This is a genomic window from Thalassospira australica (assembly GCF_000763295.1).
Taxonomy (GTDB): Bacteria; Pseudomonadota; Alphaproteobacteria; order Rhodospirillales; family Thalassospiraceae; genus Thalassospira; species Thalassospira australica.
In genome coordinates this window covers 287680-518365 of the sequence record NZ_JRJE01000032.1, presented here as the reverse complement: position 1 = coordinate 518365, position 230686 = coordinate 287680, and the positions used below count along the sequence as shown (strand labels likewise).

Here is a 230686-nt window from a genome sequence, read left to right as displayed (position 1 = left end):
TCCATCATCGTTCATCCTGATGTGCGGCGTATGCTTTTGACCGCCAAGGCGACCAATGAAGGGTGCCGCGCAATGGGCATGTGGGTCGCACGTGCGCTTGATACCGCCAAGCATCACGAAGACCCGGTCAAACGCGAAGAGGCCGACGAATTCGTCCAGCTGATGACGCCCATCGTCAAGGCGCTGTTCACCGACTGGGGCTTTGACAATACCAACCTTGGTGTTCAGGTCTTTGGCGGGCATGGCTATATCCGCGAATGGGGCATGGAACAATATGTCCGTGATGCCCGCATTGCCCAGATTTACGAAGGCACAAACGGCATTCAGGCCCTTGACCTTGTCGGGCGTAAAATGCCGACCAAGGCCGGCCGTTACCTTCGCCGGTTCTTCCACCCGGTTCAGGAATATATCGAGGCCAATGTTTCCAACGGCGAACTTGGCGAATATGTCCAACCGTTGGCAAAGGCCTTCATGCGCTTGCAACAGGCAACCGGTGAACTCGCTCAGCGCGGGATGAAAAACCCTGACGAAGCCGGGGCCGCCGCAAGCGAATTCCTGCGTCTGTTTGGTCTGGTTGCCGTTGGTTTCATGTGGGCCCGCATGGCGGAAATCGCCCTTGCAAAACAGGACGATGACAACGACGGCTTCTATAAGGGCAAGCTGATTACGGCCAAGTTCTATATGGAACGTATCTTGCCGCAATCCGGTGCCCTGTTCAGTCAGATCATGTCAGGGTCATCGACCATGATGGCCCTTGACGAGGAGCTGTTCTGATCATGGCTGTGGGCCGCATTCAGCATTACCGGACCTCATGGAACGGAGCTTTGTCGTGAATCTGATTTTCCGACTGATCCGTATTGTGATCCTGTCACTGTTGCGGCCCCGCCTGCATCCGCTTGATCCATCGGCCCTGCAATTCCGGGCATGGCCACTGGATCTTGATATCAATGTGCATATGACCAATTCGCGGTATTTCGCTTTGATGGATTTGGGCAGAACAGAACTGATCGTGCGCAACGGCATTGCCAAACAGATGCTGAAACATAAATGGCAGCCGGTCGTCTCGGGATCGACCATGCGGTTCAAGCGCGCAATCAAACCTTTTCAGAAATTCACCCTCGAAACCCAGGCACTCTATTGGGATGACAAGGGCTTCTATCTTGAACAGCGCTTTGTCGCCAAAGGCAAGACACTGGCCCTTGGCGTGGTCAAGGCGGTGTTTGTCGGCCCCGGTGGCATCATTGCCCCCCAAGAGGTCTGTCGGCTGGTAGGGGCGGATCAGACATCCCCGTCGATGCCCGACTGGCTGTCTGGCTGGCCGGATATGGAAACCGCCATCGAAGCGCGGCTTGCGCTTTAACAGCTGCGATCAAATCCCGGAAAACGGGACCAAAACATGCGGCAACGACCCGCAGGAGGAAACGACATGGCATCCAATGACGCCGTATTGCTGACGATAACTGACGCGATTGCAACCATCACCCTGAACCGGCCTGACCGGATGAATGCCCTTGATCAGGCGATGGTTTCGGGTCTTGGCGCAGCCATGGACAAGATCGAAGCCAAGATTGACGACATCGGGGCTGTCATCCTCGAAGGTTCGGGTGGGACCTTCATGGCCGGTGGCGATGTGAAATTCTTTTATCAAATCAGCCAGTCACCCGCTGAGGAAGCCCGCCCCTTGATCGAAGACATGATCAATCGGGTCCATGCCATTATCTCGCGCATCAATGCCCTGCCGCGTCCGGTGATTGCCAAACTTGAAGGCGCGGTTGCCGGATTTGGCATCAGCCTGATGAATGCCTGTGATCTGGCCGTCGCAGCCGAGGAAACTGTTTTCACACTGGCCTATATCCAGATCGGCACATCGCCCGATGGCGGTTCCACCCATTCACTAACCCGTCTGGTTGGCATGAAAAAGGCCAAGGAAATCGCCCTTCTTGGGGATCGATTTGGTGCCGATGAGGCCCATGATTGCGGTCTTATAAATAAGGTTGTGCCAAGCGATCAGCTTGCATCGGCCACCGCACAATATGCTGCCCGACTTTCGATGGGACCGCGTGATGCGATTGCGCGCACCAAGGCTTTGCTGAACACAGCACCCCAAACCAACTTGGCCGACCAACTGGCTCTTGAAGCCAGATCATTCGCAGATTGCGCAGTAAGTGCTGATTTCCGCGAAGGTGTGAGCGCCTTCGTTGAAAAGCGCAGCCCCAATTTCGGCAAATCATAAAAAGAATTCAGGGACCAGAAACATGGCAAGTTTAGCAGGTAAAACACTGTTCATCACCGGCGCCTCACGCGGTATCGGCAAGGAAATTGCCCTGCGTGCTGCACGCGACGGGGCTAATGTGGCGATCATCGCCAAAACCGATGAACCGCACCCCAAATTGCCCGGCACCATTCATACAGCCGCCACCGAAATCATCGCGGCCGGGGGCAAAGCACTTGCGTTAAAAACCGACATCCGCGAAGAAGACCAGATTGCCGCCGCCGTTGCCAAAACCGTCGAAACATTCGGCGGGATCGATATCCTGATCAACAATGCCAGCGCTATCAATCTGACCCCGACCCTGCAAACCCCGATGAAGCGGTTTGATCTGATGCACCAGGTCAATACCCGCGCAAGCTTTGCCTGTGCACAGGCCTGCCTGCCGCATCTTCTGAAGTCGGATAATCCGCATATCCTGACCATGTCGCCACCGCCCAACCTGTCACCGCAATGGTTTGCCAATCATACGGCCTATACCATTTCGAAATACGGCATGAGCTTGATCACCCTTGGCCTGGCGGCCGAATTTGCCGATGAAGGGGTCGCGGTGAATTCGCTTTGGCCGGTAACGGTGATTGAAACCGCTGCCCTTAACATGATCCCCGGTCTTGAACAGGGGCGGGCGCGCAAACCCGATATCATTGCCGATGCCGCGCACGCGATTCTGACAGCACCCGCAGGCGATATCACCGGTGGCTTCTTTACCGATGAAAGCGTGCTTGAAGCAATCGGCGTGACCGATTTTGAACAATACAACCTCACGCCGGGCAAAGCGCCCTATCCAGACTTCTTCCTGGAGCTTGATCGCAACGGCAAGAACGACCCCGAGGTCGCCAAACTGTTGGAGAAACTGGGCCGCTTTCACAAAGCAGCCTGACCGTATGGCGCCGGGGAAGTGTGTGCCTCGGCGTCTCGTAGGGGCCTGATTTTACGATTGTGAATGATCACAGCGTGGATCGGGCTCTCTCGCCCGCTGAACTCAACCCGCCCTTTGTGGCGGGTTCTTTTTGGCAATTGGTGGTGCTGACACATAAAGGCACCGCCAAGTGAACTGGCGGTGCCTGACCTTCGCCTGAACGCATTAACGTTGAGGGAAAAGATGAAAAAGCGAGAAGCGAAGGACAAATTACCGGGTCAGGATGCCCGGCGTTGCAAAGATTGACGTGGCATTTCACATGCCTTCAGACTCGGCGTCGGCAACATCATCTGAACCGACAGTGCAATGGCCAAATCGCGATGATCACGCGCCATATCAAGGAACTGTTCCGACCAAATGCCATCGCGGTTGGCCGAAAGGAACGCACAGCGCAACATTGAAAATGACGCCGGACTATAACAATCATGCTGATCGGTCACTTTGGAAAGCCAGCTCGCAATTGCATCATGGGCTGCCCGATCCAGAAGATCGCGCATATTGGTCTGATCATGAGCAGGGAAACTGTCTTCTGCCAACGCATTACGAAGTGCGTTTACCAACCTCTGACTTGCTGATGCGTTCTCTACACCAAAGGACCGCAGCCACGCATGCGCGGTATCTTCGATCAAACGGGTCATCGCTGCTGATTCAAAAGCAGCATATGAAAAACCCTGTGATGCAACGGTCATATCGGTCATGTGTTCTGCCCTCCGGGTGGCAAGCAATCTTTTGGGTTAACGCTTTGTTAAAGACAGGATCATCAAAAAAGCGCGGGATAATTTGCTCGAATCAGGGCGTTTTTGTGGCGCGTCGTATGCCGGTTAAAACAATGACTTACGATGACACAACCGGATTGGCGGACGGGTGGGCGTCGCGCCCTGCCATGATCTGATCAAGCGGCTTGACCGGCCAGGACAGGATCAGAAGTTTTTCATCGCGGGTCAGACTTTCAACACCCAACCGGGCAAGCTTTTCATAGATGATGCCGATCTCGATCGCTGTACGGGCATCGGGTTTGCGGGTTGGGAGCAACGCCGAATGCAGCGCATTGGCATATGGATCTTCGATCAGGCGCATCAAACCATCTTTGACATCCGCGCCACCACTGTCGGCATTGATCCGCGCAAGTGCGCGAAGCTCATCGGGGCTGTCATATTCTTCGGGCGTGACAAAAAGCTTCCACCGACGCGCGGCCTTACCAACGGCAAGACTACTGGAATAATGCGTCAGCCATGGTGACAGGATCAGCCCCGCCAGAATGGGCGACAGCCACCAGAAGAACGCGGTATCGACAAAGACTGCAACAGCCCCCCAGATCAAACCGATTACAATAATCGTTCGGTGAGTCTTGAACGCTGCCTTAAGGGGCACACCGGCATCATCACGTTCCTGCGCATCCCAGCCCACCTGGTTACCGGTCAAAACCGAAAAGACAAATTGCGAATGCAACATCATCATGATCGGTGCCTGAAGTGCGGAATAAAGGGTTTCAAGCACCCCACTTGCCAGCACCATCACGCCACCATACTTTTTGCGATCCCGGCCAAGGCAAACCATCAGGATCGAGATGATCTTGGGCAAGACCAACATGCCAATGGTAAAGATCAGCAACACCAGCATTTCAAATGATCGATCCACCGGCCATTGCGGGAACATGGTGAATTGCCCCGGAAAGAAGCTGTAAGTCAGCTGAGTGTTTTGCAGGGTGGCAATTGTCGAGCTCAGTAACAAAAGCAGCCACAATGGCGATGATACAAAGCTCATCACCCCCATAAAGAAATGCAGACGGCTTAATGGTTTAAATCCGTGCGCCACCATCAAACGCCCGTGTTGCATATTGCCCTGACACCAGCGGCGGTCACGAATGGCAAAATCGATCAGATTGGGCGGTAGTTCTTCCCAACTGCCTTCAAGCTGCGGGATCAACCAGCACCGCCAGCCTGCCTTGCGCATAAAGGCTGCTTCGACAAAATCATGGCTTAAGATATGCCCGCCCAATGGGGGTTTGCCCGACAATACCGGAAGCCCGCAACATTCGATGAATGCCTTGGTCCGGATGATGGCATTGTGCCCCCAGTAATTCGAACTGCCCATGCACCAGAATGACAGGCCTGCAGACATGGTCGGGCCATGCACGCGCGAAATGAATTGCAGGATACGCGCAAACAGGGTCTGGCGCCCGGTCGGCTGCGGCGGGCTTTGAATGATCCCGGCATCAGGATTGTTTTCCATCAGATAGGCCATATTGACCATAGCCTCGCCTGACATGACACTGTCAGCATCAAAGACGATCATGTGATCGTAATTGGCCGCATAGGTTTCGCAGAATTCCTTGAGATTGCCCGATTTACGTTCGGTATTTTCAGCCCGGCGGCGGAAGAAAATCCGGCCACGCGCATCAAGATCGTTACAGGCCTTTGCCCATGCCATTTCTTCGGCAATCCAGATGTCAGGATCACGGGTATCCGACAGGACAAAGAAATCAAACGCGTCCAGTTCGCCCGTCGCAACCAGACTTTCATAACTGGCACGAAGTCCGGCAAAAACCCGGTTGGGGTCTTCGTTATATACCGGGATGACGATAACGTTTTTAGATCGTAATGACCCTTTGCGCACAATGGGTTTTAGGGGCTTTAGCGTGATCGCATCCCGTTTCAATCCACGCAGGACCAATCCGACCATGCCGGTAAAGAAGGACAGGGAAATCCAGGCAAAGTTGATGGTAAAGAACGCCACCACAACCATTTCCATGATCGTAAGCTGATCGGCCCCTAACACATCAATCATCAACCACGCCGCATAAGCCGTTGCCGCAATCGACGCGCCAAACAGGAAAACACGCCGTGACCCGACACCGGGTCCACGCAGTTTGACCGTGGGATCACATTGACTTTCATCAACCACAGCATTCGTCCCGACGCTAAAGGCAGTGTCGGGACCGACCGGGGATGAACTGTTGGACATATCGTCAGGGCACTGACTCATCTGGCTCTACCTGAAAGTGGTGCGCGTAAAATCACGGTCAAAAGACCCATGGCATTGTCCAGGTCTCGCTTAAGACCTGATCATCATACAAAAGAAACACCCGCAGATTGCTTGATGCTTCTTCGCTGGACTCAACAAGATCAAACATCAGCCGCACACCACCATTTTCCGGATCTTCCATCAGGCGGATATTTTTGATTTCCCCTTCTGACGCACTAACATCTGCACGCATTTTACCGATGTTCTTGCTGAAGTAGTCCAAATCACCGCCGGCAAAATTCAAGACAAAACGGGTGCTCGCGACCGCATCGTCGCCCTCGGGCGCGATCCGCATGATGCGGGTATCGGTTGCCTGCGCCATCGGGTGCAGGTCTGTTCCATCGCGGGTCGCTGTCACGCGATATTCGACCTGCATTTCATCGCCCGCAGCCGGTTTGGTTTCGGGCACCCAATAGGCAACAATATTGTCGTTGGTTTCAGACGGACTTGGGATTTCAACCAGTTCGACATGGCCTTTGCCCCAACTGCCTTTGGGCGTAACCCAATAGCCCGGTTGCTGTTCAAACCGGCGATCAAGGTCCTGATAATGATCGAAATTGCGATCACGCTGCAAAAGCCCGAACCCGTTCGGGTTTTCGTCCAAAAACGCACTCAGCTGCAAATCAAGCGGGTTATCAAGTGGCCGCCAAAGCCATTCACCCCGTCCGTTATGGATCAAAAGCCCATCACTTGAATGAACCTCACCGCGGTAGTCACCAAATGATCGGCGGCGCTGCTCCCCAAACAGGAACATGCCATTGAGCGGCGCGATGCCGATCTTTTCCACGCCATCGCGGAAGAACAGATTGGCCGTGATATCAGCCTTGCTGCGCGCACCCGGTGTGATGTCAAATCGATAGGCGCCCGTCACGCGTTCGCTGTCCAAAAGGGCATAAACCCTGATGGTTTTGTCGCCCTTTTCCGGCTCGACGATCCAAAATTCACGAAATACCGGGATTTCTTCACCCGTGGGACTGGCAAGATCAACCGCAAGTCCGCGCGCCATCTGACCAATTGACTGGCCCTGCCCCTGCAAACGGAAGTAAGACGCGCCAAGAAAACGGGTCAGCTCGTCATTACTTTGAACATTTGAAAGCGGATAGCGCAGCCTGAAACCTGCATAGCCCTGGGTTGAGAAATCATTGCCTGTTAACCCGGTCTTGCCGAAATCAAACAAACCGGTGGAAAAAGGAATGACCTGAATTTCACCGTCGCGGACCAGATTTATCGCAACAGGCACATCATACATGCTGCCGGGGTGAAACAGCTCCAACGAGAAATCTGTTTCAGACGGATTGAAGAAGGCCCGCTGTGATTTGAACCGGATCTGCGCATATTCCTCGGCACTCAGATCAGAGAGCTTTTCGGGCAATTCACGATGCGGGGTTTCAAATGGCTCTGCTGCCAACCGGCGTGCACGATCTGCCACCATCGCCGGGTCAAACATGACCGGCGAGGACCCATAACGCTTCTTCGGCTCTTGGTTGGCCGGAGCCCCGCCACCGGGCGGAACAGACACTGTTCCCTCAGGAGTGGCGTCACTTTCCGTGTCAGCCGCCTCTTTGGCCGTGTTTGGGTCTTGCGCTTGTTGTTCCGGTACGGTTGTGGTCGCAGCCGGTGTCTTCTCGGCAGGCTGATTGACCGAAGCGGGATCGGTTTCCTGTGCATGCGTCATGCCCGGCACCGCAAGCAAGATCAACCCGGATGCCACAGCACCCAGAAAGTCACACCTAAAGCCCGGCTTTATTTGCCGCTGAACGAATTGCGTCATGCTCGTGTACGCTACCAATTGTTGGTTTATCAAACTTGTTGGTTGCGTTTCTGCATGAAAAACAGGGCATGATTGTGTCCAATTCAGGGAAAGAATCCGCATTCCCCCCACAATCAACCAGTCAGATCACAGACGATAATGCCTTCGCATCAGAGTGAAAGTCCTGATGCAATTCACGCGGAGAAACATTGTGGCGCTGCTGAATGGCACGCGCCAGTGCCGTACTGCTGCGATAACCGACCTGCCCCGCCACCACCTGCAAGCGTTTACCATCACGCAACAGTGCAAGGGCCCGATCAAGGCGAATGGTTTGCAAGAAATCGCCCGGTGACGTGCCAAGCAATTCCCGAAAGCGTGCGGCAAAGCTTGCGCGGGACATGCCCGCAATTTCCGCCTGACGTTCAACAGACCAGTTATCACCAGGAGTTTGATGCAATTGCCCAACAACGCGTGCAATTCGTGGATCACGCATGGCCGCAAGAATGCCCGGCCTGACAAGATCATTTGCCTGACAATGGCGCAACACCATCAACAACAACAGATCGATCAACAGGTTCACAGCAGTTCTTTTTCCCGGATGATCGTCAAATGCTTCGCGGAAAAGCTGTCCTGTAATCGGCTCCAGCCCGGCAATGTCGTCAAACGGCAAAACGACATAATCAGGCAATCCCAGCCGCGCTGGTGTTGGTCCGGTCGCAGGAAACAGCAAATTGGCACAGACAACCTGTGATCCGGTAGCCGGCGTTTCGACGTCATGCGTGATGGGGGCCCCAAACAGGATCACACCCGGACGATCAAGCACAGCATGTTCTGTATCGTTCAACCGCACCCGCAAGGCACCACTTTGCACAACATGGAGCATTCCCTGCTGCCGGGCAGGCTGACCTTCCTGTCTGCTGTGATGACTGCTGCCACACAGCGTTCCGGAAAAGAAGACATCCCCGCGCGGATGATTCCCGGCGAACAAATCCGACAGCACATCCCTTTCAGACGAATTGCGTGTTTCCTCAGACAACAAATCACATCTCCGACGGTAGTCTGATTTCAGATTTCAAGACGCTCTCTTGATGAACCAGTTTCATGATCGCCTGCCAGTAAAGACACGGTGATCACCCCGTGAAGGAGTACGAATTATGGCCTATCGTTCAAATATTCTGCGAACCACAGCCCTTGCCGCCGTTCTTGGCATCAGCGCCATCGGTGGCGTTGTCGCTACCACCTCACCCGCGATCGCCGCACAGGAAGTCAACATTGTCGAAGGTTACGCCCTGCAAGGCTACGACCCGGTGGCCTATTTCACCGTTGGTGCCCCGACCCCGGGCAATTCCAATTTTGAAGCCGAACACGATGGCGCGACCTATCGCTTTGCCAGTGCAGAAAACCGCGACCTGTTTAATCAGGACCCGGACAAATATGCCCCGCAATATGGTGGCTTCTGCGCCTTTGGCGCCGCAATGGGCCGCAAATTCGGTGCCGATCCGCAAGCATGGCGCGTTGTTGACGGCAAGCTGTATCTCAACCTGAACAAGGAAATTCAGAAACGCTGGGTCACGGACATTCCGGGCTTCATCCGGGGTGCTGACCATAACTGGGACATCATCGAGTCAATTGAAGACGCCAAGCTCGCGGATGAAAAAATGGCGCCGGACGGCCTGACCATCGGCGCGCAATAATCGCACGTTTAATCCGGGCCACCCCTGATCCCTGTTGCCCGGAAAAGAATGGCCGGTCCACGTAAATGGACCGGCCATATCTATTTCAGATGACTGCGACTGCCGATCTGAAAAGAAAGATGTTCAAAAAGCGCGATCAGAAACCAACCGCACAGCCGTCCTTGCGCGGGTCCGACCCGGCGACATATCCGGCATCGGTTTTGGCAATAAGCTGCGCACCACCAAAACCAAAATTGGTGCTGTCAGGTGTTTCCACATTGATGGCATGGCCCTTGGCCTTAAGTGCCTCGATCACATCCGCGCCAAGCGATGCTTCCACCGCAACATCAAGCCCCGAAAGCGCCTGCCAGCGTGGTGCATCAACCGCTGTTTGCGGGTCCTGCCCCCAAAGCTGCGTGCGCAGTGTCATCTGCAAATGTCCCTGTGCCTGCATCGGCCCGCCCATGACGCCAAAGCTCATGATCGGGTTGCCGGTGTCACTCATCAGGAAGGCCGGAATGATGGTCTGGAACGGACGTTTGCCACCTTTGACAAGGTTGGGATGACCGTTTTGCAGGCTAAATCCATGACCGCGGTTTTGCAGGCTGATTGAGGTGCCCGGCACCACAACACCCGATCCAAAGCCCATATAGTTCGACTGGATGAACGACACCATCATGCCATTTTCATCGGCCGCCGTGACATAAACCGTACCGCCATGCTTTGGCGCACCGGCCTTGAAATCCTGTGCCTTGTTGGCATCAATCAGGGCCGCACGCGATTTCAGATAATCATCGGACAAAAGATGTTCGACCGTGACATCCGTCATGTAATCAAGATCGGCGACATAGGCGCGCATATCGGCAAATGCCAGCTTCATCGCCTCGATCTCAAGGTGCAGGGCCTCGGCCGAGTCCGGTTCATAATCGGTAATGTTGGTATGGCGCAAAATCCCCAATGCGATGAGCGCCGAAATCCCCTGCCCGTTTGGCGGAATTTCATGCAGCTTTACCTTGCCGAACTGTTGGGAAATCGTGCCGACCCAATCGGCCTTGTGGTTGCCAAGATCATCCTCGGAAAGCGCTGCACCATGCTCCTTTGCAAAGGCAGCAATTTTGGCAGCCAGCTTGCCACGGTAGAAACTCTCACCCTTGGTTTCGGCGATATCAATCAGACTGTCGGCTGCGGCCTTGTTGACAAACAACTCACCGGCCTTTGGTGCCTTGCCGCCCGGCAGGAATGCCTCGGCAAAGCCGGGTTGCTTGCCCAATGTTTCCCCGCCCTTTTCCCAAAGGGTCGCGATGATCGGCGACACGGCAAAGCCACGCGTTGCATATTCGATGGCCGGTTCGAACAGCTTTTCAAACGCCAGCTTGCCGAACTTGTCTGAAATTTCACGCCATGCGGACACCGCACCAGGTGTTGTGACCGATTCCCATCCGCGCTGGGGCATCGTATCAGACCCGGCAAAACGCGCTGGGTTCCAATCGGCAGGCGCCCGGCCCGACGCATTCAAACCATGCAGTTCCTTGCCGTCCCAGATGATGGCATAGGCATCAGAGCCAAGCCCGTTACCGGTCGGCTCAACCACAGTAAGCGCAATGGCAGATGCCAGGGCCGCATCGGCGGCATTACCACCGGCCAACAACATGCGCAGGCCGGCCTGTGCCGCAAGCGGCTGGGACGTGGAAACCATATTGCGTGCTAAAACCGGCGAACGGCGAGACGCATAAAGCGCGTCATGACGAAGGTGCATGGGTATCTCCTCGGACAAAAGCTTAATCGCCGTCTTGTTCATCGGTGGCAGGACGGTCTTTTTTACGCATCTTCAGAACCGAACGGACACTGAAGATAACAGAGAGAACAGCAGCAGCGAGCAACACGGCTGATATCGGACGGGTAAAGAACACCGTCCAGTCCCCGTCACTCATCAAAGCACGCCGCAGGTTGGTTTCGGCAATCGGACCCAGAATGACACCCAGCACAAGCGGGGCCAGCGGATAATCAAGCGATTTCAAGCCATAACCCACCAGACCAATCGCCCCAAGCAGGTAAAGGTCCGTCACACGGTTATTGAGCGCAAAGGCCCCGATCACACAGCAAATCATCACGGTCGGGACGATGAATTGTTTGGGAATATCCGTCACACGCAGGAACAGGCGCATAGACAGCACACACACCACCAACATCATCAATGACGCAACCGCCATGGCAACGAACATGCCATAGGCCAGATCGGCATTATCCATGATCAGGCGCGGTCCCACCGAAATCCCGTGCACCATAAGGGCCGCCATCAGGATGGCATCAACAGCCGATCCCGGAATGCCCAGTGCAATCATCGGAATAAGCCCGCCCCCTGCCGTGGCAGAGTTCCCGGCTTCGGACGCAATCACACCATCGGGCGTGCCTTTGCCAAATTCTTCGGGGTTCTTCGAGCTGCGCTTGGCCTGATCATAGGCCAGAAGATTGGCAATTGATCCGCCCGCACCGGGAAGTGCCCCAATGAACACCCCCACAAGCGAGGAACGCACAAGATTGACCGGATGCATCAGAACTTCGCGCATGACCGCCCAGGTCTTGAATTCGATCACATCGGGAATCAGCGCATCCGTGCCTTTACCCTTGCCGTGATCTTCAACCTCGCCCATCAGCTGGCTGATGGCAAAAATCCCGATCAGAACCACAAGGAACGGCAGACCGGCCATCAACATGTCGGCATCAAACGTTAAGCGCGGGCGTCCCATCATCGGGTCCGGCCCGACGGTCGCCAAGCCAAGGCCGATGACACCGGCAATCAATCCGCGCAACAGCGAATTACCAACAAGGCTTGCCACAATCGTCAGCGCAAACACGATCAGCGCGAAATATTCCCACGGCCCCAGCTTCACCGCAATCAGCGCAAGCGGCGGGGCAGCAACAATCAGAACGATGGTTGAAATCACAGTCCCGAAAAAGGACGACCAGATGCCAAGCGACAATGCGCGACCAGGTTCACCTTTGCGCGCCATCGGATAGGCATCAAAGGTCGTCGCCACCGAACTCGGTGTTCCGGGAATACCCAACAGGGCAGCACTGATCAGACCGCCGGTATATCCCCCGACATAAACCGACAACATCACCGAAACGCCTTGCAATGGTCCCATCGCAAAGGTCAGCGGCAGTGTCAGAATAATGGCCATGGTTACGGTGAAACCGGGAATGGCCGCAGCAACGATCCCGGCAACGGAACCAATCAGCATGTAAATCAGGGTATCGAACGCGAAAACCTGATGAGCACCGGCAAGAAATGCATCCAACATCATCGTAAACTTCAATTAGCCCGCGAACAGCACGCCACGCGGAAGGAACACGTTAAAGACTTCGGCAAACAGCATGTTCAAGCCGACCGAGAAAATCAGGGCGGCGATCAGGGACTGAATGATGGTCTTTTTCGAAATGCCTGCGATCAAAAGCTGCGCGATCATCAGGAACACAAAGGTCGCAAGCGAAAAGCCGACAACCGGCAGCGCCAGCAGATACACCACCAGCAAACCGAATATCGCAAAGGAAACCCGGCGCACCTTGATCCACTGGCAAAACGCACTGCCAAGACCATCAAGCTTGCCGCCTTTGCGGATATCAACAACTGCGCGCACGGCAGCAATCAGGCACAAGACAGCCAGAACAGCAAACACCAGCTTGGGGAATGACCCGGCACCAAGCGGCTCCCAGCGCGATGTCGGCAATTGACCGGCACGTACCGACAGATACACAGACCCCAGACCAAAAACGACATATGAAATCAGCCGTGCGAGTTCGGTTTTTGCACGCATAGCAGCGGATGCCGATGCATCCGCTGCTGCTGATTTCCCGTTCGGGGACATCATCCTTCGAGCTTGCCAACCAGACGGTTAACCGTCTCGGACAATTTGCCGAGATAAGCCTTGTATTCGTCCTGCCCCAGGAAGACCGGTGCGGAACCAACGTTCTGGATTTTGGTGCGAACGTCGTCATTCTGCATGACGGTTTCCAGATGCGCTTCCAGTGCATCAGCAACATCCTGCGGCGTACCTTTGGGCAGAACAACACCGCGGGTCACAGCCAGATCAAGTGCATGACCAAGTTCGGTGAAGGTCGGAACATCCGGCGCTTCTGCAGTGCGCTCGGGCATACCAACCGCAGCAAAGACCAAATCACCGTTTTCCACGAACTGACCAGCCGAAGATACATCGCCAATCGCAACGTCAATGTTACCGCCAACCAAGGCACGGATACGCTGACCGGTACCCTCATAACCGACATAGGAGAACTCGATACCAAAGGCATCTTCGATCATCGCCATGTGAAGATGCGGCACACCAGCAAGGGTCACACCGGCGCGAACAGCACCCGGGTTTTCCTTAGCATAGGCAACCATCTCTTCAAAGTTCGAGAAGTTGTCATTTTTCGACAGGGTCAAATACTGCGGCGAAGACGTCACCAGTGCGATCGGCATGAAGCTGTCCCAATTCAGGTCGGTAATGCCCGTCCCGTTGGAAATCAGAAGACCTTCATGGACCTGCGAAATGGTGTAACCATCTGCCGGACGCTTGGCGAACTCGGCCAAACCGACATTGCCACCAACACCTGGCATATTAATGACCGGAACAGCCTGACCGGTTTCATCTGCAAGACCCTGGGCAACAATACGCATCAGCGTATCACTACCGCCACCCGGTCCCCACGGAACGATGAATTCGATCGGTTTTTCCGGATAGTCCTGCGCCTGTGCGGGGCCTGCAATGGCAGCGGCCATCAAACCAGCAGCAACGGCAATCTTGCGGAACATGTGTGTGCCTCCTGATATCATGCTCATACTATGAACCATTTATACTTTGGTTCAATTCATTCGTTCCGCATTGTTTGCATCAACAAACCAATTCTGCAAGCCTAAAAATGAAACTTCGGCGAAAACGCAGGATTTTGTTGCATGAGAGCGTTAAACATGGATAGTACCAATTAACTATTGATATCGTAATTGGTTTGGATTGGTTTAGATGTTTGAGCTTGAAGGCACCATGAGCCTGTATCTCGTTTGGGGCGCAGCCATGCTGTTTGCCGGGGTTGTCGGTGGAATCATGGCGGGGCTTCTTGGTGTCGGTGGCGGCATTGTAATCGTGCCCGTGCTGTATCATTTCCTGACCACAATGGGGGTTGATGAATCCCTTCGCATGCAGGTTGCGGTCGCCACATCGCTGACGACAATTATTGCAACCGCCATTTCCTCGACACGCAGCCACTATAAAAAAGGCTCGGTGGATGTCGGGCTGATCAAACGTTGGGGACCAGCAATCATTGTCGGTGTCATCATCGGCACCGCCATTGGCGGGCTTGCCGATGGTCGGGTTCTGACCATCGTCTTTGCCGTGGTCGCCCTGCTTGTCGCTGCCAATATGATCCTTGTGAAAGACCGTGAATCGGACATCACCAAGAACCCGCCAAAGTCGGTTTGGGCGGTGCTTGGTGTCCTCGCAGGTGGTCTGTCGGCCATGATGGGCATTGGTGGCGGCACGATTTGCGTGCCGGTTCTGAACTTCCTTGGCTATGACATCCGCCGCGCCGTTGGCACGGCCGCTGCCATCGGCCTGATCATTGCCTTGCCCGGTACGATTGGTTATGCAATTTCCGGGGTTGGTGTGGATGGTCGTCCGCCGTTTTCCATTGGCTATGTCAATGTTCTCGCGGCAGCACTTCTGATCCCGATGACCGTGCTGTGCGCCCCGATTGGTGCACGCATTGCACACACCATCCCGCGCCGCGCACTGCGCATGTGTTTTGGTCTGTTCCTCGCTGTGACCTCGCTGCGTATGTTCTATGATCTTCTGAGCTAAAACCCCATCAGATCACAAACAGAAATAGTGCGGACTTGTTCTTTGATAAACCACTGGCTTACTATCAGAGGTGCGCATTGGTTCGCCGACGGAAACGTTCGTAAAAACGTCAATAGAAACGCCATTAAAATGAACAATAACGATGAATGAGATCGCCACACAGGCCCTGGCAGAGAAGCTCAAAACAGGCTTTGCACAGGGCGAGTTCGTCAAGGACGGCCGGGTCATTGCCGAACGCACCCTTGCCGAAAAGCTTGATGTTGGCCGACGCGCCCTGCGCAAAGCCCTTGATGAGCTCGAAGCTGAAGGTTTGATCTGGCGCCGTCAGGGGCAGGGCACCTTTGTCGGCACCCCGCCAACCCCGCGCTTGCGCAAACTCGAAGGGCTTGCCACCAAAACCAGCCCGTTTGAAATCATGGAAGTCCGTCAGGAAATCGAACCTTCCATGGCGCGCTTTGCAGCACTCCGCGCATCACAGGGTGACATTGACGCCATGCGCAGCATGGTCGAAAAGGCCGCCAGCGCCACCACACAGCTTGAATACGAAAAATGGGATGCTGCATTTCATCAGCGCCTTGCCGAATCGGTCAAAAACACGCTGTTTTTGGCTGTGTTTGAGGCCGTCAATGCCGTCCGCCGCGAAGCCGCCTGGGCACGTCTGCGCGAAAGCAGCCATTCTGACACCCTGATTCATGAGCTCAGCACCCAGCATCGCGACATCATCAACGCGATTGAACAGCGCGACCCAAAACGCGCCGAAGACGCCATGCGCCGTCATCTGGCAGAGGTCGAGCACGCCCTTAAGCAAAACTGACTTGCGGAAACCGGAAGCGAAACCTTAGCATCTACCCCTGCGGGGTAAATTCAGCAAACATCCCGTGATAGGCCTTCGACGGCGGTGCGCCATAGGCCCCGGCCTTGCTGGTGTGCAATCCCAAAAACGCCATGGCTTCGATCATCTTGACCGCTGAACTGACCCCATCAATCACCGGCACGCCAAGCTCTTCGCGCAATCGATCGGCAATGTCAGTCATTCCGGCACACCCCAGAACAATCGCCTCGGCATCATTATCTGTCAGGCAACGCTCGGCCTGATTCTTGAGTGCCCCATAAGCCGCCCTGGCATTGTCCCCTTCGAAATCAAGGGTACGCACACCAGCGGCCCGCACCACACATTGCGAAGATGCGCCGTATTTGCTGACCAGCTGTTCCAGCGGGCGGACCGAAACAGCCATGGGCGTGACAATGGCAAAGCGTGATGCCACGACAGCCGCCATGCGAAGGGCGGCTTCACATAATCCAAGTACCGGCGCATGGGTCAGGCAGCGCGCCGCATCCACCCCTGTGTCATCAAAACAGGCGACAATATATCCGCCAATCGGATCGCCTTGCTGTTCGGGCCGGGATTCAAGTTCGCGAATAACCGACAGCAACCCGACACTGGCAAAAGCTTCGTCGTAGTACCCTTCGATGCTGTCGGGTCCGAACGCTGGATTAAGGGCAAGAACCTGCGTCGCACCCCCAACGATTTTTTGCGCCTGCGCCCCGATCTTTTTGGTAAACCCGCTCGAAAGATTGGGGTTGATAACAGCAAGGCGGCTCATGCTTTTTGCCCTTTGCGATGGCGCATGACGGCTACCGTCCCCAGTGCCAGGGCAATCACAAGGAACGAGAACCCGGTGGTAACCGTGCCCAGCGCATAAAGAACCGGTGTCGTGACATTGGTCGTCATGCCATAGATCTCAAGCGGCAGGGTATTAAGCGCACCGGCCGTCATAAGCGTGCGGGCAAATTCGTCGTAAGACAGGGTAAACGAAAACATCGCGACCCCGATCAGACTTGGCCCCACCATCGGCAGCACGACATGTTGAATGGTCTGCCAGTTGCTTGCCCCAAGATCACGTGCGGCTTCCTCAAAGGACGGATCAAAGCGGTTAAACACCGCAAACATGATCAAAAGCCCGAACGGGAAAGTCCATGTCAGATGCGCACCAAGTGCTGAGGTAAACCATTGCGGCTGCCATTGCACGATGTTGAACAACAACCCGATCCCAAGCGAAATCAGGATCGACGGCACAATCAGGCTGGCAAGTGCGAGATAAAACACCACGCTGTCACCGCGAAACCGTTTGCGGAAGGCAAGACCAGCCATGAACGAAACCACCACCGTCACGACCATGACAATCAGGCCAAGCTTAAGGGACCGGCCAAACGACCCCCCAAAGTCACCAACAGCCTGCTGTTCAAACAGATTGCCAAACCAATGGAAGGAAAACCCGTTCATCGGAAATGTCAGACCGCCATTCTCGCCCTGAAAAGACAGGATGAAGATGGTCAACATCGGCCCATAAAGAAACAGTACAAACAGCGCAAAGAAAGCTGCAAGGAAATAGAAGCTTCTTGGGCGACGTTCACGGGTTTTGGTCATTAGTGCCATGATCACAGCTCCTTGCGGATATCAACAAGACGCAAAAGCGCGGTCACGATCAGCAAAACCGTGATCAGCAAAACCACCGCACTGGCTGCCGCTGCCGGATATTGCAAAAGCCCGATTTCATTGGAAATCTGCAAACCGACCGATGCACTTTGCCCGCCGCTCATCAAACGCACCGTAATGAAATCGCCCATCACCACCGTGATGACAAAGATCGATCCAATCGCGATCCCGGGTTTTGAAAGCGGCACAATCACCGACTTCAAAGTTTCAAACCCGCTGGCCCCGGCATCACGTGCAGCCTCAACCAACGACCGGTCGATCCGCATCATGGAATTGAAGATCGGCACCACCATGAACAGCGCATAAAGATGCACATCTGCCAACACGACTGCGAAATCGGAAAACAGAAGAAACTCAAGGGGCTGATCAACAATGCCAAGATTGATAAGGGCAGAGTTCAAAAGACCGTTGCGGCCAAGGAACGGGATCCACGAAATCATGCGAATGATGTTCGATGTCCAGAACGGGATCGTACACAACATGAAGAACACGATTTGCCATGTAAGACTGCGCACATGGAAGGCCAGAAAATAGGCCACCGTGAAACCGATAACCAGGGTGAAGAACCAGGTCAGAGCGGCATATTTCAAGGTATTGAGATAGATGCTCCAGGTCACCGAAGAACTCAGCAAATAGCTGTAATTCTCTAAAATGAAATCTGGCAGGATGCGATATTCGTCATAGTCCCAGAAACTGACCACAACAATGGTCAGAAGCGGGATGACAAGAAACACCGCAAAGATCAGCGCCATCGGCGTGATCAAAAAATAGGACGATCTTTTTGACGTATCAGAAGCCATGCTCTGTCCTTGAAAACCTGCCAGAAAAACCAGAAGCGTACCGAAAAGGCGATAACCAATAAGCCGTGCCCAAAAACACGGGCGCAATATTCATAAAAGAAATGGTCAGGCGCGGCATAAAGCCGCGCCCAACAAATGCTTTTCGCAAATCAGGCTGCGATGAATTCGTTCCACTTGCGGACCATGTGCTTGTTCTCGTCCATGACAGAGTTCCAGCACGCGACCGACCCCATACGCTCTTCGTAGGAACCGCCATCGCGAACCGCACCTGCTTTTTCCATGACTTTGCCATCCGGGCTCAGGATGTCGCCTTCGGCGGCCTTGCCTTCCATCCAGAAGCCCCATTCGTCGTCAGACATGAACTTTTTGGCAGTTGCTGGTGCGGCGCTGTAGTAACCCTGACGGTTAAGATACGCACCAACCCAGCCCGACAGGTACCAGTCGATATATTCATACGCCGCTTCAAGTTCGAGACCCGACAGGTGCTTGGCAAGACCAATGCCGCCACCCCATGCACGGTACCCTTCCTTAAGCGGCTGGTACTTACAGGCGATGCCTTTGGAACGCACGGCTGCAACAGCAGGCGACCACATGGACTGAATAACAACTTCGCCAGACGCCATCAGGTTGACCGACTCATCAAAGCTCTTCCAGAAGGCCCGGAACTGACCGGCTTTCTTGGCATCGATCATGACCGCGATGGTTTTGTCGATTTCGTCCTTGGTCATGTTGCCCTTATCGCCATAGGTGACTTCGCCCATGGCTTCGCACACCATTGCCGCATCCATGATACCAATCGACGGGATGTTAAGGATCGATGCCTTGCCCTTGAAGGCCGGATCCAGCAGATCGGCCCAACTGGTGATCTCGCGGTCAATCAGGTCAGGACGAATGCCAAGCGTATCGGCATTGTAAATCGTCGGGATCAGGGTCATCCATTGGGTCGGTGCAGATGCAAAGGTCGTGCTGTCGGCACCTTCAACGAAACCAACCGTATGCGGTGCGGTTCCCTGGGCAATCTCGGAATCCGGGGTCAACTTGCCATCAATGAACAGTTTGGAGATATGCTTGTAGTTGGCAAGCTTGGTGGTATCCATCGGCTGCATGGTGCCGGCCGGGAAAACTTTCTTACAGATCCAGTATTCGATGTCAGCGATATCAAACGAGTTCGGCTGGGTCACAGCGCGCTGGGCCACCGCATCAGAATCAAGCGCGGTCATCTGCAGGGTAAAGCCAAGGTCTTCCTTAACTTTGTCAGCAACCGCATTGATGTTCGAAACGCCGGTACCGAACTGACGCAAGGTAACGTCCTTGATGTTCTGAGCCCAGATGGTCGGGAAGCCGGTGATTGCACCCGAACCGATTGCAGCGCCGGTAACCGCAGCCGCACCCTTGACAAAGCCACGGCGCGAAACGCCGGTTTCCGTCTCAAGATTTTTGGTCGAAACTTTCTTCTCGATCGTCATGTGAAGCACTCCTGATAATTTGTTGGTTTATTTGATTCAGGCCAGAACATGCGCATGTTCCGGCTTCCAATAGGCGACGAACTTGTCGCGTCGCCTTACCGGTGCTTGCCGAAATTCGCTTTCGGTCTTCATTAGGGTTATTTCCTTGCCGTCTGCGGTCGTTGCGACAATGCGCACCCACAGGCCAAGATATTCGACCGTGGTAATTTCAACCAGGATTTGACCGTTCTTGGCGTCTTCGGGCGGGGTTTCGTCCAGACCGATCAGGTCGGTCCGAATGGTAAATTCGATCTCGTCGCCTGCCGTGCCGTCGCAAAAGCCGGGAAGAAAGAAACTGTCTGGCCCACGCGCAAGCAAAGTGCCGGCCGCGCCCGATTCCGAAACGGTGCCCTTGAAAATGTTCTGGCCACCCATGAAATTGGCAATGAAGCGTGATTTTGGCTGGTTGAATATTTCCTGCGGGGTGCCTTTCTGGCGAATGATCCCGTCTTCCATCACGACAACCATGTCCGAAAGCGCAAGCGCCTCGTCCTGGGCGTGGGTAACATGGACAAATGTGATCCCCAGTTCCTGTTGCAGGCGCCGCAATTCATCACGCATGCGCGCACGCAGGAACGGATCAAGGGCAGAAAGCGGTTCATCAAGCAAAAGAACGGACGGCTCGGTAATCAGGGAGCGCGCCAACGCAATACGTTGCTGCTGCCCGCCTGAAAGCTGGTCGGGCTTGCGATCGGCAAACTGCGCCATATCGACCCGGGCCAGCATCTCATTGGCCCGGTCTTTACGATCCGATGGGGAGACACCTTGCATCTTAAGGCCAAAGGCAACGTTCTCCGCACAGGTCATATGCGGGAAAAGTGCGTAGTTCTGAAACATCATCGCCGTGCCACGTTTGACCGGCGGCAGTTCGGTCACATTGCGGTCCCCGATCAAAAGATCGCCTTCGCTGATGACCTCGTGACCGGCAATCATGCGTAGCGTGGTTGACTTGCCGCATCCTGATGGACCGATCAGGCAGCAATACGCCCCTGCCGGAATTTGCAGATCAATCGATTTAACTGCCTGTGTGCTGCCATAGAATTTACTGACAGCAATCAATTCAATGGCCCCGTTACCCGTCATCCGCTCACCCGTCACTGCATGCAAAATTGTTAACAATCATGTCAGCGATCAATCGCAAGATGCGTGCCATTTGATTTCATTGGCAGTTTTACACCGAGTCCCGTGACCTGAGGAAAATATTCTGCGGAACCAACAGGTTCAACCTGCCCGTTTTATGCTCAGATAATGTATAAATATTGTGCATGCTTATTTTATGCCACAAATATAGACACTTTGTTGTTTCACGCGAAAATGGCGCACCAGTTTTCTATTGTGCAAATCGTCAACAATTTTGTAGAAATAAAAGACTGCCCAACAACATGAACGATGGAAGTATCCTCACGATGGCCAAAGCCGACCAAACCGGCAGCTATAAAGGCAGCGAAAAGCTGCGGCCGGAGGAAGTGATCTATCACGAGATGCTGGACGCCATCCTGGATCGCCGTCTGGAACCGGGCATGAAGCTTGTCGAGGAAGACCTTGCCAAGACGTTTGGGGTTAGTCGTGCGCGCATCCGTGCGACCTTTTTGCAGCTGGCCCATGACAAGCTGATCAATCTGGTGCCAAATCGCGGGGCCTTTGTTGCCGAACCGACCATCGACGAAGCAATTGAAGTTTTCTCTGCGCGGCGCATGATTGAAGATGGCGTGGCCCGCAAAGTCGCCACCAGCATGACCGATGAACGCGCCACACAGATCAGGGAACACCTTGATCGCGAACATGATGCACATCATCGCGGCGATCACCGCGCAGCCATTATCCTGTCAGGCGAATTTCACCTGCTGCTTGCCCGGCTCAGCGGCAATCTGGTGATTGAAGAGTTCCTCGAACGGTTGATCCTGCGCACATCTCTGATCATCGCCATGTATGAAAGTCCGCAGCCGGTTGATTGCTCCCACTCAGAACATGATCAGCTTCTGAACGCACTGCTAAGCGGTGATGGAGATATTGCTGCCGCCGAAATGTCGCGTCACCTTGACGCCATTCGTGATCGCCTGCAATTGCAACGTCCCAAACCCGGCAAAACGGACTTTGCCAGCATCTTTGGCCGCATACCAACCTCAGAGGCAAGCTGACCCTATTAAAGTCGCTGTACTCGGGAAAATCTAATTTGTGAGGATTCCTCACATTTGGTGCAATCGACCGACGCCTTGGAATCAAAACTCATTCCTATGGCCTCCGGGTCAGGACCCTAAGCATTGCGCGGTACGCCATCCGGATCATCACTGCCACGATGATATTTAAACGTTCCGGTCGCCGTCCCGATCACATCCCCATCGGCGCTATAGGCCACTGCTTCGGTAAACACGATCTTGCGTCCACCGCCCTGCTTTCGGGCAACAACACGTACAACGCCCGTCTTGGCGGAACCCAGGAAATTTGTGGTCAGTGACAATGTCAGCGTCTTGCGCACATTGCCCGCCACCGGACAAAAACACACCGAATAGCCCGACGCTGTATCCATCAAGGTGGTCAACACCCCGCCATGCAGGATTCCTGCACGGTTCAAATGATGGTCCTGCAGATCAAGTTCGACCACAGCATGGTTTTCGGCCCATTCCACCAGCCTGTATCCCAGATGGGCCTGCAACCCACTGCCATTGGCTTGCTCATAGGCAAGATTGTCTTCGGTCGAGGTCATGTTGACGAACCTTTTTGGTGACGATTTACCCAGCTATAGCAGATCTTTACCTGCCCGGAAAACCGGCATGACCGGTCAATCTGGAATCCGGCTTCACTCATGCTCTGCACATGCCTCCACCCCCACTCAAGATGCGTTCTGGTGCAAAACCGACCAGGTTATTGCGCAACGCAACATGAAATATCCATTTATTTACAACGCGATAATGCGATCGTTCTCCATACAAGAACGGGATAGCTGTGAAACGAGAATAGTCCGAGCACCACGCGTTTGCTATTTCTGAAATCACCAAAGACGCAGACGATGTCGCAAAGGAAAAAGCCATGACGACGATTGCTTACAAAGACGCCACCAGCATTGAACGTGACGTTCGTATCGGTTGGTTCACCAGTTTTGTTCGTGCCCTGCAGGTTGCTGTCATCATGAAAGCATCCCAGGCCAAAACCCACGCAGAACTGACTGCGGACTGGAACACGGCATGGCGTCAGGTTGAAGGCTAAGGCCATAGGCCCCTTCGTTTGAGGAAAACGCGACAAGCTGTTCATCAGCCGCGCCCTCAAACTTCTTGACGCTACGGGCTGAACCACCGACAACGGTTCCATGCAAAAGTTTGATATTGTGACAATCCGGCTGTTTGTCGCCATCGTGCGCGCCGGAAGCATCAATGAAGCCGCCCGGCGCGAACATATCGCGACATCGGCCGTATCCCGACGTATTGGCGAACTTGAAGCCATGCTGGGAGTCAAACTTCTGCGCCGCCTGCCGCGCGGGGTCGAACCGACCGAAGAAGGCACGATCTTCGCCCGCTACGGCGAAAAGCTTCTGGGCGACCTGAACCATCTTTCCAACGAATTGCGCGATTTCAACACCGGCGAAAAAGGCAAGATTTACCTTGCAGCGGTGACGTCAGCCATTCTGACCGGCCTTCCGAATTTTCTGGCCGATTTTGAACGCGACTTTCCCCATATCACCGTCGATGTCCGTGAACTGACGTCACGCGAAAGTTCGGAAGCCGTGCGTGAAGGCCGGGCAGACCTTGCCATTCTGGCTGACAACAGCCCGCTTGGCAGCCTTGCTCACGAAGTCTTTTGCGATGATCCCATCTGGGTCGTGACACCCAAGGGGCATCCGCTTATTCCCAATGCCGAAAACCCCAAGCCGGTAACATTCGCCAATGCGGCAAAATACGACATCATCTCGCTGTTTGAAGGTGGGGTGATCGATGATCTGATCTCCGAAGCCGCCGCAAAGCTCAAACTCGATATGCATCCCCACATCCGGGTGGTACGTTTCGGGTCCTTGCGGCAAATGATTGCAGCGGGTCTGGGGATCGGCTTTTTGCGCAAAAGTTCGGTTGCGGGATATCTTGGCCATATGAATATCGCAGGCGCACCCATTGCCGATGACTGGGCCAAGCGCCAATTGCTGATCGCCCATGAAGGCGATGCCAACCTGACCAGTGCCGCACGTTTGTTCCGTGACTATCTGCTTAAGAAATCAGCGGAAACCAGCTTCAAGCCGGTATTGGGCTAAGTTACTATTGAACACGCCCTGTTTCAGGCCAGCTGGGCACCCCGTTCTGCCCGAATATCATTCCCGGTCGGGCCAATCGGCACTGCCATCGCGCCAAAACGCGCCACATGACGCATGGCCTCGGCCAGAACAAGGTCGGGCAACTCTGACCATTGACCAATCGGGGCAAGGATTTCAATTTCCTCGCCGGAACGTGCATCAATCATTTCAGGCAAATCTTCACATGCATGCGTGCCGCCACCAGCCAGCATCGGGATGACCAGGGCATTTTTGCGTGATCCGATGGATCGCCAGTCGGCAAGTGATGGATGACCTTCGATGTTGCCAATGCAAATCTCTGCGCCAGAACAAATGCGCCCGACCTGATCGGCAAACCGCACGGTTTCCGGCAACGCCTGGCGTAAAGTTTTAAGGCCATGGGGCACAAGGAAGACAGATGTGTCTTCTGCCAGCCAGCCACGTTTTGCGATTGCGGACTTGGCACGACCTGCCACCAGTTCGGCAAAACCGGGCAGGTTTACGGCCGGCGGCAGAATCACGGCATCATTCAACCCGGCAAGATGAAGATCACGCGGCAGCTCTTCAAACACCAGATATCCTTCGCTAAAGAACAACGGGAATATGATCAGGCGGGCTGCCTCCCCGCTGCGTTTAAGTTTCTCAAGCTGATCTGGCAGCGCTGGTTGACTGCGCATATAGGCATGGCGAACCGGGCCATCCCAATCTGGCGCAACAGATTTGGCCAGATCACCGGCCGGATCACCACCATTTCCGCTGTTTCCGTGCGACACCATCATCAATGTCGGCATCTCAAACTGTGTCATGCCACTCACCAGAATTGCATTTGTCTAAAGCGTAGTTTGACATACGCAAGACGCAACCATTTGGATCGGAAAAATCACATCACATGTCTGAGACGGTATCCACAGACAATTAGCACCTACCGAACAAGATCCCAGTGTGGCTGGCCACCAAAACGTTCCTGAATAAATTCCACAAGCAGACGAATGCGTGACGCAAGCTGCCGACTGGGCGGATACAAAAGATATAAAAACAGTTCAGCCGGATCATAATCACACAGAACAGTTATCAACCGTCCGGTCTGCAGTTCCGGTCCGGCAATAAAGGTCGGCAGTTCGGCAATCCCCAATCCGGCAAGGGCCGCATCACGCAAAACCTCGGCATTATTGCAGCAAAACACCCCATTAACCTGCACCGCAACCGGGCCGTCGGGACCAGTCATTTTCCAACTGGCCCCTGACGGCAAGTTGCCGTAATGCAGGCACGGTAAATGGGCAAGATCACGAATATCGGTTGGCGTACCATATTCTTTAACAAAAGCAGGCGATGCACATAAAACCCGGCGAACAGGAATGATTTCATGATCAATCAGGGCAAGTGTTTCTGAGGGACGGCTGATGCGTACCGTCATGTCAAAGCCATCGGCAACCGGATCAATGAAATGATCATCAAGGGAAAGTTCGACGCGGATATCGGGATAGATCCTTGCGAAATCGACCAAAGCCGGCCCCAAATGCAATGTCCCAAAGGACATCGGCGCATTGATGCGAATATCCCCGGCGGGCCGATCGCGATGTTCCCGTATTGAATCCTCGGCATCGCCAATATCTGCAAGAATGGTTTTGGCCCGTTGGTAAAATGCCTGCCCGCTTGGTGTGACGGAAACCTGTCGGGTTGTCCTGTTTAAAAGCTGCACGCCAAGATCGTCTTCAAGGGCGACCACCGCCCGGTTAACCTGTGAACGTGACTGCCCGATCGTGCGGGCAGCCGCAGCAAAACTGCCATCTTCGACCACGCGTACGAAGCTCAGCATACTGGCCAGCTTGTCCATAAACGATCCCTCACACAAAATGACATTGTCGCATTATATGCAACACTATGCGTACAATTACATTAATTGTCTCATTTTATGGAAAGCGTATTCTGTCTCCAACACCAAACACCCGTATGGAGGTACAGACAGATGCTGATCAAGGTCGATGCAGACACCCGTGGCCGCGCCCAGTTTGGCTGGCTTGATTCCAACCATAGTTTCTCGTTCGGTCACTATTATGATCCCAACCGCATGGGGTGGGGGCCGTTAAGAGTCATCAATGAAGACCGTGTCATCCCCGGTGCGGGTTTTGATACCCACGGCCATAAGGACATGGAAATCATTTCCTATGTCCTTGATGGTGCCCTTGAACACAAGGACAGCATTGGCAACGGGTCGGTGATCCGCCCAGGCCGCCTGCAACGCATGACAGCGGGAACCGGTATTCGCCATTCGGAATACAACCATTCCAAATCAGATCCGGTTCACTTCCTGCAAATCTGGGTGATCCCGGAAGCTGCCGGTCTGGAACCCGGTTACGAAGAAAAGGATATCGCACGTTCTGATGCCGGTTCGGGACTGACCCTGATCGGTAGCCGCGATGGCCGTGAGAATTCCGTCACCATCCACCAAAATATCGATCTTTATGTTGCCCATCTTGATGATGGCGAAACCGCCCAACATAAAATCGACAAGGGTCGTATCGCCTGGGTTCAGGTCGCACGTGGCAACCTGACCGTGAATGGCGAAACCCTTAAGGCTGGCGATGGGGCGGCAATCAAGGATGAAGACGAACTTGTCTTTGCCGATGCCAAAGGTGCCGAAGCCCTGGTGTTTGATATGGCGGCATAGACATCAAACCCGCACGGCATCAGATGGATTTGACGGGCTGCACAGGCTGCAGCCCGCTTTCCACATCCCGAAGATGACCAAAAGGTCACATCCATCGGTACGGGATGCTATCGCAGCAAGTCGTTCAGATCATTCGGCCCTTCTGAAAACTCTTTTTGTCGATTAGATATCGCGGCGTGATCAGGTTTTGGCAACCGAATGACAAATTCCGCGCCATCGGCATAATCATCTGACAAAGTCAGATCACCGTTAAAGTCATCCTGAATAAGTTTGCGACAGATCGGCAGCCCCTGTCCCGTGCCAACACCGCGTTCCTTGGTGGTAAAGAAGTAATCGAAAATACGCCCGCGAAGTTCTTCGGGAACGCCTGCACCATTATCCCGCAACCGAATATAGACATTATCCTCATCGTCATTGACCAGAAGATCGATCTTCCCACGCCTTTGACCTGTTTCCATAATGGCCTGGGATGCATTGACGATCAGATTGATCAACGCCTGCGACAGATGGTTTCGGCGGCCGGTAACCTCTGTAACCTCGGACTGCAAGGTGACCTCAAGATCGGCAATGTGCTTGACCTGATTTCGGGTCAACGTAACAGCCGTGTCAATTTCCTCGGCAATCGAAATCAGCTCCAGCGCATCGGTTGCCGGATGGGCAAATTTACGGATGCCGCGCACGATCTCGGCAATGCGGTTCAGGCCCTGGATGCTTTCATCAATCGCCATCGGCACTTCTTGCCGGATGAATTCGATCTTGTCCTTTTCAAGTTGCAGATATGCGGGTTGATCCGGGGCGGAGCGCACAATTGATCCAACCAGATCGTTAAAACTGTCAGAGAGAAATTCCAGATTATTCTGGATATATTGCGCCGGTGTGTTGATTTCATGCGCGACCCCACCGGCAAGCGTGCCAAGCGCATGCATCTTGGCGTAATCAGCTGCTTCTTCGATTACTTCCTGTTCCTGACGGGCCTTTTGCGCGGCGATGTCTGCCGCAAATATCTTCTGGCGCTGGCGGATCGTGAAACCGCCCAGAACGGCCATGACAATCACCCCGACAAAGAACAGATAGGACAGCGTCTGGATATCAGTTTTAACGACCGAAATGTTATTGGCGTTATATACAGAGACAAAATTCGTCGTCCGGACGACCGCTTGCTGAAGGGGTTCGTCCAACGGCTCAAGCAACCGATAAAGTTCACTTAGTTTTTCTTCGGGTTGCGTGATCGTGGCAAGGGTCGCGTCGATCTGTTCAATCCGCGATTCGAGCTTTTCAATCGTTTTTGAAACCTCGGGAACGGTGAACAGAACCTTGAACCCATCCCCCTGACGCAGCAGCAGGACCCGGCTGACCATAATCTCATATTCCAGCAGAATATTTTCGACCACCTCGTCGCTCAAACCAACACGGCCAAGTGCTGCTTCGATGTCACGCTGAACAATCAGATATTGACGCTGAACCTGAACAACAGCCCAAACGAAATTTTCCCGGTAAATGAACCGTTCATCGTCAAGCTGTCGGACAAGTGCCGTAGAAAGAACACCATAAAGCACGACAAAAAGGACCAATGCGGCAAACATGGCCTTGCCAGACGCCTTGAAAAGGGATGCCTTAATCTGCTTCATCAACTGACTTTACCTGCCAGACCGAATAAGCCCAATAGGTATCGGTTTGGTACCGTTCATCAGAATCATATGGGAAAACCACCCAAAACGGGCCCTTTTCGCGCACCGACATTTCAGCACCATTCAGGTGATAGGTCAGAATGGCACCATCGTTGCGCAGGGCATCAACCGGAACCATCACATTATAGTCATTCAGAGCCGAGATACGCACCGTGTCTGCATCAATGCCATAGGTATCAAACAGAAGATCAAAGGAAACGCCACGAAAGTTCTGCACGCCTTCTGTCCACTGGCTTGACGTATTGAGTTCTGTTGCGGGCATTTCCATCAGGTCCTGCATGGAAAGCTTGATGACCTCGCCATCGGACCTGGTCAGCGTAAGCGTACCGCCCGCAATGGCCGGGCTGGCATAAAACCCAACCAGTGCGATCAGAACCGCGATCATTTTCTGTGCACTGTTCAATTTCTTTACCCTGCTTTGTCAGATACTTATAAAGAATGGTTATACTCAGACCCATTCTCAATACTTGCCCGAAAAAATGTATTTCGAACGGGATCAACCGGCCGACGCACGCAGCGGCATGAAGGCCGCCTCTTCCCATTGATCAAGCGGCAGCGGGCTGCCAAAGTGATATCCTTGCAATTCGGTGATACCATAAATCTGAAGCTTTTCTGCGATTTTACTGTTTTCGATCCCCTTGGCAGAGATCGACTGTCCCAGTTTGGTGCAGACCTGTGCAATCCATTCGACAAAAGCATCATCGAGAAAATCGGTCATGATGCCCCGCACCAGATCGCGATCAAGTTTGATACCGGCAAAAACTTCGTGTCGCAAAAGATCGAGCGAATTGTTCCCCGATCCAAAATCATCAATCAAAAGCCCAATACCGCGTTCACGCAAACGGCTGGCATATGCCAGCATCTCAAGATCGTTTGGCAGAAGCTGACTTTCAGGGATTTCAAACGATACGCTGACACCACGCATGCGCATTTTTTCATAGAAACGCAGCATCAGATCAAAGAATTCCGGCGTCTTGAGCGAAAACACCGACAAATTCACCGCAATGCGGGCCTGATCTTCAAGCAACGCACTGTAACGCGGTGCCTGATCAACCATGATCGCCATAAGCTGGCTGGTCAACCGGTTGATGGTCGGGCTGTTCTGGCAGGAATGAATAATTTCATCAATGCCATATTCTCTTTCCAGCAACGGCATCCGGCACAGGACCTCTGCCCCGCACAGGCCAAAATCACTGGCGCGAAAACGCGGCTGCAGAACAGGATGAAAATCGCCACAATCAATGGCATTGGTGACCATGTTCGCCGACAAACCGGGTACTGGCGCTGCCACCGTAACATTGGTCGTAAGAAGCCGTTCAATTGCGTCTTTGAGAACCGCGACCGAAACCGGCTTTGCCAAAACGCGGGAGACCTTGGCCTGACTGATCGCTTCGCGGAGCGACAGGCTTGATATGTTTCCCGACAGCAGCATGCGGCTGACATGTGGTGCAATGATTGCCGATTGCTTGAGAAACGAAATCCCGTCAAGGGTCGGCATGACAAGGTCAGCAATGATCAAATCGGTCCGGTCACGATTCGCCGCGAGCCAATCCAGGGCGGACTGTCCGTCGGTATGTGTGACAAATTCAAAACTTGATGACAGCGTGCGACGCACCGCTGACAGCAACTTTTCATCGTCATCTACCATCAATATGACGCGGCGTTTTTGATCGGGCAGACCCATAAATGGATATCTCCGGAAGGCTAATGTGAACAGGTATCTTGCTGATCCAAAGCCCGGTGATGCGCGCGGCATCCATTGCAGGGCTTTGAAGCATCCCAAATTAGTGTCAAACTACCCGTCTCCAATATCCCCATTTGTGGAGGACGTTCTTGATGACGGACAAAAAGTCGGTCCGGATCGCGTTTGTTGACGATGATGAAAACCTGTTGTCGTCTCATCGGCGGAATCTGGGGCGCCTGCGCCCGGATTGGGATGGCATGTTCTTCCACGACCCCATTGTTGCCCGCGATGCCATTACCGCCGACCCTGATGTCGCTGCCGTCGTTCTTGACATCCACATGCCCGGCATGACCGGACTTGAACTTGCCGCAGAGTTACGCACCGCACGCAAAGACCTGATCATTGTGATGCTGACAGGCTATGCCGACTTGCAATCGGCACTTCTGGCGGTCAATGAAGTGGGGGTGTTTCGCTTCTACCCAAAGCCAACAGCACTTGAAATCATGCTTGAGGATATCGAGGCCGAAATTCAAAGCCGCCTCGGACACAGCGAAGATACCCTGCCGACAGAATTTCTTGATCTGTTTGAATTGGGGGTCGTTGCCGTTGATGAAACACTGACCATCTTGCATATGAATGCGCAAGCTGCCGAAGTCTTGCGGCGATCATCACTTGTACGATCCGGTGCACAGGGACGTCTGGTCATTGACCCGCCGCCCAAAGGATTAAAAGGTTTCCTGACACCCCCGGAAAAGCAGGCACCAAGAAACCATCAGAGTTTCTCGCTAGAGCAGGAAGGTGAAAAACTGTCGCTTCTGATCCGACGGGTCTCGAAAAAGGCCGATGGTGGTCAAAGCTTCATGGTCATTCTGGTGGATCCATCCCGGCAACGGCCGCCCGCCATTGATGATCTGATGGATTTGTTTGGTCTTACGCGATCAGAGGCCAAATTAACCCAGAAACTGGCCGAGGGACTCGCCCTTGATCAGGCGGCTGAACTTGTCGGGATTTCACATAGTTCTGCGCGCACTTACCTGAAAACCATCTTTTCCAAGACCGGCGTCAATCGCCAGCCACAACTGATGAAGACGGTACTCTCAAGCATCCCTTCGCTGCGTTAACGCACGTGGAATAGAACCACATACCTTCCCGACCAGGCCAAAAATTCACACCATATACGCTTGAAAACCCCGCCAAATTCTCTACCCTGAGTTAATCAAAAGCTTGATCATCACGATAAGGTGTGGGGACATCCGGGGTGAGTGGGGAACCAAAAACAAAAGACGCACATCTGGCTGTTTTGCCGGTCATATCGGGCCCACGCGGATTTACAAAGCGCCTCTGTGATCTTGTTTTTGCCGGGTTTGGCCTTATCACACTGTCCCCGATCATGCTGCTAATTGCCCTGATGCTGTATGGTTCTGGGTTTCGTCGACCTGTCTTTATCCAACCGCGTGTGGGCCTGAACGGCCAGATTTTCACCATCATCAAGTTCCGAACCCTTCGCGATGAAACCTGCCGTCCCGTACGCCCGAAGATGCACCGCATTTCCAACCGGTTTGCCGCACTGCTCAGGATCAGCGGGTTTGATGAATTACCGCAATTGATCAATGTCCTGCGCGGCGAGATGTCCCTTGTTGGTCCACGCCCGCACAACATTGCCGATCACACAGAATTTTCCACATATATCGCCGGATATGACGACAGACTGGCAACCAAGCCCGGCATAACCGGACTGGCCCAGATATATGGCTGGCGGGGGCAGGTATGCAGCCATGACCATTTGCGCGCCCGTATTGCGCACGATTGTGCCTATGTTGCCCGTCACAGCACCCTGCTTGATATGCGCATTCTGATCCGGACAATGGCCCTGCCCGTCACGAGCCTGATCGCAACCAAAACACGCCACAGCCAACCCTGTCAGAACATAAAAACCTGCCATCATTGCAACCGGCGGCTGGTGTGATGGGTCAAGGTCGGCGGAGGTTCACGCCATGCGGCCTTGTTGCCTTGCACATGCTTTGTGGCGCGACAACCGCGACGGCGCAAAACATTGATCGCCCAAATGATACGGATGATCCCACGGATCTTCGCATCGGTCGGCTGTTGGTGACCCCGTCCGTTCGCAGCAGCACACGCTTTGACAGCAACATCTTTCAGGAAGAAAACAACCCAACAAGTGACGTCATCACGTCGCTGTCACCGCGATTGACGGTTCAGGGGAACTGGCGGGTTTTTGCCCTTCATCTGGCTGCTGGCGGAGAACTTGGCTTTTATGCCGATTCCGGCAATGACGATTATCAGGACATGAACCTTCAGGCGGGCGGAAGCCTTGATCTTGGCCCCTCATCGCTTGATGCGTCCCTTGAATATGACCGTGCCCATGATCCGCGCGGCGGCAATGATGTTTCGAGCAGCGCAACCGAACCGGTGATTTATCGCGATGTCACCGCCCGGTTTGGTGGGCGATATGCCAGCAATGGGCTGCAATATGAATCCCAGATTGCCCTGCGCCGTCTTGAATTTGACGACAGCATGGCCCGCAATGGGTCGGTCATTCAAAATGATGACCGTGATCGCCTTGAGATGCGCGAAAGTTTGCGCGTTCTCGTGCCGTTTGATCCGGGGCGAGACGCCTATGGCGAGGTGAACTTTAACCAGCGTCAATATGACCGCATTCCCGATGATACCGGGCGTGTGCGCGATTCTTCGGGCTATCAGCTTTTGGCTGGGCTTCGGTTTGATCTGACCGATTTGATCACAGCCGATTTGGCCGCCGGCTGGATGAGCCAAATCTATGCCGATCCGGCCTTTGGTAATGTCGGCGATTATACGCTGCGCGGGGATTTTGACTGGGCTGTGACCCAACTGACCACGCTTGATTTCACCCTTGCCCGCGCCGTGCGCGAAACCACCGTCACCGGAGCAAGCGGCATTCTGGCTTTGGATGCCGGGGTGGGCATTTCCCATGAATTGCGTCGCTGGCTTCAGATCGGGGCCACCGCCCATTACAGTGCTGAGGATTTCCAACAAACCACCCGACGCGATGAAACCACCCGCCTTGGCGTAAGCTTATCCTATCAGCTTAATCGCTTTGCCCGCATTGACGGGGCCATTGACTATGACCAACGCGTATCAAACAGCGACGATCATGATTATCAACGTTTTCAAAGCCAGATCAGCCTCAAGCTGGAGATGTAAATGACCCTCAGCATACACAGCTTTTTACACCTTCTGCATACGGCCCTGATCGTGCTGTTTGTTGCCTTGTGGCTACCTGCCCAGGCATCGGCACAAACCGTTTATACGATGGGCAGCGGGGATACCATCCGGGTGACGGTGTTTGGTGAACCGGATCTGTCTGGCGATTTTACGGTCGATGCCACGGGGCGGCTTAATCTTGCACTGATCGGGCCGGTAGATGTGCGCAACCTGACAGCAGATCAGGTGCGTCAGAAAATCCATGATGCCTATCTTGATGGTTATTTGCGCCACCCCGATGTCGCAGTTGAAATCATTGCCTTTCGCCCCTTTTTCATCATGGGGGAAGTCAATCAGCCCGGATCATATGACTATGTACCGGGAATGAATGTGTTGAATGCCATCGCGGTTGGCGGCGGCATGACCTATCGCGGTGATGAGGATGACATCGAAATCCTGCGCGGCAATGACAGTAATCGCGTGGCGATCCCCGCCACCCTTGCCACGATTGTCATGCCCGGTGACATCGTCCGGGTGGCGGAACGCTATTTCTGAAAACCGTGCATTTTTCAGCACCTTGGCATTCCAGGAACAAGATCTGACACCTTTACCTTTGCCCTGAATTCGTGATGATATCGCTGTTGCGCATCCACCGCGCCAAAACAAAAAAACAGCTGCGCAATCCCATTGCCCCACGAAACGGAGTTCTTCACACATGTCCGGGAAAACCGAAAAGCCCCACCTGCGCCACGGCGGTCGTATTCTGGTTGATCAATTGGCCCTGCATGGCGCTGATCGCGTCTTTCTTGTGCCGGGTGAAAGCTATCTTGCCGTCCTTGATGGCCTTATTGATCATCCCGACATTGATCCGATCATTTGCCGTCAGGAAGGCGGGGCCGCCATCATGGCCGAGGCCTATGGCAAGCTGACCAACAAGCCCGGCATCTGCATGGTCACCCGTGGCCCCGGTGCCACCAACGCATCAGCGGGCGTTCATGTCGCCCATCAGGACAGCACCCCGATGATCCTTCTCGTCGGCCAGATCGGGCGCGACATGGTGGATCGCGAGGCGTTTCAGGAAGTCGATTACCGCAAGATGTTCGAACCCTTGGCAAAGTGGGTCGGGCAGATCGATGACATCAACCGCATCCCGGAATACATCAGCCACGCCTATCACATCGCAACATCCGGCCGCCCCGGCCCGGTGGTCTTGGCCCTGCCTGAAGACATGCTGTCTTCAAGTGCAGATGTGCCCGATGCCAAACCCTATGTCCCGATTGAGGCCAAAACAGCCCCGGAAGACGTTTCACGCTTCCGCGATGCGCTTTCCAAGGCCCAAAAACCGATCATGATCGTCGGCGGCGGGGGATGGACCCGTGAGTCCACTGAAAACCTTAAATCGTTTGCTGTTCGCAACAATGTTGCGATTGCCACAAGTTTCCGCTGCCAGGACTACATCCCCAACACGCATTCCCACTTCATCGGCGATGTCGGCATCGGCATCAATCCGAAGCTGGCCGAATTCATCAAGGACAGCGATCTTGTGATCCTCGTCGGATCGCGCATGGGGGAAATGACCAGCAGCGGCTATAGCCTGCTGGAGATTCCCTGTCCGACACAGAAACTGGTTCATGTTTACAGCGGGCCGGATGAATTGGGCCGGGTTTATCGCCCGGATGTGGCGATTAATGCCTCTCAACGATCTTTCCTGCGGGCGATTGCCATGATGGAGCCGGTCGATGGCTCGGCACGTGATGAGATGATCGAAACCGCACACGCCAATTACATTGCCTTTTCCACCCCGGTCGAAACCCCGGGCGATGTCAAAATGGCCCATGTGGTCGCCGAACTGCGCGAAAAGCTGCCCGATAATGCGATTGTCACCAACGGGGCGGGTAACTATGCCGCCTTTTTGCATCGTTTCTTCCGTTATCGCGAATATCGCACCGAACTGGCCCCGACATCGGGTTCGATGGGTTATGGATTGCCGGCTTCGGTATCGGCCAAGCTGGCACACCCGGACCGTCCGGTGGTCTGCCTTGCAGGGGATGGCTGCTTTTTGATGCACGGGCAGGAATTTGCCACCGCCGTGCAATATGGCGCGAATATCATCACGCTGGTGGTCAATAATGGCATGTTTGGCACCATCCGCATGCATCAGGAACGCAATTATCCCGGTCGCGTATCTGGTACCGAACTGCACAACCCGGATTTCGCCGCCTACGCCAAGGCCTTTGGCGGATACGGCGAAACCGTCACAAAGACTAAGGATTTCGGCCCCGCCTTTGACCGCGCACTCGCCAGTGGCAAGCCCGCCATCCTGGAAATTCAGGTTGATCCACAGGCACTTACCCCGATCAAAACCCTAGATCAGATCCGTGCCGGAACCTAGTGCGCGTTGATTATTTCGAAAAAGCAATAAGCGGGATCAACCCTTCGGGATGCTGATCTCGCCGCTTTCCAGGCCGGCCTTCAGCGCATCAACGGCAACGGCGAGTTTCTCATCGACCACATGCAGATAGGCTGTCCAGTCTGAAAGCTTCTTAAGCTCTTCCTTGCCATCGGAAATGCCGCGCAACCCGATCAGTTGCACCTCAAACTTGTGACACGCCCGCAGGATGGCAAAACTTTCCATATCAACCATATCGGCATCAACCCCATCGTAGGCCGCCCCCGACACCACATTGGCCCCGGTCGAAAGCCGCGCTTCAGGGATGCCGGGAATGCGCAACGTCATCTCGATCTCGGCAGGCAGATCCACAAACGGCGTGCAGCCCTTCTCAAACCCCAGAACCGACGCATCCATATCCCGATACGATACCGAAACGGCCTGATAGACTTCAGCCTGTTCAAGCGTTCTCGACCCTGCCGACCCCAAGGTCACGACAAGATCGGGCAAATCACCTGACAGTTTCAATTCGGTCAATGCCGCGGTCAGGTTGATCGCAGCCTCCACCGGCCCAACCCCGATCATCAAGGGCGTAAACCGCGCCTTAAGAAAATCCCCATACTCCGCCGGTGCCGCCATACAAAACAGCACGTTATGGCCTGCAAGGTTGTGAAGGTAGCCGCGCATTTCTTAATCTTTCGCGTTTTTGAACTGTGATCAGAAGCATAACGGCAGGCATAATTTTTCGCATCCCCAAATCGGACGCGTGCGTCAGCTTGATTTGATGAGATCAAGTTTCCATCGAAACGGCCAGTAAACCGGACAAAATTAAGGACATAATTTTGTGACAAATCTCATAAACATATGTATTATATTGATAAATTCATCGAATAAAGCGGCCAGTAAATCGGCCAAACTTGAGGAATAAAAATGACTCCGAGAGATGATGGGGAACCAATAGCTTTATTCGAGCCATTGATGATCGGTGAAGGATCGAAGGACAGATCAAAAATCAATGATTTGGCGCTTGATCTGGCGACGCGCGCCGCTGCTTTTCGCAGCAGCCTTCCGGCTTCCACAGCATCCTCTCTGGCCGATCTAATCCGCTCCATGAACTGTTATTACAGCAACCTGATCGAGGGGCATAATACGCATCCTGTCGATATTGAGCGCGCGCTGAAAGATGATTACAGCACTGATCCCAAAAAGCGTGATCTGCAGCTTGAAGCCAAAGCCCATATCGAAGTTCAAAAATGGATTGACCGCGACGGCCTTGCCGACATTCCAGTGGCATCCGCAAGCATCCTCGAAATCCATCGCCGCTTTTGTGCACTTTTACCCGAGGACTTGCTGATCGTTGAAAACCCCGACACAGGCGAACGCCTGAGGGTTGTTCCCGGGCACCTGCGAGAGCGCGACGTTCGGGTCGGGCAACATTTTGCAATCAGCCCCGGCGCTGTTCCACGTTTCTTGGAACGTATTCATGATGCGTATCTGAGATCGGGCAGGATTGAATCCATATTGGCCGCAGCCTGCGCACATCATCGTTTGCTTTGGGTGCACCCTTTCCTGGATGGCAATGGCCGGGTTGCGCGTTTGATGTCCTATGCGATGCTGCGCCAGTCCTTGAACACAGGGGGGCTTTGGTCAATCGCACGTGGACTCGCACGCAATGATACGACCTATAAGAAACACCTGCAGGCCTGCGACGAGCAACGCCACGGAGACCGGGATGGTCGCGGCAGTCTGAGCGAAACTGCACTTTCCAACTTTGTGGAATTCTTCTTGGGCGTCTGCATCGACCAGATCGAATTCATGGAAGGCTTGATGAAGCCGGATCGTCTGCGAGACCGGATCATGATCTGGGCAGAGGAAGAAATTCGTGCTGGCGCTCTGCCAGCCAAATCGGACTTAGTCCTTAAGGCCATCCTCTATCAAGGAGAATTGAGTCGTAGCGATGTGTCTGACATCCTCGGTGCAAGTGATCGAACCGCACGCCGCGTTACTTCGGCTCTGATTGAATCCGGCGCTCTAAAATCAGAAAGCAGTCGCGCGCCACTCCTTCTGGCCTTCCCGGCCAAACTTGCCGGACGCTGGATGCCTGGATTATTTCCGGAGAAATAATTGTGCCTAAAAACAAATAGTTATCCAACGGCGCTTGAATTGAAAGCCGCAAAAAAAACATGACGAATGGAATCTCCGCGCAAGGAGAACAACTCAGACAATTCAATTTGTTAGGTGAAGACAATTGGGAGAAAATTGGCGCACCCGACAGGATTCGAACCTGTGGCCTTCGCCTTCGGAGGGCGACGCTCTATCCAGCTGAGCTACGGGTGCGCAATATGTGGGGCCGTGACTGGAACAATCGGCCCGAGCGGTTTGGGTGATACAGGTTTTGGTCCCAACGGGCAAGGGTTTTCACAGCCCGAATGATCGGTCAACCCTGACCCACCGAGGTTAAGGTAACCTTGAGATCAAAAGCCTGCAATCAGCTTTCAACATCGCGGCGTTCATACGGGTCGCGTACCACCCATGTACCATCCCATTCGCGGTCCTGTTCGCGCCTCTCAAGGCGTTCCATCCGGTTCATCATCAGTTGGGCGGCAAAGTCGCTGTCATCAAATTCCATGACCTGTTCATAGAACGGGCGGGCGGCGTCAAAATTGCCGTCGCGATAATGCGCCATGGCGGTTTCGTATTTGGTGCGCCAGTCGCGCCGTTCATCGGAAAGCTGCCCGCCAGGCGCAAGGACTTCATAAAGGAACACGACCTTTTCCGTACCCAGCAGCACAACATGATCAAGATCACGCATTTCGATCTCACCCGATGCCATATTGGCGGTTTCGTGCGAGGCAAGGATTTGCGTGCCGTAAACCCGGTTGGCTTTTTCCAGACGGTTGGCATAGTTCACACAATCGCCCACCACGGTATAGGCGCGTGACTTGTCTGTGCCGATGGAGCCAACCACCACCTCACCCGTGGCAATCCCCACGCGGATATCAAGGCCGTGATCGCCGATCAGGTCGGCGTATTTGGTTTTAAGCGCATGAAAACGTGCAACCTGTTCAAGGGCGGCCTGACAGGCATGTTTGGCATGGGCCCCTTCGCCACAGAACGGTGGTCCCCAAAAACCAATCACCCGGTCACCGACAAAGTTGTCGATAATCCCGCTTTGATTGGCAATCGGTTCGGTCATGGCCGTCAGATAGTCATTCAGGAAATCAACCAGCTTTTCCGGTTCGGTATGTTCGGCCAGCCAGTCAAACCCTGTCAGGTTGACAACACTGACCGTCATCACCCGCTTTTCGGAGTTTTCAAGCGCGGTTTCCTGATTGATCAGGTTGTTGATGACTTTGGGATCAACATATTTGCCAAACCGTTCGCGCATCCGGAATCGCACGCGCAATTCGCGCGACATGCGATTAAAGGCATCGGCCAATCGGCCAAAATCACCCTTGGAGCTGAATTCAAGTTTGGTATCAAGTTTGCCCGACTGAATGGAATTGAGCGCATTGGTCGTCCTGCGCACCGCAATCACCACCGCATGGGCAAGATAATAAGCCAGCGACACGCCAATCACGATCGCGGCCAGCATCATGATGAATTCGGCCTGAATCAGGAAATCTTCGCGTTTGGAAACACTTTCCACCGTGGCCGCCGCGTAATCTTCAAGCAGCCGGATTTCATTGCGCAGATTAAGAACAATGATGCGATGAACACCGCGCACGGTGTTTTCCTGTTGCATCGCTTCGCTCAGGTTGCCCTCGGCAACCCGGTCCATCAGCCGATCCACACCAAGTGAAAACTGCGCCGAGATGTCGGCAAATTCGCGCATCCGGACATCAAGATCAAACAACACACCTTCTTCAAAATGCCCGGCGGCCTGTGCGCGGCCAAGGGCAGCAAAGGTAAAGGATTTGCGGAAAGCCTGTTCGATTTGGGTTTGTTTGGCTTCGATTTCGATTTCGATGCCATTCAAAAGCGATGTCTGCGCCCCGTCGCGCTCCACCACCCGCATATAGCGATCAATCAGCGAAATTTGCTCAAGCTGTCGCGCACGCACATCGGACAAGGAATCCTTAACCGGCGTCACATAGCGCGACACGGCTTCAAGATCGCCATTAATGCCAAGGGACTGAATTACAGAGAATCCGGTGGCCATGACAAGAAACACGACGAAAAAGGCCGCGACCCCCAGGAACTTCGCCCGAATGGTCCTAAGCATGCCGGTCCTGATCCTCCGAAAAGCGGGTTTATGGGTAGCATATCGGGACGCAAACAGGCTTCGACAACCCACAAGATGTCCCGCAACCGATTAAAAATGCTACCTGATCAGTGATCAGCGGTCAAAATGCAATCATGATCCGCGACACGAATAATTTTGATCGGGCGCACTGCGCATGATCCAGCGGTAAATATCATCGATCACCACCGGCCCGTTTAAGTCGCGCAACAGCATGTGATACCCGTCGTCATAAAGGCAACGGTGATAAGCTGGCAAATCCAGGCCAACCAGATCCCTATCAAGGGCTGCGACTGCCGCAGGCGGGATGACCTGATCCTCAATACCTGACAGCAAAAGGGTTGGCACGGTGATATCGGTCGCACGGCTGCGCGCAAGATCCATTAGATCAGCCACACCGGCAATCACATCAACCCGAACAGCTGACATCATATTATGATCCCGCGAAAGCCGCCGGAGCATTTCGATATTGTCCGATGGCCAGATATCAAGCCCCTGCCCGGTCAGCGGCAACCAGGGCAGGCTATGTGACAGAACCGAAAGTGGCGCTGTCTGATACCAGGGCATCTGATCACGATCCCAAACCGCCGGTGCCACCAAAACAAGCCCATCCATCAGATATGGCCGCGTCGCTGCGGTGATGATCGCAACCGCACCCCCCATCGAATTCCCCATAAGATACAACGACGTATCCGGGTATCGCGCCCGAAGCAGCATCAACATATCACTGGCGTCATTCACCATGCTGCTGATGCCGGCCCAGAACGGACGGCTTATGCTTCGGCCAAAGCCCCGCTGATCAAAGGCATAAACCGCAATCCCCGCTGGCCCGATCTGCTCACCAAATTCCATAAAGGCATTGGCGTAATCGCCCATCCCGTGCAGGGCCAGAACCACCGCATCCGGGGTTTCCTGATCACCCCAGCTTTGCACCGCAAGCGCAGTGCCGTCACTGGCGTAAAACGCATCATTGCCAAGTGATGTTTGGGCAATCGGTGGCCCGGCCGGACGCACCGTCGGCGCACAGGCCGCAAGCATCCCGGCCAACAAAACTGAGAGGGCGGCCCAAAGGGCTTTGTTCAAATCCGGGGAATTCAAATGCGGGAAATAAGGCACGTAACACCGGGTAAAAAAGCGATCGAAGACAACCACATAAGCCCATAAAGCAAAACCCCGCAAGCAATTGCGGGGTTTTGAACGTTGGTCGACAATGCTTGCTGATCAGGCAGCCTTGCCCGCACGTGCCTTGTTGTTGTCACGGGTGAGCATCAGGAAGATGTCTTCAAGATCGCCTTCCTCGGTCGAAAGGTCCTTGATCGCAAGGCCACAGCCATGAATGGCTTCTAGGATTTCCGCCATCTGCGTGTTGCTTGGACGGTAATGCAGTGCGATCTGATTTTCCGATTTCAGCTCTGCCCCCCATGGGGCCAGCGCATCGGGCACGGCATTCAGTTCATTGTTCACCGTCAGAACCAGCGTCTTGTGATCAATCCGGCGCAACAGGCTGCGCTTGTCTTCATGGGCAATGACATTGCCCTGATTGATGATCGCGATTTCGTCACAAAGTTCTTCGGCTTCTTCAAGGTAATGCGTGGTCAGAACGATGGTCACACCGGCCGCGTTCAGTTCCTTGACATAGGCCCAAAGCTGCTGACGCAATTCGATATCCACCCCCGCTGTCGGTTCATCCAAAACCAACACGGGCGGGGTATGAACCATCGCCTTGCCAACCAGAAGACGGCGGCGCATACCGCCCGAAAGCGATCTTGCGTACGAGTCTGCCTTGTCTGACAGGCCAAGGGCGGCAAGAATCTCGTCCGTGCGGCGTTCCGGTTTGGGCACGCCATACAGGCCTGCCTGCAATTCCATCACCTGACGCGGGGTGAAAAATGCATCCAGATTCAGCTCCTGGGGCACGATCCCGATGGAACAGCGTGCCGCACGCATCTGGGCTTCAATGTCATTGCCCCAGATTTTCGCAGTGCCGCTGGTTTTGGTTACAAGACCGGCCAGGATGTTGATAAATGTGGACTTTCCGGCACCGTTCGGGCCGAGAAGCGCAAAAAACGACCCGCGTGGGATTTTCAGCGAGACGTTATCAAGGGCAAGTTTTTCACCATTTGACCCCTTATAGACCTTTGTCAGCCCTTCGACTTCGATGGCATAGTCGGGCATTGCAGTCATATGTCAGTGATCTCCACTCTTTTCCGCGTCGCTTGTTTGCGCTAAGACCATGGGGCGCCATACGCATGCGGAAGTATTGATTGAATATGCCCAATCGGTATCATCCCCGGGAAACCGGGGTCAATGCTGACCGTACTGCGCGGCCAATCCCGATGGTCATACAAGCCTGAAATTGGCAAACTTGGAACTGGATATATGAAGATCACCGAAGAAATCAAAGTCGGCACGCTAAATATTGCCTGTGACGGCGGAAAAGGTCACCTTGGGCACCCGACCGTCTACCTCAATCTTGAGGAAAAGGGTGAGGTGGTCTGCCCGTACTGCTCGAAAAAATATATCTTCGACAAATCCCAGGCCGAACACGCAGCCCACTAATCCAACACGCACCTTTTCGGGTACAGTATGGGGCCGAAGCCTGACATTTAATGTGCAGGCTTTCGTGCGGGCCATTTTGTGTCATTTACCTATGCTGTCGTGATCGCCACCACGGCCAATCCACGGGGAACTTCCATGACGTCTTCTGCACCTAACAGCTTTCGCGCACTTCCGGACCCGGATGGGCATTTTGGCAATTTCGGCGGACGCTTTGTCGCTGAAACGCTGATGCCGCTGATCCTTGAGCTGGAGCAGGCCTACAAGGACGCCAAAGCAGACCCCGCCTTCAAAAAAGAGATGGATTACTATCTCAAGCACTATGTTGGCCGTGCGAACCCGCTGTATTACGCCGAACGCCTGTCGGACCACCTTGGCGGTGCAAAGATCTATTTCAAGCGCGAAGACCTGAACCACACCGGCGCGCACAAGATCAACAACTGCATCGGTCAAATCCTGCTGGCAAAGCGCATGGGCAAAACCCGTATCATTGCTGAAACCGGTGCCGGTCAGCATGGCGTGGCGACGGCAACCGTTTGTGCCCGCTTTGGCCTGCCTTGCACGGTCTATATGGGATCAAAAGATATCGAACGTCAGTCGCCCAACGTGTTTCGCATGCGTTTGCTTGGGGCTGAAGTCAAACCGGTCGTTTCCGGGTCGAACTCACTCAAAGATGCGATGAACGAAGCGCTGCGCGATTGGGTGACCAACGTTGAAGACACGTTCTATATCATCGGTACGGCAGCGGGCCCGCATCCCTATCCGGAACTGGTCCGTGATTTCCAGTCCGTGATCGGCAATGAAGCCCGCGAACAGATCATGGAAGCCGAAGGCCGCCTGCCCGATCAGGTGATTGCAGCCGTTGGCGGTGGTTCAAATGCCATTGGCCTTTTCCACCCGTTCCTTGATGACAAGGATGTCGAAGTGGTCGGGGTTGAGGCCGCCGGTCACGGCATCCATACCGGCAACCATGCCGCCAGCCTGTCTGCAGGCAAACCCGGCGTCTTGCATGGCAACCGCACCTATTTGCTGATGGATGATGACGGCCAGATCAAGGAAGCCGATTCGATTTCGGCCGGTCTGGATTATCCGGGCATCGGGCCGGAGCATAGCTGGCTTAAGGATATCGGTCGTGCGCGCTACGAACCGATTGGCGACAAGGAAGCCCTTGATGCCTTTAAACTTTGTTCCGAACTCGAAGGCATCATCCCGGCACTGGAATGCGCCCATTCCATCGCACAGGTGATGAAAGAAGCACCGAAGATGGGCAAGGACAAGATCATCCTCATGTGTCTGAGTGGCCGGGGTGACAAGGATATCTTTACCGTGGCCGAAGCACTGGGAGTAGAATTGTGAGCGACGCTATCATCGGCGGCAAAGACCGCATCGCCAAACGCTTTGCCAAGCTCAAGGAAGAAGACCGTGCCGGTCTGGTGACCTTTATCACCGCTGGTGACCCGGACCCGGAAGCGTCGTTTGAAATCCTCAAACAACTGCCAGAGGCCGGGGCCGATATCATCGAACTGGGCATGCCCTTTACCGACCCGATGGCCGATGGCCCCGCCATTCAGGAAGCATCGCTGCGTGCGCTGGCCGCGGGCATGCATATGCGCAAGACATTGTCGCTGGTGCGCGGTTTCCGTGACCAGGACCATGAAACGCCGATCATTCTGATGGGCTATTACAACCCGATTTATATCTATGGCGTTGCAGAATTCCTTGAAGATGCGCGCAATGCCGGGGTTGATGGCCTGATTGTGGTCGATCTGCCGCCCGAAGAAGACGCCGAACTTTGCGTGCCGACCGTTGAAAAGGGCTTGTCGTTCATTCGTCTGACCACACCGACGTCGGATGACAAGCGTTTGCCAAAACTTGTTCAGAATACCTCGGGCTTTGTTTACTATGTGTCGGTTGCCGGGGTGACCGGTGCGGGATCGGCCAGCAATGACCAGATTATCGAGGCAATGGAACGGCTGAAACGCCATACGGACCTGCCGATTGCGGTCGGGTTTGGCATCAAGAGTGCCGAACAGGCCGCCGAGGTCGCGCGTCAGGCCGATGCGGCCGTCGTCGGGTCGGCAATCGTATCAAAAATTGCTGAAAGTCTTGACGAAAACGGCAAGGCCACCGATAAGACCGCCACTATGGTGACTGGCCTTGTTCGCGAATTGGCAAGCGGGGTCCGAAACGCGCGCAAATAACCTGCGATGCGTTTGATAGAACCGATATAGACAGAACCAAGGATCAGTATCCGATATGTCGTGGCTGACTGAATTCGTCCGTCCAAAGATTCAGAAACTTGTTCGCCGTACAGATGTGCCAGAGAACCTCTGGCACAAATGCAAATCCTGCGAACAGATGATCTTCCATCGCGATCTGGCAAAGAACAATCATGTTTGCCAGCATTGCGGTCATCACATGCGTATTTCCGCCAAGGACCGTCTTGAAACCCTGTTTGATGGTGGCAAGTACCAGACCATCGAACTGCCGAGTGTTCCGGTCGATCCGCTGAAATTCCGTGATCAGAAGAAATACACCGACCGCCTCAAGGCGGCACAGGCCAAGGCGACCTTCAAGGACGCACTTGCTGTTGCCCATGGTGAGGTTGGTGGTCATCCGACGGTTGTTGCCGTGTTTGATTTCTCCTTCATGGGGGGATCGATGGGCATTGCCGTTGGCGAAGGCATTGTTGCCGCCGCCGAACTGGCAACCGTTCAGGATGCCGCCCTTATCATCGTTCCGGCATCGGGCGGTGCACGTATGCAGGAAGGCATTCTTAGCCTGATGCAAATGGCACGCACCACGGCCGCGATCGAAAAGGTCAAGGAAAAGGGCCTGCCCTATTTCGTGCTTCTGACCGATCCGACCACCGGGGGTGTTTCGGCATCCTTTGCCATGCTGGGCGATATTCAGGTTGCTGAACCGGGCGCACAGATTGGCTTTGCCGGTCGTCGCGTGATCGAAAGCACCATCCGCGAAAAACTGCCCGATGACTTCCAGACGGCTGAATATCTTCTGGAACATGGCATGGTAGACATGGTTGTCCCGCGTTCGGAACTGAACGCGACCTTTGGCCGCCTGATCGACATGATCCGTCGCACCAAACCAGGTGCAAGCGTGGTGCCGATCAAGGATGCCAAAACCAAGGCAGACAAATCCAAAGACCTGAGTGCGGACAAGTAACTTGGCCCAAAGCGACGCAATCCTTGCTCGCCTTGGCAAGCTGCACCCGAAAGTCATTGATCTTTCGCTTGGGCGGATTACCCGGCTTCTGGAAAAGCTTGGTAATCCGCACCTTTCGCTGCCGCCCGTCATTCATATTGCCGGCACCAACGGCAAGGGATCGACCCTTGCCTATTTGCGTGCGATCTACGAGGCTGCAGGACTGCGTGTTCATTGCTCCACATCCCCGCATCTGGTGAAGTTCCACGAACGCATCACCCTTGCCGGTAACATGATCTCCGAAGACGCGCTGTGCGATCTTCTGACCGAAGTCGAAACGGTCAATAACAACGAATCCATCACCTTTTTCGAGATCACCCAGGCCGCTGCCTTCCTTGCCTTTTCACGAGTTCCGGCAGATGTCTTGCTGCTTGAAACCGGCCTTGGCGGACGGGTCGATGCATCAAACGTGCTGGAAAAGCCTGCCGCCACAGTGATCACACCGATCTCGCTTGATCATCAGGGCTTTCTTGGTGACACGATTGCCAAGATCGCGTTTGAAAAAGCCGGTATCATGAAGCATGGCGTGCCCTGCATCACCGCCCCACAAAGCCTTGAAGCCTTTAACACCCTGGCCTGCCACGCCAACAGCATCAGTGCGCCGATCTTCAATGATTTCGAAATCACCAAAGAAGACGACGACGGTTTTACCCTCCGCATTGGCACTGAAAATATCGATCTTCCCCATCCGGCCCTGCCGGGGCGGCATCAATATACCAATGCGGCAACGGCAATCGCCACCGTCCGCAAGGCGGCGGTGCCCGGATGTGACGGCATGGATGTCGATATCCTTGCCCGTGGCCTTACCACGGCGCGCTGGCCTGCACGGCTGCAAAAACTGACCACCGGCCCGCTATGTGACGCGCTTCCTGATGATTGTGAGCTGATTTTGGATGGCGGGCACAATATTGCTGCGGCAGAGGCCATTGCCGACTGGCTATCCCGCCAGCCTGCAGGCGATACTGTCGTCATCATGGGTATGCTTGATAACCGCGACGCAACGGCGTTCCTCAAACCCATCGCCCCCCATATCACCGCCTTTGCCGGTGTGCCCATTCCCGGCGAACATCAGGACCACAAACCCGAAACACTGCGGGACGCGGCCTTGGCCTGCGATATCACGCCTGCCTTTTCCTGCGATGGCTTTGACACTGCGCTTGCCAGCCTTTTGCACAGCAGCCCCGACCCGAAACGGGTTCTGATCCTTGGATCGCTGTATTTGGCGGGTTTGATCCTGGAAAACCACGGCTGATCAAGCGTATATACGAATTTCATCAACAAGTTTTGCAATGTCCCCGCCCAACATCAAGTGTCCAGTACCATCTAGCGTGATCTGATGGGCGTGTGGGAAGTGGCGCATATAGGTTTGGCAGTGCGTGAAATCGACAATCTCGTCATCACGTCCATGACAAAAACATAATGTTTTGCAGTCCGATAGGACGGCAACCTCATTCGCGCTGAGAACAAATTCATCGATTTCCCAGTCTTTAAGGCCCCAAAACGGGGCCGCGACAACAAAGACGGCCGATAAACGGTTGTTTACACGCCAAATATCGGGATTTCCGGCCAGATATTGCAAAATTGTCGATCCACCAAGGGAATGCCCGACCAAAACCGCACCATCTGATGCCTGCAACAATGTGTTCTCGATCCGGGAAAGCCACGCATCAATGTCCGGACGCTCCGGATCTGGCATTTCCGGGGCGATGATGCAAAACCTGTCGGAAAGTGCTGCGTCCAGTCGCTGAAGCAACCGGGTGCTGCCGTTGTCACCGCCTTGCCGACCGGCACTATGAATGAAAATCAGATCACGGCGCATGAGTTCTGCTCCCGTTTCGGCCCTGTTTCCGGCCCTGCTTCTGGATTGCGGTATCAGATTTCAGGCAAGCGGACCTTTGGTCCATTGCCATTTGATCCGCCCCCGTTCTTCGGCCCGTGGCCCTGATCTCCGCCATCAGAGCGCCGCAACCGCAGGCTTCCGGCCTTGTGAACCTTGCGCCGATCCCCTTTAACCGGGGGCGGCAAACCGTTTCCACGGTTGCGTGATCCCTCGCGCTTTGTCAGTCCGGGGTCATCATACTTGGCCGCATCGCGTTTGACCTTTTGCCCGGTCACCCAAGTATAGCCAAGCACATAAAGCAAGAACCCGCCGACCCCAATGGTCAGGGTCAGAAACTGCAAAACCGGCAGGAAATCGCCAAAAATCTGCCCGCCGCCATAAATCATGAAAATACAAAGGGCGGCAACCGGCGCCAAAGCCAGAAAGAAGATGCTGCGCACCTTGTGGCGAATCGGGCCGTAATGCATCAGCATCGCATAGAACAGATACATCAGGGCAACAAACACCACGAGTTTGATCAGCAAAATGAAGTGATCAAAATTGGCAAGACGTTGATTACGCTCATAAACACCAAAGACAACAAACAAGCCATGCACGAGCAGGCCAAAAATGCCAAAGGTCAGAATAAAGCGCAGCCAGGCAGTGACGCTAAAAAACCTGCGCCATCCTGATCCGTTCGCTGCGCGACGACCTGCCTTTTTGTTTTTGCGTTTCCGGGTCGCGAGTTTCATATTGTCTGAAATCTCACGCGCCGGACCTGCAGTTTCTACGCCGATGCCTTTGGGGCTGAATTCCGGCTTGCTTGATTTCCGGGTCACGAACCCGATCTCCCATGTCCCTTGGGATGAAGTTATCCGATACCATAGCAATCCCTGGGCGGGCTGATAAGCACAAACAGATGATGTGTTAAAAATCTCTAGATATCGGGACTTTAGCAATCATGTTTTGATTGCGGAACAAATGTGAAAATCCGTGATTTTCCGATGCGATGCTCCTGACAAATACCTGTCAGGAGGCTTGGTGTTTTTGTCTGGTTTGCAGAAGGCTATGCTCGACTTAGCAGCCCAGATCGGGCATTCTTCCGCCCACCTTATCCAAGAACACAAGAGCACAAGACGCATGACAGATTCTGCCCCGTCCAGCACCGGTTCGTCCGCCGACCAAGCCCCGCGTCGCGTCGTTCTGGTTGACGGTTCCGGCTTTATTTTCCGCGCTTTCCACGCCCTGCCGCCAATGACGAGCCCCGATGGCACGCCGGTCAATGCGGTTTATGGCTTCTGCACCATGCTGATGAAGCTTCGCGAAGATACAAAACCCGACCACATGGCGGTGATTTTCGACACCAAGGGCAAATCTTTCCGCAACGACTTCTATCCGGAATACAAGGCACACCGTCCGCCACCCCCCGAAGAACTGGTTCCACAGTTCGGGCTGATACGCGATGCGACCCGCGCGTTTAACCTGCCGTCGATCGAACTTGAAGGGTTTGAGGCCGATGACCTGATCGCAACCTATGCCCGTCAGGCTGAGGCAGAAGGTTCCGATGTGATTATCGTCTCTTCGGACAAGGACCTCATGCAACTTGTCACCGACCGCGTGCAAATGTTTGATGCGATGAAGAATCGCACCATTGGCGCAGCCGAAGTTCTTGAGAAATTCGGGGTGAACCCCGACAAGGTCATTGATATTCAGGCCCTTGCGGGCGATTCCGTTGATAATGTGCCCGGCGTCCCCGGCATTGGTGTCAAGACAGCCGCCCAACTTATTGATGAATATGGCGATCTTGATTCTCTACTGGAGCGCGCAGGTGAAATCAAACAGCCCAAGCGCCGTGAAAAGCTGATCGAGAATGCCGAACTGGCCCGCGTGTCGCGTGATCTGGTCACACTTAAAACCGATGTGCCCGTGATCGAACCACTCGGCGACTTTGAATTACGTGAACCCGATCCGGAAGTTCTTTTAAGCTTCATCGCAAGTCACGGCTTTAAATCACTGCTTTCTAAAGTAAAGTCGAAATTCGGTGGCGATATCGAATTTGACAATCCCACGCAACCCGGCGTTGGTGTCAATGATATCAAGGTTGAAAAGGCCGAATATGAACTGGTGCAGGATGAAGAGCGTCTAAAGCACTGGATTTTGTCGGCTGAATATCTTGGCACGGTCGCGGTGGATACTGAAACCACGTCCCTTGATGCCCATCAGGCCAAACTGGTCGGCATTTCGCTGTCGACCGAGCCGGGCAACGGCTGTTACATCCCGCTTGGCCATGTTAGCGGCGAGGCACAGGGTGGCTTTGATTTTGGCGACAATCCCGCCGACTCAAAAGACGCCCCCAAGCAGATCAAGCTGGACCGCGCGATTGAGCTTCTTAAACCGCTTCTGGAAGACCCAGGCGTGCTTAAGGTCGGTCAGAACCTGAAATACGATATGATCGTTCTGGCCCGCCATGGCATCAATGTTGCGCCGATGGATGACACCATGGTGCTGTCCTATGTGCTTGATGGCACCAGCCACGGCCACGGAATGGATGAACTGGCCGAGCTGCACCTCGACTATAAACCGATTTCTTTCAAGGACGTATGCGGCAGCGGCAAGACCCAGATCACCTTTGATCAGGTCCCGCTTGACAAGGCGCTTGATTACGCCGCCGAGGACGCCGATATCACGCTGCGCCTGCATCGGTTGCTGAAACCCCGGATTGCGCAGGAACATATGGCAAGCGTCTATGAAACGCTCGACCGTCCGCTGGTCCCGGTTCTGGCCAAAATGGAAGGCCTCGGGGTCAAGGTCGATGCCGAAATCCTTAAAAACCTGTCTGATGATTTCGCCAAACGCATGGCTGCGCTTGAAGAAACCATTCATGAAATGGCGGGCGAGCCGTTCAATCTTGGCAGTCCCAAGCAGCTTGGCGAGATCCTGTTTGATAAAATGAGCCTGCCCGGCGGCAAAAAGACCAAAACCGGTGCCTGGCAGACCGGGGCTGACGTGCTTGAAGGGCTTGCCGCACAGGGCCATGACCTTCCGGCAAAGCTTCTGGAATGGCGCCAACTGTCAAAACTTAAAAGCACTTATACCGATGCACTCGCCCATCACATTAATCCCAATACCGGCCGTGTGCATACAAGCTACGGCCAAACCAATGTGAATACCGGGCGTCTGTCGTCAAACGACCCGAACCTGCAAAATATCCCGATCCGAAGCGAAGAAGGCCGCAAAATCCGCACCGCCTTCGTCGCAGATAGCGGCTGCAAGCTGATTTCTGCCGACTATTCGCAGATCGAATTGCGCCTTCTGGCCCATGTTGCCGAAATCGACGCCCTGCGCGAAGCGTTCAAGAATGGCGAGGATATCCACGCCGCTACCGCATCAAAGGTCTTTGGTGTGCCGATAGAAGGCATGGACCCGATGGTCCGTCGCAAGGCAAAGGCGATTAACTTCGGCATCATTTACGGTATTTCGGCCTTTGGTCTGGCCAATCAGCTTGGCATTCCGCAAAAAGAAGCCAAGGCCTTCATCGAGGCCTATTTCGAGATTTACCCGGGCATCCGCGACTATATGGATCAGGCCAAGGAATTTGCCAAAAAACACGGCTTTGTGCGCACCCTGTTTGGCCGCCACATCCATATCAACGGCATCAATGACAAAAACGGCATGCGCCGAAGCTTTGGCGAACGTGCCGCGATCAACGCCCCGATTCAGGGCGGTGCGGCCGACATCATCAAACGCGCCATGATTGCCGTTCCCGGTGCATTGGTCGATGCCGGGCTTAACACCCGCATGTTGCTGCAAGTCCACGATGAATTGATCTTCGAAGCCCCGGAAGACGAGGCCGATAAAGCCATCAAGGTCATCCGCGACGTCATGGAAAACGCCGCCCACCTGTCGGTTCCGCTGATTGCGGACGCTGGCATCGGCGATAGCTGGGCCGACGCCCACTAAATTGGACGCGTAGAACCAAAAAAAGACCCCGCTGCAATGATCTGCAGCGGGGTCTTTTTGTATGGGGTCAGCTTTGTGGTGCTAAGCGCTTAAAGTCCCAGCACTTCACGCATGGAATAAAGCCCCGGTGCCTTGCCTTCGGCCCATTTTGCGGCCCGGACCGCGCCCTTGGCAAAGACTTCGCGTGAGGATGCCTTATGGGTGATCTCAATGCGCTCACCTTCACAGGCAAAGACAACTGTATGGTCGCCCACCACATCGCCACCGCGCAACGTTGCAAAGCCGATGGTACCGTCTTCGCGCGCACCGGTATGTCCATCGCGCGAACGAACCGATACCTCGTCAAGATTCACACCACGGCCTTTTGCCACAGCTTCGCCAAGACCAAGGGCGGTGCCAGAAGGCGCATCGACCTTGTGCTTGTGGTGCATTTCAACGATTTCGATATCCGCCACATCCTTATCAAGGATGCTTGCGACCTTTTCGACCAGAGCAAAGGCCAGATTCACGCCTACGCTCATATTCGGCGCAAAGATAATCGGCGCTTTTTGAGCCGAAACCTTGAGTTCTTCCTTCTGGTCATTGGAAAGGCCAGTGGTCCCGATCACAAGAATGGTGCCGGTCTCAGCAGCCAGTTTGGCATGTTGCATGGTGGCAGCCGGTGCGGTGAAATCAATCACGGCATCAACCGCTTCAAACAGGGCTTTGGGGCTATCGCCAACCAGCACGCCGCTTTCTTCCAGACCGGCAATCAGGGTGACGTCCTTGCCGATGAACGGACTATCGGGCAGATCCGTCCCGCCACCGACTTCACAGCCCTTGGTTTTGGCGGTTTCATTCACCAGCATCCGGCCCATACGGCCAGCACATCCAACAATCCCGATTTTCATTTGCGGTATCCTCGCCCAAGCAATTTCAAACGTGCATTTGCTTAACACAAGGCCCGAACAGCGCAAAACAAAACCCCCGACAAAACTGCCGGGGGTTTGTGATATCGATCTTTCAAGCGCAAACCGATCAATCAGTCAGGTCTTTCCAGATTTCTTTCATCTTGGAAAAGAACCCTTCGCTTTCCGGGCTTGAGCCTTCTTCACGCGAAATCACGTCAAATTCCTCAAGCAGTTCTTTCTGACGATCTGTCAGATTGACCGGGGTTTCGACACTGATTTCAACGAACATGTCACCACGCGCCTGCGAGCGCAGGACCGTCATGCCCTTGCCGCGCAAACGCAACTGCTGGCCCGTCTGCGTGCCTTCAGGGATGCTGATCCGCGTGCGTGTGCCTTCAATTGTCGGGACCTCGATCGTACCGCCAAGGGCGGCCTTGCCCATCGGGATCGGGATTCGGCAATAAAGGTTGGCACCTTCGCGCTGGAAGAAGCGATGGTGGGCAATATCAAGGAAGATATAAAGATCCCCCGGAGGTGCGCCATTGGTCCCCGCTTCGCCTTCGCCTGACAGGCGAATGCGCGTTCCATCCTCGACACCGGCCGGGATGGTGACCTGAAGGGTCTTTTCCTTTTCGACGCGACCAACACCGTGACAGGATTTACACGGGTTTTTGATGATCTTGCCTTTGCCATGACAGCTTGGGCAGGTGCGCTCAATGGTAAAGAACCCCTGCTGGGCACGGACTTTGCCGTGACCATTACAGGTCGGGCAATTGACCGGCTGGGAATCGGCTTCGGCACCGGTCCCGTCACAGGCTTCACACGATACAGAGCCCGGAATGGTGATCTCGGCTTTCTTGCCCTCGAACGCCTCTTCGAGCGAAATCGCCATGTTATAGCGCAGGTCCGCCCCACGTGACGATCCGCCACCGCGACGCGCGCCACCACCCATGGCCCCGAAGATTTCGTCAAAGACGTCGGCAAAGCCGCCACCACCGAAACCGCCGCCGCCAAAGCCGCCACCGCCACCGGGGCCGCCCTGATCAAAGGCTGCATGGCCAAACCGGTCATAGGCCGCACGCTTTTCCTGATCCTTCAGGATTTCGTAGGCTTCGTTGACCTGCTTGAACTTAATTTCAGCTTCGGTATCGCCCGGGTTTTTGTCCGGGTGATATTTCATCGCTTGCTTACGATAGGCGCTTTTCAGCTCGGCTGCACTGGCATCCTTACTGACACCCAACAGCTCGTAATAATCTTCTTTCGCCATCTGTAACTCCGAAATACGGTCGGGCCGTTCCAGCGAACATCTGCGTCCGGAACGGCCCGATTTTTCTTTACAGGGCGTCGTTCAAGACGACCTCTGCGGTCGTCTTACTTGTCTTTTTTGTTGTCATCGACTTCTTCGAAGTCGGCATCAACAACACCATCATCAGCCTGTGCAGAAGCATCGGCTTCGGCCGCTTCGCCGTCACCGGCTTCTTCCTGCTGCGCCTGATACATGGCTTCGCCAAGTTTCATCGAGGCCTGCTGCAATTCGTTCAGCTTGGTGGTGATGGCCTCGGCATCTTCGCCTTCCTTGGCTTCTTTCAAAGCCGACAGGGCGTTTTCGATTTCCGACTTGGTCGCATCGTCAACCTTGTCACCATGCTCCGAAAGGTTCTTTTCGGTGGCGTGGATGATGGCTTCTGCCTGGTTGCGGGCTTCGACAAGTGCCTTGCGCTGCTTATCAGCTTCGGCATTGCTTTCCGCATCCTTGACCATGTTTTCGATCTCGTCATCGGAAAGACCACCAGATGCCTGAATGCGGATCTGCTGTTCCTTGTTGGTTGCCTTGTCTTTGGCAGACACGTTGACGATACCGTTGGCATCGATGTCAAAGGTCACTTCAATCTGCGGAACACCGCGCGGTGCCGGCGGGATACCAACCAGATCAAACTGGCCGAGCATCTTGTTGTCAGCCGCCATTTCACGTTCACCCTGGAAGACGCGGATGGTCACGGCCGTCTGATTGTCTTCAGCGGTCGAGAAGGTCTGCGACTTACGGGTCGGGATCGTGGTGTTACGGTCGATCAGGCGGGTGAAGACACCGCCAAGCGTTTCGATACCAAGCGACAGCGGGGTCACATCAAGCAGAAGAACGTCTTTGACGTCACCCTGCAAAACACCGCCCTGAATTGCAGCACCAAGGGCCACAACTTCATCCGGGTTCACACCTTTGTGCGGATCACGGCCGAAGAACTCTTTAACGCGTTCCTGAACCTTCGGCATACGGGTCATGCCGCCAACCAGGATGACGTCGTCGATTTCACCTGCGGTGATACCGGCATCCTTAAGGGCTGCTTTACACGGGGTCATGGTGCGTTCGATCAGATCGCCAACCAGACCTTCAAGCTTCGCACGCGACAGCTTGATGTTAAGGTGTTTCGGGCCAGATGCGTCTGCGGTGATGAACGGCAGGTTGACATCGGTCTGCATCGACGAGGAAAGCTCGATCTTGGCTTTCTCAGCAGCTTCTTTCAGACGCTGCAGGGCCAGACGGTCTTTGCGCAGGTCGATCTGCTGTTCTTTTTTGAACTCGTCTGCAAGGTAATCAATGATCTGTTTGTCGAAGTCTTCACCACCAAGGAAGGTATCACCGTTGGTCGATTTAACTTCGAAAACGCCATCGCCGATTTCCAGAACCGACACGTCAAAGGTACCACCACCAAGGTCATAAACGACCACGGTGCCGCCGTCTTTCTTGTCCAGACCATAAGCAAGCGCTGCTGCGGTCGGCTCGTTGATGATACGCTTGACTTCAAGACCCGCAATCTTGCCGGCGTCTTTGGTCGCCTGGCGCTGGGAATCGTTGAAATATGCCGGAACGGTAATCACCGCTTCGGTGACCGGCTCGCCAAGGTGGCCTTCGGCGGTTTCTTTCATTTTCTGAAGCACCATGGCTGCGATCTGGCTCGGGGCCATTTTCTCGCCATTGACTTCAACCCATGCATCGCCGTTTTCGCCCGATACGATTTTGTACGGTACGAGGTCCTTGTCTTTTTCGACTTCGGCATCGCCATAACGACGGCCGATCAGACGCTTGATGGCAAACAGGGTGTTTTCCGGGTTGGTCACAGCCTGGCGTTTCGCCGGCTGACCGACAAGGCGCTCACCATCATCGGTGAAAGCGACCATCGACGGGGTGGTACGAGCACCTTCGCTGTTTTCAATCACACGGCCTTCTTTGCCATCCATGACTGCAACGCACGAGTTCGTGGTGCCAAGGTCGATACCAATAATCTTACCCATAGTAAGTTCCTCTTTTAGCGGCCGGTCCGTCCCGCAGCCTTCAAAACAAAGCGCCGCGCAGGACCTCCTGGGACCAATGGTTATAATACACGCAATTTTTCTGGGGCTTCTTTGTTACCCCGCGAACCTATATATGAAAGTCGTCACAAAGTCGCAAGCGCTCAAAGTGGGGAATCTTGGGTGATTTTTCCTTTCAAACACCAATTTTGATCCAATAACGGGCAAGTTTCGCCCATTCACCATGCAAATTTGGCGAAAAACAAAGGATTTTGAACCGGAAAGTTCCGCTTTCGAATTGCCTCATAACCGGGTTGCAAAACCGGCAAAGCATCGCCCTCAAACCGGAATATCGGCAGGATTACAGCGGGTTTGGCGCAAGACGGCCTCGAGCTTTTCGGCCAGATTTTCTTTTTCATCGGCCCCAAGAAACTGCCCGATTTCCAGACTTTTGCCATGTGTTCGCAAAAACAGGGCAGATTGTTCATCTTCGCCTCGTTCAAGTTCCACACGCAGCCAATAGGGCTGAAAATCAAATTCCTGACGCTCCCCCCGGACCGATATGCGCGTGACCCGAAGGTTAGCCCGCCCAAGTTCGATGCGCTCTTCCTGGCGGGCTGATCGAAAACTGAAATGAAAGGCCAGTGACAGCAACAGCACATCCACCCCAAGAAACCCAATCACCGGCCACGCCCCGATTGACCAGAAAATAAACCCGATGGTGGTCGTCAATCCGGCCAAAAACAGCACAATATTACGCGCCGCCCGACGCGAGAGCGATCGCGGCGGAAACAAATTCACCCGAAAGATCGGTTTTGCGGAACGTGGCACAGTTGGCATTGGTGGTACCTGTTGCTGTGATTCCCGATTTTGCGCCTGACTATGGCAGTCCTGCAATCAAAATTCGATTTCCTGGCCCTGTCAGTTTATATAGTTTGCATTGAGGAGATCGGATCAGGGGCAGCATATATTTGCATATTGCCTGTCCCCAAACTGACCGCAAATGCGGCAAACCACAAAGAGAATGCTGTCCATGGCCCGCCCGATGAACAAAGCCGCCATCGAAGAATTTTTCCAGCGACTGTCCGATGCCGACCCGGAACCGAAAGGGGAGCTGGATTACACCAATCCCTATACGCTTCTGGTCGCAGTTGCGCTGTCGGCACAGGCGACCGATGTCGGGGTCAACAAGGCGACCAAAAAGCTGTTTCAGATCGTCGAAACGCCGCAGGATATGCTTGACCTTGGTGAAGAAGCGCTGATCGAACACATCAAAACCATCGGGCTTTATCGCGGCAAGGCCAAGAATGTCATGGCAGCGGCCAAAATCCTTGTTGATAAGCATGGCGGGGTGGTGCCCAACGATCAGGAAGCACTTGAAGAATTGCCCGGTGTCGGCCGAAAAACGGCGAATGTGGTGCGCAATATCGCCTGGGGCGAACACACCATGGCGGTCGATACGCATATTTTCCGATTGGGGAACCGTACCGGCATGGCCAATGGCAAAACCGTCCTTGCGGTCGAAAAGGCGCTTTTAAAGAAAGTCCCGACCCGCTTCATGACCCATGCCCATCACTGGCTGATCCTGCATGGGCGCTATATCTGCAAGGCGCGCAAGCCACGCTGTGGCGACTGCATTGTCAATGATCTGTGCAATTTCAAAGACAAAACGCCTGCCGAAGCATAATCCGGCAGGCGTTTTATAACATCTGGCTTTAATTTCTGGCGTTAAGGCCCGCTGATCAGAAACTGTTCAGGGTCAAAACACCTGATCAAAGGCCGCAGGTGCCGGTGCAACGACTTCGGCCCCTTCGGGACCAATGCGCATGATGGCATAGCCGCGCTCGGACTGCCCATCCATGGTCAGCCGGAAAATACCATCAACGCCCACAAACCCGACCGGGTTGGTCAGGGTATCTTGCGACATGGTTTCTTCGCGCGCCATTAAGGCCGCCAGCGCCGTACTGTCATAGGCAAGGCTGGAAATACGTGGCGGCTGATCCCCGAAGGTACGTTCAAATCTTGCCGCAAACAGTTCCCAGTTTTCCGGGTTCGGCGCGGCAAATATCCCGCCCTTGAGAGCAGGCTCAGAAAACAGGCCCGGATCATTCCAGCCGAACGTGCCGATAAACTGCACAATCGACGGATCAATATCGAAATAGGCCAGAAGCGACGAAACCTGACGCAAATCACCGCCCGTTGCAGGCAAAATCAGGGCATCAAAATCAAGCTCGCCATAGGTATCGACACCTTCAAGACGCCGCAGCGCTCGCTTTGCCCCTGCACTGCCATCGGCTTCAAGCTGGGCTTTGTGCGCCCGCAGATTGGCGCGCCGGGCATCGTAATTGGCGAAATCGCGAATGGTTTGCTGCAGGCTTTCCGAACCCGGCTGATAAAACGCCACCCGGCCAAGGGTGCCACCAACCCGGGCGACAACCGTGTTCAGACCACTTGCAATCTGCCGTCCATAATCATTTTGCGGCAAGAGCGCAGCAAACCGATAACGCCCCTGCGTTGTCGCATAGCCTACCGCACGGGCAATCTGATCTTCGGGAATCAGGCCATTGACCCAAACACCGCTTTCCGCAACCCGGCGGTTGTTGGAAAACGCCACCACCGGCACATTTGCCGATTTGGCAACTTCGCTGGCCCCGCTGACCGATTCGGAGAAAAGCGGACCAAGGATCATTTTCGCACCGGCATCAACCGCTTCCCGCGCGGCGTTCTGCCCACCCTGATAGGTTCCGGCTGTATCAATGGGCATCAGCACAAAGTCATCACTGGCAATGTCAAACATCGCCAGTTCCGCGGCATGACGCATGGCGCGCCCCAGTTCGGCATGTTGTCCCGATAGCGGCAGCAAAAGGGCAATACGCTTTTCGAAAATCGCCGCATCATCGTTATAAAGTGCGGGAAGTTCAGCCCCCTCACCTTCGGGAAGGGCAGCATCACTTGTCCAGGGGGCAGCCTCGGGAATCAGGCCCTGATCGGGTGCACTGGTCGGATCAACAGTGGTTTGGCCGGGCTGGTTGGCACTTTCAACCGGCGCGTCACGTTGCGAACCAAACAGGTCCGTGATACTCGTGGTCGCGTTACATGCGCTCAGCCCGAGAGAGAGGACAACCACAGATGCCGTCCGGCGCGCAATCCGGCTCCAAGCCGGAAAAAGATCCGAAAACCGACCCTGATCTGACAATGCCTGACGCGGCAGCGCCTCTTTCTGCATCCGCTTCTGTGACGGATGACGTTTCGGACAACCCAATCTCACCTCCCGATAAGTCGTTTCGTCCGCAGGGTAATGCGGGCGAGGATGCAAGTAAACATGATGAAAGCCTTTTGCCACTTTCGTCTGGTCTTTATCTTGTTGCTACTCCAATCGGAAATTTGGGCGATATTACGGTCAGGGCGCTTGATATCCTCAAACGCGCCGACGTTATTTTGTGCGAAGACACCCGCACATCGGGCAAACTGCTGTCGCGCTATGGGATCAAAACCAAGCGTATTGCCTATCACGAACATAACGCCGCCAAGATGCGCCCGGAAATCATGGACCGCCTGGGCAAAGGTCAGGGCCTTGCCCTGATTTCCGATGCCGGGACGCCATTGATCAATGATCCGGGCTACAAACTGGTTCGCGATTGCAAGGAAGAAGGCTTTAACGTTACCGCAGCCCCTGGGGCCGCATCGCCGATTGTGGCCCTGATCCTCTCGGGTCTGCCAAGTGATCATTTCTTTTATGCAGGCTTCCTGCCGCCCAAAACCATGGCACGCAAAAAGGAACTGACCCGTTTTGCGCCGATTCCAGGCAGCCTGATTTTTCTTGAAAGCCCCAAACGTCTGGCCGCAAGCCTTGCCGACATGGTCGAAATGCTCGGTGGCAGGCGTGAAGCAGCCGTGACGCGCGAATTGACCAAAATGTTTGAAGAAGTCCGCAATGGCACGCTTGATGATTTGGCAAACCATTATGCCGAAGCAGGCGCGCCGAAAGGCGAGATTGTTGTGATTGTCGGTCCGGCTGATGACAGTGACAACGAACCCAGTGCCGAAGATATCGACCAACGCTTAAGCGAATTGATCAAAACCCACCGCACTAAGGAAGCCGCCGATATTCTTTCCAGGGAAACCGGCCTTAAAAAGCGCAATCTCTATAATCGTGCCCTTGAACTCGCCAAATCGGACCCTGATTGATCATGGTGCGATCCCATCCCTTGCCTGATGATACATCAAGCCGCAAGCGGGCGGAAAAGGTCGGACGTCGGGCAGAAAAACTATGTGCCATATGGTTACGACTTAAGGGATATCGCATTCTTGCGACCCGTTATAAAAGTCCGGCCGGCGAGATTGATATTGTTGCCCGACGCAGTAACGTCTTGATCGCGATAGAGGTCAAAACCCGCACCGATCACGCAACAGCACTTCATTCAATCACCGCCAGACAACAAGAACGGATCGCACGCGCCCTTGAAATTTATGCCGGGCGCATCGGTCATGGCGGGGACCTTCGATTTGATGTGATGAGTGTTCACGGGTTTGGTAAAATCAAACACGTCAAAAAATGCATGGCGCCCTGCCTGACGGACAAAAAACCGTACCCGACAAAAAAGATGCGGTTTTACTGATAAACAACTCGGGATTTTAAAACTCCTTAACCCCCGGTGGGCAATGATGGATGCCATGGAACTGGGGAACGGGGCGAGACATCGGTAAATGTCATCACAAGGAATGACCAATCGGCAACTTGGCGTTTTCAAAACGTTGGTGTTAACCGGAATATGTATTTTTCCGCTTTCGGGGTGCACACCGGCATCGGTTGTGCTTGGCGCTGGCGCAACTGCCGGTGTCGCCGCCTTTCAGGAACGCGGCTTTGATGGCGCGGTAAGCGATACAGGCATTACCGCGCAGATCTGGCAGAAATTTCTAGCACAGGACGAAAGACTGTTTCTTGATATCGAGATCGAAGTTGTCGAAGGCGAAGTTTTGCTGGCCGGTCACGTCCCGTCTGTTACCGATCAACTTGAAGCCGTCCGCCTCGCCTGGCAGGTTGACGGCGTAAAAAGGGTCCATAACGAGATCAAAATCGGCGATGACCTGACACTGGTGGACAGTGCGGGTGATCTGGTAATCACCGCCCGGATCAAAACCGCCTTGATGTTTGATAGCGATGTTTTTGCCATCAATTACAGCATCGAGACCGTAAATGGCACCGTCCATCTGATGGGCATTGCCCAGAACGATATTGAACGCGATCGGGTCATTTCGCATGCACGCGACACAAGTTACGTCAAACGGGTCGTCAGCCATATCCGCCTGAAAGACGACCCAAGCCGACAAGGAACCTGAACCATTAGCAGCGTAAGCCACATAACAGCCCCGACCGATCCGGATCGCCAATGGCTTGTCGATTATGGCAAGGGCAAGAAACCGACGGCCAGTGCCGCCGAAGCAGCCCTGCATTTTGCCCGGATCAATCAGTCAGACGGCGCCGTTAAACGCGATATCGCTCCATATCTGAAGCATCTTGATGATCTTGCGGATCAGCTCCGTACGGAATTGGCAAGTCTGACCCTGCAACCTGACTTAAACGCAACTGGCAGCGATCAATCCCTGCCGGTTGACGATACGGAAGCTGAACCCACCATTGATCAGGTCGCCCGCGCCCTTCAGACCGTGATTGCTGAGCGAAACGGCTTTCAGGGGGATGCGGAAAACTATGATGACATCGCAAATGCCGATCTGATGCAGGTCATCGAACGCAAACGCGGACTGCCGGTCGCATTGGGGATGCTTTATATCCATGCCGCCCAACGTTGTGGTATTGCTGTTACCGGTATTGATTTCCCCGGTCATTTCCTGCTGCGTGTTCAGGTGAACGGCAAGCGCAAGATGATTGATCCGTTCCATGGCGCAATCAGCCTTGGGCCCGCAGAATTGCGCGAATTGCTAAAATCATTTAGCGGACTTGATGCCGAGCTGACCCCTGAACATTACCGGCCATCTTCCGACATTGATATTTTGTTGCGATTGCAAAACAACATCAAGGTTCGTGCGCTTCGCGCCGGAGAATTGGATCTTGCGACCCGTGTTGTTGAACACAGTTTGCTGATTGATGGCGAACATGAAGGCCTGTGGCACCAGCTTGGTGCGCTTTATGCCCGCCTTGATCAGGATCACAGGGCACTGGGCGCATTTGAACAGTTCGTCAAACGCTGCAAGGACCCGCTTCACCGTGCCCGTATTGAAGCCGTGATCGAAGAATTGCGTGACCGCCTCAGTCTGGATGCCGCCCATCCTGACACCAAGGACGATGACGGTGGCGGCGCACAGCCACACATGTCTGAGAATGAAGACAGACCGGCAAAAACCAACGATCCGATTCCACTTTTTCCCGATCAGGAAACCTGATTCCTGCGCCAGAATGCCCAGATTTCAACGCTGACCGATAAGACAATGCTGCTGCGACAGTTTTCTTGGAAACAGCCACGAAATAGCGTTATACTCGTTATAGAATTAATTTATATTTTCTATTTACAATAAAATAGCTGACATTGATTAGTTTTGTTTAAAAACAAACTGGTTTGTTTGGAATCTGGACCTTTGTGAATATGGGGAAAATAGCCCTTCAAAGTTACCTGATTTTGCTTGTTTGCGGTTTTTTGATGTTTTTTTGACTCTTTGACCACAAGGTGCCTGAGAAAAGGCTAATCAAAGCGCAATCCCTTGAAAACTGCGGACTTCAGCCAGCCCACCACACCAGAGGCGCAAGACACCAACACCCTTTCAACCAAAAGTTCGCGCGTAAAACCGTCTTCGGGTCAAATCAGACCTGCCTCATTACCTAAAAAACATCTTTTGTAGTTTTTTGAGGCCTTAACGACAGGTTAAACAACCGGGCACGAAACAGTTGCAATGCTTGCACCGCACACCGCATTGCCTATACTCCGCAAAAGTCAGTTTCGAAGGCACCGAGAACGGCCCCGGCCCAATCGCTCGCCGCACGGCCTACCGGATAAGTTACGGTGCCGTTCAAACGAATAACCGCAGGAATGAACTACATGAACGACACCACCATCGACGTCGTTGGGATCGGCAATGCAATTGTTGATGTCCTTGCCCATTGCAAGGAAGAAGACCTTGAGCGCCTGAACCTTGTCAAAAACGCCATGACGCTGATTGATGCGGAAACCGCAGACAGTCTTTATGCCCAAATGGGCCCGGGCATGGAAATGTCTGGTGGTTCTGCCGGCAACACCATGGCAGGCATCGCAGCACTCGGTGGCAAGGGTGCCTATATCGGCAAAGTCCGCGACGATCAGCTTGGCGAAGTGTTTCGCCATGATATCCGCGCCATGGGCGTTGAATTTAATTCCGCTCCGGCCTCTGAAGGCTCCCCGACTGCGCGCTGCCTGATCTTTGTCACCCCGGATGGGCACCGCACGATGAACACCTTCCTCGGGGCCTGCACCGAACTTGGCCCGGACGACATCGACGAGGACATGATCAAGTCGGCCAAGGTAACCTATATGGAAGGCTATCTTTGGGACCGTCCGGAAGCCAAGGATGCGTTCGTCAAAGCCGCCAAAGTCGCCCATGATGCCGGTCGTCAGGTTTCCATCAGCCTGTCAGATTCCTTCTGCGTTGATCGTCACCGCGAATCGTTCCGCGAACTGGTCGATAACCATATCGACGTGCTGTTCGCCAATGAAGACGAGATCAAGTCACTGTACGAAGTTGACACCTTTGACGAAGCCCTGGCCGAAGTGCGCAAGCACTGCAGGGTTGCTGCGCTGACTCGTGGCGAAAAAGGTGCCGTCATCGTCGCCGAAGATGAAATTCATGAAATCAGCGCCGAAGCGGTTGCCAAGGTGGTCGACACCACCGGGGCAGGCGATCTGTTCGCATCGGGTTTCCTGTTTGGTTACACCAAGGGGTACGAACTGCCGGTGTGTGGTCAGCTTGGCGCGATCTGCGCATCCGAGGTCATTTCCCATATGGGTGCGCGCCCGGATGCGGACCTGAAAGAACTGACCGCCAAGGTGGTTTGACCCCGCCCCGGCAGCTTTATCTGTCAGAAGACCAAGATTTCACGGGACGGCAACATTGCGTTGTCGTCCCGTTTTCAATGGTGAAAATGGCGGTTTCCCCGGCGCTGCAACGCAACACAAGCATTGACTTTATCCAAAGTTTGGCGCAAACAGCCCGCATTGCAGAAAAATCAACCCCGCATGGCGCGCACAAAGCTGGTCTTTCGCCTTCACATTGGCTATGACAGGGCAGCTTTCGAAGCCAGCCTGCAATTTTTGTTTTTCGGGCCAGTAAACATTCAGCATGTACCCTGCGCTGCATAAGGCGCGGCCTTGACCGTGCCGATCCAACGACACCGGTCATATGGGTGCTGAATATCTACTGGCCTTGAAACGTTTTACTGACCGATGCGCATGGGCAGACCCCGGCGCGCGGCATTTTTATATCTGGAGTCCGCGCCCATGAGCTTGCGCAATATCGCCATCATCGCCCACGTTGACCACGGCAAAACCACGCTGGTCGATTCCATGTTCCGTCAGTCCGGTGTCTATCGTGACAACCAGCGCGTTGATGAACGCGCCATGGACAGCAACGATCTGGAACGTGAGCGCGGCATTACCATTGTCGCAAAACCGACAGCCGTTCAGTGGGGCGACACCCGCGTGAACATCGTTGATACCCCGGGCCACGCCGATTTCGGTGGCGAGGTCGAACGTATCCTGTCCATGGTTGAAGGTGTGGTTCTGCTTGTTGACTCAGCCGAAGGTCCGATGCCGCAGACCAAATTCGTTCTGGGCAAGGCGCTGAAACTGGGTCTGAAGCCGATTGTGATCATCAACAAGATCGACCGTCCCGATCAGCGCGCCGAAGAAGTCCTCGACGAGATCTTCGATCTGTTCGTATCGCTTGAAGCTTCTGACGAACAGCTCGATTTCCCGGTTCTCTATGCATCGGGTCGTGATGGCTGGGCTGCTGAAAGCCCGGAAGGCCCGAAAGACAACCTGACCCCGTTGATGGAACTTGTTCTCAAACATGTTCCGGCACCGGACGTAAATGAAGATGCGCCGTTTGCCATGCTGGCCACCATGCTGCATGCCGATAACTTTCTTGGCCGCATCCTGACTGGTCGTGTCTATCAGGGTCGTGCGAAACTCAACATGCCGGTGAAAGTCATCCGCGGCGACGGCACCGTTGAAACCGGCCGCCTGTCCAAACTGATGGGCTTCCGTGGTCTTGATCGTGTCCCGCAGGAAGAAGCTGTTGCCGGTGACATCATCGCAATTGCCGGTCTGACCGAAGCAACCGTTGCCGACACCATCTGCTCGACCGAGGTAAAAGACGCCATTGAAAGTCAGCCGATCGATCCGCCGACCCTGGCGATGACCTTCTCGGTCAACAACTCGCCGCTGGCCGGTCAGGAAGGCGACAAGGTTACCTCGCGCATGATCCGCGCCCGCCTGGAACGCGAAGCCGAAGGCAACATCGCCATTAAAATCGGCGAAACCGCCGACAAGGACGCATTCGAAGTCGCTGGTCGTGGTGAATTGCAGCTCGGCGTTCTGGTTGAAACCATGCGTCGCGAAGGTTTTGAACTGTCGATCTCGCGTCCGCGCGTTCTGTTCCAGGAAGTCGACGGTGTCCTGTCCGAGCCATTCGAAGAAGTCCAGGTTGACGTGGACGAAGAATATTCCGGCGTCGTCGTCGAAAAAATGAGCCTGCGCAAAGCCGAAATGACCGATATGCGGTCATCTGGTGGCGGCAAGACCCGTATCATCTTCCTTGCCCCGTCACGTGGCCTGATCGGCTATCACGGTGAATTCCTGACCGATACCCGCGGTACAGGCGTGATGAACCGTGTGTTCCATTCCTATGGCCCGGTCAAAGGATCGATTGCCGGTCGCCGTAACGGTGCGCTAATCTCCAATGATCAGGGTGAAGCTGTGGCCTATGCGCTGTTTAACCTTGAAGATCGTGGCATCATGTTCGTTGAACATGGCGAACGCGTTTATCAGGGCATGATCGTTGGCGAACACAACCGTGACAACGATCTGGAAATCAACGTGCTCAAGGGCAAAAAGCTGACCAACGTTCGTGCATCAGGCAAGGACGAAGCTGTGACCCTGACCCCGCCGCGCCGTATGTCGCTTGAAGAAGCCCTGTCCTACATTCAGGACGACGAACTGGTTGAGGTCACCCCAAAAAGCGTACGTATCCGTAAGCTGCACCTCGATCCGAACGTGCGTAAGCGCGAAAGCCGCAAGAAAGAAGGCTAAGCCTTTCTTTCTGCACCAAATTCAAAAAGGGCCGGTCCAGGAATGGATCGGCCCTTTTTCATGCCCGCATCATCATCCGCTGCGCGCCCTGTTTCGGTTTTCCTTAACCAGTTTGCACTAGCTTCGTGCCATTGCTTGAAACAGGGGAAAATCAATGCACAGCGCAGAAAAGCGAAGCTGGGGCGAGGCCTTTGGCGCTTTTGTTCATCCACGGGTGATTACAATGCTGTTTTTGGGATTGTCGGCAGGCATTCCTATTCTTCTGATTTTCTCAACACTGTCGATCTGGCTGCGCGAAGCCGGGGTGGATCGTTCCACAGTCACCTATTTCAGTTGGGCCGCCCTTGGCTATTCCTTCAAGTTTGTCTGGGCTCCGCTGATTGACAGGCTTCCGTTCCCGATCCTGCACAGCATCCTTGGCCGTCGCCGGAGCTGGTTGATCATTTCCCAGTTCGCCATCATCGGCGCGATCCTGTGGATGGGGCTGACCGATCCTGCCGAAAACTTGACCATGATGGCCTTTGCCGCCGTCGCGCTTGGTTTTGCCTCGGCCACGCAGGATATTGTCATTGATGCCTACCGCATCGAAGCCGCAAACACCGATCTGCAGGCCATGATGAGTTCCGCCTATATCGGCGGATACCGGATCGGCATGATCATCGCCGGCGCCGGGGCACTCACCATCGCCGGGCTGTTTGAGGCCGAGGGCACCTATCAACACTTTGCCTGGATGGTCGCCTATGGCTGTATGGCGCTTGCCATGTGCATTGGCGTCATCACCACCCTTCTCGTCAGCGAACCCGATGTTGAGCGCCTCGACAGCAAATTTTTCCACAAGACGTCAGATTATGTCCGCTTTATCGCGATGTTTGCGATAACGGTCATCGCCTTTGTCATTGCGATTATCTACGCTGCGCACATTACCGATCCGCTGAGAACAGCGCTTATTGATGGTGGCATGATCCGTGAACTTTCGGGCTTTGTTGCCGGTGCGGTCAAGCTGGGCATTGCCATTGCCTTTGCCATTCTGGTGGCATGGCTAACCACCCGTGTTGGCCTGACCCCCACCGGGATGGTTCAGGAAGCCTATATTTCGCCGGTGAAGGATTTCGTCGACCGGTACGGCAAGGCCGCAATTGTTATTCTCGTCCTGATTGGCGTCTATCGCATTGCCGATATCGTCATGGGGGTAATGGCCAACGTGTTTTACACCGACCTTGGCTTCTCAAAAGAGGAAATTGCCGCTGTCTCCAAGACGCTTGGTCTGTTCATGACCATTGCAGGCAGTTTTCTGGGCGGGGTTCTGTCGGTGCGCTATGGCGTGTTGCGGATTTTGTTCCTTGGGGCTTTTCTGGCGGCCATTTCCAACATCCTGTTTGCCTTTCTCGCCTATATCGGCCCGAACACGACCATGTTTGTCATTGTCATTATGGGCGACAACCTGTGCGGTGGTCTGGCAACGGCCGCCTTCATCGCCTATCTGTCCGGTCTGACCAATATCTCCTTTACCGCCATGCAATACGCGATCTTCAGTTCGATCATGACCCTGTTTCCGAAAATCCTTGCCGGGTTCTCGGGCACGGCGGTCGATGCGGTGGGCTATAGCTGGTTCTTTATCGGCACAGCCATCATCGGCATTCCGGTACTGTATCTTGTGGTGATGGCCGGGCGATTGACCGATGTGAAGGGCCCTGACGATGCCAGGGACGCACCATCGAACGCCTGATCAGGATATCGAACCGCACAAAGAAAAACCGGACGCCTGATGGGCGTCCGGTTCTTTTGAATTCTGTGGGTCCTTGCCAAGACATCTACGGGGACTACCCGCCACTCACTGACCGTTTCAAGCGGCCTGTTCGGCCTCGTCCTGGGTCAGAAGCGCATAGATCGCATCGGCCGATCCAGCCCCGCGCAGCTTGTCACACATGCCCTGATTGCGCAGCAGACGGGAAATCCGCGCCAACGCCTTAAGGTGATCAGCACCGGCTTCTTCGGGTGCAATCAGCATGCAGAACAAGTCGACAGGGTGCTCGTCAACGGCATCAAACTCGATCGGGTTGCCTGCACGGGCAAAAACCATGTACAGCCGATCCAGATCGTTCAACTTGCCGTGCGGGATCGCGACACCGCCACCAACACCGGTACTGCCAAGCTTTTCACGGTCAAGCAGGACAGAAAAAATCTCGCTTGCAGAGCGTCCGGTAACTTCGGCTGCCTTTTCGGCAAGTTCCTCAAGCACTGCTTTCTTAGCACCAGAACGCAGTGCCGGAATAACTCCGGACGGAGTAAGAATCGATGATATGTCCATTTTTCGCGTTGTGTTGTTTGGCTGGGATTCGGTTTCTGTCCCGCGCTTCAGGATTCGCTATCGTTTGGATCTAGCCAACCGATATTGCCATCTGAGCGACGATACACAACATTGAATCCGCCATGTTTGCCATTCCGGAACATCAGTGCCGGAATGTCCCCCAAGTCGAGCCGCATGACAGCTTCCCCAACGGAAAGCGTATCGATGCGATCGGGTGTCTCGGCAACAATCACCGGTTCGTAGCCGTTTACGTGATCGTCATCCGAATGATCGTCATCTTCTTGCGCGATCACATAGTGGACCGCCTCTAGACGGGCCTGCTCATGATGGTCACGGCTTGCGTGATGATCACGCAGGCGCCTTTTATAGCGCCGCAACTGTTTGGCCACTCTGTCACAGGCCGCATCAAACGAGGGGTAAACCTCATTGGCCGATGCCTTTGCCTGTACCATCATGCCCTTACCGACATGGACCGAAATCTGCGCGTGATAGAGATGTGCCTGTTTGGTGAAGGTCACCGTGGCTTCGATTGCATGATCGAAATATTTCTCTACTGCAGGGTCCAAGGTCTCGACGACGTGTTGGCGAAGTGCATCGCCGACGTCAAGTTGCTTACCGATAACCGTAATTTGCATGGATCGCCTATCCCCGGTTGAGTGACTTACCGTAACATATGGATGTCTGGTGCCCCTCAATCAGGTGGGCGCACCATATTCCCTCGTCTTTACCAAGTCAAGATATGGGTATGTTCCATTAAATTGCAGTACGTTATCGTACTTTTCCCGTCATTTTAGTGCTAGGAAGCACGTGATTTTTTCTCGCGCCGACGCTGGACTGACGAAGGAATGCGCATCGCTTCACGGTATTTTGCCACTGTTCGACGCGCAATGTCGATCCCTTCCTTGCCAAGAAGCTCAACGAGTTTGTCGTCTGACAGAATCTTTTTGGGATCCTCGTTATCAATCAACGACTTGATCCGATACCGCACAGATTCCGAAGAATAGGCATCACCACCATCTGAAGACGAAATCGCCGTCGTGAAGAAGTATTTCAGCTCGAACATGCCACGCGGCGTCGACATGAACTTGCCATTCGTCACCCGTGATACCGTGCTTTCATGCATGCCGATGGCCTCGGCGATATCGCGCAGAATTAACGGGCGCAGATGCCCGACCCCATGGGTAAAGAATCCATCCTGCTGGCGGACGATTTCGCTGGCGACCTTCATGATCGTGGTTGCACGCTGGTGCAATGCCTTGACCAGCCAGTTTGCCGTTTGAAGCTTTTCGCTCATGAAACCGCGTTCTTCACGATCACGCAGGCCCGACCCGATCTGCGCAACATAGTCCTCATTGACCAGAACACGTGGCAGGGCTTCGGAATTCAGTTCGAGATGCCAGTTGCCATTGCCCGCAGCACGCATCAAAACGTCGGGAATTACCGGGGTGGCAACTTCACCATCGGCAGTCTTGCCCGGACGGGGATCAAGGGTTTTGATTTCGGCGATCATGTCATAAAGATCGTCCGAGTCGACCCCGCACACCCGGCGCAAACGATCAAAGTCCCGCTTGGCCAGAAGATCCAGATTGGACAGAAGGGCCGCCATCGCCGGGTCATAGCGATTAAGCTCACGCAGCTGCAGCTCAAGACATTCGGCAAGGTTGCGGGCGAAAATACCGACCGGGTCAAACCCCTGCATCACCGCAAGAACACGTTCGACCTCGGCCATATCGCATTCAAGCGCTTCGGAAACCTCGCCAAGTTCGCCGCTGACATACCCGTTGTCATCAAGCATATCGATCAGATAGCTGCCGATCATGCGCGACATGGAATCGGCAAAGGCGATATTAAGCTGATCATCAAGCGACTGCCGCAGGGTTGCTTCATCGGCCAGGGTTTGTTCAAGGCCCGGCAGATCTTCGCCACCACCGCCACCTGCGCCACCTGCGCCCCCGCCGTGGGGGGCCGCATAATCATGATTGCCGGCAACCGGTTCGCCGTTGCGGGTTATTTCACCCTCGCCGCCATAAAGCGCATCACTGGCCACATCAAGCGGGCCATCGTCGCTGCCCATGGAATCGCTTGCGGTCAGGCGGTCGGTTCCGAACTGATCTTCGCGGTCTGAAAAATTGTCGGTGGATCGGCTATCGATGCCTTCATCGCCATTGCCAACCGCCCCGTCACCGGTTTCGGCATAGGTTTGGCCGGGATCGGCCCGCTCCAGAAGCGGGTTTTCCATCAGCTCGCTGTCGATAAAATTGGAAAGCTCAATATTATTGAATTGCAGCAGCTTAATCGCCTGCTGCAGCTGGGGAGTCATGACAAGTGACTGGGACTGACGTAAGTCTAGCCGCGCCTTCAGGGCCATTTATGCACTACCCCGTGTCAATCCGAACTCCCCCCAAGACTGGTATGACTGTCTGGCAGCTTTATCAAAGGCTGAAACGATCGCCCAGATAAACCCTTCGAACATCATCATTTCTGACGATCTCTTCAGGACCACCTTCCATCAAAACCCGACCATCATGCAAGATATATGCCCGGTCGATAATATCGAGAGTCTCGCGCACATTGTGGTCAGTAATCAAGACCCCAATGCCACGATCTTTCAGATGACGTACAAGATCACGGATATCGCCCACTGCAATCGGGTCAATCCCGGCAAGTGGTTCGTCCAGCAAAACAAAGTTCGGATGGGCCGCAAGCGCACGTGCGATCTCGCAACGGCGGCGCTCCCCGCCCGAAAGCGCAAGGGCCGGTGTGCGGCGCAAATGTTCAATGGCGAATTCCGCCAAAAGATCTTCAAGGTTCTGTTCGCGTTTGATGCGGTCATCTTCGACCACCTCAAGAACCGCCATGATGTTCTGTTCAACCGTCATGCCACGGAAAATCGAGGCTTCCTGCGGCAAATAGCCGATTCCCATGCGCGCACGCTGATACATCGGCATCATGGTAATGTCGCGCCCATCCATGGAAATGGTGCCGCGGTCGGCTGAAATCAGGCCGGTGATAATATAGAAACTGGTGGTCTTGCCCGCACCATTCGGCCCCAAAAGGCCAACCGCCTCGCCGCGCTGTACGGAAACCGACACATCCTTGAGCACCGGGCGCTTCTTGAAGCTTTTGCCAAGGTTATGCGCCACCAGCCCCTGGTTGGTACTGATCAGACGCGGGCCGGATGCACCACCGTCAACTGACGATGCATCACCAGATACAGCTTGCGCCTTTGCGTTATCGGATTTGACGCTTTTGCGCGACCAGAACAAATGACCGACCTTTCTCAGTTACCGGCCCCGGCATCAGCCGGGCTGTTGTTTTCATCTTTTTGTGGAACCAGAAGGCCACGAACACGGGTTTTCCCACCGCCATTACCATCTGCTGTCAGGCGACTGACCCCGGTATTCAGGTCGACCACGGCGCGGTCCCCATTCAGCTGGTTCTCTCCGCGGGTGATCTTAACCGATCCGGTTAGGGTGACGATACCTGTTTTCGCATCATAAACACCCTGATCGCCAACAACAAACTCGGTTGCCGTGCGAATATTCACATTTCCTTGTCCATCAATGCGGCTTAATTCATTGGCCCCACCCTCGGCGGCATCAAAACGCGCAGTTAAAACATCTCCGCGCAATGTGCGATCCTCGGCAACCGCGACCGCATCGCCACGGGCAATGGCAACACGTTCTGTTTCCCAATATTCCAGGCTGTCGCGTGCGGTGAGCGTCTCGGTCGGGGTGGAATATTTCAGGTTATCGCCGGTCAGAACAACCACCGCGTCATCAATGTCATAGACCGCCTTGTCGCCTTCTGCGACATCGGTATCAGATGACAATTTGACATTGCCGATCGCAATGATGCGGTAAATCTCGCTATTGCCGTCCCGATCCCGATAAAGCGCCTGAAGTTCATCGGCATCAACCCGCGAGGTACCGCGCGTTGCCACCGCATTGCCACGCGCAATCAGGACCTGCTCGTTACGACGCCATTCAATACCGTTATCAGACTCGACCTCAAGCCCGCCGCCACCATTTTGCGCCAGCCCAAGCGGATTGGCCTGTGCCCCGTTCGGCTGTGCCGAAAAGCCCACAGCAGCAGAGGCCAACAACAGGGTTGTCATCAGCTTCATCGTATTGCGGGCAAGATGTGGCATCGCAATCATGACTTCCCTCTCATTGCTCCGTCGAATTCATTGCACTGTCGAAAATCACCAACTGCGATTTCCCCAAAAAGCGGATCACCGCCCCCTTGTCTTCCAGCTCAAAGCCGGAATCCGACTTGATCGTGCCAAATGGTCCCTGCCCGTTCACCGGAACATCTCCACTCGCACTGCCAGAATTCATTGCAATTTCAGCTTCTTGGGTGTGAATCTCAAAGCCGTTATCGTGATACATATTCACCGTTCCAACAAGATCGAGCATCCCGTCGATCTCGGTATAGAACCCTTCGTTCGCGGTCATCGCGATCCAGGACCCATCTTCAAGCGTGATATCGGCCTGTGGTCCGGCAAGATAAATATGGTCCGGGCGATCGGCTGTTTTGGTGGCTTCAACCGCCTCGTTTGCCGTCACGGTAAAGGGCTGACGATTGCCATCCACGCCAAAGAAACGCGGATTGCTCATCGCGACATTTTCCATCAGATCTTCAGGCGATGTCGAAAAGCCAAGCCGAAAGCCGCTGTCCTGCACCTGTTCGATCTGCGGCCACAAAATCACCAGCGCCATGATCGTCATGGCGATCAGCGGCAGCACGAATTTCAGCATATTGACGATGACACGGCGAAACGGATTGATCCGCACATCACGACGGCCCGACGGCAGACGATGGCGCGAAATGCCCCGCGCTTCGCGTTGATCGACCTGTGACGCGCCCTCGTTGCTCATGCTTTACGCCACTCCGACGCGCAAAAGATCATGGATATGAACAAGCCCGACGGGCACATCCCCATCATCAAGCACAAAAAGCGATGTGATCGAACGATCATTCATGATCGCAAGCGCCTCAACCGCCAGCGCCCCGCTATTGGTTACCTTCGGCCCGGCGGTCATGACATCACCGACCTTCATCGCCACAAGGTTATCGGCCATGTGACGACGCAAATCGCCATCGGTCACAATCCCGACCAATGCCCCGGCATCATCAAGCACCCCGACACAGCCAAATGAATGGCTGGTCATGGTCACCAATGCTTCGGACATCAGCGCATCACGGCCAATCAGCGGCAGGGCATCAACCCCATGCATGACATCGGCCACATGCAACAACCGCTGCCCCAGCTTTCCGCCGGGGTGGAAGGTGCGGAAATCATCGGATGAAAACCCGCGACGCTCCATCAATGTCACCGCCAGCGCATCGGCAAGGGCCAGCATCGCCGTGGTCGAGGTCGTCGGCGCCTGTTTGTTCGGGCAAGCTTCCGGACTTGCCGGCAGAACCAGCGGACAATCAGACTGCTTGGCAAGCGAGCTGTGTGGTTTACGCGTCATGCCGATCAGCGGCACGTTAAACCGGCGCGTAAAGGCAATGATGTCGGACAGTTCCGGGGTTTCACCGGAATTCGACAGGGCCAGAACCGCATCATCCTTGCCAATCATGCCCAAATCACCGTGGCTGGCCTCTGCCGGATGGACAAAGAAGGACGGGGTTCCGGTCGAGGCAAAGGTCGCCGCGATTTTCTTGGCGATATGGCCGCTTTTGCCCATGCCGGTCACAACCAGACGGCCTTTCAGGCCCTCGATCAAGTTGATGGCATCGCAAAAGTCGCCATTGAGTGAGTCTGCAAGCTCACGGAGCGCAGTTGCTTCGATCTCAAGAACACGGCGCGCAATGGCAAGATCGGCGTCCGTTGCCGGTGCTGGCAGGTTGGGGGACTCTGTTGAGGCTTCTGGGGTCACTGTCATCTGTTTCTTGTTCGCGTTTCCCGCCCGGAGATAGCGTATACCGCCAATCTTGCAAGATCATTGGGCCAAAACTATGAACCCGGTTGGCGTGGGGGTCAATTCTATTGCTTCCCCCATACACCTCTATTCTTCACAGGCGGTTAACCGGCCTTACGCCGAGATCAGGAATGGGCAAAAATATCGGTTTCTTCCCAGCCCGCCAGATCAAGCGTTGCCCGCATCGGCAGGAAGTCAAAACAGGCCTGCGCCATTTCCATGCGCCCTTCGCGCACCAAACGACGGTCCAGCTCTTCGCGTGCTTTATGCAGATACAGCACATCGGATGCCGCGTAATCGATCTGTTCCTTGGAAAGCTCGGGCGCGCCCCAGTCGGAACTTTGCTGCTGCTTGGAAATCTCGACACCAACGGTCTCGCGCAAAACGTCTTTCAACCCGTGACGGTCGGTATAGGTACGCACCAGCTTGGAGGCAATCTTGGTGCAATAGACCGGCGCACAGCGCACGCCAAGATACTTGTCCATGACCGCGATATCGAACCGCCCGAAATGAAACAGCTTCAACACATCCGGATCAGCCAGAAGCTTTTTGAGGTTCGGCGCGCTGTAATCTTCCCCATCAAACTTGACCAGATGGGCGTCGCCATCCCCGCTTGAAAGCTGCACGACACACAAACGGTCGCGGTGCGGGTTCAGCCCCATGGTCTCGCTGTCGATTGCCACAACCTTGCCCAGGTCAAGATCATCGGGCAAATCACCCAGATGGAGGAAATTGGTCATCGCGGTTCTCCAAATGTCAGAATTTGCCTGTTCTTAACACAGCAAACCACCAATCGCATCGCAAAAGTCGGGATATTTATGGGGTTTCTGGCTGATTTTCAGGCCTTTCCAAACCAAAATTGAAATTTGGCCCAAAACGACAATACCCCAGCACATCAGAAATGTGCTGGGGTATGGTGCCCAGGAGAAGATTGAACAACAATCTCCTGAAAACCTCAGAAAACCTATGGAGGCTTCCTCACAAATTTAGATTTGTATACCAGTAGTGTTACCAATGAGCAAACTAAGAATCGAAGTCCACCTCATTGGTTCCCAGCCATTTATGATATCAGTTCACGGTCATGTGATGGCAGAGGGACGCCATAAGATTCTGATTCAGGGTTTGGGATGACATGATTTGTGTTTCTAGTTCGTCACACAGCGCCATCACCTCATCGACTTTAGCGACAATGCGTTTCTGTTCGGCTAATGGGGGAAGTGGAATTGCAACCTGTTCCAGAATGCTCAAATTGATGTTTTTTTGTGCGGTTGAAGGGGCAAACTTCAGCAAGTCTTCCTTTGCTGTCCGTAAAAAATACTCAAAATATCGCGCATCACTAAACTCAGCAGAAGGGACAAAACCTACAATGCTATCAGGGAAGCAAGCGTTAAATGTAAGAATACCAGAATCAGCAATGTTTGCTGCAATCGTTATGCACATTGTTCCCTTTTCCCAAAGCCTACTTTGGGCTAACCCTTCCTTGTTATACAAAGCAGTATAAGTCGTAATTTCTCCAGAAGACCTTGCGACATCACCTGTTTGGACCAGTGGTACATCCCCATTTAAATACAGTTTTGGGTCATTCCGCGGTCTATGTTTTGATTTTCCTCGCCCAAACTCTCCCAATTCTGGAAAACGTGCCCATGTCCAACTGGAAGGTATATTAAAAGGCACATTATCCAGTGAGATTGATACATGTTGCCTTTTTCGTCCTTTAGGCTCAGGCAGAGTGCTTTTTACTTTATCCAACAAAACACTAGCTGGCTCATCATTCGGGTCCTGCTCAACCAGCTTTCCTTGTACAGCCAATTGAAGAATTGTTGCCCTCAGATTTTTGACCGTTTCGAGGTCATCAAACCACTTTCCAAAATTGTTCTCAGCAATAGACCAGTTGGATTTGATTTCATCTTTGTCACTGGCTTCGGATAGATGATGAAGGGTGGAGGCAACGCAGTCACGTTTAAGGGTGACATTGGCTTTTTGAGTGGCTTCTAGCTCATCACATAAAGTCATCAATTCATCTACCTTGGCGACAATGCGTTTTTGTTCGGCAAGGGGGGGTATTAACAGAGTAAGTTCAGATAATTTTCCTAAATAGATACCTTTTTGCGCGGTCCCCTTGGCATTTTGGTCATAATATTTTTTTGCAAAAGGAGACCTTAGAAAGAGACTTAGATAGTGTGATTCTAGAGAAGTACGAATTAATGCTATACTTCTTTGTAACGCAAACCTCGGAAATTTATCAGGTACAACAGCTGAACGACCAATTGTTCCTACAATTGAGAGGAATACATCACCTTTCTCAATAGGGGTTCTTTTGATTTCACCCTGATAATTTTCTTCTGTAATATATCTTGAAGCATCATAAGTTATTGCTCCATCAAGTACATTTTGCCCACTTAGCATGGGTATGCCAGTCGGTTGCTTAGGTGGAGGGTTGTGTGAACCATCGACTAAAAGAAACGCTACATTTCCTAGAGTTTCTTTTTCCCATTTTTCCGGTAACAAAACTGAATGTTCCAGTTCCGTGGCTATACGTTTTTTCTTTTTGATGATGCCTTCGTTAATTAACTTATTTTTTTGTTCCTCAACCTTGTCCAAAAGGACACTAGCTGGCTCATCATTCAGGTCTTGTTCAACCAGCTTCCCTTGGACGGCTAATTGCAAAATCAAGTCTCGGAGCTTTTTAACGCCATCGAGTCCTTGGGCGAGGTGTCCGAACTCGGTTAGGAATATTTCTTTATCCATAGTTATTCTCCCGCCAAACGATTTAAGGCATCAGCGAGAATGGATTTCAGCTTGTCCTGAGTTGCTATCATATCCTGCTGGTTTTTGTTGAACTTTTCCAACAGTTCGGCAGGGTCCATATGCGTGGCAGCTTGGATGTTGGGGTTCTTGATGTCCAGATTGAAGTTGTTCGCCTTGATGTCATCAAATGACACCTTCCAAGCGTGGTCGTTTTCTTCCCGATTATTCCACCAAGCCTTTTCAGGTTCGAACTCTTCAATCTTCATCGGCTTGGTTTTGGAATAGCTTTTGTAGCCTTCGGGATACGGATGCTCATAGAACCAAACGTCTTTCGTTGGTTCGCCCTTGGTGAAGAACAAGAGGTTGGTTTTGATGCCCGTATATGGATTGAAAACACCGTTCGGCAATCGAACAATGGTGTGCAGATTGCATTCCGTCAGGAGCTTTTCTTTGATGCGGGTTTTGATGCCCTCACCAAAAAGAGTGCCATCAGGCAAAACAACTCCAGCCCGACCACCTTCTTTCAGAAGATGGATAATCAGCACAAGGAAAAGGTCTGCTGTTTCACGGGTTCGGAAGCTGGCGGGGAAATTGTTCTCAATGCCGTCTTCTTCCATGCCACCAAAAGGTGGGTTGGTCAGGATCACTTGAACCCTGTCAGACTCTGAGTAATCCACCAAAGGACGGGACAGGGTATTGCTGTGTCGAATGTTGGTGGGAACATCAATGCCATGCAGAACCATGTTGGTAACCGCAAGCAAGTGGGGGAGAGACTTTTTCTCAACGCCAAAGATAGACTTTTGCAAAGTCTCTCTGTCTTCGGCACTTTTCTCATACTTGGCGCGTTTATGGTCAACGGTGCAGGCTAAGAAACCACCTGTTCCACAGGCAGGGTCAAAGACCTTTTCATCCAACTTCGGGTCAAGAATATCCACCATGAACTGTGTGACGGCCCGTGGCGTGTAGAACTCACCTGCGTTTCCCGCACTTTGAAGGTCTTTGAGGATTTGTTCGTAAATATCGCCAAAGGTATGGCGGTCATCACTTGCGTTAAAATCAATCTCGTTGATTTTGTTAATGACCTGGCGCATCAGGGTGCCAGACTTCATATAGTTGTAGGCATCCCCAAACACGTTTTTGATGACAGTAGCGCGTTGCCCTTCTGCACCCGTTGACGGCAGTTCCTTCAGTTTGGGGAAAAGCTCGTTGTTGACAAAATCAAGCAAGGCATCGCCTGTAATGCCTTCAGCATCCTTAGCCCAATTACACCAGCGCAGGTTTTCTGGCATAGGAGACGTGAAGTCATCATCAAGGAGTTCAAGCTCCTCTTCACGGTCATCAAGAATTTTCAGAAAGAACATCCAGACGAGCTGACTAATCCTTTGAGCGTCACCATCCACACCAACGTCTTTTCTCATTATGTCTTGGATGGATTTGATGATGCCCGATACGTTACTCATGCAGGTTGGTCCTGTTTAAAAAGCTCGGTTTCAAGGTCATTAATGGCTTTGCCATACTGAGCCTTACCGCCGAAAATAGATTTAATGATTTCAGTGGGGGTGCCAATTTGCGGGAAGGGGTGCATCGTGAGGATTTTGTTGTCCTCCAATGTCTTCAAACCTTCATCGGCATATTTATCAAGTAGGGCTTCTAAAACTGCTCTGGCTTTGTCCTCGTACTTGGCAAAATAGTCTCGTTTTTTGACGTTTTCGGCACGTTCTTTCCGAGTCAGTGGGGGCTGTCCGTAAGCGACGTGGCAGATTAGGTCAAAGGTGCTGTAAGACTCGCCATTTGGAACGGTTTCCCGCAAGACGTTGATGGGAACACCCTGTTCCTCAAGTTCGTTGATGATAGCTGTCTTCTTGTCTGCTTCGTTCCAGCGACGCAAAAAGGCATCCAAGGTTTCAAACTCCTTGGTGATGCTCTTGCGGGAATAGTCCTTCAAGGATTCCGTTATCAGATTGCCGTCGGCATCGAGATATTGAACCCGCTTTGAAAGCACATCCACTTCAACATCATTGACGTAGTATTTCTGCTGGCCTTCGTTGTCTTCGTGGTTGTCCCATGTGACATCCGGGGGGATTTCCTGTCCACCATCATCTAAATTGTCTGGCGTTTCATCATCGTCGGGGACAACATTACCATCTGGCTCTGGGGTATAGACTTGAACAGGTTGCCCATCAAAATCAGGGTCCGCAAAAAGCTCAGTGGCTTTTTTGAAATCCATGATGGTGAAGAACTTTTTGCCGTGCTCTTCATTGACCCGTGTACCACGACCTATGATTTGCTTAAACTCGGTCATGGATTGGATGCGTTGGTCCAACACAATCAATTTACATGTTTTAGCATCTACCCCAGTGGTCATCAGTTTTGAGGTGGTAGCAATAACGGGGTATCTGGATTCAGGATTGATAAAATTGTCGAGCTCGGCTTTGCCTTCAGGATTGTCGCCTGTAATCCGCATGACGTACCGGTGATTTTCTGCCATGCGCTCTGGGTTGGCGTTGGCAATTGCTTGTCTCATGCGCTCGGCATGGTCGATGTCTTCACAGAATATGATGGTCTTGTCATAGGGGTTTGTTTCCGTGAGGAACTCCGTCACCTTTTGAGCAACCCTTTCTGTACGCTTCTCAAGAACAAGGATTCGGTCAAAGTCCTTGCTATTAAAGACGCGGTCCTCAATCAGATTGCCGAACTTGTCCGTTTTGCCCTTTTCAGGGCGAAAGCCCTCTAGGTCTTTGTCGAAGTCAATGCGAATGACTTTGTAAGGCGCAAGGAAGCCATCGCCGATGCCTTGTTTCAGGGAATAACTGTAAACGGGTTCGCCAAAGTAGGCGATGCTGGAAACATCATTGGTTTCCTTTGGCGTTGCCGTCAAACCGATATGGGTCGCGCTTGAGAAGTAATCGAGGATTCTTCGCCATGCCGAGGCCTCAGATGCACTTCCACGGTGGCACTCGTCAATGACAATCAAATCAAAGAAGTCCGGGGAGAACTGCTTGTATATGTTTTGCTCTTCCTCGTTCCCTGTGACTGCCTGATATAGAGACAGATAGATTTCATAGGACTTGTCTACTGTCCGGTCTTGGATCTTCGTCATCTTGTCGCCAAAAGGCGCGAAGTCCTGCTGTTTGGTTTGGTCAACAAGGATGTTTCTATCGGCAAGGAAAAGGATGCGTTTCTTTTGTCTGGCTTTCCACAAACGCCAGATGATTTGGAATGCCGTGTAGGTTTTTCCTGTTCCCGTCGCCATAACCAGAAGAATCTTGTTTTGCCCCTTGGCAATAGCTTCGATGGTTCTGTTGATGGCTATGGATTGGTAGTAGCGGGGAGCACGACCAATGCCGTCATCATAGTAATCTTGGGATACAATTTTTGCGGCAGTGTCGGAAAGACCCTTCATGGCTTTGAACTTTTGCCAAAGCACATCAGGGGATGGGAACTCATCTAGGGTGAGTTCGGTTTCCAGCTTCTCCGAGGTTCCCGATTTGTCGTGAAACAAGAATCCCTTACCGTTGGATGAGAAGACAAACGGAATGTCCAGCATCTCCGAATATTCAAGGGCTTGTTGCATTCCTGAGCCAACAGTTTGGGAATCGTCCTTGGCTTCGACAATGGCGAGGGGAATATTCGGCTTGTGATAAAGGATATAGTCGGCACGCTTGGTTTTGCCTCGTGCCGTCATCTTACCGCGCACAATGATGCGTCCGTCGGTGAAGGTAACTTCTTCCCGCATTTGGCTGTTAATATCCCAGCCTGATTTCTTGATTGCCGGTGTGATGAGTTTGGTCTTCACATCGGCTTCAGACATCTTCATAGCCAATGCTCCCCCGAACGTCTTTTCACCTCACAAATATGCTATGCTGAACAATATCTGCATTGTCATTTTAAGCAATAGGTTGCGGGAAAAAACACCATCATAGCGAGTTTCCGATGGTCGCAACTCTCGCATTTAGCTGGAGGCAAACAGATATTCATAGAATCAGTGGGCTATGACGGTCATAGGCTCATTTGTTATTTCTTTTGAAGACGTTCCAACAAACGCTTGACCTGCACAGCCTGCCAATCACCACCGCGCGGTGTGCTAATTCCTGCTGCATTCAAAGACGCGGCAATATCACGAAGGGTTGCCCCTTGTTCCCTGAGCGGTTTCACAATGCCTTCTAGCTTGTGCGCCCTACTATCAGCTTGTGCCTTGAGAGCCTCATTGCGCTTCATGGTCTTGTTTCTGAGTCCACCTAGCTTTTGACCACGCAGCTTGGCTTGCTTCAAAGCCGCCTTTGTCCGTTGCGATATGAAGTCACGTTCTTGCTCCGCCAATGCTGCATAGATATGAAGCTGGAACTTGTCAGCCGAAGGCATTGAAGCCACCCGGAAATCCAGCCTCTTGTCTTCCATGAGCTGCGATATAAAGGAGACCTTACGGCTCAGGCGGTCGAGCTTTGCAACCAGAAGAACGGCTTTGTCACGTTTGGCATGGTCAATTGCTTTGGTCAGTTCTGGACGGTCATCATCCTTGCCGGATTGCACATCAACGTATTCTGCAATGACCTCGAACGGTTCAGGGCTGTATGTCTCAAGATACAGGGCCAAGTCCCTCGCCTGAGCCTCAAGACCCAATCCACTTCGCCCTTGGTCTGCTGTACTTACCCGCTTGTAGATGACGTAACGTTCCATAAGCCTGCCGTTGCTAACTGGTTTGTAATTGCCAGTTAAATCGGTTTGTTACAAATGTCAACGTTCGTTGTGGTTGTAACAAAAGAGGTAGCCGTTGGTAAGGGACCGTGAAGACTGACAAGGCTTAGGTAATAACCGGGACCACCCTATGGGGGGAAGTTTGCGTTAGCTCGTATATGAATGCCTGATCAGATTTGCGACCCCAAAACATCCGCGTCCGACCGACACAATGGGACAACAAAACTATATTAAATATTGTTAATATAAACAAAAAGCCCCCCCTTCCCCCCATAGGTACTCCTAAAGAATTCCTTTAGTCATCCTAAGTCTGCTTTGGCTGTTTATGGTTTCTGAGACCCTCAAACAAGGAAGGAAAGAAGAACCAGTATTCAGAGTGTCCTAGAGTCGTCTTTAAGTAAGACCCAGGTAATCTTGCATGTCATCACAGGAAGGAAAACCACAGCCATATAGCATGTGCCTCTTCCTTCTATGGTGGAACCAAATATGAAACCCGCAGAAACACTATGATTTTCAGTTTCATCGTTCCGGGTCAGAAAATCGAAGATGAAACCCTTCTCTCCCAACCCGGAACTTTCAGACATCAAGGATTGATGCCTATTCCAATTGCTCTCGACGCAAGTGCATCAACTCGTTCATTTAGTTCATCGCCCGAATGCCCCCTAACCCATTCCCACGTTATATCGTGTAGGGAACTGAGTTCATCCAGTTCACGCCAGAGGTCTGTATTCTTAACAGCCTTTCCGTTTGATCCACGCCACCCCTTGGCTTTCCAGTCACTTATCCAAGTAGTCATGCCCTTGCTCAGATATTGGCTGTCAGTCACTACCCGAACGGTTGACCGACTTCGGTCGAGTGCTTTGAGCGCAGCAATAGCTGCACTTAACTCCATTCGATTGTTCGTTGTCTCGGTCTCGCTCCCGGTAATGATACGCTCACGATCACCCTCGAAGATAATAGCAGCGTACCCTCCCGGACCGGGATTCCCGGTACATGAACCATCGGTGTAAATCGTAATCTGGTTGTTAGTTGTCATCGTCGTCATTTTTGATTTGTTATTCATCCAGCCGATAAGGGCCGACGATTTGGCCGCGCGAAGATCCCCTCACGAATGAGACGATCAAGAATTGCTGCCTTCTGGTTTTGTGTAAGTTGGATAACCATGATCAGTCATCCTTCTGCGTAAGTTTGGTAATCAGTTCAGGGTATTCGGCCATGCAGTAGCCAATGATCTCGATAAGTTGGGCGCGTGATTTCTTCCCAAAGGCTTGCTGAAGGAAGTCATCAACCTTTTCCTCAACTTCTGTCTTGGAGGGGTTCTTCTTCCCTACCTCCTCCATCAGTTCTTCAGGGGTCTTTCCGAATGACTTGGCGAAGGCTTCGAGTTTTCCCTTGGCAACCTCACGCTCATGCTCAGTGCCACGCACAGCCATTGCATGTAGCTTCTGTGCATACTCAGCGTCTGTCTGTGAGAAGGACTGAAGGTGGGCTTTGGGTTTGCGACTGTTAGCAGCTTGGTCGAGGAAAGAGTTGATCCCCCCGTCCATATCAAATGTGCCCTGCGGGGCACTTTTAGCGATCTGCATATACTTCGCTGCCTGCCGGTAGCTGAAGCTACAGTTCTCCTTGATCCACGGTTTGAACTCCCCGTGCTTCAAAGTCTTCTTCACACGGAGCAGTTCCTCACCAGCAGCCTTCGCTTCACGGAGCATCCCCTTGCCAAGCTCAAGGATGTTCTTGTGGTGGGTGTTGATTGTTTGGGCGCTGAGGGATAGTGGCGCGATTGCAACTGCGGTGTTGGTACCTCGGGTCATCATAAACCTCCATAGTCAAGCAAAGTGTGATTGGGCTATCTATGGAGGCACCTAATCAACATGACCGTAGAGGCCTATAATTTGACCGTACAGAGGATTTGAATTTTAATGATGTTAGGTAGCAACAAAAGGGTTACCGGCCACCAGTGGCGATAAAATCCACATTTATGTTGTTTGTTGGTTTCCTGATAAGTGCTGCTCTCGACTGTAACCAAACTGGTGATAGTTGCCCGAGACCGTAAATACAGAAAGGCAACAATGATACCTCTCAACATTACTATCCGACAGGTACCGAGCTGATATTTGAATCCACCCATGCAGCTACCCCAGAGCCCCAAGAATCTCTTGGTTGGGCTCGGGGTATTCAGACCTGATAATGGGGTATCTTGCAGATTTCCCGATAAAGCCCGGCGGGGTCACCATATTCCCGCTCATCGACCCCAGCACCTGTATGACCTGTGATCATCCGACGCAGTTCCTGAGACATACCGTATTCACGCGCCATCGTAACAAAACGATGCCGCCACCCGTGATTAGGCTTCACATTCGGGTCTGTAATGACCTGCCGTGCAAATTCCCGCAATCTGTTCTTTGCAGAGTTCCACGACCCTCTGATCTCACCTTTGGCATTTGGCTTAAGGAACAAATAGCCCTCGTCCTGAGATCGCACAAATTCAATGAACCCGGTCTCGACAAGGTGGGGATGTAGTGGGACCTCTCTGTATTCGCTATCCTTCACAGTTACTGTCCCATCAGGCGTTATCAGGATCGCGAAATGTTTGCCATGGTCGATCAGATCAGACTTGCGTAACTGAACAATCTCACCCACCCGTGCCCCTGTATAAGCGCAGACCCAAGGCACCCACCGCTTTGCATTGAGAAGCTTTTGCGTCTCATTTGGCTGTGTCCGAGAATAGTTCAGGGAATGACGCAACAAAGCCACGGCCTCAGCTTCGGTAAAGCCTTTGGGCCTACTACGTTTGACCTTCGGCAGAGCAACAGTCACCCCCTTGGCAGGGTTATCTGCGATCAGGTGCTGACTTACACCCCAGTTAAAGACGGACTTCAAACCTGCCAACTCAGAATCCTTGATTGTCCGTGCTGAGATCGGTTTTCCGGTTCGGGGGTTTACATCTGAAAGTCGTTTGTCCTTGTAACCGACAACATCACGAGGCGTTACCTTGGTTGCGTCATCATGTCCAAGGTAGTCGATAAAGTATCGAACGGCTTTGCTATAACTCTCGTATGTACTTACGGAGCGACCACCATCTCGGCCAGCTTCTTTCCACCAGCCCTCCAAAAGCTGGGTGATGGTAACTTGGGGCGCGGCCTTTGTCTCAGGAGCCTTACGGTCTTCCCAGTCTGGAAAACGAGATTCGTAACTGTCAGGTGTGTAATCACCAAAGCTGTGACGTTGCAGTTTTTCTGCTGCAAGGTCCATCGCAACAGCAACCTGCTCCAGTAGCTTTGCGCGGCTATCGTCATCAACAACAAGCCCACGCTTGGATAATGCAACGTCAGCAAATGCACCAAAACGATCTTCTAGGCTTTTTCTGGCCTTAGAGGGACTAGGGATCATCAGTTGGGCCAAGCCAAACTCACCACGCAGGGCAGCTTTGTCATCAGCCTTTACCCTTCCCCATAACGATGGGGAACCCGGATCGTCTTCAAGTGCGCCTACCCAAGCCCTGTATACTTCACCGGCAAGTGCAACAGCCTGTTTCATCGTCAGCTTTTCAGGCCCGTTCCGAATCGAATGCCAAACCCCTTCGAGATAAGCAGCAATCTGTGCCTGTCTGATTTTGGCTTCATGAGGATCACGAGTGCCAAGAGAAACCTTAACGACCGATGCAGATGCACCAACCGTGCGGGTGACAATTTTGTCGCCTACAGGAATCGAAAGTTTTGTACCGGAAATCTTCGGACGTATGTCAGCCGGGATACGCTGAACAAAGTACAGGATGCTTGAATCTTTACGCCGCATCGGACGGACCAACCGGAAAAGCATTGTTCCCCACCATTGTGTACCAGTTTGGTGAGGAATAACCGTTTGTTTTCGGGAGGTTCCCGGTATCTCTAGGATACGCGGGAGAATGGTGCCCAGGAGAAGACTCGAACTTCCACGACCTTAAGGCCACTGGCACCTGAAGCCAGCGCGTCTACCAATTCCGCCACCTGGGCATAGGGGCATCTGGTTTGTCCGGGGTTTCCCGCCGGAACGGGGCGGAATATACGCGGTCAGGCTTAAGTGTCAACCAACTTTTTGATGGTTTGGTGAAACTAAATCCGGCGGGTTGGCCGTCTGCCTGAAACATCAGGTTTTTCTTGGCGTTTTGCCGGTTTACCCATCACACCGCGTGGTCAAACAAATAGGCCAGAACACCGTTCAAACGGTTCCGGCCCTGATCAGTCGCACGCAACCCCGAAGAATCACAGATCAGATCACCGGACTCGATCAGGGTTTCCAGGCGATCATTCGCCAGAACATCGCGCGGCCCCTTGCCAATAATGCGCTCAAAACGCGCAGCCGGGATAGTTTCATTAAGCCTTAAGCCCATCATCACCATTTCAAGCAGGCGTTCGTCAGACTCAAGTGCTGTTTCTTCCTGCGTGCCATGGCCGTGTTTTTCAACACGGTCCAGCCAGACATCGGGCGCACGGTGACGGCGCACCGCCATCGGGGCCGTGCTGCCATCGGTTTGAATAACCGCTTCGCGCCCATGCGCCCCCGGTCCGATGCCCAGATAATCGCCATAGCGCCAATAAACAAGGTTATGGCGGCTTTCCTGCCCGGGTTTGGCGTGGTTGGAAACCTCATAGCAGCGATATCCGGCCCGCTCGGTCTCTTCCTGGGTGATCTCGTAAAGTTCGGTCGCAAGGTCTTCGCCCGGCACGACCAGATCACCGCGTTGATGCAGGGTATAAAACTGTGTGCCCGGCTCGATGGTCAGCTGATACAGCGAAATATGCCCATTGGCGATCTTAAGCCCTTCGCGCAGTTCCGCCCGCCAGGCATCGGGATCGTGTTCCGGCCTTGCATAGATCAGATCAAAGGAAAACCGATCAAACACCGAGGTCGCCACATCAAGGGCGCGCATGGCTTCATTGGCACTGTGCAGCCGCCCCAGGAATTTAAGATCGCGGTCATTAAGCGCCTGAATGCCGATCGACACCCGGTTGATCCCATTGGCGGCAAAGGCCGAAAACCGGTCAATCTCGACCGTGCCGGGATTGGCTTCCAGCGTGATTTCCAGATCATCGGTCACCGGCCAGAAGGATTTGATGTCTTCAATCAACGCGCCTGCGGTTTCCGGGTCCATAAGCGATGGCGTGCCGCCGCCGAAGAACACCGATCCCACCACACGGCCGGGATGACGCGCCGCCCCATGGGCAAGCTCGGCCCGGAGTGCCTTGCGCCAGCGCGCATGATCAACACTGTTGGCCACATGACTGTTGAAATCGCAATAGGGGCATTTCGACAGGCAAAACGGCCAGTGGATATAAATGCCAAACGGCACGGTTTCACTTGAGGCTGCGGACACGCGGGACTCTTTTCAAACGCGGGAATGTTGGCCGATAAACTAACACGCACCGCCGATCATGACATCAGCGATGCGTGCATGGGTTGAATGCAGGGCTTGAACCCGAAATCAGTCTTCGAAGCAGGCCTTGACCAGCTGCGCAAAGGCATCGGCGCGGTGGCTCATTTCATGCTTTTTCGCCGGGTCCATTTCGCCAAAGGTTTCGTCATATCCCTTGGGCTGGAAAATCGGGTCATAACCGAAACCATGGCTGCCGCGTTTCGGCCAGACGATCTCGCCTTCAATCCGGCCTTCGAAATTTTCCACATGTCCATCGGGCCAAGCGAGCGACAAGGCACAGATAAAGGATGCCCGGCGGTCGGGGTGCGAGCCGATCCCGTTCTGGACCTTTTCCATCGCCATATCGAAATCCTTGTCCGGCCCGGCCCAGCGCGCGGAATAAATCCCCGGCGCACCATCAAGAGCGGAAACGGCCAAACCGCTGTCATCAGCCAACGCCGGCAGGTTGGCACCATTGGCCGCCGCCGTTGATTTCAGCTGCGCATTACCAATAAAGGTTTTTTCGGTTTCTTCGGGTTCGGGAAGATCAAGCTCCCCGGCCGAGAAAACCTCAATGCCAAAGGGGGCCAGAAGTTCGCCGATTTCCTTGATCTTGCCTTTGTTGTGGCTGGCGATAACGAGTTTTTTTTCCGTAAAGCGACGGGCCATGGTCTTGCCTGAAAGCGATTTTCAAAATGGGGTTAGATCAAAATAAGGTTGTTGAGATTCGTTTTATGCTGAGCCGAAAATGGTTGGTCGCGAGAAACGACACGCAGCGTACTTAAGTACGTGAGCATCGGAAGCGCAGCGACCCGCCATTTGCAGGCCAGCATGAGACGAAGATCAGCAACCTTAAAGGCCAAGCGCCTCGCGCTGCTTGGCGAACAATTCCTTGCAGCCCTTTTCTGCCAGCGCGAACATCTGATCATAGGCTGCGCGATCAAACGGCACGTCTTCGGCGGTTGCCTGTACTTCGACAATGCCGCCATTGCGTGACAGCACAAAGTTGGCGTCCGCCCCGGCGTTGCTGTCTTCAGCATAATCAAGATCAAGCACCGCTTCACCTTCATAGATGCCACACGAAATGGCCGCAACCGGCTGGGTCAGCGGGATTTCCTTGATCAGGCCAAGGCGACGCACACCCTGAAACGCCAGATGGGCGGCAACATAAGCGCCGGTGATGGATGCGGTACGCGTGCCGCCATCGGCCTGAATGACATCACAATCAAGGCGCATCTGCATTTCGCCCATGGCCTTCATGTCAGCAACAGCGCGGATCGAACGGCCGATCAAACGTTGAATTTCCTGGGTACGGCCGGACTGACCGCCACGGGCCGCTTCGCGGTTCATGCGGCTATCCGTTGCGCGCGGCAGCATGCCGTATTCCGCAGTGATCCAGCCCTTGCCGGAATTGCGCATCCAGCCCGGCACCTTGTCTTCGACCGTGGCGGTACAGATGACATGGGTGTCCCCGAATTTGATCAGGCAGGAACCTTCGGCATATTTGGAAATGCCGGTTTCAATCGTGACATCGCGAAGCTGATCGGGGGTACGGCCGGAAGGGCGCATGTGAAGGAACCTCTTGGTTATCGTTGCTGTGCTCAACCATCGGAACACAGCAAAATTGTCCTGAAAAATTTGGCCCAAGGTAAGATGTGACCCAGCAAACGTCCAGCAGTTTCCCCGTATGTTTTTATCTGTTCTGGTGCATTCTTGGTGCAATGCAGTTAAACCAACAACTTCAACCAATTTTGCGGGTCTCGCGTTGCGATGGGCCGCGCAATTGACGCAATGGGTTTGCCTGACTAAATTCTCAACAGTTTCACGACAAAGGTCCTGACCGAACCAGATGGCGCATTTTGACGATACATTGCTGGGCGACATGAATACGCGGTCACGTGAAGTGTTCCGCCAGATTGTTGATGCCTATGTCGAAACCGGGGAGCCGATCGGTTCGCGCTCGATTGCGCGACGCATGTCCGAAAACCTCTCAGCCGCGACCATTCGCAATGTGATGTCCGATCTTGAGGAAATGGGTCTTCTGGTTGCCCCGCACATATCGGCTGGCCGCCTGCCCAGTGAAAAGGGCCTGCGTCTGTTTGTGAATGCCTTGATGGAGGTCGGCGACCTTCCCAATGCCGAACGCGACCAACTGACCAAGAATTGTGAACAGGCGGGCTATTCGCTTGATCAGATGCTGGGCGAAGCCACGACGATGTTATCGGGCCTGTCGCGCTGTGCGGGGTTGGTGGTCGCGCCGAAAACCGATGGCATTCGCCTTAAACAGATTGAATTTGTTGCCCTGTCGCCGGGCAAGGTTCTGGCGGTTCTGGTGTCGGAAAACGGCAATGTGGAAAACCGAATCCTTGATGTTCCGACGGATTTGCCCGCCTCGGCATTGACAGAAGCGGCAAATTATCTAAATACCCGGTTGGCTGGAAAGACGCTTGATGATGCGCGTTTGGTGATCACGCAGGAACGTGATCGCCTCAAGCAGGAACTTGATGATCTTTCGGCCAATCTGATTGATGCGGGCCTGGCAACATGGGCTGGCGGGGTCAAGGGATCGTCCCTGATTGTAAAAGGACAATCCCAACTGCTGGAAAATATCGATACGATAGAACAGCTTGAGACCGTGCGCCGCCTGTTTAACGTGCTTGAAGCCCGCGATCAGATGATTGAATTGCTCGATGTAACGACGGATGCCCAAGGCGTTCAGATTTTCATCGGGTCGGAGAACAAACTGTTCGGCGGATCGGGTCTTTCGATGGTGATTTCGCCCTATCAGAATGCTGAAGGCAGCATTGTGGGTGCAATCGGGGTTGTCGGACCGACCCGGATCAATTATGCCCGGATCATTCCGCTGGTCGATTACACCGCCAAGCTGGTTGGTCGACTGATTGGATAAATCGCGGCGCTGCGTGTCAGGCCGCATAACGTGAAAGTAGCAAGGTTAGCCATGTCGGAAACCGCAAAGAACACTCCGGAAGATCTGCAGGACGTCAATGCAGAGGAAACCGCATCGGAAGAGGTCGCAGCAGAGGCGACCGAGGAAACCGTCGAAGACCTGGAACCGCAGGACCCGATAGCCGCCCTTGAGGCCGAAGTCGCGGAACTTAAGGACCGTCTGCTGCGTCAGGCTGCCGAGGTGGAAAACACGCGGCGCCGCGCAAAGAAAGACGTCGAAGACGCAGGCAACTATGCGATCACCAAATTCGCCCGCGAACTTCTTGATGTTGGCGATAACCTGCGCCGCGCCCTTGATGCTGCTGGCGACACGACGGACGCCGATCCAAACATGAAAACGCTGGTCGAAGGCGTTGAAATGACCGAACAAACCCTGCTCAAGGCGCTTGAAAAGAACGGTGTTGAAAAGCTCGAACCGCTGGGTGAAAAGCTTGACCCGAACAAGCATCAGGCTGTGTTTGAAATGCCGCACCCGGAATATGCCGATGGCCACGTTGCACAGGTCATGCAGGCCGGCTACATGCTCAAGGGCCGCCTGTTGCGCCCGGCCATGGTCGGCGTCACCAAGAACCCGGCGGGCGAAGCACCCAAACAGGACGACACCCCGGGCGGAAACGTCGATACCTCGGCCTGAGAACATCAAAGACGATAAACCGGTTTTAGCGGATCGGGTTTAGCATGCAGCCTCGCCAGATATTCATGGCGAGGCTGTTTTGTTTCCACACGCTCAAAAGATTCCCGCTTTCGTGGGAATGACGTAGGCTGTTGGATATCCTCGACAAGACCACCATGCCCGCGCAGGCGGTCATCCATAAGGCCAAAGGACCAAACGTTATGCCGCTCCGCTCTGATCTGATCGACATTCTGCGCGATGAGTGCGCCCCGATTGTCATTCTGACCGGGGCGGGCATTTCCAAGGAAAGCGGCCTGCATACCTTCCGCGATCCTGATGGCATCTGGGCGAAATATGATATTGCCGAGGTCGCAACACCTGAGGCGTTCGTGAATAATCCCGATCTGGTCCATCATTTCTATAACGACAGGCGCGCTGGCCTGCATGACCCGGCAGTTCAACCCAATGAAGCCCATCTGGCACTTGCAAGGCTTGAGGCCGACTGGCCCGCTGATGTGCTTCTGGTAACGCAAAACATTGATGATTTGCATGGCCGGGCGGGATCAAAAAACCTGATCCACATGCATGGGGAGTTGCTTAAAATCCGCTGCACTCACTGCGACCTTCTGACCGACTGGCCGGACGACCTTGCAAAGGAAACACCCTGCCCCGCCTGCGGCAAGGCCGGGGGGTTGCGCCCGCATGTGGTGTGGTTTGGCGAAATGCCCCTTGAGATGGAGCGGATTTATAATGCCCTTGGCGATTGCGGGCTTTTCATCTCCATTGGCACATCGGGCAATGTCTATCCGGCGGCGGGCTTTGTGCAGATCGCCCATGAAGAAGCAGGGGCGGAAACGGTTGAGCTCAACCTTGAACCCAGTTCCGGTGCAACCCTGTTTGATCACAGCCAATATGGCCCCGCCACAGAATTGGTGCCTGCCTTTGTCAGGGCGCTTTTGAAAGACTAATCGCCAATCAGATCATGGAATTGGCGCTTCCCGGCATCGCTAAACCGCACAATACGCGACTCCGGCACCCGTTTGGCCCACCCCAGATCATAAAACCGGTCGAGCAAGGCGGCCCCGAAAGACCCGGCCAGATGGGATTGCCGCGCACTCCAGTCCAGACATTCACGACACAGCGGACGACGCTTTTTGCGCAATCCGTCAAGGTCGATGCCAAATTCACTGGCAAAATTGATCCCGGCTGGCGTCAGGGCAACCCCATTAAGGTCGCTTTCAATCCACTTGCGCTTGGCAAGACCATCAAACAGCGCAACGCCCATGTCCCCCGCCAGATGATCATAACAAACCCGTGCCCGGCGCAGTTCCGGGTCCTTGGGCCCCGTGCGGACCCGGTTGTGACCGACCCGATTGGCAATGCCCATCAGCACTTCAAGTGCTTCGACAATATCAGGCCCGCTTAGCGTGAAATAACGATGCCGCCCTTGTTTGCGCGGGACAACGATCTGACCGGCTTCAAGCTTAGCCAGATGTGAACTGGCAGTTTGCGGCGTCACACCCGCTTCCTGCGCCAGTTCAGCCGCGGTCAATGCCCGGCCACTCATCAGCGCAGTCAGCATATTTGCGCGCGCCGGATCACCAAGCAATGCGGCCACGCGGGCGATATCGGGTCCTTCTTTCATAGTTCGATGCTAATCGAAGCATTGATGCGCGGCAATCGGGATAATGCGTCCTGTCACCCACACAAAAGACTCTCCTGAAAGGACGTTGTCATGATCACCTGTTTTATCCGCTATGAAATCGATCCCTATAAAAAGGACGCCTTTATGGAATATGCGCGGAACTGGGGGCAGGCCATTCCGCGCTGCGGGGCCGACCTTGTCGGGTATTTCGCCCCGCATGAAGGATCGGTTTCAACCGCTTATGGTATCTATCATTTGCCCGACCTGGCATCCTATGAAGCCTATCGCGCCAAGCTAAAGGACGATCCGCTGGGGCGGGAAAACTATGAATTTTCCAAGCGTGAAAAATTCATCCTGCGTGAAGAACGCCAGTTTCTGAAAATCGCATCCACCCCGCATTCGGAGCTGATCAAACCATGATTGCCGTAATTTTCGAAGTTATGCCCCGCGAAGGGCACTATGATGATTACCTTGCCATTGCTGCCGATCTTAAGCCGATTCTCGAAGGGATGGATGGCTTTATCTCGATCGAACGGTTTCAAAGCCTGACCACACCGGGCAAGGTTTTATCGCTGTCATTCTGGCGCGATGAAGAAGCCGTCAAGGCATGGCGCAATCTTGATGAGCATCGCACCGCGCAGGACAAAGGCCGCAATCACATTTTTGAAGACTATCGGCTTCGGGTTGCCGCCGTCATCCGCGATTACGGCATGACCGAGCGTAATCAGGCCCCAACCGATTCCCGGGCGCAACATGACCGTTAAAACGTTCTGATAAAATATGCTTGGGATCAGACCTTCGGGGAAGAACGGGGTTTCCGGCAGTCGGGGGCGACTGACTTACGTGGTGGCGCAAGGGGGCATAGACGATGCTCGACCGGAAACCCTGTATGGTGATGATATTGCACGGCTGTTTGCAAAAAGACGAATGAAGCTTTTTCAGCCATTGTTGAGATTTTTTTGACCCAATTTTTCATCAGGCCTGATAGACAATAAAGTCCCAGATAGACAACAAAGCCCTGGAATATCGTCCGGATGGAAAGCCCGATGCGCAGAAAATTGCCCCCCTTGCGCGCCCTTGTCGCCTTTGAAGCCACCGCCCGCCATCAAAGTGTTAAAGGCGCGGCCGAAGAACTGCATGTCACCCAAAGTGCCATCAGCCATCAGCTTCGCCAGCTTGAAGAAAACCTTGGCGTGGTGCTGTTTACCCGCAAGGGCCGTGGCCTGAGTGCGACGAAATCGGCCAAACTTTTGTTGCCGCGCCTGACCGAGGCCCTTGATGGCATTGCCGACATCACAAGCGAAGTCGGACCGGACAAGGGCAAGGCCATTCGCATCGGCGCTTTGGCAACCCCGGCATTGACGGTATTGCTCTATGAGCTTGATAACCTGCGCGACCGACTGCCCGCCGATATTCCCGTACAGTTTCGCAAGATCGAATTTGATGACGGGCTTGATCCGCTTGAGATTGACCTCGCCCTTCAAATCGCGCCAAAGGACCTGCCCGGCCCCGAAGACTGGATCACCGAACTTCTGACACCCGAAGTCTATACCGCCTTTGCCGCTCCAGACTGGCTGGAAAAGCGCGGCTATGACGCCAGCAATATCGATGTCGCCAAGCTCGGCCCACGCGATATCCTGCTGATTGACAGTGACAGCGAACAGTTTTCCCAGATCGAACAATGGTTCAAGGATGCCAGCTTTGCGCTGGCCGATTGCTGGACCTTCAGCCACCACATCTGGGCGCTTGAGGCCGCACGCGCCGGTCAGGGCATCGTCGCCAGTACCGATGTCGTCGCGCGCAACTATGTTGAACGCGGTGAACTGGTCGCGCTTAATTTCCCGGATTTCATTTCGCACTGGTGGTATCGCCTGCTGATCCGCCCGGCGCGTGAAAAGGACCCGGTGGTGATCGAAGCCGCCAACTGGATCCGCGAACTGATCAACCCCAAAACCGCATCACTGGCCCGCAAAAAGGTGATGTAACGCGATTGTCCGTTGCCCTGCCCCCCCCTAAAGGCTAGGGTTCGGGCGCATAAACCAACGCTGTAAGCTAAGAAAATGGGGTTCCGTGGGGAAGATGACATCCTTGGTGTCGGTCGTGGTCACGACATATAACTGGCCAGAAGCACTTTCCTTGGTGCTGAAATCTCTTGCCGATCAAAAGGATCGCAATTTCGAGATCGTAATTGCCGATGATGGCTCAGCCGATGAAACCGTTCAGCTGGTCAAGGATTTCGCCGCAACCTGCCCCGTTCCCGTCAAACATTACTGGCATGAAGATCGCGGCTTTCGCGTCGCCAAGGCCCGCAATGGGGCGATTAACCTATGCGAAGGGGATCTGGTCGTCTTTATTGACGGCGATTGCTGTGTGATGCCGGATTTCGTGGCTCGCCATCGCAAGGCGGCCACACAGGGCTGTCTGGTTTCGGGCAAACGCGTATTCCTCAAGGAACGTCTGACCAAAACACTTCTGGCGCGCAAATGGGCTTTTCATAAATGGCCGCGCCCGATGCTGTTTGTCACCGCCCTGGCCGGTTTTGCCAACCGCCCGTTTCAGTTCATCCGCCTGCCCCACAATGGCCCCTGGCTTTGGGAACATGAAAAGGACTGGCAAAAAGCACAAACCTGCAATCTTGCCGTCTTTAAATCCGATATCGATCGGGTACAGGGCTTTGATGAAAGCTACGAAGGTCACGGCTGGGAAGATTCCGATTTCGTTTTGCGTCTGCTGCGTTCCGGGTTGAAACGCAAGAACGTCGAATATTGCTCGCCGGTCTTGCATCTTTTCCATGATCGCAAGATTGCCCAGCGCCACGAAGGCGGCAACAACAACTGGCAACTCTTTAACGAGATGCTGCTTGGCGATCCCGAAAGGTTCCTTCCCTTAACGGCGGTCAAAGGCTCCTCTGCGGCCCAGAAGACGGACCCCGAAGCGGCCAAATAGGTTTTTCACCGAATTTCGACCAAGGATGCATGTTGACCCTCTTGGAAGCTGCGGCGTTTCACGATAAAAGGGCGGCATCATTTTCCTTCGGATGCATTTTTGTATCCTCGAAGCACACATCAGCCGCCCTGAAAGCCGGGGCATGCGTATATAAAAGCGAAAGGGATTTTCCCAGATGGATCTCAACAAGATTGCTGTTGGCAAGGATGTTCCGTGGGACGTAAACGTCGTCATCGAAATTCCGCAGGGCGGACCGGTCAAATACGAAGTAGACAAGGACTCCGGTGCGGTCTTTGTGGATCGTTTCCTGCATACCTCGATGTATTATCCGGTCAATTACGGCTTCATTCCCAACACGCTTGGCGAAGACGGCGACCCGGTTGACGCGATGGTCATGTTCCGCGAGCCGGTCGTTGCCGGTTCGGTTATCCGTGCCCGTCCGGTCGGCGTGCTCATGATGGAAGACGAAGCCGGTCAGGACGAAAAACTGATCTGCGTACCGCATGACAAGATCGACCCCTATTACACCGACATCAAATCCCACGAAGATCTGCCGCAGATTCTGCGCGATCAGATCCAGCACTTCTTCGAGCGTTACAAAGACCTCGAAAAAGGCAAATGGGTTAAAGTCACTGGCTGGGAAGGCGCTGAAAAAGCTGCCAAACTGGTCGAAGAAGGTGTTGCCCGCCTCGGCAAATAACTGCCTTTGGGTTTTGTAAGACTTTCAAAACAACGCTCTGCCAACTGGTGGGGCGTTGTTTTTTTTGACTTCCAGTTAAAATGCGCGACAATCAGTTTGTTGGGGGAGCTGTTTGTACGTTTCAGGATTTAATCCATGCCCCCCACAATTGCCCCCGAAAACACCAGCGCCATCACGATCGTCGAAGGTGACATCACAACACTGGATGTCGAGGCCATCGTCAATGCCGCAAACGAGGCCCTGATGCCCGGTGGCGGCGTATGTGGTGCCATTCACCGGGCGGCCGGACCGGAACTGGCAACAGCATGCCTGCCACTTGCCCCCTGCCCGACCGGTCAGGCGCGAATAACACCGGGGTTTGGCCTGAAAGCAAAATACGTCATCCATACGGTTGGTCCGGTTTGGCACGGCGGCACCCGGGGCGAAGCAGAATTGCTTGCGTCTTGCTATCGAAATTCAATTTTGCTTGCACGCGATGACTCCCTGCGCAGCATCGCCTTCCCGGCCATTTCAACCGGGATTTTCGGGTATCCGGAAAACCGGGCTGCAGAGATTGCCGTATCAACCATTTGTGAAGGGGCTGGCGAAATCCCGAATATGCCACAAATTTACCTTTGTTGTTTTTCATCCTCAGTGCGTCAGCACCTTGAAGCAGCCTGGCGCAAACACAAAAAGGTACCTGATTGAATGCAAAGCGACGCTGTTGCACATTCTGCCCCCCGCCCGCTTGAGATAACGGCTTCAGCGGATGGCACATTGCGCGTGGGCGATCACGCGTTTCGCTGTGCAATCGGGACCCAGGGTATCACGGATGCAGACAACAAGACCGAAGGCGATGGCAAAAGTCCTGCCGGTCGCTGGCAGCTGCGCTATGTCATGTATCGTGCAGATCGCCGGCCCTGCCCGCGCACCAGGCTTCCGGTCACCACCATTTCGTTTTCTGATGGCTGGTGCGACGACCCAACCCACCCGGACTATAACTGCCCGGTCCGCCTGCCGTTTGAGGCCAGCCACGAAAAGCTGTGCCGCGAAGACGACCTTTACAACATTGTTGTTGTGCTCGGTCACAATGATGATCCACCGGTGCCGGGAAAGGGTTCGGCAATTTTCATGCATATTGCCAAACCCGACTATAGCGGCACCGAAGGATGCGTTGCACTGGCCGAACAGGACCTTGAAACGCTTCTGGCACTGGCAGAGTACGAAACATTCATCACCATCACGGCCTAGGGTCAGGACCGGAAATCATGGACTTGCCGTTTGGGCCCCGACACCCTAGGGTCAACATTCCGTTTTACGTGCCGATCAATTCACAGGACAGTCCATGATCGAAGACGATTATCTCTATAAAAAAGGTGGTGTTGCAGGGTTTGGTTCGCGTCTGAAAAGCATTTTCGGATCGGGCAAGTTCTGGATGCGCAGCCTTGGTGTGATCGTTTTGATCGCCGTGATTTATTATCCGGCAGGCATGGCGTTTGTGCATCACATTGATGATGACCCTGATTTTTCCGGTAATTATCAGGGCGGCAGTCATGCTGTCAGCACCGCAGCGGGCCTGATTGATCGCGAAGTCAATCAGAACCGCTGGACGGCAAATGACCCGTTCTTCCTGCCCAGCAGCGCACTTGATAACATGCCGAACTTCCAAACCGGCGTTGTCTATGCCCTGTCGCGCTTTGCGATTGAGCTGTCTGATCAGATCGGACGTACCCGTGGATCCAGTCAGGTGGACCCCGATCTTGATGACGCCGCCGGACTGTTGAAATTCCGTGGTGACAAATGGGTCTTTGACCCAAGTGTTTCCCTGCTGCCCGGGGTGACCTCCGAACAGCAATACCGTCAGGCCATCCGGTCGCTTGAAAACTATAATATGCGCCTGACCAATGGTAACGCCGTGTTTGAACGCCGGGCCGATAATCTTCAGGAAACGCTTAATCGGTTTGCCAATGATCTTGGGTCGGCATCGGCCCTGATCGATGACAAGGTCGAAAACCCGTCGGTCTTTGATCGCAGCGCAGATGACGTATTTTATGCCACCAAGGGCCGCCTCTATGCCTATAGCCTGATCCTGCGCGATCTGGGCACCGACTTCGAACAGATCATCAACGAACGTCAGGTCGCCCCCGCCTGGGCAGAAATGATCGCCTCCTTGCAGGCCGCAGCCGCCCTTGAACCGATGGTGGTTGTCAATGGATCAGCAGACGGGATCATCTTCCCCAACCATCTGACGGGCCTTGGATTCTATTTGCTGCGCGCGCGCACCCAAATGCGTGAGATCAGCAATATCCTGCAACGTTAAATGTCGTTTTGATCACAAACCGGGGTGCCGGGAATACCTGACCTGCGCGCTGCGACTTGATCTTTTGTGATTTTTACCCCATTTAGGGCCTAACCAAATGCAATTGAGATTGCCGAGCGGGCGGCCATTCGCCCCGGCACTCAGAATGAGAGGACAAGCCGACCATGTTCATTCAAACTGAACCAACCCCGAATCCGGCCACACTCAAATTCCTTCCGGGTGAAGAAGTGATGGGCCGCCTTGGCACCGCCAACTTTGTAAAGGGCGATGAGGCGATCAAATCCCCGCTTGCGCGCAAACTGTTTGAAGTTGACGGTATTGCCGGTGTGTTCCTTGGCGGTGACTTCATCACCATTACCAAGGATGACTCCAAGGATTGGCAGACCCTGAAACCGCAGATTCTTGGCGGAATCATGGAACATTATACCTCGGGCCAGCCGGTTCTTGATCAGGACTCCAACGCTGCCACCGGTGCCAGCACCGCAGCCGAAGGTGACAACGAACTGGTCAGCCAGATCAAGGAACTTCTTGATACCCGCGTCCGCCCGGCCGTGGCACAGGACGGTGGCGATATCGTTTTCCACCGCTTTGAAGACGGTGTTGTGTTCCTTGAAATGCACGGCGCATGTGCCGGCTGCCCAAGCAGTACCGCGACGCTGAAAATGGGCATTGAAAACATGCTGCGCTATTACGTGCCCGAGGTTCAGGCCGTCGAACCCGTTATGGCCGACTGATCTCCCGAGTCGTTAAAAAAATTCCAAGCCCGGCGCAAACTTTTACCTGCGCCGGGCGTTATTATTTCGCGCACAACGAAAAGGTTTGCGCGACATTTTCCACCGTTGGAATATTGCCCGTTGCGATCATCGGCTGCGGCAGGCATAGATAGCCCTCAATTGGGATGGACAGTTTAACTGCCCCGGAGATCACATTATGAAAAGCGCAGAAACAGGAAACTACCGGAAGATAGCGCTTGGTTCGATATTCGCAGCCATTTTCTTCCTGTACGTTGGTATTTTTGCCGGAATTGATATCTCTCCAACACCAAAAGGCTTTGGCAGTGACACTGTCGACGTCGCCACAGCCACGACTTCCACCACCGGCACCAAGAAAAAGAAACCGATTTATCGCCGTGGCCCCGAAGTGGTCGCGCTCAACCAGTATTTCAAAAGCATCAACTATCTTCTCGACGATGTGGACGAAGTGCCACGCGTTTACATCAAGCGGGTTCCAAAAGGTCTTGGCGAACTGGAATCGGTCGACGAACGCAAACAGCTTTTCCTGCGGATCATGCTGCCGCTTGCCATGCGCATGAATGAAGAAATCACCGCACAGCGCGAACGTCTGATGGCCATTCAGGCCAAAGGCATTTCAGGCACGCCGGTCAGTGACGCTGATCAGCAATGGGTTGATCAACTGGTCAAACGCTACCGCGTGACCGAAGGCGGCATTACGGCCCTTCTGGAACGTATCGATGTTATCCCGACCTCGTTGGTCCTTGCGCAATCAGCCGAGGAAAGCGGTTGGGGCACGTCGCGCTTTGTGCGCAAGGGCAATGCCCTGTTTGGTCAATGGGCCTGGGGGGATGATGAAGGCATCGTTCCCAAAGGCCGCGAAGAAGGCAAGACACACGTAATCAAGGCCTTTGACAGCCTGATGGGAAGCGTGCGGGCCTATGCGCGCAACATCAACTCCCACCCGGCTTACCAAAGCCTGCGGGAACGCCGCGCAAGTCTGCGTGCCAATGGCAAGGTCATCAGTGGCTGGGAACTGGCCGAAACCTTGACCAAATATTCCGAACGCGGTGCTGAATATGTCGATAGCCTGCACGCCATCATGAGCGTCAATGGCTTGAACGAACTTGATGGCCTTGAGTTTGCGGCGGGTGACGTTCCCCCACCGCCCAAGGTATTGGCATCCATCGAAGAATAATCTGCGCCACGCAGAATAAAAAAAGGGATCCATCAGGGTCCCTTTTTTGTTTTGGTGGAAATACGCCCGGATATCAGCGCAAATCAGGAACCCGGCCGATAAATCCAGCCGTTCTCTGATTTAAGCAGCCTGATTTCATCTTCGATGACGCGGCGCTCACCGACCTTGTAGTCACCTTCCTTCAAGGTCAGCACCTTGGTCTTTACCAGATCAATCGCATCCTTGACCGTATTGCCGACATCATCCATCGATCCGGCGGCCTTGCCCTTTTTGCTGACATCATCGGCAAAGTCCGAAACCGTGCGATCAAACACCAGTTCGTAGCGCACCATCACCACCCTTTCGTCATCGCCGTCGGCAATGCTGTTGGTCTTGGTGACATTTTCAACATGCCCGACCTTGGCATAGGGATCATCGCGAAACCGTTCGATCACGGCCGTGGTAATTTCATCCGCGCTCGGCCCGCTGGCCTGTTCATCTTCGCAAGCCGCAAGAAGCGGAAAGAACATGAAAACGGCGAGGAATCGGGTCAATTGGCCCATAGGGTGTTTCCTGTTTGCTTGCATAATCACTGATACACCCCTGCTGTTTGCAATCGGCATGTGGCAAAAATCGGGTCAATCCGACAAGACCGGACCATTATTGCAGATTGCCCACCACAGGTCAGGCCCGGTTTCCGGTTTAGAGCCTGTCACACATGAAAATGGCGGAGCCGATCAAGACAACCCCGCCATTCCCCGGATTTTAACCCGATCCTTTATCCGGGATCGGTTTAGCCGTGCTCTGCCTCGTGGGCGGCAAGGGCGGCAAGATTGACCAAATCGTTCACAGTCGCGCCCATCTGGGCAATCTGTGCCGGTTTCTCAAGGCCGATCATCACCGGACCAACCACCGTGCCACCGCCAAGCTTATCAAGCAGCTTGGATGCGGTCGTTGCGGCATGAAGTGCCGGCATGACAAGAACATTGGCCGGGCCTGACAGACGGCAGAACGGATAAAGCTTCAAAAGTTCCGTATCGAGTGCGACGTCAACGGCCATGTCACCATCGAACTCGAAATCAACATTGCTGCTTTCCAGAATGCCGACAGCTTCGCGGATACGGTCGGTATCCTCGCTATAGGGATTGCCGAATGTCGAATGTGATACCAGTGCCACACGCGGCTCATGGCCCATCTGGCGGGCCTTTTCGGCTGCCTGAATGGCGATCTCGGCCAGTTCTTCGGCATTGGGCACGTTATGAACGCGGGTGTCGGCGATAAACACCGTCCGGCCCTTGGCAATCGCGATTGAAATCCCCATCGGGATTTCGCCCTCTTTGGCATCAATCACACCGGCAATATCGGCAAAGCTGCGGTTGAAGTTCCGGGTAAGCCCGGTGATCAGGCCATCAGCATGCCCCTTGGCGACCATCACGGATGCAAACACATTGCGTTTCTGGTTCACCATGCGCTGGCAATCGCGCCACAAATACCCTTTGCGCTGCATGCGTTCATAAACGAACTCGGCATATTCCGTATTGTGTTCGGAAAGGGCGGCATTGCTGATTTCAACGCCTTCAAGGTTTTCGATGCCAAGCTTCTTGGCACTTTCATGGATGCGATCTTCGCGACCAATCAGGATCGGCGTGCCATAGCCCGAATTGCGATAGGCCACCGCCGCACGAATGACGGTTTCTTCTTCGCCCTCGGCAAAGGCAATGCGTTTCGGATGGGCCCGGACATAATCGGAAATCAGTTGCAGATGTGCGGCCGTCGGATCAAGGCGACCGCGCAGCTGATTTTCATATTCGTCCATATCAATGATCGGACGACGCGCCACACCGGTATCCATTGCCGCCTGGGCAACGGCCTTGGGGATGGCGATGATCAGGCGCGGGTCAAACGGGGCCGGAATGATATATTCCGGGCCATATTGCAAACGCCGCCCGGAATAGGCTGCCGCCACCTCGTCAGGCACATCTTCGCGTGCCAGCGATGCCACGGCCTGGGCTGCGGCAATCTTCATTTCCTCGTTGATCGTTGATGCCTGAACATCAAGCGCACCGCGGAAGATATAGGGGAAGCCCAGCACATTGTTGATCTGGTTGGGATAATCCGAACGCCCGGTGGCACAGATCGCATCATCACGGATGGAGGCAACCTCTTCGGGGGTGACTTCCGGGTCCGGATTGGCCATGGCGAAAATGATCGGTTGCTTGGCCATGGATTTGACCATCTTGGTCGTCACCGCCCCCTTGACCGACAGGCCAAAGAACGCATCCGCACCGTTCATCGCATCTTCAAGCGACCGCGCATCCGTCTCGGCAGCATGGGCCGACTTCCACTGGTTCATGCCGTCTTCGCGGCCCTTGTAGATCACACCGCGTGAGTCGCACATGATCACGTTATCAGGCGACACACCCATGCTTTTGACCAGCTCACAACAGGCAATGGCCGCAGCCCCCGCGCCATTGATGACAAGCTTGATGTCTTCAAGCTTGCGCCCGGTCAAATCACAGGCATTGATCAGGCCCGATGCGGCAATGATCGCCGTGCCGTGCTGGTCATCATGAAACACCGGAATGTCCATGACTTCGCGCAAGCGCTGTTCAATGATGAAGCATTCCGGCGCCTTGATGTCTTCAAGGTTGATGCCGCCAAAGGATGCCCCCAGGAAGCGCACGCAATTGACGAACTCGTCAACATCTTCGGTCGACACTTCAAGATCAAAGCCATCAACATCGGCAAAGCGTTTAAACAAAACCGCCTTGCCTTCCATCACCGGCTTGGACGCCAATGCCCCAAGGTTGCCAAGACCAAGAACGGCCGTACCATTGGAAATGACGGCAACGATATTGCCCTTGGACGTATAGTCATAGGCGGTCGCCGGGTTCTTGGCGATTTCAAGACACGGCACCGCAACACCTGGCGAATAGGCGAGCGACAAGTCGCGCTGGGTGGTCAACGGTTTGGATGCGGTGATTTCGATTTTGCCGGGGCGGCCGCTGGAATGAAACAGCAGCGCTTCGCGGTCACGAACCTTGATTTCTTTATCTGACATTATTTTTCACTGACGCTTGCGTGGTGGGTTGGAAAGCAACGTGTGTAGATTATCCTGATCGACAAATTTTCGGTGTGGGACCGTCATGTCGGACCGCCCAATAAATCAGGCTTCGGTCGCCGGGTCAAAGGCGACGTTAACGGCAACCGCAAAATTACGCAGCGTTTTCTGTATGTTGCGTCGCAGCATACCTCGCAAAACAAACCGGTTTCAGAACCTGAAACTCCGTACGCGACCATGCGCGATTGATCGTCCTGCCATCCGGATCCGAGATAAGACGTGATTTTTCAGCCACGTAATCGCAGGTGCCCAAATCCCCGAATGCGATGCATCTTCTATTGCACCGCGCAATCAGGTGGCATGGTCGCGGTAATGTGAATTTTTCACGATACGAAAAACGGGGGCCAAGGCCCCCGCATTCCTGCATCCGCAGTTTGAAATCGTGTTCTGTGACCCGACGTGATCGCACGGTTGATTACTTCGGCACATGCAGATGGACGTTGGTCGCACCATGCTGTTCAAGAATGGCACGCGCCTTGGCCTCGGCACCGTCATGGTCGGGATCGATCCGCACCCACAGGATGACCGAACCGGCGTCCACCGCACGGGCGAAATCTTCGGTATGGGGGGTGGAGGTCACTTCTTCGATAAATTCGCGCAGTGCGACCGCGCCGACGCCTGCCCCAACCGCAAGGGCCGCTGCTGCGGTCGCCGCCCCGCCAAACAGGGCAATCGCCCCTGATGCGACAAGCGGCACTTCATATTTGGCTTCGCCGACCAGGGCGGTCAGCACATCGGACCAGGACCGGCCATCCTTGCCAGCGACATCGATCGATTCATGTGAACTTAAAACCGACAAATCGGTGCGTTCAAATCCGCCATCGCGAAGCGCACGCATGGCCGCATCAAAACCGTCTTTGGTATCAAACAATCCAACCAGTTCCGGTGCCTGCGGGGTGGTCTGTTCTTCTGCCATTTTGTACGCTCCTTGTTGACTGTTATTCTGTCGCGGGAATACGCGATGCTTATCTATATAGATTGCGCGGAAATTCAGGCGTTGCAATGGCATAGATCAAGTTTTATCACCGCATCATTCCGGGTCATTCTCCACGCCTCTCGTCATTGCCTTCAGGGTTTGCTATCAAGTCATCATGAACCAGATCGCCGATACATCCGATACCACACCTATTGCGCCCTCCTTCTCCAAGGAAGGCGCCACCCCGATGATGCTGCAGTTCCTTGAAATCAAGGAGCAGTATCAGGACTGCCTGCTGTTTTACCGGATGGGCGATTTCTACGAGCTATTCTTTGACGATGCGGTCAAAGCCGCCGAAGCCCTTGATATTGCCCTGACAAAACGCGGCAAGCATCAAGGTAACGAAATTCCCATGGCCGGTGTTCCCGTCCATAGTCACGAAACCTATTTGCAGCGTCTGATCCGCAAAGGGTTCAGGGTGGCCGTCTGCGAACAGCAGGAAGACCCGGCGGAAGCCAAAAAACGCGGTGCCAAATCCGTGGTCAAACGCGGTGTGGTGCGCCTGATCACGCCGGGAACCCTGACCGAAGACAGCCTGCTGGATGCCCGGCGCCATAACTATCTGGCTGCCGTATCCGAGGTGCGCGGCAAGGTCGGTCTGGCCTGGCTTGATATGTCGACCGGGGATTTCTTTGTCCAACCCAGCGACATCGCAGCCCTGCCCGCAGCCCTGGCGCGTCTTGATCCCGGCGAAATCCTGTTTTCCGAGAAAATGTTGAACCGGTCCGAAGTGTTCGACATTTATGCGGAATATAAAAACATCATCACCCCGCAACCAAGCGCGCGCTTTGATGCCGAAAACGCCCAGCTGCGCCTTAAAAAGCTGTACGAGGTCGAGGCCCTTGATGCCTTTGGCGGGTTTGAAGTTGCCGAACTTTCGGCTGCGGGCGCACTGATTGATTATGTTGATCTGACCCAAAAGGGCCAGATGCCCCGCCTTGCCCCGCCAACCCGGGTTGCCCAGGGTGCGGCGATGGAAATTGATGCCGCAACACGCCGGTCACTGGAACTGATCCAGACCCAATCGGGCGAGCGCAAGGGATCATTGCTGTCGGTGATTGACCGCACCAAAACCGGTGCCGGGGCACGTGCACTGGCGGCCCGTCTGTCGGCCCCGCTGACCAATGCCGATGACATCAACAAGCGCCTTGATCTGGTGGAATATTTCCATGATCGCGATGGCTTGCGGTCCGATTTGCGAACGGCCCTTGGCGAATGTCCCGATATCGAACGCGCGCTTTCGCGCCTGTCGGTCGGGCGCGGCGGCCCGCGTGATCTGGCCGCCATGCGCGATGGTTTGGCTTGCGCCTTTGCGATTGGCAATCTTCTGGGGAAACCCGATGGCGGCAATGACGGCCTGACCACCCAGCCCGAAGCCCTTTCTGATCATTTGACCATGATGGGTCAGCATGGCGATCTGATTGATCTGTTGCGCCGTGCGATTGCCGAAAGCCTGCCGCTTATGGCGCGTGATGGCGGTTTCATTGCCGGGGGCTATCACCCACCGCTTGATGAACTGCGCATGCTTTCAAGTGAAAGCAAAAAGCTGATCGCCAATCTGCAGGCGCGCTATACCGAACAGACTGGCATCACCAACCTTAAGGTCAAACACAACAACGTTCTGGGCTATTTCATCGAAGTGTCGGCCAAAACTGCCGACAAAATGATGGAAATCGACGAGTTTATTCATCGTCAGACCATGGCCAATGCGGTGCGCTTTACCACCGTCGAACTGTCCGAACTTGAAAGCAAGGTCTCCAAGGCCGGTGATCAGGCGCTTGCCCTTGAACTGGAACTGTTTGAAGAATTGGTTTCCGCCGTTCTTGCCAAGGCTGACGAAATCGCCAAATGCGCGCAGGCCCTGGCCGGGCTTGATGTTTCGGCCGCCCTTTCGGAACTGGCGCGTGATCAGGGCTGCATCCGGCCCAACATTGATAACAGCCTGTCCTTTGACATCAAGGCGGGCCGCCATCCGGTCGTCGAGGCCGCCCTTCGTGAAAATGGCGATGCACCGTTTGTCGCCAATGATTGCCGTCTGGAAGATGAACAAAGCCTGTGGCTGATCACCGGTCCGAACATGGCCGGTAAATCGACCTTCCTGCGCCAGAATGCCCTGATTGCCGTATTGGCCCAGATCGGGGCGTTCGTACCTGCCGAACACGCCCATATCGGCGTGATTGATCGGCTGTTTTCACGCGTTGGCGCAGCCGATGACCTGGCACGCGGGCGATCGACCTTCATGGTTGAAATGGTCGAAACCGCATCGATCCTTAATCAGGCCACCGACCGCTCGCTTGTGATCCTTGATGAAATCGGGCGCGGGACTGCGACCTTTGATGGTCTGTCGATTGCCTGGGCGGTGGTGGAAAACCTGCATGAAATCAACAAGTGCCGCGGGCTGTTTGCCACCCACTATCACGAACTGACCGCCCTTGCCGCCAAGCTTGCCCACCTGTCCTGTCACACCATGCTGATCAAGGAATGGCAGGGCGAGGTTGTTTTCCTCCATGAAGTCGGTGCGGGCAGTGCGGATCGGTCTTACGGTATTCACGTCGCCCAGCTGGCTGGCCTGCCAAAGCCCGTGATCAAGCGCGCCGAACAGGTCCTTAAAACCCTTGAAAAAGGCGAACAGGGTGGCGCTGTTTCCAAACTTGCCGATGATCTGCCGCTGTTTGCCGCTGCCATCGAACAGGCCGCCGAGGAAGAACGTACATCGGCACCCGCACTATCAGATGCGCAAAAGGCATTGCTTGATGCCCTCGCCGATCTGGATCCCGATAACATGACCCCGCGCGATGCGCTTGATGCGTTGTATCGTTTGCAATCCCTGAAAGACTGACCGCAGTAAGTTGGACATAAACGCATGAAAAACAGGCACTTTGCACCTATATGTGGCAGGTGCCTGTTTTGGTTTCGCACAGAAGCGGGCGTTTCACGGAATTCAAATACCGGCACAGCACATGCATAGGGTGCGGTCACATCAGATTGCCGTTATTGTAACCCGATCAGCTTTGTCATCGCGGCACACAGACCGCAAGCAGGCGCAAGGAAACCGACCAACGTGACCTACAAGATCAAAAAGCAGCGCGAAATCATTGACCGGAAAAAGGTTTTTTCCGAACTTGAAGCCATTGCAAAGGGTCCGGACCTTAAAAGTTTCAAGCAGCGTGCTGCTGTTTTAACCAAGCTGAAATCGGTCATGGAAGACGGTCGCTCGGTTATTCGCGCCCGCTTTGAAGACAGCAATTCCGGTCAGGAAACCGTCTTTTCCCACAGCTTCCTGATGGATCAGATCGTGCGCCTGATCTATGATTTTGCCGCCAGTTTCGTCTATCCGCTGCACAATCCCACCAATGAACAACGCATGTCGGTTGTCGCGGTCGGTGGCTATGGGCGCGGCGATATGGCACCGCATTCCGATGTCGATATCCTGTTTCTGTTTCCCTACAAACAGACTGCCAATGGCGAACAGATTGTCGAATTCATTCTTTATATGCTGTGGGATCTTGGGCTTAAGGTCGGCCATGCGACGCGTTCGGTCGATGATTGCCTGCGCATGGGCAAACAGGACATCACCATTCGCACCAATCTGCTTGAAAGCCGGTTTGTCTGGGGCGATGAGGAAACCTACGACATGTTTCGCGCCCGGTTCATGGATGAACTGGTCAAAAGCACCGGCCTTGAATTCATCGAAAAGAAACTTGAAGAACGCGATGACCGCCATGTGCGCATGGGGGATTCGCGCTATGTGGTCGAACCCAACGTCAAGGATGGCAAGGGCGGATTGCGCGACCTTCATACCCTGTTCTGGATTGGCAAATATCTCTATCGCGTCAATTCACCGATGGAACTGGTTGATCTCAAGGTCCTGACCCGGAAGGAAGCACGCGGTTTCCTTAAGGCACAAAACTTCCTGTGGGCGGTGCGCTGCTGGTTGCATTATCTCTCGGACCGCGAAGAAGACCGCCTGACCTTTGACATGCAGCGCGAAATTGCCGAACGGCTTGGCTATACCGATCATGCCGGGGCATCGGGCGTTGAACGCTTCATGAAACACTATTACCTGATGGTCAAACATGTCGGCAACCTGACGCGCATCTTCTGTGCCGCCCTTGAAGAACGCCATCAGCGTCGCCCGCTGATCCGTTTTCCCGGCAAGCTGTTTGGCACCAAGGAAATTGACGGGTTTGAACTGCGCAATGATCGCCTGACAGTCGAAAGCCTTGATGTCTTCAAGAAAGACCCGATCAAGATTTTGCGCCTGTTTCTGGTCGCCCATCAAAACGGCGTTGGCATTCATCCCGAAACATTGCGCTGGGTCACCCAAAGCCTGAAACTGGTTGATCACAAGCTGCAAAATGATCCGGATGCCAACGAAGTCTTCCTTGAAATCCTGACCCAGCCCGACAGCCCGGATATCATCCTGCGCAAGATGAACGAAGCCGGGGTCCTCGGCCGTTTCATTCCCGATTTCGGGCGTGTTGTGGCGCAAATGCAGTATGACATGTACCACACCTATACCGTGGACGAGCATACGATCCGTGCCATTGGCATCCTCAATCAGATCGAATGCGGCGAACTGGCCGATGATGCCCCGATCGCAACCCGGATCATGGGACAGGTGATTTCACGGCGCGTTCTTTATGTCGCTGTCCTGCTGCATGATATCGCCAAGGGACGCGGCGGCGATCACTCCGAACTTGGCGCGGAAGTGGCCGAAAAACTCTGCCCGCGTCTGGGGCTGTCGCCTGCGGATACCGAAACCGTTGCCTGGCTGGTCAAGGCGCACCTATGGATGAGCCTGACTGCCTTTAAGCGCGACCTTAACGACCCCAGCACGATCAAGGCCTTTGCCGATCTGGTGCAATCCCAGGAACGCTTGCGGTTGTTGCTCTGTCTGACGGTTGCCGATATTCGGGCGGTTGGACCCAATATCTGGAATGGCTGGAAGGCAACGCTTCTGCGCGAACTTTACTATGCCACCACGGACCACCTTTCAGGTGGCCTGAATGCCGACAGCCGCGATTCACGGGTTGCCAATGCACAAATGGCGCTGCGTGAAGCGCTTGGCGATTGGCCGCAACAAGATATCGAAGATTTCATCGAACGGGGCTATCCGTCCTATTGGCTGAGTTTCGATACCGATGTCCATGTCCATCATGCCCATCTGACACATGCGGCCAAGAAAAGCGGGGCGGACATCACAATTGATGTGCGCATCGATACCGAAATTGATGCCACCGAAGTCACCGTGCATTGCACCGACCATCCCGGCCTGTTTTCCCAGATTTCCGGGGCCATGGCGCTGTGCGGGGCCAATGTCGTCGATGCCAAGATCCTGACCCTTGCCGATGGCATGGCGCTTGATACCTTCTTTATTCAGGATAGCAATGACGAAGCCTATAACGACACCGCCAAACTCGAACGCCTGCGCGAAACCCTTGAACAGGTGATCTCCGGGCAAGTCCGCCCCAGTCACGAACTGCAACGCCGCCAGATCAAGGACAACAAGCACCGCACAGCCGTGTTCAAGGTTGAACCCAATGTCATCATCGACAACAAGGCCAGCCGGACCCATACCGTTATTGAAATCACCGCCCGGGATCGTCAGGGGCTGCTTTATGACATCACGCGTGCGCTGCGTGATTTGTCGATGCAGATTGCATCTGCGCGTATTTCCACCTTCGGCGAGCGCGCGGTTGACGTGTTCTACGTCAAGGATGTCTTTGGCCTTAAGATCGACAGCCGCACCAAGTTCGTTCAGGTCAAGGAAACCCTGACACAGGCGATTCAAAACGACTGAGCAAACACCGCACAATCCGGATTGATCCAATACCCATGCGCTACCATCAGCAACGCCACGGTATGGATCAAATCCGGATGTTCCGGCTGTTTTGGCCGAATCGGAATATATTTATAATTTGAAAATTGTGACGGACGAGGAAGGATAAAACCAAACCGACACGTGACCTGTTACGCACGATGTCGAAATCCTCGGAGTGCAGCAGGTTGAGGTGATTTCCCTTTATTCCCCGCCCGTCCAATATCGAGGCTCGCGTCCCAACGAATCCTCAGCGAGACCGAATGTAGGCCTCCCGCAAGGTTTTTTCTGTGACGGCTGTCACAGGGGTGCGGAAAAAATGCTCCAATTCAATGACTTTCACAAAAATGCGATATAAGGCCCGGTGTTAGGAACCAGTCATTACGACTTATTCACCCTTGGCTGCCAGATTGTTTGTCGGGTTTTCACCGGCACATATAGCAACAGCCGAAAATTTCGCCGCATTTGCCAAACACCTTGCTGGCTGCCCTGCAGTCCCTTGATACGGAACGCTTAGTCAATGTCGCTTGTCCGCTCTATCGCCACCGTTAGTGGCTTTACCTTGGCTTCCCGCCTGTTGGGATTTTGCCGCGATATTCTGATTGCCGGCCTGTTGGGTGCGGGCGGGATGGCCGATGCGTTCTTTGTCGCTTTCAAATTTCCCAATCTGTTTCGCCGCCTGTTTGGCGAAGGCGCATTTTCCGCAGCCTTCATCCCGCTTCTGGCCGGTGACATCGAAAAACGGGGCATGGATGCGGCGCGTGAATTTGCCGCGCGCGCCATGTCGATGCTGGTCCTGATCACAGGATTTCTGGTGGCAATCATTGAAATTCTAATGCCTTGGGCAATGTATGTATTTGCACCGGGCTTTGCCGAAGACCCGGAAAAATTCGCCCTTGCCGTCGAACTGTCGCGGATCACCTTCCCCTATCTGGCATTTATTTCGGCTGTGGCCCTGATGTCGGGCGTGATGAATACGCTCCATCGTTATGCCGCGGCCGCCGCAGCACCGATCATTCTCAATATCTGCCTGATTGGCGCTTTGCTTGGCCTGACACCGCTGACCGAAACACCGGCCCACGCCCTTGCATGGGGCGTTGCGATTGCCGGGGTGGCGCAGTTCGTCATGCTGGTGATTGCCTGCAAACGCGCCAATTTCGCCATTAAATGGCAATTGCCACGTATTGATGACCGCATCAAGCTTCTGGGCAAACGCATGATCCCGGGCATGATCGGGGCTGGCGTCTATCAGATCAACCTTCTGATCGACACCATGCTGGCCTCCCTTGTGTCGGATGGGGCGGTTTCCTGGCTTTATTATGCTGATCGCGTGCAACAATTGCCGCTTGGTGTGATTGGCATTGCCATTGGTACGGCCCTTTTGCCAACATTGTCGCGCCAGTTGCAGGGCGCAGATGCCAAAACCGCCATGCACAGCCAAAATCGCGGTATTGAAATCGCCCTGTTGCTGACCCTTCCCGCCGCCGTAGCCCTTGGGGTGATGGGGCTTCCGGTGATCAATGTTCTGTTTGAACGCGGCGCATTCGGGGCGGAAGAAACCCTTATGACCGGCATGGCATTGACGGTGTTTGCCTTTGGCCTGCCGGCCTCGGTTCTGGTCAAGGTATTGGCACCCGGCTTCTTTGCCCGCGAAGACACCAAAACACCGATCCGCATTGGCATTTCCTGCATGGTGCTTAACATCATTCTGATCGTTATTCTGATGCCATGGTTCGGGCATTTGGGGATTGCCGCGGCGACCTCTGTTTCGGTCTGGGTCAATGCCATGTCGCTTGGCATCCTTTTGCGCCGACGCGGAGATCTGGAATTTGATGCCCGCTTGCTCAAACGCGTGCCACGCATCCTGCTTGCATCCGCATTGATGGGATCAGCACTGTGGTTTGCCATTGATGCCCTTTGGCAGAATGATGCGCTTTCGATCACACGCATCATCACCATGGCGATCTGTGTTGGCGGCGGCATGGCGGTCTATGCGATTGCCGCCCAACTGCTTGGTGCGACCAGCTTTTCCGAACTCAAAAGTACTTTGAAACGCGGAAAACCCGCCTGATCTGAATATTTCCGGGCATTTCCCGACAAGCAGCTTGACCAAATCGGGCCAACCCCTAAACTCGCGCGCTGTTTGCTTGCATGCTCGTCCGCCGGCGGGTGTCCAAAACCTGGCGGAGTATGCAGGCCCTGTTAAACATAAATTGAAATGGACGACGACGTTATGGAACGTGTGTTTTCGGGCGCTCAGCCCTCCGGTAATCTTCACCTTGGCAACTATCTTGGCGCGATCCGCAACTGGGTCGAACTGCAGAAGAAATATGAATGCATCTTCTGCGTGGTCGATATGCATGCCATCACGGTCTGGCAAGACCCCAAAGAACTGCGTTCCAACATCCGCGAACTGGCAGCCAGCATGATTGCGTCGGGCATTGATCCGGAAAATCAGGTGCTGTTTAACCAAAGTCAGGTGTCTGCCCATGCCGAACTGGCGTGGATCTTTAACTGTGTCGCGCGCATCGGTTGGCTCAACCGCATGACCCAGTTCAAGGAAAAGGCCGGCAAGCATCGCGAAAACGCATCCTTGGGCCTTTATGCCTATCCCAGCCTGATGGCGGCTGACATTCTGACCTATAAGGCGACCCATGTGCCGGTCGGCGAAGATCAGAAGCAGCACCTTGAACTGGCCCGCGATATCGCGTTGAAATTCAACAATGATTACGAGGTCGAAGACTTCTTCCCGCAGCCCGAACCGCTGATCCTTGGTCCGGCAACGCGCGTGATGTCGCTGCGTGACGGGTCGAAAAAGATGTCGAAATCCGATGCATCCGATATGGCGCGCATCAATATGACCGATGATGCCGATACGCTGGCCAAAAAGATCCGCAAGGCAAAAACCGATCCGGAACCGCTGCCATCCGAGGCCGCCGGTCTTGAAGGCCGCCCCGAAGCCAAAAACCTGATCACCATCTTTGCCGCACTGACCGATAACACGGTTGATGCAGTTCTGGCAGAACATGGTGGCACGCAGTTCTCGGGCTTCAAACAGGCGCTGACCGACGTGGTTGTCGAAAATCTGGCACCGATCACCGAGGAAATGGCGCGTTTGAATGCTGATCCGGCCTATATCGATTCCGTTTTGGCCAAGGGTGCAAAACGTGCGGACGCCATCGCCCAGCCGATCCTCAAAGAGGTCAAGGAAATCGTCGGTTTCCTGGGCAGCTAGGCCTGATGGTCTGATCAGACCTTAATACAAATCAAAAAGCCCGCCTGGTCCTGAACCGGCGGGCTTTTTTGCGTCTGGGGGCAAACCGTTACCTCACGGTCGATTTAAATTGAATTTTCTGGTGTCTGGGGCTGTTTTTGCATGGCCTGATACTTTTTCAAGCCATCCATCATCGTCTGGCTGAACCATGCACCAACCGGGGCATCGCCGTTCAAATTCTCTGATGCCTGCTGCATCAGGGGATGGGCCGCAACATCGTCAGACGCCGCAGTCGTGCTGGCAGGCGTAACCGATGCTCCGTTAGATCCGCGTGCATCAGCACCTGCATTGGACGCCCGCGCAGCCATCTGCCCCTGATCAGCAACCGGATTGGTGCTGCCAACGGCATCTGATGCCATCGCCTGTGCTTTTTCTCGCCCAAGTGCAGCATTAAATCGGGCTGCCATTTCGGCCGCTGACAGTGGTGATCCATTTGCCGAAACGCTCTCAGGCGCCAGGGCGTTTTCGTTCTCTGCTTTTACCGTGTTTTGTTTGGCAATACGGGATTCATGGGCCGCCATTTCAGCAGAAATCGCAATACTGTTGGTTTGACGGCTGATCCGCCCGCTGCTTGCCGCACGCCCCCAAACCGTATCGCCGCCCTGATTGGCGATTGTCGCACGCGGAACAGCATCACGTGCCATGGAACTCGAAGATACAGTGCGTGACAGGGTCGATGCCGGATTTGCCGTTCCCGCCGATGCCATGGCAACGGTAAGTTCGGCTGGATCAGAAACCTGTGACGGGGCTGATTGTGCCGCTGGCGTTTCTTGCGCCTGTGCCTGGGTCTCTGTCTGGTTTTGGGGCTGGTTATGGGTCTGGCTCTGCGGGCTTGTTGCCAATGCATTTGCCATTTTGCCCTGGGCCCAAGGCACATTCAAATCAGATGGCGCAACGCCCAAACCCTTCGCCGGATCAGCCGCCGCCAATATTGTCTGATCCACAGCCCCACGTGGGGCGGGTTGGACGATGGTTGCCTGCTCTTGCGGGCTTGCTGCCTGTGCTGTTGATGTTTGCGCGCCCGTCATCCAGGGCAAGACAAGTCCCCCCTGATCCGCACTGTTTTCGGCAATCTGTGCTGAGGGATCTTTTGTCGCATCGGCAACTGCGGTGCCATCATCAATGCCGCTGCCGCCAAAACTATCTTCGACAAAGGCCATGACGTGGCTTCCGGTGTCATCGCCGGTAACCGCATCGACCACGGCATCAATCGCTGCACCGGCAAGGCCAAAAACCCCGCCAAACAGTCCGCCACCAACCACACGCGCACCATTGCCAAGCTCGTCGCCTGTCAGGGATCGATACACCATCCCGACACCGGGAATATGTTGCAGGGGATTAACCACATCGAGGAAATCGGTAAATTCGAACCCGTCTTCGCCAAACATATATTGGGAAAAGGTCCGCCCTTGCGCATTTTCCGAAAGCGCGTCAGCCGCATTGGACTGGGCAAACTTGTTGTTTGCCACGTCGCTTGCTGCGCTTGAAACGTTACCGGGCGAAATTTGCCGCCAATTTTCACCAATCGACATGTTTGTCCTCCTCTTGCGATCTATTTTGCAAAAGGAGTGCCAGTTTTAGAAAACCCTAAAACATTGAAATAATTGATTTTTAATCAGGAAGGATTTGCGATGCTCTTGCCTGTCGGAATCTTCTGCCGGGTATGGATCAAAACTGCCAACCCAAGCATGCGGTTCGGTGCAGGTTGGCTAGAACAAATGCCCGGCCCGGTCTTTCTTGGTCTGAAGATAAAATTCGTTGTGACCATTGGACGGGAATTTATGGGGAACCCGTTCCGAAACCTTAACGCCCCAGTTTTCCAACCCTGTTAGCTTTTGCGGATTGTTGGTCAGCAACCGAACCGTTTCAAAGCCCATTTGACGCAGCATTTCAGCCGCCGGGCGATACACCCGTTCATCGGCGTCAAAGCCGAGTTCCTCGTTGGCATCAAGGGTATCAAATCCGCGATCCTGAAGCGCATAGGCACGCAGCTTGTTCACAAGCCCGATGCCACGCCCTTCCTGACGCAGATACAAAACAATGCCGCCCTGCCCGCTTTTGGCAATTTCCGAAATGGCCCCGCGCAATTGCGGCCCGCAATCACAGCGCAACGATCCGATCAGATCGCCGGTGAAGCATTCTGAATGCAACCGGATCAGGGCCGGTTTGTCCTTGGCCGGTTCATCGATGACGATGGCAAGGTGTTCCTGCCCGCCATCTTCGGGACGGAAGGCAATCACGGTGACATTTTCGGCATCTTCAAGCGGAACACGCGCTTCGCTGACCTGACGCAAGGATGCCGCCGAGGCGTTTTCATATCCATTGATGCTTTCGGATTGCAAAACCAGAAGATTCTGCGACCGCGCAAGGTTTTCCAGCTGATCGGCCTGTACGGGTACGGTCACAACCGCAGGCAGCAACCGGGCAAGTTTGGCCAAACGAATCGCTGCATTTTCCGCCATGCTTACCGTGCGCCAATCCCCATCGGGAAGCACATCAAGATCAAGCAACGGGTTGGCGATTTCGCCCAAGCGGTTGGCATCAATACCGGTTTGCGGCGCACAGACAAAGGCGACAAACGGGTCATCCTTACTTGATCGTCCAAGCGACTTGGCCCGCACACGGGGAATGACAATCGCCGGGGCGACGTCATTGCGTGCGATGTCACACAAACGTTCAAGGCCATGTTGCGACAGTGGCTCTGCGGCGATCACGGCGACATTGTGTGTTTCACCGTCATGATGGCCCTGAACCAGAATGATCTCGCCACGGCGCAGGTCTGCCACGGCGCGGGAAACTGTCACCAGATCGGTCGCCGGAATCAGATTGCTGTCATTTTGGGCCGTCACGGCAGAGCTTTGGGTCATCGGCATCTTGTCTTTATGATCACAACATCGCGATCCGGTGGCTATTGGGCTGGAAACGCACCCGATTTAATTCATATAACCGCACGGGTAGGAGATACCTGTTTGGCCGAGATGCGCAAAATCGCAGGAAGATGCGCATCTTTCAAGATTTTACGACATGCCTTGCAGACAAATCGTTCCTGACCGTAATCCGGGTCCGGCGCACGTTAAAGGGCCAAGGTGAAAACAGTTTGTTCTTGAAAATACACTTTAAGATGCGGATCCTAGAATTTATATGGCGGGCCTGACCGTGAAGTTCCAGAAAATCAGGCCGGAAAAACAACGCCAGACGCAGATCCAATATATAGACGGGATCTGACAAGCAGCAAGGGATGGTGAATGTCGACAGGTAAACAGGTTCTTGTAGTTGAGGATGACGCAGCCCTCAGCCAGTCTTTGACCGAACAACTCAGACTTCATGAGGACTTCGAATGTATCGTGGCCAACAGTGGCAAGGACGCGCTTGATGCTGCCAAGGAGTCCTATTTTGACGTAATCCTGCTTGATGTCGGCCTGCCCGACATGGACGGGCGCGATGTCTGCAAGCTGATGCGACGCGCAGGTGTCAAATCACCGATCATCATGTTGACCGGGGCCAACAGCGATTCCGACACCATTCTTGGGCTTGAATCCGGGGCCAATGACTATGTCACCAAGCCGTTCCGCCTGAATGTGCTGCTTGCGCGCATTCGCGCCCACATCCGACAACACGAACAAAGCGAGGATGCGGTCTTTGTCATTGGGCCCTACAGCTTCCAGCCAAGTGCCAAAATCCTGATTGAAACCACGACCGAGAAAAAAGTCCGCCTGACCGAAAAGGAAACCTCGATCCTGAAATTCCTGTTCCGGGCTGGCGATAAACCCGTGACCCGCGAAACACTTCTGGACGAGGTCTGGGGCTATAACGCCGGTGTCACCACCCATACGCTGGAAACCCACGTATACCGCCTGCGCCAGAAAATCGAAAAAGATCCGTCAAACGCGGCCATCCTGATCACCGAACCGGGCGGTTACCGACTGATACCCTGAGGGGCCGGTGTTTTCGAACGATTCCAAAAAAATCCCGTTTCGGCGGGATTTTTTTGTCACAAACCTTTGTGGTTTCCGTCTATGACATCGGGCCGGATTATCCACAAACCTTGAACAAACATAAAATTCGCGAAAAAAGCGCAATTTCTGCCCTAAAACCCGGCAAATTACATAATCACGCCAATAAACGGCACTTTTGGGTGGAAATATCGGCTTTTTTTGACTTTTAATAGCCTCGGGACCCAAAAATTGCCGTCCCAACCCGCACATGGGTTGCCCCAAACCGGATTGCGGCCTCGTAATCCCCGCTCATGCCCATGCTTTTGATTTTCAAACCATGGCGATCAGCAATCTTGCCCAACAGGCTAAAATGCGGGGCCGGCTCTTCATTCACCGGCGGGATGCACATCAGGCCCTTGATCGGCAGATCAAGTTCTTCGCGGCACATCTTGATGAAATCATCCGCATCCTTTGGCGCAATTCCGGCCTTTTGTTCTTCTTCGCCGGTATTGATCTGAATGAACAGATCCGGACACATCCCGGTTTTATCGCGATGCTTGGCCAGCGCATTGGCAAGCTTCGGCCGATCAACAGTTTCGATCACATCAAAAAGCGCGACCGCATCCTTGACCTTGTTTGTCTGAAGCGGCCCGATCAGATGCAATTCAATATCGGGAAATTCCGCACGCAATCCCGGCCATTTTCCCGCCGCTTCCTGAACGCGGTTCTCGCCAAACACCCGTCTGCCATCCAAAGCCGCCTTGCGCACATGATCAGCACCATGGTTCTTGCTGACACAGACCAGCGTCACATCCTTCGGGTCCCGTGTGACGGCCGCGCATGCCGTATTGATATTGCTCTGGATTTCGGCAAGGTTGTTGGCAACATCGGTTTTGTCAGATGACAGATCAGGTTGGCTCATAAATGATGTTCCTTCGTCGGTAACGCAGCCGGGCACGGCGGATCGCAGCAGGTATAACCGCCAAATCGGGAGTGTATCAATGGATAAGGCCCTGTTAAAGCAGGCACGCAACCTCAATCGGCGCAATGGCGGTACCAACGGCCCTTTTCCGCCGATTGTGCTCATGACCGATGATCAAAGATTGCCCGAGCCCGAATGTGCTATCCGCGCCCTGCCCCGCGACAGCATGGTAATTTTTCGCCATTACGATCATCCGGCGCGCGCAACGCTGGGAGCGCACCTACGCGCCATTTGCCGGACGCGTGCCATCCCGTTTCTGGTCGCCAATGACGTTTCACTGGCACTGAAACTCGATGCCGATGGTATTCATTTCCCCGAATACCGCGCCCTGACCGACCCCGGTATTTACGGACGACTCACCGACCACCTTCTGCGAACCTCCGCCTGCCATCATGCCCATACCCTCCGCCGTCTTGCGCAATTGCCACGGCAAAGCCGCCCTGATGGTGTCCTGATGTCGCCGGTCTTCCCGACCCAAAGCCATCCGGGCAGCGCACATCTTGGATTACAGCGCCTTTCGGAAATGAGCCAGCTGTGTCTGACCCACAACATGCAGCCGATCGCCCTTGGCGGCATTCATGGCGGAAATGTCGGCTCATTGCGCACTTGTGCTATTGCGTCCGTGGCAGGGATCGGGTTTTCTGTCGGCTGATCGTCAAACAAAACCTCCCGCTTAGGGTCAAGGACCGAATGCCCCACAACTTGCATCCCGCACGCAAGAAATTCACCCGCTTTGCGTCCAAGAAACCGTTTCAATTCGGCCTGCCCAATGTCAGTCCGGCACTTGGACAAAGTTCGGACGGCAGCCCGATTTATCTGACGCGGGCCAATTCGCTGTTGCGACGCCAGGGGCTTGCAACTGCACCCGGGGTAAAAATCAAGTCTGATGCCTTCCGGCCACAGGTTCTGCCGCGCGCGCTTTGGCCCGAAACCGACTTTGCACAAAGATCCGTGCTGTTTTTGATCCCCGATGATGCATTGGGCGATTGTGTTGGCATGGTTTTGTTTTTACGCGCCTTCCGGCAACGCTACCCTGCGGCACGATTAGGGGTTTTAAACAGTGCCAGTGCCTCTGATCTGTTTGCCACGATGGATCAGATCGCGATCTTTCAGCTTTTCATTTCATCAAAGCAACTTGCCAGCTTTGATACCGTGATTGATCTGAGCGAAATGGAAGGTTGGGAAACGATTGACCGCATGCCCGTCAATCCCGAAGAGGCGCTTTGCACGGCATTTGACCTCGCCCCCGTCAACTTGCCGACGCGTGCGCCCGTCCTTAAACCGGCGATGAACATTGCGATCCTGCCGATGGCCTCATCACCTTTGCGCAGCCTGCCGCCCGCACTGGTCAACCAGATGGTGGCCCTTCTGGGCAAGGCGGGGCACAAGGTCACAGTCAGTCTGAATGCCTATCAGGGCGTCATGAAGAAGTATAAAAGCAGTCTTGATCTCGGCGCGAAGGCCAATATTGCAGTAATTGACGGTTTCAAGACCATTGGCGAACTTACTGCATTTATCGCCGATCAGGATTATGTCGTTCTGGCCGATAGTGGTCCGGCCCATATCACCAAGCTGTTTCAGACACCAGGATTGGCGATTTACACATCCGCATCCGGGGACGTCCTGCAAGGCAGGCATCGTAATTTGCACCGCTGGCAAAGCCGGTATACGGGGGAATTCTGTAGCGCACCCTGCGGACTGGCAAAACTTCGCGCCAGTGCGGATGGCAAGATCGGCTGCATGGGCAGTCTGGAACTTCCCTTTGATGCGCTAGGTGATCTCCCGACACAAAGCAACAAAGCCATCGCCGAGCGACTGACCATCGACGCCCCGGTTCCCTGCGTTGCGCAGCTGCTCACTGAACAAAAAGACATTCTCGGCGTGTTGCACAGCGACCTGAAGCTTCCCTGAAACAGTCGATCAGCTCACAAATTGCGCTCCTGCCCCGAACAAAAAAGAAGGAGGCGATTTCTCGCCTCCTTCAAACTTGTCATCAAATTCCAAAGAATTAGAAGGACAGAGCCAGACCGGTAACTGCGCCATAGCCGTCATTGTCGGCGATGTTCGCGCTATCAGCTTCGTCATCAAACCAGAAGATCGACGATTTCCAGGTCACGCCGGCACCAAGGGTATAGGCAAGGCCAAGATCAACCGTGCTGATTTCGCCAGTGGTGGTGGTGTCGCCGTCTTCACGGTTGCCGTATTCAGCATAACCATAGGTAAGCGAGACAGAGGCTGCGTCCATCGCATAGGAAACGCCAATGTCATAGCTGTCGGTATCGCCAGCAGTTGTCGAACCTTCACCCTGTGCATAATCGTCTTCGATGTGGCCCCAAGAAGAACCAACTACGAAGTTACCGAAACCAACGGTGGCACCAAGGCCGTACCAGTTGCCTTCAGCCCAGTTTTCGCCAGTAGCAGATACACCAACGGACACACCGTCGAAATCATGGTTAAATTCGATACCGGCAGAAACGATGTTATCGCCGTCACCATCGGTTCCGTTGTAACCGCCCGATCCGTTACGCTGGCTGTCATCTGCATAGGATGCGCCGAGGCGGAAGCCGCCGAAGACCGGGGTATAGTAGGTAACGCGGTTTTGGTCGCCACTCGACGGGACGGTATCGATCAGATAAGCGTCAACCCAGTTTGTCAGGTCGCCGTCGTTAACACCAACCGGACCGACAGACGGTGCAGTAACGCCCATGGAGTCTGCTGCGCTGTCATCTTTACCAAGACGAACCTGACCAAAGCCACCGGTCACATACAGATACTGTTCGTCGATCTGGTCGCCAGAGGTTTCACCTTCGAGTTCGATCTTCGCACCAACTTCGATGCCATTGTCGAGCGTGGTCGAACCAGCGAAGTGAACTTCGGTGTCGGACTGGAAGGCGTTTTTGGATTCGCCAACATCCTGATCGGCAACACCGGCCCACTGTTCCATGTAACCGCCAACTTCAAGCTGGATCGGCTCGGAAGCCTGTGCTGCACCGGCAAAACCAGCAGCAACGAGTGCGCTGGAAGCAAAAAGAATCTTTTTCATCTTAACCCTCAATAGAATGACGTTTTGGGACGAAGGGTTTGAACCGAGCGACCCCTCGTTCTGCCAAGGGCGATAAAGCCAATTAAATGACGTCTGGTCAATTATAATAAATGACCACAAGTTATTTAAATGGCGCAATGTTGCATTTTTGGCACACATTCTTCCTGTTTGCGTGGTGTATACCCGTCGAGTTTTTTTGTTTAATAGTCATTAATCACTGGATTATTCATCGCGCTGACTTCAAACTATATATTAATAACCTTTGGTCATTAATTGGCGAAAAGCCAAAATTGTAATTGTGACCGCACTCGATATTGCAGGAACACCTGCGGACAAGGACGGAATTTTATTTCGCAACACCGGACTGGCGTCGCTCAACGGACAGCCTTGCCAGTCAGCAACAACAGTCCGAAAACAGTTTCCACGCGTCAGTTGCATAAGGAGGCGCGACGGCCCCATAAACCGAAGCGCAGACAAAAAAGAAGGGGGTGGAAAATCCACCCCCTTCAATTTTTCAACTAAACCCGAAAGGGATTAGAAGGACAGTGCGAGGCCGGTAACAGCACCGTAACCATCGTTGTCGGTACCGCCGGATGCGTCACGCTCGTTGTCGAACATGAAGACCGAGGACTTCCAGGTTACGCCAGCACCGAGCGTGTAGCTCAGGCCGAGGTGGAGGTTCGAAAGCGAATCTTCGGCAGTTGCCGAACCAGCTTCGTCTTCACCGTAGAAGTAGGTCAGGGTTACGGTTGCGGCATCCATTGCATAGCCAACACCGAAGTCATAACCAAATGCATCGCCGTTGGTTGCGTTGTCTGCACCATCAAGGTATTCGCTGTTCGCGGCACCATAGGAACCACCAACGGTGAATGCGCCGAAGCCTACGTTTGCACCAACATGGTAGTTACGACCATCGTCGCCGTCGCCTTCAGCCATACCGGAAACTTTAACCGAAACAGCGTCGAAATCGCCGCTGTATTCTACACCAACACCGTAGCGTGCATCGCCACCGGTTGCTTTGTCAGCATGTTCCGAGGTGTCGTCATCGGTGTAAGAAACACCAGCGCGGAAACCGCCGAGAACCGGGGTGTAGTAGGTGACTTTCTTGGCATCGCTGTAACCATAGATGTTCGCGGTTACGTTGGTGTCAGAGGTGTTGATGTTGACCCAGCTTGCGAGGTCACCATCCTGTGCATTAACCGGACCGGTCGACGGAGCAACGGTCAGCATGTCGGTCTGAACACCGTCTTCCTGGCCGAGTTTGACCTGGCCGAAACCACCGTTGATGTACAGGTACTGTTCGTCAACCTGGCTACCGTCTGATTCTTCACCTTCGAGTTCGATTTTTGCACCGACTTCAATGCCGTTATCCAGCGTGGTGGAACCAGCGAAGTGAACTTCGGTGTCGGACTGGAACGCATTGTAGGACTCATATGCGTCGTCCTGATCGGCAACACCGGCCCACTGTTCCATGTAACCACCTACGGACAGGCTGATCGGCTCAGAAGCCTGAGCTGCGCCTGCGAAACCAACAGCGACGAGTGCGCTGGAAGCTACCAGAATCTTTTTCATCTTTTCCCTCAACGTCTTTGCATGCGCTTTTGCGCCACAAGATAATTTGGACAGCTTTTGCCGCCCGGTTCGGGAAGGATGGAGCCACTAATTACCGGCGACGTCAACCAATGCTGTGATCAAAAAGGCACATTGCCGTTAAACTGTTGCAGAAAAAGCACACCAGTTTTCTTTGCTCGCAGACCAATTCCCTCCTATATTCGCTTCAATACGTAACGTTCACCCATCGCAAATTTGTCTAAAGGCCGGAAATGGTACCCTTTTCTCCGCTCAAATCCCTGATTACAGGCGCAAGCCTCACGCTGATTTTGGCCGGCTGTTCATACGGGACTGTCGATTATGATCAGTTTCCCGGGTCCGCAAACACCGATGAACGTGTAAACGGACGCACCATGACCCGTGCCGACGAACAAGAACGTGGTGGCCTGTTCGGATCAGATGGTCTGAACATTTTTGGCGGCGAAGATGGCCAGCAAGGTGGTGGATCTGGCATCGGTGTGAACAGTTTCCTGTGGCGTGCCACCCTTGATACCCTGTCCTTCATGCCGCTTAATTCTGCGGATCCGTTTGGCGGGGTGATTATTACTGATTGGTACAGCCCTGCGGAAACACCCGATGAACGTTTTAAGCTGACAGCCTATATTCTGGGCACGGCACTACGTTCAGACGCAATCAAGGTTTCTGTTTTCCGTCAGGTCAGCGTGGGACCAAACCAGTGGCAGGACGCCGTGGTTGAGCCGGGAACCGTCGTATCCATGGAAGATGCGATCCTGACCCGTGCACGCCAGTTGCGCATCGACAGTGCAACTGCCCAATAGAACGGGATGCACTAAACCTGCTCCAGGCAATGACCAAAGACACACGATATATATCGCCTGAATTTAACCCCCACACGCTTCAACGTGACTGGGGGTTAATTCTGCGCCGCAATCGACCGGAAATCTTTGAAGCTGCCTCTGGAAACCTCAGTTCACTGCGGGCCACACTCTTTCAATCCGTCCAACGGCAGGTTGTGCCCGCCAACACACAGCCATCCTCGCCAGCCGTACCCTCCAAAGTAACCACTGATAATTTGCCAAATCAAAGTGACCAGCTCTGTTGGAACGTCGGCTTTGACATCACATCACTTGCGCTTTTGGCCGATGTTCCGGTCCATCGCCCGATTCACCTGACGCAGAACAGTCTGATAGGCCATTGGAGGTGGTTGCGCGAACTATGGCGGTATTGCGCCAACCGTGCCCCTGCTGCGCACGTAAACCCGACGAGCCCTAGTGCCCCAACCCCGGTCACCGACGCCCTTCTTAGCGGTAAAAACAATCTGGCCATCGCCCAGCTGCGCAGCCAATTCAAACAGCTTGAAGCTGCACCACGGGACCTGGCGCTTTACCATTCTTTTCTTGCCAACCTAACTCTGTTTTGCCCTTTTATCGGAACCGAACTATTGTGGCGCCAAGGCCTCGTTAAACGAGAGCTTGTCAATACATCCCAAACAGAAGGCACGACCGAATGAAACTGCGCGCGGTTTTTCCGATTTTCGCCCTTGTTGCCGTTACAACGCTCAGCGCCTGCGGGTTTCGCCCGCTCTATGCAACGGCCGGTGACGATTATCAAACTGCGGCGAACATGGCGCGCGTTAATGTCGCACTGATCAATGACCGTGTCGGTCAGGTCACCCGCAATGCCCTGATTGAAACGCTCACGCCACGCGGACAAAGCCAAAGTCCGCTCTATGATTTGCAAGTCTTGCTTGATGAATCAACCAGCGAACAGGGTTTCACCAAAGATAACGAAGCCACCATTGCGGATTATTTGATCACTGCGAATTACCAGCTTGTCCGAAAATCCGATGCCTTGGTCTTGCGCAAGGGCACTTTAAGGGTCAGAACCAGTTACAATATTGTCGATTCGGACTTCGCCAGCATCGAAGCAGAAGCCGCCGCACAGAGCGATGCGGCGCGTAATCTCGCGCAGCAACTTGCCAATCAGGTTGCAATTGGCCTTCGCTCACAATAACCCGCCGTTGATCGACAGCATCTTTCAGAACACTCAAGGCAAATCATGAAGCTCAAGGCCGCCCAGGTTGAAAATTTCTTGCGGGCCCCGGATGCCAAAGCCCAGCTGGTTCTGATTTACGGCGAAGATGAAGGTCTGGTGCGCGAACGTGCCATTCATCTTGCCAAAACCGTGGTTGATGACCTCAAAGACCCCTTCCGGGTGATTGAACTTGGCATTCCCCAGCTTAAGGAAGATGCCGGCCGTCTGCGTGACGAGGCTGCTGCCATGAGCTTCGGGGGAGGCCGCCGCGTAATACGACTCCGCGACATTGGCGAGGCACAGGCCCCCCTTATCGCAGATTTCCTTGCCGATCCTGCGGGCGATGCGCTTATTGTCATTGAAGCCGGAAGCCTTCCGACTCGCTCCAAGCTAAGACAAGCGGTCGAAAAGGCCGGCAACGGCATGGCGCTTCCCTGCTATGCCGATAGCGGCCGGGATATCGAAGCCCTGATCCGGTCAATCATGGAAGAACACAAACTGCGCATTGACCGCGATGCAACCAGCTATCTGGTTGCCAATCTCGGCTCGGACCGCATGATTTCACGAAGCGAGCTGGAAAAGCTCGCGCTTTATGCACTGAAAGAAGGTCAGGTCACCCTGGCAGATGCCATGGCCTGTGTCGGTGACAGTTCAGCACGCCACTATGACGATGTCATTCAGGCGGTGTCACAGGGCAATGTGGTTAATCTCGATGCTGCGCTCACCCGCCTAGTCGAAGAGGGCCTCAACCCGGTCGGGGCACTTCGCATGATGATCAGCTATTTTCAGAAACTGCATCTGGTCAAGGGCCAAGTGTCCCAGGGTGCCAATGCCGATCAGGCGATGAAATCACTTCGCCCGCCCCTGTTTTTCAAGGCCGCCGATCAGTTCCGCGCCAACCTTAACAACTGGGCGGTCAACAATCTTCAGCGTGCCCTGCAAATCCTGCTGGAAGCCGAAAAGGACTGCAAAAGCGGCCTGGCAATCCCTGAAACCATCGCCCATCGCGCCATGATCAAGGTCGCGGTTGCCCGCCAGAAGCAAGGCCGGCGCTAGAGTAATTTCTTCCGTTCCACATGTGCCTATTTGTGCACGGTTGCTGTGGGAATATGCTTCAAGAAAGCAGGCATACCGCGAGATGCGACATGCCTGCAAAGATCAAGGCTCTTCAAGGCACCAACACGCCAAGGCTCAGATACTTCTTAAAGGATCCGCTTCACCTCGACCGATCCTTTTCGCGCCATGGTTCTTTCTTCTTTCAGCTTCTTGAGCTGATCGATCTTTTTGCGATCCAGATCTTTCATACTGGTTTTTCTTACGGCTTTTTTCCGGTGCTGTCGGTCACCTCCGCAAGCACATCCTCATCAACTTTTTCTTGCTCGATCGGGATGTCGCCTTCGGGCTCCTCATCGGTGCCAAGCGACTCGTCGGGCAATTCAGGTGCTCCCTCATCGACAATATCGGCAATCGATTCGAGCTCTGCGGTCAACGCATCGTCGTCATCATCTTCGATAAACATCGAATCGAATTCGTTTTCGTCGCCTTGTCCCGAGTCGTCGACAGCCTCATCCTCGCCAAGCACATCGGCCTTGCCATGGGTCAGACGCTGCAGGATGTCATCGAGCTGCTCAAGCGTTTCATAGCGGATGGAGATTTTACCCGCCGCCCCGTCAAAGTCGATATTGACCGCCAGCCCCAACATGTTGCTAAGGTCACGCTCCAGAGCCACTGTATCTGGGTCTTTTTCCGAGGATGCACCACCCGAGGACCGCTTGGGACGCGATGCCTTGCCGCCGTCGGTTTTAACAAGCTTTTCCGCCTGACGAACATTCAGGCCCTTTTTGACAATCTGGCCAGCAAGCTCGACTGCGTTATCTGCGCCAAGCAGCGCACGCGCATGGCCGGAGCTTAAAACCTTGTCAGACAGCATCTGCTTGATCGGTGCCGGAAGCCCCAAAAGACGCAAGCTATTGGCAATGTGGCTTCGGCTTTTACCCAATGCCTGACCAAGCGCTTCCTGCGTGTGGGAAAACTCGCTCATCAGGCGGTTATAACCTTCTGCCTCTTCAAGCGGCGACAGATCCTGACGTTGCAGGTTTTCGATCAGGGCGATTTCAGCGGTTTCGCGATCATCAAACTCGCGCACCAGAACCGGTACTTCATGAAGCTGTGCGCGCTGTGCCGCCCGCCAGCGCCGTTCCCCGGCAATGATTTCGTATGTCGTTTCGCCCGTGGAAGACGCCCGCACCAAAATCGGCTGAATGATGCCCTTTTCGCGAATCGACGCCGCAAGGTCATCAATGGCATCATCGTCAAAGTTGCTGCGCGGCTGGAAGGGCGATGGCCGCAGATCGGTAATCGCAATCAGTTGGGTCGTACCGCCGGGTCCGGGATGCACAACGCTCGTGTCATCACCACTGGCGGCAACCGCAACTTCTTCGTCTTCTTCGCCAAGAAGTGCAGACAATCCCCTGCCCAAGCCGCGTTTCTTTGCATCACTCATGCTTTAACCCCTTCGCGTTTCAGGACTTCGCTTGCAAGATTCAAATAGGCCCGCGATCCCGGGCACTTCATGTCATAAACCAACACCGGCGCACCATGACTGGGGGCTTCTGAAACACGCACATTGCGCGGAATGACCGTGCGGTACACCACATCCCCGAAATAATCACGGACATCATTGGCGACCTGGGCCGACAGGTTGTTGCGCTTGTCATACATGGTCAGGACAATGCCCTGAATCTCAAGATTCGGGTTGAACGCCTTCTTGACCCGTTTGATGGTCCGCACCAGATGGCTGACCCCTTCAAGGGCAAAGAACTCACATTGCAACGGTACCAGCACCGCGTCTGACGCCACCAATGCGTTTAACGTCAGCAGCCCCAAAGACGGCGGGCAATCAATCAAAACGTAATCAACATCATGCGGCAACTTGCCGAGTGATTCTTTCAGCTGCGTTTCGCGGCGTTCAAAATCAACCAGTTCAATCTCGGCCCCCGAAAGATCCATGCCAGACGGCACGATGCTGAGCCGCGGAATAGAGGTTTCCTTGCGTGCCTCTTCCAGGGTATTGCCGTTGATCAACACATCATAAGAGCTGATCTCGCGCTCTGACGGGCGCAGGCCAAGGCCCGTGCTGGCATTGCCCTGCGGGTCAAGATCAACAATCAAAACCCGTTGGTTCACAGCCGCCAGTGCGGTTGCCAGATTGATCGTCGTCGTGGTTTTACCCACCCCGCCCTTCTGGTTGGCCACGGCGATGATGCGTGGGCGATGTGCTTCGCCCCCGGATTTGGCACCGTCAGACTTGGTCGAAAGCGGTAAATCAATAACATCCGTCACCGGCCCACTCCTTTTAAGATCATCACCACACCCTCCGGGTCTACCAGGCTGGCGTGCGTGGTTACATCAAATGTCCAACCAGCGTCGCGTGCGTCCGCCAGCTCATCCTCAAAGGCACGTCCCTTCAGCAGCACATAGTGGCCGCCGTCTTTTAGATGTCGCGCACCAAGCTCAAGCAACTTTGGCAAGGGGGCAAAGGCGCGCGCGGTAATAACGTCTGCTTGTCGCGCCGGAGCCATTTCGATTCGCTCCCGTGCGACCTCTGTCTTATCCAATACGCCGCACACGCGGGCGGCTTCCATCAGGAAGACGGTTTTCTTGGTGTTGGATTCCATCATCGTCACGCTCTGTGCGCCCAAGATGGCAAGGACAACGCCCGGAAATCCGGCACCGGAGCCGAAATCAACGATTTTTCCCATCGCAGCGACATCCTGCAGATACGGCCAAAGCTGCGCAGAATCCTGTAAATGACGTCCCCAAACGTCTTCTGCCGTGCTGGCGCCAACGATATTGATGCGCGGTTGCCATTTAACGACAAGGTCTGCGTATTGGCTCAAGCGGTCCAATGTTTCACGTGAAACACTCAAATCGCGTTCAAACCATGTTTTTATGGGTTCGGAAATGGATTGCATAAATGATTTATACGACCAGTTTGAAAAACACACCAGCCTTGATTTTTGCAGTTTGTCATTTTTCACCGCTTCGGATGCGATAAAATCAGAAAAATATCCTGCAATGTTTCACGTGAAACATTCGTGGCGACCATCCCCGTGATCCCCTCACCCGCTGTTCGGGAACCGATCAAACCAGCAGCCCAACCAACCGGCAACTCGATAAGCGGGGATCGAAAACGGCGGTCCACCTGACGTCCCCGGTGTTCTCGCATGGTACGCCAAAGCAAAACGCCCGGCTGAGGGTTCAGACCGGGCGTTCAAATTCAGGATAGTTTTGGTCGTCAGATCAAGCCGTCTTGCTGGCCTTGTTCGCTGCCATGTGCTTATGGCTTTTGATATGGCCAAGCAATGCGGTTACGGCGGCGGGTGTCACCCCGGGGATACGTGATGCCGCGCCGATGGTTTCCGGTTGAATTTCCTGAAGCTTCAAACGGATCTCCGCAGACAGTCCCCCGACCGCATCGAAATCAAGTCCGCGTGGCAGACGTAATTCCTCATCCCGGCGGAAGGCGGCAATGTCGGCTGCCTGTCGATCAAGGTAACCCTTGTACTGGGCATCAATCGCCACCTGCTCCTGGATCGCCGGGTCAAGCTCTGCCAGTTGGGGCCAGACCGCGGTCAAGGTTTCAAAACTGATTTCGGGATAAGCCAGCAGGTCATAGGCGCTGCGGCGTACCCCATCAAGGTTGATCTTGATGCCAAATTTCGACAAGGCATTCGGGGTCTCTGCCAGACCGGAGACTTCCGCCTTGGCAGCCTCCAGTGCGGTTTTCTTGTCGCCCCAAACCTGTTCACGCATCGCGGCGACGCAGCCGATCTCAAGACCACGATCGGTCAGACGCTGATCGGCATTATCCGCACGCAGCATCAATCGATACTCCGCACGCGAGGTAAACATGCGATAGGGTTCGCGGGTGCCAAGGGTGACAAGGTCATCGATCATCACCCCGATATAGGCATCGGCCCGATCAAGGATAAATTCACGTTCCCCCCCATCAGCCACCAACGCCGCATTCACCCCGGCAATAAGCCCTTGACCTGCTGCCTCTTCATAGCCGGTGGTACCATTGATCTGCCCGGCAAAGAAGAGTGCACCGACCTTTTTGGTTTCCAGCGTATGGCGCAGCTCACGCGGATCAACGAAGTCATATTCCACCGCATAACCCGGACGGAAAATCTCGACCTTCTCAAGTCCCGGAATGGTGGCCAGCATCGCAAGCTGCACATCCTCGGGCAGCGAGGTCGAAATGCCGTTCGGATAGACCGTCGGGTCATCGAGCCCTTCTGGCTCAAGGAAAATCTGATGCTGGTTTTTCTCGGCAAAGCGCACGACCTTGTCTTCAATCGACGGACAATACCGCGGGCCGCTGCTTTGGATCTTGCCGCTATACATCGGCGCACGATCAAGATTGGCGCGGATGATTTCGTGGGTTGCCTCTGTCGTCCAGGTCAGGTGACAGGGAATTTGCGGTACCGTGATTTCGCGGGTCAAGAAGGAAAACGGTTCCGGCGGGGTATCGCCCGGCTGTTCCTGCAAGCTGGCCCAATCGATGGTCCGGCCATCAAGGCGGGCCGGTGTGCCAGTTTTTAAACGTCCTAATCGGAAATCATATTTTGCCAGTGTGTCAGAAAGACCTGTCGATGGGGCATCGCCCATGCGGCCAGCCGGTTCGGATTTTTCACCGATATGAATAAGCCCGTTCAGGAAGGTGCCCGTGGTCAGCACCACCGCCCCGGCGCGATATTCGCGACCGTCACCGGTGATGACACCAGCCACACGGTTGTGGTCATCAATGATCAGATCTTCCACACCGCCTTCAAGGATGGTGAGGTTTTCCTGATCAGCCAGGATATCCTGAACCGCCTGACGATAGAGCTTGCGATCTGCCTGGGCGCGTGGCCCGCGAACAGCCGGCCCCTTGGAGCGATTAAGCATGCGGAACTGAATACCCGCCCGGTCAATGGCCCGGCCCATCACACCGTCAAGCGCATCGACTTCGCGCACCATATGCCCCTTGCCCAGACCACCGATGGCCGGGTTGCACGACATTTCCCCGATGCGATCAGCACGGTGCGTGACCAGCGCGGTCGCGGCCCCCATGCGTGCAGCGGCAGCAGCGGCTTCACACCCAGCATGGCCACCACCAACAACAATCACATCAAAACGGTTATTTGGCACGTTCTGTGACATCGAATTCCTCACTCAATCCCCGCGATCAATCCGGCGGGTTTGAACCTTGTCTGGTTCGAATAGGCTTATGCGGTCAATCTTGTGACCAATGTTTCACGTGAAACAATCGACGGGTTGAAGTCTAACGACTATTCCCTGACCCTATTTGCCGATACAGAAATCCCCGAAGATAATATCGAGCAAATCTTCCACATCGACACGTCCGGTAATCTTGCCGATTTCGCGCACGGCAAGGCGTACATCCTCTGCCGCAAGTTCGGCGATATCGGTCTGCAATCCACGATCCAGATGATCGCTGGCACTTTCCAGTGCCCGCCGGTGCCGCAGCCGTGTCAAAGGCACGGGCCCGGCAAAATCGAGCCCCTCTTTTACGCGAGTCTCCAGCAGTTGCAAGAGGGTTTCCATCCCCTGCCCGGTCATGGCCGATATGGCCAAAACGCGAAGCTCAAGACCATCGCCTTCAACCGAAGCGCCCCGCCAGACATCAGGGATATCAGCAAGCGTTGCGTCATCGACCTTATTGATCAGGATCAGGGTCTTTTCATCAATCAGGCGGGCGGCTTCGGGATCAATATTGGGCCAGTCATCGTAATCAACAACAACCAGACGCAGGTCGGCATTCTCTGCGCGCTCTGTCGCACGGCGCACACCCTCGGATTCAATCACATCACCGCTTTCGCGCAGGCCCGCGGTATCAACCATGGTAACCGGAAAGCCACCCAGATCCAGATGGACTTCGATCATGTCGCGTGTGGTCCCGGCGATCTCGGAAACGATGGCCGCATCGCGCTGGGCCAGCCGATTAAGCAGGCTTGATTTCCCGGCATTGGGCGCGCCCAGGATCACGATCTGAAACCCTTCGCGCAGCCGTTCCCCACGGCGGTTATCGGCCAGATGTTTTTTGATCTCGCCAAAGACGCCGACCAGATCCCCGCGCACCACCGGCACGATCCCGTCGGGCAGGTCTTCATCGGGGAAATCAATATCGGCCTCGATATGGGCCAATGCCTTCATCAAGCGTTTCCGCCACCCTTCGTAAAGCGTGCCCAACTCGCCCGCCATCTGGCGCACCGCCTGACGGCGCTGGGCTGCGGTTTCGGCATCAATCAGATCGGCAATGCCTTCGGCCGAGGTCAAATCCATCTTGCCGTTTTCAAAGGCGCGCCTGGTATATTCCCCCGGGTCGGCAACCCGCAATCCATCCTGACGCGACAGGCAATCGAGCACCCCTTCGATCACCGCCCGACCGCCATGAACATGCAGCTCAACCACGTCTTCACCGGTAAAGCTTGCCGGACCAGCAAAATAGATCGCCACCGCATCATCAAGACGTTCGCTAGACTGAGGATCACGGATCGGCGCATAGACCGCATGGCGCGCCGCAGGCAGCGTTTCGCGCCCCAGAAGCGCACAAAGGGTCGGCCCGGCCAACGGCCCGGACAGCCGGATCACCGCAACCCCGGCACGTCCCGCGCCGGAAGACAGGGCAAAGATGGTTTCTCGGCTTGCAATCATGGTTGGTCCGTATCCGTTCGTTTGGTGGATGTGCTTCTGGCAGAGGATATCGTTCAGACAGCGCCAAAGGTCAACATACGGCTTAAAATACCAACAGGGCTTTAATGCGCCCTATGTTGGTTGGGCCGGTCTTTTGGGCCGCCATGCCCACTGCATTACCCCGTCATGGTCCATGGACCCCCGCCTGCGCGGGGGTGACGGGTAACGCAGCGTGAGGCGCGGGCGGCGGTATCGGGAGGGCATCTGGAGGACATCGCCATTGCTGTTACCGCAAAGAAAGTATCCAGAACGCCCTCATGTCTGGATATTCGGCGAACGCGACAATCCCCAAATCCCGTCACGCCCGCGCAGGCGGCATTTATCGACGCTGCAAAGCCCCCCGTCAGCTACGCAAGCATGCAAATCAGGTATTGGATGGGCTTTCGCTGTAAGGCGCGCGCAGAGCATCGCCGTTGTTGTTACCTTAAAACAGGCATCCCGAACGCCCTCATGTCTGGATATCTGGCGAACACGACAATCCCCAAGGCCGTCATGCCCGCGCAGGCGGGCATCCATCTAGGTTACAATGACCGCCCTTTAAGGGTCGCAGCCGGGCATCTGCCAACAGCGCATAACAAACCGGCCACGCGGGTATTGCGGGCCGCCGGTTAGTTTGAAATCGATGCTTATTGATCAGGCGTAAGCTGCAATCGTTCGACCACCTGCCCGCCGATCAGATGGTCATTGAGGATCGTATCAATGTCTTCCATCGTATCAACGCGGTACCAGGTGCCTTCGGGATAGACCACCATTACCGGCCCCAATTCACAGCGATCAAGACAGCCCGCAGTATTGATCCGGGTCATCGGCAGGCCAAGCTCCTTGGCCCGGACCTTCATATAATTGCGAAGTTTGGTTGCGCCCTTGGAGTTGCAGCAGCCGCGTTCATGGCCGCTTGGGCGTTCGTTCTGACAGACAAAAACATGTGCCTGATAGTAGTGGTCTGCCAATTGCTCAGTCCTTTTCTCCGCTGGCTTTGCCCTGCCCCTGCGGACCGTTGAACTGGCCCCAGAAGGCCTTTTGCAACTGTTCCCAGTTCTGAATGCCCTGTGGCAGCCAGGTATTGAACATGCTTTCCGGGTCCATCGCCGCAAGGTTGGCTTTCATGCGGTCTTCGATTTCCTGCATCATTGCCTTTTGCATCGGCTGAACATCAGGAAGACCAAAGAAGGTCCGTGCCTCTTCCGGGGTGCAATCAATGTTCACGGTTACTTTCATCGCCCTGATCTCCTGCTTCTTTTGTGTTTTTCGGGTCGTGCTGTCTTTACTTTGGCCGCCTCAAGGCCACCACTCATACCATATGGTACCCAAGGTCTGGCGGCGAGCCTCAAGTTTTACACTATTGCGATAAAAGAATCCCGCCATTTGCCTTTATGAATGATGGCGTTACCCTTAGGATCAAGACCTGAAAAGGGTTGCCAGCACCAAGGACTGGCGCGTGATCACGGATTACGCCACCGAAAATCATAAAGCCGTCCGAAAATGGAGGGCACTGGATACGTCATGGAACTCGCACAGAACAATCTTGGTTCGGAAACCAGCCCCTATCTTCTGCAACACCGCGACAACCCGGTGCATTGGCAACCCTGGAGCACGGATGTGCTTGCAGCAGCCAAGGCAGCAAACAAGCCGATCCTGCTTTCGGTGGGCTATGCAGCGTGCCACTGGTGCCATGTCATGGCCCACGAAAGCTTTGAAGATGACGAGATGGCCGGGCTGATGAACGACCTGTTCATCAACATCAAGCTCGACCGCGAAGAACGCCCGGATCTGGACGCGCTGTATCAGAATGCGCTGGCCCTTCTGGGGCAACAGGGCGGCTGGCCGCTGACCATGTTTTTAACCCCGGACGGCGAGCCGTTCTGGGGCGGCACCTATTTCCCCAAGGAAGCGCGCTATGGCCGACCGGGATTTGGTGATGTGCTGAAAACCGTTGCCAAGATTTACGCCGAAAAACCCGATGACGTGCGCCACAATGTCAGCCAGATTTCCAATGCGCTGATCAAAATGAACAGTGCCGCCATCGGTTCGGTCCCGAGCCTTGAGGTCATTGATCGTTGCGGTCATGGCTGCCTGCAGATCATGGACGGAGAAAATGGCGGTACGTCCGGTGCGCCGAAATTCCCGCAGCCCAGCCTGCTGTCCCTGCTTTGGCGGACGGGGGTTCGAACAAACGACAAAGATTTGCAGCGCATCGTCACCCACAGCCTTGATCGCATGTGCCAGGGCGGGATTTATGATCATCTGGGCGGCGGTTTTGCCCGTTATGCGGTTGATGACCAGTGGCTGGTGCCGCATTTCGAAAAGATGCTTTATGACAATGCACAACTGATTGATTTGATGTGCGATGTCTGGCGGGTGGATGCCAATCCGCTTTATGCCAAGCGGGTCGAGGAAACCATCACCTGGATCTTGCGCGAAATGCGCATCACCGGCGGGGCCTTTACCGCAAGCCTTGATGCCGACAGCGAAGGGGTTGAAGGCAAATTCTATGTCTGGTCCGAGGCCGAGATTGACCAGATCCTGGGTAGCGATGCGGACTTGTTCAAGAAATTCTATGACGTTTCGCCCTCTGGTAACTGGGAAGGCACCACGATCCTGAACCGCACTGCATCGGGATTGGCGCTTTCTGATGAGGCGACCGAAGCAAAGCTTGCCGACCTGCGTACCAGGCTTTTATCTGAACGCGCCAAACGCATCCGTCCGGGCTGGGATGACAAGGCCCTGACGGACTGGAATGCCATGACGATAGCAGCCTTTGCCGAGGCGGCCATGACCTTCCACCGTGCGGACTGGCTTGATTATGCCAAGCTCGCCTATGGCTTTGTCACCAATACCCTGATGGATGGCGACCGCTTCCTGCACAGTTACCGCGATGGCCGGGTCCAGCATGCCGGCATGCTTGAAGACTACGCCCATATGATCCGCGCAGCCCTTCGGCTTTATGAATGCTTTGGCGTGGATGCCTACCTTAATGAGGCCATCCGGTGGTCGGAAACGGTCGAAACCCTATTTGCCGATGCCAAGGGCGGTTATTTCCAGTCCGCGTCTGATGCCAGCGATCTTGTGGTGCGCCAGAAACCCTTCATGGATAACGCCGTGCCATCGGGCAATGCGATCATGGCCCAGAATCTGGCAAAGCTTTATGCCCTGACCGGGGACACCAAATACCGTGATCAGGCCGAAATCACCCTATCGGCCTTTAGCGGAAGGGTTACGGAACAGTTCCCGAACATGCCGGGGCTGCTGCTGGCGGCGGAAATGCTACAAAACCCGGTGCAGATCGTGCTGATTGCCAAGGATCGCAGCCAGACTTATCTTGAGATGCGGCGCGCCATCTTCGGCCGTTATCTGCCAAACCGGGCGATCACGATCCTGTCTGATGGCGATGCCCTGCCCGATGGCCACCCGGCCCAGGGCAAAACCGCGATTGACGGCAAAGAAACCGCCTATGTCTGTCAGGGACCGGTCTGTTCCGCCCCGGTGACAAGCGTGGACGCCCTGTCGAAACTGCTGGCAGAGCTTCCTGCCACCGCCGCCTGAACCCACTGAAAGCGCGAAAGAATGCCCCAGATATCGATCAACAGCCCGGTTGGGGCGATAACGGTTTTCGCGTTTGACGATCAGATCGTTGCGCTTGATTGGGGATTTGTTGATGAAATGGAGCCAAGCCCGGTGTTGGAAGAGGCCAAAAATCAGCTTAATGGCTATTTCGCCGGAAAGCTGATCACCTTTGACCTGCCGCTGGCCCCGGATGGAACGGACTTCCAGAAAGCCGTCTGGGATGCCATGTGCAAAATCCCGGCCGGCAAAACTGCGACCTATAAGGAGCTTGCCAAAGCTGCCGGGTCGCCCAAGGCGTTTCAATCGGTCGGCACCGCCTGCGGGCTTAACCCCATACCGATCATCATCCCCTGCCACCGCATTCTGGCGTCCGGCGACAAACCGGGCGGCTATTCCGGTCAGGGCGGGCTTGAAACCAAACGCGCACTTTTAAAGATCGAGGGGGTCGAGCTTGCGCTTGGCAGCGATCAGGGAAGTTTTGATCTTTAAGGCCGATCCATAACTTCCCCTTCAGCCCCGCTTAAATGGCGTCACGAGTGCTCATCGCTGTAACAGACAGCCTGCAACTTGTTGCCGTCGGGATCACGGACATAGGCGGCATAGTAATTTGGGCCGTAATGGTCGCGCAGGCCGGGTTTGCCTTCATCCATCCCGCCGTTTTCCATGGCTGCATCATAGAAGGCATCGACCTGTGTGCGGTGATCAGCGGTTAACGCGACATGCGTACCATTGCCCCAGGTCGCGGGGCGCCCATCAGCAGGCGTGTAGATATAAATCGTTGGCATCTGCCCATCACGTTCGTAGGCCAGTGGCTTTTCCGCCGGTTTGGCAAGACGTTCAAACCCGATAGCACCCAGAACCGCATCGTAAAAGGCGGCAGACCGGGCCTTGTCATTGGTTCCGAATGTGATGTGGCTGATGACGGTCATTGGTCTTTTTCTCCATCGCGCGTGGGGCAAACTGATCCAAGAAACTGCAGTGTAGCAAATGCGCATGACAGGATATGTCAGGAGTGGTGATGCCCGTCAGCCACACGAAACGCAAATTGCTTTCGAACCTGCAGAACAGTTTGATCGATTTTCCCCTGCTGCAAAAATCCTTTATCTGCCCTACACTCGGCCCATTGACGAAACAAGCGTTCCAAAACGCGTTAGATGGGAGGTCCCCGATGACCAAAGCATTCCGATTTCATGAGACCGGTGGCAGTAATGTGCTGCGTTTTGAAGACGTTGAAGTCGGCCAGCCAGGCGAAGGTGAAGTAAGACTGACGCAAAAGGCGGTTGGCCTGAACTATATCGATATCTATTTCCGGTCCGGAGTCTATCCGGCCCCGTCCCTGCCGTCGGGTCTTGGCCTTGAAGGGGCCGGAATCATTGAGGAAGTCGGTCCGGGTGTAAGTGATCTGGCCGTGGGTGATCGCGTGGCCTATGCCGCACAGCCGCTTGGCGCCTATGCCGAGGCGCGCGTGATGCCGGCCAAGGGTCTGGTCAAGATCCCCGATGATGTCAGTTTCGAACTGGCCGCAGCGGCGATGTTGCAGGGCATGACGGCGCAATATCTTCTGCGCCGGACCTATGAGGTCAAAAAGGGCGACACCATCCTGATCCATGCCGCCGCAGGCGGGGTTGGTCAGATCGTTTGCCAGTGGGCCAAACATCTGGGCGCGACCGTGATTGGCACCGTCGGATCAAAAGAAAAGGCCGAAATTGCCAAGGCAAAGGGCTGTGATTATCCGATCCTGTACCGCGAAGAGACGGTATCTGAACGTGTTGCAGAAATCACCGGCGGCCAAGGCGTTGAAGTTGTTTATGATTCGGTCGGTAAAGACACGTTTGAAGACTCGCTTAAATGTCTCAAACGGCTTGGCATGATGGTCTGTTTTGGTCAGTCATCGGGGGCCGTTCCGCCGATCTCGCTGGCGCAGCTGGCCCCCGGTGGATATTTCCTGACCCGGCCGAGCATTTTTAATTACAACGCGACGCGCGAAGAACTGCTCGCCAGTGCCAATGACCTGTTTGCGGTGTTGAAATCCGGCGCGGTCAAGATCGACATCACCGCGACCTACCCGCTTTCCGATGCGGCCAAGGCGCATGACGACCTGGAAGGCCGCAAAACCAACGGATCGATCGTCTTTACGGTCTAAATATTTGATATTATGACATTGTCAAAGGCAGGGCTTGGTCCCTGCCTTTGGTGTTTGTGGCTTTATCACCGGCGCGATGGATTCCCGCATGCGCGGGAATGGCATGGACTGGCCCCGTCTTTACCGGGTGTCCTTTGGCGGGTTATTCCCCTGCCCTTGCCTTTTGGTCTTCGTGAAAGATGCGCACATCACGGGCAATGGCATCAAAGCGATCAGACAGGCGGGTGCTAACCACCCGGCATGGGGCGACCACGGCTTCGGCCCAATCGACATAGGCCAATATCTGTTTTTCATCCCAGCCAACCGGGGTGTCGGTCAGCATCGCGCCGACATTGGCGACCTTATCAGCCAGTCGAACCAGCTTGGCCCCATCGGTCAGGTTTGGCGCGGTTTCGATCTGTTTGGCCTTGCGCTCGTCACGGGGCAAGGCCTTGTCGTCGCTGACTTCCAGCACGATATCGGCGATAATGTCATTAAAGCAGGCGGCGATTTCATCGCGTGTTGCCCCGCAATCCTCAATCACGTCATGCAGGACGGCAGCACACAGAATATCCTCCTCTGTGTCCGGTTCACATTCGACAATCAGGCGGGAAACCTCAATCGGGTGATTGATATAGGGTTCCTGTGCGGCCCCCTTGCGACGCTGATCACGATGGGCCCGGGCGGCGAAATCGACGGATTTGAGTAAAAGCTGCATAAAGCGCGAAACTGTGGTGAAGGAAGCTTCCAGAATCACACGGCTTTTGCCCGGTTTCAAGCCTTCATGCCCACTCGACTTCGAAAATCCCGTTCCTACATACAATACAGAGATGTTTTTCTTTCAGAGGAAGGAAATGTCACAGGACATGCAACACACTCTAAAACTGACCTTGCGCAACGAAAGCAGCCAAAGCCCGCTGCATCTGAGCAGTCTGGCGCCAAAAGACGGATGGATCAGCCCGCCACCGCACCATCTCGACAGTGGTGACGCGGCAAGCTGTGCCATCACCACCACAAGCGAGCTTGCGATTACCCTGCGCTATGGCACGCATCATATCGGCATTCATCTCGGCAATGGCACATTTGGCTGTGATCCGGGTGATGCCAGGGTGGAGCGGCAAAAACTTGATGGTCACAGCGCCGAATTGACGCTTGTTTTGTCCTGATCGGCGATCACGCGATGGATTTCATCAAGCACGGTTTCTGATAGGGCCGAAAGCGGCCATTCGGCCCGTGATATGGCGTACAGCGTGTCAAAGACCCTGGGCGCATGGTCATGGACCGCAATCTGATCCTGCGCACGGAAAGCCTTGCGCGCAAAGCGGGGTAAAATCGTAAAGCCAAGCCCGCGGGCAACCGGTTCAAGGATCAGGGTGATCTGGTTGGAAAAGCCGCGACAGGGGATCTGTTTGACCCCGGAAAATTCGCGAAATACCTGCCCCAGCAAACGGGTTGCCATCGACGCCCCGTCAGGGTGATCAATAAAGCCCAGATCACATAAGTCCTTGTAACTCTTGATTTCAACGGTGGCTGGCACGATCAGTTCAAGCGGTTCAATGCCGATCTTGCGCACCCGCAAGCGCGCGTCATCGGGCATATGGGTAATGATGCCAAGTTCCACCCGGTTGCCGATCACCGCATCAATGATGTCATCGGTCGGTGCAAAGCGATGATGTACCGATATATCAGGATGGCGGACCTGAAGACTGAGCAACGCATCATAGATCCGCAAGCCCGAACTGCCCGGCGTGGCAATCCGGATGGTGCCCGCGTGGCTGCGGTCCGGTGATATCGCATGGGCCAGACGATGGGATGCGGCATCAACATCGCGGGCATATTGCAAAAGCGCCCTGCCAGACGGCATGATTTCGATCTTGCGCCCACGGCGCAAAAACACCGGCCCGACAACATGTTCGATATGGGCGATATGCTGACTGACGGCCGCCTGGGTCAGGCCAAGCGCATCTGCCGCCCGGGTAAAAGAGCCGCTATCACAGACCGTGCAGAATGTTTTCAGCCAAGCCGGTGCGATATTCATCCTGCGCCCCCTGTCCCGCAAATCTCATAACGATAATTTATCAGATCAATAAGTTTATGGCTGTTTTACTTATACTATAATCCGGCCATGCTGTGCATAACGAAATCACAGCAGGAGATCCGTCATGACGGCTCAATATCCACGTACCTTTTCCCATATCGGCATCTCGGTCCCCGATCTTGAGGCCGCGGTAAAATTCTATTCCGAGGTTCTTGGCTGGTACGTCATTATGGCACCGACGAAAATCGAAGAAGATGACAGCGACATCGGCCAGATGTGCACCGATGTGTTTGGTGCAGAGTGGAAATCTTTCCGGATTGCCCATCTGTCAACCGGCGACCGGGTTGGTGTGGAATTGTTTGAATTCCCCAATAATGAACGCCCGGACAACAATCTGGAATACTGGAAAACCGGCACATTCCATTTCTGTGTCCAGGACCCGGATGTCGAAGGGCTGGTTGAAAAGATCATTGCCCATGGCGGCAAACAGCGCATGCCGATCCGCTATTACTATCCGGGTGAAAAACCCTATCGCATGGTTTATGTCGAAGACCCGTTTGGCAATGTGTTTGAAATCTACAGCCACAGCTATGAGCTGACCTATTCGGCCGGGGCCTACTGACCGGCAGGCGGGCAGCAAACAATAAGCCAAACATAAAAAAACGGGGCCCGAAAGGACCCCGTTTTTCTTTGGACGATGATCTTCTATCCGTTCATCGAATCGAAGAAATCGTCGTTGTTCTTGGTGCTCTTGAGTTTGCCAAGCAGGAATTCCATCGCGTCCTGCGGACCCATCGGGTTGAGGATACGGCGAAGCACCCACATCTTGGACAAAACGCCCTTGTCGACGAGAAGTTCTTCCTTACGGGTACCCGATTTAAGGATATCAATCGCCGGGAAGATACGTTTGTCAGACAGTTTACGATCAAGGATAAGCTCGGAGTTACCGGTCCCTTTGAATTCTTCAAAGATGACCTCGTCCATGCGTGACCCGGTATCGATCAGGGCAGTTGCGATGATGGTCAGCGAGCCGCCCTCTTCGATGTTACGTGCCGCACCGAAGAAACGCTTCGGACGCTGCAGGGCGTTGGCATCAACACCACCGGTCAGAACCTTGCCCGAGCTAGGCACGACGGTGTTATAGGCACGGGCCAGACGGGTGATGGAATCAAGCAGGATGACAACATCATGCTTGTGTTCGACCAGACGTTTGGCCTTTTCCAGAACCATTTCAGTGACCTGAACGTGACGCTGGGCCGGTTCATCAAAGGTCGAAGAAATGACTTCGCCCTTCACCGAACGGTCCATGTCGGTCACTTCTTCCGGACGTTCATCAATCAGAAGAACGATCAGATAGGCTTCCGGGTGGTTTTCCTCGATCGCGTGCGCAATGTTTTGCAGCATCACGGTCTTACCGGTACGCGGCGGGGCCACGATCAGGGCACGCTGACCTTTACCAAGCGGAGAGACCAGCTCGATCACGCGATTGGTGGTGTCCTTGTTCGTGCCTTCCTGATCGGCTTGACGCTCCATCTTGAGCGGCTGATCAGGATACAGCGGGGTCAGGTTGTCAAAGTTGATGCGATGACGGACTTTTTCCGGCGCATCGAAGTTGACTTTATCGACCTTGAGCAAGGCAAAGTAGCGTTCGCCTTCCTTGGGCGAGCGAATCTGGCCTTCGACCGTGTCGCCGGTTCGCAGACCAAAGCGACGCACCTGGCTTGGGCTGACATAAATGTCATCGGGGCCGGCAAGATAGTTTGCCTCGGGGCTGCGCAGGAAGCCGAAACCATCAGGCAGCACTTCGAGAACACCCTGGCCAAAAATGGCATGGTCGTTTTCAGCCAGCTGTTTGAGAATGGCAAACATCAGCTCCTGTTTGCGGAGCGTGCTGGCATTTTCGATTTCGAGTTCATCAGACAGAGCAAGCAGCTCGGTCGGAGATTTCTTTTTAAGGTCCTGAAGATGCATATGTGCGTTTAATGATCTGTGGTTGCCGAAAGGGCGAATGTCATAAATGGGATAGGATAGAAGGTGCGGTTGACCATCAGGCAGGGCACTCAGTCAAATGCTGAAGCGTGCGGACGGTTCGAAACCTTATAGTTGCAAGAAAGGCAGGGCTTTTGATGCTTCTGGATCGAAACACACCCGATAGATAACCGCGAAAACAGTAATAGTCAAACCGTGTTTCGGGCAAATCAGCTATTTTGCTGCTGTCGTTGCACAAAAAACACGATTCTTCTGTATCTTTACCACGACATGCCCGCAAAATACTGCGATTTTCACACGCCGGAAACGTTTTGACTGCCAAATTTGAAGTTTTTACGACGTCAGGAATGGCCTTCGCGAATGATTGCAAGCATACGCGCAAGCTGATCATCACTTAGGCCGGCAATACGTTCGGACAAAAGATTTGCCAGTTCGGTGGCTTCGGGCTCAAGTCCCGCGGTATCAACGGTGATTTTCGGGTGTGAAAGCTGGGCCAGGCGCTTGATATCATCGACCTCGTCCCAGACCAGATTGAAATAACCACAAATCTGCTGCACCAACCCGGGGCTGGGCCGCCCGCGATGACCATGTTCAAGAGCGGACAAATAGGCTGGTGACAGCTGAAGCGCTGTTGCCATATCGGTCAGCGTCACGTTGTTTTGCGCCCGAAGGTCCCTGATGCGATTGCCAAAAGGTGTCACGGGCGTCTCCGTTTCAACAGGACATAGAAGGCCCCTGCACCGCCGTGCTGGATCTGGGCTTGATGGATGGCAAGAATGCGGCTGCGCAGGCGCGGCGCGCTTAGCCATTGCGGGGTGCGTTGGCGCAAAAGACCGGTGCGGCCATATTCATCAGGTCGCGATCCCTTGCCGGTAATTACCAGAACGCAGCGTTTTCCCGCCCGCCAGCTGTCTTCAATAAAGGCATTAAGTGCATTATGGGCGACATCCTGGGTCATGCCATGCAGATCGATCCGCCCATCAATCGACATTTTGCCTTTCTGGAACTTGTTGGCGGTCGAGCGGTCAATACCATCGGTGACACCGGGTTTGAGATCGGCAAGGTTTTGCCTTTTGATCTGCGGGCCACGGTCGGCATTGCGCGCAGAGGGCAGATTACGCGCAGCCCGGCTTTCCTCGGACTGTTCAAGCTTGTCGCCAAGATTGTCGCCAAAATTATCCGGGGCGGTTATCGCCGTATCGCTGGTGTGAATGTCATCATCGGGCGAAAATACGCCCGCGTCACCCTTGCGCTTTTTGTTGCGCAAAGGTTTGACGTCACGGGTAAAGACCTCCCAAAGGGCCTTTTCCTCTTCGTTGACGGTGCGGCGTCGCTTATTTGGTCTTTTGTTTGTCATCCACCAAGACGATATGCAGTCGGCGCGGTCCATGTGCGCCAAGCTGCATCGTCTGTTCGATATCACCTGTCCGCGACGGGCCGGTCACCCAAAGGAATGTTCGCGGCATATTGCCGTGTCCTTCCTTTTCGCGCAACCGCGCCCATACCTCTTCGTATGTTCCGACCATATCTGAGGTCTTCAGAACAACGATATGGGTGTCGGGTAACATATTGAGCGTATAGGGCGTATCGGCCCCGCTGCGCAGCATAAGACTGCCGGTTTCAGCCACCCCGGCAAAGCTTGGCGTGACAGAAACTGCGTCTTCGGGGCCGGCAATTCCGGCGGTGACTTCAAGGGCGGTATCAGACCACGGCAGGCCGGAAACGGCCGCATCGGGCGATGTTTTTACCCGTGCGGGCAGATTGTGTTCGGCAAGGAACCGGGCAACTTCGCGCGGAATATCATCGTCGCTGACCACCATGCTAACGGTTGCATTGACGCTTGTTGCCATCTTTTCAAACAGTGCAACCTGCTGATCATGGGTAATTTGGGCGCGTTTGGGCACCACCGCATTGGGTTTGGGGGATGCCAGCCGTTCGGTCACATCACGCGGGGCGCTATCCCCTGCGGTCCGGCCCAAACTTTTGCGAATCCGACCCAAAATGGCATCGCGGGACGTCGAATTGGATGCGCTGCTCATTTCACATCTCCCTTGCCGGCCTGTTTTTCTGCCCAAAGTTCCTTAAATGTTTTGCCTTCGGGGGCCGGGAAGTCACGCATATCGGTCCAGCCACCGGCAAGCGGCAATTTGGCGATGCGCCCCTTGCCACCTGCCATCTTGGCAAGAACCTTTGATGCGATCCCGGTAACGGCACGATAAAGCCTTGGTTTTGAGGCGAAAAATGCCCACGTTTTGATTCCGTAACGAAATGAGCTGGGGCTAAGATGTTTTTCAAATTCGCGTTCGCGCCAATGGCGCATCATTTTCGGCAGCGGAATGCGCATCGGGCAGACTTCTTCGCATTTACCACAGAAGGTCGAGGCATTTGGCAAATGCCCTGCTTCATCGACCCCAATCAGGGACGGCGACAAAACAGACCCCATCGGCCCCGGATAAACCCACCCATAGGCGTGACCGCCCACAGCCCCATACACCGGGCAATGGTTCATGCAGGCCGCACAGCGGATACAGCGCAGCATGTCCTGAAATTCGGTGCCCAGCATGTTGGAGCGCCCGTTATCAAGCAAAATGACGTGATATTCCTCCGGCCCGTCCAGATCGCCCTCGCGCCGCGGCCCGGTTGAAAACGTCGTATAGGATGACATTTCCTGTCCGGTGGCCGAGCGGGCCAGAACCCTTAGAATGCTTGAGGCATCTTCAAGGGTCGGCACGACCTTTTCGAGGCTGGCGATCGCGACATGGACACGCGACAGGGTCTGGGTCAGATCGCCATTGCCTTCGTTGGTGACAATCACCGACGTGCCCGTTTCGGCAATCAGGAAGTTGGCCCCGGTAATCCCGACATCGGCGGCAAAGAAATGTTCGCGCATGACTTCGCGGGCTTCATCAAGCAATTCACGCGGTTCATCAAGCGAACGGTTGGGATCGCGGCCCTTGTGGGTTTCGCGGAAACTGTCTGCGACTTCTTCCTTATGGACATGGATGGCCGGCGCGATGATGTGGCTTGGCGGTTCGTGGCGCAGCTGAATGATATATTCACCCAGATCGGTTTCAACGACCTTAAGGTCCTGTTTTTCAAGGAAATCATTAAGCGCGATTTCCTCGGAAATCATTGATTTGCCTTTGAGGACCGATTTGGCGTTGGTGTCGCGGCAGATTTTTGCCACCACCTGGCGGGCTTCTTCGGCATCGGCACACCAATGCACATGCCCGCCATTGGCCTTGACGTTTTCTTCGAAGGTCAAAAGGTAATGATCAAGGTTTTCAAGCGTGTGGTTCTTGATGTCACGGGCCTGATCGCGCAGGGCCTCGAACTCCGGCAGGTTTTCAATCGCGGCGAGACGTTTATCGCGAAAGCCGGTTTTCAGGCGACCCAGTGCGCGCTGCAGGCTTTCATCGCGCAGCGCACCATGGACGTTTTCCTTGAAATTCGGGGATGTCGAAACACTCATGGCTTATTCCCCTTCCTTGCCGGCAATCGGTGGGGCGGCCATGGTCATATCAGCCAGAACTTCGGCAACATGACGCACTTCGACGTTTGACCCTTCACGCGCCAGTTTGCCCGCCATGTTCATCAGGCAGCCAAGATCCCCGGCCAGAAGCGTTTTTGCCCCGGTTTCGGTGATGTCACGGGTCTTGTCGCCGACCATCTTGCCGGAAATTTCCGGATATTTGACACAGAATGTCCCGCCAAATCCGCAGCAGGTCTCGGGCTCTGACAATTCGGAAATCTCAAGCCCCTTGATGGAATTCAGCAGCTTGCGCGGCTGTTGCTTGACCTTGAGTTCGCGCAGGCCCGAACAGCTGTCATGATAGGTGACCTTGCCGTCAAACTCGGCCGGAACGCTATCGACCTTCATGATATCGGTCAGGAAAGAAACCAGCTCATGAGTCTTGTCTGACAGCGCCTGTACCCTGGCGGCCATCGCCGGATCATCAGCAAACAGTTCGGGGAAATGCTTTTTGATCATGCCGGCGCAAGACCCGCTGGGTGCGACGACATAATCATAATCAGCAAACATGTCGATCAGCGGGGCAGCCACCTTGCGCGCAGATGCGTTATCGCCGGAATTGAACGCCGGTTGACCACAGCAGGTCTGATCCATCGGGACATCAACGTCACATCCTGCTTCTTCGAGCAGTTTGACAGCCGAAAAGCCGACCGTGGGGCGGAACATGTCAACCAGACAGGTCACGAAAAGACCAACGCGCGGTTTTGATGGCGTCATGGTGTATCCTCTCTCGGGCATGTGGCCAATTGCGGTGCGGGGAAACGGGCGGGAGTCCGTTTGGCCAATATCTTATGCAATTGGTAATACCAATTTTGGGAGAACAGGTCCAGACCAAGAACATTCAATCGGGCAAATTTGCCGTGATTACGGCTTGGCCCTATCAAGATCGGCGCAACTAACGCCATTGTTTTCAAGGTTCAGCATGGCACGGAGAAATGAACTGTCGATATTTGTCGAAAGCCCGTGCTTGCGGCGGTTTTCAACAAAAAAGCCGTTCTTCTTGAAGTCATCAAGCGTGGATTGCAATTGGGTGATATCGCGATCGGGAACATCGCCGCTAATGGCGATATAGAGATAACAGGTACGATAAGGCACCACGCCGGAAATATCGGGAACCCCTTTGAGCAGGTTTTCTTCCCTTGCCTGATCAATGTAATGACGCAGGACATTGCCACCAACCGCAATCAAATCGATGCGATCAGCCAACATCATCGGCAAGAGAAGTTCTTCGCGTGGCAAGGTAACCAGTTGTTGTGCCCCACGCCGACGCAGATAGGATTCACGCGCTGATCCCATCAGAACCCCGATGCGTGCATCGCGAAGCAGGGAGTCAAACCCCATATCTGCCCAGCCCCGGTTTGAGAAACCATACAGTCTCCAGATTGTCCGGCTGACCGGTCCGACCCATTTAAACAGGTCTTCGCGGTTTTCGACACGGGTGGTGGGATAAATCACATGCCCGACTTCACGTTCGGCCAGCTCCATCAGCCGTTTCCAGGGTTCTTGCGGTAGGGTTTGTACGTCCAATCCTGCCTGGGCGAAAAGTTCGATGGCGAGACTGTCGAAATATCCCGGTTCCGGTCGTGCAGATGACCGCACCTGCGGGTTTTCGGACAGATGAAGGATATATGTTTCGTCAAACACGGTGCCAGACGATGCGTTCTGGGCCCGGGATGCCTGCGATTTTTCAGGTTCCTCGGCAAAAACGATGCCCGGCGCACCGATTTGAACAATCGCAGAAAGCAGGGTTGCGGCAATGGCATTGGCACACTTTTTAACATGCAAATGCGAAACATATCGTGTTGGCCAATGCCATTTGCCCATGCTTATGACTCTTGCTTGTCAAGCCAGAGGGCATCTTTGACCTTGCTTTCGACATAGGCCTTATGGGCGGCAAGTTCTGCGTCGCTGATCACGTGCGGACGGGGTTCAAGCCGATTGGATTTCGGCCCCAGAATACGTTTGCCCGTGCCATCCTCATCGCCATCAGCATTTCGGGCATTGGGATCCAGTGACAGGCCATGCTGACGGCCGCCCAGAAGTTCAAGATAAACCTGCGCCAAAAGATCGGAATCCAGCAGCGCGCCATGCAGCGTACGGTTGGAGTTATCGATCTTGAACCGGCGACACAGCGCATCAAGGCTGACCGGGGAGCCGGGGAATTTCTTGCGCGCCATCTGGACGGTATCAAGCGCACGATCCATGGCAATGCGCGGCTTGTTCAGCCATTCAAGTTCCGCATTGAGGAACTTCATGTCAAAGGCGGCATTGTGAATGACCAGCACTGAATCTTCGCCAATGAATTCGATGAAGTCATCGGCAACCTCGGCAAAGACCGGCTGATCTTTCAGGAAATCATCGCCCAATCCGTGAACGTCAAATGCCTCTTTGGGCATCGGGCGCAGGGGATTGATATATTGATGATATTGGCGCCCGGTCGGCATGTGGTTGATCAGCTCGATACAGCCGATCTCCACAAGCCTGTGGTCTGCATAGGGATCAAGGCCGGTGGTCTCGGTATCAAGCACAATCTCGCGCATGTATTAAAGGTCCAGTATTCACGTCAATTGATCAACAATGCCTTGAATATACTGAAAAGTGACCGCGCGTCCCAACCCGGTTGGAATGATGAAATCTGCGCGCTTTCGCTTTTCGATATCGGGCATCTGTTTCGATAGAATGGCGGAAAATTTTTCATCCGTCATCCCTTCTCGCGAAAGAACACGCTGGCGTTGAATAAACCCCGGAGCTGAAACAACCGCAACATGATGACAGCGTGTTTCACCGGTGGTTTCGTATAAAAGCGGAATGTCGAGAACAACCAGTTTGCGGCCAAGGCGTTGCTGATTGCGCAAAAACCGGTTTTCGGCAGACCGAATCAGGGGGTGCATGATGGCTTCAAGCTGTTTGAGCAGATCTGGATTGGCAAAGACCTTTTTGCCCAAAAGCTGACGATCCACCCGTCCATCACGGATCACATCGGGAAAGGCCTGTGAAAGCGGCGCAAATGCCACACCGCCCGGTGCCATCAAAAAATGATTGGTTGCATCGGCATCATGGACCGGCACACCAAGGTATCGAAACATCCTGGCTGCGGTTGATTTTCCCATTCCGATAGAACCGGTTAAGCCCAGTATCACCATTTTATGTACCAAACATGTCTGATCCGGGTGCGAACCATCGCACTGACTTCCCCGAAGGCTGTTACTGTGTGATGGTTTTGCGCATGGAAACAGTATTGTCCTTACGCATGATTACGCGCCAACCAAGGTGCTGATAAAGATCGATATTATCAGGCATCTGAACATGTGTATTCAGGCTGATTTCGCCGTATCCCTGCCGGTGTGCCTCCCGCTCGGCAAGATCGATCAATTTGCGGCCGATCCCCTGCCCGCCATGGGATGGGTGTACCGCCAGATTTGCAAGCTTCATCTCGTCCTCACGTGCGACCAGGACCAACCCGGCAATGATTTTGTCATCGCGCACCACGACCCAGACCTGGTTGGTTGCGATTTCCAAATCACATCCTTCAGAAACAGGCGGCAGATCGGTAATCTTGCCCTGATATCTGGCATAGGCGGCATCAATGCATTGCGCCAAGGCATCTGCATCTTGTGACTTTGCCCGACGTATCATCAGTTCTTCAGACGGCACAATGGTTCCCCGGATGTTTGGTACTTAAACCCGATCAGGTTTATAATTCACTTGATTTGGATTACGTCCGTGATCTTAATCAGATGAAAGGACGAAGTCGCGCAGGTCCTGGGTTACTTCCGGGTCGATGCCGAACCAACGATGGAACCCCGGCCGGGCCTGATGCAGCAACATGCCCAGACCATCGACAACCAGATTGCCACGATCATGCGCCTGGCACAAAAGATCGGTCATCAAGGGTGCATAGACAATATCGGTCACAAGGGCGGTTTGCGGCAAACCGGCAAGATCGATTTCAAGTTTTGGCTGGCCGACCATGCCAAGGCTTGTGGTGTTCACAACAAGGGAAGCATCAGAAAGCGCAGCGGGTTCAATCGGCCAGTCGACAATCTTGATTCTCGGATCATTGATCTCGGTCGCGAGGTCTTCGGCCCGTTTGCGGGTCCGGTTTGTCAGACGAATTTCCGGGCAGCCTTCATCAAGCAAGGCCACCAGAATGGCGCGACACGCCCCGCCTGCCCCCAAAACCACCGCCGGACCGCTGGCAAAGGCAGTGTCTGGCGCATTTTGACGCAGGTTTTCAATGAAGCCGAAACCATCGGTATTATCACCCAAAATCAGGCCATCTTCGGAAAATGTAACGGTATTGACCGCCCCGATCCGCTTGGCGCGATCAGAAAGCTGATCACAATGCGCAAGTGTGTTTTCCTTATGCGGGATGGTGACATTCACCCCGGAAAACCCAAGATTTTTCAGTGATTTCAGCGCATCTGCAAAGTTTTCCGGTGCCACAGGCAGCGGCATGTAACTGCCATCAACGCCATATTTCGCCAACCAGTAACCTTGCAAGCGCGGCGATTTGGAATGTGATACCGGCCAGCCCATCACACCAGCAAGGCGCGACGTTCCGGACAGGGTGCGATAAGGATTTCGCGGGGTCATTGCGTGATGTTTCCTGCCTGAAAGGTGTTTTTTTCGGTTTTCATTCTGTTTTAGATGATGCGTCAATCCGCATGGATGCCCGCCTGCGCGGGCATGACGAAACAAACGAAGATTTTTCCAAAACCGTCACTCCCGCGCAGGCGGGAGTCCACAAGGCTTGGCACAATTCTATCATTACGCTTTCAGGACGCCATGATCGCGCAAGAAGCCAATCAGTGGCAACAACGGCATGCCAAGAACCGTGAAATAATCGCCACGTATTTCGGTAAACAGCTGCGCGCCAAGTCCTTCAAGCTGATAGCCGCCGACACAGTGATATATATCTTCACCGGCAGCATCGAGATACCAGTCGAGCCATTCTTCGGTAAAATTGCGCATGGTCAGATGGGCGGTATCAATCGTGCCCCAAATGCGCGAGCCCTCTTTATATATAACAGCGGCCGAAACCAGCTTGTGGCTTTTACCGCGCAGTGAGAGAAGCTGGGCCCGGGTATTGTCACGGTCCATTGGTTTGTCAAACCACACCCCATTGCATTCAAGCATCTGATCAGCTGCAATGACGATGGCATCAGGACGTTGGCGATACATGCGCAATGCCTTCATTTCCGCGAGGGTTTCGGCGGCTTCGGCGGCATTGGCCCCTTCGGCCTTCATCGACTGTTTATAGCCATCCTCGTCAATCATCGAGGCCACAGCTTCGCAGGTCACACCGGCATTTGTCAGCATCATGTGACGGGCCTTGCTGCTTGAAGCCAGAATAAGGGGATGGGTCATGCGTCTTGATATCCTGTTTTACGGACGATTAATGTCCGCGTCGGTCATACATGGTTGATAAGATGATCGCCGCGGTTTCTTCGATGGAACGGCGGGTCACATTAATGATCTTCCAGCCGCGTTCGGTAAAGTAACGCCGCGCCTGATGGACTTCATCGCGCACCGCAACCGGATCAACGTAATCGCCTCCCTCGCCGCGTTCGATCTGGCGCAGACGGTTTTTACGGATTGAAACAAGCTGATCAACATCCTTGATCAGACCGACCACAATCGGGTTTTTCAACTGATCAAGTTCCGGGGGCAAGGGACAGCCCGGCACAAAGGGAATATTGGCGGTTTTGATCCCACGATTGGCCAGATAGACCGAGGTCGGGGTTTTTGAGGTGCGTGAAACACCGACAATCACAACATCGGCTTCTTCCAGATCCCAGCCCGATTGCCCGTCGTCATGCGAAAGCGTGTAATCAATGGCCTCGATCCGGCTGAAATATTCTTCGTCCATTTTATGAAGCGCACCGGTGCGGCCGTGCGATTGTTGCCCAAGATAACCGGCCATCATCGTGATGGTGTTATCAAGCACATGGCTATGGGGCACCTGAAGCCTGCGGCAGCCTTCTTCAAGCTTGCGGCGAATGTTGCTGTCAAAAACGGTGTAAAGAACAATACCGGGATTGCGTTCAATATCGGCCAATACGCGGGCAAGCTGCGCATCGGTGCGAATCAGTGACCAGACATGTTCATGGGCCCGAACATCGGGAAATTGCGCAATGCAGGCACGGGCAATGCCGTCAACCGTCTCGCCGGTTGAGTCCGAAACCAGATGAAGATGGAATATTTTATCTTCTCCGACCATGCCCTGCCCGTTTCATTGACCACATATTGCAAGTGCAAGCGGTTTTTATCCACTTTTTGCGCACCAAGCGATTTTTCAAACTTTCTTCAAACGTCCTTTTGGCCGTTCGAAATTTCGATCACTACCCGGATGGATAAGGTTTATAGACCCAACCCAAAGTTAGATGCACGGAGTCGGCCCTGTGGATAATTGTGGATAACGGGAGCGACTCCGACCCGATTTTTTCCACAGGATTTATCCTCCCCTTAATACAAACTTTCTCAAAGGCTCTATCCAGACCGGGATAAGTCATTATTTTTTCCCGTAATAGCAGGGATAACATGGCAAAAACCAGACTTATTCACCTTATCCCCATTATTCAAAATCGGCTTTTCCCAAGGAAGAGTCTGAGAGTCGTTCGGAGTCGTACACAGTTTTCCCCAAGTCGGATTGAGATGAATCATTTTTCCCGAGTCGGAATGTGAATAAGCTGTGCACTAAATTTAATCCCTGTTATCCACAGGGAACCACCTACAAACAACATCCTTTTTTATTAAATAAGGTTTTGTTAGGCAGAACGTGGAAAACGTCCTGGCACAGGTCACAGGACAAAATTCACGGGATTTCAAAACTGGGTCCAGCGTTCGGGTCAGAGCCCGGAACCAGACAATAATGCGATCGGGACAGACGAACAGGAAACCAAATGCCCAACCCTACAAAGACTTTCTTGCGTGCCTTGAATGGCGAAACCCTTTCTGTTCCGCCAATCTGGCTGATGCGCCAAGCAGGTCGATATCTGCCGGAATACCGCGCAACCCGTGGCGAGGCCGGATCGTTCCTTGATCTTTGCTATAATCCCGATCTTGCCTGCGAAGTTACGTTGCAGCCGCTCAGGCGCTATGACTTCGATGCGGCAATATTGTTCTCCGACATCCTCGTTATACCACAAGCACTTGGACAGCATTTGGCCTTCAAGCAGGGAGAAGGCCCACAGCTTGAGGCCATCAGAGATGCTTCAGGCCTTGGCAAGCTTTCAATTGAAGGCATTCATGACACGCTTGGCCCGATCTATGAGACGGTTTCAAAGCTTTCAAGTGCCATTCCGGCCCATACGTCGCTGATCGGTTTTGCCGGGGCACCCTGGACGGTCGCGACCTATATGGTCGAGGGCAAAGGGTCCAAGGACTTTGCCAATATCCGTCGCTTTGCCTATGGCGATCCGGTTGGCTTTGGTCAGATGATCGACATCGTGATCGAGGCAACCACGCAGTACTTGCTCAAACAGGTTGAAGCGGGAGCAGAATGCATTCAGCTGTTTGAAACCTGGGGCGGGGTTTTGTCCGAAACCGGGTTTAATCGCTGGGTGATTGAACCGACCAAACAGATCGTTGCCAATTTGCGTGCAGTTCACCCGGATCTGCCGATTATTGGCTTCCCGCGCGGATGCGGTTTGCATCTGGTGGATTTCAAACAAAAAACCGGTGTCACTGCGGTTGGCCTTGATAGTGGGGTTAAACTCGACTGGGTCGTCGAAAATCTTCAACCGCTTGGTCCCGTGCAGGGCAATCTGGATCCGATGCTGCTGATCACGGGCGGGGATGCGATGTTTGATGAAACCAAACGCATTCTTGATACCCTGGGCAAAGGGCCGTTCATCTTTAACCTTGGCCATGGCATTACCCCGGAAACACCGCCGGAACATGTTGGTCAGCTGGTTGAGTTTATTCGCAACTACAAAGGATAAATGTCGGAAATTTCGGCATTTTATTTTGTGATTTTTGAAATCAATCAAATCGATTGAAAAATTCAATGCGTATATTGGGTTAAACGCGTTGCGCTTTGGACCTGTTTGATCAAAATAGGCCGCAGCGGAACGGGTTGATCCACGAGGTGATGGCTGGTTTATCGGGAACCGGTCGTTTAAGCGATCTGCCATGAAGGATAGCCAAATGTCGGAAACGACGCACAAGAAACGCGCCATTGTTCTTTTCAATCTGGGGGGTCCGGACAGTCCGGAAGCCGTCGAACCCTTTTTGTTCAACCTGTTTAATGATCCGGCGATCATCAGCCTGCCCAATCCGTTTCGGTTCCTGCTGGCAAAGCTGATTTCACGGCGTCGTGCACCGATTGCGCGCGAGATTTATGGTCATATCGGCGGAAAATCGCCGCTTCTGGAACTGACCCAGGAGCAGGCTGATGCCCTGCAAGTTGCGCTGAACGGTGAAGATGACGGTTATGAAAACCGTTGCTTCATTGCCATGCGCTATTGGAAACCGTTTGCCGATGACACCGCGGCCGAGGTCAAGGCATGGGGGGCAGATGAACAAATCCTGCTGCCGCTTTATCCGCAGTTTTCAACGACAACCAGCGGATCATCGGTCAAGGACTGGAAACGGGCCTGTGCCAAGGTTGGTTTGACCTCGCCCATCAAGACGGCGTGTTGCTATCCGACCAATCCGGGATTTGTTGATGCATCGGCGGAAATGATCAAGGCGGGCTATGAACGTGCGCTGGCCAAGGCGACCGAACTTGGCATTGATGCGCCCCGTATCCTGTTTTCTGCCCATGGGGTGCCCAAGGCCGTGATCACCAAGCGTGGTGATCCCTATCAGTCACAGATCGAAAAAACATCGGCCGCCGTGGTCGAGAAGATGGCGATCGAAGGCCTTGACTGGAATGTTTGCTATCAAAGCCGGGTGGGTCCAATGGAATGGATCGGCCCCTCGACCGAGGATGAGATCGAACGGGCCGGCAAAGAAGGCAAAGCCCTTGTTGTGGTGCCGATTGCCTTTGTTACCGAACATTCGGAAACCCTGGTCGAGCTTGATATCGAATATGGTGAACTGGCTGAAGAAAAGCATGTCCCGGTTTACGAGCGGGTCCGCACGGTATGTTCCCATCCGAAGTTCATCAACGGGCTCGTTTCGGTTGTAAAACAAACCCAGTCCGAGCTTGATGAAAAAGGATCGGATGATAACAGCGTGGAAACGCGTGGTTGGTGGTGCCCGGATGAACATTCCTGTGCACAGGCCAAACAGCCGCAGCTCAAGCCTGCCGGGGCCTAATACCCTGAGCGAAACAGGTTCTAAACACAGATATCCATGATTTCAGGCCTGCCCGGCTTTTGGGCGGGCCTGATTGCTGGTATGGTTTGTATCCCGCCTGATTACAAAAGATTCAGAGAAGAGAGAGATGGATACCTATAGCATTGTGAAATTTCTGCATGTCATCAGCATCATCTCCTGGATGGCGGGTCTTCTGTATTTGCCGCGTCTTTATATTTATCACTGTGAAGTCACGCCCGGTTCCGAGGCCAGCGAGAAGTTCAAAGTGATGGAACGTCGGCTTTTGCGGGCCATCATGAATCCGGCGATGATCGCATCGTGGATTTTTGGCCTGTATCTGATGTTTGAAATCGATGCGCTGAGCCAGGGATGGTTCCATCCGAAGTTTCTCTGCGTCATTCTGTTGACTGTGGCGCATATGATGTTGGCGCGCTATCGCCGGGCATTTGAAGCCGATGCCAACACCAAATCACAGAAATTCTATCGGTTTTTCAATGAAGTACCGACAGTTCTGATGATTATTATCGTCTTTATGGTGATCGTAAAACCGTTCTGACCGGGGGTGAAAATACCCGCAACCGGTATTTCATTACGTTATTAAAATAAAAGGCCGCCCAAGAGGCGGCCTTTGTTTTGGTATCGAACCAAATAGATGTGATGGGGATCAATCAGGCGTTTCCAGCTGGTTGACCATCCATCTTTTTGGCGAATTTCTTGCGGAAAAGGTCCGCAAAATCAATCTGTTGCATCATGAGCGGCGGGAAGCCGCCATCGGCCGTCAGATCGGCGATGATCTTGCGCACATAGGGGAACAACAGGCGCGGAACTTCGATCATCAGAACCGGCAGACGGTGCTGTTCTTCGACGTTCAGGGTCACAACGCAGCCATACTGAAGTTCTGCAATGAAGGCGACCTTATCAGCAACGTCAGCTTTGACGTTGATCTTGATGGTGACTTCGTGAAGTTTCTGGTCCTGTGTGGTGCGGGCTTCAACATCCACGTCGATGTTGATTTTCGGTTGCTCCTGCAGGGCAACACTTTCCGGTGCGTTCGGATTTTCGAACGAAAGATCCTTGATGTACTGGGTGTGGATCGTGATCGGATTTGCGGCCGGCTGCTGCTGTTGTGCGCCGCCTTCTGCACCGGTGGTATTCTCGGCCATTAAAGTCTAGCTCCCTTAGAGGTCATTTCGTCTTGATCAGAAAAAAGCCTTCGGCTTGTGGGGCACGCGCCTGCCCGGGGATGGGCTGCTGCGAATGAACCTGCTGAAATGCTTATTACTGACGCCGCATAATTGCGGCAGATGAATTGGCCTAGCACGGATGGCCGGTGTGGGCAAGCCAATCAAACCGTGCACAAAGCCCATATTTCTGCGGTTTTTGATGTTCTGATCGCTGGCAAGTCTTTGGGATTTGGAAAGCTTGACCAAGGCTTTTGGTCAAGCTTTTGATTTTGTGATTTTCCTGTGAAATCGTCGGTTAAGATCACGCCAGAAATTCTGAACCCAGCTCCTTCGTCTGGTTTCTGAGCCTAATTTCTGGGCGGCAGGTTTCGCGGGGTGTCGTCAGACTCAGAAGATTGAGATCCGGATCCGGCATCATTGGTCGGTTGACGGTTGGGATCATCCGGGCTGACATCTTCGAAATCACCGTCAATGACGGGTCCCTTGCCGCGAGAGCGTGCCCCGAATGGACCCCGCGGGCCTTGCGCACCCGGCCCGCCAGGATGGGAGGCGCCAAATCCCCCGCCGCCGAAACTGGTGCGAATATTACCCGATTGTACAAGTTTCATGATCACCTTGGCCCCGATCAGCTGACGCAGCGGGGGGACCAGCAGCAGGAAGCCAAAGCTGTCGGTGACAAACCCCGGGGTCAGCAACAGGACACCGGCAACCAGAATGCAAATGCCGTCAAACAGCGCACCAATGGGCATTTCGCCCTGATCCATCTGTTTTTGCGCCTTGGCAAGCGTTTGCAGGCCCTGTGCACGCATAAGCGACGTCCCGATGATGGCGGTTAGAATAACAACGCCAATGGTCGGCCACAGGCCAATCAGTTCGCCAGCCTGAATAAAGACCGCGATTTCGATGATCGGCATGGCGACGAATATCGCGAAAACATAAAAGCCCATTTTTTCTCCGTTTGCTGGCGACGGGAACCGCACAGATCACATGTTATCAACGCCATTTTACCGCCATAGCTGACGTCTTGGGGAAACTATTGCAGAAAACAACTTGGATTTCAGTGATTTCTGATTAATCTGCAGACTTGTCCTCAATATAGATGGTCGGGACGCTAATACGACAACGCGACGAAAATGCGGCAGATTGCCAGGCGAGCCGTATGTGCGCTTTGGCAAAGGTGAAGATGATCACATCTGTTGGCGCGATCACCGGTTGCCCTTGCATTTGGTTAAGTTCATACCATCTCTCGACCACGGTTGTGATATAAGTCCAACCAGTTTGAAACCACTAGGATCAAGAGATCGGTCTTGCAGTATTTCGATATATTCTTATTCGCTCTGATTGCTGTTTTCCTTGTGCTGCGTTTGCGCGGCGTCCTTGGCCGTCGCACCGGCAATGAAAAACAGGGGCCGACTGACATCTTTGGCCGTCAAAGCCATGAAAATGATGGTCAGAATGACACTGCGCCACAGACCGATAATGTCTATCGTCTGCCGGACTCCGGTAACGAACAGGACGGGGCAGATGTTCCTTCGGGCACTTTTACCACCTTGCAGGAAATTCAGCGTAACGACCCGAACTTTACCCAGCAGGACTTCCTGAACGGGGCGCGCATGGCGTTTGAGATGATCGTTGAATATTTCGCCAAGGGCGACAAGGACGGTCTGAACCCGCTGCTTTCGGCAGAGGTTTACAAAAACTTCGCCGCAGCCATCGATGCACGTGCTGAAAAGGGCGAGCATGAGGAAACCACCCTTGTCGGGATCAAAAGTGCGTCAATCCACGATGCCAGCCTTGAGGGCCGGACCGCCTATGTCACCGTGAAGTTCGTGTCCGAGGAAGTCTCGGTCATTCGCAATGCGGACGGCGATGTGGTTGACGGTGATCCCAATCAGGTGGTTGAGGCCGAAGACCTTTGGACGTTTGCGCGCAACATCGAAAGCCGCGATCCCAACTGGCAGCTTGTGGCAACCGAAACGCCCGAGGAAGAAACCGCCGAATAATCAGGGGTTTTTGCAGAGATCAGAATTCAGGCGACCCGAAATTTCGGGTCGCCTTTTTTCATGTTCGCCTGGGTTTGGCGCGATGTGATTATCGGCTTGTTAAGCAAGTCAGAGGCAAGATCGGAATTAGAGTTTATCCCGTTTGGATAACGGTATTCCCAGCCTTGGCAATGAACAGGTTCCATCTTGAAACGACGACTGGTTTTATCGCGCAGCCTTTCCCTGATATCGGTGTTGTTTGGTGCGGGGGCAGCTTTGATCTGGATGTTCTGGCCCCAAATCACCGGTCAGATTGAACCCCCGGTCGAGGCCGAAGCCGAAGCCGAAGACAAATTAACCTTACGTGCGGTGACATATGCCGAACTTGACGGATGGCAGAGCGACGACATGCGCCCGGCGATCCGGGCTTTTGCCCGCTCATGCAAGGCGATGCTGCGACGCGATGACGAACGGGCAGTCGGCCCCGATGACCGGATGGGCACCATCGGCCAGTGGCGTGAGGTGTGTGAAACTGCGGTATCGATAGATGTCGCAAACTTGCGCAAGGAAGATGCCCGAACCTTCTTTGAAAGTGGCTTTCGCCCGTATCTGAGTGGCAATGGCGATCGGCCAGAAGGGCTGTTTACCGGCTATTATGAACCGGAACTGCAGGGCCAGTTGACCAAGGGCGGTGCGTTTCAAACACCGCTTTATCTCAAACCCGATGACATGGTTTCCATCGATCTGGGGGATTTCCGCGAGGAGCTGAAAGGCACGAAACTTGTCGGGCGGCTGTCGGGCAAGACTGTAAAACCCTATTTTGACCGGGCGGCGATTGACGGTGGCGCGCTTTCGGGACGTGATCTTGAACTGGTGTGGGTTGATGATGCGGTGGATGCGTTTTTCCTGCAAATTCAGGGGTCCGGCCGGGTGGTTCTGCCTGATGACAGCGTGTTGCGCGTTGGCTATGCCGCGACCAACGGGCATCCGTATTTTGCCATCGGGCGTGAATTGATCGCGCGCGGGATACTGACACGCGAAACCGTATCGCTGCAGTCGATCCAGAAATGGCTGCAGGATAATCCTGATGAGGCCGATGGTGTGATGAACACCAATGCATCCTATGTGTTTTTCCAGCCGCTGACGGTTGATCCAAACGATCCCGAGGCCGGGCCATTGGGATCACAGGGTGTTCCGCTGGAGCCGGGGCGGTCGCTTGCGGTGGATCGGCGTTTTCATGCCATGGGCGTACCGGTCTGGGTTGAAACCCGTGATCCGCTGAATGCAGACCGGGCATTTCGCCGCCTGATGATTGCCCAGGATACCGGCGGGGCTATTCGCGGCCCTGTGCGCGGTGATATCTTTTTTGGTCCCGGGGATGATGCAGCCCTGTTTGCAGGTCATATGAACCGACAGGGACAGAAATACGTGTTGTTGCCGATTACCATTGATCCGACGCGTTGGAACCAGAGTTAAGCACATATGCGCCAAGGGGCCCCGCAATGATCCGTCATATTGTTCTGCTACAGATTGCAAGCCATGTGGCGGAATCTGATATCGAGGCCATGCTCAAACAACTTGAACAGGCTGCATTGACGACCCCGGGAATGATGGCGTTCTGCGGCGGTGCAAAGCTTTCCTCAAGTGGCCTTGCACAAGGGTTTACCCACGCATTGAACATTGATTTTGTTGATGAGTTGGCCCGGGATGCCTATCTGGCGGAGCTTGACCGTGACCGGACCGGCAAAAGATTGTCTGACATGACCGAAGGTGGTCTTGGCGGCATCCTGATCATGAACATTAATATCGATGATATCAAAACACCGGACAAGACACCGGATCGCAAACCGCAATTAAGGTGGGTATAGAATCAGTCAAATGATTCTATAGACGAAATTTAACGCATTTGGCTTGGAAAATTCCCGAGATTAGGGCGCAACGAAAAACACCGGACAGCAGCGCCATCCGGTGTTTGGTATCATGCATAACAGCAATTTCGGTGGGGTCGCCTTACTGGGCGGCAACCACGCCTTTGGGATCAGCATCCGATTTGGCACAGCCACCCGTGCCACCAACGCGGGATTTGCGCTGACGCTGGCTTTCGGATTTAAGCTGACCACAGGCGGCCAGAATGTCGCGGCCGCGCGGCCAGCGGATCGGCGCTTCGTAGCCGTTATCAAGCAGGATCTGCGCGAACTTCTTGATGTCGTTGGTCGGCGTGCATTCGTAATCCGAACCCGGCCATTTGTTGAAGGGGATCAGGTTAAACTTGCAGTGAACACCTTTGACGAGCTTGGCCAAGGCACGGGCATGCTCGGGCTGATCATTGATCCCCTTGAGCATGACATATTCCATGGTGATCGGACGTGCGTTGGACATGCCCGGATAGTTCCGGCACGCCGCCATCAGTTCCTTGAGCGGGTATTTCTTGTTGATCGGCATGATTTCATTGCGCAGATCATCATCTGGCGCATGTAGCGAAATTGCCAGACCAACACCAAGATCTTCGCCGCAGCGCACGATTTCCGGCACCACGCCAGAGGTCGAAAGTGTAATCCGGCGACGCGATATCGAAATGCCTTCGCCGTCCATGGCAATGCGCAGCGCATCGCGAACATTTTCATAGTTAAACAGCGGTTCACCCATGCCCATCATGACGATGTTCGATAGGCGACGGATGCCGTTGGCCGGGGTCGGCCATTCGCCGTAGCTGTCACGTGCAACCATGAACTGGCTGACGATTTCACCCGGGGTCAGGTTGCGCACCAGAAGCTGGGTGCCGGTGTAGCAGAACTTGCACGTCAGCGTGCAGCCAACCTGCGATGAAATGCACACAGCACCACGGTCTTCGTTGCGATCGGGGATATAGACGGTTTCGGCTTCGTTCCCGTCATGGAATTTCATCAGCCATTTATGGGTATCGTCGGTGCTTTTCTGATCGGCGGTCAGAACCGGGCGACCAACATAGAAATCCTGGGAGAGACGGTCGCGCAACTTTTTGGAAATGTTGGTCATATCCTCGATGTCGGTGACACCGCGGTTATAAATCCAGTTCCAAAGCTGTTTGACGCGGAACTTGCTTTCACCCATGTCGGCCATGAGTTCGGTCAGTTCTTCGCGGGTGATGCCCACCAGATCACGACGACCGTCGGCAGCCTGCCCATTGGCGGCGCGCGTAACGAAGTCGGTCAGCGACGGTCCTTCCTGCTTGGCAGGGGCGTCGGTTGCGGGTGCGTTTTCGGTCAGGACGTCGGTCATCCCGGGCTCTCTCTTTTGTGTCTTGTGGGTGGTCCGGTTTATCGGACGATCGGTTTTGAAGATCAGTTCTTCTGGCGCGGTTGCGGACTATACCAGAAAATTTGCCAAAAAGCTTGGCCCCGCGTATAGCGGGGCCAAGGCAATTTAGAAACGATAAATTTCACATTGCAGCCATCACGTCCGTGCAATCACGGTTGCAATGGACACAGGCTTTGTCAAACCCATCGGTTTGCCAAAACCGCGATCAGCTGACCGGCTTGGTGTTGCAAGCCTTTGAAATCGCATTATAGGCCGCGGTAAAGCCCGACAGAGAATAGGTATCGGTGGTCTTTGTCCCGCGTGAGGAATAGCCAACAACAACCATCGTTGAGCCGGCTTTCATCGCGCTTACCAGTTTGCGATCTTCTTCGCTGTTTACGGCCCAGGCGGAATCGTCATGGGTGAACAGCTTGAATTTCTTGGAATCGATTCGAAGATCGACGTCACTGCCGGATTTATAGGTATAGCCGGTAATGAAGCTGACTTCATTGAGCAGTTTAAGCGCGGGGCGATGGGTAACCATCACATAGATTTTGCCACGCTGGGTATAGTCGCCTTTGGCCGAAGTCGGCTGGCTTCCCATATAGCAAACCTTCTGACCGTCTTCGGAATAGGTATAGGCTTCCCACTTGCTGTAGACATCAATGAGCTGCGGCGAATTTTGCGCCTGTGCCGGACCCGAAGGCAGGCTTGCAGCCAGGATGCAGACAAATGCGGCAACAACAGTGGCGAGCGAATTTCTGACGAAACGATGGGCGTGTTTTTTCATGAGGTCGCGTATCGTGTCTGAAGTTTCGGGACGGGCCCACAAGGACCATGATCGACGTATCAAAGCCAAAGGTTATGGCAAATTTATGAGGTACTTTTTCAGAGATTGACGACAAAAGGTAAAGATTAAACCAAGGAATGCGACGGACCGCCAATGACAGGCCGATTTTTTGGATTTTCCATCGCAACCGCGATCAATGTCTGAAAAGGAATTGCCCGGCCTTTAAGCGGTATGATCACGAAAAATCGGGCTAAGCCGTTTAAATCGCAGGGGAAGTTTCGGGCGGAACTTATCCCTGCCCCAGATTCATTTTCACAATCTGATCAAGGCAGTCCTGTACCGATATCGCCTGATTTCCGCGTCGCATCCGGGCAAGCATGTGACGTAATTCACGCTGTGCGCCCTTTGTGCCAGGCACGAAAAAGGCATCAAACGAACATTGATCGGATCGATATTGCCACACCCGGATTTCGCCTTCACCGCGGATCATTTCGGGCGCGCCGATTTTATCTTTGAAATCGTCTTCCGAAAGACCCTTGAGCGTGTCGCTCGCAATGGGTTTGAACGGAATTGCTGCCATTGCCCCGGCGGCAGAATTTTCAGGCTTTTTGCGCATGTTCGGGCGGGTGGTCACGATGTTGCCCTGACCATCCACAGCACCGTAATCGGCATTTGTCGACCCGGGCGGGGCCGTTGTGCTGCTGGCGCAGGCCGAAAGACCCATCGCCAGGCCAGCCAAAAGAAACACCACCCCAAACGGGCGGAAAACAGCCCTTTGGGGTGGTGAATTTTTGATAAGTTGCATCTGCACGAAGATCAGGAATCGTCTGATTTGCGCGGAATGGTGATCGCACCGCTTTTGCTGCCGCGCGCAATGCCGTCGTCGGTGCCTTCGACATATTCGAGTTCGCCTTTGACACGTGCGCCATTTTCGATCTGAAGCGTGCCATAGGTGATTTTTCCGCTCATTTCCGCGGAATTCATGACCGTGACGTGCCGTGCGGTCAGTTGACCTTCGAAGTTGCCACTGATTTCAGCTTCGTCAACCTGTGCCGAGCCGACAAAGCTGCCGCCTTCGGAAACTTCGAGGCGCGAGCATTCTTCGATCTGGGCCTGAACAACACCTTCGACGACCAGAACGTCACAGGAACCGATTTCACCTTTAAGGGTAATGTCACGACCAACTGTCAGCTTTTTGCCTTCGGCGTTGCTGTTTGAACCAGCAGGACGGCCCGAGCTGCCGCGGGTCGGAATTTCGAGCGGGCGTTTGGGGATTTCCGGGCGAAAGTTGGTGGAATGCGGTTTACTGGACATTTGAGGTTCATCCTTTGTGCGCGGCTGGGTGAAGAGCTGCGGCTCGGTTCGTTTTTCTGTTTTTTCTGTCATGCCGGAATTGGCGGCTTTATCGGATGCAGGGGCTGCGGGCATGGTCACGGGCCCGGAAAGCGCGTCTGATGCATCCGTGCGAGATGTATCTGACGAAGTCGCACTGCTGTCGACTTTTTTATTGGCTTTTTTCTTTCCAAACATGGGGTGACCAAATCCTTGTCATTAGTTTCGATGATGGTCCGGGTGTTCCGGGCATTTGACAGGCCCGTTAAACAGTCTCCGGTACGTAGGTTCCGAGGCGAACAGAATAGTGGACCATAAAGGCCGTGGCGATGATCGGTGCGACCAGATTGACCAGCGGAATGGTCATCAGGAATGTCAGCCCGACGCCGGCAACCCAAAGCTTTTTCTGGCGGCTTTTGCGAATGTTTTCGACCGTTCGCGCATCATAACGGCGTGCGGCAACCAGTTCAAAATATTCACGTGATAAAAGATAGCCGTTCATGGTGTAAAACGCGATGACATAGAGCGGCCCAGCCAGAAGAAGTGGCAAAATCAAAATGTTAAGCGCCAGGGCGGTCAACGCAAATTTAAGGCCACTGAAGATCGCATCACTGATCGGTTGCGGGCGGGTTTCGGGCAGGGTCGGATAGTGCTTGTCTTCGACCGCATCGGCAATCTGATCAAGCAAAAGGCTTGAGATCAGAACCGTCGCAGCGGGGAAAAGCAACAGCACCAGAAGCGTCAGACCAATGCCAAGAATCCAGTCAACCGCACTTTCGAGCCAGCCACCATCGGTAAAGAAGGTGACAGAATTCAAGCCAAACCAAATCAGAACCCACAAGCCGACAATTGTTGCAAGCGCACCAGCAACGCCAATCAGCACCACTTTGCGAAAGCGTGGATCGGAAAATTGGGCAACGGATTTCAGAAAGTCATTGATCATTGATCGGGTTGGTCCTGTCAGTGGTTTTCATCGCCAGCATATTCGTAGCGCGAAACCCTAAGCAAATAAAATTAACAGCCTGTGAAATCAGGCCGTGCCGGGGGAAATTTCCATGATTTCTGCCAACAGATTTACGCATCGATTGGGCAAAAAAAAGGCGTCCGGCCAGGGGGGGAGAACCGGACGCCAGCGCTCCGATAATCTGGAGCGTGAGGAAAGGTAGGGGAGACCTTCTCCTCACACCGGGTTCCCATCGTTTGGGGGAACCTTGTGACAGATTCACATATAGGTAGCCAACCCGCGTGGTGCCATAGGGTTCAACGTGCGAAGACCAAGATTCTTGACTGTTTAGAATAATTCCAAACCAAGGGCCATTTCGTTACGAAACCACAATATTCACAAGGGCTTGAATCAGAAAATAATATTGGCCCCAAAGCGTGATGCCTTGTGCCTGCAGGTGTCATCAGCCCGCAGGAAATTTTTTTGATCAGCTGCCGCGTTTGGGCCAGATTCGCTCGAACTTGAACAGTTCGGGATCAAGTGACATGCCTTCTTTGGCATTAAACAGGGTTACCGTTGTCTCGATCCCGGTGGGGTCCGTGACATTCCACTGGCGCAGCTGCATCGGTTTTTCGGAGAAAACCAGCGTCACACTGCCCGCGCCCGGATCGGATTTGCGCACCAGTTCGACGCGGATGGTTTCGGCCGTGCGGCGATAATCAACAATCTTGACCTTATCGGTCAGCGAGATGTTCTCTGCCAAAATGATTCCGGCCGGGGTTTCATCAATGTCCAAATAGGTCGGCGCATTGATTTCCTTGTCATAGTAGATGAAATCATGACCGGTCGCGACCAGCAGGATTTGCGCAGGCGGGTTGTATTCAAACCGCATCTTGCCGGGACGTTCCATAAACAGCTTGCCCTCGGCGGCACCGCCATCTGATGAAATCTGTACGAAATCGGCCTTAAGCGTGGTGATTCCCGCCAGATAGTTTTCGATCTTCTTGATCGTCTCGGGCGCGATTTCTTCTGATGACTGGGCATGGACCGGGCTTGGCAAAAAGACCAGACTGCTGACAGCACCCAGACCGATGGCGGTCGCAATGACGCCGGCTGCAATGATGGAACGGCCTTTGGCAGTGATCATTTTCAAACGGGATTGCGAGGATTTGGAAAAAAGGGTCATCGGCCTTGCCTGGTCTTCGGAACAATTAATTGATCGTGATTGCGAAACAGGAATGGCGAATGATAAAAATCACGCCATCTATTACGCGAAATACATATCGCATCATTTGGCCGTGAAGGCCAGCCGGGTCAACGCCTGCCCGCAAATGACCTTATTTGGCCGGTTTGAGCCTTATTTGCAGGCCGTTTGACCATCGGTGAACAGGAGAACGCATTTCATGAGCCGTGTCGTCGCCATCCAGATGGACCCGATTGAGCATATCGATATCAAGGGGGACTCCACCTTTGTCATGGGTCTTGAAGCCCAGGCACGTGGATATGATCTTTTGCATTATCATCCCGATGACATGTTCTATGACCGGGGCATGATCAAAGCCGAAGTTCGCCCAATGACTTTGCGCCATGAGCATGGCAATCACCATGATCTGGGGGAAGCCCGGGTGATTGATCTGGCGCGCGAAACCGACGTCATCCTGATGCGTCAGGACCCGCCGTTTGACATGAATTACATTACCGCAAGCCATCTGCTTGAGGCGATCCACCCGGAAACCTTCGTGGTCAACCATCCGGGCCATGTTCGCAATGCACCCGAAAAGATCTTTGTTACCGAATTTCCCGATCTGATGCCACCGACCCTGATCACGCGATCGGGCGCACGGATCAAGGAGTTCCGCGAAGAATTCAAGGACATCATCGTCAAGCCGCTGTTTGGCAATGGCGGGGCCGGTGTTTTCCACCTGAAACCTGGGGATGAGAACCTTAATTCCCTGCTGGAACTGTTTGCCGCGCAGTCGCGTGAACCGTTGATGGTGCAGGCCTATTTGCCTGATGTGCGCAAGGGGGACAAACGCATCATTCTGGTGGACGGTGAACCGGTGGGCGCGATTAACCGCGTGCCGGCCGAAGGCGAAGCGAGATCAAACATGCATGTTGGTGGCGTGGCGGAAAAATCGATGTTGACGCCGCGCGAACGTGAAATTTGCGACCGCATCGGGCCGGAGCTTAAAAAGCGCGACCTGATCTTTGTCGGGATCGACGTGATTGGCGACTATATGACGGAAATCAACGTCACCTCGCCAACAGGCTTGCAGGAGATCAACCGGTTTGACGGTTCCAAACTTGAAAGCCTGATCTGGGATGCGATTGAAACGCGGATTGGCTAAGAAGCCGGTCAACCATATCGAAAAATGTAATTGGGCAGGTGATTGTCACCTGCCCTTTTTTATGGCCCGGTTTATTGGGGGTCTTTGGATCAGCGCTGTTTGACTTCGACCTCGACAAACGTAAAGGCGAAGTCATTGTCGTTAATGACATTGTGCGCAACGCCGGTTTTGCGGGCATAGGATTGCCCTGCGGTAAGTTCGGACAAGACCGTTTTGCCGTCATCCATTTCGATGGTGAGGGTACCGGTCGTCATCGGGACAACGACATAATCCATGCCATGGACATGGTCACCGGTTTCTGCCCCGGGTGGAAAGTGCCATTCGGTTACCTTGACGACATCATCATCTACCTGAACAGTCGGGATCGCTTTGGGACGCTGTGCATTCAATGGTCTTCTCCGATCTGCAAGATTAACCATCTGATGATAACGACAAGTCCGTTGCCCTGCCTGCCTTTTTTCTGTCGATTACCGGTGTGACTTTGATCCTGTCCTTTGGCCCACATTCCGCTAAGCTGTTTGGCCAAAGGAACCAAAGCCGCGTTCAAACGTATGAAACGGGGTTGGGACCCCCAAAGTCAGGACCCGTTAATTTGACAGATAGTGGCAGCGCATGACCAGCATCGAGGCAAATACCATCATTGATCAGCATCTTTTTGGACCGTTCCTGTTTGCCCGGGGCGGGACGGCGCAATCGGTCAAGCTGGCCGCCCTTGTTGTTGCCGATGAGAACCGCGAAATTCCGGAATTTCGCGCCAATGGCACCGATGTCATTGCCCCGAAAAAGCTTGCAAACCTTTATGGCCGGACCTATTGGCGGTTTGAATTCGAATTGCCGGCCAATCGTGCTGCCACATATTGTTTCGGAAATGAAACGTATGAAGTTTGCACCGATCTGGGCAAGGATCTGCGCATCGGGTTTGTGTCGTGCAATGGTCAGGAAGACGGTGATCTGGATCGGCCGCTTGAAGACCGCAATGCGCTTTGGATTGATCTTGGCAAAGAGCACGCCAAACAGCCGTTTTCCCTGCTTTTGCATGGGGGGGACCAGATTTACGCCGACGGGGTGTGGGAATGTCATCCCGATATCATCGCCTGGGAAAAGGCCCGGCGGCGCGAACGGGCGGCAACCGAATTTTCCGATGTCATGCGCGATGCGGTTTTCAAATTCTATCTTGACCATTATCTGGCGATTTACGGCCAGCCGCAGATCAGTCATATGCTGAAACATGTGCCATCGCTGATGATCTGGGATGATCATGATATTTTTGACGGCTGGGGCAGTCATAAAAAATGGTTCCAGAGTACGGCGGTGGCCAAGGGCATGTTTGACTGTGCCCGGACGGCCTTTTGCCTGATGCAGCTGTGTTGCATGCCCGATGAACTGCCTGACATGGTGATGGACCGTGAGGGCAAAAGCCTTGGCTGGCGGGTGGATTTCCCTGGCATGAGCATCATTTCCCCTGATTTGCGTTCGGAACGCACGCCGGGCGATGTCATGGGACCAAATGGCTGGCGCGATTTGCCACAAACCCTTGAAACCGTGCCCGAGGGAAATCGTATTTTTCTGATGTCGAGTGTGCCGGTGATCGGGCCGCGCTTGTCGCTGGTTGAGATGGTGTTGCATCTTTTTCCCAAAGCCCAGAAATACGAGGATGATCTGCGCGATCAGTGGCAAAGCCGTTGGCATCGACGTGAATGGTGTCGGTTCCTGGAGCTTATTGAAAAGATCGCCAATGAGCGCGATCACGAGATCACCCTTTTGTCGGGTGAAATTCACGTGGCAACACGCGGGACCTTTGAAACACCGGGCAAAACCATCCATCAACTGGTGGCATCGGGCATCTCGCACACCGCACCACCGGCGGCATTTGCACGGGTTTTGGGCCTTCTGGCGTGGATCGGGGATCACCCGCTTCCGGATCGCCCGACAAAGCTCAGATCATTGCCGGGGCGCAAAGGAACCTATTGTGCAGCGCGAAATTACCTTACACTGTTGCGCAAGGATACCAACTGGACTGCCAACTGGCATCTTGAGGGGATCGGCTGGACACCGGATTTAAGCGTTTGATGGCGTCCATTTTCTGATGTGACGTTTGTTTACGGCAGGGGGCTTGGTCAATGCAGCTTTACTACGCGCCAACATCACCTTTTTCACGCAAGGTACGGGTTGTCTTGCGCGAATTGGGTCTGGAAAAACAGATCAGTGAAATCCTGATTGATCCCTGGACGGACGAGGCGCTGCGTGCCCATAACCCGCTTGCCAAAGTGCCGACCCTGATCCTTGAAGACGGCATGGCTGTTTTTGAATCGGCTGTGATCTGTGACTATCTTGATCAGTTTGCCACATCAAACAAAACATCATCAGGTGTGATCCCCCAAAGCGGTCCGGCCCGGCTGAGCGCCCTGAGATGGCAGGGGTTGGCCGATGGCATGATGGCGGCAACCGGTCGGCTTTATGCGGATTCAAAACGCCCGGAGTCAGATCGTTCTGAAATCGTAATGGAACGACAGGCCCAGGCAATCACATCGGGCATTGATGCCATTCTTGACGGTTTGCCGAACCTGCGTACGGAAGAGCCGCACCTTGGAACATGGTCGGTTCTGGTTGCACTTTATTATATTGATTTCCGCTGGCCGGACCGCCGGTTTGATATTCCGGTTCGGGTGCGCGACTGGATGGCGATCATGTCGGAACGTGAATCCTTTAGCGAGACCACCTTCCATCTTCCTCATGACGATGATTAAAAACGGTTAACCCGGGTCATAAAAAAGCACCGCCCGGGGGAAACGGGCGGTGCGGGCAACGCAAGGTTGATGACGTAAGGGGCGGGGATTTTTTACGTCGCGATCATGCGTTGAATAGATGCGTGATCAGGCCGCTTTTTTGGCCGATTTTTCCCATGCGAACTTCTGGAACGGTTCATCAACCGGTGTCTGGGCGACATGGTTGGTGTAGTTCGACATGACTTTCTGCGCCAGACCGAGAATGATTTCCAGAACCTGCTGCTGCGCATAGCCTGCGGCATAGAATGCATCCAGCTGATCCTGGGTGACATTGCCGCGCTCACGGACCATGGCAAGGGTGAAGGTACGCAGCGCTTCAAGTTTGTCACTGGCAAGCGGGGTTTCATCGCGCAGCGCAGTGATGATGTCTTCATCGACTTTCATCATATGGGCAATCCCGGTGTGGGCCGGAACGCAATAATGGCAGGCATGTTCAACATTGATCGTCTGCCAGACAACGGTCAGTTCTTCGGCATCAAAGCTGGTTTTCTGAAACAGCTCGTGCAGGACCTGATAACCCTCAAGCGCAGCCGGGGCTTCGGCCATGACGCCGTGAAGGCCCGGAACCATGCCAAAAGCATCAATGGAATTCTGCAACAGCGGTTTTGCATCTGCGGGGGCGGTATCGCGATCATGGATCTTGAAGTCGGACATAATCATGTCTCCTGAATTTTTGAGTGATTGCTCAATAACGATGGGCCGACGCTAACTTGACGGTTTTCCGAAATCAAGTTATTTCTTGAGTGAATGCTCAACAACCAAGGAAAAGACGTGGCGAGACCCAGTTCGTTTGACCGTGAAGATGCTTTGGCCAATGCGCGCAACCTGTTTTGGCGCAAAGGGTTTCATGCGACGTCACTTAAGGATATCGAAGCCGCCCTGTCGCTTAAGCCCGGCAGCATTTATGCCGCCTTTGGCAGCAAGAAGGACCTGTTTGCCGAGGCGCTGAAATATTATTCGGCCGGTGTTGAAGAAGAATTTCGGGCCTTTATGGCGCAGGCAAGCTCGCCGCTTTCGGGGTTGATTGGCTATGTGCGCAGCATTACGCAACCTGGCGAAAACAAGGTGCCGTCAAATGCCTGTATGGTATTTAAGACCGCCCTTGAAATGGCCAATGAAGAGCCTGATCTGAAAGAACTGGCCGCCCGGCAACTTTCGGGCGTGGCTGATCTGTTTGCCGAAACCTTTGATGCGGCCCGAAAAGCTGGTGAAATTGCGCCCGATATTGATCCGCACCGTGCGGCACTTAAGCTGCAAACCAGCATCACCGGCCTGCGCGGCATGATCGAAAGCGGTCTGGCGCGCGGGGATGTTCAAAACCTGATTGACGATATTGTTGCGGATATAGAACGATTGCGAACCTGATCTGAGCTGCGCATCAATGCCGAATGAATGCGACAAAGGTTCCAAAACATGTTACGGCCCCTTTTTGACTTGGAAATGCGAAGCCAGATATGAGCGAACCAACCATTACCAAAGCCATGCGCGAACGCGCTTGGGCCCGCGCCGAACGGATCGAGGGTGAAGATGCCAGCGAAGTGCGCAAGCACAAGGAAAGCGGCATCACCATGAAAAAGGAAAGCTTTGGCAAGTTTCGTAATTTTGGCTGGACCGTTGTTGATGAAGTTGCCGTGCCATGCCGCAAGGAATTCCTGCCGCCGCGCGAAGATTAATGCCTGGCCCTGCTCTGATTTGCCATTTTGTCCTGACGTGATGGGCTGCGAGCGGTCCTGAGCCAAAGAGCGCAATGAGCTGATGGTTCTTGCGCCTTTTGCCGTTTCTTACCGGTTGTTACCCTGATCATGCCCAACATCAAACCTGACCGGACATCCGGTTCAATCCGCTTTGCGTCACTTGGTGATATCGCGCCTGAAACCGTGATCGCCCATATGTCTGACGCGCGTATGTCGGTTCATATGCCGTTACTGGATGGTCCGTGGGGTCAGGATGATTATCATCGTTTCATGGCGGCCAAGGATGCTTATTGGCAGCGCGATGGGCTTGGGCATTGGGCAATTTTGGTGGATGAAAGCTATGTCGGTTGGGGCGGGTTTCAGAAAGAAGGTGATGATTGGGATTTCGGGCTGGTGTTGCGTCCTGAGTGCTTTGGGCTTGGTCTTGCCATCACGCGCAAGGCTCTGAATGTTGCCTGTAACGATCCACGTATTGAGTATGTGACATTCTTGCTGCCGCCGACACGCAAGCATTTACGGGGGCTTCTGCGCCTTGGTGCCTGCTTCGTCGGGAAGGTTTCCCATGATGGGGAGGTGTTTCTAAAATACCGTCTTGATACGCCGTTGCCGATCGTCAGGTGATTATTCCGGTTCCCGGGAAAGGCTGATCAGATCGGCCAGAAGCTGATCGGCGTTGGAATCTGCAACAAGACCTTCAAGATCGCCTTGGGTTTTCTTCCAGATCGGAAATGCTTGGGCCAAAAGCGCCATGCCGTTTGTGGTCAGGGTCAGCAATCGACCCCGTTTGTCCTTTGGATCCGGCGTAATTTCAACCAGACCGCGACGTTCGAGTGGCTTGAGGTTTGCCGTAAGCGTTGTGCGATCCATCGCCAGAAGATTGGCGACATCTTTCATATGCGGTGGATATGGTCGATTGAGCGACATCAACAAAGAATATTGCCCGCTGGTCAGATCAAGCGGACGAAAAGCATCATCAAAGCGGCGCGCAATCGTCCGTGCCGCGCGGCGCACATGCAGGCAAAGACACGAGTCCCGCACCATTATGGTGTCGGCATAAGGAACGGTTTGATCGTTCTGGTTGAAATCTTTTTTTGACATGGATTAATTATGTTGATATCAACTTTTTTGTCAAACGGGAAAAACATAAATCCCTAATCTACTTTCTGGTTTGATGTCGCCGCCGAAACCGTTCTGCCCGGCAAGGAGGATGCCCCATGCAGAAAATCAGCCCCTTTTTGTGGTTTAACCAAACCGCAGAGGAAGCCGTTAATTTCTATGTATCCGTTTTTGCCGATGCCAAAATCGGCAAGATCATGCGTGCCAGTTCTGCTGGTCCCGGTCCGGAGGGCCGTGTTTTGACCATCCGTTTTGAGCTGTTTGGCCGCGAATTCACCGCGTTTAACTTTCCATCCGATTTTGCATTTACCGAAGCGGTGTCGTTTGTCGTCAATTGCAGGGATCAGGCCGAGGTTGATTATTACTGGGATTGTCTTTCCGAGGGCGGCGAAGCCCGTGATTGCGGCTGGGTTCGGGACCGGTTTGGTGTTTTCTGGCAGATCACCCCGACCCGCCTGATCGAACTTATGACCGATCCGGATCTGGCCATTGCCGCACGTGCCGCAACCGCCATGATGACGATGCAAAAAATCGATATTGATCAGCTTGAACGTGCGGTTTCTGCGGCCTGAATGCCGAAAATTCCGGTGATTCTTGCACCGGGTGCCTGTTGCATTCCCCTCGCCCGCCAAGGTGCGTTTTAACCATAGGGCGCCACCAGCAAGGATATGACCAATGACCGAGAAACAAGCCAGGGATCACGCAGAAATTGCTGATCTGTTCGCCCGTTGGGTTGATGCAACTCGCAGCAAGGATATTGATGCGATCATCGCCCTTTATAGCTCTGACATCTGTTCCTATGACGCGGTGGGACCGTTGCAGTTCAATGGTGTTTCGAACTATCGCGCGCATTGGGAAAAATGCCTGCCCAAGGATGCCGAAATGATCATCGAGATGCAGACACCCGTGATCCGGGTATCTGGCCATCTGGGAGTTGCGCGGTTTCTAATTCGTTGCGGTATTCGCAGTGATGACGGCTGCGAACAGGCAAGCTGGATGCGGGCAAGCTTTCACCTTGAAAAACATGATGGGCAGTGGCGCATCATGCATGAACATTTTTCCGTGCCTTTTGATTTTGACAATGGCGAAGCCCAGTTCGGGCTTGAGCCATAAGCCGTGTCCACCTCACCCTCGCACACCACACTCAAAAAGGAAGCCCCGATGAAGGTCATCAGCTATTTGAATTTTGACGGGAATTGCCTCCTGGCAATGACGTTTTATCAATCTGTTTTGGGGGGTGAATTGATCACCATGCCCTATGGCGACACCCCGATGGCCGGGGATATGCCCGATATGGCGGACAAGATCGCCCATGCCTGCCTTATGGGGGATGGCTGGACGATTATGGCATCAGATTGCCCGGGCGGCACGTTTGAGCCGATGAAGGGAATGAATATTTCCATTCATGCCCCGACTGCCGAACAGGCCCGTGCGTATTTTGACGGTCTGGCAGAAGGCGGCATGGTCATCATGCCGTTTGAAGAAACCTTCTGGTCGAAGGGTTTTGGCCTGGTCAATGACAAGTTCGGTACACCCTGGATGATCAATACCGATATGGATCAGAATTCGGATCAAGGTTGTTCCAACTGATTGTGTTTAAACGATCCGTTGCCAATTACCGTCCAAGCCTGCAAAGTAATACAACTTCGGGTTTTGGGGGCGGATGATTTGACAGCGCGGGTTACAACAGTTGCCTTTGCCGGGATTGAAACCATACCGGTCGATGTTCAGGTGCAAATGGCAAGTGGCCTGCCGGCCTTTACCGTGGTTGGCCTGCCCGACAAGGCGGTATCCGAAGCGCGCGAACGGGTGCGTTCGGCGCTTTCGGCCATGGGTTTGGCCCTGCCGCCCAAACGGATCACGATCAATCTGGCACCAGCCGATTTGCTTAAGGAAGGATCGCATTTCGATCTGCCGATCGCGCTGGGCATTCTGGCCGAGATGGATGTGATCGGACATGATGATATCGAACGGTTTCTGGCCCTTGGGGAATTGGGGCTGGATGGCAGCATTACCTCGGTCGGCGGGGTTCTGCCTGCTGCGATGGAAGCCGGAATGCAGGAATGCGGGATTATTTGCCCGCAGGCCAACGGGTCTGAGGCCCTTTGGGCCGGGGATCTTGAGATCCTTGCGCCGGGCAGTCTGATCAGCCTGATCAATCATTTCAAAGGCACGCAAATCCTTGCCCGGCCGATCCGAACCAACGACCATGAAATCAACGATTTCCATGGTGATCTACGCGATATCAAGGGACAGGAAAGTGCCAAACGCGCCTTGGAAATTGCTGCCGCCGGGGGCCATAATCTTTTGATGTCTGGCCCGCCGGGGTCGGGGAAATCCATGCTGGCGGCACGTTTACCGGGCATTCTGCCTGACCTTGATGCCAGGCAGGCACTTGAAACCACGGTCATTCATTCGGTATCGGGTCTGTTGCCCGAAGGCGGGCTGATCCGGACCCGGCCCTTTCGCCAACCGCACCATTCGGCCTCGATGCCGGCCCTTGTGGGCGGGGGACATCGGGTCAAGCCCGGCGAGATATCACTGGCCCATAACGGGGTGCTGTTTTTGGATGAACTGCCGGAATTTCAGCGCAATGTGCTTGATGCGCTGCGCCAGCCGCTTGAAACCGGGCAGGTATCGGTCGCACGTGCCAATGCGCATGTGACATATCCGGCCCGTGTACAGCTTGTCGCGGCAATGAATCCATGTCGTTGCGGGTATCTTGGCGATAATGAGCTTGCCTGTACCCGTGCGCCGCGCTGCGGCGAGGAATATCAGGCCCGCCTTTCCGGCCCGCTTTTAGACCGGTTTGATATCCAGATTGACGTGCCTGCGGTCAAACCCGAAGAACTTGATCTGCCCGCGCAGGGCGAACCAAGTGCGACAATCCGTGAACGGGTGTTTCTGGCCCGTGAACTGCAAATGTTGCGATATAAAAACGAAAACATATCGACCAATGCCCTGGCCGATGGCGAGGTTTTACAAGATGCTGCCGCGCTTGATGCCGATGGACGCGGATTGCTGCAGAATGCAGCGCGCCAGATGAAGCTTTCAGCGCGTGGCTACCACCGGATTTTGCGCGTTGCGCGTACCATCGCCGATTTGGCCGGTAGCGGTGGGGTCAAGCGCGGCCATATTGCCGAGGCGCTGAATTACCGCCAAATGGTGTATCGGCGCTAAGCAGGTCATCGGTGTTGCGGATCAGGACTGAAGAGCCGCGTATTGCGGCATATCGTTTGTGTTTTAGCTGCAAACAGGATGTCACCCATGTCCGCCGCGCCGCCCATGTGAACGGCGCGGGGGGCGGTTGCTATCAAACTTCGGCAGGAACACGGGCGATAACCTTGATTTCAAAGTCAAACCCCGCCAGCCAGTTTACACCAACCGCTGTCCAGTTCGGATAGGGGGCTTTGCTGAAGATTGCGTTCTTGACCTCCATGATGTCAGCAAACTGATTCTCCGGGTCGGTATGGAAGGTTGTGACATCGATAAGGTCATCAAACGTACAGCCCGCCGCAGCAAGGACAGCTTTGAGGTTTTCAAACGCCAGTACGACCTGACTTTTAAAGTCCGGTTCGGGTGAGCCGTCTTCACGGCTGCCAACCTGACCAGATACAAAAACCAGATCATTTGACCGGATTGCGGCGGAATAGCCGTGTTGTTCGTAAAGCGCATGGCGCTTGGGCGGGAAGATTGCTTCGGCGTGGTGTGTCATTCTGACCTCTTATGGATGAAGGATGGCAAGGGGGTGATTTTTCAGATACGTTTCGTATGTGGGTGTATTGACATACGCAGCGTATGTCAAGTGGCATACGTGTCGTATGTGAAATAGAGAGGTAGACTGTGGCCAAAACTCGTGCCGAAAAAATGGAAGAAACGCGCATCAAACTGATTGCGGCAGGGCGCAAAGCCTTTGCCGAGAAGGGGTTTGCATCGGCCTCGATGGACGAGCTGACAGCCGGGGCCGGTCTGACACGTGGGGCGCTGTATCATAATTTCGGTGACAAGCGCGGACTGATGGCGGCAGTGGTTGACCAGATTGACACGGAAATGGCGACAGAGGCCCAAAAGGTGGGACAGTCAGCAGGCGGCGGTTGGCAGGGTTTGATGGCCGAAGGGGCGGCCTATATCAAGCTGGCGCTTCGGCCCGAAGTGCAGCGTATTGTGCTGCTGGACGGGCCTGCGGTACTTGGCGATCCGTCGCAATGGCCAAGTCAGAACAGATGCCTGCAGGCAACCATCACCACACTTGGCGAGCTTGCAGAACAAGATGCCATCAAACCTGTGGATATCGAAGCAATTGCCAGATTGCTTAACGGTGCGGCGCTGAATTCAGCGCTATGGGTTGCGGCGAGTGACGATCCGCACGCGACCTTTGACAAAGCGGTAACAGCATTCGAATGTCTGGCATCGGGCGTTTTAAAAACACCTGCGCCAAACTGAATTACCGCCAGATGTTGACTGGCGGTAATGGGCAGCAAAGGCGATGGTGATCAGATTTTTGTTCGAATTGTTTAATTCGTTCCGATGCCAGGTCACCTATCCCGGTGAATACTTTGAAATAAGGGAATTATGCGGTCTTGAGATTGGTGCTGCGATTTTGGCGTTCGATTTTGTAAACCGATGAAGGCGGCATGTTGCGAACTGTGGTGCCAATCCGGGTGGCCCGCAGATCAAGCCGCGAAAGGATTGCTGAGGGCACCGGGCAACGCGGTCCATAGGTAAACTGATAAAATGCGCCGTCGTCGCGCAGATATTCAAAACTGCCGCCAAGGATGCCCATAATCTGGCGCGGTTTCATCGACAGCAAGGGCAGGCCGCTTATTGCACTGGCAAGTTCACCGCTTTGAAACAGGCGTTCGCGGCCCAGCCGGCACGCATCCATTTGCAGAATGCGGGCGTTGGGATAGCGCTGAGACAGCAGACGGGAGAAATCCGGTCCGGCTTCGACCAAGGTCAAGTCATGCTGTTTGAGGCCGCGATCAAGAAGCGCACGGGTAAATACACCTGTCCCCGGTCCGAGTTCAAGAACCGGGGTATTTTGCACGGTGACTTCTGATGTGATCAGCCGGGCCAGTGCGGGACTGGACGGTGAGATGGCTGACACTTTTCTTGGGTCGGTGACCCAGGCCCGAAAAAACGGCAAAAGATCCGACATGAAATAGGCCGCCTCATGTTGCGATGGATACGGGCATCTCATGCCCGTTCTTTATGTCGCTAGAGGTGCATGTTTGTGTTCATTTTACGAATTTCCAGCCAGCTACGCAGAAAATTACAGGTCAATTCTGTCGTGCCGGTTCATGAGGCCGCGCGTTTACGGCGCAGGATATCAATGATTTCTGCCTTTTGCGGGTCGGCGTGAAAGGCATCGGCAAGAATCATCACACCTTTGGTGCCGTCCTTGGCCTCGATCATGAAAAGGGTAGCATCATCGCCGGGATCGGTGCCCTGATCGGTGCTGTTGGAATGAACAAGGCGCAGTTCGTCTGCCTGATAGAGCCTGCCGGTGCCGTCGCTGCGCACGCCATCTTTTTCGGCAATGAAGTGATGCTCGAAACCGTGCTCTTTTGCGTTTGCCTGAAGGTCAGCCAGAGTCATTTGCGTATCTCCTTGATCAAAAAATTCTGATACAGGAAGAACGCAGACCCTGGCATCTTGTTCCGAAATCAGCCGTGCTTGCTGCGCAAATGATCGACCAGTTGGGCCTTTTCCGGATCGGTATGGAAGCTGTCAGGGACGATCAGCATGCCACGCGTGCCATCCTTGGCCTCGATCATATAAAGGGTGGCGTCATCGCCCGGATCGGTGCCGGTATCAACCGAGCGATAATCAATGATGGTCAGATCATCGGCGTAATAACGCGTTTCGCGTCCATCACAGGTCACGTGATTGTCCGATGCGCTGAAAACATGGGAAAAACCGCGTTTGCGGGCGAGATCCTGCAGTTCGATCAAATTCATGGGGGCTCCGATCTTGTGCTGTGTGTCTAAACGCACATCCTATCAGAGTTTGACGGCCCTGTTATTGCGCGAGCGCAAAATGACCGCCTTGGCAGGAAAATATCGCCATACCCCTAGGAAATTTGCATTTTCATGCCTTCGTGGCTGGCGACAAAACCCAGCCGTTCATAAAAGCGGTGGGCATCCTTGCGGGTTTTGTCCGTGGTGAATTGCACCAGGGTCGCACCAAGTGATTTCGAAATCGAAACGGATTCCATAATCAGTTTTTCACCGATCTTTTGCCCGCGCGCCCGGCTTGCGATCCGAACCCCTTCGATTTGTGCGCGCAGTTGCCCTCGGCGGGATAATCCGGCAATCAGGGTCAGTTGCAAGCAGCCGACAATTTCCGTGCCCTGAATGGCCAAAAGGTATTTGTTGGGCAGCGCATCGGCGGATTGCGATTCCATGGCCTCAAACGCGGCGGTGTAGGCATCTGGCAGCGGATCGGTAAATTCTTCGCGGGTTTTGCCTTTTTCGTCATCGGCCAGAAGGCCAACGATGGCAGGCAGATCTTCGCGGGTGGCATAGCGAAAGGTGATCGCAGCAGGTTCGGACATGTGACATCCTGTATTGGGTCGTGTGACAGGTGATCTACGACCAGTTAAAGAACCAGCGACCAGTTTTGTCCAATCAAATCATGCCCAAAGCTGTGATGGGGCTCTTCATTGATCAGGGTGAAGCCAACCTTTTGATAGATCTTGCGCGCAGCATGCAGGTTGGCATTTGTCCAAAGCGTGATTTCGCGATATCCGGCCTGTTTGGCAAAGGCAATGCAGTGATCGACCAGATGTTTGCCGATGCCAAGCCCGCGTGCGTCGGGTTCAACAAACAGAATGCGCAGCTTAGCCACCGTATCACTTTCGCGCACCAGCATGATCGATCCGACAGGTTTGCCATCATGTTCGGCAATCCAGCACCCTTCACGCTTTGGATCGTGGCCAGCCAGGAATTTGGCGGCAATATCGGCAACCAATCCTTCGAACCGTGTATCCCATTGATACTCGCGGGCATAGAGATCGCCTTGGCGATGCACAATCCAGCCAAGATCACCCGGACGGTGATCGCGGATCAAAACCGGCTTTTGCAATGAAGTGTCACTGCGCCCGGTGTCTGATCCCAAAAGAGTCTGGATGGTTTTCATCGCAGATGTCAGTTCATCGCGCTGGTCTTCGGTCAGCGGGGCAATGAGAGATGTCACTTCGTTACGCGATGCTGATTGCAGGTCGCCATAGGTTTCCCGGCCCAAAGCCGTCAGTTCGGCAACACGGACACGGCGATCCTTACTGTCGGTTTGAAGCGTGATGAGCCCAGCCTTTTTAAAGCGTGTCAAAATGCGGCTGAGATAGGCCGGATCAAGATCAAGCGTCGCAGCAAGTTTACCCACTACCTGTGCGCCACGTGCATCAAGCTCAAACAGAACGCGGGCCTCGGTCAGTGAAAAGGCGCTTTTATGCAGACTTTCACTCAGCAGCCCGATTTGACGGGTATAGAAACGGTTGAAAGCCCGGATTGCGTCGATTTGGCTGATATTCATCTGGGTTCTCGGGGCGGCGGTTCAAGATATATGACAGTGTCCATTAAATTATGGACAGAGTCAAATAAATTGAAATCATAAACGGGATGCGATCATTTGACTGCATCCCGAACGTGCCCTTGGATTTTGGCTTAGGGGTGGGGGATAGGAAGTTAAGCCAAACCGCCATTGGCACGAATGGTTTGCCCGTTGACCCAGAAGGAATCGGGACCTGCCAGGAAGGACACCACACCGGCAATGTCATCGGGCTGCCCCAGGCGTTCCATCGGCGCCATATTGGCAAGTTGGGATACCTGTTCTTCGGTTTTGCCGTTCAAGAACAGCTCGGTTGCGACCGGGCCGGGGGCAACGGTATTGACTGTGATCTGACGCCCGCGCAGTTCCTTGGCATAGACACCTGTCATGGCTTCGACCGCGGCCTTGGAAGCATTATAAACCGCATAACCCGGCAGTTTCAGATGCAGGGCGGTGGTGGAAAAATTGATCACCCGGCCCTGATCGCGCAGATGTTTGGCCCCTTCGCGCAGCATATTGAATGTGCCGCGTATGTTGATGTCCATCATCGCGTCATAGGTGGCATCATTCATATCGGCAATCGGCTGAACCGTCATGACCCCGGCATTATTGACGATGACATCAACCCCGCCAAATGCAGTGATGGTCTTGTCAAACAGGGCGGTGACCGCATCCGGGCGGGCAATATCGGCCTTGATCGCAATGGCTTTGTGGCCTTGTGATTTCAGGGTTTCTGCCAGTTCTTCGGCGGCCTCGGCAGAGTTGGCATAGTTGATGACAACCGCAAAACCATCCGCCGCTAGCCGTTTGGCAAGGGCAACACCAATGCCACGTGATGCACCCGTGACGATGGCGGTTTTGTTTTGGTTGGCAGACATGATCAGCCTCCTTGGTCCTGGTGAATGGTGGTAAGTGCGATGGCCTCACTATGCCTTGGATGATTTTTCGGATAATTAGCCTATATTCGAATTTATTATTCGAAATTGAATAACAATCGGGATGGCGAATGGACCGGTTCGAGGAAATGCGCAATTTTGTCCGCGTGGTAGAGCGCAAAAGCTTTACCAAGGCGGCCAGTGATCTTTTGATCCCGCGTGCGACCATGACCAATTCGATCCAGCGACTTGAAGACCGGCTGGGCACAAGGTTGCTGGAACGTACGACGCGCACGGTCAAGCCGACCCATGACGGGGAGGCCTATTATCAGCGGTGTGTCAGGATTCTGGCTGATCTGGAAGAAGCCGATGGCAGCTTTACCAATGCCGACCCCAAGGGGTTGTTGCGTGTGAACTTGCAAGGCACCCTTGCCCGGACCTTTATCATCCCTGCCCTTGGCGTCTTTCAAGATCGCTATCCGGGCATTGATCTGGTGCTGGCGGACGGGGATCGCTATGTCGATCTGGTGCATGAAGGGTTTGATTGCGTGCTGCGCAGTGGCGATCTTGCCAATTCATCCATGATCGGGCGGCGTGTGGCGCTGTTGCATGAGGCGACGGTGGCAAGCCCGGATTACATTGCGCGTTTTGGTTTGCCTGAAAGTCTGGATGACCTTGAAAGGCAGGGCCACCAGATGGTTTGTTTCCTGTCCGGGGCCGATGACAAGCCGATCCCGCTTGATTTTATCGTTAATGGGAAACTGCGTGAAATCATGCTGCCGGCCAGCATTTCGGTGACCGGTGCTGATAGCTATGTCGCCTGTGCGGGGGCGGGACTTGGGTTGATACAGGTGCCGCGCTACCGCGTGGCGGAGGATCTTAAAGCCGGACGGCTGATCGAAGTCCTGCCCGATACCCCGCCTGATCCGATGCCCGTATCAATCCTGTATCCGCAAAACCGGCAGCTTTCAGCGCGCGTGCGGGTATTTGTCGACTGGTTAAGCGATGTGTTGGCCGGGATTGATTTTGGTGGGTCAGGTCGGGCTTGAGGCACTTGAAAGCAGTTTGATGCGATTTCGTAATGAAACCATGTGCGCCTGCCAGTAATGGGTCATCATCGGCTTGAAGCGATTGTCATTTAACCCGTTGCGGCCGGGATGGCCGCCTGAAAGCTTTTCAAGTCCCAGATGTTCGAGTGTGATGCGGGTATGGTCGCCAAGTGGGGTAAAGCGGATATCAACCAGTGTGACAGGTTCTTTGGGATCGGCCATGGGCCAGCGCCATTCAAACGACAGGCGTTTGCCCGGCTCCCACTTTGTGACCTTGCCTGCGCGCACGATGAAATCCGGGCGGCGTTTGTCGACTTCCTGCACGTAACGTGTGCCGTCTTCTTCGCGAAATTCCATGACGCCGGGGCGATTGCCGATCAAACGGTTGCGCGGCCCCTGCTTCCACCAGTGATCAATATCATCGGTGAATTGGGCAAAGGCGGTTGGGGCATCGCAGTCAACGCGCAGCGCGACAAAGGTTTTGGCGACCATGGGAAATCCTGACTGATGGGCAACGCTTGTTCTTTTCAGAAACCACGTTGCCCGACAAGCAAAACCCGATGATGGCCCATGAAAACCCTTTGCCGTGCCTTAACGGGTCGGGTTAATAGCCGGTATCGCGATTGACCAGACCAAGCGGGGTTTCACCCCTTGTCAGCCGGTCAAGGTTTTCGGCGATTTGATCAACCGATTCTTCAAATCGGGTGGCAGCTGCAATATGCGGGGTGATGCGGATTTTGTCGTGATCCCAGAACGGATGGCTTTCGGGCAGCGGTTCGGTTACGGCGACATCCAAAAATGCCCCGCGCAGATGGCCGGTATCAATGGCACGCAGCAAGTCGGCCTCGTTGATCATCGCCCCGCGCGCGGCATTAATGATCGCCGCCCCCTTGGGCAGGAAGGAAAGCGTGCTGCTGTTAAGGACATTTTCCGTTTCCGGTGTGCGTGGCAGCAGGCAGATCAGGATATCGGACTGGCCCAAAAACTCGCCAAGGGTATCGGGTCCGGCATAGGTTGAAATGCCCTCAATCGCCTTCATCGAGCGGCTCCAGCCCGATACGGTAAAGCCCAGATTGGAAAGTGCGGTGGCAACCGCCGACCCCAGTGCGCCAAGCCCCATCACCCCGACCTGGCATTTCGAAATGCGTGCCACATCATGCTGCGTCCAGTCGGCCTTGGCCTGCTGGGCGGCATAGACATCAAAATCACGCATGAAATGAAGGGCGGCATACAGATGATATTGCACCATCTGATCGGCCATGCCGGCATCTTCAAGGCGAATCACCGGCAGATCCTTGGGCAGGCTGGGCGACGACACCACATGATCGACCCCGGCGCCCAGCGAAAAGATGGCTTTGAGCTTTGGCAGTGTTTTGATCAGGCCCTGTGGCTGCTTCCAGAACAGGGCATAATCAATCGTTTCAGGATCGTAATTGTTGTCCTCGGTGACGATATTGGCGTCCGGCAGCCGGTCGACCATCACGCTTTTCCATTTTTCATCTTCGCCTGCGGCAGAAATCAGAATATTGAGCGGGGCGTTGGGGGTCGACATCGGGGTCTCCTGGTCAAAGCTTCGAAATGTGGGGCGATAGCTGGGCGATAAAAGGTTTGCACATGTCAAACGCGCCAGAGCGCAAAGCGTTCCGGCGCGGTTGATATCAGTCTGTCATGGACCGGCCCGGTTTCACAAGGCCGGTTCGGCGTTATCAGCGCCAGGATCAGTGCGCAAAGATCATCGCCGGATCGCGGAAGGTCTTGAATTCAAGGCCATTTCCCGCCGGATCTTCGACAAAGAAGGTGCCCTGTTCGCCCGGCTCGCCTTCAAAGCGGATCTTGGGGGCGAGCAGGAATTTCACATTGGCGGCCTTAAGCCTATCAGCCAGTGCGTGCCATTTTTCCCATTCCAGAACCGCGCCGAAATGCGGGATCGGCACCGCATCGCCATCCACATTGCCTGCCCCCTTGTTCTGACCGGCTTCCGGGCGGACATGGGCAGAAAGCTGATGACCAAAGAAATCAAAATCGATCCAGGCATCGGTCGAACGACCTTCATCACAGCCAAGGATATCGATGTAAAAGGCGCGAGTATCGGCAATCGATTTGATCGGGAAAGCCAGATGGAACGGGGGCAGCGACATGGGTGTCTCCTGGGCTAAGGGCCTATATAATCTAATGCTTGGTTGTTAGAGGCAGTCTAAATCAGCATAATATCAGGCGTAAAATCAGAAGTTCTGCATTTACCATTAGGAAAACTACTTAAATGGCGCTACGTCCCACCACCCCGCCACTAAATGCCTTGCGTGCCTTTGAAGCAGCGGCGCGTTTGGGCAGTTTTGCCCGTGCGGCCGAAGAACTTTCGGTGACTGCCGGCGCCATCAGCCAGCAGGTCGCCAATCTGGAAAGCTGTCTTGGCATCAGGCTGTTTGAACGCAATGGCCCGAAGCTGGCTTTGCGCGATGCTGGTCGTGCCTATCTGCCCAGTCTGCGCCGGGCACTGGACGAGATCGAGGCCGCCACCCTTGATCTGGTCACCCATGGCGCAGGGGACCGCAAACTGGTCATCGGCGCGCTGCATACACTGGCAAGTTCCTGGCTTATTCCAAGATTGGTTCGATTTCAAAACGAATACCCTGACATCCGCCCGGTGATCGAGACCCTGGCCCTTAATTTCGCCACCCCGGAACGCAGTCCGGACCTTGGCGCGCGCCAGATTGATGTTGGTCTTTATTTCGGCGATGGCCGCTGGCCGGGCATGGTGTGCGACAAGATTTTTGATGAAACTCAGGTGGTTGTCGCCAAACCCGGTTATGTGACATCAGGTGACAAATCCGATCTCGCAGCCCTTGGCGCACGGTATCCAAGGCTGGTGCATACTACCCGGCCCAAAGCATGGCATGACTGGGCACAGGCCAACGGGGTTGCCATTACCGGGGCGCCGGGACCGGGGTTTGAGCATTTCTTCATGCTGATCGAGGCGGCCAAGACGGGCATGGGCATCGCCCTGTTGCCAAGGGTTTTGATCGAAGGACCGCTTGCCGACGGAAGCCTTGAAATCATCAGCGAAGCCCGCCTGAAATCAAGCGGGGCATATTACCTGATCACGCCTGAAAGCCGAATGGAGGTGCCGGACGTCAGTGTCTTTCGCAACTGGGTGCTGGGTATGACACATCAATTCAGGTTATCAGAATAGCACCGCAAGCTTTTGAAATAATTTGATAATCATCCAAAAACAGAGCTACTCGGCGCGGCGATAGATGCTGTGCAGCAAGTGATCTTTCCTCGGGCCGATGATTTTTATTTTTGTTTCGAAATGATCTGGATCCTTCCAGATCATGCAGTGATGATAAAAGTCCTCACCACACGGATGAATGTCACGCGCGCATAGCCCTTCATTTGCATCTGCGCCAAATTGCAGCAGCACATAGCGATTGCCGAAACTTAAAGGGTCGCGAAACAGAAGCTCGATCGCGGCCGGGTTTTCGCGCAGGACAAAATCATATTCCCGATAACCCTCAAACCGCTTCCCGTCCGGGCGGGTCAAAAACCCCTCCTCGCGATAGCGCAGCACATTGGGTTGGGCTGGATCGGCAGCCTGAAACCTCACATCGCCGGTAAACTGCCCTGCTGTACCCAGATCACGCACAAGCGACCAGTTGCCCGCAAGGGTCTGGAAGATCTCGGATGCGGTGGAAATTTTGGAGGACATTTTTGCCTTTGGGGAATATCGGGACGAAAAAGGCAGGGCGCACAATGACAGGCCCTGCCTTTTTACTCGGAGTTGCGTTCTGTTATGCGCCCGGCAGCATCCGTGGCAGCTTTTCACCACCGATGATATGCACATGCAGGTGCGGGACGTCCTGGCGGCCGTGCTCGCGGGTGTTGGCGATCAGGCGGTAGCCGTCCTCAACCACGCCAGCTTCCTTGGAAATTTTGCCGATTGCGCGGGTATAGGCGACGATTTCAGCGTCTGAGGCATTCTGCGCAAAGTCGTCATAGCTGGTGTAAGCGCCCTTGGGGATCACCAGAACATGGGTCGGGGCCTGTGGTGCGATATCGTTAAACGCCAGCACATGGTCATCTTCATAGACCTTGGTGCATGGGATTTCGCCGCGCAGGATTTTGGCAAAGATGTTTTCCGGATCGTAAGGCTGAACGGCCATTTCGGGGCTCCTGATCACTATATTCTGACGATGAGTGCCATATTGGACAGGCTTGGCGTCTGGTGCAATTTCGATTTTAGGCTAACCAGCGGATTTACGCTTTTCGCCCTTCTAGGCGGAGCCTTGCTGCGGCCCGCAATCCCGGGCATGACGGATAAAGGAGGCTTCTATCGTCTTGCCTTTATACAGCGTCACCCCCGCGCAGGCGGGGGTCCATCACAGGGATGTGGGCGCGTGGTCGTGTTGGTCGTCGTTCTTCTTAATCGCTTTTGCGCGATGCCTTTTCGGTGATACCCGAAATGCCTTGGCGTTCGGCCAGGATCTTCCAGACATCTTCAGGCTTCACCCCCTGATCGGCCCAAAGCACGGTCAGGTGATAAAGCAGATCGGCACTTTCGGATGCGACCTTTTCCGGGCTTTCGGCGAGTGCGGCAATCACGGTTTCAACGCCCTCTTCACCGACTTTCTGGGCGATTTTGGGCGTGCCCTTGGCCAACAGCTTGGCGGTGTAGCTGGTGTCGGGATCGGCCCCCTTGCGGGCGGAAACGGTGGCGTAAAGCGCATCAAGGATGTGTTGGCTTTGTTCTGTGTTGGCCATGATTACTCCTCGCGCACCGGAATGCCGGCGGCTTTCATGTGGTCTTTGACCTCGCGAATGCGATAGGTGCCGAAATGGAAGATCGAGGCGGCGAGAACGGCGGATGCATGGGCATCACGCACGCCTTCAACCATATGGTCAAGCGTCCCCACCCCGCCCGAGGCAATCACGGGCACATGCACGGCATCGGCAATGGTTTTGGTCAGCGGGATGTTAAAGCCCGCCTGGGTGCCATCACGGTCCATCGAGGTCACCAGAAGCTCGCCAGCGCCGTATTCAACCATTTGTTTCGAAAATGCAACGGCATCGATCCCGGTGGGTTCACGCCCGCCATGGGTAAAGATTTCAAACCTGTCAGGGCCGGTGGATTTGGCATCAATCGAGACCACAATGCATTGCGATCCGAACTTGCGGGCCGCTTCGCGCACGAAATCGGGGTTTTTCACCGCAGCAGTATTGATCGACACCTTGTCGGCCCCTGCCAGCAGCAGCTTGCGGATGTCTTCGAGGGTGCGCACCCCGCCGCCAACGGTGACCGGCATGAAGCAGGCCTCGGCCGTGCGGGCGACGACATCAAAGATGGTATCGCGATTATCAGATGAGGCCGTGATATCAAGGAAGCAGAGCTCGTCCGCGCCCTCTGCATCATAGATGCGCGCCTGTTCAACCGGGTCCCCGGCATCGACCAGATCAACGAAATTGACCCCTTTGACGACGCGGCCGTCCTTGACGTCAAGACAGGGAATGACACGGGTTTTTAACATGGTCTGTTTCCTGTTGGGTCGGTTACGAAAGGGCCGTGATGGCCTCTGCCAGGTCAATGCGGCCATCATAAAGGGCACGACCGGAAATCGCGCCATCAATGCCCGCATTTGTATGTTTTTTGACCGCGATCAGATCATCAAGCGAGGAAACCCCGCCCGATACGATGACCGGGGTCGAGATTTCTGAAGCGAGTGCCACGGTGCTTTCGATATTCGGGCCACCCATCGCGCCATCGCGGTCGATATCGGTAAAGATGATGGCGGCAACACCGCAATCTTCAAACTTTTTGGCCAGTTCAAGGGCGGTGACTTCGGATGTTTCCGCCCAGCCTTCGACTGCGACATAGCCATCACGGGCATCAATGCCGACTGCAACGCGGCCTGGCCATTTTGCGCAGGCTTCCTTGACGAAATCGGGATTGCGTAGTGCGACCGTGCCAAGGATCACACGCGTGATGCCCTTATTGAGCCAATAATCAACCGTTTCCATGGTGCGGATGCCGCCACCAAGCTGGGTCTGGGCCTTGTCCGATACGGCCGCCAGGATGGAATCAACCGCCGCCCCATTGACCGGTTCACCGGCAAAGGCGCCGTTCAGATCAACGATATGAACCCAATGGCACCCGGCCTGAACAAATTCACCGGCCTGTGCGCCGGGATCATCGTTAAATACGGTGGCCTTGTCCATGTCGCCACGCAGCAGTCGAACGCAGGCACCGTCTTTGAGGTCAATTGCGGGATAAAGGTTCACTGATCCGGGTCCTGTAATTTCTTGGTGTAGTAATAGCCTTCGACCATTTTGCCGTCGACCATCGCGTAATAGGGATTGATCCCCCAACGGACATAACCAAGCCCGTTATAAAGCGCGATGGCGGCCTCCTGGGTTTCGCGAAGGTCGAGTTTCAAAACGAGATAGCCCGCTTCACGGGCGAAATATTCGATTGAGCGCACAATTGCCTTGCCGTTGCCGCGCCCGCGCGCCCATGGTGCAACGAAATGGCCGGAAATCTGGGCGGAATGGCGCTGTGCTTCGAGGTTGGCCGGAGTTTCGATCAATTGAGCCGCGCCGGAAATCACGCCATCAACGCGTGAGACGAACAACTGCCGTCCGGGCATCAGCAAAACGCCGCGCCAGTATTTTTCCATCTCTGGGCGGTCCGGCGGGGTCAGCCAGCCAAAGCCGCCGCCTTCGACAATCGCCTGGGTGCAGGCATCAACGATATCGGACAAGTCACCGGCGCTCAGCTCGGTCACCAGTTCGGCATTTACGCCATCCTGAATGGTATCACTTGGTGCGATCATGGCTTCCACCCCAGGAAATTCCCAATGATGGTCAGCCCGGTTTTCTGGCTTTTTTCCGGGTGGAACTGGGTGCCGATCATGTTGTCACGCCCGATCATCGCGGTCAGGTCCCCGCCATAGGAAACCGATGCCAGGCGCTGATCAGGATTGCTGACATGCATGTGATAGCTGTGCACGAAATAGGCGTGATCACCATCGGAAATACCGTTCAAAACCGGGTGGCTTTTGCCAGCGGGATCAAGCACCAATTCGTTCCAGCCCATATGCGGGATCTTGAGGCTGGGGTCATTGGGTTCGATCGCAACAACTTCGCCCGCGACCCAGTCAAGGCCATCGGTCGTGGCAAACTCGCGGCCCACGGTGGACATCAATTGCATGCCAACACAGATGCCAAAGAACGGCTTGCCGCCCTTGATCACCTGTTCGGTCAACACATCAACCATGCCGGTGACGGCATCAAGACCGGCCCGGCAATCGGCATAGGCGCCAACGCCCGGAAGCACGATATGGCTGGCGTTGCGGACCTTTTCCGGGTCATCGGTGACAATGATGTCATTGGAAAAGCCGGTTTCACGGGCCGCCCGTTCAAATGCCTTGGCAGCAGAACGCAGATTGCCCGAACCGTAATCAATAATCGCGACACTCATGGGTAGGATGGGCTCCCGGTTGAGGGGGTGGAAATAACAGCCTGCGGCGATTGTGGAACGCGCGACTGAGAAACTTTCAAACGCTCAAAACAGCGATGTTCGGCATCGCTTTCAGTGCGTCCGGCAACGATATCGGCAAGTTTCCAGCCCTGTGCGGCCAGTTTGCGGCGCCGAAGGTCATTGGCAATCAGGCCAAAGCCGATCCCGGTCACAAGTGCCAGGGCAAAATCCATTTCAGGCCCGCCGTTAAACAGATCGACAGCAAAGCTGCACAGGATCGAGACGACCAGAAGGCCGATAAAGCCCAGCCACAAGCGATGATACAACGCCCAAAGACCCGACAGCAGAAAGGCCCAGAAATTGAAGCCTTCGCGGATCAGGATGGCGTTTTCCATCGGGTCGGCATCGCCGGGATGGGTATGGACTGTGTAAACCTTCATCGAAAACCGGTTCTTTGGGCCGGTGGCAGTATGCTGTGCCACCGGTGCCTTTTCGATCAGATCAAACTGATCTGCTTAAAGCGACCCGCCAAGGGTGCCCTTGGTGGACGGAATGGCATCGGACTTGCGCGGATCAATTTCGATTGCGACGCGCAGCGACCGTGCAAGCGCCTTAAAGGCGCTTTCGATGATATGGTGGTTGTTCTCACCATAAAGGTTCTCGACATGCAAGGTGATGCCCGCCGCCTGGGCAAAGCCCTGGAACCATTCGCGGAACAGCTCGGTATCCATATCGCCCAGCTTGTCGCGGGTAAATTCGACATTCCAGATCAGATAGGGACGGCTTGAAATATCAAGCGCGACACGGGTCAATGCCTCGTCCATCGGAAGCAGGCAGCTGCCATAGCGCGTGATGCCCTTCTTGTCGCCCAGCGCCTTGGCAAAGGCTTCGCCGATCGCGATGCCGCTATCTTCGGTGGTGTGGTGGAAATCAATATGCAGGTCGCCCTTGGCCCGGACTTTAAGGTCCATCAGGCTGTGACGTGAAAGCTGTTCGAGCATGTGATCAAGGAACCCGACCCCGGTCTCGACGTCATAAACGCCGGTCCCGTCAAGGTTCACATCAACCATGATCTGGGTTTCGTTTGTATTACGCTCAACGCGGGCCTTGCGCATGCAAAGCTCCTTTCCTGCAGATATTGATGCATATGACGGACCGTATGTAGCAATAAAGCTGCGGAAAAGCCAGTTTTAGGTGGCAAGATATTGGCCGCAAGACCCCATGAATTCGCAGCTAAGGCTTACCGACCATCTTTTACCCGCCCTTACAAGCTGTTTTGGTCCTAAACAAAGTCGAACTTATCGACGTCAAACAGGCCGCGATCGGTCATTTTCAGGTGCGGAATCACTGGCAGGGCCAGGAAGGCGACCTGCAGGAACGGTTCGGGTAAAACGCATCCCAAATCCTTGGCCGCAGCACGCAGTTTGATCAGGTCTTTTTCGACCACTTCAAATGGCTCAAGGCTCATCAGGCCTGCGACCGGCAGGGCCAGTTCGGCGGTGACCTTGCCGCCATCGGCAACCGCAAAGCCGCCACCCATTTCAATCAGGCGGTTTACGGCGGTGGCCATGTCGGCGTCACTTGCGCCGACCACGGTGATGTTGTGGCTGTCATGCCCGACAGATGAGGCGATTGCCCCGCGTTTCAGGCCAAAGCCCCGCACGAAGCTGCGTCCGATATTGCCATTGATGCCGTGGCGTTCGACGACGGCGACCTTGATCACGTCATTATCGAGATCGGGTTTCAGGCCGTTTTCGCCAATTTCAAGGGTGGCCTCATCACGGAAGGTCAGGATAAGCCCCGGCTTGACCTTGATCACCGGGGTCTGGTTTTGGCCCGGTTTGGGATCGCAGGCAAAGGCGTCTGCCGTGACCGGGGTTGCCTTCATCGAACTCAGTCCGACCGCCTCAATCTGTTTGCGTGCGGCAAACAGATCATTGGTGACCAGACGCCCCCCGGCGATCACATCCGTGACATTGCAGGTGTCGAGATCATCCAGAATGGCGATATCGGCCCGCCAGCCCGGCCCGATCAAACCGCGATCCCGCAGCCCGAAAATGCGGGCCGCCGAATGCGAGGCGGCGCGATAGGCATGATGGATCGGGCAGTTGCGGGCCTTAAGGTGGCCGATCAGACGGCGCACCAGACTATCAAGATGGCCTTCTTCACCGATATCAAGCGGGTTGCGGTCATCGGTACAGAGGGCGACAAAGCTTGAGCTGTTTTCGTCTAAAATTTCGGCCAGTGCTTCGAGGTCCTTGGATACCGATCCTTCGCGGATCAGGATCGCCATGCCCTTGGCAAGTTTTTCGCGGGCTTCCTCGGCCGAGGTGGCTTCGTGATCTGTGCGGATGCCGGCCGCCATATAGCCATTAAGGTTCGACCCGCGCACCAGCGGCGCATGACCGTCAATATGGCCATCCTGAAAGGCTTCAAGCTTGGCCATGATGCCTGGATCAAGGTTCAGCACGCCGGGATAATTCATCATTTCCGCCAGCCCGACGACCTTTTCGTGGGATCGAAACGGCAGAAGATCTTCGATTTCAAGCCGCGCACCTGCGGTTTCAAACGCGGTGGCCGGTACGCAGGATGACAGGTTGACGCGCACATCCATGACGGTTTGTTCTGCGCAATCGAGGAAGTATTTGATGCCCTCAGACCCCAGCACATTGGCGATTTCATGCGGGTCACACAGGACGGTGGTGACCCCATGGGGCAGCACGCAGCGATCAAATTCCAGCGGCGTAACCAGCGAGCTTTCGATATGCAGATGGGTATCGATAAAGCCGGGGACGGCGAGTTTGCCGCTGCAGTCAATTTCGGTCTCGCCTGCATAGCTTTCATGAGTGCCGACAATCCGGTCACCAACAATGGCGATGTCGGTTTGCGTGACCTTGCCGGTGATGACATCCAGAATTCCGATATTTTTCAGGACCAGATCCGCCTTGATTTTGCCCTGACCGGCAAGGATGCATTTGCCGAGATGGGTTTGGGTAAGATCGTTGCTGTTCATGGTATCGGGTCCTGTTTTCTTGAAATTCTTTAGCGTCCCTGAGGGTAAAGCATGTGAGGCCGGGATGCCTTGAATTTTTTAGGTATCTTGCTGTTGAAACTGTGTTTTGGCTGTGACGAAGGTCATGGGCACGGGGCCGGGTGGCTTCTGCCCTTGACCGGGGCGTCTGCCGTGCTAACTCTTGGTCGAAGCAATCGACAAGATTCAAGGATAATTCATGAGCGAACAACAAAGCTGGCATGGCACGACGATCCTGTCTGTGCGCAAGGGCAATGAAGTCGTGGTGGCCGGTGATGGTCAGGTGTCACTTGGCCCGACCGTGATCAAGGGCAATGCGCGCAAGGTGCGCCGGATCGGTCAGAAAGGTGAAATCATGGTTGGTTTCGCCGGGGCGACGGCGGATGCCTTTACCCTGCTTGAACGGCTTGAAGCCAAACTGGACCGGCATCCGGGCCAGACCATGCGCGCATGCGTTGAACTTGCCAAGGATTGGCGGACCGATCGTTATCTGCGCAAGCTTGAAGCGATGATGGCGGTGGCCGACAAGGACGTGTCGCTGGTTCTGACCGGCCAGGGGGATGTTCTTGAACCCGAAGACGGCATTATTGCCATCGGATCGGGCGGCAACTATGCGCTGGCTGCGGCCCGTGCGCTGATGGATCAGGACCTGTCGGCAGAAGAAATTGCCCGCAAGGCCATGGATATTGCCGGTGAGATTTGCGTCTATACCAACGGCAATGTGCTGCTTGAGAAAATCGATATCGAGGAAGCAAAGTAAGGCGCTGGTTTATCCGGGCCTTTCAACTGCCTCCGTCGCAAAAAGATACGGAATAAATTTATGACCCAACATTACAGCCCGCGTGAAATTGTTTCCGAACTGGACCGCCACATCATCGGTCAGAAGGATGCCAAACGCGCGGTCGCCATTGCGCTGCGCAACCGTTGGCGCCGTCAGCAGCTTGACGAAACCATGCGCAATGAAGTCCTGCCCAAGAACATCCTGATGATCGGCCCGACCGGTGTCGGTAAAACCGAAATCGCGCGTCGCCTTGCCAAACTGGCAGAAGCACCGTTTATCAAGATCGAAGCCACCAAATTCACCGAGGTCGGTTATGTCGGGCGCGACGTTGAACAGATCGTGCGTGATCTGGTGGAAGTTTCCATTGATTTGACACGCGAAAGCATGCGCAAAAAAGTCCGTGCCAAGGCCGAAATGCAGGCCGAAGAACGTATTCTGGATGGTTTGGTGGGGGAAAATGCATCGCCTGAAACCCGCCAGAAATTCCGCAAGATGCTGCGCGAGGGCGAGCTTCAGCAAAAAGAAATCGAAATCAATGTGCAGGAAAGCAGTTCTGCATCGATGCCGACCATGGATATTCCGGGCATGCCCGGTGCCCAGATGGGGATGCTGAACCTCAATGACATGTTCGGCAAGGCGTTTGGCAACAACACCAAACCCAAACGCATGACGGTTGAAGAAGCCTTTGAGCGCCTGATTGACGAAGAAGGCGACAAGCTTCTCGATAATGACAAGGTCACCGCCGAGGCGATTGAAAATGTCGAACAGAACGGGATTGTCTTCCTGGATGAGATCGACAAAATCACCGCCCGTCAGGAACGTGGCGGGGATGTTTCACGCGAAGGTGTGCAGCGTGATTTGCTGCCACTGATCGAAGGGACCAATGTGTCGACCAAGCACGGCACGGTCAAAACCGACCATATCCTGTTCATCTGTTCGGGTGCTTTCCATCTGGCAAAGCCATCGGACCTTCTGCCGGAATTGCAGGGGCGTCTGCCGATCCGGGTTGAGCTTAAGGCACTTACCGAAGGTGACTTCCGCCGTATCCTGATGGAACCGGAAGCGTCCCTTATCAAGCAATATGTCGCCCTGATGGGGACCGAGGACGTCACACTTGATTTCACCGAAGACGCAATTGATGAAATCGCGCGTATTTCGGCCAATGTGAATGAGTCGGTTGAAAATATCGGGGCACGCCGCCTGCATACGGTGCTTGAAAAGCTGCTTGATGACATCAGCTTTACAGCAACCGACCGCGGCGGCGAAACATTCAAGGTCGATGCCACCTATGTCCGTGAACAGGTCGAAGATCTGTCGAAGGACAGTGACCTTTCGAAGTTTATTCTGTAATCGAAACGTTCGATTGCAGCGAATATGCAAAAGGCCAGCATTTCGGTGCTGGCCTTTCTGTTTTGTTGCCCAAGTTGCGGTTAGGCAGAATGCAATTTCCGGACATTGTCGCCGATTTTCGCAGGCAGATAGACCGTAAAGACCGATCCCACACCCTGTTCGCTTTCGATCTGCATGGTGCCGCGATGGCGTTGCACCAGATGTTTCACAATGGCAAGGCCAAGGCCTGTGCCGCCGACAGCCCGTGACCGGGCGGTATCGACGCGGTAAAAACGTTCCGTCAGGCGCGGCAGATGTTCGCGTGCGATGCCGTCGGAATGGTCGCGGATGGCAATGGCCATAAAACGGTTATGGCGGTAACGCGCCAGTGCACCGGGCAGGTTTTTGGCAAGGGTGATGGAAACTTCGACATCGGTATTGGGATGGCCATATTTGATGGCGTTTTCCACCAGATTGACGAACACCTGATGGAGTTCCTTTTCCTCGCCGATCATGTCGGTATCTTCAAGTTCGCGGGTCACGCGAATATTCATGTCTTTGGCATCGGCCTTGATTGCAAGGCTTTTGGCGACCTTGTCGATGATCTTGCCGACATTGCATTCATCCGATGGCGGGGTGTGCTCGTTCAGCTCAATGCGCGCCAGTGACAGCAAATCTTCAATCAGGTGCTGCATGCGCAGGGCCTGATCGCGCATGACCGGCAGGAACTGGTTCAGCGCATCGGGATCATCCTTGGCCGGACCTTCCAGCGTTTCGATAAAGCCAAGCAATACCGAAAGCGGTGTGCGCAATTCGTGACCGGCATCGGTTGCGAAATCTGCGCGCATCTGTTCAAGCTTGCGAAGTTCTGTCAAATCAGAAAATGTCAGGACAAAGTTCCGGTCGCCGGTGGCGGCTGGCAGGCGTGCCGTCAGGACGTCAAAATGACGGTGCGCGTCGCTGGCAAGAACGAATTCCGCGTGCTTCATGGTTTGGCGTTCATTGGCGACGTCGTCAAATGCATCCAAAAGGATCGGGTCACGGATAAAGCGTGTCAGGTCACGGCCGGTCTCAAGGCTATGAAACAGGCCCTTGGCCGCCTGGTTGAAACCGGTCACAACCCGCTGGCGGTTGACCATCACGACCGGGTTTGGCAGATGATCAAGAATCTCTGCATCGGTGCTGGTTTGCGCTTCAAGTAGCGCAATGCGATCACGGAAGGCGGCAGCGATCTGGGTATAAAGCGAGGAAAGCTCGGACGCGGCAGTGAAGGAAATATGCTGGGGTGGTGCCCCCTTGTAGTGATCACGCAAATCGGTTGCATATCGTGCAACCCGGCGCAGATCGCCAAAATAGATGCGCAACATCGCCACCACACCAAGCCCCGAAAGGGCAAAAGACAACAATGCCGTTCCAAGGCCAAGCTGCCCCGTCGTCACAAGGACGATAAAGACAATGCCGACCGGAAATGCAACGGCCAAAGCCGTAAGTATCAATTGGCGGAAACCCAATTAACGCTCCTGTTTATGGGGGTGGTGGCGGTTTATCACGCGCGTGATAAAAAGTGGACCTAAAATGGTTATGGGCCGGTAAAGATCAAATAAAACTTTGATGACAGTTCTCTAGGCATTGAACTGCTTGAATAAATCTGTCGTTTGGATGGAACATAAGCCAAAGGCCCGCCCGATTGAATCGAGCGGGCCTGAACAGTTTCAGATGGATTGACGTCGCTATCTGGTGCTTGTGGCGAGCTTTTAGATGATTTCAGCACCCTGATCGAATCTCAGGCGGGGCTGGCGTTCAAACAGCTTGCTGCTATCGCCATAGCCGATATTGAGCAGGAAGTTGCTTTTGATCGGTGTGCCGGCGAAAAATTCCGCATCCACCTTGGCATTGTCAAAGCCTGACATCCCCCCGCTATCTATGCCGAGGGCGCGCAGGGCCATAATAAAATAGCCGGCCTGCAGCGTTCCATTGCGAAAGGCAGTTGTTTTGATCGCCTCTTCCTTGCCGGCAAACCAGGACCGCGCATCGGTATGGGGGAACAGGTCGGGCAGTTTTTCATAAAATTCCATGTCATGGCCGATGATCGCGGTAACCGGTGCCGCCATGGTTTTGTCAACGTTGCCCGCGGCAAGACAGGGTTTCAGGCGGTTTTTGGCTTCGGGAGATGTGACAAAAGTGATGCGCATCGGTTCACAATTGGCACTGGTCGGGCCCAGAACCGCCAGGTCCCAGGCCTGTTTGAGCAGATCGGCGTCAACGTCGCGATCCTGCCAGGCATTGTGGGTGCGACCATTGTGAAAAAGAACGTCAAAGGCATCTGAATTTAACATGGGACCTCGTTGGTTGTGAGTTGGGGTGCCGATAGGTTGGACCTCTTCCTTGTAGGTAGCGTCATTGGTTCAAATCGCAACCACCCATATGAACTGTGGAAAAACAATCAGTTCACTGGTATTTTCGAGGTCAAAATGATCCTGCGAAATATCAGATAGACCGCAGGCACAAAAATTTCTTTCCAGGGGGAGTACCACAACGCAAGCGGGTTGCGTTGTGGCGAGGGGTGGATCGCATTATACTGGATAATGATTATGACAGTTGAGACCAAAGGGCGACGCGCAGTGTTTGCGTTTATGCAGTCCGGATCAGCGCCTGCGCTGCAGGGGCTTATGCTTGGTGTCTCGCTTGCGGTTGGACTGATGCTTGGCATGGCCATGGTGTTTTCCCAGTCAGCCAGTGCCCAATCATCCGAAGATGAACCGACAGGCGAAACCACGGTCGAAAGTGACGGTTCGCAAAGTCAGATGGCATCGTCCGAAACCCCCAGCGGTGAGGCGACGTCTGCTGTTGTATTCATGTATCACCGCTTTGGAGAGGGCGACTACCCATCTACCAATATCCAGCTTGATCAGTTCAAGGCGCATATCGCGGAACTGACAAATGGGGATTACACGGTTTTGGGTGTGCCGCAGATCGTAACTGCGCTTGAAAGTGGCGAAGGCCTGCCGGATCGATCAATCGGCATTACCATTGATGATGCTTATCGCTCGGTCTATCAGGATGCGTGGCCGATCTTTCGCGAAAACAACATCCCGTTCACCGTATTTGTTTCTACCGAACAGCTTGATTCCGGTTATTCCAACTATATGACCTGGGACATGGTGCGTGAGTTGGCGCGCGACGGGGTCACCATCGGCGGACATAGCCAACACCATTCCCATTTGCCCGATCTTGATATCGAAGCTGTAAAGGCCGAGCTTGCCCATTCCGCCAAGCGGTTTGAGGAGGAATTGGGCTATGTGCCTGAAATCTTTGCCTATCCCTACGGCGAAGCAAATGCCGACGTTTTGGCCGCAGTGAAAGATGCCGGGTATCGTGCGGCCTTTGGGCAACAAAGTGGCGCGATGCATACCGGGTCGGATTTCATGTATCTGCCGCGTTTTGCCTTGAACGAGCATTACGGCGCGATGGATCGTTTCAAACTGGCGGCGAACTCCTTGCCGCTTAAAGTTACGGATATCACGCCAAGCGATTACACCCTTAAGCGCAACCCGCCTGCGTTTGGCTTTACGCTTAAGGAACAGGCGCCAAATATTGCATGCTATCCATCAGAGGGTGAGGCCACCATGACCCGCCTTGGCGATGAGCGCGTTGAAATCCGTCTTGATGGTCCGGTTTCAAGTGGCCGCTGGCGGATCAATTGCACCGGCATGGGCCCGGATTCGCGCTGGCACTGGTTCGGGATGCTTTATACCGTTCCCTGAGGGCGGTCGATACTGGGTTTCCGCATGTTTGCGTGCCGGACTTTTGTGGTAAAGCGCAAAACCGAACGACAAAATCAACGCCATGTCCTGTTTCGGGGCATGGCGTTTTCAATAGGTCCTTTTATGTACCATTGGGTTCTTGCACCGGATTAGGTGACAATGTAGGTTAACCACACTTCTTAACCGTAATTAATTGGTAATCACAGTGCCAACAGGACCAAATATCCTTCTGATCATCTCGGGCGGCATCGCTGCCTATAAGGTTCTTGAGGTGATCCGCCGGCTTCGTGATCGTGATTTTAACATTCGCGCCATCCTGACCAAGGGCGGTGCGCAGTTCGTGACGCCGCTTTCTGTTTCCGCACTGACCGAAAACAAGGTCTATCAGGACCTGTTTTCACTGACCGACGAAGCCGAAATGGGCCATATCCGGCTGTCGCGGGAGGCGGATCTTGTTCTGGTCGCACCTGCAAGTGCCGATATTCTGGCCAAAATGGCCACAGGACAGGCCGGTGATCTGGCGACAACCGCCCTGCTTGCGACCGACAAGCCGGTGATGATTGCCCCGGCGATGAACGTCGAAATGTGGAACCACCCGGCAACACAGGCCAATATCGCAACCCTTGAAAGCCGGGGCGTGATCCGGGTTGGGCCGTCGGCGGGTGATCTGGCCTGTGGCGAAGTCGGATCGGGGCGTTTGGCAGAACCGGCTGAGATCATCGCAAGCGTGCTTGATTTCCTTGAGGCACAAAACGCGCCCAAGCCGCTTGCGGGTAAAACAGCTGTTGTTACCAGCGGCCCGACCCATGAGCCGATTGACCCGGTACGTTATATCGCCAATCGGTCCTCGGGAAAGCAGGGCCATGCAATTGCCGAGGCGTTGTCAGATGCCGGTGCGGCTGTGACCTTGGTGAGTGGGCCTGTTACCCTGCCCGATCCCGCCGGGGTAAAGGTTGTGCGCGTTGAAACGGCACGCGAAATGCTGGCATCCGTTCAGGATGCTCTTCCGGCTGATATTGCCATTTGTGCCGCCGCAGTTGCCGATTGGCGCAGCGCAGATGAAGCCGGACAGAAGCTTAAAAAAGATCGATCAGGGGAAATTCCCGATCTTAAGCTTTCGGAGAACCCGGACATTCTGGCAACGATTTCCAAAGCTGGACCGACACGCCCGGGCCTTGTGATTGGTTTTGCGGCAGAAACCGAAAATGTCATCGATCATGCGCGTGCCAAGCGTGCGCGTAAGGGCTGCGACTGGATTCTTGCCAATGATGTGGCCCCGGAAACCGGCACCTTTGGCGGGGATGACAACGAGATTTGCCTGATTTCAGGTGACGATGAGAATAGTGACGAGCGTTGGGAACGCCAAAGCAAAACCGGTGTTGCCCGGGCTTTGAGCGCGCGCATCATCAAACATTTTTCCTGATGGGGACAACCTGACAGGACAGACAAAGACCAAGACCGGCTGCTGGCCGGGAAAGATACAAGGATGGACGATGTCGCTTTTAAGCGTTGATTTGAAACAGCTTCCCCACGGGGCGGATTTGCCGCTGCCGGAATATGCAACAGCGCAGTCTGCTGCGGTTGATTTGCAGGCAGCAATTGACGGGAAACTGGTTCTGGAACCGGGCAAGCATGCCATGGTTGAGACCGGTATTGCCATTGCTCTTCCCACAGGGTTTGAAGCGCAGGTGCGCCCGCGTTCGGGCTTGGCGGCAAAAAATGGTGTCACGGTGCTCAATAGTCCGGGCACGATTGATGCCGATTATCGCGGCGAGATCAAAGTCATCCTGATCAATCACGGGCAAGACGCATTTGAGATTGAACGCGGCATGCGTATTGCCCAACTGGTCGTCGCACCGGTAACGCAGGTGACATGGAATGTGGCCGCGGATCTGGATGAAACCGCGCGTGGTGCGGGTGGTTTTGGATCGACCGGAACAGCCAGCCCGGCAAAATAGCTGCGGCGATTGTGTGCTGGTTAATCAGGTTTGACGTTGTCTGGTTGTGTCATCTGGGGGGATGGCAGAACCGCAAGGGGAGTTAAGTGAAACGATGCTAAAGCTTTCTAAAAAGATGTTGTTTGCGATCGAGGCGGTCGTGGATATTGCCTATAACGCTGCAGGTGAGCCGGTTCAAAGCCGCGATATCACGGCGCGTCAGGGCATTCCGAAACGCTATCTGGAACAGACCCTGCAGCAGTTGGTTCGGGCCGACATTCTTGTTGGTGTCCGCGGTCCGCGCGGCGGGTATCGACTGGCGCGCGAACGTCGTCGCATCACGCTTGCCGATATCGTATCGGTGATCCGGGCAATGGAAACATCCGATGACCCGATCGAAGATCCGGCGGGCTCCCCGCTTGGCAAGGAAGTTGTCCGCCCGCTGTGGCGGGAACTGCAGGATGAAATGATCAAGCAACTTGGCAAAATTACGGTCGAAGACCTGTGTAATCGGGCCCGTGATGCGGGCCTGCGCAGCGGGATCGAAGAATCCCCGGATTTCATCATTTAGTCTTCTGGGCACGTGATGGATTGTTGTATCGTCATTCAACAAGAAATTGCTGCTATAGAAAGTGAAATTACAAGATTCAGGAAAGCTGTTCGGGTGCCAGATATGTAAAATATCCTTCAATCCATTTGACCTGGATGAATAGCGATATAAATACATGTGAAAGATGTGCTTGAAGGCAAAAATACAGAAACGTGCGAGGAAAACATGACTGAGTTTCGCGGCAAGATTTACGACAGCATTATCGACACCATTGGCGGTACGCCGCTTGTACGCCTTTCACGTTTGGCTGAGGCCGAAGGTGTGAAAGCCGATCTGATCGGCAAGCTTGAATTTTTCAATCCACTGGCTTCGGTCAAGGACCGTATTGGCCTTGCGATGATCGAAAATGCCGAGAAATCCGGCAAGATCAAACCGGGCGCGACACTGGTTGAGCCGACGTCTGGCAATACCGGTATTGCGCTGGCCTTTGTTGCAGCGGCAAAGGGCTACAAGCTGATCCTGACCATGCCTGAAAGCATGTCACTGGAACGCCGCAAGATGTTGATGCTTCTTGGCGCGCAGATCGACCTGACGCCAGCGGCCAAGGGTATGAAGGGTGCGGTTGCCCGCGCTGAAGAACTGGTGTCTGAAATTGATGGGGCAATCATGCTTCAGCAATTCGACAATCCGGCAAACCCCGAAGTACACCGCAACACCACGGCTGAAGAAATCATCAAGGATACCGCAGGCGAGATCGATATCTTTGTATCGGGTGTGGGTACCGGCGGTACTCTGACCGGTGTTGGTGAAGTGCTTAAAAAGCATAACCCGAACGTTCAGATCGTCGCGGTCGAGCCCGAAGACAGCCCGGTCATTTCCGGTGGTGCGCCCGGCCCGCATAAAATTCAGGGCATTGGTGCCGGCTTCATTCCGGGCAATCTTAATACCGATGTGATTGATACGGTCATGACGATTGGCAATGAAACCGCCTTTGCCACTGCGCGCAAACTGGCGGCCATCGAAGGCCTTCCGACCGGGATTTCGTCTGGTGCCGCAGTTGCAGCAGGCATTGAGCTTGGCCAGAAGCCGGAAAATGCAGGCAAACGCATTGTCGTGATTATTCCGAGCTTTGCGGAACGCTATCTGTCGACCGCACTGTTTGAAGGGCTGCAATAAGCAATCCGAAAGCCCAGGCTTTACAGATTTCAAATGGGTCCGGTACTTTGTACCGGGCCTTTTTTGTTGGGTGGTGTGGTGTTTCGAGATCAGGTGTGCATCAGGAAAGCATATTGTTTCGATATCAATATGGAATATTTCCTTGAGACAGATGTTTCTTGGGCTATATCCAATCAACATGATCTGCCATCTGTATTGACTGAGTTTGTTCTGGTCTTTCCCAAAGGATATCCGCCCGCGTGAGTGATTTCGATTTCAGCGAAAATGAAGTGCAACGTTATGCCCGCCATATCGTCCTGAAGGATGTGGGCGGCACCGGGCAGATGAAGCTTAAACGTGGTCGGGTTCTGATCGTTGGCGCGGGGGGGCTTGGCTCGCCGCTTGCCATGTATCTGGCCGCCGCCGGGGTTGGGACAATCGGCATAGTTGATGCCGATACGGTGGAACTTTCCAATCTGCAGCGCCAGATCGCGCACGGCATGAAGGATGTTGGAACGCCCAAGGTCGACAGCGCCAAGGCCACCATGGCCGACATGAACCCCGAAGTTACCGTACATGCCCATAATGCCCGGCTTGATACGTCAAACGTCATGGATCTGATTGCCGATTATGACGTGATTGCCGACGGGTCGGACAATTTCGAAACGCGGTTTTTGCTTAATGACGCCTGCTATCTTGCAAAAAAGACGCTGGTTTCTGGTGCGGCCCTTCGCTTTGACGGGCAGGTATCGACTTTCAAGGCCCATCTAGGTTCACCACACCCCTGTTATCGCTGCATCTACCATGCCCCACCGCCGGAAGACGCCATTCCGTCCTGCGCCCAAGGCGGGGTTCTGGGATCGGTTGTTGGCATGGTTGGTGGTATTCAGGCGACCGAGGTGCTCAAAGAGCTGATGGGCATTGGTGATAGCCTTTCGGGGCAGCTCTTGATTATCGATGCCCTCTCGTCTGCGTTCCGCAAGATCAAGGTGCCGCGCGATCCGGGCTGCCCGACCTGTTCAGAAAACGCCACAATCAAGGACCTGTCTATTCATGAGCACTGAGTCTGATACGCCCAAAAAACTGTCGCTGGTGGTGTTTTCCGGAACCTATGAAAAGGTTCATTACGCCCTCGTAATGGCATCAGCCGCGCTTGCGTCTGGCCGTGACGTGACGCTTTTCTTCACCATGGATGCCAGCCGCGCCCTGTTTGCGCCATCGGGTTGGCGTCATTTGCGTACCGAAGTTGACGGTGCGACGGCAACTTCAATCGATCTGAGTTATGCGACGCGTGGCATTGGCAGTTTCGAAGAACTGCTGTCGGCCTGTGCCAGCCTCAATGCCAAATTCATGGTGTGCGAGATGGGCCTGCGCGCCCTTGGGCTTGAGAGCGAAGCAAAGCGTGAAGAGCTTACGATTGAAACCGGTGGTGTGGTGACGTTCCTCAATGACGCCAAGCAAAATGGCGAGATGCTGTTTATCTGATCTTTGACGGATATGTTCGGTCTAGCTTGCCAGAAGCTTGATACCCAAGCTGGCAAGACAGATGCCCACGCCACGTTCGATCCATGACTTGATCGCTGAAATGCGCGCCTGAACCGATGGCAGGGTCAAGGCCGTTGCGACAAGCGCAAACCAGATCATGTGACAGGCTGCGATATAAACACCATACGCGACTTCCTGCGCGACCGGGGTGTTTGGTGAAATCACCTGACTGAACAGCGATACAATAAACAGCATGGTTTTCGGGTTTAGCGCATTGCAGGCAAAGCCGATCCAAAACGCTGATCCGCTGCCGCCAGTCAGCCTGTCTTGGCTTTGATCCGGCCCCGGTGCAGTGAGGGCGGAATTGGTATTGATGTCTTTATTGTTCAATGCCTTGGATTTTCTCTGGCCAAGCAGGGCGCGGATGTCGGGCCAAAGGGCCGATAACCCCAGCCAGATCAAATAGGTGGCCCCCAGATAGCGTAAACTGGTCAACACCCAGACATTGCTAGCAAACACCACACCAAGCCCGATCAGGGTATAGGCAAGATGTACGGAAACGCCGCTGCCAATGCCGATGGCACAAAAGACGCCTGCGTGCCTGCCGCGCGCCAGGGCAATACGTGTGACCATGGCAAAGTCGGGGCCGGGGCTGATCACGGCAAGAATGGTGATGATGCCAACCGCAATGATTTCCATCGATAAGATATCGCCCGCGAATTCCGGCATGATGTGATCCTTTGTGGATGATGAATTCATTTGATGTGTGAGTAATTTCAGTATCAAACTGTTCACATCGCCGGAAAATCGAAAAATACTGGTAAATATTGTGAGTAATGTTCACAGGAAACGCAGCCTGCCACCCTTGGCAGCCCTGCCTGCCTTTGAGGCCGCAGCCCGCCACCAAAGCTTTTCGCGTGCGGCAGACGAGTTGCATCTGACCCATGGGGCTATTAGCCGTGCGGTTGGGCAAATCGAAGAACGCCTGGGTGTTCAGCTTTTTGTGCGGCGCAATCGCCGTGTCTGGCTTACAGCCGCGGGCGAGCGATTATTAAAGGCAACGACGGGTGCGCTTGATGGGCTTGATCAGGCGATTGAGGATATCCATCGCCATGACAAGACATCGCCGATATTGACCGTTTCGTGCGAGCCCAGCCTTGCGATGCGTTGGTTGATGCCCCGTCTTGGCGATTTTCGTGAGGCCAACCCGGATCTGAATATTGATCTCAGGCTTGCAGGTGGGCCGGTGGATTTGTTGGCCGATGGTTGCGATGTTGCCATTCGTCGTGCCGATTACGGCATTTCCGAGCATTACATCACAACCCATCTTTGGGCGGAATATGCCGGACCGGTTTGTGATCCGGAATGCTGGGAAACCATTCTTTCAAGGGATTTATCCAATGCTCGCTGGCTTCATACACGCACGCGCCCGGATGCCTGGGATGATTGGAAACGCGCCAGTGGGAATGCGGCAACCCCGGCAAGCGAACAGTATTTTGATCATTTCTTTTTCGCGCTGCAGGCGGCCGCTAACCGGCTTGGTACGGCGATTGGCCCGTTGCCGCTTGTGACCGATGATCTGACATCCGGGCGATTGATTGCGCCGTATGGGATGGCTGCGACCGGTTATGATTATGTCCTGATCACGCTTGATCCACCCAAGCGTGACCCCCGCATTGCGCTGTTCTTTGAATGGCTAATGAACAAGGCATCTGACATGGAGGTGTCTATAGAAACATCTGCCTGAATTTGATCACCGAACTGGTTGCGGGTGCGTCGCATCGGAACATTGAGTGCGTGCGAAGCGTTTGGGAAATGTTTAAACGGCAAGAGTTTATCGCATGCTGACCGACCTTCCCTATTTCGCGACGGCGGAAAAATACTTTGATATTGGCGTGATCGATATGATCGCGCGCCTGTGCGCGGCAACGGTGATTGGCATGCTGATCGGGTTGAACCGTGATGTGAATGGCAAACCGACAGGCATGCGGACACTGGCCCTTGTGTCACTTGGTGCGGCGGTGGTGTCGGTTGTTGCGGTCCATTTTCAGGATTTGATTGATCATCCCGATGCGCTGTCGCGTGTGGTTCAGGGGATTTTGCAGGGTGTTCTGACCGGGATTGGTTTCATCGGTGCCGGTGTCATTTTACGCGAACCAAAAAACATGTCGGTTACGGGGCTGACCACGGCTGCAACCGTCTGGATGACGGCAGCGCTTGGCATCGCCTGCGCGCTTGCAGCCTGGCATATCGTGATTATAGCCACCGTTTTGACCTTTATTATCCTGGTTGCGTTAAAACCGGTCGAGCTGATGCTGGTGCGCTGGGTCGCCAACGAAGAGGCCGAAAAGGATGCCAAGGAAAGCTAGAAATCCTCACCCTCGCGGAAGGCGGCAAGGTCGTCAATGCGGTGATACGGCAGAAGGGCCTGGAGGTTTTCGGGCGGCGTGCCGTTCATCAGATCATGCAGATGGCGCGCAAGGACTTCGCCGACATGTCGTTGCGGCTGGTAGTAATAGGCAAGCTTTTGCCGAGACAGCATGCGGAACGGCATGCCGCCAAATCCGACAACACCAATCCCGTCGCGGATGGTGTCCATGCCAAGTTCCATCAATGCTTCAAGCGCGCCAATCATCGTCATCTGACTTGCGCAAACAACAGCCGTGACGTCGCGCTCAGAACTAAAAAGCTTTGTTATTGATTCGCGTGCTGCCCGAACCGAGATGTCCGACGGCATCCAGATCAGACTGTCGGGATCACGTCCGGCATCAATCATGGCCCGTCTTGCCCCCTGCTTGCGATATCCGAAAAAGGTCAGGGCTTCGGGCGGATCAATCATGCCGATCTTGCGATGGCCATCATCCAGAAGCCGTTTTACCGCATCATAGGCGGCCTGTTCGTCATCGTGGTCGACAAAGGCGTGCGGTGTCAGAAGTTCGGTACGGCCAAAGCTGACAAACGGAAAGTCATGTTGCAGGCAATATTTCGCGCGACTGTCCTGCAAGGTTGTGCGCGAAAACACCACAGCATCTGCCAGACGCTGCGTATGGACCTTGCGCACTGGATCAAGCGGATCTTCGCCGCGGGTCTGGGCCAGCACCAGCAGCGAATAATTATCGGCTTCTAGCCCCTGTGTCAGGCTTTCGACCTGGGCCAGGAAGCCCGGATCGCCGTAATCACCGACTTCGGGGGAATACAGAATGGAACAGACCTGCATGGTTTTGCCGGTTCGAAGCATGACGCCACGTGCATCTGGCTGATAACCGATTTCTGCCGCTGCGGCCTTTACCCGCGCAACGGTGTCAGGTTTGACCTCTGGCCCGTCTTTCAGCGCACGCGACACTGTCGTGATCGACAAACCAAGCCGATCGGCAATCGTGCGCAAATTGGGGCGAGCAGCAGACATATAAAGGTCCGTTCCATTCAAATTTCGGACAATCTAAGCGCCCGGTTGGCCTATGGCAATGCGTTCTGTGAAATCACTTTGCGCATGAAATCATAGGATGCCTTGGGGGTGCGTTTCTGGGTGGTGTAGTCAACATGCACCAGACCGAAACGCTTTTCATAGCCATACGCCCATTCGAAATTATCAAGCAGTGACCACGGCATGTAACCCTGAATATTGGCACCTTCGGAGGACGCGCGAAGCAATGCCTCGAGATATTCGGTGTAATAGGCGATGCGGTCCTGATCATCGATCTGACCGTTCGCCTTCGGAATATCGGTAAAGGCACCACCGTTTTCGGTGATGAAAACGGGCGGGTTGCCATAATCATCCTGCAGGATTTTCATGGTGCGATAGAAGCAATCCCCGTCAATCGCCCAGCCCATTTCGGTCCGACGGAAATAATTGGGTGGCTGGGCATGCTTGAAGGGCCATGCTTCACCTTCGGCGGCCTGAATATAGCTTGGGAAATACTGGTTTAACCCTTGAAAATCGACCTTGGTTTTGATGGCTTCAAGATCGCCGTCCTGAATATGGGTCGCCATACGGTCCATAATCAGGTCGGGATACCGACCATAATATACCGGATCAAGAAACACGCCGTTCCATTTCGCTTCGAACAGGTCAATCAGATGCGCATCCTGTTCGCGACGATGCGGAAGCGTATAACCCTTGTGCATCGGCAAGACAAAGCCGACGGGGGCATCGGGATAATGGTTCTTGATCACCTCGGTTGCGCGTGCATGGCACAGGTTCAGGTGATGGGCGGCACGCATTGCCGCGCGCGGATCGGTAATCCCCGGCGCATGGCGGCCTTCTTCGTGGCCAATCCACGCCACGACATTGGGCTCGTTAAAGGTGACCCATGATTTCACCCGGTCGCCAAGACGGGTTACCAGAAGCTCTGTATAGTCACCAAACCAGTCGACGATGTCGCGGTTGGTCCAGCCACCGCGATCCTGAAGAGACTGGGGCAGATCCCAGTGATAAAGGCACAGCCAGGGTTCAAGGCCACGTTCAAGCATGCCGTTGATCAGGCGGCTGTAAAAATCCAAACCGGCTTCATTCACCTTGCCGGTACCGTCTGGGATCACGCGCGGCCACATCACGGAAAACCGGTAATGTTTCGCGCCCAGTCCCTTGATCAGATCAAGGTCTTCCTCCCAGCGATGATAATGATCACACGCAACACTGCCGTCATCGCCATTGGCAACCCTGCCCGGCGTTGCGCAGTATGTGTCCCAGATGCTCGCACCGCGGCCGTCATCTTTTGCGCCACCTTCGATCTGATAACTCGATGTTGAGACACCCCAGCGGAAACCGTCAGGAAATGATTTGGTCATGTTCGCTTCCTTGCCCTAGCCTTGGATGTCTTTGTTGAATGCACCCAAAATCGTAACGTTTCGGAAAATACAGGAAAGTACATTCCGTATTTTTGTATGTCCCTATTATGATAAGGTTTTGGTGATTGACAAGGGTGAATAAAGCGCTTATCAAAAAAATCGTAACGTTACGATTTTCCGACCGTGAACATTAATAAGAAGTCGGGCGTGAACGTGTCCTTTAGGGAGGAACATCCGTTATGATGAAATTTTCAAAATTTGCCGCATGTGCGGCGTTTCTGAGCGTCGGTGTATCCGCCGGTGCACTTCATGCCCAGACTGCAGAAGTCCTGCATTGGTGGACTTCCGGAAGTGAGCAGGCAGCCCTTGGCGAAATCCGCAAGGCGTTCGAGGCCAAAGGCGGAACCTGGGTCGATACCCCGATTGCCGGTGGTGGCAATGCGCGTGCAGCGGCGGTTAACCGCATGCTGGGCGGCGATCCGGCGGCTGTTTTCCAGTTTTCCATTGGTCAGCAGCTGCGTGAATTGGCCGATCAGGGGCTTTTGGCCAATGTCGGTGACGTTGCTAAGGCTGAAAACTGGGATGAAAAGCTGCCGCCGCTGATTGTCAAAGCGGCGAAATATGACGGCAATTATATCGCCGCACCGATCAACATCCATGGCGAGAACTGGATGTTCTATAACACGTCGGTTCTTGAAAAGGCTGGCGTTGAGGTCCCGGAAACCTGGGACGACTTTATTGCTGCGGCAGAAAAGCTTAAGGCCGCTGGCGTGACTCCGATTGGCCTTGGTGGTCAGCCCTGGCAGGAACGCATCATGTTCAACAGCGTCCTGTTGGGTGTTGCGGGCCGAGAATTTTATGCCGAGCTTTACAGCACACTTGATGATGACCTTTTGAAATCAGACACGATGCGCAAAGTGTTTGAAACCTTTGCCGCGTTGAAGCCGTTTGTTGATGAGGCGAGCCCGGGACGGAACTGGAACGAAGCCACCAACATGGTTGCGAAGGGTGATGCCGCCTTCCAGTTCATGGGTGACTGGGCCAAAGGTGAAATTATTGCTGCGGGGATCGAGCCCGGTACAACAGTTGGATGTGCCTTCGCACCGGCAATTGACAAAGCCTATATCATGACCGTGGATGCGTTTGCGTTCTCGGCCATGGATGGCGAGGATGCGACTCCGGCGCAGACCCTGATGGCGCAGGTGATGCTTGAACCTGATGTGCAGATTGCCTTTAACAAGAAAAAGGGTTCCATTCCGGCCCGTCTTGATGTGCCTGCCGACAGCTTTGACGTCTGTGCGCAAACCGCGATCAAGACCCTGCAGGACAAGAAAACGCACCTTGTCAGCACCGGCCTGTTTGGTGTGCCAAGTGCGGTTTCGGGTGCGATTGATGACAGCATCTCGAATTTCTGGAACAGTGCAGATATGAGCCCGGAAGAGGGTCAGGCACAATTCCAGCAAGCGATTTCCTACGCAAAATAACGATTTGCGGAACTTGGGACATTGTGAAAAAGCGCCGCTGATGCCACGAACGTGGGTGCAGCGGCGCCTTTACAAATAGGCGAGAATGTCATGGCCGAACCGGCACCGGACGTGTTGCAGCGTTCCGACGATCAAAAACCCCCAATCAAGTCTGGAAAAAAGCGTTGGCGGCCGCAATGGAGTGCGGGTGTGGCGCTGATCCCGGCAATGACAATCACGATTGTCTGTTTCTACGGGTTTATCATCTGGACGTTTGTCATTTCACTGACCCGTTCGCGGCTTTTACCTGTCTATAAATTTACCGGTTTTGATCAGTATGTCCGGTTGTTTGCCAATGAGCGCTGGTGGACGGCGATGCAGAACCTTGCGATTCACGGGTTCCTATTTATCGGCGGCTGCGTTGTTTTTGGCTATTTACTCGCAATCCTGATTGATCGCGGGGTCAAGGCAGAGGGCATGTTTCGAACGCTCTTTATGCTGCCGCTTTCAATGTCGTTCATTGTCACCGGGGTAATTTGGCAATGGGTAATGAATCCGGGGCTTGGCCTGCAAGAGGCGGTACGCGCCCTTGGATGGGCCAGTTTCGAATTCAACTGGATCGTGCGGCCTGACAGATCGATTTATACGCTGGCGATTGCCGGAATCTGGCAACAGGTCGGGCTTTGCATGGCGCTGTTTCTGGCCGGTCTTCGCAATATTGACCCCAACATCTGGAAAGCATCGCGTGTCGATGGCATTCCGGTATGGCGGGTCTATCTGCATATCATCACGCCAATGATGCGCACCGTTTTCTTCACGGTCTTTATTCTGATGAGTGCGATTGTGATGAAGGCATTTGATCTTGTTGTCGCCCTTACCGGCGGGGGACCGGGCTTTTCATCGGATTTGCCGGCACGGTTCGTTGTTGATCATATCCTGAACCGTCAGGAACTTGGTCTGGGGGCGGCCGGTGCGTTTGTCTTGCTGTGTACCGTCATTGCCGTGATTTCCCCTTATATCTATTTCGAGCTCAAAAAAGAGCGCAGCGGGCGGGGGCATTGATCATGCGATATAATCGATGGGCCCTTTACGGATTGCTTTGCCTTGCGGCCATTATGATCATGGCCCCGGTTTTCATCATGATTTCAACATCACTGAAATCAATGGATGAAATCAGGAATGGCAGCATCTTCACCCTGCCTGCCGATCCGAGCTTTGCCGCCTGGAGCAAAGCCTGGCTTGGCGACTGCACCCAGACACTTGGCAAGAAATGCGGCGGGTTGTCATCTTCGTTCATGACCTCGGTACAGATCGTCATACCGGCCTTGTTCCTGTCTGTCGGGCTGGGCGCGGTGACGGGATATTCGCTGGCGGTATGGAAGATGAAGGGGGCGAATGTAATGTTTGCGGCCCTTCTGGTCGGGATGTTCATCCCACCGCAGGTCACGCTTTATCCGCTGATCATCATGATCCGTGAGCTGGGGATCTTTGGGTCCATTCCGGGGCTTATTCTGGTGCATGTCATCTGGGGTGTTGCCTTTACCACGATGATGTTCCGCAACTTTTTCAAAACCGTTCCGCAGGATCTTTTGAAGGCGGCCCGCATTGACGGGGCCGGGTTCTGGGCGTTGTTCTGGCATGTGATGTTGCCATTGTCGCTGCCGATCCTTGGTGTTGCGATGATTTTGCAGTTCACCTACATCTGGAACGACTTCCTGTTGGGGCTGACCTTTGGCGGGCGTTCGGGCCAGCCGATGACAGTGGCGCTGAACAATCTTGTCGGATCGCAGTTCGGCGAGAAGGAATACAATGTTGATATGGCTGCAACCATGCTTACGGCCTTGCCCACGCTTGCGGTTTATCTGCTTTCCGGGCGGTTGTTTGTACGCGGCATTGCCGCAGGTGCAGTGAAAGGATAACGGGAATGAATGGCGTCGAACTTCGCAATGTGACCAAGGCCTATGCCGGGCTCACGGTGATGGAAAACATCAACCTGGAGATCGCCGACGGGGATTTTCTGGTGCTATTGGGGCCATCGGGGTGCGGCAAATCTACGTTGCTGAACATGATTGCTGGGCTTGAACCCGTTACGGGGGGCTCGATTGATATTAACGGGCGCGATGTGACTGAACTTGAGCCAGACGCGCGCGATATCGCAATGGTGTTTCAGTCCTATGCGCTTTATCCGACGATGTCGGTGCGCAAAAATATTGGCTTTGGTCTTAAGATGGCGGGTATGCCCAAGTCCGAGATTGAAGAACGCGTGAACGAAGTTGCCGAACTTTTGCAGATCACGCCGCTTCTCGATCGCAAGCCATCCCAGCTTTCGGGTGGGCAGCAACAGCGTGTTGCGATTGGCCGTGCCCTTGTGCGCGAACCTGCCGTTTTCCTGTTTGATGAACCGTTGTCGAACCTTGATGCCAAATTGCGCGCGGATATGCGGATCGAGCTTAAGCGTCTGCATGAACGTCTGGGTCGGACGATTGTCTATGTCACCCACGATCAGATCGAAGCAATGACACTGGCAACCAAGGTTGTCGTGCTTGATCGGGGCAGCATTCAGCAGGCCGACACACCGGAAACAGTATATCGCCGCCCGGCGAACCGGTTTGTTGCCAGCTTTGTCGGGGCGCCAACGATGAATTTTGTGGATGGCACGCTTGTTCGTGATTGCGATCAGGTGTTTTTCGACACCGGCAATGGGAAATTGCCACTGGTTCATGTGCCGGCCGCAGCCAATGACTTGATCGGGCGTCCGATGACACTGGGCGCACGACCGGAACATCTGATGTTTGACGATGTCGGAATTTCCGCACGTGTGGTGTTGGCAGAGCCGACCGGCCCCGATCAGTATGTCCGTCTTGCTGTTGCAGGTGGGGAAATGACCGCGAGGTGCGGGCCGGAACAGGCGTTCGAGCCGGGATCGGATATTAACATCGTGGTTGATGGTGCGCGGATGTCGCTATTTGACCAGCAAAACGGACAGGCGCTTTTGTAGGGCTGAGTTTGTTTGCGGGGGTGCCATTAAAAATGGCGGTGCTGCAATGCGCCGCCATTTTGTTTATTTGATCATCATCGGTTCTGAAAGTGAGCTATCGGAAAACAGCGGATAGTTGCTGCGTGCATTGGGCAATTGATAGTGCCACCATTCATGGTCGTAATATTCGAAACCCGAACTGACCATGATGCCAAGCAGCAGAAAACGATTGGCTTCGGCCTGTTTGGAGATCAAATCTGACCCGTGATAGGACCGGATATGCATTTCATCAAACCCTGCCCCCATATCCAGTTCCTTGCCGTTTTGATCAATCAGGGTTAGATCAATGGCCACACCACGACCATGTGGCGATCCGAAATCGGGATTGGCGACGAAATCGGGGTTGGGCGAATGGTTCCAGAGGGCACGTTGTGCCTCCTGGGGACGAAACGCATCAAGGATGCGTAATTTCACCCCCTGACGGCGCGCCAGGGCAGATGCCTTTTTAAGGCATTTTGCCGCATCCGCATGAAGATAGCAGGCAGGTCGTGTATAGATCGGTGCCCCGGTGAAATTGCGATCCGTGGCATAGACGATATCAATTTCGACATCATATTCTTGTGGCGTAATTTCGACCAGCGCCATCGCCGGAGGCCCCCTGTTCTTGTCGTTTACCGATTACATAAAGAAAATGCTAAGCGGACAGTCGCGCGCATCAAATCGCGCCGACCATAGCGCATCAACGGCGGCAAAGCCAAAGGCGGAAAAGACCGGCCCGACTTTGCTTGCCATTGACACGGCTTCAACGTCGCTCTCAACTGCGGTCCTGATCAATGGTGTGGTCAAGGGCGAGCTTTATGAAGACATGGAGCGCGGTCAGGCGGAGCATCTGATGGGCTTTATTGCCCAAAGTCTTGAGACGGCCAATGTCGGGTTTGACGACATCGATGGCATTGCCGTGACGGTGGGTCCGGGGGCCTTTACCGGCATGCGTATTGGTCTTTCAACGGCACGTGCCCTTGGTCTGGCGCGCAAAATTCCGGTGGTTGGGGTCAGTTCGCTTGAAGCGGTGGCTTATGGCGTTTCTGAGCGCGATCAACAGGGACGCAATATTCTTGTTGCCCTTGATAGCAAACGAAACGAAATCTTTGCCCAGGCCTTCGATGGCAAAAAACGCCCGCTGAGCACGGCAGAATGTGTTGCACCACGTCAGGCGCTGATGATGGCCCCACCGGGCGATACATTGCTTGCCGGGGATGCAACGCCGCGGCTTTTGACGGCAGCCGCCCACGCACCCGATGCGTTTTATGACACGACAGCACCGGGGCTTCCGCGCGCCGGAAACGTTGCACGGATCGCAGCAGAGCGGTGGGAAAGCGGGGGGAACCTTGCACCTGTGCCGCTATATCTGCGTGCGCCGGATGCAAGGCGCATCGAAGATCAGGGACCGCAGAAAAAGAAATGACCGAGCCCACCGACCCCGCTGCTGAACCAAACCTGAACATTACGCTGGTGCCCTTGACGGCAGCGTTTGCATCGGTGGCAAGTGCCCTGCATGAACAGGGGTTTGAGGATCCCTGGGATACGGACGCCATCATCCGGTTGCTTGATGTGCCCGGTGCGTTTGGCTTGCTGGCTTTTGCGCCTGGTGATCTGGCGGCAAACCGGGATGACATTCCGCTTGGGTTTGTGATGGTTCAGGCTGTTCTGGATGAAGCGGAAATCAATACAATTGTGGTCGCAAAAGAGGCCAGAAAAAGCGGCATCGCGCGAAAAATGCTGTCAGCGGTCTTTGAGCGTTTGCGTGAAAACGATGTGGGGCGCCTGCTTTTGGAAGTGGCAGAGGACAATGCCCCGGCCATTGGGCTTTATCGCCATCTTGGATTTGATGAGATTGGCCGACGCAAAAATTACTATCGCCGTAAATCCGGGCGTATGGTCGATGCGCTGGTGATGGAACGGGCACTTGGCAATTGTGTTTTGGGGTGGGGTGCATGAGCCAAAAAGATGTTCTCCTGGCGGCAGACAGCAAAGAATGTTGTGCGGTCATGACCTTACGTAAGTTGGACGCATTTTAATCTGGTATATCCACATAAATAGTGTGGTTTTGGGCATCAACCTGTTGTAGTGTAAGCCTGCATTGGAACTAAAGGTTTATACCCGCTTGCGGATTATAAGCCGAAAGGTTCCGGGTGTTTCGGCTATTTCGACCAGTTCGATGACTTCATCGCCCATTTCGGTGACCGAGCGCGGAACGTTTTTTAATGGTTCTCCTGTGCCAAGTGTTACCTCAAGAACCTGACCCGGTGTCATGGTTTCGAGTTTGAGACGGGTTCGAACAAATGTCATCGGGCAGACATCGTTGGTGATGTCTATTTTATGGTCGGGTTTATGGTCCGGTGTTTTGTTGGTCATGCCGGTCTCCTGCCTTGGGCGCACCAGTGAAGTAGCGCCGATCCGGGTGGGTGACAAGGGGCCATGAACAGGGCCGATACATATGTGGATGCTAGTGATTGGTACATTGTGCATTTGCAGACAGCAGAATTTATCGCGAATTGAAACTTGCGATATGTGGCGGATTTTTCAATATTGAGCCACAAGAGATCGACGCATGAGACGCGCCTCGACTGGGGACAGGTGGAACCGGAAACGGAAACGAGAAACAAGACAATGCTTACAGAATCAACTATCGAGCAGAAATGCATCGACGCGGGCCTGAAGATGACAGGTCAACGCCGGGTTATCGCCCGCGTACTTTCGGAGTCCGAAGACCACCCGGACGTGGAACTGGTATATCGTCGCGCAACCGACATTGATCCGAAAATTTCGATCGCGACGGTTTATCGTACGGTGCGCCTGTTTGAAGAAGCCGATATCCTTGAGAAACATGATTTCGGGGATGGCCGTGCGCGTTACGAAGAACTGACCGAAGAGCATCACGATCACCTGATCGACATGCGTTCGGGTGATGTTATCGAATTTTCCAACGATAAAATCGAAAAGCTTCAGGAAGAGATCGCCAACGAGCTGGGCTATCGTCTGGTTGGGCACCGTCTTGAACTTTACGGTGTTCCTTTGAAAGACGACAAGTAAATCCGGCGTTCAACTGCGCTTTTGATTTAAGAAATTCAAGGCCACTTGCGCATTCGTGCAAGTGGCCTTCATATATTTGTTACCTGTTCTTCATAAACCCTTCACTCGCTCTTCACGTAGTTCTTGCGCAATATCTGTGCAGTTGAACAGAAGGGTGTTGTCATGCGTGACGAAAGACAGCTGCAACGGCTTGAGGTCCGCCTCGCCGAAACTCCGGACGAAATTCTTGCCAGCCAGCAACTCCGCTACAAGGTGTTCTATGAAGAACGCGGTGCGAAGCCGAGTGCAGAGATGGCGGCCGAAAAACGCGATTTCGACGATTACGACCCCTTGTGCGATCATTTGCTGGTGCTTGACCATACCCGCGGTTCCGGTGCGGATGCGGTTGTTGGTACATATCGCCTGCTGCGCCAGTCCGTTGCCAATGAGCACGGTGGTTTTTACAGCGCGGACGAGTATCACATTGAAAGCATGCTGAACGCGGTCAAGGAAACTGGCGAGATCATGGAACTGGGTCGTTCCTGTGTCGAGGTTGAATACCGCACCATGCCGACCCTGCAGCTTTTGTGGCAGGGGATCGCGGCATATGTTTTCAAATACGACATTAAACTGATGTTTGGCTGTGCATCATTCCATGGCACCGACCCGGATGCCTTCAAGGATGTTCTGACATACCTTCATCACAACCATCTGGCGCCCGAAGACATGCGCCCCCGTGCGATTGCCGATCGCTACGAGCCGATGATGCGTTCCGAGATTGACGGCATTGATCAGCGCCAGGCGCTGCGCGACTTGCCGCCGCTGATCAAGGGGTATCTGCGCCTTGGCGGTTTTGTCGGCGACGGAGCGGTGGTTGATCATCAGTTCAATACCACTGATATCTGCATCGTGTTACCAACCGAAAAAGTAACCGACCGCTATTACAAGCATTACGAACGTACCGCGAGGGTATCGTGAACTGCTATGGGTGTGCTGCCATCCGCTTGATGGCATATGGGCTTTTGACCTTGGTGCTTTTGCCAGTCCAATTGGTGGCAATCGCATGTCGTTTGAAGCTTGCCGATGAATTGCCGCGGTTTTATCACGCCCTGTGCTTACGCATTCTGCATATTGACGTCCGGGTCTCGGGCGTTGATCTGATGGATGGTCCCGGGGTTATTGTTGCCAATCACGCATCCTATCTTGATATCCCGGTTCTGGGGGCGCTGACGCGTGGCAGCTTCATTGCCAAGACCGAAGTGGCGAGTTGGCCGGTCTTTGGGTTTTTGGCCAAACTTTCACGCACGACATTTGTTGAGCGCCGGGCGGTTCGGTCACGCGAACAGAATGACCAGTTGAGCGCGCGCTTGCAGGATGGCGACAAGCTGATTTTGTTCCCCGAAGGCACCAGCAACGATGGCAATCGTGTTTTGCCGTTCAAATCGACCTTGTTTGCGTCGGCCGAACGCGCCATGCCCGATGGATCGCCAGTCAAATTTCAGCCGATTTCCATTGCCGCCACCCGCCTTGACGGGGCGCCGATTGGCCGCGATTTGCGGGCATTTTATTCCTGGTATGGGGATATGGACTTGGCACCGCATTTGTGGCAGTTTCTTGCGCTCGGCAAGGTGACGGTTGAGATTGTTGTTCATCCGCCCGTGACGCTGGCCGATGCGGCCGGTTCACGCAAGGAACTTGCCCGGATGTGTGAAGCCCGCGTTGCCCAGGGACATCAGGCAGCTTTGCGTGGTCTGCATCAGGGTGTGCCGGTCCAGTTGATCGACAGTGATTTGTCAGGCGAACTTATTGGCTGCTCGCCGCTTGCGATCATTTCGGAAGATTTTCGACTGTTTGGTCCGGATCGACAGTTCGGCTCCTGACCGTTTTGCCGTATAATGCACCGGTTGATGTGAAATTGGGTTTCACCTGACCGGAAATTCAGATAACGAGATGTCCGGTAAGTGCGGTGTGAGTGATCACACCGCTTTTCGGCGTTTTGACAAAGCGAAACGGATCTGGCGTGACGGAAGCAAAGAAACTTTTTGTAAAAACCTATGGCTGTCAGATGAATGTCTATGACAGTCAGCGCATGCAGGATGTATTGGCGCCGCTGGGCTATCAGTCGGTCGACAGTGCCGAGGGTGCGGATATGGTTATCCTCAATACCTGCCACATCCGCGAAAAAGCTGCTGAAAAGGTCTTTTCCGATCTTGGGCGAGTGCGCAAGCACAAGGAAGCCAAAGAAGCCAATGGCGGCGACAAGATGATTGTCGCGGTTGCCGGGTGTGTTGCTCAGGCCGAAGGCGCGGAATTGATGAAGCGCGAACCGATGGTCGACATGGTATTTGGCCCGCAGACCTATCATCGCCTGCCGGAAATGGTTGCACGCGCCAATCGCGCAATTGGCCGTAACCGCATCATCGATACAGATTTTCCGGCCGAAGAAAAATTTGATCATTTGCCCGCACAGGTTTCCAAGCAGGGCTATTCCGCGTTTCTGGCGATTCAGGAAGGCTGCGACAAGTTCTGCACATTTTGCGTTGTACCCTATACCCGTGGTGCGGAATATTCCCGTCCCGGTGCGGATGTCATCCGCGAAGCCAAGCAGCTTGTCGCTCAAGGCACGCGTGAACTCACCCTTTTGGGTCAAAATGTGAACGCCTATCACGGCGAAGCCCCCAATGGCGGTGAATGGACGCTTGGTCGACTGTTGCGCGAACTGGCAGAAATCGATGGACTGGATCGCATTCGCTACACCACATCCCACCCGCGCGATGTCGATGAGGATCTGATCTCGGCTCATCGTGATCTCAAAAAGCTGATGCCGTTTTTGCATCTGCCGGTGCAGGCAGGGTCGGATCGCGTATTGCAGGCAATGAACCGCAAACATACCAATGCGGATTATCGCGATATCGCGAAGCGGCTGAAAGATGCCTGCCCTGATCTTGCGTTGTCGTCGGACTTTATTGTCGGGTTCCCAGGTGAATCGGACAAGGATTTCGAAGACACGATGGAAATCGTGCGCGATATCACCTTCATTCAGGCCTTTAGTTTCAAATACAGCCCGCGTCCGGGAACCCCGGCATCAGCGATGGAGCTGCAGGTCCCAGAAAAGACCAAAACCGAACGGATTATGCGCCTTCAGGCTCTTTTGGCCGAACAACAGTTGGCGTTTAACCAAAATAGTGTTGGCAAGGAAATGGATGTCTTGCTGGAACGCTTTGGCAAATATGACGGGCAACTTGTTGGCAAAAGCCCATATATGCAGCCGGTTCATGTCAGCGGATTGCCGGAATCTGCCCTTGGGCAGATCGTTCGCTTGAAAATCACAGAAGCCCTGCCTAATTCCCTTGGCGGCGAACTGGTCGATGCCACCACGAACGGCCAGAAATCGGAAAGGAACGTTGCGTGAGCGGCACCCCCACGAAAAACAAGACAGCACCAAAAGCAAAACACGCCCCCAAGGATTCCGACCAGATCGAATTTCAGGACAACGCACTTGCGCAGGTTTTATATGGCCCGCAGGCCGAAAACCTGACGCGATTGTCCGAGCGCACCGGCGTTCAGGTCTCAAGCCGCGGGTTGGTCGTGATGCTGGCTGGTGATCCGGCAAAGGTCGCACAGGCCAAAAAGGTATTGGCCCAGCTGTATGCCCGGTTGCGTGACAAGGACATAGATCAGATCGATGTCGAAACGGTTGATGGCGCTGTGCGCCTGTCCGAACCCGACGATGCCGATCCCTGGAGCGGTCAGACCAAGGATATGTTTGGCGGGTCACGTTTAACGATCCAGACCAAAAAACGCCGGATTTCTCCGCGCTCCAAACGCCAGAAAGACTATGTCGAGGCGATCCTTGATAACGAACTTGTCTTTGGCATCGGTCCGGCAGGTACGGGTAAGACCTATTTGGCGGTCGCCATGGCGGTTCAAGCCTTTATTCTGGGCCAGGTGGATCGCATTGTTCTGTCGCGCCCGGCTGTTGAGGCCGGCGAGCGGCTTGGCTTCCTGCCTGGTGACTTGAAAGACAAGGTCGATCCGTATCTGCGCCCGCTGTATGACGCGCTGCATGACACGCTTCCGGGCGATGTGGTGATCAAGCGTATGGAAAGTGGTGAAATCGAAGTTGCCCCGCTGGCCTTTATGCGTGGGCGGACGCTTGCGCATGCGTTTGTCATTCTTGATGAGGCACAAAACACCACCCCGATGCAGATGAAGATGTTCCTGACCCGCTTGGGAGAAGGTTCGCGCATGGTGGTAACCGGTGATATGACCCAGATCGATTTGCCCGACGGCACGAAATCAGGTTTGCGTGATGCGCTTGAAACCATCGGCGATGTCAAAGGCGTGAAAACGATCAAGTTTGATCAGCGCGACGTCGTGCGCCACCATCTGGTGACCAAGATCGTTCAGGCCTATGACGCGGCAGATGCGCTGCGTGATCGGCTGAAAAAGGGCTATCGTGGTGACAAGGGCGGCACTGACAGGGATGCGGGCGATGACAGCACCGCTTGATCTGGACCTTGAGGTCGAAGCAGGCGACTGGCAAAAGACCGAAATCGACGCCATTGAAGCGGCCGTCATCGCAGCCCTTGATGGTGCGTGTGATGACGGTGCCCTTTGGGATGAAAACGCGCTGCCGACCGATGGAACCAAAGATGAAGGTGATGGTGCATCACTTTTATCCATAGCGCCGGTGATCGAAGTTGGTGTGCGGCTTTCCGATGATGCGTCAGTGCGGGTTTTGAACCGTGATTATCGCAACAAGGACAAGCCGACCAATGTGTTGTCCTTTGCTGCCCTTGAAAGTGCCGAGGATGCCGATGCCTTTTTGATGGCCCCAGACATGCCATTGATGTTGGGCGATATTGTCATTGCGCGTGAAACCTGCGCCCGCGAAGCGGTTGATCAGAAGAAATCGCTGAAAAATCATCTTGTTCATCTTGCGGTTCATGGCACGCTACATCTTGTCGGTTATGATCATATGGTTGATGATGAAGCCGAAGAGATGGAAGAGCTTGAACGTCAAATTCTTGCCGGACTTGGGATTGATGATCCCTATGCGCCGATCGAAGATGAGCCGGGCTTGTAACCTTGCAAGCGGTTTATTGAATTAAAGGATGTCGAAACCGACCCATGAACGACTCTAGTCAACGCGACGACGACCACGAGAGTATGCGCCCTCGCTCGGGCGAGGACGCAATTCAGGAAGCCGATGATAGCGGCTCCTTATGGGACAATGTGGCCTCTGCCCTTGGGCTTAAGCGCAAGTCCCGCAATGGCGAAGCTTCACTGAGCGATACGCTCGAAGAACTTGCCGAGCGGACCGAAGAAGACGACGAACCGGTTTCGCTGCACGAACGTTCCCTGTTTGAAAACATCATTGCATTGCGTGACATGACGGCAGAAGACGTCATGATTCCGCGTGCCGATATTGTTGCCGTTCCCAAGAATATCGAATTGCAGGAACTGGTTGATGTGATGGTCAAGAAGGCCCATTCACGTTTACCGGTTTATGGCGATACTCTCGATGACATTGCCGGGATGGTTCATATCAAGGATGTTCTGGGATGTGTTGCTGCGGGTCGGGAATTCAGTCTGCAATCGCTTTTGCGTCGGGTTCTGTTCGTCTCACCAGCCATCCGGGTGCTTGATCTGTTGTCGGAAATGCGATTGTCGCGCACGCATATGGCGTTGGTTGTGGATGAGTTCGGCGGCATTGATGGCCTGATCACGATTGAGGATCTGGTCGAGGAAATCGTTGGCGAAATCGATGATGAACATGACGTTGATCAGACCCCGAAATTGATCCGTCTTTCGGATGGCTGCTATATCGCTGATGCCCGCTTTGAGGTCGAAGACCTTGAAGAAAAACTTTCTTTCAGCCTGCTTGATGAAGAAGAAGATGAAGACATCGATACGCTTGGCGGGCTTGTTTTCTCCCTTGCTGGTCGTGTTCCGGCACGTGGGGAACTGATTGAACATCCAAGCGGTATCCAGTTCGAAGTTCTTGATGCCGATCCACGGCGTATTCGCCGTTTGCGCATTCACATGGTGCGTCGCGATGGCGGACAAACGCCGGATGAAGATCAAAAACCGCAGGAAAAATCGAATGATTGAGGCCGTGGCGCGTCGTTGCGCCGCCCTTAGCGGGTGGCGTCGGCGTTTTGTCTGGTTGCTGTCGGGGGCGGTCGCGGTTCTTGCGCTGCCGCCTTTTTTTATCATCCCTGTTTTGCCGATCTGTTTTGCCGTCCTGCTCTGGAGCCTTGACGGGGTCCGGTGCAACAAGGGGGCGCTTTCAGCAGGTTGGTGGTTTGGCACGGGTCATTTTGCCGCCGGGTTTTACTGGGTCAGTCATGCCTTTTTGGTGCAGCCGGAAATTTATGGCTGGATGATCCCGTTTGCGCTTTTGGGGCTGGGCGGCGGGCTTGCACTATTCCCCATGCTCGCGGTCTGGGCGGCTTGGCGGTTTGCCGATGGCCTAGTGCGTCGCGCGATCTTGCTCGCGGTTTTCTGGGCGGTGGTGGAATATCTGCGTGGGCATTTGCTGACCGGGTTCCCCTGGAACCTTTTGGCACATGTCTGGGCGGTTGATGCTGCACCGATGCAGTTTGCCTCTGTTGTCGGGGTTTATGGGCTGTCGTTCTTTACGGCCTTGTTTGCAACGCTGCCCGCTGCTGTAGTTGCCGGGGCGCGCGGCCAGGTTGCAGCCCTTGCTGGTGTGTTGATTGCGGTGGGGCTATGGGGCGGCGGGGCGCTTCGGCTTGAAATGGTAGCACCTGATTCCTCGGATATGCAGCTATCTGATTTATCGCCAGATGTACCGGTTGTGCAAATCGTTCAACCCAACATTCCCCAGCGCGATAAATGGCGTCCGGAATTGCAGAACCAGCATTTTACCTTGCTGCTTGAAATGTCGCGCCGACCCAAAGATATGAATCCGGCGCAAAAACGCATTGTCATTTGGCCGGAAACAGCGGCGACTTTTTTTGTCGAAACCCAGACAGCCGCTCGAATGCAGATGGCCGAAATGTTGGGCCCAAATGACATTCTGATCACCGGTGCACCGCGGACCTATCCGCGTGATACGGATGTGTACAAGGTATGGAACGCTATTCAGGTGATTGATGCAAACGGCGATATTGTCGCAAGCTTTGACAAGTTTCACTTGGTGCCATTTGGTGAATATGTCCCGTTCCGCTCCATCCTGCCTTTCCCGAAGCTGACAGAAGGACGCACGGATTTCTCTGCCGGGCTGGGCCCGCAAACCTTGGTGGTTAATGGTCTGCCAAGCTTCTCGCCCCTGATTTGCTATGAAGTTATCTTTCCGGGTGCTGTGATTGATGACGAAAACCGTCCTGACTGGTTGTTGAATGTCACCAACGACGGTTGGTTCGGCAACAGCGCGGGCCCATATCAGCATATGGCGGCGGCGCGTTTTCGCACTGTTGAAGAGGGCCGACCGTTGGTACGCGCGGCTTACACCGGCATATCGGCAATGTTCGATTCATACGGGCGCAAGGTGGCGGAGCTCCCCTTAAGTACGGCAGATATATTGGTTCACCCCCTTTTGGGTGATAAAAACCATACTACCGTATATTATTTGTGGCGGGATATTCTATTTTACAGTATTGTTTCCTTCTTCGCCGTTCTTGTTACGGGATATAATCGCATATCAAAATCCCTCTAAGCGGCAGAAGATTGCACTAACCCGTCCAGAGATTGTCCCAATACATAAGGACGGGTAGTCGGAGTGAGAGAAGGAGTCACCAATGTCGCCTAAGGATGAAAATACGATGGTAAAGAACACACGTGGTCGAGGCCGAGGTCGGACTGCAAGTGGGGCTCCAAATCCTGTTGATATCCATGTCGGTGCCCGTGTTCGTTTACGCAGAACGCTTCTTGGGTTGAGTCAGGAAAAGCTGGGTGAAGCAATTGGCCTGACCTTTCAGCAAGTTCAGAAATATGAACGCGGTGCCAACCGTGTAGGCGCATCGCGCCTGTATGATCTTTCGCGTGTTCTTGAAGTTCCGGTGTCGTTCTTCTTTGATGACATGCCCGACGAGATTTCATCGAAATCGGTTCATGAACGTCGCGAAATGTCTGAAAGCCCGGACCCGTTTGACAATGATCCGATGAACCGTCGCGAAACGCTTGAACTGGTGCGCGCCTATTACCGGATTACCGACCCCAACCAGCGCAAGAAAATTTTCGAGCTGGTGAAGTCGATGGGGGCATTGCAGACTGCGGATTCCGACAAGAAATAGTCATCTTGATCGGCTGATCTTCTAACAAGACGTAATTCGCACACCAGTGAATTGCGTCTTTGTTGTTTTTGCAACGGTCTATGCTTTCAGATCGGGTTTGTGATTACCGTTATGCGTCAATGATGCTTGACCTTCAAATTGCGATCAGGCACAACCGACAAACAGTTCAAAATTGAACTGGATAATGTGGACGGATTTGGACCGCTTGCCACCACACAAAAAAAGGCTAAGTGGGCGCTATCGATACATTCGTTTATCGAGAGCCCTCCGGTCCAGTTTTGGAAACCCATTACCGGAGAAGGTCTTAATATGTCTCTTTCCGATTATCTATTTACCAGTGAATCCGTCTCGGAAGGTCATCCGGACAAAGTCTGTGACCGCATTTCCGATTCCATCGTTGATGCATTTCTTGCTGCGGATGAAGATTCGCGCGTTGCCGTTGAAACCCTTGCAACCACCAACCGTGTGGTGCTTGCCGGTGAAGTTCGTGGCCCCGAAAGCGTGACCACCGAGGTCATGGTTGAAAAGGCCCGTCAGGCAATTCGTGACATCGGCTACGAGCAGGACGGCTTCCACTGGAAGACCGCTGACATCGAATGCCATGTGCATGAACAGTCTGTTGATATCGCACAGGGTGTTGATTCTGCTGGTGAAAAAGACCTTGGCGCTGGTGACCAGGGGATCATGTTTGGTTACGCATGTAACGAAACCGATGAGCTGATGCCGGCCCCGATCCAGTTCTCGCACCGTATTTTGCGTGCGATGGCGGCTGACCGTCATTCGGGCAAAGCTGCCCAGTTCGGTCCAGACGCCAAAAGTCAGGTGACCCTGCGTTATGCGGGTGGCAAACCGGTTGGCGCGACGTCTGTCGTTGTTTCGACCCAACATGCCGAAGGTCTGTCGCAGGATGATGTTCGTGCGCTGGTTCTGCCTTATGTTGAATCTGCCCTTCCGGAAGGCTGGTTGCCGCCGGCTGATGAAATCTACATCAACCCGACGGGCCGTTTCGTAATTGGTGGACCGGATGGTGATGCGGGCCTGACAGGTCGCAAAATCATCGTTGATACCTATGGTGGTGCAGCCCCGCATGGCGGCGGCGCGTTTTCGGGTAAAGACCCGACCAAGGTTGACCGTTCAGCAGCATATGCGGCGCGCTATCTTGCCAAAAACGTGGTTGCAGCTGGTCTTGCAGAAAAATGCACAATTCAATTGGCCTATGCGATTGGTGTTTCCAAGCCGCTCGCGCTTTATGTCAACAACCACGAAACCGGCAATGTTGATGAAACCAAACTTGGTGACGTTCTGCGCCAGTTGATGGATCTGAGCCCGCGTGGCATCCGTGAACATCTGTCGCTGTGCCGTCCGATTTACACGCCGTCGTCTGCTTATGGTCACTTTGGCCGTCAGCCGACCGATGATGGTGGCTTCTCCTGGGAGCGTACCGATCTGGTTGGCGAGTTGAAAACGGCATTCGGCGCCTGATCAACAGGTAGCAGTATTGCAAAAGTGCGATTTGCCAAAATCGCACGACGTGATAAGAGGCGGGCGACCCTGAAACACCGGGTCGCCCGTTTTGATATTGTCTGTGGCCGTTGTGTTTCAGGCCGCCCGTTTAACCCAAAATGCCCTGACCCTGATCGACTGATACGACCATGCGCAACAAAGAACGCCCATTGCCGACCCCTGACCGTCCGAACTTTTATGGCCGTCGTGGTAGTCGACCGCTTAAGGAATCCCGCAAGGCCCTTGTGGATGCGATGATGCCGAAAATCGGCATAACCTATCCGGATACAGACGGTGTTGATCCCAACAGCTATTTTGCAGAACAGCCTGAAAAATTGTGGTTGGAAATCGGCTTTGGCGGGGGCGAACATCTTGCCGGGCAGGCTGAAGCCAACCCGAATGTTGGCATTATCGGAGCCGAACCGTTTATGGATGGGGTCGGCAGCCTGCTTCGCCATCTTGATGAACGGGGTCTATCGAATGTGCGTGTGATTGCCGACGATTCACGTCCGCTGCTGTATAAGCTTGTCGATGCATGTTTTGACCGGGCCTTCTTGCTGTTCCCCGACCCTTGGCCCAAAAAGCGCCACGCGGAACGCCGTTTTATCGGTCCGAAAAATCTGGCATTGCTGGCCCGCCTTTTGAAAGACGGGGCAGAATTCCGGGTTGCCAGCGATGATATGCAATATATTTCCTGGACCTTGCAGCATATGCACAATCATCCGGATTTTGAGTGGCTGGCCGAGAGCCCGGACGACTGGCGTCAGCCGCCAGAAGATTGGGTTAAGACCCGCTACGAGCAAAAAGCCCTGCGTCAGGGCAAGAAATGCAACTATTTGCGTTTTCGTCGTAGATCACGTCAGGGCTGAAAGCAACACTTGGCCAAGCGACGTGATCCTTGACTGGTGTGTCGCGGGGAGTCGCTTAATCGGTGCCCATTTTACCGCATTGATTGGCTGGTTCAGGGCTGCTGTGCGATTCCGGCATGGCGGGGCATGATAACTTGTTTCTATTTGGTGATTTCGTGAAGAATGCGATGCTCTGCCCATAGGATGGCGTCCATTGGCGAACAATGACCGGGCATGGCGGCAGGCAGCCTCAATTAACCACGGAAAACCAGCAGCTTGAAAGAAGTTGTCGGTCTATCAGCGTATCGGGTTTTAGTGCCTGTTCAGCAGGGAACGGTCAGGCATTTTAAACTGGCGAGAGCGTGTTTGCTGTTTTGCCCGGAATCCTTGGGTTGAATGGCTTTGTCTTTGGGTATCCTGACTTGATTTCTGCGCAAACCGGCTGTATAAAGCCGCCAAGCTTTTTGTAATTTCTGACAAAGAGTGGGCCCTGCGCCCGCTCTTTTGTGCTTTTTGGGGTATGGCATCGCTATATGGCTGAACTGATTGGACAACAATTGAAAGACCCGTTGATGGCGAAAGTCACGGCGATTATCGAGCCGTCGATTAACGCGCTGGGTTTTGAGTTGGTCCGTGTTTCCATGACCGGGCGGGACCACAATATCCTGCAGATCATGGCAGATCGCCCGGACGCAAAAGGCAACATCAATGTTACTGAATGCGCCGAAATCAGCCGTACGGTTTCTGCCCTTTTGGATGTCGAGGATCCGATTTCAGGTGCTTATCACCTTGAAGTCAGTTCCCCGGGGATCGACCGCCCACTGACCCGTGCTCCGCATTTTGATGTGTGGAAGGGATTTGAGGCGAAGGTCGAACTGGTGATGGCCGTGAATGGCCGTCGCCGTTTCAGCGGTTTGCTGGATGGAGTTGAAGATAATGCGGTCGCCCTGATTGTTGATGGCGAACGTGTCTTGTTGCCGCTGGCCGATGTCGCAAAGGCGAAATTGGTGCTGACGGATGAATTGATCGCGCACGTCACCGGCGAACGCCGGAATGACGAAAACGCAGAATAGAGGTTGGATATGGAAGCAACTTCGGGAATGCCGCGGCCGGAACTTTTACAGGTCGCTGATGCCGTTGCCCGTGAAAAGGGCATTGATCGTGACGAGGTTCTTGGCGCAATGGAACAGGCCATCCAGAAGGCGGGCCGTTCCAGATATGGTCATGAGCATGATATTCGTGCCCACATTGACCGCAAGACCGGCGAAATCAAATTGGCGCGATACATCGAAGTCACTGATGAAATCGAAAACGATTTCACCCAGATGTCGCTTGAACAGGCGCGTATCCGTGACGAAAACGTCAATCTTGGTGAGTTCCTGGTTGATCCGCTGCCGCCGATCGATTTTGGCCGTATTGCTGCGCAGACCGCCAAGCAGGTCATCGTTCAGAAGGTGCGCGACGCAGAACGTGAACGCCAGTTCGAAGAATACAAAGACCGTGCAGACGAAGTCATCAATGGTGTCGTCAAGCGTGTCGAATTTGGCAACGTTCTTGTTGATATCGGTCGTGCCGAAGCCATTCTGCGCCGTGAAGAACTGATCCCGCGCGAAACCGTCCGTCAGGGCGATCGTGTGCGTGCGCTCATTCTTGATGTGCGCCGTGAACAGCGTGGCCCGCAGATCTTCCTGTCGCGTACCCATCCGACCTTCATGGCAAAACTGTTTTCCCAGGAAGTGCCGGAAATCTATGACGGCATCATCGAAATCAAGTCGGTTGCGCGTGATCCGGGTTCGCGCGCGAAGATTTCGGTTCTGTCATCGGATACCTCGATCGACCCGGTCGGTGCCTGTGTCGGTATGCGTGGTTCGCGAGTGCAGGCCGTTGTTGCCGAACTTCAGGGCGAGAAAATCGATATCATCCAGTGGTCGGAAGATCCGGCAACCTTTGTGGTGAACGCTTTGGCCCCGGCCGAAGTCACCAAGGTTGTGATTGATGAAGAAACCAACCGCATCGAAGTTGTCGTTCCGGACGATCAGCTGAGCCTGGCGATTGGACGTCGTGGTCAGAACGTCCGCCTGGCATCCCAGCTGACCGGTTGGGATATCGACATTCTGACCGAGGAAGACGAAAGCGAACGTCGTCAGGAAGAAGCACGCAAGCGTGCGGAAATGTTCATCAAGGCCCTTGATGTTGACGAAGTTATCGCCCATCTCCTCGTCGCGGAAGGCTTTACCTCGATTGAGGAAGTCGGTTACGTGCCGCTGGCAGAGCTGGCTGAAATCGAAGGTTTCGAAGAGGAAATCGCTGAAGAGCTGCGCAACCGCGCACGCACCTTCCTTTCCGAAGAAGCCGAACGTCTTCAGAAGCGTCGTGAAGAACTCAAGGTTGCTGACGATCTGGTCGAATTTAACGGTCTGTCGCTGGCTGTTGTTGTTCGCCTTGGCGAAAACGACGTTAAAAACCTTGAAGATTTCGCCGATTTGGCAAGTGACGAGCTGATCGAATATGTCGGCGATGCTGACAATATGACCATGGATCAGGCCAATGACATGATCATGGAAGCTCGTCGCAAACTTGGTTGGTTTGATGGTCTTGAAGACGAGACCGAAGAAACAACCGAAACCGCCGAAGGCGAAGAGGCTTAAGGCCGATCGGAGGATGCCATGTCGCATCGTAAAGGCGGCAAGGTAGCCGAGGTTCCGGAACGCCGGTGCATTGTCACCGGCGAAGTCCGGAACAAGGAAGATCTTCTCAGGGTTGTAATCGGGCCGGATGGTTCGGTTGTTCCCGATCTTGAGGAACGGCTGCCGGGGCGGGGATTATGGTTGTGCCCGTCGCGGGATGTGATAAATACCGCCTGTGCAAAGAATGCCTTTGCCCGGGCGGCCCGGCAAAAGGTCGTGGTTGACGCCGCACTTGCTGACCGGATCGAAGAATTGCTGACGCGCAAATGTATCGATCTGTTGTCGCTGGCGCGACGTGCCGGTCAGGCCGTTGCAGGATTTGAAAAGGTACGTGCCCAGATTGCCGAGGGTGCGGCTTTGATATTGGCGGCACGCGATGGTGCCGCAGACGGAAAATCCAAGATCGAGGCCAAGGCCCGGGATCTGCCGATTTATTCCGTTCTGGATGCTGCTGAAATCGGCGCGGCCTTTGGTCGCGAAAAAGCAGTACATGTGGCCGTTGCGCCAGGAGGACTCGCCAAGCGGTTGGGTCGTTCCTGCAAGCGGCTTGAAGGATTTCGCGCAGTCTGAGACCAGACATGCGCCAGACGGACAGGACAGGATCGGCTTATGTCGTCGATCCCGCAGGAAATGAGGAAGTTGGACGGATTATGAGTGATCGCGATCAGGAGAAGAAACCGCTGAGCCTCAACAGATCGAAGCTTGAATTGAGCAAGACGGTCGAGGCTGGGCAGGTTCGTCAAAACTTCTCGCATGGACGGTCAAAATCAGTGACCGTCGAAGTGCGCAAGAAGCGTACATTCGAGAAGAACGAATCCGGCCGCTTCCGTGAAGTGAAGAAGGATCTCGTTGACGAACAGGCACCCGCTGCAGCCGCACCGGAGCCGGAAGTCAAAAAAGAGCCGGTCGATGAACCGAAGCCGAAACCGAAGTCACGCCCGGCTGTGGAAGACCACGGCAACCTGACCGACGGCGAACGTGCTGCCCGCATGGCTGCTTTGAAGGCTGCTGAAGAGCGCCGCAAGCAAG

230 protein-coding genes and 2 tRNA genes (2 of these 232 running past the window's edge) are annotated in these 230686 nt (G+C 54.2%); 112 read left to right on the top strand and 120 right to left on the bottom strand.

Annotated elements, in window-relative coordinates:
- The 4 genes from JF44_RS0118575 to JF44_RS0118560 all read left to right on the top strand — a co-directional run.
- A protein-coding gene (locus JF44_RS0118575; RefSeq protein ID WP_033070403.1) for an acyl-CoA dehydrogenase C-terminal domain-containing protein crosses the window boundary here: on the top strand, positions 1 to 774 show its 3' portion. 1011 nt of this gene lie to the left of the window's left edge; only the last 774 of its 1785 coding nucleotides appear in the window; its start codon lies off the left edge, out of view; it ends in the stop codon at positions 772 to 774.
- 55 nt (positions 775 to 829) lie between these two features.
- Positions 830 to 1360 (top strand): acyl-CoA thioesterase, encoded by a 531-nt coding sequence (locus JF44_RS0118570; RefSeq protein WP_033070699.1) that lies wholly within the window; start codon positions 830 to 832, stop codon positions 1358 to 1360.
- Positions 1361 to 1426: 66 nt separating this feature from the next.
- Positions 1427 to 2233, top strand: a complete 807-nt coding sequence (locus JF44_RS0118565) for an enoyl-CoA hydratase/isomerase family protein (protein WP_033070402.1) — start codon at positions 1427 to 1429, stop codon at positions 2231 to 2233.
- A gap of 22 nt (positions 2234 to 2255) precedes the next feature.
- Positions 2256 to 3149: an SDR family oxidoreductase gene (locus tag JF44_RS0118560; protein WP_033070401.1), complete on the top strand. Its 894-nt coding sequence runs from the start codon at positions 2256 to 2258 to the stop codon at positions 3147 to 3149.
- Between the two features lie 257 nt (positions 3150 to 3406).
- Here the strand turns inward: JF44_RS0118560 and JF44_RS0118555 are convergent, their stop codons facing one another.
- The 4 genes from JF44_RS0118555 to JF44_RS0118540 all read right to left on the bottom strand — a co-directional run bounded on the left by JF44_RS0118555 (position 3407) and on the right by JF44_RS0118540 (position 8998).
- Entirely contained in the window at positions 3407 to 3886 is a 480-nt protein-coding gene (locus JF44_RS0118555) for a hypothetical protein (RefSeq protein ID WP_033070400.1), read from the bottom strand.
- Between the two features lie 136 nt (positions 3887 to 4022).
- Complete coding sequence (gene mdoH, locus JF44_RS0118550; RefSeq protein ID WP_238318503.1) at positions 4023 to 6173, bottom strand: glucans biosynthesis glucosyltransferase MdoH; 2151 nt, start codon at positions 6171 to 6173, stop codon at positions 4023 to 4025.
- Between the two features lie 37 nt (positions 6174 to 6210).
- Positions 6211 to 7983, bottom strand: a complete 1773-nt coding sequence (locus tag JF44_RS0118545) for an OpgD/OpgG family glucan biosynthesis protein (RefSeq protein WP_033070399.1) — start codon at positions 7981 to 7983, stop codon at positions 6211 to 6213.
- Between the two features lie 121 nt (positions 7984 to 8104).
- Positions 8105 to 8998 carry an AraC family transcriptional regulator gene (locus JF44_RS0118540; protein ID WP_033070697.1) on the bottom strand — a complete coding sequence of 298 codons (894 nt, stop codon included), beginning with the start codon at positions 8996 to 8998 and terminating at the stop codon, positions 8105 to 8107.
- 118 nt (positions 8999 to 9116) lie between these two features.
- Between JF44_RS0118540 and JF44_RS0118535 the strand changes: the two genes are divergently transcribed.
- Positions 9117 to 9656 (top strand): YHS domain-containing (seleno)protein, encoded by a 540-nt coding sequence (locus JF44_RS0118535; protein ID WP_052066041.1) that lies wholly within the window; start codon positions 9117 to 9119, stop codon positions 9654 to 9656.
- Positions 9657 to 9792: 136 nt separating this feature from the next.
- Here JF44_RS0118535 and JF44_RS0118530 read toward each other — a convergent pair whose 3' ends face one another.
- Genes JF44_RS0118530 through JF44_RS0118515 form a run of 4 tightly spaced genes read right to left on the bottom strand, consistent with a single transcriptional unit; the run spans position 9793 to position 14445 of the window.
- Entirely contained in the window at positions 9793 to 11391 is a 1599-nt protein-coding gene (locus tag JF44_RS0118530; protein ID WP_033070398.1) for a gamma-glutamyltransferase family protein, read from the bottom strand.
- A gap of 22 nt (positions 11392 to 11413) precedes the next feature.
- Positions 11414 to 12940 carry a tripartite tricarboxylate transporter permease gene (locus tag JF44_RS0118525; protein WP_081944501.1) on the bottom strand — a complete coding sequence of 509 codons (1527 nt, stop codon included), beginning with the start codon at positions 12938 to 12940 and terminating at the stop codon, positions 11414 to 11416.
- Positions 12941 to 12952: 12 nt separating this feature from the next.
- On the bottom strand, positions 12953 to 13504 hold the full coding sequence (locus tag JF44_RS0118520) for a tripartite tricarboxylate transporter TctB family protein (protein WP_033070397.1): 552 nt from the start codon (positions 13502 to 13504) through the stop codon (positions 12953 to 12955).
- Positions 13501 to 14445 carry a tripartite tricarboxylate transporter substrate binding protein gene (locus tag JF44_RS0118515; protein ID WP_052066040.1) on the bottom strand — a complete coding sequence of 315 codons (945 nt, stop codon included), beginning with the start codon at positions 14443 to 14445 and terminating at the stop codon, positions 13501 to 13503. Before JF44_RS0118515 ends, JF44_RS0118520 begins: the two co-directional genes overlap by 4 nt.
- A 208-nt stretch (positions 14446 to 14653) precedes the next feature.
- Here JF44_RS0118515 and JF44_RS0118510 point away from each other — a divergent pair, with 208 nt between their 5' ends.
- A complete protein-coding gene (locus tag JF44_RS0118510; RefSeq protein ID WP_033070396.1) occupies positions 14654 to 15487 on the top strand; it encodes a sulfite exporter TauE/SafE family protein in 834 nt (277 codons plus the stop codon).
- Positions 15488 to 15629: 142 nt separating this feature from the next.
- Positions 15630 to 16301: a FadR/GntR family transcriptional regulator gene (locus tag JF44_RS0118505; RefSeq protein WP_033070395.1), complete on the top strand. Its 672-nt coding sequence runs from the start codon at positions 15630 to 15632 to the stop codon at positions 16299 to 16301.
- Positions 16302 to 16332: 31 nt separating this feature from the next.
- Here the strand turns inward: JF44_RS0118505 and JF44_RS0118500 are convergent, their stop codons facing one another.
- The 5 genes from JF44_RS0118500 to JF44_RS0118480 form a co-directional block, all read right to left on the bottom strand.
- Complete coding sequence (locus JF44_RS0118500) at positions 16333 to 17091, bottom strand: aspartate/glutamate racemase family protein (protein WP_033070394.1); 759 nt, start codon at positions 17089 to 17091, stop codon at positions 16333 to 16335.
- Positions 17088 to 17924, bottom strand: coding sequence for an ABC transporter permease (locus tag JF44_RS0118495; protein WP_420340869.1), 837 nt, complete (start codon positions 17922 to 17924; stop codon positions 17088 to 17090). Before JF44_RS0118495 ends, JF44_RS0118500 begins: the two co-directional genes overlap by 4 nt.
- A gap of 2 nt (positions 17925 to 17926) precedes the next feature.
- The gene (locus tag JF44_RS0118490) at positions 17927 to 18784 is read right to left on the bottom strand and encodes an ABC transporter permease (RefSeq protein WP_033070692.1); all 858 of its coding nucleotides are present in this window, start codon (positions 18782 to 18784) and stop codon (positions 17927 to 17929) included.
- A 149-nt stretch (positions 18785 to 18933) separates the two neighbouring features.
- The gene (locus JF44_RS0118485; RefSeq protein WP_033070393.1) at positions 18934 to 20250 is read right to left on the bottom strand and encodes an ABC transporter substrate-binding protein; all 1317 of its coding nucleotides are present in this window, start codon (positions 20248 to 20250) and stop codon (positions 18934 to 18936) included.
- Between the two features lie 36 nt (positions 20251 to 20286).
- The gene (locus JF44_RS0118480) at positions 20287 to 21372 is read right to left on the bottom strand and encodes an ABC transporter ATP-binding protein (RefSeq protein ID WP_033070392.1); all 1086 of its coding nucleotides are present in this window, start codon (positions 21370 to 21372) and stop codon (positions 20287 to 20289) included.
- 299 nt (positions 21373 to 21671) lie between these two features.
- On the opposite strand from JF44_RS0118480, the gene JF44_RS0118475 reads away from it, so the two are divergent.
- Positions 21672 to 22427, top strand: coding sequence for a GntR family transcriptional regulator (locus tag JF44_RS0118475; RefSeq protein ID WP_156111721.1), 756 nt, complete (start codon positions 21672 to 21674; stop codon positions 22425 to 22427).
- Between the two features lie 116 nt (positions 22428 to 22543).
- Here the strand turns inward: JF44_RS0118475 and JF44_RS0118470 are convergent, their stop codons facing one another.
- On the bottom strand, positions 22544 to 22993 hold the full coding sequence (locus JF44_RS0118470) for a PaaI family thioesterase (RefSeq protein ID WP_033070391.1): 450 nt from the start codon (positions 22991 to 22993) through the stop codon (positions 22544 to 22546).
- A gap of 323 nt (positions 22994 to 23316) precedes the next feature.
- Here JF44_RS0118470 and JF44_RS20410 point away from each other — a divergent pair, with 323 nt between their 5' ends.
- Positions 23317 to 23493 carry a hypothetical protein gene (locus JF44_RS20410; protein WP_156111720.1) on the top strand — a complete coding sequence of 59 codons (177 nt, stop codon included), beginning with the start codon at positions 23317 to 23319 and terminating at the stop codon, positions 23491 to 23493.
- Positions 23494 to 23593: 100 nt separating this feature from the next.
- Positions 23594 to 24526 (top strand): LysR family transcriptional regulator, encoded by a 933-nt coding sequence (locus JF44_RS0118465; RefSeq protein WP_033070390.1) that lies wholly within the window; start codon positions 23594 to 23596, stop codon positions 24524 to 24526.
- A 23-nt stretch (positions 24527 to 24549) separates the two neighbouring features.
- Here the strand turns inward: JF44_RS0118465 and JF44_RS0118460 are convergent, their stop codons facing one another.
- Positions 24550 to 25350, bottom strand: a complete 801-nt coding sequence (locus JF44_RS0118460; RefSeq protein ID WP_033070389.1) for a sirohydrochlorin chelatase — start codon at positions 25348 to 25350, stop codon at positions 24550 to 24552.
- Between the two features lie 116 nt (positions 25351 to 25466).
- Positions 25467 to 26378, bottom strand: a complete 912-nt coding sequence (locus JF44_RS0118455; protein WP_033070388.1) for a LysR family transcriptional regulator — start codon at positions 26376 to 26378, stop codon at positions 25467 to 25469.
- Between the two features lie 132 nt (positions 26379 to 26510).
- Here JF44_RS0118455 and JF44_RS0118450 point away from each other — a divergent pair, with 132 nt between their 5' ends.
- Entirely contained in the window at positions 26511 to 27212 is a 702-nt protein-coding gene (locus JF44_RS0118450) for a pirin family protein (RefSeq protein ID WP_033070387.1), read from the top strand.
- Between the two features lie 107 nt (positions 27213 to 27319).
- On the opposite strand, the gene JF44_RS0118445 is transcribed toward JF44_RS0118450, so the two are convergent.
- From JF44_RS0118445 to JF44_RS0118435, 3 genes are all read right to left on the bottom strand, one after another.
- A complete protein-coding gene (locus tag JF44_RS0118445) occupies positions 27320 to 28840 on the bottom strand; it encodes an ATP-binding protein (protein ID WP_238318502.1) in 1521 nt (506 codons plus the stop codon).
- Positions 28827 to 29303, bottom strand: coding sequence for a putative pterin-binding protein (locus tag JF44_RS0118440; protein ID WP_238318501.1), 477 nt, complete (start codon positions 29301 to 29303; stop codon positions 28827 to 28829). The genes JF44_RS0118445 and JF44_RS0118440 overlap by 14 nt, the downstream gene beginning before the upstream one ends.
- A 93-nt stretch (positions 29304 to 29396) precedes the next feature.
- Positions 29397 to 30584 (bottom strand): EAL domain-containing response regulator, encoded by a 1188-nt coding sequence (locus tag JF44_RS0118435; protein WP_033070385.1) that lies wholly within the window; start codon positions 30582 to 30584, stop codon positions 29397 to 29399.
- 152 nt (positions 30585 to 30736) lie between these two features.
- On the opposite strand from JF44_RS0118435, the gene JF44_RS0118430 reads away from it, so the two are divergent.
- The 5 genes from JF44_RS0118430 (at position 30737) to JF44_RS0118410 (ending at position 36177) form a co-directional block, all read left to right on the top strand.
- Positions 30737 to 31705 (top strand): DNA-binding response regulator, encoded by a 969-nt coding sequence (locus tag JF44_RS0118430; protein WP_033070384.1) that lies wholly within the window; start codon positions 30737 to 30739, stop codon positions 31703 to 31705.
- A gap of 137 nt (positions 31706 to 31842) precedes the next feature.
- The gene (locus tag JF44_RS0118425) at positions 31843 to 32550 is read left to right on the top strand and encodes a sugar transferase (RefSeq protein WP_052066039.1); all 708 of its coding nucleotides are present in this window, start codon (positions 31843 to 31845) and stop codon (positions 32548 to 32550) included.
- Entirely contained in the window at positions 32550 to 33785 is a 1236-nt protein-coding gene (locus JF44_RS0118420; protein ID WP_081944498.1) for an outer membrane beta-barrel protein, read from the top strand. Before JF44_RS0118425 ends, JF44_RS0118420 begins: the two co-directional genes overlap by 1 nt.
- Positions 33786 to 34340, top strand: a complete 555-nt coding sequence (locus JF44_RS0118415) for a polysaccharide biosynthesis/export family protein (protein ID WP_033070382.1) — start codon at positions 33786 to 33788, stop codon at positions 34338 to 34340.
- Between the two features lie 160 nt (positions 34341 to 34500).
- Positions 34501 to 36177, top strand: a complete 1677-nt coding sequence (locus tag JF44_RS0118410; protein ID WP_033070381.1) for a thiamine pyrophosphate-binding protein — start codon at positions 34501 to 34503, stop codon at positions 36175 to 36177.
- A gap of 36 nt (positions 36178 to 36213) precedes the next feature.
- On the opposite strand, the gene JF44_RS0118405 is transcribed toward JF44_RS0118410, so the two are convergent.
- Positions 36214 to 36861: a 5'-methylthioadenosine/S-adenosylhomocysteine nucleosidase gene (locus JF44_RS0118405; protein WP_033070380.1), complete on the bottom strand. Its 648-nt coding sequence runs from the start codon at positions 36859 to 36861 to the stop codon at positions 36214 to 36216.
- Between the two features lie 291 nt (positions 36862 to 37152).
- Between JF44_RS0118405 and JF44_RS0118400 the strand changes: the two genes are divergently transcribed.
- Entirely contained in the window at positions 37153 to 38298 is a 1146-nt protein-coding gene (locus tag JF44_RS0118400; RefSeq protein WP_202901535.1) for a Fic family protein, read from the top strand.
- A 136-nt stretch (positions 38299 to 38434) separates the two neighbouring features.
- Here JF44_RS0118400 and JF44_RS0118395 read toward each other — a convergent pair.
- From JF44_RS0118395 to JF44_RS0118380, 4 genes are all read right to left on the bottom strand, one after another.
- Positions 38435 to 38511, bottom strand: a tRNA-Arg gene (locus JF44_RS0118395).
- A 151-nt stretch (positions 38512 to 38662) separates the two neighbouring features.
- Positions 38663 to 40399 (bottom strand): adenylate/guanylate cyclase domain-containing protein, encoded by a 1737-nt coding sequence (locus JF44_RS0118390; protein ID WP_033070378.1) that lies wholly within the window; start codon positions 40397 to 40399, stop codon positions 38663 to 38665.
- A gap of 132 nt (positions 40400 to 40531) precedes the next feature.
- Complete coding sequence (locus JF44_RS0118385) at positions 40532 to 41500, bottom strand: alpha/beta hydrolase (protein ID WP_033070688.1); 969 nt, start codon at positions 41498 to 41500, stop codon at positions 40532 to 40534.
- Positions 41501 to 41638: 138 nt separating this feature from the next.
- Complete coding sequence (locus JF44_RS0118380) at positions 41639 to 42601, bottom strand: ABC transporter ATP-binding protein (RefSeq protein WP_033070377.1); 963 nt, start codon at positions 42599 to 42601, stop codon at positions 41639 to 41641.
- Between the two features lie 195 nt (positions 42602 to 42796).
- Here JF44_RS0118380 and JF44_RS0118375 point away from each other — a divergent pair, with 195 nt between their 5' ends.
- From JF44_RS0118375 to JF44_RS0118355, 5 genes are all read left to right on the top strand, one after another.
- A complete protein-coding gene (locus JF44_RS0118375) occupies positions 42797 to 42976 on the top strand; it encodes a zinc-finger domain-containing protein (RefSeq protein WP_033070687.1) in 180 nt (59 codons plus the stop codon).
- Positions 42977 to 43111: 135 nt separating this feature from the next.
- A complete protein-coding gene (gene trpB / locus JF44_RS0118370) occupies positions 43112 to 44329 on the top strand; it encodes a tryptophan synthase subunit beta (RefSeq protein WP_033070686.1) in 1218 nt (405 codons plus the stop codon).
- Entirely contained in the window at positions 44326 to 45174 is an 849-nt protein-coding gene (gene trpA / locus JF44_RS0118365; protein ID WP_033070376.1) for a tryptophan synthase subunit alpha, read from the top strand. Before trpB ends, trpA begins: the two co-directional genes overlap by 4 nt.
- A 55-nt stretch (positions 45175 to 45229) precedes the next feature.
- Positions 45230 to 46156: an acetyl-CoA carboxylase, carboxyltransferase subunit beta gene (accD, locus tag JF44_RS0118360; protein WP_033070375.1), complete on the top strand. Its 927-nt coding sequence runs from the start codon at positions 45230 to 45232 to the stop codon at positions 46154 to 46156.
- 1 nt (position 46157) lies between these two features.
- Positions 46158 to 47447, top strand: a complete 1290-nt coding sequence (locus tag JF44_RS0118355; RefSeq protein WP_052066038.1) for a bifunctional folylpolyglutamate synthase/dihydrofolate synthase — start codon at positions 46158 to 46160, stop codon at positions 47445 to 47447.
- Here JF44_RS0118355 and JF44_RS0118350 read toward each other — a convergent pair whose 3' ends face one another.
- The gene (locus tag JF44_RS0118350; RefSeq protein ID WP_033070373.1) at positions 47448 to 48014 is read right to left on the bottom strand and encodes an alpha/beta fold hydrolase; all 567 of its coding nucleotides are present in this window, start codon (positions 48012 to 48014) and stop codon (positions 47448 to 47450) included.
- A 53-nt stretch (positions 48015 to 48067) separates the two neighbouring features.
- Positions 48068 to 48853, bottom strand: a complete 786-nt coding sequence (locus JF44_RS0118345) for a hypothetical protein (RefSeq protein ID WP_052066037.1) — start codon at positions 48851 to 48853, stop codon at positions 48068 to 48070.
- Positions 48854 to 49154: 301 nt separating this feature from the next.
- Between JF44_RS0118345 and polA the strand changes: the two genes are divergently transcribed.
- Complete coding sequence (gene polA / locus JF44_RS0118340) at positions 49155 to 51974, top strand: DNA polymerase I (protein ID WP_052066036.1); 2820 nt, start codon at positions 49155 to 49157, stop codon at positions 51972 to 51974.
- Between the two features lie 89 nt (positions 51975 to 52063).
- On the opposite strand, the gene dapB is transcribed toward polA, so the two are convergent.
- The 4 genes from dapB to JF44_RS0118320 all read right to left on the bottom strand — a co-directional run bounded on the left by dapB (position 52064) and on the right by JF44_RS0118320 (position 56950).
- Complete coding sequence (gene dapB, locus JF44_RS0118335) at positions 52064 to 52864, bottom strand: 4-hydroxy-tetrahydrodipicolinate reductase (RefSeq protein ID WP_033070372.1); 801 nt, start codon at positions 52862 to 52864, stop codon at positions 52064 to 52066.
- Between the two features lie 127 nt (positions 52865 to 52991).
- Complete coding sequence (gene dnaJ, locus JF44_RS0118330; RefSeq protein WP_033070371.1) at positions 52992 to 54131, bottom strand: molecular chaperone DnaJ; 1140 nt, start codon at positions 54129 to 54131, stop codon at positions 52992 to 52994.
- 104 nt (positions 54132 to 54235) lie between these two features.
- Positions 54236 to 56152, bottom strand: coding sequence for a molecular chaperone DnaK (dnaK, locus tag JF44_RS0118325; RefSeq protein ID WP_033070370.1), 1917 nt, complete (start codon positions 56150 to 56152; stop codon positions 54236 to 54238).
- Between the two features lie 336 nt (positions 56153 to 56488).
- Complete coding sequence (locus JF44_RS0118320; RefSeq protein WP_238318500.1) at positions 56489 to 56950, bottom strand: DUF2244 domain-containing protein; 462 nt, start codon at positions 56948 to 56950, stop codon at positions 56489 to 56491.
- 244 nt (positions 56951 to 57194) lie between these two features.
- On the opposite strand from JF44_RS0118320, the gene nth reads away from it, so the two are divergent.
- Entirely contained in the window at positions 57195 to 57836 is a 642-nt protein-coding gene (nth, locus tag JF44_RS0118315; RefSeq protein WP_033070683.1) for an endonuclease III, read from the top strand.
- Between the two features lie 72 nt (positions 57837 to 57908).
- Here the strand turns inward: nth and JF44_RS0118310 are convergent, their stop codons facing one another.
- Positions 57909 to 59276 (bottom strand): penicillin-binding protein activator, encoded by a 1368-nt coding sequence (locus JF44_RS0118310; RefSeq protein WP_238318499.1) that lies wholly within the window; start codon positions 59274 to 59276, stop codon positions 57909 to 57911.
- 2 nt (positions 59277 to 59278) lie between these two features.
- Here JF44_RS0118310 and rsmI point away from each other — a divergent pair, with 2 nt between their 5' ends.
- The 7 genes from rsmI (at position 59279) to JF44_RS0118275 (ending at position 68170) form a co-directional block, all read left to right on the top strand.
- On the top strand, positions 59279 to 60337 hold the full coding sequence (gene rsmI, locus JF44_RS0118305) for a 16S rRNA (cytidine(1402)-2'-O)-methyltransferase (protein WP_081944497.1): 1059 nt from the start codon (positions 59279 to 59281) through the stop codon (positions 60335 to 60337).
- Positions 60338 to 60339: 2 nt separating this feature from the next.
- Complete coding sequence (locus JF44_RS0118300; RefSeq protein WP_081944496.1) at positions 60340 to 60768, top strand: YraN family protein; 429 nt, start codon at positions 60340 to 60342, stop codon at positions 60766 to 60768.
- An 88-nt stretch (positions 60769 to 60856) separates the two neighbouring features.
- Positions 60857 to 61489 (top strand): BON domain-containing protein, encoded by a 633-nt coding sequence (locus JF44_RS0118295; protein WP_238318498.1) that lies wholly within the window; start codon positions 60857 to 60859, stop codon positions 61487 to 61489.
- Between the two features lie 210 nt (positions 61490 to 61699).
- A complete protein-coding gene (locus JF44_RS0118290) occupies positions 61700 to 62551 on the top strand; it encodes a SirB1 family protein (RefSeq protein ID WP_238318497.1) in 852 nt (283 codons plus the stop codon).
- Positions 62552 to 63201: 650 nt separating this feature from the next.
- Positions 63202 to 64191 (top strand): adenosine kinase, encoded by a 990-nt coding sequence (locus tag JF44_RS0118285; RefSeq protein WP_033070366.1) that lies wholly within the window; start codon positions 63202 to 63204, stop codon positions 64189 to 64191.
- Between the two features lie 441 nt (positions 64192 to 64632).
- Positions 64633 to 66444: a translational GTPase TypA gene (typA, locus tag JF44_RS0118280; RefSeq protein ID WP_033070365.1), complete on the top strand. Its 1812-nt coding sequence runs from the start codon at positions 64633 to 64635 to the stop codon at positions 66442 to 66444.
- A gap of 154 nt (positions 66445 to 66598) precedes the next feature.
- Entirely contained in the window at positions 66599 to 68170 is a 1572-nt protein-coding gene (locus JF44_RS0118275; protein ID WP_033070364.1) for an AmpG family muropeptide MFS transporter, read from the top strand.
- A gap of 117 nt (positions 68171 to 68287) precedes the next feature.
- Here JF44_RS0118275 and ptsN read toward each other — a convergent pair whose 3' ends face one another.
- The 19 genes from ptsN to rph all read right to left on the bottom strand — a co-directional run bounded on the left by ptsN (position 68288) and on the right by rph (position 89089).
- Positions 68288 to 68752: a PTS IIA-like nitrogen regulatory protein PtsN gene (gene ptsN / locus JF44_RS0118270; RefSeq protein WP_033070363.1), complete on the bottom strand. Its 465-nt coding sequence runs from the start codon at positions 68750 to 68752 to the stop codon at positions 68288 to 68290.
- Between the two features lie 47 nt (positions 68753 to 68799).
- Positions 68800 to 69387, bottom strand: coding sequence for a ribosome hibernation-promoting factor, HPF/YfiA family (gene hpf, locus JF44_RS0118265; RefSeq protein ID WP_033070362.1), 588 nt, complete (start codon positions 69385 to 69387; stop codon positions 68800 to 68802).
- 161 nt (positions 69388 to 69548) lie between these two features.
- Entirely contained in the window at positions 69549 to 71120 is a 1572-nt protein-coding gene (gene rpoN, locus JF44_RS0118260) for an RNA polymerase factor sigma-54 (RefSeq protein WP_033070361.1), read from the bottom strand.
- Positions 71121 to 71184: 64 nt separating this feature from the next.
- Complete coding sequence (gene lptB / locus JF44_RS0118255) at positions 71185 to 72018, bottom strand: LPS export ABC transporter ATP-binding protein (protein WP_033070360.1); 834 nt, start codon at positions 72016 to 72018, stop codon at positions 71185 to 71187.
- Positions 72019 to 72032: 14 nt separating this feature from the next.
- Positions 72033 to 72911 carry an LptA/OstA family protein gene (locus JF44_RS0118250; protein WP_033070359.1) on the bottom strand — a complete coding sequence of 293 codons (879 nt, stop codon included), beginning with the start codon at positions 72909 to 72911 and terminating at the stop codon, positions 72033 to 72035.
- A 10-nt stretch (positions 72912 to 72921) separates the two neighbouring features.
- Positions 72922 to 73632, bottom strand: coding sequence for an LPS export ABC transporter periplasmic protein LptC (lptC, locus tag JF44_RS0118245; RefSeq protein WP_033070358.1), 711 nt, complete (start codon positions 73630 to 73632; stop codon positions 72922 to 72924).
- 3 nt (positions 73633 to 73635) lie between these two features.
- Entirely contained in the window at positions 73636 to 74646 is a 1011-nt protein-coding gene (locus tag JF44_RS0118240; protein ID WP_052066035.1) for a KpsF/GutQ family sugar-phosphate isomerase, read from the bottom strand.
- Between the two features lie 161 nt (positions 74647 to 74807).
- Complete coding sequence (locus tag JF44_RS0118235) at positions 74808 to 75422, bottom strand: ribonuclease D (RefSeq protein WP_033070357.1); 615 nt, start codon at positions 75420 to 75422, stop codon at positions 74808 to 74810.
- Between the two features lie 328 nt (positions 75423 to 75750).
- A complete protein-coding gene (locus JF44_RS0118230; protein WP_052066034.1) occupies positions 75751 to 77430 on the bottom strand; it encodes a restriction endonuclease subunit S in 1680 nt (559 codons plus the stop codon).
- A 2-nt stretch (positions 77431 to 77432) separates the two neighbouring features.
- Positions 77433 to 78890, bottom strand: coding sequence for an N-6 DNA methylase (locus JF44_RS0118225; protein ID WP_033070356.1), 1458 nt, complete (start codon positions 78888 to 78890; stop codon positions 77433 to 77435).
- Positions 78887 to 81247: an EcoAI/FtnUII family type I restriction enzme subunit R gene (gene hsdR, locus JF44_RS0118220; RefSeq protein ID WP_033070355.1), complete on the bottom strand. Its 2361-nt coding sequence runs from the start codon at positions 81245 to 81247 to the stop codon at positions 78887 to 78889. Before hsdR ends, JF44_RS0118225 begins: the two co-directional genes overlap by 4 nt.
- 197 nt (positions 81248 to 81444) lie before the next feature.
- On the bottom strand, positions 81445 to 82107 hold the full coding sequence (locus tag JF44_RS0118215) for a recombinase family protein (RefSeq protein WP_033070354.1): 663 nt from the start codon (positions 82105 to 82107) through the stop codon (positions 81445 to 81447).
- Positions 82108 to 82708: 601 nt separating this feature from the next.
- Positions 82709 to 83170 (bottom strand): ribonuclease HI, encoded by a 462-nt coding sequence (rnhA, locus tag JF44_RS0118205; RefSeq protein WP_238318496.1) that lies wholly within the window; start codon positions 83168 to 83170, stop codon positions 82709 to 82711.
- 121 nt (positions 83171 to 83291) lie between these two features.
- Complete coding sequence (locus JF44_RS20045) at positions 83292 to 83939, bottom strand: DUF3102 domain-containing protein (protein ID WP_162181422.1); 648 nt, start codon at positions 83937 to 83939, stop codon at positions 83292 to 83294.
- Between the two features lie 364 nt (positions 83940 to 84303).
- Positions 84304 to 85923, bottom strand: a complete 1620-nt coding sequence (locus tag JF44_RS0118195; RefSeq protein WP_052066032.1) for a DUF6538 domain-containing protein — start codon at positions 85921 to 85923, stop codon at positions 84304 to 84306.
- Between the two features lie 110 nt (positions 85924 to 86033).
- Positions 86034 to 86120 (bottom strand) — tRNA-Leu (locus JF44_RS0118190).
- 167 nt (positions 86121 to 86287) lie between these two features.
- Positions 86288 to 87481, bottom strand: a complete 1194-nt coding sequence (hemW, locus tag JF44_RS0118185; protein ID WP_033070352.1) for a radical SAM family heme chaperone HemW — start codon at positions 87479 to 87481, stop codon at positions 86288 to 86290.
- A gap of 108 nt (positions 87482 to 87589) precedes the next feature.
- On the bottom strand, positions 87590 to 88189 hold the full coding sequence (rdgB, locus tag JF44_RS0118180; RefSeq protein WP_033070351.1) for an RdgB/HAM1 family non-canonical purine NTP pyrophosphatase: 600 nt from the start codon (positions 88187 to 88189) through the stop codon (positions 87590 to 87592).
- A gap of 183 nt (positions 88190 to 88372) precedes the next feature.
- Positions 88373 to 89089, bottom strand: a complete 717-nt coding sequence (rph, locus tag JF44_RS0118175; protein ID WP_033070350.1) for a ribonuclease PH — start codon at positions 89087 to 89089, stop codon at positions 88373 to 88375.
- Between the two features lie 280 nt (positions 89090 to 89369).
- Between rph and hrcA the strand changes: the two genes are divergently transcribed.
- The 3 genes from hrcA (at position 89370) to JF44_RS0118160 (ending at position 92068) form a co-directional block, all read left to right on the top strand.
- Positions 89370 to 90428 carry a heat-inducible transcriptional repressor HrcA gene (gene hrcA / locus JF44_RS0118170; RefSeq protein ID WP_033070349.1) on the top strand — a complete coding sequence of 353 codons (1059 nt, stop codon included), beginning with the start codon at positions 89370 to 89372 and terminating at the stop codon, positions 90426 to 90428.
- Between the two features lie 51 nt (positions 90429 to 90479).
- Positions 90480 to 91121: a nucleotide exchange factor GrpE gene (gene grpE, locus JF44_RS0118165; RefSeq protein ID WP_033070348.1), complete on the top strand. Its 642-nt coding sequence runs from the start codon at positions 90480 to 90482 to the stop codon at positions 91119 to 91121.
- 200 nt (positions 91122 to 91321) lie between these two features.
- Positions 91322 to 92068, top strand: coding sequence for an NAD-dependent deacylase (locus JF44_RS0118160; protein WP_052066076.1), 747 nt, complete (start codon positions 91322 to 91324; stop codon positions 92066 to 92068).
- On the opposite strand, the gene JF44_RS0118155 is transcribed toward JF44_RS0118160, so the two are convergent.
- On the bottom strand, positions 92065 to 92745 hold the full coding sequence (locus JF44_RS0118155; RefSeq protein WP_033070347.1) for an ArsR/SmtB family transcription factor: 681 nt from the start codon (positions 92743 to 92745) through the stop codon (positions 92065 to 92067). The genes JF44_RS0118160 and JF44_RS0118155 overlap by 4 nt on opposite strands.
- Positions 92746 to 92835: 90 nt before the next feature.
- Between JF44_RS0118155 and JF44_RS0118150 the strand changes: the two genes are divergently transcribed.
- From JF44_RS0118150 to JF44_RS0118105, 10 genes are all read left to right on the top strand, one after another.
- The gene (locus tag JF44_RS0118150) at positions 92836 to 93165 is read left to right on the top strand and encodes an NIPSNAP family protein (RefSeq protein WP_033070346.1); all 330 of its coding nucleotides are present in this window, start codon (positions 92836 to 92838) and stop codon (positions 93163 to 93165) included.
- On the top strand, positions 93162 to 93509 hold the full coding sequence (locus tag JF44_RS0118145) for an antibiotic biosynthesis monooxygenase family protein (RefSeq protein ID WP_033070345.1): 348 nt from the start codon (positions 93162 to 93164) through the stop codon (positions 93507 to 93509). Before JF44_RS0118150 ends, JF44_RS0118145 begins: the two co-directional genes overlap by 4 nt.
- Before the next feature lie 282 nt (positions 93510 to 93791).
- The gene (locus JF44_RS0118140; RefSeq protein ID WP_033070673.1) at positions 93792 to 94730 is read left to right on the top strand and encodes a LysR family transcriptional regulator; all 939 of its coding nucleotides are present in this window, start codon (positions 93792 to 93794) and stop codon (positions 94728 to 94730) included.
- 94 nt (positions 94731 to 94824) lie between these two features.
- Positions 94825 to 95691 carry a glycosyltransferase family 2 protein gene (locus JF44_RS0118135; RefSeq protein WP_052066031.1) on the top strand — a complete coding sequence of 289 codons (867 nt, stop codon included), beginning with the start codon at positions 94825 to 94827 and terminating at the stop codon, positions 95689 to 95691.
- A 175-nt stretch (positions 95692 to 95866) separates the two neighbouring features.
- Positions 95867 to 96391: an inorganic diphosphatase gene (gene ppa, locus JF44_RS0118130; RefSeq protein ID WP_033070344.1), complete on the top strand. Its 525-nt coding sequence runs from the start codon at positions 95867 to 95869 to the stop codon at positions 96389 to 96391.
- A 135-nt stretch (positions 96392 to 96526) separates the two neighbouring features.
- Positions 96527 to 97078, top strand: coding sequence for an O-acetyl-ADP-ribose deacetylase (locus tag JF44_RS0118125; RefSeq protein WP_052066030.1), 552 nt, complete (start codon positions 96527 to 96529; stop codon positions 97076 to 97078).
- Positions 97079 to 97621, top strand: coding sequence for a L,D-transpeptidase family protein (locus JF44_RS0118120; RefSeq protein WP_081944495.1), 543 nt, complete (start codon positions 97079 to 97081; stop codon positions 97619 to 97621). It begins immediately after the preceding gene.
- 94 nt (positions 97622 to 97715) lie between these two features.
- Positions 97716 to 98690: a DUF2333 family protein gene (locus JF44_RS0118115; RefSeq protein WP_033070343.1), complete on the top strand. Its 975-nt coding sequence runs from the start codon at positions 97716 to 97718 to the stop codon at positions 98688 to 98690.
- A 164-nt stretch (positions 98691 to 98854) separates the two neighbouring features.
- Positions 98855 to 99424 carry a NifU family protein gene (locus JF44_RS0118110; RefSeq protein ID WP_033070342.1) on the top strand — a complete coding sequence of 190 codons (570 nt, stop codon included), beginning with the start codon at positions 98855 to 98857 and terminating at the stop codon, positions 99422 to 99424.
- A gap of 196 nt (positions 99425 to 99620) precedes the next feature.
- A complete protein-coding gene (locus JF44_RS0118105) occupies positions 99621 to 100619 on the top strand; it encodes a glucosaminidase domain-containing protein (RefSeq protein ID WP_033070341.1) in 999 nt (332 codons plus the stop codon).
- Between the two features lie 83 nt (positions 100620 to 100702).
- Here the strand turns inward: JF44_RS0118105 and JF44_RS0118100 are convergent, their stop codons facing one another.
- The 3 genes from JF44_RS0118100 to JF44_RS0118090 form a co-directional block, all read right to left on the bottom strand.
- On the bottom strand, positions 100703 to 101161 hold the full coding sequence (locus tag JF44_RS0118100) for a hypothetical protein (RefSeq protein ID WP_033070340.1): 459 nt from the start codon (positions 101159 to 101161) through the stop codon (positions 100703 to 100705).
- Positions 101162 to 101391: 230 nt separating this feature from the next.
- A complete protein-coding gene (locus JF44_RS0118095; protein WP_033070339.1) occupies positions 101392 to 103659 on the bottom strand; it encodes an NADP-dependent malic enzyme in 2268 nt (755 codons plus the stop codon).
- A gap of 475 nt (positions 103660 to 104134) precedes the next feature.
- On the bottom strand, positions 104135 to 104635 hold the full coding sequence (locus JF44_RS0118090) for a hypothetical protein (protein ID WP_033070338.1): 501 nt from the start codon (positions 104633 to 104635) through the stop codon (positions 104135 to 104137).
- A 175-nt stretch (positions 104636 to 104810) separates the two neighbouring features.
- Here JF44_RS0118090 and mutS point away from each other — a divergent pair, with 175 nt between their 5' ends.
- From mutS to trpS, 4 genes are all read left to right on the top strand, one after another.
- Positions 104811 to 107534, top strand: coding sequence for a DNA mismatch repair protein MutS (mutS, locus tag JF44_RS0118085; RefSeq protein WP_033070337.1), 2724 nt, complete (start codon positions 104811 to 104813; stop codon positions 107532 to 107534).
- 222 nt (positions 107535 to 107756) lie between these two features.
- The gene (locus JF44_RS0118080; RefSeq protein ID WP_033070336.1) at positions 107757 to 110498 is read left to right on the top strand and encodes a [protein-PII] uridylyltransferase; all 2742 of its coding nucleotides are present in this window, start codon (positions 107757 to 107759) and stop codon (positions 110496 to 110498) included.
- A 538-nt stretch (positions 110499 to 111036) separates the two neighbouring features.
- A complete protein-coding gene (gene murJ, locus JF44_RS0118075; protein ID WP_033070335.1) occupies positions 111037 to 112587 on the top strand; it encodes a murein biosynthesis integral membrane protein MurJ in 1551 nt (516 codons plus the stop codon).
- Positions 112588 to 112749: 162 nt separating this feature from the next.
- Positions 112750 to 113751, top strand: a complete 1002-nt coding sequence (gene trpS / locus JF44_RS0118070; protein ID WP_033070669.1) for a tryptophan--tRNA ligase — start codon at positions 112750 to 112752, stop codon at positions 113749 to 113751.
- A 104-nt stretch (positions 113752 to 113855) separates the two neighbouring features.
- On the opposite strand, the gene JF44_RS20040 is transcribed toward trpS, so the two are convergent.
- Positions 113856 to 115322, bottom strand: a complete 1467-nt coding sequence (locus JF44_RS20040; RefSeq protein ID WP_052066029.1) for a hypothetical protein — start codon at positions 115320 to 115322, stop codon at positions 113856 to 113858.
- 177 nt (positions 115323 to 115499) lie between these two features.
- A complete protein-coding gene (gene ribA / locus JF44_RS0118060) occupies positions 115500 to 116657 on the bottom strand; it encodes a GTP cyclohydrolase II (RefSeq protein ID WP_033070667.1) in 1158 nt (385 codons plus the stop codon).
- A gap of 378 nt (positions 116658 to 117035) precedes the next feature.
- On the opposite strand from ribA, the gene JF44_RS0118055 reads away from it, so the two are divergent.
- Entirely contained in the window at positions 117036 to 117725 is a 690-nt protein-coding gene (locus tag JF44_RS0118055; protein WP_033070334.1) for a response regulator transcription factor, read from the top strand.
- Between the two features lie 226 nt (positions 117726 to 117951).
- On the opposite strand, the gene JF44_RS0118050 is transcribed toward JF44_RS0118055, so the two are convergent.
- Positions 117952 to 118647: a YggS family pyridoxal phosphate-dependent enzyme gene (locus JF44_RS0118050; RefSeq protein ID WP_052066028.1), complete on the bottom strand. Its 696-nt coding sequence runs from the start codon at positions 118645 to 118647 to the stop codon at positions 117952 to 117954.
- A gap of 79 nt (positions 118648 to 118726) precedes the next feature.
- Between JF44_RS0118050 and JF44_RS0118045 the strand changes: the two genes are divergently transcribed.
- Entirely contained in the window at positions 118727 to 119359 is a 633-nt protein-coding gene (locus JF44_RS0118045) for a thiamine phosphate synthase (RefSeq protein WP_052066027.1), read from the top strand.
- A gap of 38 nt (positions 119360 to 119397) precedes the next feature.
- The gene (locus JF44_RS0118040) at positions 119398 to 120618 is read left to right on the top strand and encodes a glycosyltransferase family 9 protein (RefSeq protein WP_033070333.1); all 1221 of its coding nucleotides are present in this window, start codon (positions 119398 to 119400) and stop codon (positions 120616 to 120618) included.
- 97 nt (positions 120619 to 120715) lie between these two features.
- Here the strand turns inward: JF44_RS0118040 and JF44_RS0118035 are convergent, their stop codons facing one another.
- Both JF44_RS0118035 and JF44_RS0118030 read right to left on the bottom strand, forming a co-directional pair.
- Positions 120716 to 121750, bottom strand: coding sequence for a porin (locus tag JF44_RS0118035; RefSeq protein WP_033070332.1), 1035 nt, complete (start codon positions 121748 to 121750; stop codon positions 120716 to 120718).
- A gap of 534 nt (positions 121751 to 122284) precedes the next feature.
- On the bottom strand, positions 122285 to 123322 hold the full coding sequence (locus tag JF44_RS0118030; protein WP_033070331.1) for a porin: 1038 nt from the start codon (positions 123320 to 123322) through the stop codon (positions 122285 to 122287).
- 251 nt (positions 123323 to 123573) lie between these two features.
- Between JF44_RS0118030 and JF44_RS0118025 the strand changes: the two genes are divergently transcribed.
- Genes JF44_RS0118025 through holA form a run of 4 tightly spaced genes read left to right on the top strand, consistent with a single transcriptional unit; the run spans position 123574 to position 126412 of the window.
- Positions 123574 to 124140 (top strand): DUF3576 domain-containing protein, encoded by a 567-nt coding sequence (locus JF44_RS0118025; RefSeq protein ID WP_033070330.1) that lies wholly within the window; start codon positions 123574 to 123576, stop codon positions 124138 to 124140.
- A 29-nt stretch (positions 124141 to 124169) separates the two neighbouring features.
- On the top strand, positions 124170 to 124832 hold the full coding sequence (locus tag JF44_RS0118020; protein ID WP_033070329.1) for a hypothetical protein: 663 nt from the start codon (positions 124170 to 124172) through the stop codon (positions 124830 to 124832).
- The gene (gene lptE, locus JF44_RS0118015) at positions 124829 to 125335 is read left to right on the top strand and encodes an LPS assembly lipoprotein LptE (RefSeq protein WP_033070328.1); all 507 of its coding nucleotides are present in this window, start codon (positions 124829 to 124831) and stop codon (positions 125333 to 125335) included. Before JF44_RS0118020 ends, lptE begins: the two co-directional genes overlap by 4 nt.
- Positions 125336 to 125380: 45 nt before the next feature.
- Positions 125381 to 126412, top strand: coding sequence for a DNA polymerase III subunit delta (holA, locus tag JF44_RS0118010; protein ID WP_033070327.1), 1032 nt, complete (start codon positions 125381 to 125383; stop codon positions 126410 to 126412).
- A gap of 259 nt (positions 126413 to 126671) precedes the next feature.
- On the opposite strand, the gene JF44_RS0118005 is transcribed toward holA, so the two are convergent.
- From JF44_RS0118005 to JF44_RS0117975, 7 genes are all read right to left on the bottom strand, one after another.
- On the bottom strand, positions 126672 to 127859 hold the full coding sequence (locus JF44_RS0118005) for a ParB/RepB/Spo0J family partition protein (RefSeq protein WP_033070326.1): 1188 nt from the start codon (positions 127857 to 127859) through the stop codon (positions 126672 to 126674).
- A complete protein-coding gene (locus JF44_RS0118000; protein WP_156111718.1) occupies positions 127856 to 128698 on the bottom strand; it encodes a ParA family protein in 843 nt (280 codons plus the stop codon). The genes JF44_RS0118005 and JF44_RS0118000 overlap by 4 nt, the downstream gene beginning before the upstream one ends.
- Positions 128695 to 129396, bottom strand: coding sequence for a 16S rRNA (guanine(527)-N(7))-methyltransferase RsmG (gene rsmG / locus JF44_RS0117995; RefSeq protein WP_238318495.1), 702 nt, complete (start codon positions 129394 to 129396; stop codon positions 128695 to 128697). The genes JF44_RS0118000 and rsmG overlap by 4 nt, the downstream gene beginning before the upstream one ends.
- Before the next feature lie 262 nt (positions 129397 to 129658).
- The gene (mnmG, locus tag JF44_RS0117990; RefSeq protein WP_033070325.1) at positions 129659 to 131563 is read right to left on the bottom strand and encodes a tRNA uridine-5-carboxymethylaminomethyl(34) synthesis enzyme MnmG; all 1905 of its coding nucleotides are present in this window, start codon (positions 131561 to 131563) and stop codon (positions 129659 to 129661) included.
- Between the two features lie 141 nt (positions 131564 to 131704).
- Complete coding sequence (gene mnmE / locus JF44_RS0117985; protein ID WP_033070324.1) at positions 131705 to 133078, bottom strand: tRNA uridine-5-carboxymethylaminomethyl(34) synthesis GTPase MnmE; 1374 nt, start codon at positions 133076 to 133078, stop codon at positions 131705 to 131707.
- A gap of 665 nt (positions 133079 to 133743) precedes the next feature.
- Positions 133744 to 134067 (bottom strand): (2Fe-2S) ferredoxin domain-containing protein, encoded by a 324-nt coding sequence (locus JF44_RS0117980; RefSeq protein ID WP_033070323.1) that lies wholly within the window; start codon positions 134065 to 134067, stop codon positions 133744 to 133746.
- Positions 134068 to 134071: 4 nt separating this feature from the next.
- A complete protein-coding gene (locus JF44_RS0117975) occupies positions 134072 to 134335 on the bottom strand; it encodes a DUF6489 family protein (RefSeq protein WP_033070322.1) in 264 nt (87 codons plus the stop codon).
- 285 nt (positions 134336 to 134620) lie between these two features.
- Between JF44_RS0117975 and JF44_RS0117970 the strand changes: the two genes are divergently transcribed.
- Together JF44_RS0117970 and JF44_RS0117965 are read left to right on the top strand one after the other, a co-directional pair.
- On the top strand, positions 134621 to 136660 hold the full coding sequence (locus JF44_RS0117970; RefSeq protein WP_033070321.1) for a thioredoxin domain-containing protein: 2040 nt from the start codon (positions 134621 to 134623) through the stop codon (positions 136658 to 136660).
- A 21-nt stretch (positions 136661 to 136681) separates the two neighbouring features.
- Positions 136682 to 137170 (top strand): methylated-DNA--[protein]-cysteine S-methyltransferase, encoded by a 489-nt coding sequence (locus JF44_RS0117965; RefSeq protein ID WP_033070320.1) that lies wholly within the window; start codon positions 136682 to 136684, stop codon positions 137168 to 137170.
- Between the two features lie 41 nt (positions 137171 to 137211).
- On the opposite strand, the gene JF44_RS0117960 is transcribed toward JF44_RS0117965, so the two are convergent.
- Complete coding sequence (locus JF44_RS0117960; protein ID WP_033070319.1) at positions 137212 to 137610, bottom strand: VOC family protein; 399 nt, start codon at positions 137608 to 137610, stop codon at positions 137212 to 137214.
- A 239-nt stretch (positions 137611 to 137849) separates the two neighbouring features.
- On the opposite strand from JF44_RS0117960, the gene JF44_RS0117955 reads away from it, so the two are divergent.
- Complete coding sequence (locus tag JF44_RS0117955) at positions 137850 to 138824, top strand: quinone oxidoreductase family protein (protein WP_033070318.1); 975 nt, start codon at positions 137850 to 137852, stop codon at positions 138822 to 138824.
- Positions 138825 to 138966: 142 nt separating this feature from the next.
- Here JF44_RS0117955 and JF44_RS0117950 read toward each other — a convergent pair whose 3' ends face one another.
- Positions 138967 to 139560: an HD domain-containing protein gene (locus JF44_RS0117950; protein WP_238318494.1), complete on the bottom strand. Its 594-nt coding sequence runs from the start codon at positions 139558 to 139560 to the stop codon at positions 138967 to 138969.
- Positions 139561 to 139669: 109 nt separating this feature from the next.
- On the opposite strand from JF44_RS0117950, the gene JF44_RS0117945 reads away from it, so the two are divergent.
- Entirely contained in the window at positions 139670 to 139969 is a 300-nt protein-coding gene (locus tag JF44_RS0117945; protein ID WP_156111717.1) for a hypothetical protein, read from the top strand.
- Here the strand turns inward: JF44_RS0117945 and JF44_RS0117940 are convergent.
- Complete coding sequence (locus JF44_RS0117940) at positions 139936 to 140841, bottom strand: LysR family transcriptional regulator (RefSeq protein ID WP_033070316.1); 906 nt, start codon at positions 140839 to 140841, stop codon at positions 139936 to 139938. The two genes, JF44_RS0117945 and JF44_RS0117940, sit on opposite strands and share 34 nt — an antisense overlap.
- Before the next feature lie 124 nt (positions 140842 to 140965).
- On the opposite strand from JF44_RS0117940, the gene JF44_RS0117935 reads away from it, so the two are divergent.
- Positions 140966 to 141463, top strand: a complete 498-nt coding sequence (locus tag JF44_RS0117935) for a lactoylglutathione lyase family protein (protein ID WP_033070315.1) — start codon at positions 140966 to 140968, stop codon at positions 141461 to 141463.
- Between the two features lie 83 nt (positions 141464 to 141546).
- Here JF44_RS0117935 and rho read toward each other — a convergent pair whose 3' ends face one another.
- The 13 genes from rho to JF44_RS0117870 form a co-directional block, all read right to left on the bottom strand.
- Positions 141547 to 142812 (bottom strand): transcription termination factor Rho, encoded by a 1266-nt coding sequence (gene rho, locus JF44_RS0117930; RefSeq protein ID WP_033070314.1) that lies wholly within the window; start codon positions 142810 to 142812, stop codon positions 141547 to 141549.
- A 359-nt stretch (positions 142813 to 143171) separates the two neighbouring features.
- Positions 143172 to 143531, bottom strand: a complete 360-nt coding sequence (locus JF44_RS0117925) for a helix-turn-helix domain-containing protein (RefSeq protein WP_033070313.1) — start codon at positions 143529 to 143531, stop codon at positions 143172 to 143174.
- Complete coding sequence (locus tag JF44_RS0117920; protein ID WP_033070312.1) at positions 143528 to 144187, bottom strand: Smr/MutS family protein; 660 nt, start codon at positions 144185 to 144187, stop codon at positions 143528 to 143530. The genes JF44_RS0117925 and JF44_RS0117920 overlap by 4 nt, the downstream gene beginning before the upstream one ends.
- Positions 144165 to 144869 (bottom strand): LutC/YkgG family protein, encoded by a 705-nt coding sequence (locus JF44_RS0117915; protein WP_033070311.1) that lies wholly within the window; start codon positions 144867 to 144869, stop codon positions 144165 to 144167. Before JF44_RS0117915 ends, JF44_RS0117920 begins: the two co-directional genes overlap by 23 nt.
- Positions 144866 to 146302, bottom strand: a complete 1437-nt coding sequence (locus tag JF44_RS0117910; protein WP_033070310.1) for a LutB/LldF family L-lactate oxidation iron-sulfur protein — start codon at positions 146300 to 146302, stop codon at positions 144866 to 144868. The genes JF44_RS0117915 and JF44_RS0117910 overlap by 4 nt, the downstream gene beginning before the upstream one ends.
- 3 nt (positions 146303 to 146305) lie before the next feature.
- The gene (locus JF44_RS0117905; protein WP_033070309.1) at positions 146306 to 147079 is read right to left on the bottom strand and encodes a (Fe-S)-binding protein; all 774 of its coding nucleotides are present in this window, start codon (positions 147077 to 147079) and stop codon (positions 146306 to 146308) included.
- Between the two features lie 147 nt (positions 147080 to 147226).
- A complete protein-coding gene (locus JF44_RS0117900) occupies positions 147227 to 148186 on the bottom strand; it encodes a substrate-binding periplasmic protein (RefSeq protein ID WP_033070308.1) in 960 nt (319 codons plus the stop codon).
- 2 nt (positions 148187 to 148188) lie between these two features.
- Positions 148189 to 148902, bottom strand: coding sequence for a DNA polymerase III subunit epsilon (dnaQ, locus tag JF44_RS0117895; protein ID WP_033070307.1), 714 nt, complete (start codon positions 148900 to 148902; stop codon positions 148189 to 148191).
- Positions 148903 to 148920: 18 nt separating this feature from the next.
- Positions 148921 to 149505 carry a dephospho-CoA kinase gene (gene coaE, locus JF44_RS0117890; protein ID WP_033070306.1) on the bottom strand — a complete coding sequence of 195 codons (585 nt, stop codon included), beginning with the start codon at positions 149503 to 149505 and terminating at the stop codon, positions 148921 to 148923.
- Between the two features lie 61 nt (positions 149506 to 149566).
- Entirely contained in the window at positions 149567 to 150016 is a 450-nt protein-coding gene (locus tag JF44_RS0117885) for a GNAT family N-acetyltransferase (RefSeq protein ID WP_202901534.1), read from the bottom strand.
- A gap of 75 nt (positions 150017 to 150091) precedes the next feature.
- A complete protein-coding gene (locus JF44_RS0117880; protein ID WP_033070305.1) occupies positions 150092 to 150958 on the bottom strand; it encodes a shikimate dehydrogenase in 867 nt (288 codons plus the stop codon).
- A 174-nt stretch (positions 150959 to 151132) separates the two neighbouring features.
- Complete coding sequence (locus tag JF44_RS0117875; protein WP_033070304.1) at positions 151133 to 151732, bottom strand: Maf family protein; 600 nt, start codon at positions 151730 to 151732, stop codon at positions 151133 to 151135.
- 28 nt (positions 151733 to 151760) lie between these two features.
- Positions 151761 to 152585 carry a pyruvate, water dikinase regulatory protein gene (locus tag JF44_RS0117870; RefSeq protein WP_033070303.1) on the bottom strand — a complete coding sequence of 275 codons (825 nt, stop codon included), beginning with the start codon at positions 152583 to 152585 and terminating at the stop codon, positions 151761 to 151763.
- Between the two features lie 682 nt (positions 152586 to 153267).
- On the opposite strand from JF44_RS0117870, the gene hemE reads away from it, so the two are divergent.
- The 3 genes from hemE to hemJ all read left to right on the top strand — a co-directional run bounded on the left by hemE (position 153268) and on the right by hemJ (position 156185).
- On the top strand, positions 153268 to 154308 hold the full coding sequence (gene hemE / locus JF44_RS0117865) for a uroporphyrinogen decarboxylase (RefSeq protein ID WP_033070302.1): 1041 nt from the start codon (positions 153268 to 153270) through the stop codon (positions 154306 to 154308).
- A 205-nt stretch (positions 154309 to 154513) separates the two neighbouring features.
- Positions 154514 to 155629, top strand: a complete 1116-nt coding sequence (hemH, locus tag JF44_RS0117860; RefSeq protein WP_033070660.1) for a ferrochelatase — start codon at positions 154514 to 154516, stop codon at positions 155627 to 155629.
- Between the two features lie 127 nt (positions 155630 to 155756).
- The gene (gene hemJ / locus JF44_RS0117855) at positions 155757 to 156185 is read left to right on the top strand and encodes a protoporphyrinogen oxidase HemJ (RefSeq protein WP_033070301.1); all 429 of its coding nucleotides are present in this window, start codon (positions 155757 to 155759) and stop codon (positions 156183 to 156185) included.
- Between the two features lie 112 nt (positions 156186 to 156297).
- Here hemJ and secB read toward each other — a convergent pair whose 3' ends face one another.
- Entirely contained in the window at positions 156298 to 156792 is a 495-nt protein-coding gene (secB, locus tag JF44_RS0117850) for a protein-export chaperone SecB (protein WP_033070300.1), read from the bottom strand.
- Between the two features lie 368 nt (positions 156793 to 157160).
- Positions 157161 to 157760, bottom strand: coding sequence for an FxsA family protein (locus tag JF44_RS0117845; RefSeq protein ID WP_033070299.1), 600 nt, complete (start codon positions 157758 to 157760; stop codon positions 157161 to 157163).
- 360 nt (positions 157761 to 158120) lie between these two features.
- On the opposite strand from JF44_RS0117845, the gene JF44_RS0117840 reads away from it, so the two are divergent.
- The 3 genes from JF44_RS0117840 to JF44_RS0117830 all read left to right on the top strand — a co-directional run bounded on the left by JF44_RS0117840 (position 158121) and on the right by JF44_RS0117830 (position 160663).
- On the top strand, positions 158121 to 158816 hold the full coding sequence (locus JF44_RS0117840; RefSeq protein WP_033070298.1) for a Tim44/TimA family putative adaptor protein: 696 nt from the start codon (positions 158121 to 158123) through the stop codon (positions 158814 to 158816).
- 186 nt (positions 158817 to 159002) lie between these two features.
- A complete protein-coding gene (gene mltA / locus JF44_RS0117835) occupies positions 159003 to 160271 on the top strand; it encodes a murein transglycosylase A (RefSeq protein ID WP_033070297.1) in 1269 nt (422 codons plus the stop codon).
- 26 nt (positions 160272 to 160297) lie between these two features.
- Entirely contained in the window at positions 160298 to 160663 is a 366-nt protein-coding gene (locus tag JF44_RS0117830; RefSeq protein ID WP_033070296.1) for a Dabb family protein, read from the top strand.
- A gap of 142 nt (positions 160664 to 160805) precedes the next feature.
- On the opposite strand, the gene rlmN is transcribed toward JF44_RS0117830, so the two are convergent.
- The 6 genes from rlmN to JF44_RS0117800 all read right to left on the bottom strand — a co-directional run bounded on the left by rlmN (position 160806) and on the right by JF44_RS0117800 (position 166283).
- On the bottom strand, positions 160806 to 162053 hold the full coding sequence (gene rlmN / locus JF44_RS0117825; RefSeq protein WP_033070295.1) for a dual-specificity RNA methyltransferase RlmN: 1248 nt from the start codon (positions 162051 to 162053) through the stop codon (positions 160806 to 160808).
- 244 nt (positions 162054 to 162297) lie between these two features.
- Positions 162298 to 162861 (bottom strand): invasion associated locus B family protein, encoded by a 564-nt coding sequence (locus JF44_RS0117820; protein WP_033070294.1) that lies wholly within the window; start codon positions 162859 to 162861, stop codon positions 162298 to 162300.
- Between the two features lie 289 nt (positions 162862 to 163150).
- Positions 163151 to 163666 carry a hypothetical protein gene (locus JF44_RS0117815; RefSeq protein ID WP_033070293.1) on the bottom strand — a complete coding sequence of 172 codons (516 nt, stop codon included), beginning with the start codon at positions 163664 to 163666 and terminating at the stop codon, positions 163151 to 163153.
- An 11-nt stretch (positions 163667 to 163677) separates the two neighbouring features.
- Complete coding sequence (locus JF44_RS0117810) at positions 163678 to 164175, bottom strand: bactofilin family protein (protein WP_238318493.1); 498 nt, start codon at positions 164173 to 164175, stop codon at positions 163678 to 163680.
- A gap of 283 nt (positions 164176 to 164458) precedes the next feature.
- The gene (locus JF44_RS0117805; RefSeq protein WP_033070291.1) at positions 164459 to 165136 is read right to left on the bottom strand and encodes an EI24 domain-containing protein; all 678 of its coding nucleotides are present in this window, start codon (positions 165134 to 165136) and stop codon (positions 164459 to 164461) included.
- 487 nt (positions 165137 to 165623) lie between these two features.
- Positions 165624 to 166283 (bottom strand): LolA family protein, encoded by a 660-nt coding sequence (locus JF44_RS0117800; protein ID WP_238318492.1) that lies wholly within the window; start codon positions 166281 to 166283, stop codon positions 165624 to 165626.
- On the opposite strand from JF44_RS0117800, the gene JF44_RS20405 reads away from it, so the two are divergent.
- Positions 166270 to 166512 carry a hypothetical protein gene (locus JF44_RS20405; protein ID WP_162181417.1) on the top strand — a complete coding sequence of 81 codons (243 nt, stop codon included), beginning with the start codon at positions 166270 to 166272 and terminating at the stop codon, positions 166510 to 166512. The two genes, JF44_RS0117800 and JF44_RS20405, sit on opposite strands and share 14 nt — an antisense overlap.
- A gap of 27 nt (positions 166513 to 166539) precedes the next feature.
- Positions 166540 to 167484 (top strand): glutathione synthase, encoded by a 945-nt coding sequence (gshB, locus tag JF44_RS0117795; protein ID WP_033070289.1) that lies wholly within the window; start codon positions 166540 to 166542, stop codon positions 167482 to 167484.
- Positions 167485 to 167573: 89 nt separating this feature from the next.
- On the opposite strand, the gene JF44_RS0117790 is transcribed toward gshB, so the two are convergent.
- On the bottom strand, positions 167574 to 167873 hold the full coding sequence (locus JF44_RS0117790; RefSeq protein ID WP_033070288.1) for a cupin domain-containing protein: 300 nt from the start codon (positions 167871 to 167873) through the stop codon (positions 167574 to 167576).
- A gap of 223 nt (positions 167874 to 168096) precedes the next feature.
- Between JF44_RS0117790 and JF44_RS0117785 the strand changes: the two genes are divergently transcribed.
- Both JF44_RS0117785 and JF44_RS0117780 read left to right on the top strand, forming a co-directional pair.
- Positions 168097 to 169554, top strand: coding sequence for an alkaline phosphatase D family protein (locus JF44_RS0117785; protein WP_033070287.1), 1458 nt, complete (start codon positions 168097 to 168099; stop codon positions 169552 to 169554).
- A gap of 50 nt (positions 169555 to 169604) precedes the next feature.
- Positions 169605 to 170231, top strand: coding sequence for a glutathione S-transferase (locus JF44_RS0117780; RefSeq protein ID WP_052066025.1), 627 nt, complete (start codon positions 169605 to 169607; stop codon positions 170229 to 170231).
- 126 nt (positions 170232 to 170357) lie between these two features.
- Here JF44_RS0117780 and JF44_RS0117775 read toward each other — a convergent pair whose 3' ends face one another.
- A complete protein-coding gene (locus JF44_RS0117775) occupies positions 170358 to 170924 on the bottom strand; it encodes a carboxymuconolactone decarboxylase family protein (protein ID WP_033070658.1) in 567 nt (188 codons plus the stop codon).
- Positions 170925 to 171041: 117 nt separating this feature from the next.
- Between JF44_RS0117775 and JF44_RS0117770 the strand changes: the two genes are divergently transcribed.
- The 3 genes from JF44_RS0117770 to JF44_RS0117760 all read left to right on the top strand — a co-directional run bounded on the left by JF44_RS0117770 (position 171042) and on the right by JF44_RS0117760 (position 172585).
- A complete protein-coding gene (locus tag JF44_RS0117770) occupies positions 171042 to 171635 on the top strand; it encodes a TetR/AcrR family transcriptional regulator (protein WP_033070657.1) in 594 nt (197 codons plus the stop codon).
- 89 nt (positions 171636 to 171724) lie between these two features.
- Positions 171725 to 171943, top strand: coding sequence for a hypothetical protein (locus JF44_RS0117765; protein ID WP_033070286.1), 219 nt, complete (start codon positions 171725 to 171727; stop codon positions 171941 to 171943).
- Positions 171944 to 172072: 129 nt separating this feature from the next.
- Complete coding sequence (locus JF44_RS0117760; protein WP_052066023.1) at positions 172073 to 172585, top strand: GNAT family N-acetyltransferase; 513 nt, start codon at positions 172073 to 172075, stop codon at positions 172583 to 172585.
- Here JF44_RS0117760 and JF44_RS0117755 read toward each other — a convergent pair whose 3' ends face one another.
- Positions 172586 to 173062 carry a MarR family winged helix-turn-helix transcriptional regulator gene (locus JF44_RS0117755; protein ID WP_033070285.1) on the bottom strand — a complete coding sequence of 159 codons (477 nt, stop codon included), beginning with the start codon at positions 173060 to 173062 and terminating at the stop codon, positions 172586 to 172588. It abuts the gene before it with no gap.
- Between the two features lie 116 nt (positions 173063 to 173178).
- On the opposite strand from JF44_RS0117755, the gene JF44_RS0117750 reads away from it, so the two are divergent.
- From JF44_RS0117750 to JF44_RS0117735, 4 genes are all read left to right on the top strand, one after another.
- Positions 173179 to 173652 carry a VOC family protein gene (locus JF44_RS0117750; RefSeq protein WP_033070284.1) on the top strand — a complete coding sequence of 158 codons (474 nt, stop codon included), beginning with the start codon at positions 173179 to 173181 and terminating at the stop codon, positions 173650 to 173652.
- A 103-nt stretch (positions 173653 to 173755) separates the two neighbouring features.
- Entirely contained in the window at positions 173756 to 174193 is a 438-nt protein-coding gene (locus JF44_RS0117745; protein ID WP_052066022.1) for a YybH family protein, read from the top strand.
- 48 nt (positions 174194 to 174241) lie between these two features.
- Positions 174242 to 174670 (top strand): VOC family protein, encoded by a 429-nt coding sequence (locus tag JF44_RS0117740; protein ID WP_033070654.1) that lies wholly within the window; start codon positions 174242 to 174244, stop codon positions 174668 to 174670.
- Between the two features lie 78 nt (positions 174671 to 174748).
- Complete coding sequence (locus JF44_RS0117735) at positions 174749 to 176260, top strand: YifB family Mg chelatase-like AAA ATPase (RefSeq protein ID WP_033070653.1); 1512 nt, start codon at positions 174749 to 174751, stop codon at positions 176258 to 176260.
- A 133-nt stretch (positions 176261 to 176393) separates the two neighbouring features.
- Here the strand turns inward: JF44_RS0117735 and JF44_RS0117730 are convergent, their stop codons facing one another.
- Complete coding sequence (locus JF44_RS0117730) at positions 176394 to 176795, bottom strand: RidA family protein (protein WP_033070283.1); 402 nt, start codon at positions 176793 to 176795, stop codon at positions 176394 to 176396.
- A gap of 128 nt (positions 176796 to 176923) precedes the next feature.
- Here JF44_RS0117730 and JF44_RS0117725 point away from each other — a divergent pair, with 128 nt between their 5' ends.
- Positions 176924 to 177523 (top strand): TetR/AcrR family transcriptional regulator, encoded by a 600-nt coding sequence (locus JF44_RS0117725; protein WP_033070282.1) that lies wholly within the window; start codon positions 176924 to 176926, stop codon positions 177521 to 177523.
- 127 nt (positions 177524 to 177650) lie between these two features.
- Here the strand turns inward: JF44_RS0117725 and JF44_RS0117720 are convergent, their stop codons facing one another.
- The 6 genes from JF44_RS0117720 to JF44_RS0117695 all read right to left on the bottom strand — a co-directional run bounded on the left by JF44_RS0117720 (position 177651) and on the right by JF44_RS0117695 (position 181506).
- Positions 177651 to 178238, bottom strand: a complete 588-nt coding sequence (locus JF44_RS0117720; RefSeq protein ID WP_033070281.1) for a class I SAM-dependent methyltransferase — start codon at positions 178236 to 178238, stop codon at positions 177651 to 177653.
- 140 nt (positions 178239 to 178378) lie between these two features.
- Positions 178379 to 178678: a hypothetical protein gene (locus tag JF44_RS0117715; protein WP_033070280.1), complete on the bottom strand. Its 300-nt coding sequence runs from the start codon at positions 178676 to 178678 to the stop codon at positions 178379 to 178381.
- 68 nt (positions 178679 to 178746) lie between these two features.
- Positions 178747 to 179040: a hypothetical protein gene (locus JF44_RS0117710; protein ID WP_033070279.1), complete on the bottom strand. Its 294-nt coding sequence runs from the start codon at positions 179038 to 179040 to the stop codon at positions 178747 to 178749.
- A 113-nt stretch (positions 179041 to 179153) separates the two neighbouring features.
- Positions 179154 to 179636: a GNAT family N-acetyltransferase gene (locus tag JF44_RS0117705; protein WP_202901533.1), complete on the bottom strand. Its 483-nt coding sequence runs from the start codon at positions 179634 to 179636 to the stop codon at positions 179154 to 179156.
- Between the two features lie 44 nt (positions 179637 to 179680).
- Positions 179681 to 180613, bottom strand: a complete 933-nt coding sequence (locus JF44_RS0117700) for a bifunctional helix-turn-helix transcriptional regulator/GNAT family N-acetyltransferase (RefSeq protein ID WP_033070278.1) — start codon at positions 180611 to 180613, stop codon at positions 179681 to 179683.
- A 152-nt stretch (positions 180614 to 180765) separates the two neighbouring features.
- Positions 180766 to 181506, bottom strand: a complete 741-nt coding sequence (locus tag JF44_RS0117695; RefSeq protein ID WP_033070277.1) for an SDR family oxidoreductase — start codon at positions 181504 to 181506, stop codon at positions 180766 to 180768.
- Between the two features lie 128 nt (positions 181507 to 181634).
- Between JF44_RS0117695 and JF44_RS0117690 the strand changes: the two genes are divergently transcribed.
- Positions 181635 to 182552 carry a LysR family transcriptional regulator gene (locus JF44_RS0117690; protein WP_033070276.1) on the top strand — a complete coding sequence of 306 codons (918 nt, stop codon included), beginning with the start codon at positions 181635 to 181637 and terminating at the stop codon, positions 182550 to 182552.
- Here JF44_RS0117690 and JF44_RS0117685 read toward each other — a convergent pair.
- The 3 genes from JF44_RS0117685 to JF44_RS0117675 form a co-directional block, all read right to left on the bottom strand.
- On the bottom strand, positions 182538 to 183044 hold the full coding sequence (locus JF44_RS0117685) for an SRPBCC domain-containing protein (RefSeq protein WP_052066021.1): 507 nt from the start codon (positions 183042 to 183044) through the stop codon (positions 182538 to 182540). The genes JF44_RS0117690 and JF44_RS0117685 overlap by 15 nt on opposite strands.
- A gap of 112 nt (positions 183045 to 183156) precedes the next feature.
- Complete coding sequence (locus JF44_RS0117680) at positions 183157 to 184104, bottom strand: 2-hydroxyacid dehydrogenase (protein WP_033070275.1); 948 nt, start codon at positions 184102 to 184104, stop codon at positions 183157 to 183159.
- Between the two features lie 166 nt (positions 184105 to 184270).
- Positions 184271 to 184690, bottom strand: a complete 420-nt coding sequence (locus JF44_RS0117675; protein ID WP_033070274.1) for a VOC family protein — start codon at positions 184688 to 184690, stop codon at positions 184271 to 184273.
- 122 nt (positions 184691 to 184812) lie between these two features.
- Between JF44_RS0117675 and JF44_RS0117670 the strand changes: the two genes are divergently transcribed.
- Entirely contained in the window at positions 184813 to 185742 is a 930-nt protein-coding gene (locus JF44_RS0117670) for a LysR substrate-binding domain-containing protein (RefSeq protein ID WP_033070273.1), read from the top strand.
- Positions 185743 to 185787: 45 nt separating this feature from the next.
- Here the strand turns inward: JF44_RS0117670 and JF44_RS0117665 are convergent, their stop codons facing one another.
- The 10 genes from JF44_RS0117665 to ade all read right to left on the bottom strand — a co-directional run bounded on the left by JF44_RS0117665 (position 185788) and on the right by ade (position 193036).
- Positions 185788 to 186258, bottom strand: coding sequence for a DUF6314 family protein (locus JF44_RS0117665; protein ID WP_033070272.1), 471 nt, complete (start codon positions 186256 to 186258; stop codon positions 185788 to 185790).
- 82 nt (positions 186259 to 186340) lie between these two features.
- Positions 186341 to 186712, bottom strand: coding sequence for a histidine triad nucleotide-binding protein (locus tag JF44_RS0117660; RefSeq protein WP_033070271.1), 372 nt, complete (start codon positions 186710 to 186712; stop codon positions 186341 to 186343).
- A gap of 259 nt (positions 186713 to 186971) precedes the next feature.
- On the bottom strand, positions 186972 to 187310 hold the full coding sequence (locus JF44_RS0117655; protein WP_033070270.1) for a phosphoribosyl-ATP diphosphatase: 339 nt from the start codon (positions 187308 to 187310) through the stop codon (positions 186972 to 186974).
- Between the two features lie 2 nt (positions 187311 to 187312).
- On the bottom strand, positions 187313 to 188074 hold the full coding sequence (gene hisF, locus JF44_RS0117650) for an imidazole glycerol phosphate synthase subunit HisF (RefSeq protein WP_033070269.1): 762 nt from the start codon (positions 188072 to 188074) through the stop codon (positions 187313 to 187315).
- 22 nt (positions 188075 to 188096) lie between these two features.
- Positions 188097 to 188825 carry a 1-(5-phosphoribosyl)-5-[(5-phosphoribosylamino)methylideneamino]imidazole-4-carboxamide isomerase gene (gene hisA, locus JF44_RS0117645; protein WP_033070268.1) on the bottom strand — a complete coding sequence of 243 codons (729 nt, stop codon included), beginning with the start codon at positions 188823 to 188825 and terminating at the stop codon, positions 188097 to 188099.
- Positions 188822 to 189376 (bottom strand): GNAT family N-acetyltransferase, encoded by a 555-nt coding sequence (locus JF44_RS0117640; protein ID WP_033070267.1) that lies wholly within the window; start codon positions 189374 to 189376, stop codon positions 188822 to 188824. The genes hisA and JF44_RS0117640 overlap by 4 nt, the downstream gene beginning before the upstream one ends.
- Positions 189373 to 190023: an imidazole glycerol phosphate synthase subunit HisH gene (hisH, locus tag JF44_RS0117635; RefSeq protein WP_033070266.1), complete on the bottom strand. Its 651-nt coding sequence runs from the start codon at positions 190021 to 190023 to the stop codon at positions 189373 to 189375. Before hisH ends, JF44_RS0117640 begins: the two co-directional genes overlap by 4 nt.
- The gene (locus tag JF44_RS0117630) at positions 190020 to 190505 is read right to left on the bottom strand and encodes a DUF2628 domain-containing protein (RefSeq protein ID WP_238318491.1); all 486 of its coding nucleotides are present in this window, start codon (positions 190503 to 190505) and stop codon (positions 190020 to 190022) included. Before JF44_RS0117630 ends, hisH begins: the two co-directional genes overlap by 4 nt.
- Before the next feature lie 33 nt (positions 190506 to 190538).
- Entirely contained in the window at positions 190539 to 191138 is a 600-nt protein-coding gene (hisB, locus tag JF44_RS0117625) for an imidazoleglycerol-phosphate dehydratase HisB (protein WP_033070264.1), read from the bottom strand.
- A gap of 167 nt (positions 191139 to 191305) precedes the next feature.
- Positions 191306 to 193036, bottom strand: coding sequence for an adenine deaminase (gene ade / locus JF44_RS0117620; protein WP_033070263.1), 1731 nt, complete (start codon positions 193034 to 193036; stop codon positions 191306 to 191308).
- Between the two features lie 217 nt (positions 193037 to 193253).
- Here ade and hslV point away from each other — a divergent pair, with 217 nt between their 5' ends.
- Both hslV and hslU read left to right on the top strand, forming a co-directional pair.
- Positions 193254 to 193814 carry an ATP-dependent protease subunit HslV gene (gene hslV, locus JF44_RS0117615; protein WP_033070262.1) on the top strand — a complete coding sequence of 187 codons (561 nt, stop codon included), beginning with the start codon at positions 193254 to 193256 and terminating at the stop codon, positions 193812 to 193814.
- A 60-nt stretch (positions 193815 to 193874) separates the two neighbouring features.
- Entirely contained in the window at positions 193875 to 195185 is a 1311-nt protein-coding gene (gene hslU, locus JF44_RS0117610; protein WP_033070261.1) for an ATP-dependent protease ATPase subunit HslU, read from the top strand.
- Positions 195186 to 195265: 80 nt separating this feature from the next.
- Here hslU and JF44_RS0117605 read toward each other — a convergent pair whose 3' ends face one another.
- On the bottom strand, positions 195266 to 196675 hold the full coding sequence (locus JF44_RS0117605) for an ATP-binding protein (protein WP_033070260.1): 1410 nt from the start codon (positions 196673 to 196675) through the stop codon (positions 195266 to 195268).
- A gap of 243 nt (positions 196676 to 196918) precedes the next feature.
- Entirely contained in the window at positions 196919 to 197500 is a 582-nt protein-coding gene (locus JF44_RS0117600; protein WP_033070259.1) for a malonic semialdehyde reductase, read from the bottom strand.
- A gap of 255 nt (positions 197501 to 197755) precedes the next feature.
- Between JF44_RS0117600 and JF44_RS0117595 the strand changes: the two genes are divergently transcribed.
- From JF44_RS0117595 to JF44_RS0117565, 7 genes are all read left to right on the top strand, one after another.
- On the top strand, positions 197756 to 198928 hold the full coding sequence (locus JF44_RS0117595) for a polysaccharide deacetylase family protein (protein ID WP_033070650.1): 1173 nt from the start codon (positions 197756 to 197758) through the stop codon (positions 198926 to 198928).
- Between the two features lie 205 nt (positions 198929 to 199133).
- Positions 199134 to 200351 (top strand): bifunctional phosphopantothenoylcysteine decarboxylase/phosphopantothenate--cysteine ligase CoaBC, encoded by a 1218-nt coding sequence (coaBC, locus tag JF44_RS0117590; RefSeq protein ID WP_033070258.1) that lies wholly within the window; start codon positions 199134 to 199136, stop codon positions 200349 to 200351.
- Between the two features lie 70 nt (positions 200352 to 200421).
- Entirely contained in the window at positions 200422 to 200886 is a 465-nt protein-coding gene (gene dut / locus JF44_RS0117585) for a dUTP diphosphatase (RefSeq protein ID WP_033070257.1), read from the top strand.
- 94 nt (positions 200887 to 200980) lie between these two features.
- Positions 200981 to 201436 (top strand): RrF2 family transcriptional regulator, encoded by a 456-nt coding sequence (locus JF44_RS0117580; RefSeq protein ID WP_033070649.1) that lies wholly within the window; start codon positions 200981 to 200983, stop codon positions 201434 to 201436.
- Positions 201437 to 201640: 204 nt separating this feature from the next.
- Positions 201641 to 202591 carry a cysteine synthase A gene (gene cysK, locus JF44_RS0117575; protein ID WP_033070648.1) on the top strand — a complete coding sequence of 317 codons (951 nt, stop codon included), beginning with the start codon at positions 201641 to 201643 and terminating at the stop codon, positions 202589 to 202591.
- A gap of 239 nt (positions 202592 to 202830) precedes the next feature.
- Entirely contained in the window at positions 202831 to 203634 is an 804-nt protein-coding gene (locus JF44_RS0117570) for a HesA/MoeB/ThiF family protein (protein WP_033070256.1), read from the top strand.
- Positions 203624 to 204055 carry a DsrE/DsrF/DrsH-like family protein gene (locus JF44_RS0117565; protein WP_033070255.1) on the top strand — a complete coding sequence of 144 codons (432 nt, stop codon included), beginning with the start codon at positions 203624 to 203626 and terminating at the stop codon, positions 204053 to 204055. The genes JF44_RS0117570 and JF44_RS0117565 overlap by 11 nt, the downstream gene beginning before the upstream one ends.
- Before the next feature lie 21 nt (positions 204056 to 204076).
- Here JF44_RS0117565 and JF44_RS0117560 read toward each other — a convergent pair whose 3' ends face one another.
- On the bottom strand, positions 204077 to 204784 hold the full coding sequence (locus JF44_RS0117560) for a LysE family translocator (protein ID WP_052066072.1): 708 nt from the start codon (positions 204782 to 204784) through the stop codon (positions 204077 to 204079).
- Between the two features lie 100 nt (positions 204785 to 204884).
- Between JF44_RS0117560 and JF44_RS0117555 the strand changes: the two genes are divergently transcribed.
- Positions 204885 to 205802, top strand: coding sequence for a LysR substrate-binding domain-containing protein (locus JF44_RS0117555; protein ID WP_033070646.1), 918 nt, complete (start codon positions 204885 to 204887; stop codon positions 205800 to 205802).
- 94 nt (positions 205803 to 205896) lie between these two features.
- Positions 205897 to 206424 carry an MgtC/SapB family protein gene (locus tag JF44_RS0117550; RefSeq protein WP_033070254.1) on the top strand — a complete coding sequence of 176 codons (528 nt, stop codon included), beginning with the start codon at positions 205897 to 205899 and terminating at the stop codon, positions 206422 to 206424.
- Here JF44_RS0117550 and JF44_RS0117545 read toward each other — a convergent pair.
- Both JF44_RS0117545 and JF44_RS0117540 read right to left on the bottom strand, forming a co-directional pair.
- A complete protein-coding gene (locus JF44_RS0117545) occupies positions 206421 to 207461 on the bottom strand; it encodes a LacI family DNA-binding transcriptional regulator (protein WP_033070253.1) in 1041 nt (346 codons plus the stop codon). The genes JF44_RS0117550 and JF44_RS0117545 overlap by 4 nt on opposite strands.
- Before the next feature lie 50 nt (positions 207462 to 207511).
- Positions 207512 to 208843, bottom strand: a complete 1332-nt coding sequence (locus tag JF44_RS0117540; RefSeq protein ID WP_033070252.1) for a GH1 family beta-glucosidase — start codon at positions 208841 to 208843, stop codon at positions 207512 to 207514.
- Positions 208844 to 209082: 239 nt separating this feature from the next.
- On the opposite strand from JF44_RS0117540, the gene JF44_RS0117535 reads away from it, so the two are divergent.
- The 4 genes from JF44_RS0117535 to JF44_RS0117520 all read left to right on the top strand — a co-directional run bounded on the left by JF44_RS0117535 (position 209083) and on the right by JF44_RS0117520 (position 213304).
- Positions 209083 to 210327, top strand: coding sequence for an ABC transporter substrate-binding protein (locus JF44_RS0117535; RefSeq protein ID WP_033070251.1), 1245 nt, complete (start codon positions 209083 to 209085; stop codon positions 210325 to 210327).
- Positions 210328 to 210417: 90 nt separating this feature from the next.
- Entirely contained in the window at positions 210418 to 211368 is a 951-nt protein-coding gene (locus JF44_RS0117530) for a carbohydrate ABC transporter permease (protein WP_081944493.1), read from the top strand.
- 2 nt (positions 211369 to 211370) lie between these two features.
- Positions 211371 to 212225, top strand: a complete 855-nt coding sequence (locus tag JF44_RS0117525; RefSeq protein WP_052066020.1) for a carbohydrate ABC transporter permease — start codon at positions 211371 to 211373, stop codon at positions 212223 to 212225.
- Between the two features lie 5 nt (positions 212226 to 212230).
- Positions 212231 to 213304: an ABC transporter ATP-binding protein gene (locus JF44_RS0117520; protein WP_033070249.1), complete on the top strand. Its 1074-nt coding sequence runs from the start codon at positions 212231 to 212233 to the stop codon at positions 213302 to 213304.
- A gap of 63 nt (positions 213305 to 213367) precedes the next feature.
- Here JF44_RS0117520 and ddpX read toward each other — a convergent pair whose 3' ends face one another.
- The gene (gene ddpX / locus JF44_RS0117515; protein ID WP_033070248.1) at positions 213368 to 213928 is read right to left on the bottom strand and encodes a D-alanyl-D-alanine dipeptidase; all 561 of its coding nucleotides are present in this window, start codon (positions 213926 to 213928) and stop codon (positions 213368 to 213370) included.
- A 19-nt stretch (positions 213929 to 213947) separates the two neighbouring features.
- On the opposite strand from ddpX, the gene tsaB reads away from it, so the two are divergent.
- Complete coding sequence (gene tsaB, locus JF44_RS0117510; RefSeq protein ID WP_052066019.1) at positions 213948 to 214748, top strand: tRNA (adenosine(37)-N6)-threonylcarbamoyltransferase complex dimerization subunit type 1 TsaB; 801 nt, start codon at positions 213948 to 213950, stop codon at positions 214746 to 214748.
- Complete coding sequence (rimI, locus tag JF44_RS0117505; RefSeq protein ID WP_052066018.1) at positions 214745 to 215281, top strand: ribosomal protein S18-alanine N-acetyltransferase; 537 nt, start codon at positions 214745 to 214747, stop codon at positions 215279 to 215281. Before tsaB ends, rimI begins: the two co-directional genes overlap by 4 nt.
- Positions 215282 to 215437: 156 nt before the next feature.
- Here the strand turns inward: rimI and JF44_RS0117500 are convergent, their stop codons facing one another.
- Positions 215438 to 215698 (bottom strand): sulfurtransferase TusA family protein, encoded by a 261-nt coding sequence (locus tag JF44_RS0117500; protein WP_033070247.1) that lies wholly within the window; start codon positions 215696 to 215698, stop codon positions 215438 to 215440.
- Positions 215699 to 215953: 255 nt separating this feature from the next.
- Here JF44_RS0117500 and JF44_RS0117495 point away from each other — a divergent pair, with 255 nt between their 5' ends.
- The 15 genes from JF44_RS0117495 to infB all read left to right on the top strand — a co-directional run.
- The gene (locus tag JF44_RS0117495) at positions 215954 to 216376 is read left to right on the top strand and encodes a Fur family transcriptional regulator (RefSeq protein ID WP_033070642.1); all 423 of its coding nucleotides are present in this window, start codon (positions 215954 to 215956) and stop codon (positions 216374 to 216376) included.
- Positions 216377 to 216538: 162 nt separating this feature from the next.
- On the top strand, positions 216539 to 217333 hold the full coding sequence (locus tag JF44_RS0117490; protein WP_033070641.1) for a GNAT family N-acetyltransferase: 795 nt from the start codon (positions 216539 to 216541) through the stop codon (positions 217331 to 217333).
- Positions 217330 to 218235, top strand: coding sequence for a lysophospholipid acyltransferase family protein (locus JF44_RS0117485; protein WP_033070246.1), 906 nt, complete (start codon positions 217330 to 217332; stop codon positions 218233 to 218235). Before JF44_RS0117490 ends, JF44_RS0117485 begins: the two co-directional genes overlap by 4 nt.
- A 140-nt stretch (positions 218236 to 218375) precedes the next feature.
- Positions 218376 to 219767, top strand: coding sequence for a tRNA (N6-isopentenyl adenosine(37)-C2)-methylthiotransferase MiaB (gene miaB, locus JF44_RS0117480; protein ID WP_033070640.1), 1392 nt, complete (start codon positions 218376 to 218378; stop codon positions 219765 to 219767).
- Positions 219764 to 220867 carry a PhoH family protein gene (locus JF44_RS0117475; protein ID WP_033070245.1) on the top strand — a complete coding sequence of 368 codons (1104 nt, stop codon included), beginning with the start codon at positions 219764 to 219766 and terminating at the stop codon, positions 220865 to 220867. The genes miaB and JF44_RS0117475 overlap by 4 nt, the downstream gene beginning before the upstream one ends.
- Positions 220851 to 221444, top strand: coding sequence for an rRNA maturation RNase YbeY (gene ybeY, locus JF44_RS0117470; protein ID WP_033070244.1), 594 nt, complete (start codon positions 220851 to 220853; stop codon positions 221442 to 221444). The genes JF44_RS0117475 and ybeY overlap by 17 nt, the downstream gene beginning before the upstream one ends.
- Positions 221445 to 221527: 83 nt before the next feature.
- Positions 221528 to 222472, top strand: a complete 945-nt coding sequence (locus JF44_RS0117465) for a hemolysin family protein (protein WP_033070243.1) — start codon at positions 221528 to 221530, stop codon at positions 222470 to 222472.
- Positions 222465 to 224042 carry an apolipoprotein N-acyltransferase gene (lnt, locus tag JF44_RS0117460; RefSeq protein ID WP_033070242.1) on the top strand — a complete coding sequence of 526 codons (1578 nt, stop codon included), beginning with the start codon at positions 222465 to 222467 and terminating at the stop codon, positions 224040 to 224042. Before JF44_RS0117465 ends, lnt begins: the two co-directional genes overlap by 8 nt.
- An 82-nt stretch (positions 224043 to 224124) precedes the next feature.
- Positions 224125 to 224619 (top strand): helix-turn-helix domain-containing protein, encoded by a 495-nt coding sequence (locus JF44_RS0117455; protein WP_238318490.1) that lies wholly within the window; start codon positions 224125 to 224127, stop codon positions 224617 to 224619.
- 309 nt (positions 224620 to 224928) lie between these two features.
- Positions 224929 to 226101: a methionine adenosyltransferase gene (metK, locus tag JF44_RS0117450; RefSeq protein WP_033070639.1), complete on the top strand. Its 1173-nt coding sequence runs from the start codon at positions 224929 to 224931 to the stop codon at positions 226099 to 226101.
- A gap of 170 nt (positions 226102 to 226271) precedes the next feature.
- A complete protein-coding gene (gene trmB, locus JF44_RS0117445; protein WP_033070240.1) occupies positions 226272 to 226991 on the top strand; it encodes a tRNA (guanosine(46)-N7)-methyltransferase TrmB in 720 nt (239 codons plus the stop codon).
- Positions 226992 to 227503: 512 nt separating this feature from the next.
- Positions 227504 to 228043, top strand: a complete 540-nt coding sequence (rimP, locus tag JF44_RS0117440; protein ID WP_238318489.1) for a ribosome maturation factor RimP — start codon at positions 227504 to 227506, stop codon at positions 228041 to 228043.
- A 9-nt stretch (positions 228044 to 228052) separates the two neighbouring features.
- Positions 228053 to 229618, top strand: a complete 1566-nt coding sequence (gene nusA, locus JF44_RS0117435; protein WP_033070239.1) for a transcription termination factor NusA — start codon at positions 228053 to 228055, stop codon at positions 229616 to 229618.
- An 18-nt stretch (positions 229619 to 229636) separates the two neighbouring features.
- Positions 229637 to 230227, top strand: coding sequence for an RNA-binding protein (locus JF44_RS0117430; protein WP_033070238.1), 591 nt, complete (start codon positions 229637 to 229639; stop codon positions 230225 to 230227).
- A gap of 80 nt (positions 230228 to 230307) precedes the next feature.
- Positions 230308 to 230686: the 5' portion of a translation initiation factor IF-2 gene (infB, locus tag JF44_RS0117425; RefSeq protein WP_033070637.1), read on the top strand. 2303 nt of this gene lie beyond the right edge of the window; 379 of the gene's 2682 nt are visible here — the first part of the coding sequence; it begins with the start codon at positions 230308 to 230310; the stop codon falls past the right edge of the window.

Excerpts from the sequence above, each read along its gene's own strand:
- mutS (WP_033070337.1), top strand. The coding sequence starts at position 104,811 with ATGAACCAGATCGCCGATACATCCGATACCACACCTATTGCGCCCTCC.
- JF44_RS0117465 (WP_033070243.1), top strand. The coding sequence starts at position 221,528 with ATGCGCCCTCGCTCGGGCGAGGACGCAATTCAGGAAGCCGATGATAGC.
- JF44_RS0117700 (WP_033070278.1), bottom strand. The coding sequence starts at position 180,613 with ATGAATATCAGCCAAATCGACGCAATCCGGGCTTTCAACCGTTTCTAT.
- JF44_RS0118445 (WP_238318502.1), bottom strand. The coding sequence starts at position 28,840 with ATGAAGCAGATTAAGGCATCCCTTTTCAAGGCGTCTGGCAAGGCCATG.
- coaE (WP_033070306.1), bottom strand. The coding sequence starts at position 149,505 with ATGGTGATACTGGGCTTAACCGGTTCTATCGGAATGGGAAAATCAACC.
- hisH (WP_033070266.1), bottom strand. The coding sequence starts at position 190,023 with ATGAGTGTCGCGATTATTGATTACGGTTCGGGCAATCTGCGTTCTGCT.
- JF44_RS0117685 (WP_052066021.1), bottom strand. The coding sequence starts at position 183,044 with ATGGTCGCCAAAACCTTTGTCGCGCTGCGCGTTGACTGCGATGCCCCA.
- JF44_RS0117870 (WP_033070303.1), bottom strand. The coding sequence starts at position 152,585 with ATGGTCGGAGAAGATAAAATATTCCATCTTCATCTGGTTTCGGACTCA.
- JF44_RS0117680 (WP_033070275.1), bottom strand. The coding sequence starts at position 184,104 with ATGTCGACCCCCAACGCCCCGCTCAATATTCTGATTTCTGCCGCAGGC.
- lptC (WP_033070358.1), bottom strand. The coding sequence starts at position 73,632 with ATGAGCAACGAGGGCGCGTCACAGGTCGATCAACGCGAAGCGCGGGGC.
- dnaK (WP_033070370.1), bottom strand. The coding sequence starts at position 56,152 with ATGGGTAAGATTATTGGTATCGACCTTGGCACCACGAACTCGTGCGTT.
- dnaJ (WP_033070371.1), bottom strand. The coding sequence starts at position 54,131 with ATGGCGAAAGAAGATTATTACGAGCTGTTGGGTGTCAGTAAGGATGCC.
- JF44_RS0118295 (WP_238318498.1), top strand. The coding sequence starts at position 60,857 with ATGTCATCACAAGGAATGACCAATCGGCAACTTGGCGTTTTCAAAACG.
- JF44_RS0117775 (WP_033070658.1), bottom strand. The coding sequence starts at position 170,924 with ATGTCCGACTTCAAGATCCATGATCGCGATACCGCCCCCGCAGATGCA.
- JF44_RS0117810 (WP_238318493.1), bottom strand. The coding sequence starts at position 164,175 with ATGTCCAGTAAACCGCATTCCACCAACTTTCGCCCGGAAATCCCCAAA.
- murJ (WP_033070335.1), top strand. The coding sequence starts at position 111,037 with ATGTCGCTTGTCCGCTCTATCGCCACCGTTAGTGGCTTTACCTTGGCT.
- secB (WP_033070300.1), bottom strand. The coding sequence starts at position 156,792 with ATGGCCGAGAATACCACCGGTGCAGAAGGCGGCGCACAACAGCAGCAG.
- JF44_RS0117830 (WP_033070296.1), top strand. The coding sequence starts at position 160,298 with ATGATCCGTCATATTGTTCTGCTACAGATTGCAAGCCATGTGGCGGAA.
- JF44_RS0118520 (WP_033070397.1), bottom strand. The coding sequence starts at position 13,504 with ATGATGTCCCCGAACGGGAAATCAGCAGCAGCGGATGCATCGGCATCC.
- JF44_RS0118240 (WP_052066035.1), bottom strand. The coding sequence starts at position 74,646 with ATGACAGTGACCCCAGAAGCCTCAACAGAGTCCCCCAACCTGCCAGCA.
- JF44_RS0118025 (WP_033070330.1), top strand. The coding sequence starts at position 123,574 with ATGGTACCCTTTTCTCCGCTCAAATCCCTGATTACAGGCGCAAGCCTC.
- dapB (WP_033070372.1), bottom strand. The coding sequence starts at position 52,864 with ATGAAAATCGGGATTGTTGGATGTGCTGGCCGTATGGGCCGGATGCTG.
- JF44_RS0118375 (WP_033070687.1), top strand. The coding sequence starts at position 42,797 with ATGAAGATCACCGAAGAAATCAAAGTCGGCACGCTAAATATTGCCTGT.
- JF44_RS0117765 (WP_033070286.1), top strand. The coding sequence starts at position 171,725 with ATGAGCGAACCAACCATTACCAAAGCCATGCGCGAACGCGCTTGGGCC.
- JF44_RS0117820 (WP_033070294.1), bottom strand. The coding sequence starts at position 162,861 with ATGAAAAAACACGCCCATCGTTTCGTCAGAAATTCGCTCGCCACTGTT.
- JF44_RS0118525 (WP_081944501.1), bottom strand. The coding sequence starts at position 12,940 with ATGATGTTGGATGCATTTCTTGCCGGTGCTCATCAGGTTTTCGCGTTC.
- JF44_RS0117730 (WP_033070283.1), bottom strand. The coding sequence starts at position 176,795 with ATGACACACCACGCCGAAGCAATCTTCCCGCCCAAGCGCCATGCGCTT.
- JF44_RS0118110 (WP_033070342.1), top strand. The coding sequence starts at position 98,855 with ATGTTCATTCAAACTGAACCAACCCCGAATCCGGCCACACTCAAATTC.
- JF44_RS0117660 (WP_033070271.1), bottom strand. The coding sequence starts at position 186,712 with ATGGCCGTTCAGCCTTACGATCCGGAAAACATCTTTGCCAAAATCCTG.
- ade (WP_033070263.1), bottom strand. The coding sequence starts at position 193,036 with ATGAACAGCAACGATCTTACCCAAACCCATCTCGGCAAATGCATCCTT.
- JF44_RS0118390 (WP_033070378.1), bottom strand. The coding sequence starts at position 40,399 with ATGCTTAGGACCATTCGGGCGAAGTTCCTGGGGGTCGCGGCCTTTTTC.
- JF44_RS0117935 (WP_033070315.1), top strand. The coding sequence starts at position 140,966 with ATGACGGCTCAATATCCACGTACCTTTTCCCATATCGGCATCTCGGTC.
- rdgB (WP_033070351.1), bottom strand. The coding sequence starts at position 88,189 with ATGGCCCGTCGCTTTACGGAAAAAAAACTCGTTATCGCCAGCCACAAC.
- rph (WP_033070350.1), bottom strand. The coding sequence starts at position 89,089 with ATGCGCCCTTCCGGCCGTACCCCCGATCAGCTTCGCGATGTCACGATT.
- JF44_RS0117875 (WP_033070304.1), bottom strand. The coding sequence starts at position 151,732 with ATGACCCATCCCCTTATTCTGGCTTCAAGCAGCAAGGCCCGTCACATG.
- rho (WP_033070314.1), bottom strand. The coding sequence starts at position 142,812 with ATGCATCTTCAGGACCTTAAAAAGAAATCTCCGACCGAGCTGCTTGCT.
- JF44_RS0117845 (WP_033070299.1), bottom strand. The coding sequence starts at position 157,760 with ATGGGCTTTTATGTTTTCGCGATATTCGTCGCCATGCCGATCATCGAA.
- JF44_RS0117780 (WP_052066025.1), top strand. The coding sequence starts at position 169,605 with ATGCAGCTTTACTACGCGCCAACATCACCTTTTTCACGCAAGGTACGG.
- JF44_RS0118555 (WP_033070400.1), bottom strand. The coding sequence starts at position 3,886 with ATGACCGATATGACCGTTGCATCACAGGGTTTTTCATATGCTGCTTTT.
- polA (WP_052066036.1), top strand. The coding sequence starts at position 49,155 with ATGACAGATTCTGCCCCGTCCAGCACCGGTTCGTCCGCCGACCAAGCC.
- JF44_RS0118005 (WP_033070326.1), bottom strand. The coding sequence starts at position 127,859 with ATGAGTGATGCAAAGAAACGCGGCTTGGGCAGGGGATTGTCTGCACTT.
- JF44_RS0117805 (WP_033070291.1), bottom strand. The coding sequence starts at position 165,136 with ATGATCAATGACTTTCTGAAATCCGTTGCCCAATTTTCCGATCCACGC.
- nth (WP_033070683.1), top strand. The coding sequence starts at position 57,195 with ATGAACAAAGCCGCCATCGAAGAATTTTTCCAGCGACTGTCCGATGCC.
- JF44_RS0118145 (WP_033070345.1), top strand. The coding sequence starts at position 93,162 with ATGATTGCCGTAATTTTCGAAGTTATGCCCCGCGAAGGGCACTATGAT.
- JF44_RS0118160 (WP_052066076.1), top strand. The coding sequence starts at position 91,322 with ATGCCGCTCCGCTCTGATCTGATCGACATTCTGCGCGATGAGTGCGCC.
- JF44_RS0118030 (WP_033070331.1), bottom strand. The coding sequence starts at position 123,322 with ATGAAAAAGATTCTGGTAGCTTCCAGCGCACTCGTCGCTGTTGGTTTC.
- JF44_RS0118485 (WP_033070393.1), bottom strand. The coding sequence starts at position 20,250 with ATGACGATCGAGAAGAAAGTTTCGACCAAAAATCTTGAGACGGAAACC.
- ribA (WP_033070667.1), bottom strand. The coding sequence starts at position 116,657 with ATGACCCAAAGCTCTGCCGTGACGGCCCAAAATGACAGCAATCTGATT.
- JF44_RS0117975 (WP_033070322.1), bottom strand. The coding sequence starts at position 134,335 with ATGAAAGTAACCGTGAACATTGATTGCACCCCGGAAGAGGCACGGACC.
- JF44_RS0117670 (WP_033070273.1), top strand. The coding sequence starts at position 184,813 with ATGGCGCTACGTCCCACCACCCCGCCACTAAATGCCTTGCGTGCCTTT.
- JF44_RS0117430 (WP_033070238.1), top strand. The coding sequence starts at position 229,637 with ATGTCGCATCGTAAAGGCGGCAAGGTAGCCGAGGTTCCGGAACGCCGG.
- JF44_RS0117580 (WP_033070649.1), top strand. The coding sequence starts at position 200,981 with ATGCTAAAGCTTTCTAAAAAGATGTTGTTTGCGATCGAGGCGGTCGTG.
- JF44_RS0117595 (WP_033070650.1), top strand. The coding sequence starts at position 197,756 with ATGACAGTTGAGACCAAAGGGCGACGCGCAGTGTTTGCGTTTATGCAG.
- JF44_RS0118020 (WP_033070329.1), top strand. The coding sequence starts at position 124,170 with ATGACCAAAGACACACGATATATATCGCCTGAATTTAACCCCCACACG.
- JF44_RS0118115 (WP_033070343.1), top strand. The coding sequence starts at position 97,716 with ATGATCGAAGACGATTATCTCTATAAAAAAGGTGGTGTTGCAGGGTTT.
- JF44_RS20040 (WP_052066029.1), bottom strand. The coding sequence starts at position 115,322 with ATGTCGATTGGTGAAAATTGGCGGCAAATTTCGCCCGGTAACGTTTCA.
- JF44_RS0117750 (WP_033070284.1), top strand. The coding sequence starts at position 173,179 with ATGCAGAAAATCAGCCCCTTTTTGTGGTTTAACCAAACCGCAGAGGAA.
- JF44_RS0118480 (WP_033070392.1), bottom strand. The coding sequence starts at position 21,372 with ATGACGGGTAACGGGGCCATTGAATTGATTGCTGTCAGTAAATTCTAT.
- JF44_RS0118470 (WP_033070391.1), bottom strand. The coding sequence starts at position 22,993 with ATGACCTCGACCGAAGACAATCTTGCCTATGAGCAAGCCAATGGCAGT.
- JF44_RS0117525 (WP_052066020.1), top strand. The coding sequence starts at position 211,371 with ATGCGATATAATCGATGGGCCCTTTACGGATTGCTTTGCCTTGCGGCC.
- JF44_RS0117880 (WP_033070305.1), bottom strand. The coding sequence starts at position 150,958 with ATGACCCCGCGAAATCCTTATCGCACCCTGTCCGGAACGTCGCGCCTT.
- lnt (WP_033070242.1), top strand. The coding sequence starts at position 222,465 with ATGATTGAGGCCGTGGCGCGTCGTTGCGCCGCCCTTAGCGGGTGGCGT.
- cysK (WP_033070648.1), top strand. The coding sequence starts at position 201,641 with ATGACTGAGTTTCGCGGCAAGATTTACGACAGCATTATCGACACCATT.
- grpE (WP_033070348.1), top strand. The coding sequence starts at position 90,480 with ATGTCGGAAACCGCAAAGAACACTCCGGAAGATCTGCAGGACGTCAAT.
- JF44_RS0118490 (WP_033070692.1), bottom strand. The coding sequence starts at position 18,784 with ATGGCTTCTGATACGTCAAAAAGATCGTCCTATTTTTTGATCACGCCG.
- JF44_RS0117960 (WP_033070319.1), bottom strand. The coding sequence starts at position 137,610 with ATGACCGTCATCAGCCACATCACATTCGGAACCAATGACAAGGCCCGG.
- JF44_RS0118455 (WP_033070388.1), bottom strand. The coding sequence starts at position 26,378 with ATGGACAAGCTGGCCAGTATGCTGAGCTTCGTACGCGTGGTCGAAGAT.
- hemH (WP_033070660.1), top strand. The coding sequence starts at position 154,514 with ATGTCGGAAACGACGCACAAGAAACGCGCCATTGTTCTTTTCAATCTG.
- JF44_RS0118465 (WP_033070390.1), top strand. The coding sequence starts at position 23,594 with ATGCAAAAGTTTGATATTGTGACAATCCGGCTGTTTGTCGCCATCGTG.
- hsdR (WP_033070355.1), bottom strand. The coding sequence starts at position 81,247 with ATGAAGATGTCTGAAGCCGATGTGAAGACCAAACTCATCACACCGGCA.
- JF44_RS0117495 (WP_033070642.1), top strand. The coding sequence starts at position 215,954 with ATGCTTACAGAATCAACTATCGAGCAGAAATGCATCGACGCGGGCCTG.
- JF44_RS0118380 (WP_033070377.1), bottom strand. The coding sequence starts at position 42,601 with ATGACTGCAATGCCCGACTATGCCATCGAAGTCGAAGGGCTGACAAAG.
- JF44_RS0118125 (WP_052066030.1), top strand. The coding sequence starts at position 96,527 with ATGCCCCCCACAATTGCCCCCGAAAACACCAGCGCCATCACGATCGTC.
- JF44_RS0117970 (WP_033070321.1), top strand. The coding sequence starts at position 134,621 with ATGGAACTCGCACAGAACAATCTTGGTTCGGAAACCAGCCCCTATCTT.
- mnmG (WP_033070325.1), bottom strand. The coding sequence starts at position 131,563 with ATGTCACAGAACGTGCCAAATAACCGTTTTGATGTGATTGTTGTTGGT.
- JF44_RS0118405 (WP_033070380.1), bottom strand. The coding sequence starts at position 36,861 with ATGCGCGGCTACCTTCACAACCTTGCAGGCCATAACGTGCTGTTTTGT.
- JF44_RS0118500 (WP_033070394.1), bottom strand. The coding sequence starts at position 17,091 with ATGAGCCGCCTTGCTGTTATCAACCCCAATCTTTCGAGCGGGTTTACC.
- ppa (WP_033070344.1), top strand. The coding sequence starts at position 95,867 with ATGGATCTCAACAAGATTGCTGTTGGCAAGGATGTTCCGTGGGACGTA.
- JF44_RS0118495 (WP_420340869.1), bottom strand. The coding sequence starts at position 17,924 with ATGGCACTAATGACCAAAACCCGTGAACGTCGCCCAAGAAGCTTCTAT.
- JF44_RS0117695 (WP_033070277.1), bottom strand. The coding sequence starts at position 181,506 with ATGTCTGCCAACCAAAACAAAACCGCCATCGTCACGGGTGCATCACGT.
- JF44_RS0118515 (WP_052066040.1), bottom strand. The coding sequence starts at position 14,445 with ATGTTCCGCAAGATTGCCGTTGCTGCTGGTTTGATGGCCGCTGCCATT.
- JF44_RS0117545 (WP_033070253.1), bottom strand. The coding sequence starts at position 207,461 with ATGTCTGCTGCTCGCCCCAATTTGCGCACGATTGCCGATCGGCTTGGT.
- JF44_RS0118565 (WP_033070402.1), top strand. The coding sequence starts at position 1,427 with ATGGCATCCAATGACGCCGTATTGCTGACGATAACTGACGCGATTGCA.
- JF44_RS0118135 (WP_052066031.1), top strand. The coding sequence starts at position 94,825 with ATGACATCCTTGGTGTCGGTCGTGGTCACGACATATAACTGGCCAGAA.
- JF44_RS0117785 (WP_033070287.1), top strand. The coding sequence starts at position 168,097 with ATGACCAGCATCGAGGCAAATACCATCATTGATCAGCATCTTTTTGGA.
- hrcA (WP_033070349.1), top strand. The coding sequence starts at position 89,370 with ATGGCGCATTTTGACGATACATTGCTGGGCGACATGAATACGCGGTCA.
- JF44_RS0117720 (WP_033070281.1), bottom strand. The coding sequence starts at position 178,238 with ATGTCGGATCTTTTGCCGTTTTTTCGGGCCTGGGTCACCGACCCAAGA.
- rimI (WP_052066018.1), top strand. The coding sequence starts at position 214,745 with ATGACCGAGCCCACCGACCCCGCTGCTGAACCAAACCTGAACATTACG.
- JF44_RS0117535 (WP_033070251.1), top strand. The coding sequence starts at position 209,083 with ATGATGAAATTTTCAAAATTTGCCGCATGTGCGGCGTTTCTGAGCGTC.
- JF44_RS0118460 (WP_033070389.1), bottom strand. The coding sequence starts at position 25,350 with ATGACACAGTTTGAGATGCCGACATTGATGATGGTGTCGCACGGAAAC.
- JF44_RS0118100 (WP_033070340.1), bottom strand. The coding sequence starts at position 101,161 with ATGGGCCAATTGACCCGATTCCTCGCCGTTTTCATGTTCTTTCCGCTT.
- JF44_RS0117915 (WP_033070311.1), bottom strand. The coding sequence starts at position 144,869 with ATGAGCAGCGCATCCAATTCGACGTCCCGCGATGCCATTTTGGGTCGG.
- trmB (WP_033070240.1), top strand. The coding sequence starts at position 226,272 with ATGCGCAACAAAGAACGCCCATTGCCGACCCCTGACCGTCCGAACTTT.
- JF44_RS0118250 (WP_033070359.1), bottom strand. The coding sequence starts at position 72,911 with ATGATTGCGATGCCACATCTTGCCCGCAATACGATGAAGCTGATGACA.
- JF44_RS20410 (WP_156111720.1), top strand. The coding sequence starts at position 23,317 with ATGACGACGATTGCTTACAAAGACGCCACCAGCATTGAACGTGACGTT.
- mdoH (WP_238318503.1), bottom strand. The coding sequence starts at position 6,173 with ATGAGTCAGTGCCCTGACGATATGTCCAACAGTTCATCCCCGGTCGGT.
- JF44_RS0118230 (WP_052066034.1), bottom strand. The coding sequence starts at position 77,430 with ATGGATAAAGAAATATTCCTAACCGAGTTCGGACACCTCGCCCAAGGA.
- JF44_RS0118505 (WP_033070395.1), top strand. The coding sequence starts at position 15,630 with ATGAATGAGATCGCCACACAGGCCCTGGCAGAGAAGCTCAAAACAGGC.
- JF44_RS0117490 (WP_033070641.1), top strand. The coding sequence starts at position 216,539 with ATGCGTGACGAAAGACAGCTGCAACGGCTTGAGGTCCGCCTCGCCGAA.
- hslV (WP_033070262.1), top strand. The coding sequence starts at position 193,254 with ATGAGCGAACAACAAAGCTGGCATGGCACGACGATCCTGTCTGTGCGC.
- JF44_RS0118215 (WP_033070354.1), bottom strand. The coding sequence starts at position 82,107 with ATGGAACGTTACGTCATCTACAAGCGGGTAAGTACAGCAGACCAAGGG.
- JF44_RS0117705 (WP_202901533.1), bottom strand. The coding sequence starts at position 179,636 with ATGTCCGAACCTGCTGCGATCACCTTTCGCTATGCCACCCGCGAAGAT.
- JF44_RS0117905 (WP_033070309.1), bottom strand. The coding sequence starts at position 147,079 with ATGACGCCATCAAAACCGCGCGTTGGTCTTTTCGTGACCTGTCTGGTT.
- JF44_RS0117945 (WP_156111717.1), top strand. The coding sequence starts at position 139,670 with ATGCAACACACTCTAAAACTGACCTTGCGCAACGAAAGCAGCCAAAGC.
- JF44_RS0117665 (WP_033070272.1), bottom strand. The coding sequence starts at position 186,258 with ATGTCCTCCAAAATTTCCACCGCATCCGAGATCTTCCAGACCCTTGCG.
- JF44_RS0118140 (WP_033070673.1), top strand. The coding sequence starts at position 93,792 with ATGCGCAGAAAATTGCCCCCCTTGCGCGCCCTTGTCGCCTTTGAAGCC.
- JF44_RS0117520 (WP_033070249.1), top strand. The coding sequence starts at position 212,231 with ATGAATGGCGTCGAACTTCGCAATGTGACCAAGGCCTATGCCGGGCTC.
- JF44_RS0118035 (WP_033070332.1), bottom strand. The coding sequence starts at position 121,750 with ATGAAAAAGATTCTTTTTGCTTCCAGCGCACTCGTTGCTGCTGGTTTT.
- JF44_RS0118090 (WP_033070338.1), bottom strand. The coding sequence starts at position 104,635 with ATGGCAGAAGAACAGACCACCCCGCAGGCACCGGAACTGGTTGGATTG.
- JF44_RS0118285 (WP_033070366.1), top strand. The coding sequence starts at position 63,202 with ATGAACGACACCACCATCGACGTCGTTGGGATCGGCAATGCAATTGTT.
- JF44_RS0118415 (WP_033070382.1), top strand. The coding sequence starts at position 33,786 with ATGACCCTCAGCATACACAGCTTTTTACACCTTCTGCATACGGCCCTG.
- JF44_RS0118420 (WP_081944498.1), top strand. The coding sequence starts at position 32,550 with ATGGGTCAAGGTCGGCGGAGGTTCACGCCATGCGGCCTTGTTGCCTTG.
- nusA (WP_033070239.1), top strand. The coding sequence starts at position 228,053 with ATGGAAGCAACTTCGGGAATGCCGCGGCCGGAACTTTTACAGGTCGCT.
- ptsN (WP_033070363.1), bottom strand. The coding sequence starts at position 68,752 with ATGGACATATCATCGATTCTTACTCCGTCCGGAGTTATTCCGGCACTG.
- ddpX (WP_033070248.1), bottom strand. The coding sequence starts at position 213,928 with ATGGCGCTGGTCGAAATTACGCCACAAGAATATGATGTCGAAATTGAT.
- JF44_RS0117920 (WP_033070312.1), bottom strand. The coding sequence starts at position 144,187 with ATGACAAACAAAAGACCAAATAAGCGACGCCGCACCGTCAACGAAGAG.
- JF44_RS0117940 (WP_033070316.1), bottom strand. The coding sequence starts at position 140,841 with ATGAATATCGCACCGGCTTGGCTGAAAACATTCTGCACGGTCTGTGAT.
- JF44_RS0117455 (WP_238318490.1), top strand. The coding sequence starts at position 224,125 with ATGTCGCCTAAGGATGAAAATACGATGGTAAAGAACACACGTGGTCGA.
- JF44_RS0117550 (WP_033070254.1), top strand. The coding sequence starts at position 205,897 with ATGCTGACCGACCTTCCCTATTTCGCGACGGCGGAAAAATACTTTGAT.
- typA (WP_033070365.1), top strand. The coding sequence starts at position 64,633 with ATGAGCTTGCGCAATATCGCCATCATCGCCCACGTTGACCACGGCAAA.
- trpB (WP_033070686.1), top strand. The coding sequence starts at position 43,112 with ATGACGTCTTCTGCACCTAACAGCTTTCGCGCACTTCCGGACCCGGAT.
- JF44_RS0118560 (WP_033070401.1), top strand. The coding sequence starts at position 2,256 with ATGGCAAGTTTAGCAGGTAAAACACTGTTCATCACCGGCGCCTCACGC.
- JF44_RS0117760 (WP_052066023.1), top strand. The coding sequence starts at position 172,073 with ATGCCCAACATCAAACCTGACCGGACATCCGGTTCAATCCGCTTTGCG.
- rlmN (WP_033070295.1), bottom strand. The coding sequence starts at position 162,053 with ATGACCGACGTCCTGACCGAAAACGCACCCGCAACCGACGCCCCTGCC.
- ybeY (WP_033070244.1), top strand. The coding sequence starts at position 220,851 with ATGACAGCACCGCTTGATCTGGACCTTGAGGTCGAAGCAGGCGACTGG.
- JF44_RS0118475 (WP_156111721.1), top strand. The coding sequence starts at position 21,672 with ATGAACGATGGAAGTATCCTCACGATGGCCAAAGCCGACCAAACCGGC.
- JF44_RS0117710 (WP_033070279.1), bottom strand. The coding sequence starts at position 179,040 with ATGAATTTGATCGAACTGCAGGATCTCGCCCGCAAACGCGGTTTTTCC.
- JF44_RS0118430 (WP_033070384.1), top strand. The coding sequence starts at position 30,737 with ATGACGGACAAAAAGTCGGTCCGGATCGCGTTTGTTGACGATGATGAA.
- JF44_RS0118350 (WP_033070373.1), bottom strand. The coding sequence starts at position 48,014 with ATGCGCCGTGATCTGATTTTCATTCATAGTGCCGGTCGGCAAGGCGGT.
- JF44_RS0118045 (WP_052066027.1), top strand. The coding sequence starts at position 118,727 with ATGGATAAGGCCCTGTTAAAGCAGGCACGCAACCTCAATCGGCGCAAT.
- JF44_RS0118400 (WP_202901535.1), top strand. The coding sequence starts at position 37,153 with ATGATCGGTGAAGGATCGAAGGACAGATCAAAAATCAATGATTTGGCG.
- JF44_RS0117675 (WP_033070274.1), bottom strand. The coding sequence starts at position 184,690 with ATGTCGCTGCCCCCGTTCCATCTGGCTTTCCCGATCAAATCGATTGCC.
- gshB (WP_033070289.1), top strand. The coding sequence starts at position 166,540 with ATGAGCCGTGTCGTCGCCATCCAGATGGACCCGATTGAGCATATCGAT.
- lptE (WP_033070328.1), top strand. The coding sequence starts at position 124,829 with ATGAAACTGCGCGCGGTTTTTCCGATTTTCGCCCTTGTTGCCGTTACA.
- JF44_RS0117815 (WP_033070293.1), bottom strand. The coding sequence starts at position 163,666 with ATGCAACTTATCAAAAATTCACCACCCCAAAGGGCTGTTTTCCGCCCG.
- JF44_RS0117745 (WP_052066022.1), top strand. The coding sequence starts at position 173,756 with ATGACCGAGAAACAAGCCAGGGATCACGCAGAAATTGCTGATCTGTTC.
- JF44_RS0117530 (WP_081944493.1), top strand. The coding sequence starts at position 210,418 with ATGGCCGAACCGGCACCGGACGTGTTGCAGCGTTCCGACGATCAAAAA.
- hemJ (WP_033070301.1), top strand. The coding sequence starts at position 155,757 with ATGGATACCTATAGCATTGTGAAATTTCTGCATGTCATCAGCATCATC.
- JF44_RS0118120 (WP_081944495.1), top strand. The coding sequence starts at position 97,079 with ATGCAAAGCGACGCTGTTGCACATTCTGCCCCCCGCCCGCTTGAGATA.
- JF44_RS0118450 (WP_033070387.1), top strand. The coding sequence starts at position 26,511 with ATGCTGATCAAGGTCGATGCAGACACCCGTGGCCGCGCCCAGTTTGGC.
- JF44_RS20045 (WP_162181422.1), bottom strand. The coding sequence starts at position 83,939 with ATGACCCGAGGTACCAACACCGCAGTTGCAATCGCGCCACTATCCCTC.
- JF44_RS0117560 (WP_052066072.1), bottom strand. The coding sequence starts at position 204,784 with ATGCCGGAATTCGCGGGCGATATCTTATCGATGGAAATCATTGCGGTT.
- JF44_RS0117715 (WP_033070280.1), bottom strand. The coding sequence starts at position 178,678 with ATGACTCTGGCTGACCTTCAGGCAAACGCAAAAGAGCACGGTTTCGAG.
- hisF (WP_033070269.1), bottom strand. The coding sequence starts at position 188,074 with ATGTTAAAAACCCGTGTCATTCCCTGTCTTGACGTCAAGGACGGCCGC.
- JF44_RS0117565 (WP_033070255.1), top strand. The coding sequence starts at position 203,624 with ATGAGCACTGAGTCTGATACGCCCAAAAAACTGTCGCTGGTGGTGTTT.
- dut (WP_033070257.1), top strand. The coding sequence starts at position 200,422 with ATGTCGCTTTTAAGCGTTGATTTGAAACAGCTTCCCCACGGGGCGGAT.
- dnaQ (WP_033070307.1), bottom strand. The coding sequence starts at position 148,902 with ATGCGCGAGATTGTGCTTGATACCGAGACCACCGGCCTTGATCCCTAT.
- JF44_RS0118235 (WP_033070357.1), bottom strand. The coding sequence starts at position 75,422 with ATGACCAATTTCCTCCATCTGGGTGATTTGCCCGATGATCTTGACCTG.
- JF44_RS0118195 (WP_052066032.1), bottom strand. The coding sequence starts at position 85,923 with ATGCGGCGTAAAGATTCAAGCATCCTGTACTTTGTTCAGCGTATCCCG.
- JF44_RS0118275 (WP_033070364.1), top strand. The coding sequence starts at position 66,599 with ATGCACAGCGCAGAAAAGCGAAGCTGGGGCGAGGCCTTTGGCGCTTTT.
- JF44_RS0117955 (WP_033070318.1), top strand. The coding sequence starts at position 137,850 with ATGACCAAAGCATTCCGATTTCATGAGACCGGTGGCAGTAATGTGCTG.
- JF44_RS0117740 (WP_033070654.1), top strand. The coding sequence starts at position 174,242 with ATGAAGGTCATCAGCTATTTGAATTTTGACGGGAATTGCCTCCTGGCA.
- hisB (WP_033070264.1), bottom strand. The coding sequence starts at position 191,138 with ATGCGCAAGGCCCGCGTTGAGCGTAATACAAACGAAACCCAGATCATG.
- hemE (WP_033070302.1), top strand. The coding sequence starts at position 153,268 with ATGCCCAACCCTACAAAGACTTTCTTGCGTGCCTTGAATGGCGAAACC.
- holA (WP_033070327.1), top strand. The coding sequence starts at position 125,381 with ATGAAGCTCAAGGCCGCCCAGGTTGAAAATTTCTTGCGGGCCCCGGAT.
- JF44_RS0117965 (WP_033070320.1), top strand. The coding sequence starts at position 136,682 with ATGCCCCAGATATCGATCAACAGCCCGGTTGGGGCGATAACGGTTTTC.
- JF44_RS0118155 (WP_033070347.1), bottom strand. The coding sequence starts at position 92,745 with ATGAAAGAAGGACCCGATATCGCCCGCGTGGCCGCATTGCTTGGTGAT.
- JF44_RS0118545 (WP_033070399.1), bottom strand. The coding sequence starts at position 7,983 with ATGACGCAATTCGTTCAGCGGCAAATAAAGCCGGGCTTTAGGTGTGAC.
- JF44_RS0118095 (WP_033070339.1), bottom strand. The coding sequence starts at position 103,659 with ATGTCAGATAAAGAAATCAAGGTTCGTGACCGCGAAGCGCTGCTGTTT.
- JF44_RS0117640 (WP_033070267.1), bottom strand. The coding sequence starts at position 189,376 with ATGATCGCACCAAGTGATACCATTCAGGATGGCGTAAATGCCGAACTG.
- JF44_RS0117755 (WP_033070285.1), bottom strand. The coding sequence starts at position 173,062 with ATGTCAAAAAAAGATTTCAACCAGAACGATCAAACCGTTCCTTATGCC.
- JF44_RS0118535 (WP_052066041.1), top strand. The coding sequence starts at position 9,117 with ATGGCCTATCGTTCAAATATTCTGCGAACCACAGCCCTTGCCGCCGTT.
- JF44_RS0118050 (WP_052066028.1), bottom strand. The coding sequence starts at position 118,647 with ATGAGCCAACCTGATCTGTCATCTGACAAAACCGATGTTGCCAACAAC.
- JF44_RS0117655 (WP_033070270.1), bottom strand. The coding sequence starts at position 187,310 with ATGGCCAACACAGAACAAAGCCAACACATCCTTGATGCGCTTTACGCC.
- rnhA (WP_238318496.1), bottom strand. The coding sequence starts at position 83,170 with ATGACGACGATGACAACTAACAACCAGATTACGATTTACACCGATGGT.
- hpf (WP_033070362.1), bottom strand. The coding sequence starts at position 69,387 with ATGCAAATTACGGTTATCGGTAAGCAACTTGACGTCGGCGATGCACTT.
- rimP (WP_238318489.1), top strand. The coding sequence starts at position 227,504 with ATGGCTGAACTGATTGGACAACAATTGAAAGACCCGTTGATGGCGAAA.
- metK (WP_033070639.1), top strand. The coding sequence starts at position 224,929 with ATGTCTCTTTCCGATTATCTATTTACCAGTGAATCCGTCTCGGAAGGT.
- JF44_RS0118435 (WP_033070385.1), bottom strand. The coding sequence starts at position 30,584 with ATGGGTCTGCCCGATCAAAAACGCCGCGTCATATTGATGGTAGATGAC.
- JF44_RS0118300 (WP_081944496.1), top strand. The coding sequence starts at position 60,340 with ATGGTGCGATCCCATCCCTTGCCTGATGATACATCAAGCCGCAAGCGG.
- JF44_RS0117600 (WP_033070259.1), bottom strand. The coding sequence starts at position 197,500 with ATGTTAAATTCAGATGCCTTTGACGTTCTTTTTCACAATGGTCGCACC.
- JF44_RS0118105 (WP_033070341.1), top strand. The coding sequence starts at position 99,621 with ATGAAAAGCGCAGAAACAGGAAACTACCGGAAGATAGCGCTTGGTTCG.
- JF44_RS0118510 (WP_033070396.1), top strand. The coding sequence starts at position 14,654 with ATGTTTGAGCTTGAAGGCACCATGAGCCTGTATCTCGTTTGGGGCGCA.
- JF44_RS0117910 (WP_033070310.1), bottom strand. The coding sequence starts at position 146,302 with ATGAGTGTTTCGACATCCCCGAATTTCAAGGAAAACGTCCATGGTGCG.
- JF44_RS0118055 (WP_033070334.1), top strand. The coding sequence starts at position 117,036 with ATGTCGACAGGTAAACAGGTTCTTGTAGTTGAGGATGACGCAGCCCTC.
- rpoN (WP_033070361.1), bottom strand. The coding sequence starts at position 71,120 with ATGGCCCTGAAGGCGCGGCTAGACTTACGTCAGTCCCAGTCACTTGTC.
- JF44_RS0118410 (WP_033070381.1), top strand. The coding sequence starts at position 34,501 with ATGTCCGGGAAAACCGAAAAGCCCCACCTGCGCCACGGCGGTCGTATT.
- JF44_RS0117900 (WP_033070308.1), bottom strand. The coding sequence starts at position 148,186 with ATGGGCAAATGGCATTGGCCAACACGATATGTTTCGCATTTGCATGTT.
- rsmI (WP_081944497.1), top strand. The coding sequence starts at position 59,279 with ATGCCGTCCGGCGCGCAATCCGGCTCCAAGCCGGAAAAAGATCCGAAA.
- accD (WP_033070375.1), top strand. The coding sequence starts at position 45,230 with ATGTCGTGGCTGACTGAATTCGTCCGTCCAAAGATTCAGAAACTTGTT.
- JF44_RS0117690 (WP_033070276.1), top strand. The coding sequence starts at position 181,635 with ATGGACCGGTTCGAGGAAATGCGCAATTTTGTCCGCGTGGTAGAGCGC.
- JF44_RS0118225 (WP_033070356.1), bottom strand. The coding sequence starts at position 78,890 with ATGAGTAACGTATCGGGCATCATCAAATCCATCCAAGACATAATGAGA.
- JF44_RS0118150 (WP_033070346.1), top strand. The coding sequence starts at position 92,836 with ATGATCACCTGTTTTATCCGCTATGAAATCGATCCCTATAAAAAGGAC.
- trpS (WP_033070669.1), top strand. The coding sequence starts at position 112,750 with ATGGAACGTGTGTTTTCGGGCGCTCAGCCCTCCGGTAATCTTCACCTT.
- JF44_RS0117540 (WP_033070252.1), bottom strand. The coding sequence starts at position 208,843 with ATGACCAAATCATTTCCTGACGGTTTCCGCTGGGGTGTCTCAACATCG.
- JF44_RS0117800 (WP_238318492.1), bottom strand. The coding sequence starts at position 166,283 with ATGATCACTGCCAAAGGCCGTTCCATCATTGCAGCCGGCGTCATTGCG.
- JF44_RS0117500 (WP_033070247.1), bottom strand. The coding sequence starts at position 215,698 with ATGACCAACAAAACACCGGACCATAAACCCGACCATAAAATAGACATC.
- JF44_RS0118530 (WP_033070398.1), bottom strand. The coding sequence starts at position 11,391 with ATGCACCTTCGTCATGACGCGCTTTATGCGTCTCGCCGTTCGCCGGTT.
- mnmE (WP_033070324.1), bottom strand. The coding sequence starts at position 133,078 with ATGATTGCAAGCCGAGAAACCATCTTTGCCCTGTCTTCCGGCGCGGGA.
- JF44_RS0118040 (WP_033070333.1), top strand. The coding sequence starts at position 119,398 with ATGCCCCACAACTTGCATCCCGCACGCAAGAAATTCACCCGCTTTGCG.
- hslU (WP_033070261.1), top strand. The coding sequence starts at position 193,875 with ATGACCCAACATTACAGCCCGCGTGAAATTGTTTCCGAACTGGACCGC.